This is a genomic window from Phytoactinopolyspora limicola (genome assembly GCF_011320225.1).
Lineage (GTDB): Bacteria > Actinomycetota > Actinomycetes > Jiangellales > Jiangellaceae > Phytoactinopolyspora > Phytoactinopolyspora limicola.
The window spans coordinates 1-230,686 of the sequence record NZ_JAAOEN010000006.1 but is presented as its reverse complement, the minus strand read 5'-3'; the positions used below and the strand labels follow the sequence as shown (position 1 = coordinate 230,686).

Sequence of the window (230,686 nt, the reverse complement as noted above, 5' to 3'; positions counted from 1 at the left end):
TGGCGGGCCAGGGGTAAGGCGAAGTCGGGTGGCAGGTTGACCACGTCCGGAAGGTCGCCGCTGGCCGCCTGGCTGAGCACCTTCTCCGAGTATCCTTCACCCGGCTGATCCAGCCATTGCACCGTGACACCGGGGTGTTCAGCCTCGAATCCAGCGATCACCTCCTCGACGTAGTCGGTGAAGTTCGGTTTGAGGGCCCAGGTTTGCAGGGTGACGGTCCCGTCGACCTCACCCGAGACCTCAACCGGTCTATCTTCACCGTCATCACTACCGAGACCACATCCGACCAATCCGAAGGCGGCCAAGAACACCACGGTTATGCTGGCTTTACTCCGCACCACACGTCCTCCGTTCAGCGGCGATATGCCGCGTCGGCAGATCAGCAATTCACCCGAGCATCGGCGGCATCGATGAGCATTTGATAAACCGGTCTAGTTCCGTAACTATGGACGTGGTGCGAGAGACTGTCAAGAGTGGGTTATGGCGATCGTGATCCGGTGCCGACCGCACAGCGGCCGGCGCATGTGGTCGTCACGTGGATCAGGGATTGAGGGCCTGTTCCTGAGGCGGGCGTTCGAGAAAGGGACGTAAGGTGCTGGATAACACCGACGACGACACCAAGGGGCACCCGGCTCCCAGCCGGCCGACCATCAGTGACATCGCCCGCCGAGCCGGGGTGTCCAAGGGGGCGGTCTCCTTCGCCCTCAACGGCCGTCCAGGCGTCAGCGACGACACCCGTGGCCGCATTCTGCGCATCGCCGAAGAGCTGAACTGGCGCCCGCACCGCGCCGCTCGGGCACTCAGCGGAGCCCACACCGACGCGATGGGGCTCGTTGTCGCCCGCCCCGCCCGCACCCTCGGCGTGGAACCGTTCTTCGCCCACCTGGTGTCCGGACTCCAAGCCGGCCTGTCGGCTCAGTCGATCGCCTTGCAGCTACTCATCGTCGAAGACACCGACGCCGAGATCGACGTCTATCATCGCTGGGCATCGGAACATCGGGTGGACGGGTTGGTGCTCGTCGACCTCAAGTCCGACGACCCACGGCCGCCGGTGGTAGAACGGCTCGGGCTACCCGCCATCATCCTCGGCGGCACCGGCACGTACCGAGGGTTGTCGAGCGTGTGGGCGGACGACCACGCCGCGATGTTGTCGATCGTCGACTACCTGGGAGCGCTGGGCCACCGTCGGGTCGCCCACGTCGCCGGCATGTCGGCACTGGCGCACACCCAGGAACGTGTTCATGCATTGGAGAGCGCGCGGACACGGCTCGGGCTCGACCACGTCCAGACCGTCCATACCGACTTCAGCGACGCCGAAGGTGCGGCCACCACCCGTCGATTGCTGACCGCCCGACCTCGCCCGACAGCCATCATCTACGACAGCGACGTCATGGCTGTCGCCGGATTAGGAGTGGCCATGGAGATGGGTGTTCCCGTCCCCGACGAGCTGTCGATCGTCTCGTTCGACGATTCGGTACTCACTCAGCTCATGCATCCAGCGCTGACCGCGCTAAGCCGGGACACCTACACGTTGGGCATCACCGTGGCCGAGGCGCTCATGGCCGTCGTCGCCGATCCGCGATCCCGCCAGCACATCCAGGCCGCCACGCCGAGCCTCGTCGTCCGGGAAAGCACCGCTCCGGTCCGAGACGTCGCGCCGTGATGGTCGCCGGATTCCGCCCTCAACCCCAGTAATCGGGGCCCGGACGTGGCGAGAGGCCGCTCCTGGTCTGGAACGGCCCCTCACGTCACGCTGCTGAAGCGTCAGATGCGATCCGACTCGCCCGTGGCCTCAGCGATGTTGTTGTGGTTGATGCGTACGTCCTCGGCCGCAGACTCGAGGGCATCACGCAGGGTGACGAGGTTCTGCTTGTACTCGTCCCATGCATCCCGGAACTGCTGGGAGTAGGCACCGGTCCACACCGAGTTGCCCAGGGCGCTGTCGACGTCGTTCTTGATGCCGTCCGCGTCCTCAGCCTTGGCGTTGAAGGTCCGGTGAAGCTCCTGCAGTGTAGGTAGTTCTGCACCAACTGCCATCTATAACTCCTAGAATCGATACTCACACACGCCCAATCCACTGGGCGTGTCACGACAGTAGCCTACCCGTCGTCACGGCCACGGCAAGCTGTTGTGCCGACCGTTTTGATGTTGTACGTCAGATAGCTAACTGTTCGGGGCATTTCGCGGAGCTTCGCCCGCCAACTCGCCGTCCTCGCTCCTCGCCGGGGTTCAGGAACAGGCCCTCAGGCAAGATCACGCCGATGATGACCGGAGCGGCTACCGTCCCCGCCCGGCAGCAACTCATCCACGAGCGCGGCCGTCTCCGGCTCCAACTCGCCGATGCCCAACCCGGTCAACATTGCCGACATCTCCTCCGCCGCGCCGATCACGCCGGCCGCGTCTCCTCCGGCCTGTTGCGCATGGAGAAGATCGCGCCACAAGAGCTGCTCCCCCGGGCGAACCCGGAGCCCGGCCCGGGCCGCGGCGGCCGATGTCGCCGGGTCGCCGCCGTCACCGCTGAGCATCGACAGCCGGTGCGCGGCATCGACCAGCACGTCCGATGCCACCCGCTCCAGCCTGGCCCGCGCGATCCAGGCGTAGCGCCCCGGCGGCCGTTCGGCCAATACCGGTCCGCGGGCAACCCGAAGCGCCTGCCGGAGCAGGTCGATCTCTTCCTTGACCGAACCCGCCTCGCGGGCCCGCTGCAGCAGCCCACACACGACGTCCCAGTCGAGGACGACGTCGGAGCTGAGCCGGAGTTTGCCGTCCTCGGTCAGCAGAAGATACGGCGAGCCGTCCGGGTCGGTTCCGAGCCAGTCGCGGACCCGCCCGAACGCCGCTTCCCGCACGGCGGCCGTCACTCCACGCGGCCACAACGCCGCCGCCAGCACCGTGGGATGTACCCCGTCCGGATGCAACGCCAGGTACACGACCATCTCGGTGGCCAATGCCCGCCGTTCGTCGTCGATCTCGTTGCCCGTCTGGACCTCCACCGGCCCGAGCACGAACACTCGCACCGGCGCCGTCGCCAGATGCGCGACGTCCAACAGGATCGGCGGCTGCGGCACCGCCGGGCGCACCTCCGGCAGCCAGGCCTCGTGTAGAACCGGCCCGTCGGGTCCATCGCCGCCGCCGCGCTCAGGCTCGACGAGCCCGGCGATCGCCTCGATGCTGCGCCAGGAGAGCTGGTTGGCCCGCACGCTCAACCCAAGCGCGGGAATCTCGAGGGTGCCCGACGAGTCCACGGACAGACGCCAGCGGGCACCGGCCACGTCACCGTTGTACACAACCCCCAACGGCGAACGGCTCGCCGCGCCGGTCAGCGCCCGCAGCTGGCCGGCCAATCCGGCTCCGGGCTGGGTGCCGAGCACAAGATACTCCGGCATCCACGCCCCGCCACCACCCGGACGTAGCCGCCCGGTCAAGACATCCGGGCCCAAGCCATCGACACGGCGGGCCGCCAGCTCCGGTAGGACCGCGTCGACGTCGGTGACCAGACGCAACCGACTGGGGTCGAACACACTCAGCTCATCCGGCAGTCCTTCGGCCGTCACCCGAAGGTGATCCGACCACTGGTTGGTGGCGAGCTCAACGGCGATAGCGGTGACCACCTCGAAGGCCACCGTCGGATCACCGACGACGCTGATCGGCCCGCCGGCGGCCTCTAGGTCGATCAACACGTCGCGGTCGCCATCGCGGCCGACGGACACGAGTCCGGGGAAGGGTGCGAGCACGTCTGCCGGTGCGGTGGCGTCCGCGCCGACAACACTCTCGCGGCGCAGGATCCAGCGACGACCGTCCTCGTGGACCTCCCACGGCTCGGGCGCGTCGGTCCGCGCGGGGGCTAGAACCAGCTCCACCGTCGCGTCGTCGACCACCGCCGCGTACATCCCGGGCAGGGCTAGACCGGCGTCGCGGCAGGATGCGGCCAGCGAACGCAGGGCATGGTCCAGCCATCTCGCCCGGCCCGGGTCGGCGCCGACCCGCAGCGCCACCTCAGCCTCGACTTCGTCGTCACCCGGCTCCGGCGTACGACGGCGACGACGAACGGTTTCGATGACACCCAGCAGACCCGCCGCCAGCAGGCCGGCCATAACAAGATCCCGGTACGGACTGGTCAGGATCGAACCATCGCCGCCCGCATCGGCGGCACCCGCGGACCTGGACTCCGAGATTTCTCGGCTGCCGCCGCTGATGCCCTGGTCGGACGTACCAGTGTCCGCATGCGTCTGCTCGCCGCCGACGACGTCACGCTCGGTGCCGCCAGCTACCGTCTCACCGTCGGCCAGGGAATCGCCGGCCGCATTGGTGTCCTGGCCCGACGCATCTTGCCCGGCACCCGTGCCGGCGGACTCGTCGGCTACCACACTCTCGGCCGCTTCCACCGTGACGGACTCCGCCCCGGCGGCGTCGTCGGGCAGAATGAGCAGCCAGTTCGGATAGATCAACCGCGCCAGCGACAGTTCATGGCCGTCCGGCTGGACACGGCCCCGGTTGAGCTCGAAGATCTCCTGATAACGTCGGCCGTCGCCCAGCGTCCGTTCGGCGATATCCCACAGGTTGTCGTGATAGCGGCCCTCAGGTGGGCGCACCACGTACACCTTGTGCCCCAGCAGTTCCGCGCCCTCGTCGGCGTCCAGCACCATGTCGCCGAGGCGGTAGATGGCATCGCCGCTGGCCACCTCTGGTGCCGGCGCCGGTTTCGAGGTCTGCTCCGCGGCCTCCACGCTGACCGCGGCCGTCCCGTCGGTGTCAGCCAGGCTGGACACGGACATACCAACCGTCGCCGGCGCGTCCGCGGGCGTGGCCGGCACCGCGGCGCTGGCCTGCCCGACCGCGGTCGCCGCCAACAGCACCGAACCGACCAGGACCCGCGCCAAGCGCTGCGAGGCGCCGGCCATCGGCACCCGGCTCGGCAACCCGATTCCGCGCACCGCGCTGCGCAACTCCACCAGAACACAGATGGCGAACTGAAGCCACGCCAGCCAGACGATCCACAACAACACGCCGATCAACTGGTCGGCGCCGATGGTGGAGGTGAGGTCGTCCCTCGTCGGCCACGACGTCGGCACCGGTGGTGCACCGGCCAGCGCCAGCAAACCCACCGGCACGCCCACCACGAGAACCAGCAACGCGAAGCCGGCGACCAACGCCTGCATCAGGCTACGCCGCGGTGGCCCGGAGTCGTCCCCACGTTGGAACCGCTGTGGCCCGATCTCGCGTGGCTCGTGCCCGACCGGCAGCTGCGGTGCCGGCACCGCAGCGGGCACCCCCGCCGGCAGGTGCGGCGGAGGTGGCGGCGGTGGCTGCCCATACTGGCTCACAACCCTGCTCCAATTCCTATCTCCGGCTGCGACGTCGCCTCGCCGGCGACATCGAAGCTGTTGACGAAGACCAGCTGCAACAGGCCCGTCGGCACGGTCCGTTCGGCCCGCACCGTCACCTCGGTGGCCGTCGCGGTGATGGCGATGCGGGCCGGGTCGTACGGCGCGGCCCGGTTCTGGTTCAACCCGAGCAGGTACGACCGTGCCGCGTCAGCAGCGGCTCCGGGCATGATCTGGACCACCCCGCTGCGGCGGAACAGGTCTTCGTCGATCTGGTTCGCCCCGGCTCGAGCCGCCTGCTCGACGTCGTCGTAGGTCTGCTGCCGGGCGTTGATGGCGCGCCCACCGTCGTAGATGAGACCGGCCACCGCGAACAACATCACGATGAGCAGAATCACCAGCGCACTGATGGCGCCTCGCTCGCTACGAGCCGCACTCCGGACGGTGTGCCGCGCGGTCATGACGTCCGCCTCCACTGGTCGAGGGGTGCGGCGCTTTCCCTCGTGATCTGGATGCTGCCTGGTAGCCCGCTGAAACCTAACTCGGACAGGTCGACCTGACAACTCAGTTGAGCTCGGACCATACCCCCGGCCCAGAACTCACTGCCAGCCAAACTGATCGGCTGGCAGCTGACCCCGCCGGGCAGCGCGGCCGTAGCGGCCTGCTGCGCGGCCGCTTGGGCCGCACCGTAGTCCCTCTCGTACGAAGCCGCCCGGGCCGCCTCGCGCACGGCCGCCTCCACGTCACCCTGCCGGTCGATGTACCGCCCGGCACCAATCACCAGCAGCATCACCGCCACCAGGATGGGCACCAAGAGGACCAGCTCGACAGCCATCGAGCCGCGCTCGGAGTGGCGTTGCGCACGCGGTGTGACGATCACCCTCATAGTCACCTACACGTCCGGCCGGAACCGTTCGACCGGTCCTTCGACCGACCGGCAAACCCGGGGCGTGACGTTCTTGATGATCTCCTTGGGCCGCCCGCACACCTGCACCCATACCGTGTCCCCGCTCTGCCCTGCCGTGACCTTTATGTCCGTCAGCTGGTTGCCACCCACCTGACCGGCGTAGGACGCCGCGCGCGCCTGGGCCTGCTGGAGCCCCGGATCGGCGTCGAACGTCGTGCGCGCGATGCGGGCCCCCTCCCGTGCCGCGGCATGCGCTACCTGCTGGCCGTGGTAGTGCAGGGCGAACTGGATGATCAAGAAGATCACGAAGAACATGATCGGTGTGTACAGCACCAGCTCGATCGCGCTGGCGCCGCGTTGCGAACGGACGCGGGCGATCATGGCGGCGATCAGAGGTTTCCGCCACCACCCGGGGTGTCCGGGATGTTGATCTCATCGGCCTTATCGGTGACGAGGTTGTAGATGATGAGGCCCACGGCCGCCGCGAGTGCGACCAACACGGCGGTGATGATCACGAACTCCATGGCCGACGCGCCGCGCTCGGGCCGGCGGCGGGCCCGATCCAGCCGGGCACGCAGGAACAGCAGCAGTGTTCCTTGGGGGGTGGACGGTGCGAAATAGGCATTCATCAGCGTGGTCTCCTGCTCGCTTTCCAGGTTGGTGCACATGTGCCAACGGGACCGGCCGCCGGACACTCTTCCGGTCGGTCCCATCCGAAAAATCCGCCGTCAGTTCCTCTCACGCCCCCTCCAATACGCCGACGAGCGCCGGGTACAGAAGGAAGACAAGGAAGCCGAGACACAACAACAGCTGTGCGACCAGCATCGACTGTGAGCGCTCACCTGCCTTCCCTTCGACCTCGGCCAACTCTCGCCGCCGCAACGAACTCGCCCGCGCCGCGAGTGATTCCCGCACCTTCGCACCGTCCTCGGCCACGAGGGCCAGGGCCGACGCGAGATCGCGCAATTCCTCGATCCGGACCTCGTCGCCGAGTTCACCCAACGCTGCCCAGGGCGTCACACCGTGCAATCGTGCCGTCAACAGAGTGTCACGAATGCGGGTCATTGCCCAGCCCTCACTCAGGCTCGCCGCCATCGTCAAGGCTTCCGGCACACCACGCCCGCCAGCCAGGTTCATAGCTACGAGATCGAGGAACGAACCGACGACGTGCCGGAAGTCGCGGCGTCGCTCGGCCGCCTTCGAACGCACGCTCAGCGTCGGGATCACCGCGCCGACCAAGGCGAACAGAATACCGAGTACGAAGGACATCGGGAGGGAAAAACCCACCCCCAGAACGATGAGCAGAACGTCGAAGACGATCGGGGCCAGGAACCCACCCAGGGCGGCCAACACGCTGACCGCCAGGTGCCCTTCAACCGTCCGGCCCAACAACGACACGTCGCTGCGCAACGCCGCCAGATCAACGCCGGAGCCTTCCAACGACGACCGCATGCGCCCACCGAGGTGGCGCAGCGATTGAGACTCGCGCACCTGACTGGGGTCGAAGGTAGCGGCGGTGATGCGTTCCTGCCGGGCGCGGCCGCGCCGCAGGTCGAGTTGCGCCAAGGTGACCGCTGGACTCGATTTCGGCTGAAAAATGATCATGCCGAGGAGCAGCAGGCCCAGGCCGACCAGCGCCCCGGCGATGATGATCATCGTCATGGTCGGCCCTCCCCACCGGTGTGCGCCGACACCAGGAACCGGTCCGGCACCTCAACGTTGGACAGCCGCTTCATCCACATGAACCCACCGGCGAAGAGCACGCCGACAACCGCCAAAACCACCTGCCCGATGGGGTCGGAGTAGGGCTCGACGTAATCCCGGTTGACCACCGATAAGCCGATCATGAACACGAGACTCACCAGCACAACGATCTGCACCGACCGGCGGGTACTGGCCCGGCCGGCGAACACCCGCTGCCGCATGTCCAACTCCGCCCGAGCCGAGTCGGCCAACGACGTCAACACCTGCCGCAGACCTGGCCCACGCAGCCGAGAGTTGAGGATCAACGAAGCAACCACGAGGTCGGCACTCGGATCGTCGAGATCGTCGGCGAAACGTTGCAGCGCCTCCGGCATCGGCACCCTGATCCGCAACCGGTCGGCGAGCAGTCGCAACTGCGGTTGGATCGACGGCGACGCTGCGTAGACCGTCGCCGGGATGGCCTGCTCGAGTCCCACAGCACCAGCGATGGTGTCCCGCAACGACTCCGTCCACGACGCCAGCCCGTCCAGGCGCGCGATCGCCTCACGTTCCACCTTCGCACCACCGAACAGCATCGGCCAGACCGACACGAGAATGCCGGCACCGATGGCCGCGACGGGCCACCGCGTCACCGCCAGCACCGCCACAGCGGTACCCAACCCCAGCAACGTCTGACGGCCCAGCCGCTCCAGCAGAGAACCCTTCCGGGCAGGGCCCGGGGCCCGCGGCTCAGTGCCGCGCAGAGCCACGACGAGCAACAACACACCCCCGCCGACCACCGCGCCCAACACGATGACCAACAGGAACGTGGGGGTCAGGCGCTCCATTGAACCGCCATTCCCGGCTGATAGCCCACGGCGACGAGATCGTCGAGGCAGGAAATCGGCGCCGCGGAAACGGCCACACCCTCCGGACCGCTGGCGAAGACCTCACTCGACAGGATCCGGCCGTCCACCCCGTTGATCTCGCGCACGCTGGACACGAACCGGCGCAACCGCCCGCCACTGGCGTAGTCGTTACGTTTCTCTACGAAGACGACGAAGTCGATGGCACCGGCGATCAGCATCATCGTCGCATCCACTGGCAGCCGCTCGACCGACTGGATCGCGTACGTCGAAATCCGGTTGAACACCTCGATCGAACTGTTGGCGTGAATCGTCGACAACGAACCGTCGTTGCCCTGACTCATAGCGTTGAGCATGGTGACGATCTCGTCACCCAACACCTCACCGACGATCACCCGGCTTGGGTTCATACGCAGACTCCGGCGGACCAACTCGGCCATGGTGATGGCGCCCATACCCTCGGAGTTCGGCAACCGCTCCTCGAAGGCCACCACGTTGGGGTGCAGGTCGGCGAACTCACCCAGGCCCAGTTCGAGCGCCCGCTCGACCGTGATCAGCCGCTCGGCGGCCGGGATCTCGTTGGCCAGGGCCCGCAGTAGCGTCGTCTTGCCGGCGTTCGTCGCGCCGGCGATCATGATGTTCTTGCGGGCAGCCACCGCCGCCGACAGGAACGCGGCCAACTCGTCGGTCACCGTGCCATACGTCAGAAGATCGTCGAGATGAACCCGGGCCAGCCGCGACCGCCGGATCGAGATCGCCGGCCGCGCGCACACGTCCATCACCGCCGAGAGCCGGCTGCCATCGGGCAACCGGAGATCGAGCTGCGGGTTCGCGGAGTCGAACGGGCGGCTGGCCAGACCGGAGTAGGCGCCGAGAATCTGCACCAGCTCCACCAGCTCGTCGTCGGTCTCCGCGACCGGTGCCGCCACCACCTCACGGCCGTCGGCATACTGCACGAAGACGTTGTCGCAACCGTTGATGTCGACGTTCTCGACCTCGGGATCGTCCAACAACGGCTGCAACCGCCCCACCCCGAACAGGGCGGCATGGATGCCGGAGGAAATCTCCTCTTCTTCGTCCGCGCTCGGCGGGGTCCGCCCAGCGGCGATCTCCGATCGCGCATAGCTGTCAAGCACCCGACCAATGACGGCCCGGGCGAACTGCCGCTCGTCCTCCGCCGTCATGGGTGCGACCCCGTTGGCCGCGTCGTCCCGCCGCTGGCGCGCCAGCGTATCGGCGACCTCCTCACGAAGCCGCCGAACCAAACCCTGGTCCATGCCGTTCTGCTCCATGACGGCTGTCACCTCTTCACCGAGCTACCCGAACGGCTCGTCGCCAGCGAACGCACCGCGTCGGCCACCTCGCGGGCGGACCGGACCAGCAAAGTGCGCTCGAGCCGACGGTTGGCCTGCCCGTGTAGGGCACGCACCGCTTTCGGATCGTCGGCGATGCGACCCAACACCGAAACCTTCAACCCCGCGTACTGCAACAGCCGATCCAAATCCCTGGCCGCCGAGGTGTCAGACGCTGCCGCGACCACCACCACCCCCACCGGCGTGCTCCCCAACTCGCCGATCCGCAGCGGCTCCACCAGCCAGTGCAGCCGCTCCCGGAGATGGGCGTACCCCTCGACCGAAGGCCTCGTCACGAAAACCAACGCATCCGCCGCCGCCAACACCGGCATAACCGGTGTCCCAGGTGTTACCCGCCCGCAGTCCACGAGAGTGTCGCCACCGGCGGCGCGCAGACTGTGCGCCAGCGCCGGCCAGGCCGCGCCGATGCCGGCCACCTGCTCGGGCCGCGATACGCCAGCCACCACGTCCAGTCCACCGTCGATACGCTGCACGTGATCGCCGAGCTCGCTCTGGGCGACCCCCCGCCGGGCAGCCGCGGCCAGCGACAGCAGCCCACGCTCCGGCTCCAGCGGATCGCCATCCGGGTTTCGATGCCGCAGCGCGAAGTCGCCACCGGCCGGATCGAAATCGGCCACCAGAACGTCGGACGGCCACACATCACCCAACACGTTCACCGTGGTCGTGACACCGGGCGCGCCCTTGGCCGAGGCGAAGGCGATGAGCACGTCTGTCAGTCCTCTCCGCCGATCGCGCCGCCCCGTTCGATCAGCACCGCGGCCAACATGTTGCTCGCCGCCGCTCCGGCCACCGCCGCCCGCTGGTCGCTCGGCACGATGAACGTCGCCGCCAGGCCCCCACCGCCGACAGGCTCACTCCCGGAACCCGCCCCAGTAACCGAACTGACCCGGACGTCCTCGGAGATCACCTCACCGCTGCCATCCGAACGGACCGCGACCAGATCCACGACGTCGCCCGGCTGCAACCCGCTGGCCGGGAAGTGCCCCACCGCCAACGCCGCACCCACGGCAGCGAAGCCGTCGGTCAGCATGCCGCTGCCACCGAGCATCGTCGTATCGAGCAACTGGCCCTCCCGCAACCGCACCGAGGCGTACTGCCCCACGACCCGGTCCAACTGCGACGATGGGATCAAAAGGGTGTCCTGCGCCGCCACCGGCGCAGTGGTGAGGTGCTGCTCGGTGATGAGCTGCCCCGCCTCCACCGGATGCTGAAGCATCAGCACTGGCGTACGCTCATCGGCTCGCATCGCGAGGACAGCGGCGATAGTAGCTCCACCCACGATGAGCAGCACCGCGAGCGCGGCAAGCGCCGGCCGGCGCTGCCGCGGAGGCGACGGCAATCGATCCGTGGCTCCAACGGCTTTAGTGCCGCGCACACCACGCTGCTCACGCTCGCGTTTGCGGTCGGTCACCGTGTCACTGGTCTGAGTTGTTGGTGCTGCCATTGATACGGATACTCTGCCATTTCAGGTAGGGCCGATCGACTGGAAGAGAATAGCTGGTCAATGACGATGTTGCACAAATAACCGGGACAGGTCACGCAAACAACTCGCGACCGGCTCAAATTGGCGCAGGTACGGCCTCGTACATCACGCTCGGCCCCTCACTCACTCAGCGCCTCGCCGTTCCACACCCCACCGTCACGCTCAGCCCCTCACTCACTCCGAGCCCGACCTCCTCCGTCACCCGGCCCCTCCACTCGCTCAGCGCCTCGCCGTTCCACACCCCACCGTCACGCTCGGCCCCTCACTCACTCCGAGCCCGACCTCCTCCGTCACCCGGCCCCTCCACTCGCTCAGCGCCTCGCCGTTCCACCTCTGGGCCTATCCGCAACAACACCACCCACATCGCCGCGAAAATACTCCCGAGGATGAACATCATCGGGATAACGAACCCCATCCCGACGGCTCCGACTTGCGCGGCGGAGCCGATCACGTAGCCGACCCGTCCCCGGCGCACCGTCGCCGCACCAAGAATGCACAACGCCGCTACAACTCCCGCGGACACCACCCCGAACGTGGTGTTGACACCTCCGAGGTTCACGGCGACCGGCACCACCAAGGCGACCACGATCACCTCGAAGGTAAGGATGCTCGACGCGATCCGATTCACCGGCCCGTCACCCCTCCGCTCCGAACAACGTCCGAGCGTCACCAGCGGTCACCACCGAGCCAGTGATCACCACCCCGTGCCCGCCGATGTCGGCATCTCGCTCCGCCAAGGTCAACCCGAACTCGATGGCATCCGGTAGAGATTCCATCTGATGCACTCGTTCGTCACCGAAGACATCAACGGCCATCGGCACGACGTCGTCGGGTGGCAAACACCGCGGTGAGGAGTTCCGGGTGACGACGATCGCCTGCACCACCGGCTCCAGGGCGGCCAGGATGCCCTCGACGTCTTTCTCCGCCATCACCGCTACCACCGCTATCAGCCGCGTCGCGGCGAACTCCTCGTCGAGCGCGGCCGCTAGAGCCGCGGCGCCGGCCGGGTTGTGAGCCGCGTCGACCAGCACCACCGGCCCACGCCGCAATGCCTCCAGCCGGCCCGGCGAACTCACCCGCGAGAACGCCGCCCGGACGGCTTCGGGGTCCAACGCCTCACGGCCACCACCGACGAACGCCTCCACCGCAGCCAACGCGAGCGCGGCGTTGTCCGCTTGATGTGCGCCATGCAACGGCACGAACACGTCGTCGTATCCGCCGGTGAGCCCCTGGAGTTGGACCATCTGCCCGCCCACGCCCATCTCGCGGTGACGTACCCCGAACTCCACGCCCGCCCGGGCGACCGTCGCGCCCACCTCGGCCACCTTGGCCAACAAGACCTCCGCAACCGGCGCCGGCTGGGCACCGAGAACGGCGAACGCGCCCGGTTTGATGATCCCCGCCTTCTCAGCGGCGATCCCCTCGAGGTCGTCGCCGAGATACTCGACGTGATCCAGTGCTATCGGCGTCACCACCGCGACCGAGCCGTCGACGACATTGGTGGCATCCCAGGCGCCTCCCATGCCGGTCTCCACCACGGCCACCTCGACCGGCGCGTCGGCGAACCCGGCATACGCCATCGCGACGAGCGTCTCGAAGAACGAAAGCCGGATGTCGTGGCGGGCGTCGACGATCTCCAGATAAGGACGCACCTCCGCATACAACTCGGCGAAGCGGTCCTCGGTGATCGGTTCGCCGTCCAGCACGATCCGCTCCGTCACCGACTGGAGGTGCGGACTCGTAAACCGGCCCGTGCGCAGGTTCAGCTCACGTAGCAGTTCATCCACCATCCGGGCCACCGACGTCTTGCCGTTGGTCCCGGCGATGTGGATGGCGGAGAACACGTGCTGCGGACCGCCCAGGACATCCGTGAGGTCGCGGATACGATCCAGCGTCGGTTCCAGCTTCGTTTCCGGCCACCGGGTACGCAGCTCCGCCTGAGCGGCGTGGAAACCAGACTCCGGTCCAGAGCCACCGCCTGGCCCGGCGTCGTGACCTGTTCTGTTGTGGTCAGCCATCACACGATCCCGGTGCGATTCCAACCGCCGAACGACCCGAGCGCGCTGGGTTACCCCGCTGCCTGATCCGGCCGACGTCGAGGAACTGGTTGTCCGTGTTGCTCACAACTCACCAATCTCTCACACCCCTCGGACGGCCGATTGCTCGAACCGGCGTATCGGGGTCTACGACGAGCACCACCTGATCCACACCCAGCAACAGCCGGCAGCAAGCCTCCTTGTGGTGCCCGGCCGAGCTGCAGTAAGCCTCCTTGTTGTCGCCATAGCAACAACAAGCCTCCTTGTGCCGCACGCCTGGGGGCAGCAGGCCTCCTTGTGGCCGCGAGGGTTGCGTCAGCGGGCGGCGAGCCGCTCGAGTTGGGTCTCCAGGCGGGCGATCTCGGTCTCGGCGGCAGCCCGCCGGGCACGAACCTTGTCCACCTCAGCCTCCGGTGCCTTCGCGAGGAACTGCTCGTTGTCCAGTTTGCGGATCGCCTGGTCGAGGGCTTTGCGTTCGGCGGCCAGGTCTTTGCTCAGCCGCCGCCGCTCCGCCTCGACGTCGACGGCGCCCGAGAGGTCGAGATCGACGGTCACCTCACCGACGGTGATCGACGCCGTATCGGTGAAGCCCTCCCCTGCGACGTTGAGCCGCGTCAACGTCCGGATCTCCGTCTCATGCCGAACCAAAACCCCGGTGGCACCGCTGAGCCGGCCGGCCACCCGCTGGCCGGGTTTGAGGCCCTGGTCGCTGCGGAACCGGCGCAACTCGGTGACCAGCCGCTGCAACTCGGTGACGGCGGCCTCCGCGGCCGGATCGACGTGGCGCCGCTCGGCCTGCGGCCACTCCGCGATCACGGCGGATTCGGCCCCGGTGAGCGTGGTCCACAACACCTCGGTGACGAACGGGGTCACCGGATGCAGCGCCCGCAGCAGGACGTCGAGCACGTGCCCGAGCACGAGACGGGTGCGCTCGGCATCCGGGCCATCCGCCGACAAGGGGGTCTTGGCCAGCTCCACGTACCAATCGCAGAACTCGTCCCAGGCGAAGTGATACAACGCCTCGCACGCTTTCGAGAACTGGTAGTCCTCGTAGTAAGCGTCGACGTCGGCAAGGGTCGTGTGCAGGCGCGACAGGATCCACCGATCGACCTCGGACAACTCTTCCGCGGGCGGCAACTCACCCAGGCGAGCACCACTGAGCAGCGCGAACCGGGTCGCGTTCCACAACTTGTTGCAGAAGTTACGCGACGCCTGCACCCACGACTCCCCGATGGGCACGTCGACCCCCGGGTTGGCGCCCCGGGCCAAGGTGAAGCGCAGCGCGTCCGAACCGTAGGCGTCCATCCACTCCAGCGGGTCGACGGCGTTGCCGAACGACTTGGACATCTTCTTGCCGTGTTCGTCCCGGACCATGCCGTGCAGCGCGATCGTCGAGAAGGGGATCGCCTGCTCCGGACCGTTGTCCGCGTTGGCGTACAGGCCGAACATCATCATCCGGGCGACCCAGAAGAACAGGATGTCGTAGCCGGTGACGAGGACCTGGTTCGGATAGAACTTCGCCATCGCCGGGGTCTCGTCCGGCCAGCCCAGGGTCGAGAACGGCCACAGCGCCGAGGAGAACCACGTGTCCAGAACGTCGTCGTCCTGCCGCCATCCTTCGCCGCTGGGCGGTTCGTCGTCGGGGCCGACGCAGACCACCTCGCCGTCCGGTCCGTACCAGACCGGGATCCGGTGTCCCCACCAGAGCTGGCGGGAGATACACCAGTCATGCATGTCGTCCACCCAGCCGAACCAGCGTGTCTCCATGCTCTTCGGGTGGATGGCGACCCGACCATCGCGCACCGCGTCGCCGGCGGCCTTGGCCAGCGGGGCCACCCGCACCCACCACTGCAACGACAGCCTCGGCTCCACCACGGTGTTGCACCGCGAGCAATGCCCCACCGCGTGGGAGTACGGCCGCTTCTCGGCGACGATACGACCCTGCTCGCGCAGCGCGGCCACGATGGCTGGACGGGCCTCGAACCGGTCGAGGCCCTCGAACGGCCCGGGAGCGGTGATGACGCCCTGCTCGTCCATGATCGTCAGGTTCGGGAGGTCGTGTCGGCGGCCGATCTCGAAGTCGTTGGGGTCGTGTGCCGGGGTCACCTTCACCATGCCGGTACCGAACGCCGGGTCGACATGGGCGTCGGCGACGATCGGAATCTTCCGGCCGGTCAGCGGCAGCTCCACCTCGGTGCCGATGAGGTGTTTGTACCGCTCGTCGTCCGGGTGAACCGCGACGGCGGTGTCACCGAGCATGGTCTCCGCCCGGGTCGTGGCGACGACGACCTCGTCGCCATACCGGATGGAGATCAGTTCGCCGTCGCTGTCGATGTGCTCGACCTCGATGTCCGACAGCGCGGTCTGGCAGCGCACACACCAGTTGATGATGCGCTCGGCGCGGTAGATCAGCTCGTCGTCGTACAAGCGTTTGAAGATCGTCTGGACGGCGCGGGAGAGTCCGTCGTCCATGGTGAACCGCTCACGGCTCCACGCGACGCCGTCTCCGAGCCGGCGCATCTGGCCGAGGATCATCCCGCCGGACTTGTCTTTCCAGTCCCAGACCCTGGCGACGAACTCGTCGCGGCCGAGGTCGTGGCGGGACACACCCTCCCGGGCCAGTTCGCGTTCGACGACGTTCTGAGTGGCGATACCGGCGTGATCCATGCCCGGCATCCAGAGCGCTTCGTAACCCTGCATGCGGCGCCGGCGGACCAGCGCGTCGATGAGGGTGTGCTCGAACGCGTGGCCCAAGTGCAGGCTGCCGGTGACATTGGGCGGCGGGATGACGATGCAGAAGGGCGGTTTGTCGCTGGAGTCGTCCGCCTCGAAGTAGCCGCGTTCCACCCACCGCTCGTAGACGGGCGCCTCTACCGCCGAGGGGTCGAAGACCGTGGGCAAGGCGGCGCCCTGGGTGTCTTCGGCGCTGCTCTGTTGGGCGGTGTCCGGCGCCGCGTCGACGCCGTCGGCAGTGGTGAGGTGAGTGGGATCAGTCACGGCGCTAGAGTCTACGGACTTCCGAGTGCACTCTGCACGGCACTACGCCTCCTAGGTCGGTCCAGCACCCCCACACCCCGTGATCGTTGCCGGATTTCAGCCCCCAAGGCTGGTGATCGTTGCCGGTTTCGTGTCGCGATAGCGACCCAATCCCGGCAACGATCACCCGGCGTGGGGGCTGAAATCCGGCAACGATCACCGAGGGGTGTTACGACGACACCGGCTCCGGGCGGAGGTCGACCCGGCGCAGCAACTGGGCGTTGGCGGCGACGACGATGGTGGACAGGCTCATCAACACCGCACCCAGCGCCATCGGGAGCAGAAATCCGGCCCAGGCCAGTACCCCTGCGGCCAGCGGGATGGCGGCCAGGTTGTACCCCGCTGCCCACCACAAGTTCTGCAGCATCTTGCGGTAACTGGCCGCGGACAACCGCCGGACGGCGACAACGCCGCGCGGGTCGTCCGACGCAAGGACGATCCCAGCGGACTCCATCGCCACATCCGTACCCGCACCGATAGCGATCCCGACGTCGGCCCTGGCCAGCGCCGGGGCGTCGTTGACCCCGTCACCGACCATCGCCACCGTGTATCCACGCTTCTGTAGGTCGGTGACGGCGGAGTCCTTGTCCTCCGGCAGCACCTCGGCGAAGACCTCGTCGATTCCGAGATCAGCAGCGACAGCGTCGGCGACCTGCTGAGCATCACCGGTGATCATGGCGACCCGGACTCCAAGCTTGTGTAACTGATCGACCGCGGCCCGGGATTCCGCACGGACCTGGTCCTCAAGCGCCAGGCTGCCGATGACGGCCCCGTCCCTGATCGCGTGGAGCACAGCGGCACCACGCTGCTGCCACTGTGAGATGGTCGCGCCCAGCTCGTCCGGTGTGGTCAGCTCGAGCTGCCGCAGCAACGCCGGGCCACCCACGGCCACCGTCGTACCGTCCACGTCGGCCTGCACGCCACGTCCGGTCATGGACCGGAAGTTCGTCGCCCTCGGCACCGCTAGTTCACGTTCCCGCGCCGCGCTGACGATCGCCCGGGCCAGCGGGTGCTCACTGTCCGCCTCGACACTTGCCGCCAACGCCAGCAAGGCGTCGTCGTTCCCGTCCACGGCGGACACCCCGGTGACGGCGTGCTCGCCCTTGGTCAGCGTGCCGGTCTTGTCGAACAGAACAGCGTCCACCTTGCGGGTACGCTCAAGTGCCAGCCGGTCCTTGACGAGGATCCCATTACGCGCCGATTTCGACGTGGAGATCGACGTCACCAGCGGGATCGCCAGGCCTAGTGCATGTGGGCAGGCGATGATCAGCACCGTCACCGACTGGGTGATCGCGGTATCCGCCTGGCCGAGCAACGCCCACACCGTCACGGTGATGGCTGCCGCCGCCACCGCGACGTAGAACAGCAACGCCGCGGCGCGGTCGGCCAGTACCTGGCTGCGCGACTTCGACTCCTGCGCCTCCGCCACGAGACGCTGGATGCCGGCGAGTGTGGTGTCATCACCCAGCGCATCCACCCGGACTCGAACCGACCCGTCCGCGGCCACGCTGGCCGCAACCACGCGGTCACCTTCAGTCCTGGACACCGGGTTCGACTCGCCCGTGATCATTGATTCGTCCAGCTCGGCCGTTCCCTGCACGATGGTGCCGTCGGCAGGCACCCGGGCGCCCGGGCGGACCAGCACCACGTCACCCACGGCTAGGTCGGCGATCTTGACCGTCTCTATGTCGCCGCTGCTGGTGACCCGGTCGGCTTCGTCCGGCAGGAGTTCAGCCAGTGCCGCGAGCGCACCCTGGGCCTGGCCGATGGCGCGCATCTCCATCCAGTGCCCGAGCAACATGATGACGATCAGCAGCGACAGCTCCCACCAGACCTCGACGTCGAACAGGTCGAGGCTGGCGGTCCAACTGGCGACGAAGGCGACCGTGATGGCCATCCCGATCAGCAACATCATCCCGGGCTGACGCGCGCGGATCTCATGCCACGCACCAACCAGGAACGGGTGGCCGCCGTAAACGAAGATGACGGTGCCGAGTATCGGCCCAACCCATTCCACCCCGGTGAAGTGCAAGGAGTAGCCGAACCAGTCCATGATCATATGGCTGGTCAGCACCACGGGGATGGAGAGGAGCAGCGATAGCCAGAACCGGTCCCGGAACATGGCGGGGCTGTGCCCGGCGTGTTTATCGTGACCGCCGTGACCCGCGTGGCCGCCGTGACCCGCGTGGCCGCCGTGACCCGCGTGGTCGCCGTGACCCGCGTGGTCGCCGTGACCCGCGTGGTCGCCGTGGTGCTCGTGGCCCGCGTGGGTCTGGGTGTGACCACCGTGCTCACCATGGTGGCGTTCACCGTGCACGTGCTCTGCCATTGGAACCTCCCGTCGCTATTTATACCCCCTACGGGTACCTAGTAACAACCGGGATGCCGATTAATTCCTGGCCCAACAAGACTTTTCAGCGGGCGGCGGCGGCCCGGGGGCGCTTTGTGGTGCGCCGAGCGCCAGGGCTTGGTGCGCTGAGCGCTGGCCTGCGTGCCCGTTATGTGCCCTTTGTGGAGGCGCTCAGCGCACCATCCTTCAGCGTCCGGCGTCGACGGTCGGCGAACTGTCGGTCACGCAGACGTAGTCCGGATAGGCCCGCGCTCAATGCCTGGGCGGCATGTTTCCACCACCGAAGCGAAATCGGGTCACCAGCTGGTGGGAACCGGCATCCCCTCGGTGTACCCGGCCGCGGTCTGCACCCCGACGACGGCCTGCTCGTGAAACGCCTCCAACGTGTCCGCGCCGGCGTAGGCGCACGCGCTGCGCACGCCGGCGACGATGTCGTCCAGCAGATCTTCCACGCTGGGCCGCTCCGGATCCAGGTACATCCGGGCGCGGGAGATACCCTCGCCGAACAACCCCTTCCGGGCCCGCTCGAATGGGGTGTCGTCGGCGGTGCGGGCCTGAACCGCACGGGCCGACGCCATCCCGAAGCTCTCTTTGTACAGCCCGCCGTCGTGGTCACGCTGGGCGTCGCCCGGAGACTCGTACGTACCCGCGAACCACGAGCCGATCATGACGTTCGACGCTCCGGCGGCCAGCGCCAGCGCGACGTCGCGCGGATGGCGGACACCGCCGTCGGCCCACACGTGCTTGCCGAGGGCACGCGCCCGTTCGGCGCACTCCAACACCGACGAGAACTGGGGCCGCCCCACCCCCGTCATCATCCTCGTCGTACACATGGCGCCCGGCCCGACTCCTACCTTGACGATGTCGGCGCCAGCGTCCACCAGGTCGGAGACACCCTCGGCGGTCGTGACATTGCCGGCGGCCACTGGGACACCCGGATCAAGCTGGCGCACCGCACGCAACACCTCCAGCATGCGTTCCTGATGTCCGTGGGCGGTGTCGATGACCAACACGTCGACCCCGGCTTCCAGCAGCGCTTTCGCCTTGGTGGTGACGTCACCGCTGATACCGAGCGCCGCGGCGACCCGCAGCCGGTTCCGGGGGTCGACGGCGGGGGTGTACAGGCTGGCCCGCAACGCCCGCTGACGGGTCAATACCCCGACGATCCGGCCATCGTCGTCGACGACGGGCGCCAGCCGGTGTCCACCACCGTGTAGGCGGTTGTACGCCTCCTCCACACCGATGCCGTCCGGCAGCGCCAGCAGGTCGCTCGACATCACCCCTCGCACCTGGGTGAAGCGGTCGACGCCGTCGCAATCGGCCTCCGTGATCACCCCGACGGCCCGCCCGTCGTCGACCACGACAACCGCGCCGTGCGCCCGCTTGGGCAGCAGGTTCAACACCTCGCCGACGGTGCCCGCCGGGCTGATCCGCAGCGGCGTGTCATAGACGACGTGTCGCTGCTTGACCCAGCTGATGACGTCGGTGACCACGTCGACCGGGATGTCCTGCGGGATGACCGCGAGCCCACCGCACCGGGCGATCGTCTCGGCCATCCGGCGCCCGGACACCGCTGTCATGTTCGACGCGATCACCGGGATGGTGGTGCCACTACCGTCGACCGTTCCGAGGTCGACGTCCAGCCGTGAGGCCACGCTGGAACGGCGCGGCACCATGTAGACATCGCTGTAGGTCAGATCGTGTTCCGGAACGCGGTCGTGCAGAAACCTCATACGTACCCCCTGGTCGACGACAACTCCCAGGGTACGTTCCAACCACCGGCTCCACCGTTAGCGTCGTGTCACGCCTCGCCGCGCAGATGATCGACGGCCAACCGTGCGGCCCGGCCGATGACGGCGTCGGCGACCGGATTGCGGAACTCGCGCCCAGGCAGCCGCAGGTAGACGGCCACGGCGTACCGGCCACCATCGGGATACTCGACGACGCCGACCTCGTTGCGGACGTGGGACAGGGTTCCGGTCTTGCCGCTCACCGTGATCGTGTCGTCAGGAAACCCGGAGGTGAGCCGGTGCGGCCACACCTGCAACCCCATGATCCGCCGCGCTTCGGCACAGGCTTCCTCGGGCAGCGTCCGCGGCCGCCACAGCTCGGTGAGCAGGGCTGTGGTCTCCCGCGGGGTGGACCGGTCCGTCTGCTCGGGGTCGAGCGCGCGCAGGCCGAGCAGCTTCTCGTCCGGTACGTCCGACAGCATACTCAGCAGCTGGCCGACGTCGTCGCTACCCGTGAGGTCTTCGGCCATCGTGCGGAAGAGGGCGTCACAGCTGTACATGGCGACCGTCTGCTCCAGTCCCAGCGTGCGCAGCCGGTCGTTGATCGCCTGCACACCCAAGAAGTCCATGAGGACGTCGGTGGCGTGGTTGTCGCTCACGCTCATCATCAGGTACGCGGCGTCGCGCAGGGACAGCTCGGTGTCGTCGAGCATGACCGAGAGCCCGGTGGGGCCGAGCGAGCGGTCCCCGGCCGGGATACGAATCCGGTCGGTCAGCCCGAGCGAACCCTCGGCGCTGCGGCAGCACAGTTCGAGCAGAATGTAGATCTTGAAAACGCTCGCGGTGACCACCGGCGTGTCCGGTGCGAGCCCCACCTCGGCACCGCTGTCGATGTCGACCGCATGCAGATACCCGGTGACTCCGGCGTCGGCGAAGGTGTTCTCCAGGCGGGTGGTGACACCGGGGTCGGTGTGGACGCTCATGGGCTGCTCACCTTTCGTTTTAACGGGACGGACTAGCCCGACGGGACGGACTGGCCCGACGGGACGGACTGGCCTGACGGGACGGACTGGCCTGACGGGACGGACTGGGCATGGTCGCCGGAGATTCGCGGGATGGCCGCGAGCAACCGCCGCGTGTAGTCGTGGCGTGGTTCCGCGAACAACGTATCGACGTCGGCCAGCTCGACGATCTCGCCCGCGTACATCACCGCCACGCGATCGCAGACCTGCCGCACCACGGCGAGGTTGTGGCTGATGAACAGGATCGACAGGCCCAGGCGGGCACGCAGATCGAGAAGGACGTTGAGCACAGCGGCTTGCACCGAGACGTCCAGCGCCGAGACGACTTCGTCGGCGACGACGACGTCCGGCTCCAGCGCGAGGGCACGGGCGATGTTCACCCGCTGCCGCTGACCGCCGGAGAGCGCGTGCGGGAACACGTCCAGGAACCCCGCGTCCAGGCCCACCGACTCCAGCAGCTCGGCGCATCGGCCGGCGATGTCGCTGGACGGCACGAGCCGATGGACCCGGAGAAGCTCCGCGAGCATGTCGCGCACCCGGAGCGCGGGGTTGAGGGCGGATGCCGGGTCTTGGAAGACCATCTGCACGCGGCGGCGATCCGCGCTGGAGCGCCGGGTGCCCACGGGGTGGCCGTCGAGCAGCACCTCACCTGCCGTCGGGCTGTACATCCCGACGACGCACCGGGCCAACGTGGACTTTCCACAGCCGGACTCCCCCACCAGGCCGACGATCTCGCCCCGGCTCACGGTCAGGTCGACGCCTGCGACCGCCACCTGGGTCCGGGCGGCCCGCGCTCTGCCCCGTAGCCCTGGCAGCCGGAATTCCTTGCGCAGGCCGCGCAGCTCGATGGGTGGGACGTCGTTGGAGCTCACCGGCTCACCCCGCTCTCGGCGCCCCGGTCCGGCAACCCGGTGGCGGCATGGATACACGCTGAGCCGCGCTCACCGTCAACCGGCAGCAGCGTGGACGGAAGCGACGCGCACGAATCGTCGGCGACCGTACATCGGGTCCGGAACCGGCAACCGGACGGCGGCCGGAACCGGTCGGGCAATTCGCCGCCGATCGACACCGGCGGCTGACGAGGTCCGTCGATGGCCGGCAGCGACCGCAACAGCGCCGCGGTGTAGGCGTGCCGCGGATCGGCGAACACCGGGCCGATCGGGCCCATCTCGACCAGCCGGCCGGCGTACATCACCAGCACCCGGCTGCACAGCTGCCGGACCACGGCGAGGTCGTGGCTAACGAAGATCATCGCCGCTCCGGACTCGTCGCTGGCCCGGCGCAACAGGGCCAGGATCTGGTCCTGAGTGGTGACGTCGAGCGCCGTCGTCGGCTCGTCGCACAGAATCAGCCGCGGCTGGCAGGCCAGGGCCATGGCGATCAGCACGCGCTGGCGCATACCCCCGGAGAGCTGATGCGGGAACTGGCGCAGCACCCGGTCCGGCTCCGCGATCTCTACCCGGGCCAGCAACTCCCGCGCGTGCGCCGACGCCCGCCGCCGGTTCCAGCCGAGCTGGATCCGCAACACCTCACCGATCTGGCCGCCGATTCGGCGGATCGGGTTCAGCGCCGTCATCGGGTCTTGGAAGATCATCGAGATCTCCCGGCCCCGGATCGGGGCGAGCTGACGTTCGGCCACTCCGACGAGCTCCCGTCCAGCGAAGCGGACGCTGCCGCTGACGGTCGAGCCGCGTGGCAGCAGACCCAGGATCGCGCGCATCGCGACGCTCTTACCCGACCCCGACTCGCCGACCAGGCCGACGGCCTCAGCGGCCGCCACGGCGAAGCTGACCCCTTCGGCGGCGCGGAGCGGCCCTTGGGGGGTATGCAGCGTCACGGCCAGGTCCGAGACCTCCAGCAGCGGTTCAGCGGACACCACCATCACCTCCGAGCCCGGTCGGTCAAGGCATCGGAGACCAACGCCAGCCCCAGACCCAGTACCACGATCGCCAGTCCGGGGGCCGCCGATAGCCACCAATGCGACGCCAGGAAGGCCTGTCCGTCGTAGATCATCTGACCCCATTCCGGAGTGGGTGCCTGGATGCCGATGCCCAGATAGCCCAGTGCCGCGATCGCCCCGATGATGATCACGATGTCGGACGTCATGTAGATCACGCCCTGGATCCACACGTTCGGCAGGACGTGGCGGAAGAGCACGCGGGGGTGTCCGAGGCCGGCCAGTCGAGCGGCCGAGGTGAAGTCCTGGTCCCTCACCACGAGCACGCTGGCCCGCACGAGGCGCGCGTAGGCGACCCAACCAGTGAGCGCGAGCGCCGCGATGATGCTTCCCGCGCCGGGCCCGAGCACCAGGAGCAGCACCAGCAGCAAGACGATGCCCGGTAGTGCCTGCACGACGTCCATCACCCGGGTGACGACGACGTCCACGGAGCGCCCCGCGTAGCCCGCCACCAGGCCCAGCACGGTGCCCAGCACACCCGCAGCGCCGGCGGCGGCCATCCCCAGCAGCAGATCGACGCGGCTGCCGTGCAGCAGCCGCGAGAGCACATCGCGGCCCAGGTGGTCGGTGCCCAGCGGATGGGATCCACTAGGTGCGGCCAGCGCGTTCGGCACGTCCTGGGCGAGCGGATCGTAGGGCGCCAGCCACGGCGCCAGGACCGCGGCCAGAATGTAGGTCCCGACGATCGAGGTTCCGACGATCAGGGCGACCGAACGACGGCGACGCCCCCTAGGCTCTTCGGCGCCGGCCGGCTCCGCCACGATGGCGGTCTCGACGGTACTCATCGCAGCGACACCCTCGGGTCGAGAAGTGAATAGACGACGTCGATCAGCAGGTTGACCAGCAGGATCGCTGCCGCACTGAGTAGCGCGATGCCCATCACCAGCGGCATGTCGTGCCGTTTGAACCCGTTGACCAGCAACTGCCCCACCCCCGGTATGGCGAACACCGACTCCACGATCAACGCACCGCCGAGGAGCGACACGAACACCAGGCCCATCAGCGTGACGGTGGGGATCGCGGCGTTCGGCAGGACATGCCGCACAACCAAGCGGACCCCGCGCAGCCCTTTGGCCCGGGCGGTGAGCACGTGGTCGGATTCCAGAACGTCGATGAGCCCACGCCGGAGGCTGCGGATCAGAATGGCCGACACGCTGATCGCCAGCGTCAGCGCCGGCAGGAACAGCGATCGAAGGGCACCGGCGAATCCCTCCTCGATGCCGCCGGCGGGGAAGAACGGGAACGTCAGCGCGAACAGGAACAGCAGCATCGCCCCGATCCAGAACCCGGGCATCCCGACGCCGATGAGCGGCAGTGCCCGGATCACATGGTCGATGGCGCGTCCCCGGAACGACGCGGCCAGCGTCGCCAGGGTCACGGTGCTCAGCGTGCTCAGCGCCACGACGTACACCGCCAGCTTCAGCGTCGCCGGCAGCGCGTCGCCGATGACGTCGACGACGGGCCGGCCGAACACCAGCGAGTCGCCGAGATCGCCGCGGATCAGCCGCCCCATGTAATCCACGTACTGGGCGACGACCGGCCGGTCGAGGCCGAGCTCCTGGTTCAAGGCGTCCACTTGCTGCTGCGTCGCCGTGATGCCCAGCATCGCCTCGGCCGGCCCGCCGGGAAGTAGTTGCAGCATCACGAACAGCAGCAAGCTGACACCCCACAGGGTGATGAGGACATAGCCGAGACGGCGTCCGAGATACCCGAGCCGCTGCATCCCGGACCGCCCTAGTTCACGACGACGGCGGCGTAGTCGATCGCGCCCGTCGGGTTGCGCGGTGCGACCGAGCCGACCGCCGGGCCCGTCCCGTACAGCCTGGTCGGACTGTACAAGCCGATCTGCGGGGCGTCCTCCGCGATCCGGGTGACCAGATCACGGTAGGTCTCCAACCGGCCGCCATCGGAGAAGTCGCTGTTGGACGCCTGCCACTCGGATTCCACCTCGGACATCAGCTGCGAGCCGGAGTAGAAGCCGTTGGTGGAGCCGTAGTACTGGAAGATCCCGCCGGCGTCGCTGCCGGAGATGATGGTCGCGATGGTCGCGTCCCAGTCACCGGCGTCCCGCTTGGCCTGTTGCGCGTCGCGGTCGAGCCCGTTGAGCTCCACGGTGATGCCGACGTCGGCGAGATTCGCCTGGACGACCTGGACGGCGGCGGTCACCGACGACACCGCGGGGTCGTACATCAGCTCGAACGTGAAGCCGTCCGGCGTCGCCGACCGAGCCAGTTCGGCAGCCGCCTCGGCCGGATCGAACGCCAGCCCGAACTCGGGCTCGTGTCCGCCCATGGCGGATGCGGCGATGAAGCTCCCGGCCGGCTGCCCGTAGCCGCGCAACCCGGCCTCGACGAGTGCGTCCCGGTCGATGGCCAGCGACACGGCCCGCCTGGCGTGGACGTCGTCGAACGGCGGCTTGGTCGTGTCGACGGTGACGAAGATGGCGGTGGGGTTGGGGAACTCGACCACATCCAGTGTCCCGTCGGCCTCGATGGTGGTCAGCTGCGCGTACGCCGGATCCTCGACGATGTCGACGTCACCGTTGCGAAGCTGCAGCATCCTCGTGTTCTCGTCCGGCACCGGCCGGAACGTCAGCCGGTCCAGCGCCGGTTCGTCGCCCCAGTAGTGCGGATTGGGTACGAGGACGACCTCGACTCCCTGGCTCCAGGTCTCCACCATGTACGGCCCGGTGCCGATAGGGGTGCGCCAGAACTCCTCGGGATCCATCCCGGCGAAGTCCTCGGGGATCACCGCCACCGGGTATGCGGCGAGATCCCAGATCAGCCCCGAGTTCGGCTCGTCGGTACTGAGCACGATGGTGTTCTCGTCCGGGGTCTCGATAGAGGTGATCGCCTGGTACAGCGCCCCCTGTAGCGGACCCTCCTGGGCGTTCTCGATGGTGAAGGCGACGTCCGCTGAGGTCACGGGCGCACCGTTGGAGAACGTGATGCCGTCCCGGATGGTGAACGTCCAGCTCAGCTGGTCATCACTGACGGTGTACTCCGATGCGACCCCCGGGACGAGGTCTCCCTCCGAGTTTCCCATGTACAGAGGCTGCGCGATCAGTTCATAGGTTTCCCAGCCCTCCCGGCTGGCCGTGATGGCATCGGCGTTCAGCGACTCCAGGTCGCGGGCTCGCGCCACCACGAGCTCGGAGCCGGCACCCGCATCGGCGCCTTCGCCATCGCGACCACCATCGCCGTCATCGCTGCCGCCGCCACACGCCGCGGCCATGAAGAGCACCGGAGCGCATAGGAGCACAAACCGCTTCGCTAGACCTCGCCCGGGCCGTTCTGGCCTCGGCACCTGCACTCGTCCTGGCATGCCGGAAGTCAACCGTGAATCCGGTCACCCGCACTTCATCGAGTTCACCAAGCCGGGACACTTACTTCTCGTCCAGCCCGACATCCGGGAGGCGGCCGACCGGCCGGCCACGGTCAGTCGCGGCGCAACGGCTCGTCGAGGGGCAGGATCCAGTCGGCGTGGCCCCACCAGACCAGGGGCACCGACGATAGGTCCACCGTGGGGTCGACGAGTGGGACCCGGGCGCGACCGTTCAGCGCCACCGACGTCTCGACCCTGACCTCCGCGCCGTCGTGCAGGTCGGACAGGAAGTGGGCGAACCGCGCCAGCCGTTCCGGGTGGCCGTACATCCGGAACTCCTGCTTCCAGCTCAGATACTCCGATGGGTCGGCCTGCCAGGTCCGTCCGTCGGCGGTCAGATAGAACGTGCCGGAGCCCTGCTTGTCGCGTAGCTTCATGTGCCAGGCGAAACGGTGTGCTTCCTCCGTCCAGTTGGGTGAGCCCGGAATGAGGTAGTGCCGTAATGGGGCCACGATCTGCACGACGGCCCACACCACCAGGAACGCCGCCAGCAGCCGGGAGATGGGGCGTGCTGTCCCCGTCGACGCAGGATCACGGGGCCGCGTCGCAGGCTCGTCAGGGGTGCGCCCGGTGACAGGCGTCGTCCTATCGACGTCCGCCGGGTCGGCAATGTTCACCGTCGTACCCGAGGCCGCCGTCGGAGCCGAGGCCGTCGTCGCACCCTGGGCCGTCGTCGGAGCCGAGGCCGTCGTCGGCGCGGTCTCAGCCGGCCGGCTACCCGCCCATCGGCGCCTGATCCACGCCCACGCGAGTTCGGGCCAGTCCGGCCGGAAGTAAATAGTGGTCGCGGCGATCATCGTCCAGGGGAAGATGTAGAGCCCGAACAGCCTCGCGTTCAGCAGGTGAAAACAGGTGGCGATGATGAACGCCGGCACCCGGGTGCGTCGATACAGCAGCAGCCACACGATGGCGAGGTCAAAGATCAGCGAGCCGTACGTCATGATCCAGATGACCGGCTCGTGCTCGAATAGCGGCCCGATGATTTCGATGTCGGTGCGGCGGTGCAGCCACATCCGTAGCGGCTCGCCCTGGAGCCAGTCGGCGTTGAGTTTGGCCACGCCGCCGTAGAAATACACGATGCCGAACTGGAACCGGATCAGCCACACCACCCACGACGGGACGGTGCGAGAGGCACGTTCGGGGCGTCGCCGGGCATCGACCGACCACCGCCGCTCGAGCGGCATGAAGATCATGAAGAACGACACGAGCGAGATCAGATACTCGTGGTTCTGGAAGAACGTCGAGTCGATCAAGAAGACGTACGTGTGCAGCACGAAGAAGGCCGCGATCGCGAACCGGTACCACAGCCCGATGGCGATCAGGACGGCCAGCAGCATCTTGATCACGTAGACGGCTTGGATGCCGACACCGGGCGGCGGCTCGATGAAGGTGAACCACGCGTACGAGAAATGGAACGACGTGTCGACGTAGTAATCGTGAACCAGATACGGCAGGTACAACCAGACGTTGACGAACATCGCCACGCCGAACGCGATGCGGAAGAACGCCGAGCTAGCACTGTTCACCGGCCGCGCGGCCGCCTCGCGGAAGGTGGCTCTCCTACGCGTCTCGGTCACCGTCACGGGACACGATCCTACGACGATCACTTCTGTCCGACGTGCACCGTGTCCGAAGTGATAACTCGCGCTCGCGCCACCGGGTTCTTTCGGCTACGACGTGAGCCGCAGCTCCAGCATCGCGGCGAACCGCGCCTCGGCGTCATCGAGGTCGATGCCCCCGATCTGGCTCAGCCGTCGCAACCGATATCGGAACGTGTTGGGGTGGACGTGCATCACCGCAGCCGCCCTGGCCACATCGCCAAAAGCGTCCAGCCACGCCCGCAGCGTCTCCACCATCTCGGCGCGGTGCCGCGTGTCGTAGGCGGCCAGTCGGGCCACCGGCCCAGTGAGCTGCTGCCGCTCCGCAGCCATCAGATCACCGAGTTCCAGCAGCAACGACGCCGTCTGCACGTCCTCGGCTCGCGCCACCCGCGAAGTGGACCGGCCGGCACGCAACACCCGCAACGTGCGGTCGGCATCAGCCCGCGAGCGGGGCAGCTCCGACGTATCAGCCACCACCCGCCCGATGCCCACGACGACGTCGCTGTGATCACCGATGCGCTCCAGGAACTCGTCGGCGATGGCCACCGCACGCTGATCCGTGGCTGGGCCATGACCCGACGACGGGATGACACCGTAGACGACACCACCCACCAGTGCCACCGCCGAACGCGGGTGCACCGCGGACAGGTGCAAGGCGAAGGCACCGTTGATGCGCTGCAATTGCGCCTCGAGGTTGGATGCGTCGTCGACACCGCGCAACGCCAGAGCCACCACACAAGATCGACCATGTTCTAGGCCCAACCGAGCAGCTGCGGCAGCCGCGTTCGGGCCACCTTCCAGCAGGCTGGCCACGAGTTCGGCGCGCAACCGCCGCTCGACGTCAGCGCCGGCGCGATGGCGCAACAAGTGCAACGCCACCAACTTGGCTGAGTCGACGAACGCCTGCTCACGCTCCGCCGACAGCGGCCCGCTCACCGCCGCCCACATAGAACCGAGCATCTCGTCGCCGGCCCGCACCCGGATCGCCACCCGCGGCAGCGCGACCGCGGGAACGTCGGGCAGGGTCACATAGACCGGCCGGTCCGAGCTGTAGAGCTGTCGAAAGATACCGGCCTGCTCCAGCTCACGGGTATAGCGCTCCGGGACCTGGCGGCCCAGCACGGTCTCCTTGCGGGAGTCGTCGGCACGGTCCTGGTTGGCCGAGAACGCCAACACACGAGAGTTCAGGTCCTCGATGGTGACCGGTGCGTCGAGCAAGGCCGACACGGCACCCGCCAGGGCGAACAGGTCGCCGGCGCCAGCACCGACCAGCGTCTCACCGTCGCCGTCGCCGAGGTCGTCAACGGCCAGCAGCGACCGCAGCAACGCTGACACCTGAACCCAGGAAGCGCCACGCGTCAGGCCGAACAGCACCACACCGGTGTCGGCCGCCGCCTGCAGGACCACTGGCGGCAGCTCGGCCGGGACGCGGACGACCAGGCCCACACCCTGCGCCTTGCCGATAGTGCGCAGGACCTCGGCGACTTCCTCCGGCGCCGACAGGCCGACGCCGAGCACGAGTGTGTTGTCCGTCAGCACCGGCGGATCGAGTGGATCGTAGATCACCACGCCGCCGACCTCGGTGCTCGGCTGGACCTCACCCGCCAGCACTTCAAGCAACGTGGAGCCGAGGTCGTCCAAGACTCGGCCGAGCGTCGCACGCGGTCTGTACACCATCGGCAGCACCCCTCGACCGTAGAAGCCCCCGGCCCGTCGAAGTTTGTCCGATCATACGAGAATCCCGACCGCCATAGGCCTCGCGGCCAAACCTCACCCCCGTTGCTGCACCTGATCTCCGTTATGTCACCTGATCTTCGTTTTGACGCCTGATCGTTTTCGTGGCGACGATCAGATGCATCCGTGATGGCGACGCTGCTGGTCAACGCGGTGCGGCGCATCTGGTCTCGTCTCGCGATTCGGACGACGAACGATCAGATGCACAAACCTGCCGCCCGCGTCGAGTTGTGCATCTGATCGGGCGATGGGCCGCTCACCCCCAAGGGGCGAAACGGGATCACGCTGCACATGTTGAGCACCCCGGCCGACCACTCTTCGACGGATCGCATCTAGCGACGATCAAGCGCATGACAGGTGGCGACGCTAGGGCACGACGAAGACCGGTGGTGCGCCAGCGTCGCCCCAACAACGCGCGCACCCAAGCATCGGCCGGCTCGCGGCGCGATCAGATGCACAACTCGACGCGGGCGGCAGGTTTGTGCATCTGATCGTTCGCCGTCCGAATCGCGAGATGCGTCCAGACGACGCTGCGACGCGTTGACCAGCAGCGTCGCCATCACGGATGCATCTGATCGTCGCCACGAAAACGATCAGGCGTCAAAACGGAGATCAGGTGCACTACAGGGGGAGCCAGTCCGACGAGGTGGTGCGGGCGTCGAGGATGTCGCGAACCGGTTGCACGCCGAGCCCCGGCCCGGACGGGACTGTCACGCAGCCGTCCGCATCCAGCCGGAACGGTTCGGTGATGTCCTCAGCGTAGTAGCGGTCCGACGCCGATGTGTCGCCCGGCAGGGTGAACCCCGGCAGCGCCGCCAGCGCGATGTTCGCCGCCCGGCCCAGCCCAGACTCCAGCATCCCCCCACACCAGACGGCGACCCCGTGGGCGACGCAGACGTCGTGGATGCGGCGCGCCTCCAGATACCCGCCGACGCGACCAGGCTTGATGTTCACTACCCGACACGCGCCAAGCGCGATCGCGTCGGCGGCGTCTTTGGCCGACTCGATCGATTCGTCGAGGCACACCGGGGTACGCAGCAGTCGGGCCAGTTCGGCGTGCTGGCGGAGGTCGTCCTCGGCCAGCGGTTGCTCGATCAACAACAGGTCGAAATCGTCCAGACGGGCCAGGGTGACCGCGTCGGCGAGTGTGTAGGCGGCATTGGCGTCCACCTGGAGCAGCAGGTCGGAGCCAAAACGCTCGCGCACCGCCCGCACCGGCTCGACGTCCCACCCGGGCGCGATCTTCAGCTTGATGCGTACATACCCTTGTTCGACATACTCGGCAACGGCGTCGAGCAGCTGCGGCACGCTGTCCATGATGCCCACGGAGACGCCGGCGGGGACGCGGTCCCGCACCGCCCCGAGGAACGACCCGAACGACTCACCACGCTCCCGCAGCCACACGTCCAGCAGCGCCGTCTCGACCGCCGCCTTCGCCATCCGGTGGCCCTTGAACGGCTCCAGCACCCGGGCGACATGCCGTGGATCCAGGGATACCTGCGACGCCAGCGCCGGCAACAGGAAGCGGCGGATCACCTCCGCGGCGCCGTCGACGTACTCCGAGGAGTACAGCGGCTCGGACATCGCCACACATTCGCCCCATCCTTCGGCGTCGGCCGTCTCGGCCCGGACCAACAGGACGTCTCGTTCGTGCTCAACTCCGAACGACGTCCGGAACGGCGCCTTCAGCGGCATCGACACCCGGCGTAGCTCGAATCCATTGACCTTCACGAGGAGATCCCCTCCACCACGTAGTAACCAGACCGGGCGAACCCGGTGACGGCAGCACCCTTCTCCAGCAAGCCGCCGAGCACGTCTCGCACCGCCGAGCGCCACTCTCGCGCTCGGCCTGGGTCCGCACCCCGCAGCGCTTCGATGTCCGGTGGCACCCGCACGAGGACGGTGTCGGCCCGCCCCCAGGCCGCGCCCGGCGTAACCCGCGGGCCGCCGGTGTCGGCGACGTCGAGCGCCACCACCGCGCCGGCAGCGACCAGCTCGGCCACGTCGGCCTCGCGCCGGTCACCGGCACAACTGTCGATCACCGCCGGATGGGCCAGCTGCCAGGCGACCAGCAGCCGGTCGCTGCCCTGCCCGCCGTTGATGGCGTCGTCGATGTCGCCATAGAAGTCGACCAAGTATTCGCGGGGCCGGGCGCCCAGCTTGACCAGATTGAAGAATGCGTTGCGCCGGACCAGCGGATCGTACGTCCAGGTGATCTCGGTCAGGCCACGCTCCAGGGCCCACGCTCGCTGGTGCAGCTTCAGGGCGAAGCCGACGCTGCGGCCACGGGCGGCCCCGGTGACGCCGGCGATGTGCGAGTGCAGACCGACGCCGGGCGGCGCGGCGAAGAACCCGATGCACGCCCCCACGGGCTGGTCGTCGATGAAGGCACCAGCCAGGTAGTTGCCGCTGTGGCTCATGGCACGGGCGTGTTCGACCGTCATCAGCGGGCTGCCGGAGTCTGGCTGCCAGACCTCGTCGAACAACGCCACCATGCCTCGCACGTCGGCCAGCCCGTCCAGGATCCGCACGTTTACCCCAGACCGCCGCGCAGCCGCATCGGCTACGTGGAAGGCGGTCGTCGCCACAGTGTTCACCGTCATGTTTCCCACGGTGCCGGGCCGTCGCTCGTCGGTCATGGTTGCCTCACCCGATCCTCGCCATGCTATTTCGTCGCCATCGACGACTACGCCTCCGGCCACGGCTCACGCTCGCGGACGGGGCGACGGGGGACACGGTCACCCGGCCCACCGTCGCCATCGCGATCGATGAGGTCTGGCCATCTTCACCCGTCAGAACCAGCTGGCGGGTCATCCGATCGACCAACCCCCGCGCCCGATGTTGGTGCCTTTGACCGAGTGTGCGCCTGAACGGCCCTCGTCGGTCCACGCAGCCGGACCTACTCGTAGAGCCGGACAGTCGGAGGCGCGATGCGGCCGGCGAGCAGCCGGAGGTCCACTCCGTCCAGGAACCACGGCGCCACCGAGTTGACGATCGGCACCACGTCCGCCTCGGCGATCAGCACACGCTCAGCGTCTTCCCAGAAGGTGCAGCCTTCCTCGACGGGAAGTTGGGCCGCCTGGGCGGTCAACTGCTGGTATTCGTCGTTGTCGAGGTGTGCGAAGTTGGTCCCGTTCGGCGGTCCCTCTCCCGAGAGTAAGGGCACGAGCTGACTCGGGAACGCTACGGTCAGCCGGATCAGCGCGGCATCCCAGTCGCTCGTACCGAACAACACCTCGTTGATCTGCGCGGTGGTGATCGGTTGCAGGGTGACGTCGACACCGATCGCCGCCCACTCCTGGGCCAGCAGCTCGGCCCCACTACTGACCCCTGCGCCGTCCTCGGGTATGTGCAGCAACGACACCTCCAACCGTTGGCCGTCCTTGGCCCGGACGCCGTCCGGCTCTACGGTCCAGCCCGCGGCGTCGAGGGCGGCCGCGGCAGCATCCGGGTCGTACTCCGGGAGAACGCCTGCGACGGTGTCAGCGGGGCACGGCCTCGGATCGAGCACGCCGAGGTTGTCGGGAGGAGTCCCACGGCCATCGGTCAGCACGGCCCCCAGGGAGGCCAGGTCGACGGACCCGGCCAACGCCTGGCGAACCGCCGGGTCACTGCCTGGGCGACTGTCGCCTTGATTGAACATCAACTCCGAGAACAGCGACGACGTGTCCAGCGACGCCATACCTGCCTGTTCGAGCCGTTCGACGTCCGGCCCCTCCACCAGGACGGCACTGAGCTCACCGGACAGGAACATGTTCACCGCCGTCGCTTCGTTCGCGACAACCCGCAAGGTGACCTGCTCAGGGGTACCCGGGTCGGACGCCGCCGCCCCGGCCGGGCCCCACGCGTAGTCGTCCCGCCGCTGGAACGTGTAGCGGTCGCCGGGAACGGACTCGATCAGCTCGAACATGCCGGTGCCCGCGGATCCTTCGGCGAGTATCGACCGGTCGGCATTTCCGGCCGCGCAGACGATCTGCATCATCCCAGTACCTTGCAAGAGGAACGGATCTGGATGGGCCGTGGTGAGGGTCACGGTACCGGCGTCGTCGTCGGCGCTCGCCTCCAGACCGGGCTGCACAAAGATGCCCAGCTGTGGGGACTGGTTCGCCGGATCGGTAACGAAGGCGAAATTCTCGGCGACGTCGGAGGCGGTCAACGGGGTCCCGTCGGCACAGGTGACTCCGTCCTTCAAGGTGTACGTCAGAGAGTCGAGATCGACCTCCCACGACTCCGCCAGGTACGGCTCGATGGTCCCGTCCTCAGCGATGAACACGAGTGAGTCGTACATGAACGTGGTCACCCACCGGGTCAAGCCCAGGATGGTCATCTGCGGGTCCAGGTTGCCCGGATCGTTGGCGATCACGGCCTGGAAGGTGCCGTCGGTGACGGGGGTGCGGTCCGCCCCGTCGTCAATCCCGCTCCCGTCGGCGACATCCGCGTCGTCTCCGCTACCGCGAATATCCGGGTCGTCGGAGCCGCCGCAGCCGGCCAGAAGTAGCACCGCCCCGGCCGAGAATACAGACAAGTCACGTGCGCGCATCATTACCCCTCTCTTCGTAGGTGGTCGACGGCGATCCGGGCGGCGGTACCGATAGCGGCATCGACGCGAGGCAGGCGCTCGTCGAGAGTGTCGGCACGGGTGAAAACGGCGACCGCCTATTGCCGGCCGTCGGGGTAGCTCACTACTCCGGCCTCGTTGCGCACCGCGGGCAGTGTGCCGGTCTTGGCTGCCGGCCGCACGTCTCCGGGGGACCCGGAGGTCAGCCGATGCGGCCAGATTTGGTGCGCCATGATCGTTCGCACCTGTTCACACGCCTCTGGTGGTGCGGCCGTGTCCGTCCAGATGGCGGTCAGCAGTGCGGTCACCTCCCGCGTGGTGCGTTCAATGGGGTCAAGCCGGCCAGCGGCCACGTCCCGGGCATAGGCGACCACAATCGGGATCTTGAATACCGACGCCAGCACCACAGGGGTGTCGGCGTCGACGCTCACCTGGGCGAAGGTATCGGCGCTGGGCGCAATGGGCTGGGCATGCACGAACCCCGTGGCCCCGGCGGCGCGAAGCACCTCACGGATCTGCTCGCTGACCTCGCCCATGTCAGCGGTCCACACGAGGGACGGCCCGCCCCTGGTGCAGGAACCGAGCACGGCCGGCATCGTCGAAGCTGACGAACGCGGTGGGCTGATTGATGCCCTCCTGTGGCTCGCGGGAGACGAAGGTGTCGTCTTTCAGCCGCACGATCTCGTAGCGCCGTTTGTGTTGTCCGGCCTCGGCAAGGACGCCGCGCGGCGTGACGGTCTGCCATAGCCGGCCCTCGGCGTCGGCCTCGATGTCGTGGACCACGACGTCGGCTTCGTAGCGACCCACGTAGCGGCTCGGTTCGGTGACTGGTTCCGGCTCGGCCGGAGGCTTCGGGGTGGCCGGGATACGGACGCCCGCCAGCTCGTGCAGCGCGTCACCGATGACGTTCTCGAACAACGGCATCGGATTGCCGCCATTGGTGAGCACCGCGACGGCGACGTTGGCTTCCGGCACGATCCGCAGGAAGGCAATTTGGCCGATGGTGCCACCGTCGTGCCCGATCACCATTCCGCCGGGCCAGTCGAATATCTCCCAACCGATGCCCCACGCGTCACCCATCATGCCCAGGTAGGGCAGTTCGACCTGACGTTCCTGCATAGCGCGGACCGCGGCGTACGACGTCACCGTGGTGCCGTCCGGCGTCGTCCCGCCGGCCAGGTGCATCTGGGCGAACCGGACGAGCTCGGACGCGCTCATGGCCAGCATCGAGCCGGCCGGCGCGTTCGACGCGGCCAGCGCCCAGACCGGTGCCGGGATCGGATCGGCGCCTGGCGCCGGTTCGACGTGCCCGACGGCCGCGCGGCGCAGAATCGCCTCGTAGGCGTCGGTGGCGGCGTGTTGAAGGCCGAGCGGGGCGAGGAGATGTTCCCGCAGCGCTGCGCCATACGGCTTGCCTCGGAGCACCTCGACGACCCGCCCCAGCACCACATAACCGGCGTTGTTGTAGGAGAACCGCTCCCCCGGCGGGAACAACTGCGGGACATTGGTGATGGTGTCCAGGTACTTCTCGACGGCGTCGTCGCCGCGTCCGGTGTCGGTGAAGATGTCGCCTTCGAACCCGCTGACGTGGCAGGTCAGGTGGCGTACCGTGATCCGGGCGCTGGCGTCCTCGTCGGCCACCCGGAACTCGGGCAGGTAGGTGCGCACTGTTGCGTCGAGGTCGAGCAGCCCCTCATCGACCAGCTGCATCACCAGGTTGCTGGTCCACACCTTGGTGATCGACCCCACCTGGAAGATCGAGTCCGCAGTGACCTCCACCCCGGTCGCCTTGTTGAGGACACCAGTGGCCGCTGTTGTGATCTCGTCGCCGGCGAGAACGGCGGCTGTCGCACCCGGCACCTTATGTTCGGCGGCCAGCGTCGCCAAACGATTGGGAAGCCAGTCACGGACCTGATCAAGTGCGCTGCTCATGTCGCCCTCCTCGGAACCGGGAAAACACCAACGTAGAAGCGGCGAGCCCAGCCACGATATGTACGTTGGGCCGAACAGTGAGGCCGCAGCGTGGTTCAGTTCGCCCACGAAGCTGCCTGCTGGCTCAGAGTTGCGGATGGGCCGGCGAATCGGCGCCCGTTCGCAACTCTGAGCCAGGAGGCGGGTCAGGCGCTGCGTCGATACGTCCGCGATTCCCGATACCAGCGGTAGGGCGCAGGGCGCACCGAACGCGTGCCGATGAACGCCCGGAACCGTGCTCCCAGTAGCCGTCGGTCATGCCGGGCGTCCTGCCATCCGTACCTGGCGATCTCGAAACCGGCCTCACGCAAGCGCCATTCACGTTCACGCTGCTCACCGACAATCCGGCCGGCATCGAGGCGGTTGTTGTACTTCTTCGCGCCGTCGCCCTCGAAGATCAGCCACCTGTCGTCGAGCAGGTGATCGGGACGGTAACGGAGCTCGCCAAGGTCGATCCACGCGTTGGACACCGGGACCGGCAGGTCCTCCTCGATGAAGGTCAACCGGCCAAGGGACTCGAGGGCGCTTTCCGCGTATGGATCGGCGTGGTCGAGTACCCACGCCGCCCCGGTACTCCCTGACCAGCTGCTTTGGAACTCAACAACGGCCTGGAGTTGTGTCCGGCTGACCATGGTCGACAAGGCGGCGTCCGCAACCACCAGCGCGCCAGCTCGGGGCGAGGTTCGAGCCACGTCCACGACCGTCCGCGCCGGCGAAGTCACCCGGGTGCCGCGCACCACCACCCGGTGCTCGAGCGGCAGCGCGGCTACCCGGACCTGTCCGAATGTCGAGTTCGTCGCAGACCCGGCGCCGGGCGGTACCACAGCCGTGGGCAATTCTGGTGGTGCACTGATGGTCGGCAGGTTGAGAATCGCCACCGCGGACCAGCCGGATGCGTGTGTATGAGGACCGCACGCGAGGATGAAGGCGCGGGAGCGCAGCGCGAACGCCGGCCACGGGGCGGCGTCGGCCAACTGCTGCGCGCTGGCATACACGCCGTTGGCCAGCCGGACCAGCAGCCCAGCCCGGAGCAGATGGTGTAGCCGCCACCTGGTGACCCCGTTGGTCTCGGCCCCCCGCAGGGTCAGCAGGCCGTCACCAGCGGCGAGCAGACACTCGACGTCATGGGGCAACGAGGTGATGCGGGCGGGCATCTCTCCATCGTTGGTGCCCACCCCGGGCCGCGGAAGACCGCAATAACAAGGTGTGGATAACCCGCGGTGCCGTCCACCCGCCCGGCCAAGCATGCTGGCTCAGAGTTGCGGATGGGCCGGCGAATCGGCGCCCGTTCGCAACTCTGAGCCAGGACGTTCAGCCGACGACGAGCAGCCGCCGCAGCAAACCCTCGAGCAGCGCCGCCCGCGCCGGCATCTCCTCGACGACGACGTGTTCACCGGGCGCGTGGGCGTTCCCACCGACCGCACCAAGCCCGTCTAAGGTGCGGGTGCCAACACCGGCGGTGAGGTTGCCGTCAGAGCCGCCACCCACGTGTGCACTACCCAGCGCCGCGAGTCCGAGTTCGCCAGCCACCTTCTCGGCCAGCGCATACAGCTCGGCAGACGCGGTGGGTTCCAACGGCGGGTGGGCGGGGCCGTCGGTCACCTCCAGCCGGGCGTCGTCGAGCCGCGGCTCCAACGCATGGATCGCGGCCCGGATCCGGTCCTGTTCGGCCACGCTGGGCACCCGCACGTCGACATGGACCGACGCCTCGGCAGGCACGGTGTTGGCCGCGGTGCCCCCGCTGATCAGCGACGGCGTCACGGTGGCGCCCTGCGGCCCGGCGTCCAGTGCGGCCAACGCCAGCACCTGGTGGGCCAGTTCGACGGTGGCGTTCACTCCGCGCCACGGCTCGAGCCCGGCGTGCGCGGCACGGCCATGGACCCGCAGCACATACTGGGAGATACCTTTCCGGGCCGTCTTCAGCAAACCGCCGTCGGCGCTGCCCTCCAGTACGAGGGCGGCCCGGACCCGCCGGGCCTCGTCCTGGATGAGCTGCCTCGACGTCGGCGCACCCAGCTCCTCGTCGGCGCTGACCAGCACGGAAATACCGTCGGGCGACGGGAGTGCGGCCACCGCGTGGAACAGCTGCACCAGGCCGGCCTTCATGTCGAAGCAACCTGGCCCGTACGCCCGGCCGTCCTCGACCCGCCACGGGTGCTCAGCCAACGAGCCCACCGGCCACACGGTGTCGTGATGCCCCAGGAGCAGCACCTGGTCACCGGCGCCGAACCGCCACCGCAGGTGTGGCCGCCCGGACAGCTCGATCCGTTCCGGTTCCACGCCGGTGAGCCGGGTACCGAGTTCGGCGACCACATCGGCGCTGCGCGACAGCGCGGCCAGGTCCGACGACGGCGACTCACAACGGACCAGCCGTCCGAGGTCGTCGACCATCACGTCCACGTTTATGCCCGACACGGCGGCTCAGCCGGCACGCTTCGGCGTGGCCCGCACCCCGAGGTGCATGTACGGCGAACCATCATCGAGCGTGTAGAACGTCACCGGTGTCCAGGTCTGCGCACCCGGAGCCCGCATCACGTACAGGCCGTCGCGGACGGGCACCAGGTCGAACTCCTTGACCTCCTCGTCCAGGCCCATCGGACGCTGGTCGACCACCATCCGCAGGTGCCCGCCACCGGTGCGCTCGCTGACCTCCAGCCGGATAGACGTGCGCTCGTAGGTGCCAACGTGGGGGGTGATGTCCACCTCGACCGGTTCGGCCGGCGGCTGCAGCGGGGTCGCCATCTCTACCCCGGCCAGCTCCCGGAACACCTCACGGATCAGCGTCTCGTAAAGGTCTCGGGTGTGCCCGCCGTTGGTCAGCAGCGTCACCGCGATCCCTTGCTCGGGCAGGAGTCGCAGGAACGCCGATTGCCCGATGGTGTTGCCGTCGTGCCCGATCAGCCGGGTGCCGTTCCAGTCGAGCCGGAACCAGCCGATTCCCCACGAGTCGGCCAGGGTGTACGGGTCGGGCAGCCGGACCTGGTCCTCCGGCATCGCCGCCACGGCCGCCTCCGACAGCACCCGGGTGCCATCCGCGGCCAGCCCCCCGTTCAGGTGCATACGGGCGAACGCGAGGACGTCGCCCACCGTCGACGAGATCAGTCCGGCCGGGCCCACCGACCGGGGCAATACCCACACCGGTGCGCGCCGTGGTTCCTCGTCGCCTTCGTGGACGTGCCCGACGGCGGTGCGGTGCAGCAGTGCGTCTTCAGCCAGGGTGACCGTGTGCTGTAGTCCCAGTGGTGTGTACAGCAGGTCGCGCATGGCGTCGTCCCACGTCTGCCCGGTGAGCTTCTCGATCACCCGGCCGGCGATGGTGAACCCGGCGTTGCAGTACGACCACGTGGCACCCATGGGATGGTTCAATGGCAGTCCGGCCAGGGCCGCGACGTACCGCTCGAGGCATTCCTCGCCGCGCCCGAAGTCTTGGAAGAAGTCGCCGTCGATGCCACTGGTGTGGGTGAGCAGGTGACGCATGGTGACTGTCCTGGCCACCTCCGGATCGGCTAACCGCAGCTCCGGCAGGTACGTGACCACGGGCTCGTCGAGGTCGAGTTTGCCGGCGTCGACGAGCGCCATCACCACGGTGGCGGTCCACACCTTGGTGACGGATCCGATCTGGAAAAGAGTGTCGGTGGTGACGTCGACACCGGTCTGGACGTTGGTCACGCCATGGGCGACCTCCAGCGTCTCGTCGCCGCGGGCGATACCCAGGGTCGCGCCGGGCACCTTGTATCGTTCGGCTAGCTCGCTCAGGCGCCGCTGCCAGTGGTTGTGGTCGAGAGCGACGGTGCTCATCGGCCCCTCCTTGGGCGTCGTGGTGGTGTGGCGGGTGACCCAGTCGACGATCCGGCGGGAATAATCCAGCCGGTGCGACGGCGGGCCGTCGAGTATGAACAGGTGTGACCCACCCGGGTAGAGAACCAGCTCGGTCGGGACACCCCGGTGCCGCAGCGCCGCGAACCACAGGTCGGCCTGCCCCACCGGGCAGCGATCGTCGACCAGGCCGTGCAGGATCAGGGTGGGTGTGTTCACCTGGGCCAGGTTGGTGGAGGGCGACATCTGGGCCAGCCGTTGCGCATCGTCGTACGGCAGCGCTCCCAGCTCCACCTCGATGAACAACGGCCCCACGTCCGATGTCCCGGCCATCGTGGCCAGATCGGAGACAACACCACCGGCGACGGCCGCGGCAAACCGGTCCGTCCGGCCGGTGAGCCAGCAGGTCATGTAGCCGCCATAGCTATAGCCGGAGAGCGCCAGCCGGTCCGGATCGGCGACCCCATCGGCAACGAGCTGGTCCACGGGCTCGAGGAAGTCGCGTTCGTCGGCTGTACCCCATCCACCTATGGCCGCGGTGTAGAACTCCTCCCCGTAACCGTCGCTGCCCCGCGGGTTAAGCAGCAGCACCGACCACCCGGCGGCGGCTAACAGCTGGTGATAGAGGTGTGCCGGGTCCGGGACCGGGCTCCACGCGTTGTGCGGGCCGCCGTGGACGTCCACCAGCAGCGGTCCGGGCCCGACGGTGGCGGGGTCGCGGAGCAACCACCCGTGCACCTCGGTGCCGTCGGAGATGGTGAACACCCGTTCCTCGGCGGTGATGAGGTCGACTCCGTCGAGCCGGTAGTCGGTCAGTGCGGTCTCGGTGCCGGTGTCGAGGTCGACGACGGCCACCTGCCCGTACGAACGTTCGTCGGCGACCACGATCGCGGCCCGGCCGGATCCAGCAGCAACGGAGAGCCCGGACACCACCCGGGTAGCGCCACCAGCCACCAGCTTCGGCCGCCCGCCGGTGGCGTCGACGCTGAACACGTGGGTGCAGCCGCGGTCGCGGGCACAGAACATCACCGTAGAACCGTCCGGCGTGTACTGCGGCAGCCCACCTGGGTAGCCGGAGCCACCGGGCATCACATTGCGGTCGAAGTCCGCCGTGAGCTCAACCGTCGGGCCACCGTCGACGGGGATCCGGAACAACCGTAGATGGCCGGAACGGACCTCCGCGGAGGCGACCACGAGCAGCTCGTCTCCACTCGGTGCCCACGTCACGGGGCCGGCCATGCCGTGTTCGCCGCCCACCAGACGTGGTGTGGCCGCGGCGTCGTCGACTTCGACGATGTGCACCGCCGACACTCCGGTCTGGTCCGCGTCGGGTGCTGTCGCAGCGGAGAACGCGAGCCGCTGCCCGTCCGGCGACCATGCTGGTGCTCCGGCGTGCCAGTCGCCCCGGGTCACCTGCCGGGTCTCGCCCGTTCCGACGTCGACGACGTGGATGTGTTGGCGGATCCCGCGCAGCAGCCCGGCGCCGTCGGCGCGGTAGCCGAGGCGGTTGATCACGATCGGGGCATTGGCGCGGCGCTGGCGGGCCGCCTCGTCTTCGTCGGCCGCCGCGAGAGTGTCGACGGCGGCGGTGAACGCGATCCGGCGGCCATCGGGGCTCCAGACCGGCGGGCCCGCACCGGACGGCAGCGACGTCAACGGCGCCGGCTCACCCCCGGCCACCGGCAGCAACCACACCTGGGGCGGCCCATCCGCGGCGCGTAGAAAGGCGATGCTGGCCCCATCCGGCGACCACACCGGTGCGGTATCCCCCGATCCCGTGGTCAGCCGCCGCGGCGCCCCTCCGGTAGCCGAGACCAGCCATAACGCCGTGTGATTCGTATCCGCGGCCCGGTCCGCGGTGGTCAAGACGTACGCGATAGCGCTTCCGTCGGGAGAGATGGCCGGTTGACATGGGATCGCCACGTCGAACAGGTCCTCCTCCACGAAGTGGCGGGTCATGGGATGGATACCTCCAGATCCGCGGCGAAATGGCAGGCCGCACGGTGGGGTCGAGTATCGGCGCCGGTCATGGGGTCATCCTCGGCGCAGATCGTGCGCTCGGGGAGAACGAGCGGGCCGTAGGGACAACGCCGATGGAAGGCGCAACCCGACGGCGGATCGTGGGGCGACGGCGGCTCACCGTCCAGCTCCGAGCGATCCGCCGGCACGGCATCGTCGAGTGACGTGCCGACCCGGGGCGCGGCGTCGAGCAACGTCTGCGTGTAAGGGTGCCGGGGCGCGGACAATACCTCCGCGGCCGGACCGAACTCGACGATGCGGCCCAGGTACATGACCGCGATGAGGTCGCTGACGTAACGGACCACAGACAGGTTGTGGGAGATGAACAGGATACTCAGGCCGAGCCGTCGCTGCAGGTCACGGACCAGGTTGAGCACCGCCCCCTGGACGGACACGTCCAGCGCCGAGGTGATCTCGTCGGCCAGGATCACCTCGGGCTCCGCGGCGAGTGCCCGGGCCAGCGCCACCCGCTGACGCTGGCCCCCGGACAACCCGCCCGGCAGCGAACCGGCACGGGAGGCGTCGAGCTCCACCAGCTCCAGCAGGCGGGCGACCTCGGCCCGGCGCTCCTTGCGGCCGCGGCCGCGCGGCATGGCCTCGGCGATGGAGTCGCCGACGCTCATCCGCGGGTTCAGGGACGAGTACGGGTCTTGGAACACCATCTGCAACGTGCGGCGCCCGCGGGTGCGGCGCACCGGCCGGCCGTCCAGCAGGATCTCCCCACCGGACTCAGGGACGAGGCCGACGGCCGCTTTGGCGAGTGTGGACTTGCCCGACCCGGACTCGCCGACAAGTCCGACGACCGACCCCGCCGGTACGGTAAGGTCGACCCCGTCGACGGCGGTGACGGTGCCGTGGCCGGTGCCGAACCGGACGGTGACATCACGAAACTCGAGCTCTTTCATGGTTGTCCTCCCGTACGGGTCGGCACGTCGACGGCGGGTTCGGCACCGGCCAGCGGGCTGGGCGCCACCGGTCCGCTCTGCGGATGCCAGCAGGCGGCGCGCTGCCGTGGTGCCACGTCCTCCAACACTGGAGGCGCGGTACAGGTGTCGTCGGCGAAGGCACAGCGCGGCGCGAACGCACACCCGGGTGGACGTGCGCCGGGATCCGGTGGCCGCCCCGGAATGGTGGCCAACGGCCGGTCGACGTCGGTGGCCAGATCCGGCACGGACCCGAGCAACGCCCGCGTGTACGGATGGGCGGCCTCCGCGAGCCGGTCGACGGGTAGCTCCTCGACCACCCGACCGGAGTACATGACCACGATGCGCTCGCACATCTGGGAGACGACGGCGATGTCGTGGGAGATCAGCACCACCGCCGCACCGGACTCACGTTGCACCTCGCGCAGCAGCCGCAGCACCTGCCGCTGCACGGTCACGTCCAGCGCCGTCGTCGGCTCGTCGGCGATCACCAGGTCCGGCGAACTCATCAGGCCCATGCCGATCATCGCTCGCTGCCGCATGCCCCCGGAGAACTCGTGGGGGTACTGGGCAGCGCGCCGTTCAGCCGCCGGGACCCGGACCTTGCGCAGCCGGTCGACCGCGCGGTCCCAGGCCGCCCGCCGGCTGTGTCCTTCGTGGGTGCGGGTCACCTCGGCCAACTGCCGGCCCACCCGCATGGACGGGTTGAACGACGTCATCGGGTCCTGGAACACCATGGCCATCGACGTGCCCAGCAGCCGCCGCAGCTCGGCGTCGGACCGGTCCGGCAAAGAGGTGCCGAGGAAGTTCAGCGTGCTGGCGCGCACCACCGCCTCCTCGGGTGCCAGCCGGGCGACGGCCAGCGCGGTCAGGCTTTTGCCGCTGCCCGACTCACCAACGATGCCGACGGTCTCACCGCGATGAACGGTCAGGTCTACCCCGTCGACGGGATGCGTCCATCCGCGCGGGCCGGGGAAACTGACCGTGAGGTCGCGCGCCACCAGAACGGCGTCGTCGGGCCGGACGGTCGATCCATCCGTGCTGGCCGCAGCGTGCTGAGTGCTCACGCCGTCGTAGACCGACGCGCCGTTCGAGCCAGGTTGCGTGGTAGTGGGTTCGTCCGGTTCCCGTCGTCGCAATGTCGGTAGCACGCCGAGGTGACCGCGCCGCGCCGTCGTCCGCAACCCCACCACCTGCGCGATCGTCTCGCCCAGCAGCGTGAAGGCGAGCCCCGCCAGCACCACCGCTACCCCGGGCGCCAGGGCGGCGGCTGGATTCAGGTAGATCCGGCTCAGCCCCTCACCCAGTAGCCGGCCCCAATCGTAGGTCGGCGGCTGTACCCCGATGCCGAGAAACGACAACCCGGCGAACGCCAACAGCGCACCACCGGCCATCACCGTGGCGTTGACGACGAGCGGCTCACCGACGTTGGGCAGCAGATGCCGGAAGACCAGCCGTACCCGCCCCACCCCGGCCACCCGAGCCGCCGACACGAAGTCTCGGCCCGCCACCGCCGCCACATTGGTCTGCACCAGCCGGGCGAACGACGGCGCACCGGCGATGCCGATCGCCAGCACCGCCCCCTTGGCCCCGATGCCGAAGATCACCGCGAAGAACAACGCCAGCAGCAACGCCGGGAACGCAACCGCCAGGTTGACCAGCGCCACGGCGAGCCGGCCGGCCCGGCGCCCGAGCACAGCGGGCAACACACCGAGCAAGGTGCCGATCGACACCGCGATCAAGGTGGCCAGCACGGCCAGCCCAAGTGAGGTTCGGGTGGCGACGAGAACCCGCATCCAGATGTCGCGGCCCAGCCCGTCGGTGCCGAGGAAATGTTCCGCCGACGGGCCCTGTGACAGCGCCGACGGGTCGGTCTGCTCGGCGGCGTCGCCCCAGATGATCGGCGCGATCAGCGCCAAGACGATGAACGCGGACAACAACGTGGCGCTCACCGCGCCAACCGGGCTGCGCAGCGCGTTGAGCCAATGAGTCAGCCGCATCGTCACGCCTCCCGGATGGTGGATCGTGGATCGACGACGGCCAGCAGGAGATCCACCATGAGGTTGACCAACAGCACGGCCAGCCCGTAGACGAGGACGGCAGCCTGCACCAACGGATAGTCCTTGGCCAGGATCGATTGGACGATGGTCATGCCCATACCCGGCCAGGCGAACACGTTCTCCACCAGCACCGTCCCGACGATCATCGAGCCGAGCAGCAACCCGCCGATGGTCAGCGTCGACGTCAGAGCGTTCGGGAAGGCGTGCCGGAAATACACCCGCCACGGCGGCAACCGCTTGGCCCGTGCCGTGCGGACGAAGTCCTGGCCGAACACCGCCAACGCCTCGACCCGGACGATTCGCGCTATCACCAACGTCGGCCCGGCAGACAACGCCAACACCGGCAGCAGGTAGCTGTCGAGCCCGCCGCGGCCGGCCACGGGCAGCCAACCCAGCGTCACCGCGAACACGAAGATGAGCCCGACGGCGAGGAGGAACTCGGGAATGGCGGCGATCATCGCACTCGTCGAGGTGAACCCCAGCTCCACACCACGACGGCGGCCACCGCGGGTCAGCACCGCCATCGCCAGCCCGAGGGGGATCGCGCTCACCATGATGACGACGAACGCGGACAACCCGAGGCTGGCCGAGGCCGGTAGCCGTTGCCCGATCGTGTCCACCACCGGAACCCCCGACGTCATCGAGACACCGAGGTCGCCGCGGAACAGACCGGACAGGTAGTTCCCGTACTGCACGATCAGCGGATCGTTCAGCCCGAGGGACTCCCGGCGCGCCTCGACCAGTTCGGCCGGAGCGGTCAGGCCGAGTGCCGCTCGCACCGGGTCACCCGGCACGAGGTGGATCATCAGGAACGCCAGCGTCACAAGGACCGCGAGGGACACCACCAGCCGGGCGAAGCGGCGGCCCAGGAACACCAGCCACGGGTTACGTACACCCGCCGGGAGCCCACCCCGGCGAGTGACCGCGACAGGTGGCGCCGTCATGACACCGCGCGGATGGTCGGGGCCACGATGCCGTCCGAGCCCAACTCCAGGGTTACGCCGTCCAGAAACGTCGGAATCGTCTCGTCGGCGAACAGCAGCACGTCGCGGGCGGCGATCAGCGCCTGGTCGGCACGCTGCCATTCGGGGCAGCTCTCCTCACCTGGCAGCTGCATCGCGTCGGCCACCGCGGCCTCGTACTCGTCGTTGGTGAGGTGGGCGAAATTGACGCCATCAGGTACCGGTGTCCCGGAGAAGAACGGCACCAGCTGGCTGGGCAGCCGGACGTTGACCGGCAGCAGCACGGCGTCCCAGTCACCGGCGCTGAAGACCACCGTGTTGTATTCCGTCGGCGGCATCCCGCGCGTGGTGACATCGGCCCCGACGTCGCTCCATTGCTGTGCGATCAACTCCGCCGCGGACGCCGTCGTCTCCCCTCGGGTGCTGTTATAGACCAGGGAGAACGACAACCGCTCGCCGTCGCGCTCGCGGACTCCGTTGGAACCCGCGGTCCAGCCGGCGTCGTCGAGGATCGCCCGGGCTCCTTCCGGGTCGAAGTCGGGCAGTTGCCCGGTCACGGCGTCGTACGAGCACGCCACCGGCTCGATGGCTGCGGTGGCCCGCGATTGCTCCCCGAAACCACCGGTGATCACCGCGGTCAGCTCGGCGAAGTCCAGCGCCTGGGCCAGTGCGGCCCGCACATCGGGGTCGGCGCTCGGGTGATCGTCGGCCTGGTTGAAGAAGAGCTCGCCGACCGTACCGCCGGAGGTGACCTGCTCGTGGCTGTCCTCTAGCCGCTGCCGGTCTGGCCCTACCGCGCTGACCGCGTCGATCTCACCGGAGAGGAACAGGTTGACCGCGGTCGACTCGTTCTCGATGACGCGCAACGTAATAGAGGCCGCGGTCCCGGGATCCGCGGCCGTAGCACCCCCTGGTCCCCAGGTGTACTCGTCGCGGCGCTCGAAGGTGTAGTGATCGTTGGGCACCCGCTCGGACAACGCGTACATGCCGGAGCCGAGTCCGTCGGCCTGTAGCAGGTCGGGATCGTCGAGGCCGGCCCGGCAGGCGATGAACAGCTCGCCGGTGCTGTGCAACAGGAACGGGTCCGGATCGGGGGCGGTCAGGGTCACCGTTCGGGCGTCGTCGTCGGCGGTGATCTCCAGCTCGGCCGGGATCAGTACGCCACGCACCGGCGCCTGGTTGTCCGGGTCGGTGACGAACTCGAAGTTCGCGGCGACGTCGCTGGCAGTCAGCGGGGTGCCGTCGGAACAGGTCACGCCGTCGTGGATGGTGTAGGTGACGGAGTCGCCGTCGACCTCCCACGACTCCGCCAGCCAGGGCAACTGCTCGCCGTCGCGGGTGAAATAGACCAGCTTGTCGTACATGTAGGCGGCGACGCCGCGGGTGGCCGCGAGCGTCGTCAGGTGTGGGTGCAGGTCCCCCGGGTCCGCCTTGATCGCCGTGGCGAACGCCCAGTCACCGGAGGCCGCGCCGGTGTCGACGTCGTCGTCGCTGTCCGTGCCACCACCGTCCGAGCCGCACGCCACCAGGAACAGCGTCAACGCTGCGGCGAGTCCGGATATCCGTCCGATACGCATGGCAACTCCTTCGCAGTACGCCGTGATTCGGTAAGCCTGGCCCGCCGAACCCCGGCCCGTCATTGGCCGGTCCCACAACTCACGGCCCCACACGTCGTCGTGCACACCTACCCGGAGGCCACACCGCAGCCGCGGCGGGCACCTCAGCCGACCCGCCGCCCATCCTTGAACACGGCCTGGATGTTCGTTCTGAGCGCCGGAAAGTCGAACGGGTCGCCGCCGACCAGCACGAGATCCGCCCGTCGACCCGGTTCAACCGTGCCGACGTCGGCGTCCACGCCGAGGAGTTCGGCGGCTGTGCTAGTCGCCGCGCGCAGGACTGCCGCCGGTGCCAGGCCGGCTTGGCGCATCAACTCCAGCTCACGCAGGTTGTCCCCGTGGGGGCCGACGCCGCTGTCGGTGCCGAAGGCGATGCGCACCCCGGCGGCCGCCGCGCGCCCGATGGCGTCGCGGTGGACCTCCACCACCATGCGTGCCTTGTCGACCACGACGTCGGGGATAGCGGCTCCCGCGGCCGCGGCGTCGAGCACCCAATGCGGCGCCACCAGCGTCGGCACCAGGAATGTGCCCGCGGCGAGCATCATGTCGATCGCTTCGTCGTCCAGGAAGATCCCATGTTCGATCGACCGCACCCCCGCCCGCACGGCGTTCTTGATCCCCGGTGCACCCTGCGCGTGCGCCATCACCGGCACTCCCGCGGCCGCCGCCTCGGCCAGGCATACGGCCAACTCGTCCGGGCTGAGCTGCGCCCGGCGCGGGTCGTCGCGGGGCGACACGACGCCGCCGGAGGTACAGATCTTGATCACGTCGGCCCCGGCCCGGACCAGCTCCCGAACCCGCAGGCGCATCTGCTCCGGTCCGTCCACCACCGCCTCCGGGCGACCCGGATGTGGCACGAAGAAGTCGGTCGTCACCCCGCTCGGGTGCCATTCGTCGGTGTGCCCACCGGTCTGGCCGAGAATGCTGATCGCGGTGCACATCCGGGGGCCATCGATGAGGCCGTCGGCCACCGCCTGCTTCACGCCGAGGTCGGCGCCGCCGGCGTCGCGGACCGTCGTGATACCACAATCGAGGATGGCACGGAGATTCGCGATGGCGGCATAGAACGCGTACGAGAACGGCTGGTTCAAATGCGCCATCACATCGACGCCGGACAGCATCACGTGGACGTGGCAGTCGATCATGCCCGGCAGGATCGTCGCGCCGGTAGCGTCGACGACCTCGTCCGCGTCGAGGCCAGTACCGACGGCGGCGATCCGGCCGTCCTGCACGAGCACGTCCGCCCGCTCCGGGGGCGCCCCCGTGCCGTCGAAAACGTCACCACCAGCCAGGACGAACCGTCGTCCGACATCACCATTCACGGAGTAGCTCCTCGTCGTCTCAACCGCTGCTTCGTTTCCCTCGTCCCCACTCCCGGTGATCGTCGCGGGGAGTGGGTGGTCAGGCACGTAGGACGCTACCCGCTCGCTCGCCGGTGAACTCGCCACCGACGACGACGGGCTGACCGCTGAGCAAGACGGTGTGGACGCCGTCCGGGGTGACGCCGGGGTTGGTGTAGGTGCCGCGGTGGCCGATCGTCTCCGGGTCGAACACGGTCACGTCGGCGTGGCAGCCAGGGAGAAGAACGCCGCGTCCGGCCAACCCGAACTGCCGCGCGATCAACGACGTCGCCTTGCGGATCGCCTCTTCCCAGGTCAGCACCTTCTCGTCGCGAACATAGGTGCCGAGCACCCGCGGAAAGCAGCCGTATGTGCGTGGATGCTGCATCCCGACGGGTGGACCGTTGTCGGATCCGATACCGACCAGTGGGTTAACCATGATGTCACGGACGTCCGACTCGGCCATCATCTCCAGCACGATCGCCGCCGTCGGGTCGGCTACCAGCAGATCGCATAACGTGTCGAACGCGTCGGCGGACCCCGCCACCTCAGCCAACGTGCGGCCGACGATGGTGCCGTCGGCGTGCCCGGTGATCAACACCTTGGCCGGATCGGTGCTGGCCCACACGCCATCGCCGGGATGGCCACGTTCAGCCTGCACCCGCAGCGACGCCCGCTGCCCGGGATCGGCCAGGCGGGCCGTCATCGCCCGGCTGCCACCAACCGCCGCGGCGTTGGGAAGCAACGCCAACATCACCGTGCCGCCGGCCAGGTATGGGTATTGGTCACCAGCGATGTCCACACCGGCCAGCCGGGCCCGCTCGATGTGGTCCAGCAACACCCTGCCCTTGCCGTGCGCCGGAATCCCAGCCGCCTTGCAATGGGAAATCTGCAACCGCAGCCCACCGGCGCGGGCGATCGCGACCGCCTCGTCCACCGCGTTCTCCAGGAACCGGCCCTCGTCGCGCATATGGGTCGCGTAGGTTCGGCCGTAGACGCCGGCGACCCGGGCGATCTCCTCGATCTCGGCTTGGCCGGCGAAACACCCCGGCGGGTAGATCAAACCAGTCGAGAAACCCACCGCGCCGGCCTCGAACGCCTCCGCCGCGAGTTCCTTCATCCGGTCCATCGCGCCGGGCAGCAGCTCGTCGCCGGCGCCATTGGCGGTCAACCGGAGGGTGTGATGCCCCACGAGGTAAGCCATGTGGTTCGTCGGCCCACGCTGCTGCATCACGTCGAGGAAGGCGGCGAACGATCCGGGAAACACGTCCGCTCCCCCGGCAAGTTCGTCGAACATCTCTCGCACCAGATCCGCCGACTCCTCGGTCAGCGGCGCGAAGCTGAACCCACAGTTGCCGGCGACCTCCGTCGTCACACCTTGCAGCAGCTTGAACGGTTGCGGCTCGTCCATGGCTGGGACGACGTCGCTATGTGAGTGCGCGTCGACGAACCCCGGCGCGACGTACAGGCCGTCGCAGTCGACCTCCCGCGCCCCCGCTCCGGCCGCGACCTGTCCGATCCGAGCGACTCGTCCGGATCGAACCTCGACGTCGGCGCGGCGCCCCGGTGACCCCAAACCATCAAAGACCGTTCCACCACGCAGGATCACCTGATCGGTCATCGTGCCGCCTCTCGCCGCCGTCGGTTGCCCGCCGTCACCGTAACGGGTGTCACGCGGCCGTGAGTTCATGCAGCGGCACGATGACCGGCCTGTCGGACTGTTGTACCGGACGAGGACGGCCAAGCGACCTCAGCGCTTGACCGCCCTACCGTCCGGCCAGCCGATCGGCATCAGCCTTCAGCCGCTGGGCTCAGAACCTGGAGTGGACCCGTCCACGAGCCACACCCGCGAGAGCCATCCCCGCGACCGCCATCAGCGCCGCGATCCCCAGCCAACCGGCGGTGCCGAACCCGGTGTCCGGCAGTTCATCGTCGCCCGGTGGGGTCGTGGGCGTCGGATCGGTGGTGGGCTCCGGCGAGTCCGTCGGTTCGGGGGACCCGGTGGGCTGCGGCGAGTCCGTCGGCTCGGGCGACTCCGTGGGCTCCGGCGAGTCCGTCGGCTCGGGCGACTCCGTAGGCTCCGGCGTCGGGTCTGGCTCGCCAATGGTGATCGTGACGGTGGCCGGCTCGGACGTCAGCGAACCGTCGCTGACGGTGAACGTGAACTCGTCGGCGCCGGAATAGCCGTCCTCCGGCGTATACACGAGCTCCGGAGCCGATCCGGTCAACTCACCGTTGCTCGGCTGCGACTCGACCACGAAGGTGATCGGATCGCCGTCCGGGTCGCTTCCGGTGAGGGTGATGTCGACGGCCGTGTCGATCGCCGTGCTGACGGCTTGGTCGTCGGCGACGGGACGGCTGTTCGATCGGAAAGACCCCGCCTCGATCAGCACCGTGGAGTCGTAGATGCGGTCATTCGTGTCCGCGATGGCCAGGATCAGCGTGTTGGTCTCGCCGGCCTCGACGGTGGCGGCACAGGTCAAGACCGTGGTGAAGCCGTCGAGTTCGGTGTTGTGCGGCGTGGGGTCGAACGTGTTCCAGTCGTGTTCGTTGTCGATGTAGAACTCGGCGTTGACGTCGTTGTTGATCGTGTTCACCGACACCGGGTCCGCGTCGTCACCCACGACCGCGCAGTTCTCGCCATTCACGAAGAAGGCGAAAACGTCGTTGTAGTCGCTGTTGACGAACTCGTTGTACTCCTCCGAACCGAACACGTAACGGAAGTCGATCTGGTCGGTGTCCGGCACGAAGTCGATCTCCAACACCGACGCGTCGTGGGTTACCAGCGGATCCACCAGTTCGTCGAGCAGGGCGTATCCGGGACGATCGAAGTCAGTAGACCAGCTGATCCTCTCGTTGGGCCCGAAGAGATTGCTGGCCTCACCCGCGATCGCACCGGACGACAACGCGATACCTTCGTCGATACCGAATACGTCACCGAAGCCGGACACCACCCCGGCCGCCGCGTCGTCGCCGATGTATTCGGCGTTCACGACGGTCACCCCAGAGCCGACCAGCGCGGCCGCTAGATCTTCGGAGCTGAGTCCGTCGGTGAGATCTTCGGCCTCCTGGGCCGCGCTCACCTCGGACTTGGCGCCAGCCGGAGGGTCATCACGGGCGTCGCCCGTCGCCGAAGCGGTCAGGGCCGGTATCAGCAGCAGGCCGGCCGGCAGAAGAACCGCCGCGGACCGCACGATCAGCCGCCGGCGCACCACAAGATCGTTCACTGTCATGTCCCCCCAAGGACGTGAGGCGTCGAATGACGAGGGCCTCCCTCGCCACCCACCTATCAACCACTCACTGGCCGATAGCAACAGCGCACGAGTCTACTCGGTGATGATCTCGCCCAACGCCCGCAGCCACCCGGAAACTTCCGCCGCGTCTCGCCCGAGCGTCCTGCAGCGCGAGCGCCAGGGGCCACCGCCTGCAGGACGTTACAGCGGAGCGAGCTGAGCAGCCGGAGCGACGTGAGCAGGGGCGAGCAGGGGCGAGCAGTCAGGCGGACTTCTCGCGGCGTTCCCGCCGGCTGCGCTGCGGCGCGCCACGTGGCACCAGAGTGGGCAGGACGTTCTGCAACACGACGTCGCGGTCGATGACCACCCGGCCAACGTCGTCGCGGCTGGGCACCTCGTACATCACGTCCAGCAGGACCTCTTCGAGCACCGCGCGGGTGCCACGAGCGCCGGTACCCCGCAGCAGCGCCTGGTCGGCTACCGCCGCGACGGCCTCAGGGGTGAACTCCAACTCGATGTTGTCCGCGATCTCGAAGGTCCGCTTGTACTGCTTGATCAACGCGTTGCGCGGTTCGGAGAGGATCCGGATCAACGCTTCCCGGTCCAGCGGGCTGACCGTGGTGAGAACCGGCAGCCGGCCGATGAACTCCGGGATCAACCCGAACTTCAGCAGATCGTCCGGCATAACCTTGGCCAGCACGTCGTCAACGCTCTGATCCTTCTTGCCGGCGACCTCGGCGGCGAAACCCAGCCCGCGCTTGCCGACCCGCTGCTGGATGATGTCCTCAAGACCAGCGAACGCCCCACCAACGATGAACAACACGTTGGAGGTGTCGATCTGGATGAACTCCTGATGCGGGTGCTTGCGCCCGCCTTGCGGCGGCACGCTGGCGGTGGTGCCCTCCAGGATCTTCAACAGCGCCTGCTGAACCCCCTCCCCGGAAACGTCACGGGTGATGGATGGGTTCTCGCTCTTCCGGGCGATCTTGTCGATCTCGTCGATGTAGATGATGCCGGTTTCGGCCTTCTTGACGTCGTAATCCGCCGCCTGGATCAGCTTCAGCAGAATGTTCTCGACGTCTTCGCCCACATACCCCGCCTCGGTAAGCGCGGTGGCATCGGCGATGGCGAACGGCACGTTGAGCATCTTGGCCAACGTCTGAGCAAGATACGTCTTGCCACATCCGGTGGGACCAACCAGCAAGATGTTCGACTTGGACAACTCGACCGTCTCGTCCTTGTCCGAACGTGGCGTCGTGGTCTGTTTGGCCTGCACCCGCTTGTAGTGGTTGTAGACGGCCACCGACAAGGCCTTCTTGGCTGACTCTTGCCCGACGACGTACTGCTCCAGAAACTCGTAGATCTCCCGGGGCTTGGGCAGGCTCGACAGGCCGCCCACATCCGGGTTCTCGCTGAGTTCCTCTTCGATGATCTCGTTGCACAGGTCGATGCACTCGTCACAGATGTACACACCAGGCCCTGCGATGAGCTTCTTGACCTGCTTCTGGCTCTTGCCGCAGAAAGAACACTTGAGCAGATGGTCGGCGTCGCCGATACGTGCCACGCGGTTCGTCCTTCCGTCCCAGGTGCCGTCTACGTCCAACGCCTACCGTGATCGGTCGCGTCGCGTCCTTCGACGGTACATCCTTTCCCGCCCACACGGCACCCAACCCTCCCATCGGGCGCGTCGCGCCTTGAGTTGATTGGCCACATGGCTCGGCCGTCACGCAGCCCGGGCGCACAGCCCCGGTCCGCCGCCCGCGCGAACCCGGACGGCCGCCGGCGCCAGACCCGGTCCGCCGCACACACGAACCCGGCCACACCTCAAACCGCACAACGGGCACCAAGCGTACGGGTCCCGGATGGCCACACCACCCGGGACCCGTAGTTTTACGATCCCTACTGAGCTCAGCTGAACGACGTCGAACTCGGCTGGACGACGTCGAGTTCAGCTGGCCAGTGCCGAGTTCAGCTGGCCAGTGCCGAGTTCAGCTGGCCAGACTCGCCTTGCGGGAGGCAGTGAAGTTGTCGACCAGCCCGTAGTCGATCGCCTCCTGTGTCGTGAGGATCTTGTCTCGCTCGACGTCGCGACGGACCTCCTCGACACTCTTGTTGGAGTGCTTGGAAATCATCTCCTCCATGAGGTTACGCATCCGCTGGATCTCATTGGCCTGGATCTCGATGTCGCTGGCCTGACCGAAGATGGCCTCGCCGACCGCCGGCTGGTGAATCAGCACACGAGCGTTCGGAACGGCCAGTCGTTTCCCCGGCGCACCGGCGGCCAGCAGCACCGCGGCTGCGGACGCCGCCTGGCCCATGCACACCGTCCGCACGTCCGGCTTGATGAACTGCATCGTGTCGTAGATCGTGGTCATCGCGGTGAACGAGCCACCGGGCGAGTTGATGTAGATCTCGATATCACGATCCGGGTCCATCGACTCCAAGCAGATCAGCTGCGCCATGACGGCGTTGGCTACGTCGTCGCTCACCGGAGTGCCGAGGAAGATGATCCGCTCTTCGAACAGCTTCGCGTAGGGGTCGATTCGGCGGAAGCCGTATGACGTCCGCTCCTCCCACTGTGGGATGTAGTAATTCATCGCAAGGTTCTCATTTCATCTCAATGGGCGTGGGAAGTGTGATCAGACACCGTCGGTGGGGAGCTCGGACACGCTCGTGATCACCTGGTCGACGAAGCCGTACTCGCGGGCTTCGTCGGCGGTGAAGTAGCGGTCGCGGTCGGAGTCACGCTCGATCTCCTCGACCGGGCGGCCGGTGTGCTGGGAGATCAGCTTCGCCATCTCCTTCTTGGTGCGCACCAGCGACTCAGCATGGATGCGGATGTCGCTAGCGGTTCCCCCGACGCCGCCGGACGGCTGGTGCATGAGGATCTTGGCGTGCTGCAGCGCATACCGCTTACCCGGCGCACCGGCGCACAGCAGGAACTGGCCCATCGAGGCAGCGAACCCCATAGCGAACGTGGCGACGTCCGGCTTGATGTACTGCATGGTGTCGTAGATCGCCATACCCGCCCAGACCGATCCACCTGGGGAGTTGATGTAGAGGTGGATGTCCCGGTTCGGGTCTTCGGCCGCGAGCAAGAGCAGCTGCGCGCAGATCGCGTTGGCATTCTGGTCGCGCACCTCCGAACCAAGGAAGATGATGCGCTCGCGTAGCAGCCGGTTGTAGATGTGGTCGTCCAGGCCCATGCTGGCTGGTGGCGTCTGGGCCAGGGGTTCGGAGACAGAACCAGTCGTCTCGAGACGTGGGTTCACCGTGCACTCCTCAAGGCTTCTCGAATGATGTCATTCGCGTTGGTCGTCAACTGTCTGGCTCGACGCTGCCCCAGCACCGGTCCGGGCGTCCCCGGTTGCGAGCAGTGGCAAGTGTCGATGCAACTGACACTAACCAACCAGACGGCGTCGACCATCCGCGGAACACCCCTGTTCGCTTACGGCGTGCGCCCACCTGCACCTGATCTCCGTTTGTGCGCCTGATCGTTACCGTAGGAGCGATCAGGTGTGCCAAGCGCAGGGACAGCGCGGTGTGCTGCATCTGATCTTGTCCTACCATGCGAACCACGGGACGATCAGATGCACGAATCAGCAGCTCGCGGCCAGTTATGCATCTGATCGTTCTTCGTCCATATCGTGAGACGAGGTCGGATGCACACTACTCGCCGCTACGCCTGATCCCCGACGCGTTTGTGCGCCTGATCGCTCCCACGGAAACGATCAGGCGCACAAACGGAGATCAGGTGCACAACGGGTGGGTCAGGAGGCGGACTTGGGGGCGTCGTCCGCGTCGGACTCGCCTTCATCGTCGCCGGTGGCGTCCTCAGCCGCAGTGGCAGCATCGTCCGCGGCAATGTCGTCAGCCGCAACGTCGTCGGCCGCGGTGTCGTCCGATGCGTCGTCGAGTTCGGCGAAATCGACAGAGGAGACGTCAGCCGTCGTCGGCACCGCGTCGTCACTCGAGCCTTCTCCGGCCAGAGTGCCGTCTTCGAGCAACCGGGCGAGTTCCACCGGACGCCCGGACGCATCGACGACGGTGGCTTTCTCGACGACCATAGCCAGCGCCTTGCCACGACGGACGTCGGACACGGCCGCGGGCAACTCCCCGCTCTCCACGAGCCGCTGCGCGAGCTGGTTCGGGTCGATCCCCCGCTGCATCGCCTGCTGCACGACGTAAGAAGTGAGCTCCTCCTGCGAGGCCTCGACCTCCTCCGCCTTGACCAACTCGTCGAGCACGAACTGCTGGACCAGGTTCTGGCGGAACTGCCCCTCGAACTCGGAGCGGTGGTCGTCATCGCCATGGCCGTCGCTGAAATGCTGCTCGACCTGTGCGGAGACGATCTCCTCCGGGACGGGAATCTCGCCGGCCTTCTCGATCAGCGCGTCCAACACCTTGGTGCGTGCCTCGGTGGCCTGCTCGATCCTCGCCGCACGCAAAACCTGCTCACGCAGGTCGGCCTTCAACTCGTCGAGGGTGTCGAATTCGCTGGCGAGCTGGGCGAACTCGTCATCGAGGTCGGGAAGTTGCTGCTCTTTCACCGCGGTGACGGTGACCTCGCAGTCGACCTCCTGGCCCTCGTGGGTACCGACCAGCTCGGTCTTGAACGACGTCGTGTCGCCCGCGGACAAACCAGTGACGGCTTCGTCGAGACCGTCCACCATTCCGCCCTGGCCGATTTGGTAGGAGACGCCGGACGCCTGCCCACCCTCAATGGGCTCACCGTCGGCGGTGGCGTTGAGGTCGATCTGGACGAAGTCACCGTCGGCGGCGGCCCGCTCGACACCGATCAACGTGCCGAACCGCGCCCGCAGCGCTTCAAGTCGCTCGTCAACCTTGGCGTCGTCGACCTCAACATCGTCGACCTGGACCTCGAGTCCTTCCCATTCCGGCAGCTCGATCTTGGGCCGGATGGCGACCTCGGCGGTGAACTTCAGGTCCTCGCCATCGTTCAGCTCGGACACGTCCAGCTCAGGCTGGCCCAGCGGCTGAAGTTCGTTCTCCTTGATGGCATCGCCGTAGAGCTTGGGAATGGCGTCGTTGATGGCCTCTTCCAGCACGACGGGTCGGCCGACGAACTGGTCGATAGCCAGCGGCGGAACCTTGCCCTTGCGGAAGCCAGGGATGTTGATCTGGCCGCTGATTCGCTTGTAAGCGGACTTGATGCTCGGCTCGAGTTCGGTGAACGGAACCTCCACCGCGAGCCGGACCCGCGTCGGGTTGAGGGTCTCGACGACGCTCTTCACGCTGACGTGTCTCCTGTGATGGGTGGCCAATTTCAGGTGGCTTATGTCACGGCCACGGAGGTGGGTCCTTAACTGGACCCACCACCGTACCCGCGGGCTGGTCGGGGCGACAGGACTCGAACCTGCGATCTCCTGCTCCCAAAGCAGGCGCGCTAGCCACTACGCTACGCCCCGCGTGCCCGGTCAAGTCTACGGCAGGAAACAAGGTAGTCTGTCCTCGCGGGCCGAAAGCCCACGCGGGTGTAGCTCAATGGCAGAGCCCCAGCCTTCCAAGCTGGTCATGCGGGTTCGATTCCCGTCACCCGCTCCAAGCACGAAAGTGCAGGTCACAAACAGATCTGGTCCTGGCCTGTGGGTCGGCCTCCTTTGCGAGGTTCGTGCGATCCACGTGCGATTAGCTCGTCGGTTCCTTTGGTTCGCGCTGCTGGCCTTGGGATCGTCGTGGCCGGTTGTCGGACCGCTCGTGGCGGTGTGTTGCTCGTCGATGGCGGCGCTCAGTCTCCGGGCGATCTCCCGGTCTCGTTCGTTGGTGGCGTGCTGGTAGATCAGGGCCGCGCGCATGCTGGCGTGCCCCATCCGGTTCATCAGCTCACGCGTCGTGGCACCGGAGAGCGCCGCGAGGTGGTTGCCGGTGTGCCTGAGGTCATGGAACCGGAAACCGTCGGGCAGGCCCGCTTTGCGCACCGAGTTCGCCCAGCGCACGCTTCGGTGCCAGTTCCCCCGCCGCAGCATCGCCCCCTTCTCCCCCGTGAACAGCAACGCGTCCGACGACGACGCGACGTAGGTGGCGAGGTGGCGCTCGAACTCGGGCACCAGGATCGGCGGCAGCGCAACAGTGCGGAAGCCCGCCGCCGACTTCGTCGGACCCGAGACGAGCTGGCCAGAATCAAGCTGCGCGAGCTTGCGCGGCACCCGGATGCTCGGCGCTGAAAGGTCGACGTCGCTGCGGCGCAGCGCGATCAGCTCACCCCAGCGGAGCCCGGTGAAGGCGGCCGCCAGGATGAGCAGTCTGAACCGCTCGGGCATATTGTCCGCCAGCGCGTACACCTGAGGTATCGACGCAACGGGCCGTTCCGGTGAGTACTCCTTGTCCGCGCTCTTGATCCGGCACGGGTTGCGCTTGATGCGGCCGTCGTCCACCGCTGTGTTCATGATCGCCCGCAAGAGCCGGTACGACTTGGCGACCCGGATCTCGCTCCTTCCCCCATTCCGCAGCTCGGCGCGCCAAGAGCGCACCACCTCGGTCGAGATCTCCGTCAGCGCACGCTGCCCGAGGAACGGCTCAATGTGCAGCCGGAACAGCGAACGGTAAATCTCCCTCGTTCGTTCGCCTATCTCGCGCTCCGCGATCCATCGAGCCGCGTACTCGCCGAACTTCACCTGCCCGAGCAGCGGGTCGATCCAGTCGCCGCGAAGTATCTCTGACTCCCGCAGCGTGAGCCAATCGTTGGCCTCGCCCTCCCGCTCGAACGTGTCTGGGGCGTAGCGGCGCTGGCCGTCGTCTCCGAGGTAGCTGGCCTGGAATCGGCCGGACGGAAGCTTGCGCACCCATCCGAACCGACGTCGGCTGTTGCGTGCCATCACGCCACAACCCCGCGCCGCGTCGTCATGCGGGGCTCGACGGTTCCCCGTTCGACGAACTCAGCGACGGCGCTCTCCGGGATACGCACGTGCCGGCCCACGTGGACGAACCGGATACGCCGTTCAGCGATCAGCCTCCTCGGAAACCTCTCAGTTGTGCCGAGCAACTCGGCTACTTCTGCCACGGACAGCAAGCGCTCCATCGTGGACGCCCCTTCTCCCGACTCCCACTTCCCCACCTGTTGGGAGCCCTTGAACCGCGCACAGTCGGTAGGTCCGCGACCTGTTGTGCCGCCGACGCCAGAACTTCCCACGTCCTGTGGGTGCCTCCGTCACGCGCACGTGGCCACCCAGGACACGGCTACACGACCGGACGCTTCGTCGTCCCAAAGGTACGGTCAGGATGGATGTATGCGGGAACGGAAATCGTTGCCGGTCCAGGGCACTGAGGACCGCATTGTCCTGTACGCCTACGAGGACTGCCCGCTTGATACTGGAAACCTAATGCGCACGCGACTCGACGGATCGATCGTCTGGGCAGCCAATCCACCAGAAGCGCAAGATGCCTGGGTGGACGTCGCATTCGAGAACGACACCCTGCTAGCGAACTACTGGTCATGCTGGCAAGTCAATCTGTCCCTAGCAACGGGTGCGGAAATCCACCGCGAGTTCACCAAGTAACTCGACCGACCGAGGCACGGCGTAGCCCTCGATGCGCACCGCCGCTGCTTCGGAGGCGCGCAGGGTGTGATGCCGAGCAGGTAGGTGAGTGCGCCGTGGTGAACGCTGATGGTGGGAGCGACCTGGAGGAACAGGATCCGTTCGAGCCGGTCCTGCCCTTGGGTGCGGGACTCGCCGGACTCATCCACGGTAACGAAATGCTGACAGAGCACCCCAACGATCACACCTCCCATGTCCTCAAAGGTGACGCATTCAGTGGCCGTGTTGCAGAAGTCACACGCCCCGCCCGGCCTTTGGCTCGACGGATGACCACGGGCGCTGGCGGGCACGATCGTCAACTGAGGCGGGTGACGCGCTTCGTGACTCGGACCCGCATTGTTGAGTCGCCACGCAGGTAGGCGGCGGAGGCACGATGATGGCCGATCACCTGGTACGTCCCATCGAACCATTCGATTGCCTCGGGCGTGTGATCTCCAACGAATGCGTCGGCTGGCACGGATGCCAAGTTCTCAACGTGCGTCTTCGACACACTTTCCTGGTAACCCCAGAGCAGATCCAGAGGAACCTCAATCTCCTTGGGTGGGCGAACCAGTTCGAGCGGCCCGCGCCGATCGTTGACGATTCTCAGGCCAAAGTGCGAAGCCGGCACGAGGTCATCCTCGCCATACATGATTACCAGTTCTCCATCTGTTGCTGTCGCAGGGTCGCCCCATCGGTAGATCGGCGCCGGCTTGATGTACCCACTGTCGTTGCTCACGGAATCATTGTCATGCACGGCTGATTCTGCCGCAGAAGTCTCCGCCGGTCGCAATCCCCAAGGAGTTCTGTCGACCGCCGATCGAGGACAATCAGTTCTCACCGACGTCATTCAAGAACATGTTAGACTGCCTGAGAACGACATCAAGGAGGCCTTGGTATGGCTGATTCAGACAACGACAAGCCGGTGACGAAAAGCCGCGGAGCGAGTTTCCCGACTCTGTCGCTTCCGGAAGCGGTGAAGGTCATCCGGGAGGCAGGCCAGTACGGCAAGCAGCACACTCCCGCAGCATTGGCCGCCTACGCAGGACACCAGTCCGCAACCAGTGGGCCTTGGAAGCAGAAGGCTGCCGCGCTGCGGGAGTGGGGCCTTATCAGCACGGTGAGCGCCGACAAGATCGCCCTCACTGACCGCGCGATTCGGATAGCACACCCCGAGTCGAGTGAAAAGGCTCAGGCCGCCCTGCTCGAGTGCTTCACGGAGGCGACCTTGTACATGAAGGTGTACAACGATCTCGCTCGAGGAGTGGAACTCAACATCACGTCGCTGAGCAGTAAGGCAATCAGCGACTATGGAATCGGAATCGCGTCCAAGGACAAGTTCGTCAACTCGTTCCTCGAAAGCGCCGCAGCAGTGGGCCTTGCAGAGCGGATCGGCACGGACAAGTTCAAGACCTTCGCGATCGACGGGACCTCCGCGCCCGGCCAAGACCCGGTCGAGGAGCCTGAAGTGCGCCGCGACCCTGTCCGTGTCGAACAGCCTCGGCCGAACGGGACCCCGGTCATGTCCCAGACCTGGCGGTTCAACACCGGCGAGTTGACCCTCAGCATCAACTCGACCGAGCCGCTACAGGCCAAGACATACACCGAGATCGCGAAGGTTGTTACCGCCATCGAGTCGCTCCTCGCCGAGCTTGGTCCCGAGGAATCAGCAGAAAATGACGTATCCCAGTAGGCCGTGGCCCTCATACCTCGACGTGATTAAGAGTCTCGGGGAGCGTCGCGGACAACTCGATGCCTCCGAAGGCTTCCTGACCGAAACCGGGTTCGCCAACGCCCACGGGTTGACCGAACTGGGCTCGGCCGTCTTCCGCGCGGTGTTCATCGAAGGTGATGAAACTGCTAAGCGGACCGCGCTGCGGAAAGGCTTGATGCGCTCGCCTCTCGTTCTGGCGATATGCCAGGCCCTGTTTGGCGTGCCGAACGCCACGAAGGCAAACGCCGAAGCGGCTCTTAGGTATCAGGCCTTGTCTGTTGGCCTGACCGATCGAACGCTCGGAACGTTGCTCACGATGATGGCCGAGGCCCAGATCATCACCTACAAGCGGGGCATCATCTACGTGCTCGACAGTCCCTTCGCTGAAGGGGAGGTCCCCCGAAGCGTCTTCATCAGCCGCGAGACGCCTTTCTCAAATGTCCTGTGGCTGACGCGGGTGCTCCGCGAGTGCGACGGACACATCTACTGGCTCGACAAGCACTTCCAGGCTTCGGGCTTCGAAGCGTTGGCCGATGCCGCCGAAGGCAGCCGGATCAATGTCATACGCATTCTGTCGCTCAAGCTCGACGGCAACTCGAGTCCCAGAGTGCGAAAGAAGTACCAAAGCCTCCAGCAAGAGCTCGCGCACAAGGGCATCGATCTGCAGTGGCGCTTCATTGATTCCAAGTTGATTCGAGACACCCACGACCGGTGGATCATTGGCGAAATCAGCGCGCGGAACGTGCCTGACGTGGGCACCATCATGTCCGGAAACCACTCAGAGATTTCACTAAGCGACCACGCTTCGAAGCTGAACCAGACCTTCGACGACTACTGGAAGCAAGGGACGCCGGTATAGGTGCGGCTCATCTCGAACGGCGGCACCTGACGACCGCGCGCAGGTTGACGACGGTCCTGCACCGTTGGCCAGCGCGAAGGGGCTCATCGACAGCCTCGCGGTTTTTCACGCCATCGGATCCAAGGCGTCTCCATCCGCGTGTCTGGTTACCTGTCGAACCGCAAGTCCGACAGCTCGCGCAACTGGTGTACATGTCAATTAGCCGGGGATCAGGGCTAGACGCGGGCTTGGAAGCTGCGTCTTAGTGGGCCGGAGTGACGCAAGTCGAGAGGCCTCGGCAACCCTGCATCAGCTGTCGCGCACTCTCGTGAACGTCCAGTCATCGGCAAGCGTGCGACTGCGGACAGACCACGGAGCGACGCACCGAGAAATCGTCTCCAGTCCGCCGAGTCCACGCTGGCAGGACACAGCTGACCATCCGGTGCAGCTCTCACCGATTCCCATACACGTCTGGCACCTCGAGCTCCGGCCGTTCGGTTGTGCGCGTTCCTGGGGCTCCCTGATTGGTAGAGGGGCGCTGTTTCAGCGCCCGGCCTACTGGCGGGAGGACTGGCATGACACCAATCCGGGATGCTGCGGATTCGATCCGCGCTGTGCTGCATGAGCGTACTGAGTGGGGCCTGTCGGAGCTATACCTGGTGCTCGGTGGCGTTGACGAGTTGACGCGTGGCCTGCGATCCCTGTCGGAACGGATTCGGCTACATGTCGAGAGCCTGGCCGCGACACCTGGGCTGCAGGTCGACGAACTGGGCGATCCGGCTGAGCCCAGCGCCTTGATGCGGGAGGCCGCCCGGTCACTGGCGGACGCCGATACCTATCTGACGCAGGCGAATCGGGAGATCGGTGTGGCGTGGTCGCGGGTGGGCCGGCTCTACGTCCCCGAGCACGCCCAACCGGTGGCACGCGCCGCGGAGACTCGTGGCGTCCAGTCGGCGCAATCGACCCTTGGCGGGATCCTCCCCGGCTCTGCGCGTCGGCCGCCACGCGGCCCGGATCTGCCGCCGAGCATGTGAGAGCAGCGCGCTGTCGTGATGTCGTTGAAGGAGCTACATGCCGGTGACGGCTACACCTACCTGCTGCGCCACGTGGTCGACGCCGAGGGCATGACCGGGACGGTGTCGCCGCTGTCGCGGTACTACGCCGAGTCGGGTAACCCACCGGGCCGGTGGCTGGGGACCGGCCTCACCGGGCTCGCCCACGGTAATGGCATCCAGGCCGGGTCAGCCGTGACAGAGGTACAGATGGAAAGACTGTTCAAACACGGCACCGACCCGGCCACCGGCGAACCCCTGGGCAGGCGGTTCGCCCAGCCGAAGTCGTGGCACGAGCGCGCAGACGCCCGCATCCGCGCACTACCCGCAGACCTGACCGGGCACGAGCGGGCGACCCGGGTGGCGGCGATCGAGGCACAGGAACGCGAGCGCCCGAGACGGCGTCCGGTGGCCGGGTTCGACTGCGTGTTCTCCCCACCGAAGTCGGTGAGCGCGTTGTGGGCGCTCGCACCCGATCAGGTGCGCGCGCAGATTGAGCACGCGCACCACGACGCGATCGCCGAGGTGCTGCGGGTGATCGAGCGCGACGTCGCCCGCACCCGCATCGGCACCAGGGGCGTCGCCCAGGTCGACACCCGCGGGATCATCGCCCCCAGCTTTGATCACTACGACTCCCGCGCCGGTGATCCACAGCTGCACACCCACGTCGTGATCGCCAACCGCGTCCAAGGCCCGGACGGGGCCTGGCGCACACTTGACTCGCGTGGGGCGTTGTTCCCGTCTGCGGTCGCGATGAGCGAGCTGTACGACACCCAGCTCGCCGACCAGCTCACCACTCGCCTCGGTGTCGGGTGGGAGCGGCGCGGCACACCACGCAAGCCGAAGAATCAGTCCTGGGAGATCACCGGCATCCCCGACGAACTGATCGCCGAGTTCTCCCAACGCGCGACGAGCATCAAAACCGCCAAGGACGATCTGATCACTGCTTACCGGCAGGCACACGGGCGCGACCCGGACGACGCCACGATCCTGCGGTTGCGGCAGCAAGCCGCCTACGCTACCCGCCCAGGCAAACAGTTCCGATCACTCACCGAGATGAGCACCGACTGGCGCGCACGCGCGACCCAGGTTCTCGGCGCAGATCCCGTCCAGTGGGCCGCATCGCTCATGGAGCAAGCGAGCCGCGCGCCGGCTACGCCGACGCGCACCGGTGCGGTCGCCGGTTTGGTGGATCGGCTCGCTACCGAAGCGCTCACCGAATTGAGCACCGAGCGCTCGACCTGGCGCACCTGGAACATCCGCGCCGCCGCCGCGCGGGCCTCCATGCCCTACCGCCTATCCACGACATCGGAGCGGGATGCGCTCATCGACGCCGTCACCCGACGGGTGACCGAACTGTCGGTGTGCATCTCCCCACCGGAACTGGCCGACACACCGAAAGTGTTCCGCCGCGCCGACGGCACCTCGGCGTTCCAGCGCTCCCACAATGACGTCTACACCAGCACGACCATCCTCACCGCCGAGGATCGCCTCCTCGCCGCGGCAGAGTCCCTTACCGCGCCCGTCGTCGACCACGTTATGCGATCGGCCGTAGCGACAGCGTCCGGTGCGCAGGCGCTGTCCGACGAGCAGCGTGCGGCTATGCGCGCGATCGCGACCAGCGGCCGAGTGGTGGATGTGCTGGTCGGCCCGGCGGGCAGCGGCAAGACCACCACCCTCGCCGCCCTGCGGGAAGTGTGGGAGGACCGGCACGGTGCCGGTTCCGTCGTCGGTCTCGCTCCGTCCGCCGCGGCCGCCGACGTGCTGCGCGACAGCCTCGGTATCGCGACCGAGAACACCGCGAAATGGCTCCACGAATCCACCGGACCCGCAGCGGAACATCGGATGCGTCGCGCCGCGCACCTACGCGAACGCCGCGCCGCCGCCCTCTCCGCCAGCAGGGCATCTGCGCCCTTCGACGCCGCACTCGCCCAGCTCAACGACGTAGCGCAGCGGTGGCGGTTCCAGGCAGGTCAGCTCGTCATCGTCGACGAGGCATCCCTGGCCGGAACCCTCACCCTCGACACGCTACGAGCACAGGTCCAGCAGGCCGGGGCGAAGCTGCTACTCGTCGGTGACCCTGCACAGCTGTCCGCCGCAGACGCAGGCGGCGCATTCGGCCTCCTGACCCACCATCTGGGTGACCGTGTTCCACAGCTGGCCGGGGTTCGGCGGTTCACCCATGCCTGGGAACGCGACGCCACCATTCGCCTCCGCCAAGGCGACACCGACGTCGTCGACACCTACATCGAGCACGGCCGGGTCCATTCCGGCGACACTGAACAGGCCGTCGACGCCGCTTACGACGCCTGGCGGGCCGACACCGCCGCAAGCCTCGCCTCGCTGCTGATCGCCGCCAACGCGTCAACCGTGCGGGACCTAAACACCCGCGCCCGCGCCGACCGGGTCACCGCCGGCGACGTCGAACCCGACGGCATCGTTCTCCATGACGACACCACCGCAGGCCGCGGCGACCGGATCGTCACCCGCCGCAACAACCGCCGCCTCGTGACCGGACCGCGCTCGTGGGTGAAGAACGGCGACCACTGGACCATCCAGCACCGCCACGACGACGGCTCCCTCACCGTCACCCGCACCACCGAAAGCAGTCGACCGGTGGTGCTCCCGGCCGAGTATGTGGCCGAGCACGTCGAACTCGGCTACGCCACCACCACCCACCGAGCCCAGGGCGCCACCGTCGACACCGCCCACACAATCGTCGACCCCATCGCAACGACACGGGAGTCGCTATATGTCGGGATGACCCGCGGACGGCACGCCAACACCGCCTACGTCATCACCGACCACGACAACGAGATCCCCGACGGGCAGATCCGCGACGCCCACGGCATCCTGGTCGACGTACTCCGACGCACAGGTGCCGAGCTGTCCGCCCACGAAACCATCGCCGCCGAGCAGGACCACGCCACCAGCATCGCCCGGCTCGCGGCCGAGTACGACACCCTCGCCCGCGAAGCCGCCACCGACCACTGGGCCGGCGCCCTCAACACGTGCCTGCTCCCCGACGCCGACCCGGCGGGGTCACCTGCCTACGCAGCGCTCGTCTCCGCGATGCGCCGCGCGGACGCCCAGGGCCTCAACCCCGCGACACTCGTGCCGCGGCTCGCCGACCGCGACGAACTCCACGCCAACGATGATCCGTTCGCCCTGCTCGGCCGTCGGCTAGAACAGGTCACCGACCATGCCGCAGCCACCGGCCGCACCCGCACGCGCAGACGCCTGATCGTCGGGCTCATCCCCGCTGCCACCCACGTCGTCGACCCCGAGATGCGCCGCGCGCTCAACGAACGGGCGGCCCTCATCGAGCACCGTGCCGCAGCGTTGGCCCAGCAAGCCGTCATCGAGCGGGCGCCCTGGCTCGCCGACCTCGGCCCTGCACCGCTGAACCTGCAGCAGCGGAAACAGTGGATGCGCTGTGTCACCACCGTCGCCGCCTACCGCGATCGTCACGACATCACCGACCCGGACGCCCTCGGCGATCAACGTCGCCGTGACGACTGGACCTACCGCAGCGACCGACGGCGCGCCGCCGAAGCACTCCACGCTGCTCAGCATGCTTCTACAGCCATGGACACGCTGGTTGGTGGAATCACCCAAGGGAGGACTCCCACCCGCATCAGCGACCCTGCCCTCTAGCACAGGCGCAGCCCCCGAAGTGGATCAGTACAGCTCCGGGGGTCCGGAGTCAGGGCTTTCGTCGCTGGCTGGGCCGATCCTGATGCCACGTCTTGATTGTCGATGCCCACCACAACGGGCCTACCGCCGGCCGGAAATCCGGGTCCGGCATCTGTCCGCGACTGAGATAGGTCCGCACCGCGTTCGGGGTGACCCCAATGTAGGCGGCAACCTCCGTAACGCTCCACATCTCGTCGTCCTCAGCCACGGCAAGCCACCCTAGTATGCTGCGTTGCGTTGTACTGCTAATCGCAGTATCGTGACTGTGCCGCCGCCTTGGACCGTCTCCACGTGATGCCGGCCGTTGGCGACGACGCGTCACAACCGAATAGGCGGGACCGCCCGGAGTTAGCAGCTCCGAACGGTCCCTTGATCCCCACCAGAACCAACCTGGAGGAGACCCGTGAGTACGCTACCCAACCATGCCCGGTTGTGCGGTGACCGGCCATGACCCACATCTCGCCCGAACCGTTCGACCCTCACACTGGCCCGCCTGGCTACGTCTACCAGAAGCTCGCCGACCACATCGGTGCACTTATCAATGCAGGTTCGTTGAAGCCCGGCACGCGACTCCCCGCCGAGGCGGAGCTGGCACGTACCTACGACGTCTCCGTCGGGACGCTGCGCCACGCCATTCGCGACCTCTGCGCACGCGGACTGGTAGTCAAGATCCCCGCCAAGGGCACCTACGTCACTGGCAGTAGGTGACCGACGATGGAACAACATACATTCACCTGCACCGCGACCCGAGATGACCGAAGCTGGTTCATCCAATGCGATCAGCACCCCGCCGCATGCACCACGGTCAGAATCCTCGCCCAAGCCGCTCCGCAGATGAAGCGGTCACTCGCCGCCAGTCTCGCCGTGCCCGAAGACCAGGTCACCGTCGACGTCCGGCCCATCCTGCCCGCGGCCGTGACCGTACACCTCAACCTCGCCAAGCAACTCCGCCGGACCGCAGCCAGCGCCAATCACGCATCAGCCGTACACACACGCACAGCCGCGCACATCCTCAACAAGAACGGACTCTCACTGCGCGACATCGGAACCGTCCTCGGAGTTTCCCATCAACGCGCCCATCAGTTGCTCAACCCGAAGAGGGGGACATCATGACGACACTTCGTTGGTTCCCGGCCTGGCCACTCGCGGCATCGCCTGGTCCAGCCTCCCGTGGTCAGGCGCTCGCCATTCGCCAAATGGGCGTGTGCGGCTGTGGTGCATCCGTGCGAGTCTGTACCTAGATTGGCGGTGCGGGCTCAGGCTCCGCGACTTGCTCAGAAGGGACGGACCCTGATGGCGTTCGATCGGATCACCGTCGAGCCGGACAAGCTCGAGGGCAAACCCTGCGTACGCGGTCTGCGCATCTCGGTCGAGACGGTCGTGCGCCTCATCGCCAGCGGATGGTCCTTCGACGAGATTCTCGAGAACTACCCCGACCTCGAACACGAAGACATCAGGCAATCCTTGGAGCATGCAGCCGCAGCAAGCAACGTGCACGTCTAGCGCCCCAACAGCCGAGATGACGCAATGGCGAAGGCGATATGATCTTGGGCCAGAGCAGATCCGGCATCCGCGCTACGTTGAGCGAGTTGACCGATGAGAATTGATCAATGATGCGGGCTTGCTTCGCCACAGCACCGAGAGACCCGGCCTGGCCCAATGAGGACTTCGTGGCCGCCACAAGTCACGCCGCACTGGTTGTTGACGGCGCGGGTACGCCCGTCGGCGCCGACACCGGCTGCGTCCACGACGTCGCCTGGTACAGCCAGGCGCTCGGGTCCGCTTTGATTCCACGCCTCGCTCACACCGGCAGATCACTCACGGATAGCCTGGCCGAGGCAATCTCAGACGTCGCTGCCCAGCACGGGCCAGATTGCGATCTCGGGCATCCTGGCAGTCCATCGGCGACCGTCACCACCGTCCGAGAGCGGGACGGCTGGCTTGAATACCTCGTCCTGGCCGACTCACCATTGGTGCTCGATCTCAGTACGGGCATCGACGTCATCTGCGACAACCGGGTAGACCTGTTCCACCAGCCCGAGCCGGCCGCGATGCGTGACCACCCAGCGGGCAGCGCCGAACACACTGCTGCGCTCCGCGAATACGTTCAGGCGTGGCGACAGCATCACAATCGGGAGGGCGGGTTCTGGTCCGCAAGCACGACGCCCGATGCCGCCGCACATGCCCTAACCGGGAGCTTCCCGCTCACCGATGTGCGTGCTGCCGCTCTGCTCAGCGATGGCGCCAGCCGCCTCGCCGACCGTTTCGGCCTCCTCACCTGGCGCCAACTCCTCGACGTGCTCGACAACGACGGCCCGGCCGCACTGATCCAGAGCACCAGAGCAGCCGAAGACAGCGACCCCAACGGGCATCGATGGCCACGAGGCAAGAGCCACGACGACGCCACAGCCATCCATTGCCGAATTGACCCCTCCTAGATCAAGGGCGGCTCGCTCCGCTCGCCTGACGGCCGTTCCGGGCGCGAGCGGGCGCACCTCTGAACGCCATTGGCCGACATCTGTGGTCTGGTCTCGCACCCGGTGGTCGAGCAAAGTATCGTCGACAGGTGGCTTATGAGTGGATCGCACCTCTAGCGACCGGCGTTGTTGGTCTCGCGGGAATCACGACGACATGGCTTGCGGGCAGGGGGCAAGCTGACCTTCAACGGAAGTTGTTTGCCCGCGAGCATCGCGAACAGCGGGCGAGAAGTATCCAAGACCGCAGAGCCTCAGTCTGTATCGAATACCTTGCTGAACTAGAGGCCCTCCTGTGGCACGCGCGCCTGAGGCTGAAGATGTTCGATAGCGCTAGATCCATTCTGCAGAAGGAATTGCGGCAGCACGTCGCGGATGAGTTTTCAATCGAGCTATCGAAAGAGTCCGCAGATAAATTGTCAGAGGAACTTGCTGAAAAAATGGAGCCAGTCCTCGCCTACGATGTAGATTCTGGCCTTGCAAAGCTAATACGACTGAACTCGGCAATTCGAATATGGGCCACGCCAGACGTAGCTACACAATCTGGAAAATGCATCGGCGACGCGATGAGTGTTGCTGCGGAGCTTCTTCGACTGGACCCCACGGGTGCGGTAGATGAGCTTAGCCGTTCTACCGAACAGCTCGCCAACGCGATATTTGTGGACCTCCATATAGAGCCCTTTGAGCCAGGAGCATCGTTAAACGAATTATTGCGGAAGTATGAAGTAGAGTCGACAGAATCGACGCGGTTGACCGAGTAAAATTCAAGGCGACGGAAGCGCCGCGAAGGCTACCGTTGCGCTCGTCGTGGTCGGCGGGCTTGCGGCCGTACCCGACGAGCCGGTCGGTGATCTTCCACTCCTCGGACTGGGTGACACGGCCGGGAAGAGCGCCCTTGGTATGGGCGGTGCGAATCTCTTCCCACAGCACGGCATGGACCTGTTTGTAGGTGGGCGCCTTGGAGACGACGAAGGCGGACCCGGGTGGGTGGACGTCGATCCACCAGCCGGCGACACGGGCGACGATGTAGGATTCTACGGCGTCGTGGCAGGAGTGGACGGCGACCTTGGGGTGGTCGCGGAGCGCGTTCACGATGGCGACCCGCTGTGACCATTGGTGCTCTTTCAACTTCACTCTGATCCACCCGGCGGGGTCCTTGGTGTGCAGGTGTGGGCGGATGCATTGGCGGAGTTCGTCTGCCAGGTGGTGACCATGATCGGCCATCTCCATCTCCGGCGGGCGGACTCCCTGACGATGCGTGTCGGACTTTGTCGGCAGGACCGCTTACCGTTGTCGCCGTGAGCAGGAAGATGAACCCCTACGGCGTCGGGCACTCCGGCAACGACTTCGTCGATAGGAGGTTGCGATGCGGCTGCTGTGAGTTGCCTTTCCAATACCGGACGCTCCGAAATCAGCCGGAGATCCGCAGGTGGTGTGATGCGTGCGTCGAACATCACCCGGTCGAGGACGAGGAAGATGCTCGAGAGCTTGCACGGCTCCGAAGCCATGAGCCGATCCTCCGCAGCTATGTGCAGGACGTTCGAGGCGTCGCTGATCGAGCGTATCGCGAACGCAGCGAGATGGAGGAACGGATGAAGTCTGCTCTGCACTCTCGTGACGGATGGTTTGAGCTGCTGGAGCAGGTGAAGGCTGAGCACCTCGAGGTCGAGCGCGGCAAGTGCCAGGGCGGGCTGGAGTATCCCTGTCCTACCGAGCGGGTCTTAAGGGGAGATCGCGGGCGATACCAGAGGCTTAGGGATGCAACCACGCGGATGAACCTGGGAGATCACTTGCTGGGCGACTATGACGATGGTGGTGAGCCGCAATGAGAGTCAACCTTCTAGTCTATGGCCGACACACGTCTCCCCGGGGTTAGGGGTCAGCCTGTTGCGTAGTGACGCGATTCGACGCGCGTGCCGCGCTACTTCGCCAGGGTTGTAGTGGGTGTGCCCCGACGGTCCTTGCCGGTGGGTATGATCTTCCCGCGGTTCTCCCATGATCGGATGGTCGTGACGCGGATCTGGAGGAACTCGGCGAGGGCGTAGGCGTCAACGCCACGGCCGGTACTCACGTCACGAATTTCCCACGCGCCGCGCCCCTGCTCGTGCTCGCGCGAGCGGGGGCGCGGCGTGGTCGCCTCACTGCTCAGCGAGCGGCCATCAGGTCCTGCCAGGACTGCCCCGGCTCGAGCGCCTGGCTTCCATCCATTCGGACACCGGCTGTGATGGTGCCGCTGCGCCGACCGTCAGTGTTGTGCGTGAAGTAACGCGGAACTCCACAGGCAGCGGCGAACTCATGCAGGTCGAGGTTTGGATCGTTGAACTTCAAGACCTGAGCCGCGACCCACATGACGTTGATTCGTACTCGTTCGGTCTGTTCCGAGTCGAGTTGCTCAGTTACGAGCCTAGAGTCGCGATCCCGCTGGTGCCCGGCTCCATCGGCACGCCACGGCGCGTCGGACCAGTCGTGATTGGCGATCTCGTCTGCGAATTGCTGTGCTAGTCGGCTCAACATAGCGGTTCCTCCTGTAGGAACTCGTGGCCATCTCCCCTAGTGGAGCGGCTCTGCGAGTACTCTATACTGCCGGACCGACAAGGTCGCGACGCCTTACCGCCTTGACATCGAGCCGTCAGGACCCCAGTCGGGGCGTTCCCAGGGTGGGGTGTCTTCAGGATTCGTGTACGCGAGTCGGACAGGCAAGCGCTCCACGAGGGAAGCATCGAAATCGTGGCGTTTGTCCCAAACTGGCGCCAAGCGGCGTGCTCTCGCCGAGTTCTCCTTTGACTGTTATGCCATACCCAGTCTTCGGCCACCATCGCCGCAAACTACTGCTTCGTCATGCCGAACAGGCGGCTAGACCGTTGTGGGTGTCGGGGAATCGGTGGGGCTGGCGATGCGCCCGTTGGCGACGTTGTTGGACCAGCTAGATGAGCGGGCATCTCTGCATTTGGCTGCCATGGCCGTGAATCACATCCTGCAGCAGACGCTCTTCGCCTGCAGCGCGGGGCACGGCGCTGTAGATGGGCTCGGAGACTATCTCTTCAGATGCTCTTGCACGGTCCGGGCAAACGTGGGCGCGGATGCTCGCGCGAGAGCCTGGAGGACGTCGTCGATCGTCAGTGGTGGACGGCGGGCGGCGGCTGCTTGGCGACGAAGGACACCGAGCACCGCGCCCGGAGCGAGGTCCAGCTGATCGAGCAGGAACTCGTCGGGTGTGAGCGCACTGAGTCCGAACTCTTCGAGGACCTTGGCTGGGAAATCCCTGACGTTGTTCGTGACGATCACCTCGGCGTGGCCCCGCAGGGCCGCGGCGACCACGTGGCGGTCATTCTCGTCAGGCAAGTTGATGCCCTCAACGAGCGGTTCCCACCCAGCGACGCATGCGTCTTCGAACGTATCGTTCATCGAATGCAACCGCGCATCCACCCGGCCAGGGTCCTCATCAGGATGGATCTCGAGAACCGCCGTTCGTACCTCGTCAAGGATCTTCTGAGACCAGACAGGCCGATACAGCTCCACCTCGGCGATTCTCAGCAAAGTGTCGGCCAGACTGATCGGCACAAGGACGCACGCGTCCAGCACGACGACGAATCTGGACACGTCAATCAGTCGGCTTCCCGCGAGCCTTGCGCAAGGCCTGGGCGTACGCCTCGGACGGAACGTCGTACAACCCGTCCTCAACAGCCTGGCGAGTCATATCATCAAGCCGAGCCCGCCGTTCCTGGCGCCGGCGATCACGGTATGCAAGGACATCGCTCAGGCGAACCCGGCGGTGCCGGCCAGGTTGCTCGTATGGGATTTCATGCTCGTCGAGCAACTTCACCAGCGTCGGACGACTGATCCCGAGAAGGTCCGCAGCCTGCTGGGTGGTCAGCCGCTGCTCCAGCGGCGCCACCGCGATGGCCTTACCCGCCTTCATCGCAGCCACAACCTGCACAAGCACCTCGTACACCTCCAGCGGAAGCGGCACCTGCTCGCCGTCAGGCCCGACGAGCCCCGCCGGCTCGTTGTGCTGCTTCAAGAAGCTGGCAAGCCGCATCATTTCCGCCATGTCTCTAGGCGGAAGCACAGTATGTTCGTCGTAGCGGGTGCCGTCCTGTACGTCCGTGTTCATAGTAGCCATCATACGGAGCAAAACGAAAAAATCGCAACAGCAGCAACTCGGAAGTGCCCTCCAAACAGCGCCAGCAAGGTCCCGTAGCTCTCTGCACCTGACTACCCTGTGCCGTGCGATCCGCGTGCGATAAGACCCGGCCAACCGCAGGGCCGAGCGGACAATCAAGGTCACTGTCCGCGCTGGTCAACGCCCCAGTACACGGCCTCGGGCCGTTCTTCCAAGCTGGTCATGCGGGTTCGATTCCCGTCACCCGCTCCAAGCACGAAAGTGCAGGTCACAAACAGATCTGGTCCTGGCCTGTGGGTCGGCCTCCTTTGCGAGGTTCGTGCGATCCACGTGCGATTAGCTCGTCGCTCTCAATGGCCCGGCCTGTTCGCCTTAGGCTCATCGCGATCCGCTGTCACAAATGCGGATTCGAGGACATGCCGACGGGAATCTGCCCGTCGATGTGCTCATCTCCATGACGGCCGAGCCCATGCGTATCGTGGCGGCCGTGCCGATACTCAGCCGCAGCCGCCAACACCAACTCTGACGCCATGATCGCCACCCAAACGCTGTCCGACATCCGGGCGTGCTCAGCAGCCTGAGGGCTCATTCGCCATCCGAGGATTGGCCGCAGCCGGAGCGGCCGGTGCGGCGCGAAGCTCTTCATGAAGACGGGCGAGCCAACGGATGGCGGCACTGATGGCGGGCCAAGTGGTCATGCTCGTGCCGCCGCCTGACCGGGTGTGGACCGTCTGGGGAATCCGCCCAGCCCCGGCCGCGGAGACACTCACGCACCGCCTGCACTGCGGCCAGCCGATCCGCCTTGCCCCGACTCCGGTGCGACCCGAACGACCAAGGTGCCTTGGTCGGCAGAGACCTGCAGGTTGAGATTGAAGTTCCCGCCGAGGTCGCGCACGAAGGTGACGTCGTTCAGCAGGTACTCGTGGCGGACCAAGTTCAGCCACTCCCCAGTCGCCGCCGCCCGCACCCCGCTCACAGCTTCATCTTCGCGGTCCGTCGAAGCCGGGCAACTTGGATTCCCCGTGGCCCGCATGGCGGGCAAGGATGGCTCGCACGCCCGCCTAACAAGCTCAGAGGCAGACCGTGCTACTCGACCTCGTAGTCTCAGCCGTGGCCATCAGCCGGCAGCGTGGCAGTGTCGCGGGCATCGGTTCGATCGTGGCCGACGTCGGGCCTTGCCCCGTGGCGCCCATGCGTGGAGTCGTATCCGCGGGGTGTCTTCCGCGACCTGGCAAGCGTGTACGCCACCAATTCAAGGGTCCTTTCGGAGGCTTCCACCTTGGTGAAATCCGGGCCAGAGCCAAACGCCGTGGCCATCTGTGGCGTGCTGGGAGACATCGTGGCGTCGGTGCTGGCGCACCCATCCGCTTCATCAGCTCCAGGGGTTGCGATCCCGGACGAGCACGCCACGAGATCATCGCCGACGTGACCGTCACACTCATCCCGAAGAGCAATGCTCCACGATGTCCTCTCCTAACTTAGGCCCTTCCCGGTATAGTTTCTATACCGGGAAGGGCCTAATATGGATTCTGAGTATGATCCCGACAAGAGTGCAGCGAACCAGAAGAAACACGGCATCGACTTCACCGATGCACAGCGGCTCTGGCTGGACCCGCTACGCGTCGAGGTTCCCGCACGAACACAAGACGAGCCGCGCTGGCTAGTGATCGGCCAGATCGACAACAAGCACTGGTCTGCCGTGATCACCTACAGACAGCAGAGAATCCGACTCATCTCGGTCCGGCGCGCTCGTGAGGAAGAGGTGGCCATCTATGAGAGCTGAAGAGTTCGACGCCAGGTTCGACCGCGGCGAAGACATCACCGAGGCCCTGGACCTGTCCAAGGCACACCGTCCCGGAGAAGAACAACGCCGCGTCAACGTCGACTTCCCCACCTGGATGATCGCCTCCCTAGACCGAGAAGCACGAAGACTGGGCGTCACCCGCCAGTCCATCATCAAGGTGTGGATCGCCGAGCGCCTCGAACAACAGAGGGGCACGGCCGCGTAGCGACACGCGTACCAGTAATCCCTATGCGTCGTGCGATTTGCGTGCGACAACACCCGGCCAAACGCGGGCCCGCACGGACAATCACGGTCACTGTCCACGCTGATCAACGGCGCAACACACACGTCCGGGCCGTTCTTCCAAGCTGGTCATGCGGGTTCGATTCCCGTCACCCGCTCCACGCACGAAAGTGCAGGTCACAAACAGATCTGGCCCTGGCCTGCGGGTCGGCCTCCTTTGCGATGTTCGTGAGCTTCGTGCGATTACCTCGTCGGGCTCTCTGGCCGGGTTGCTCGCCTGCGGCTCGTCGCGATCCGAGCTGGAACCTGTTGGCGTGTACTCTCGCCGACGGGCGAAGAATGAGGTCATGGAGTTGCCCGCGGACAGTTATGTGCACAGCGAGTGGTCTTGGGACACTCCGGGCGGCTCGATGGAGCGGACCTGCGCACGGGCTGCCGAGCTGGGTCTTCCGGCCGTGGCACTCACCGACCACATGGACTTCACGGCCTGGAGAGTTGCCGCCAGCGACCTCGATGGGGTTGAGCTGTTCCAACAACGGGGTCTTACCCGCCTGGCGAGGTCCATTGACAATGACAACCCGCGTATACCTCCCCGCCTCCCGAAGCTCGGCCAACAGGCGCCGTTCAATCAGCTCGTTCCCGCTATCATCCAGCGTCACGCAGCAACCCTCTCGCCGACACGTCATCCCTGACTTGCCGACGATAGAGCCCATGATTTGCCGACTACACAACCACCGATCTGCCGACCGAGTCGTCTATGTTTGTCGATCAAATGAACCTGGCACCCCACCCGAAGAGCAACAACCGTGGTGGTCGCCGGAACGCGGGTGGCCCTGAGACACACCAGGCAGTAGGGGGCGGGCCGTCGCACTGGACTCGTGGCGTCCCCGCGCGGCCGAGCTGTTCGCAGGGAGATGGAGGCGCCGTGAGCCAGGACCTAGACTTCGAGGACCATGCAACGGATCGCTAGCGCAGACTCCTGTTCCTGCTCACTCCCGGCGACAAACGAGTGGCGTCGGGGGAGCCTCCGGTCCTCCAGTTGGTCTTGCCCTGGCCGTTGGGGCCGATGAGCGCAGTGACGCCGCTGTCGAGTAGGTCTTCGACCTCGCCGACACGCCGGCGGCATATCACTGGGTCAGCCGGGCCGCCGATCCCCGACCATTACGACCATCCCGGCCGACCCGCCGAAACCACCGAGCCTTGGAGCTGACATGGCTGACTTGACCGCACCCGACGTCGTCACCCGCGACGTACTCGCGATCTTCGAACGCGTGCGATCCCGGCTGTTTAAGCGCCTCGAGGGCCTGACCGACGCCGAGTACCTGTGGGAGCCGGTGGGCGACAGCCTGAGCATCCGCCCCGGTGACGACGGCGTCTTCCGCGTCGACGAGCTGATTCCGAAGTCTGTCCCGGGCGTGCCGGACCCCGTCACGACGATCGCCTGGCGCATCTGGCACATCGGCAACCTCTGCCTGCGCGGCTACGTGATCTATTTTTTCGAGGACGTCCCCGAACTCGGCGACCGCGACGCGTGGCCGGGCACCGCGAAAGAGGGCGTCCAGGCGCTCGCCGAGGACTGGGAGCGCTTCACCTCCCGCATCGCAGCCCTCGGCGACAAGCGCCTGCTGGAGCCGATGGGCCTAGGCCCCGACCGTTGGGGCGGCGAAACCTACCTGAAGCTCGCGCTGCACGCTCTGGACGAGGTCGCGCATCACGGCGGCGAGATCGCCCTGCTGCGCGACCTGTACCTGCGCGAAGCGCGCTAACGCGCCATCCGCCAGCGCTACACCACTCTATGGGGCCCTACTGGGGTGCTTGGTGCGCTGAACGCTCGCTGGAAACCGGCATCTGGCCCGATCCAGCGAGGACTCACCGCACCAAGCCGCTTGCTGCCCACCATGACAGCGCCGCACGCAGAGAGTCCCTGCAGGCTGACGGTGGAGGGTTGTACTCGCTATAACAAGGAGAACCCTCCACCGTCGCGGCGAAACCTCAACTAGGCAGAGCCGTCAGGGCGGGGCGCCTCGCCGGAGTTGTCGGTAGCTTCTGTCTCCCGCTGGTCCACCGTTCGGGGAAGTGCGGCCATGAGTACCACGAGCACCACGGCCAGCGGAATACCCCAGGCCAGGACCTGCGGGATGGCGAGTGCGGTGGCCTCCGGACCTCCTTCGCCGCCTTCCAACTGACGCACCAGCAGGCTGCCGAACACTGCCGCACCGAGGGCGAGCCCTAGGCCGCGGACGTACACCACCGCGGAGCTCGCCGCCGCGAGGTCCTTCGCCGAGCTGGCGTTCTGGGCGATCACCACGAGGTTCTGCATGAGCAGTCCGAATCCGGCACCCATGACTACCAGCACCAACGCGACCACGACATAGGACATGCTGGGGTCGAGAAGGCCAAGCAAGGCGAACGCCAGGGTCACAACGAGTGCGCCGCTCACCAAGTAGCGCCGGAACCGGCCGCTAGTGCCCAGCCTGGGGCCGGCCAGGAAGGAAACCGCCATAAAGGTGAGCACATACGGATTGAGTGCCAGGCCGGCGACAGTCGCGCCCATGCCGTACGCGGTCTGGAGGTACGTAGGTAGGTAGACGATCGACCCGCCGAGCAAAGCTCCAAGGACGGCGGTGGCTGGGAGGGTGATCCGCAGGGTTGGGTTGGTGAACAACGCCAACGGAAGCAGCGGTGCGGCCGCCCGACGTTCCCACCACACGAACAGCGCCAGGAGCAGGAGTGCGATGCCGGCCAGCCCGATGATCGGGCCGGAACCCCACGCATAAGTGCGCCCGCCCCACTCCGCCACCAGCAGCGCACTCACGGTGGCAGCGACGATCAGGCCGGCACCGGCGAAGTCGATCCTTTCCTTGCTGGCGGGTGTCGGCACCCGGAGTGCGAGTGCGACGAGCACCATGCTGAGCAGCCCGAGTGGCAGATTGATGTAGAAGATCCATCGCCACCCCACCAGGTCGGTGATCGCGCCACCCGCCAGCGGGCCCAGAACAGTCGCGACAGCGAAGACTGCGCCGGTGGCACCTTGGATTCTGCTGCGCAGGTGTTGCGGGTAGATCTCGGACAGGGCGATGGTGGGCAGCACGAACAGCGCACCGGCACCGATACCCTGCAGGCTCCGGGCCGCGATCAACTGAACCATGCTCTGCGCGGCACCACTGAGTGCCGAGGCCACGATGAAGATCGCGATGGCCGTGATGAAGACGGCGCGCCTGCCGAACCGGTCGCTGAGCCGCCCGTAGAACACGGCGGTCGCGGCCGAACCGAGCAGGTACGACGTGATCACCCAGCCGATCCCGTCCAAACCACCCAGGTCGGCCGCGATGTCGGGTAGGGCGATGGCGACCACGGTCTGATCCAAGGCAGACAACAGCATGCCGAGGAGCAGACCGACGGTGGCCAGCGGCACGTTTCTCGTTATCGCCGACCCGCCTGGCGCCGGGTGTGTGGTTGTTTCGGCCACGTCCCTCACCGCTCCGCCAGAGCGAAGGGGTTGGCCAGATCGAATTCGTCGCTGAGGAGGTCCTGGTCGATCACGCTGCCCGCGACGGTGCCGCTGGCCGCAGCCGCGACCACCGCGGCCATCGCCAGGGGCACGGTGGATCGATGAGCCATGTCGCCGGCCGCATATATCCCCGGGACGCTCGTCTGACCGTACTCATTGACCTCCACACAACCGTCTGGGAGAACCGCACACCCAAGCTCCTCGGCCAGCGGAGAAGCTTGGTATGCGACGTTCTGCACGAAGACGGCGTCCCTGGCCAGCGCCGGGCCGTCGGTGAACTCGATCCGTTCCAGCACTCCGTCCCGGCCGACCAGCCCCGCCAGCGGCGCCTCGTTCACCGCAAGGCCCTGCGCCTCAAGTACCGCGCGCGTTTCAGGATCTAGTTGCGCTCCGTCGGTGCAGAGAACGACGTCGCTGGCGAACCGGCTCAGCTGAAGCGCGAGTCGGATGCGGGCCGGCTCAGATCCGACGACCGCAACGGGTTTGCCAGTGCACTCATAGCCGTGGCAGTAGGGACAGTGGAACGCGGAACGGCCCCAGAGATCCGCAGCTCCCGGAAGCCCGGAGACGTCGTCGGTCAATCCGGTCGCCAGGAGGATCCGGCGCGCCCCTAGGACGGCACCGTCGGCGAGTTCGACCTGAAACCCATGGCCGGCGTTGCCGACCACCTTCTCGACGACTGCCCCGTCCCTCATCTGCACCGTCGGGTAGGCGGCCAGCTCCGCCCGGCCGAGCCGGCGCAGTTCTTCCGGCGGGGTCCCGTCACGTGTCCAGAAGTTGTGCGCCTGCCCTGTGGGTGCGTTCCGGCCGTGCCCGGCGTCGAGCAACACGGTGGAGCGGTGGACCCGGGCCAGCGTCAGCGCGGCCGACATCCCGGCCGGTCCGCCGCCGACGATGACCGCGTCGTAGATGGGGTTGTTCATGGAGGTGCCTCCAGGGTCGTGGCTTGACATCGAGGCAAGTCTGATTGTTAATGTCAACATGAAGTCAAGCGCGGAACTCCAGATCGGCGACCTCGCGGCCCAATTCGGCCTCGGCACCCACGTGCTGCGCCACTGGGAAGCGATGGGCCTGTTGGCGCCGGCCCAGCGGGTCAACGGACGTCGGCGCTACACCCAAAGCCACGCCATCCGGGTCATGACCATCCTCCGGGCGAAATCGGCCGGGATGAGCCTTGAGCAGATCCGGGACATCTTGGTCGCCGCCAACGACCAGCCCAAACGCCACGAGCTCCTCGAGGCACACCACGCGGAGCTCGAGCGTCGGCTGGCGGCGCTGTCCGAGTCGAAGACCCTGGTGGAGCATCTGATGGAGTGCACCGCCGACGACTACGCCCAGTGTCCGGGATACCGGGAGCTGGCCGAGCGCGTCATGGCGGGGAACACACCGCCCTCTGACGACGACTGCGTCCTCGAGGAACACGAGCGCCCAACCCGCCGCCAACAGCGAAGTTGATCTCTCGTGTGCGCGGGCCACTCCGTGGGCGAAGTGAGTGTAATGTTCGTTCGGTAGGTGCGGTTCGGTGGAGCCTCCGTGATGTCGCTGCGGAGCTGACCCGGCAGCCGCAGGCACCTCAGCAGCCGTAGGTCCCGGCAGCCCCAATAGCCGGAGCCGGCCGGCACGAATGTGATTCCCCCGGATGGGTACCGGGAGGGGCGTAGCCCACGCCAAATACCACCGCTTCGCCGCTTATGCCGGGGGACCGGTCCATGGGGGTGCCAGAATGACGTTCTCACTCGTAGCTCGGTGTCGACGGACCGGCCAACTGGGCGTCGGTGCGTTGACCGCGATGATGGGCATCGGCAAACTCGCCACACACGCCCGCGCCGGCGTTGGTGCCATCGCCACGCAGGCGACGATGAATCCCTACCTCGGTTTCGACGGCCTCCGGCTGCTCGACCAAGGGGTTGCGCCGGATGACGCTCTGCGCGAGTTGATCGACGCCGACCCAGGGCGCGACGTGCGTCAGACCGGGTTCATCGATCACCAGGGCCGCACGGCCGCGTGGTCAGGGGCGCTGACCCCCGACTGGTCTGGTCATGCCGAGGCCGACGACGTCGTCGCGCAAGGAAACCGCCTCGTGGGAAAAGAGACCCTCGACGCAGCGCTGGCGGCGTTCACCAGTCAGGATCAGCTACCACTCGCCGAAAGACTGCTCGTGGCGTTGGAAGCTGGCGAAGCGACCGGAGCGGACACGAAGGGTACGTTGTCCGGCACCATCTACGTCGTCGATACCGAGGAATATCCGCTGTGGGACTTACGCGTCGACCACGCGACCGATCCGGCCAAGGAATTGCGACGCGTCTTCCTTGAGTCGAGTGCACAACTACTGCCCCAGGTCTTGGCGCTGCCAACCCGGGAGAATCCACTCGGTGCGGCCACCCGGCGAGCCCTAGGCCACCAGAGTTCATGAGACGTCGCGCCACGGGTCGACTCGCGCTGGCGTTCACCGCGCGGGACCGGCGGGCGGAACGGCCAGGAGCGACTGCACGGAGGCGGTCACGACGCGCGCCACGTCCTCAGCCGCCAAGCGACCGGCCCGCTCTTCCTCCGCTGCGGCATGCATGAGGTTATGCACCGCATTGACCAGCCAGGTCATCGGCAGGTCGGTGCGGAACGTCCCTTCGCCTTGGCCCCGCCGAATGAGCTGCTCGACCCGCTCGGCGGGAGCCGCGTGCAAGGCGAGTAGGCGCCCCGCGGGAAGAACTCCTTGCGCGGCCTGGAGCAAGGCGGCGGATTCCGCGACGAGTGACCAGCTTGACTCGAGTAGCCGGGTCATGGCGTCGCGGGCGTCTCCACCGACGTCGACGGACGAGAGTGTCTCCTCGCCGATCCGCAAGGCATCGGTGAGGGCCGCTTCGACCAGCTCGGCCCGGTTCGGGAAGTGGCCGTAGAGGGTCATCCGTCCCACACCTGCGGCTTTGGCGATGTCGTCGACCGTTGCGTCCGGATTCCGGCTGAGGCAGCTTCGGGCCGCCGCAACGATCCGGGCGATGCTGCGTTCGGCGTCGGCGCGGCGGCGGGGCCGATGGGTCGCAGAGGACATACCCCCACTCTAAGTCGTACAGGAATACACGAGTTAGGCTCCCTGTTGCAGAACTCGTACATCAACGTACGAGTTAGAGCCTGGGAGGGCCTCATGGCGCACAACGAAACCCGGAACGTATCGACACCACACCCGCGGCGATGGCACATCCTGGGATTCCTCGGCTTCGCCCAGCTGATGTTGATCCTTGACGTCACCGTCGTCGCCATCGCCCTACCAACGATGGAGACCGACCTGGGCTTGACGCGGGAGGCTCTGACCTGGACCGTCAGCGTCTATGCGCTGACCTTCGGCGGCCTGATGCTGCTCGGCGGCCGGTTGGCGGATCTGGTGGGCGCCAAGCGGGTCGTGCTTGCGGGCCTGTTCGTCTTCACCGCGGCATCGCTGGTCACCGGGCTCGCCGACTCCTCCACCACCCTCATCGGCGGCCGTATCGCCCAGGGCGTCGGCGCTGCGCTGCTATCACCAGCGGCCCTGTCACTCGTCGTCACCCTATTCCACGGCGACGAGCGGAACCGGGCACTCGGGGTGTGGTCCGCCCTCGGAGGTGGCGGCGCCGCACTCGGCGTCCTGGTCGGCGGCTTGCTGACCGCCGGCCCCGGCTGGCCCTGGGTGTTCTTCGTCAACGTGCCCATCGGGCTGGTGATCATGATCGCGGTGGCCCGCCTGTTGCCACGTCAGAGCTCCGCCGGCCCACGCCCCCGATTGGACGTTCTGGGCGCACTCCTGGTCACCGCATCGTCGGCGACGCTGATCTACGCCTTCATCGACGCGGGGGAACACGGCTGGCTGACACTAACCACTGGGCTGCTCGCACTACTGGCGGCCGGCGGATACCTCACCTTCGTGGTCTGGCAGCAGCGCACCCGTTCACCGCTCATGGACGTGCGACTACTCGCCCGCCGCCCGGTGGCGACCGGCACGTTCCTCATCTTCCTGGCTACGGCTCTGATGATCGCGGCGTTCTTCCTCGGCACGTTCTACTTCCAGCACGCCCGCGGATATGGCGCGATGCACACAGGTCTGCTATTCCTCCCGATCGCGCTGGCGACCATGGCCGGCGCCAACCTCACCGGCCGGACCATTACCCGCCTCGGCGCCCGCACACTTGCCGTGACCGGCCTGTTCGTCACCGCGGCCGGGATGGCGGTTCCCGCGCTGTCGCTGCACCCGGTGTCCGTTGCCGTGGGCGTCTCGATAGCCGCGTCCGGCATCGGTGCGGTCTTCGTCGTGGCGTCGGCCACGGCGCTCGGCCAGGTAGCTCCACATGAAGCAGGCGTCGCATCCGGCATCGTCAGTACGTTCCACGAGTTCGGCGCGGCCGGTGGAGCCGCCATCATCTCCAGCGTGGCGGCGGCCAGCCTGGTGGGCGACACACTCACCGGCTACACCAACGGGTTCGTGGCGGCTGCGGTGACCGCGGGGGTGGCCGCCATCGCGGCGGCCAGGCTGACGCCTCGGAGGAACGCGCCCATGCCGGCCCATCATGGCGCACATTGATCCGGCGTCAATCCTGAGCAACATGTCGAGAAACCGGCCCCAGCTCCGATCCCTGGTTGAGCGTGTCCATCACAGGGACGCACACCCGATAGGAGAACACCATGGGACAGGTCATCTCAAACATGTCGATGTCGCTGGACGGCTTCATCGAGGACGCCGAGGGCCGGATTGACGAGCTCTTCGAGTGGTACACCGCGGGCCCGGTGACCACGGACTCGGCCAACGAAGATATCGCCTACCGTCAGTCGGCGGAGGATGCCGACTTCCTTCAGGACTCCATCAACCGCCACGGCGCGTTGGTGGCGGGGCGGCGCCTGTTCGACAAGGCCCGCGGTTGGAACGGCTCTCATCCAACCGGGTTGCCGGTGTTCGTCGTGACACACCAGGCGCCGTCCCCGCAGGAATGGCCGCACCAGGACGCGCCGATCACGTTCGTCACCAACGGCGTCGCGTCCGCCATCGCGCAGGCCAAGGCTGTCGCCGGCGACAAAGACGTCGTCATCGCCAGCCCTAACATCGCGCAGCAAGCACTCGACGCGGGCCTGCTGGACGTGATCACCGTCGATCTGGTTCCGTATCTGCTCGGTTCTGGAACTCCATACTTCGCGAACCTGGCGCAGAAGCCGGTCCGCCTAGACAACCCGACCATCCGGCATGGCAACCGGGTCACCCACCTCACCTACCGCGTGCTTCGCTGACGTCCGGCTGGTGCCCCACGTGGGACGTCCGTTGCTGGGCTCCGCCTAACGCGCTCCGGTGGCCTCACCCGACCTGGCCAGTTCCACCGCCGCCGCCAGCAGCCGTTGGCCGGCATGGCGCGCATAGGGGCCGGAGAAGAGCCGGGAGCTGCGGTAGGCGATGTCGATCTCGTACCCGCCCGCGTCGTAGTCCGCTTCCCGCAAGGGAATGTACCCGGGCACACCTCCGGTGTAGCCGACCACCAGCAGGTCTGGGCGGTTGAGCTGGCGCCGGAGGTCAAGCGCGAACTCGACGAACGGCTCTCCAGGCAACGCCACCACCATGAACCGGCCCCACCGGTGCACGGAGACCGGCACGTCGATGCCACCTGTGGACTCGCGCCCCCGCCAATACTCCGCCCACTGGCTCCACGTGTTGAACAACGCGCGTTCCGGCCCGGCCGTAGCCGTGGCCTCCACCCGCCATTGGCGCGCCCACTCACTCAGGACCTCGGGTGCGGGTGCGGGCTGGGTAGGTAGCCACACCCGGGTCGTTTCGGCGCTGATCCGGCCGACCGGCACCAGCTCGGCGGTCGCCAATGCCTCGGATGTGGCGTCGGCGACCGCCCGGCCGATCCGTTCGGCCGCCTCGAACGTCCGGTCCGGACTGGGCTCGGTAGAGAAGCTGTCGGTGGCGAGATGTCCCGTGTTGATCTGCCCGCAGCACCCTTGCAGGAAGGCAACCTCACCGCCGAATCTGGCTTGCAGCCGCCGGCGCGCGGCACCGGGCCAGTCCGCGGTGATCGACAGATTGTCCGGTCCTAGCGTCACCGGATGGCAGGCGTGGGAGAACAGCGTCACGATGGGTTGACCGCGCAGGTCGGCCCACTGGGCGCCGAACACGAGTGGATCGATGACCCCCGTTCCGCGCCGGTTGTGGGCCACCGTCTCCAGGTGGGCTACCCCGGTCCGCAGCTGAGCCGGTTGCCGGGTCTTCCACGCGGTCCGCGCGGCGTCGACGAGTGCGGCGAACGCCCGAGTGACGTACTCCTCGTCCCGGCCGACGCCGAACCCGACGGCTTTGACTTTGGGCCCGCCGTGGGTATGGCTAACGCTGATCGCGATCGAATCCCGATCCACCCCGGTCTCGTCCGCGATCCGGCCGGCCACCATGTCGGCATCGGCCGGGTCGAGGCTAATGAGGTCACCCGTCACGATGATCGACGCGCCCTGCGGACCAGAGGTCGCGATCGCCGTGGCCAGCAGCGGATCGTGCACGTCGACCGATGGTTCGACGCGGACGGCGAACCCGGCCAGGTGGGCGCCTACCGGTGGGGTGATGTCCACGGTCGTGGACCCCACCAGGACCGCGTTGTCCAATGAGTACTCCTGTGTGGTCATAGCCATCGCACCCGCGTCCGGATCTGGTCGAGGAAGGTCGCATGCTGCTCGTCGCCCCCGGGTGCGTTGCCGCTGCGCCAGATAGGCGGCGTCACCCCCGAGTCCACCAGCACGGCGGTGGTGAGGGCACCGAGGCAGTTGAGCGCGTAGGCGTTGACGAAGGTGGATACGGCTGCGATCGGCTCGTCGATGCCGTCGATCCACAACACGGCGTCCCCCACGGGAACCTTCGTGTCGATGTGGACATCGACCAGGTCGTGCAGGTTGGCCCCGGACGGGTGCCGCGCTGGGTGGTCCGGTGGTGTGGACTCCGCGTGCACCGTCGACGAGATACCAACGACGGTGATGTCGTGCGCACGGGCGTACTCCGCGGCGTCGATCACCGCGGCGTTGATGCCGTACGCGTTGACCAGGACGAGCAGGTCACCTGGGCCGAGTTGGTTGTCGCGCAACACGAGCGCCCCGTAACCCGGGGTGCGTTCCATGGCCATCGAACGCAGGGCACCGCTGGATAGCAACGTCCCCTCGTCGAGGATGGCGCTCACGTGCGCCAGTCCACCTGCCCGGAAGAAGATCTCCTGGGCGGCGAGGTTCGAATGGCCGCCCGGCCCGTACACGTGGACCAGCCGATCGGCCTTGATGTGGCCGGCCAGCAGGTGGGCCGCCCGCTGAAGGTTTTCAGCCTCCTCGTCGCGGATCGACTCGAGCATCGAGGTGATCGTGCCGAGGTAGTCGTTCAGGATCGTTTCGGGGCGACTCGGCGCCCGGGTTCGCGCCGCCGCACTCATTGGTCCCCCTCAGGAGAGCTCCACGTGAGGTTCACCGTGGTAACACCAGCGACGGCGTCAACCGCGAGCTCGTACATCTTCCTCCCATGTCGTTCGACGACGGTGCACTGCTGCTCGTCGCCATCGATCTGCACCCTCGGCTCACTTGGCGGGCAGATCAGCACGGCCAGTCCGGATATCGCCACCGGCGACTCCACGACCAGCTCCGCATCACCCGGGCCATGGCGGTGCAGCCGCAATCCGACGGTTCTGCGCAGCCGTTCCCACCGGTTCACCCGCGCGGCGGTCCACCACGGCAGGCCCCGACGCCGAACCTCCTTCACCAGGTCCCGGCACGCATCGCGGACATAGTCCCGACGGTGCAGGTGGACCGGGTGGAACAAGAAGTGGGCGACCCCGTGGTGGGCGACGACCTCGTCGAGGATGACGTCCCTGACTGCTTCGTGTGTCGTCCACGCGAGGTCCTGGGCGTGCAGTGGCAACATCAGCACATCCAGGCGATCCACGGTGGACATCGGACGGGACAGGTGGCAGGTGCCGAACGGGAAACCCACATTGCCGCGTTTGCTCGGCCCACGTGATTCGTCGAGCTCGATCCCGAGCCGCGTGCACCACCGGTAGAACTCGTCCCAGCCCTCCCAGCGGGTGTAATGATTCTTGTTCGAGACGATCTGCTCGGTGCCCGTCATCGCCTGCGCCCAGGTGTACTGGGCACGCAACTCCGGCCAGCCCCACGACGCGACATCGGCATCACCGACCGCGTTGAAATGCAGCGCGTGCTCGTGGCCCTGTGCGCCGATCCGGGCGACGGTCGACGGGTCGTACCCGCCGGGATACACGTGGCACCACGTGGACTCGACGTCGAGTTCGTCGAAGAGATCCAACGTGGTCCGCGCGTCGTCATCGTCGTTGCGGTCGGAGTCGACCGACAGGTGAGCCACCGCTGGTACCCCGGCTGGCCAGTAGTGCAGCCATGCCAATGGGGTGCCGGCCCGGCGGGCCGCCTCGAGCACGAGCTGGACGAAGACCTGCCGCCAGAGGTCGGCATAGGCCCGATGGAAGATTGGTACCACGTCCAGCCCGTCCCGGCCGGACTGACGGTGCACACTCCGCGTCGGCAGCGCGCGGTCGTCCTCGTAGGACAACACGATGCCGTCGTCGCACTTCAGGACCCCGTCGTCCACCGGCGCCGAACCGTCCGCGGCGGGTACACCGTCGGCGTGGACCGGGTAACCCTGCTGGATCCGGACGATCGTCTGCCACAGGTCGACGCCGACGACGACGGCCACGCCCTCCCCCGCTGCCCGGACGACGATCGCCGGGGCATGGTCGTCTTCCCATCGGGCCGCCACATGGGTGTCGCCACTGGCGTCGGCGAGCACCAGCCGGTACCCGCCACGGCAGGGCAGCGGCACGTCGATGGAGTCCACCCAGCCGGGCGCACCGTCGACGACGACCCGACCGCTGGGCACCGCGGCGCCTGCGGTGATCCCAAAGGCCTCGCCTGCGCAGCCTTCGCCGACGCAGAGCAGCATGCCGCCGCGTTCGACCCAGTCCTTGAGCTCCCGCCGTTTTATCTCGTCCAACACCAACCGGTCCGGCAGGACCAGGACCTCGGTGGCGTCGAACGGCACGTCGTCGAAGGCCCGGACGACGCGGTGTGGCAACCTTAGGTGGTCGAGGATCTCGGCGTGGTAGACCGGCCACCGCACATCCTGACCGGCAGGAGTTCCTGGGGCCGCCACGACGGTCACAGCAGCGGCTGCGTTCATGTTCGAGCTCCTCACGACTCACGCACCTCGTGCCCAGGCGCAACTTCCACCAGGGCGCTGGGTTGATCCGGCGAAGACCGCCAGGAGATGTCTGGCTGCGGCAACGGATCGGAGGTCACCGGCAGGATGGCGGCCAGCAGTTTTTCCGTGTAGGGGTGCCGAGGAGCGCCGAACAACGCCTCGGTCGGCGCGGACTCCACCACCTGTCCCATACACATCACCGTCACCCGGTCGGCGAACCGTTCGACGACGGCGAGGTTGTGAGAGATGAAGACGACGGTGAGCCCTAGGCGGCTCCGCAACTCTTCCAACAGCACCAGCACCTGCGCCTGGATGGATACGTCCAGCGACGACGTCGGTTCGTCACACACCAGCAGCCGTGGCTCCAGCGCCAGCGCCCGGGCGATGGCGATCCGCTGCTGCTGGCCTCCAGAGAACTGGCGCGGATAGTGGTCGACGAAACGCCGGTTGACGCCAACCAGATCCAGCAGCTCAACTGCTCTTTCCCGGCGCCACGCCTTGTCGCCGCGTTTGTGTAGACGCAACGGCTCGGCAACATTGGCGGCCGCACTGTAATGCGGAAGCAGCGACCCGAACGGGTTCTGGAACACCATCTGCATCTGCGACCGCAGCTGACGCAGCCGGGCGCCGCGAACCGTCGACAGGTCCAATCCGTCCAGGCGAACGGTGCCTGATGTTGGTGGCAACAAACCCATGAGTAGCCGGGCCATCGTCGACTTCCCGCTGCCGCTCTCCCCCACCAGGCCCAACGTCTGCCCCGAATGCACCGCAAGGGAGACATCCCGTACGGCGTGTACCTCACCGGCTCGGGTGTTGAACACCTTGTCGACGTGTTCGGCCGCGATGACGGGCCGTTCCGATGCCGCACGCTCGGTGGTGACCGGCTCGGCCACGTCGCTCACGTCAACCATGGGCTGCCACCTTCCAGCAGGCTGCTTCCCGTACGGCACCTGGCCGCCCCGACGTCCCGCGGGACACCCCGTTCACCGTCAGCGGGAGCAACATCTGCTCGTTCTCCCGGCATACCGATTCAGCCCGTTCACATCTGGGATGAAAGGCGCACCCGGGTGGTCGCTGCGCGAGATCCGGCGGCGCACCCGGGATCGGGGCCAAGGCCCGGTCGCGCCCGCCCACCTCGATCGTCGAACGGAACAAGCCGGTCGAGTACGGATGAGAGGGCCGGGCGAGCAGCTCACGTACGGGAGCCCGCTCGACGATGCGGCCCGCGTACATCACCACCGCGTCGTCACAGAAATACCGTGCCACGCCAAGATCGTGGGTGATCATTACGATCCCGGTGCCCCGCGCCTTGAACTCCGCCAGCAGATCGAGGATCTGCCGCTGAACGGTCACGTCCACCGCCGTCGTCGGTTCGTCCGCGATCAGCAACGACGGCCGCGCCACCATCGCCATGGCGATCATGGCCCGCTGCCGCATACCGCCGGACAGCTGGAACGGGTAGGTGCGGATCCGCTTCTCCGGCTCCGGGATCCCCACATCACCCAGCGTTTCGATGGCCCGGCGACGCGCCTCGGCCTTGCCGCAGATGCCGTGCCAGCTCAGATGTTCGGTGAGCTGGCGTTCCAGCGTCAGGGTGGGGTTGAGCGCCTCCATGGCGTTCTGGAACACCATGCCGATCTGGCGGCCCCGGACCTGGCGCATCTGCCGTTCGGGCAGCTCGGTGAGTTCGCGCCCATCGAGGCGGACACTGCCGCCGGCGATCCGCGCGGTCTTGGGCAGCACGCGCATGACGCTACGCATCGTGATGCTTTTGCCACTGCCGCTCTCGCCGACGATGGCCAGCGCCTGGCCCGGCTCGACGGTCAAGCTCACCCCGTCGACGACGCGCAGCCGTCCGCTTTTGAGCAGGAAATCCGTCCGCAGGTCCCGCACTTCGAGCAACGAGTTGGTCATCGAGACTCCCCGTTCGCGTCGAAGGCATCCCGGACGCCGTCGCCGACCCAGGTGAACGCCAGCAACGTCAACGCGAACATGCCGGCCGGGAAGAGCAGCAGATGGGGCGCGGCCAGGATGTAACTGGTTCCCTCCGAGATCATCGATCCCCACGACGGCGTCGGCGGCTGCACACCCAGGCCGAGCAGCGCCAGACCGGCTTCGGCACCGATCGCAGCCGGGATGGCGAAACTCGTGGTCACCAGCAGCGGACCCACCGCGTTCGGCAAGATGTACCGGAAGGAGATCGTGGTACCTGAGGCCCCCATGGATCTGGCCGCTTCGATGTACTCCCGTTCTTTTACGCTCAACACTTGCGCCCGGACCAGCCTGGCTTGTGTCACCCACGACGAGATCCCGATCGCCAGCATCACCGCCCAGAGGCTCCGGCCCATCACCGTGACCAGCACGATGGCGAACAGGTAGCTGGGGAAGGCATACATCACGTCGGTGATGCCCATGAGGCCCTGATCCACCCGGCCGCCGATGTACCCGGCGGACAATCCGATGACGATCGCCACCACCAGCGACGCCAACTCCGCCCCGAAGGCGACGAACAGCGCCGTACGCAGCCCGTAGATCATCCGGCTGAACAGGTCTCGGCCGAGCATATCCGTGCCCAACCAGTGCCCATCGGCGCCGATCGGCGCCAGCCGCGCGGTCGGGTCGGTCTCGGTGAAGTGGTACGGGGCGATCCACGGCGCCGCGATCGCGGTGATCACGAGCAGACCACAGAAGATCAGGCTGATGAAGGCGAGCCGATTGGCTCGGAACCGGGCCCATGCTCCCGCCCAGTGGCCGCGGGCCTTGACCGCTTCTATGCTGCCTGTCGGCTCAGTCGCTTCTGCGAGCGCCACCGGCTGACACCCCCTGCCGCTCGAATCCGGGGATCGAGGTACCCGTAGACCAGGTCCACGATCAGGTTCATGGTCATCAAGATCAACGCGAAGAACAGCGCCGTCCCCATCAACAGCGGCATATCCCGGCTCGCCGCGGCCTGCGCGAAGAAGAGCCCCAAGCCCGGGATGCGGAACAGAGCCTCGACGAACACCGTGCCCGTCATCAGCGAAGCCAACAGCGGCCCCAGAACCGTGACGATCGGGATCAGCGAGTTCCGCAACGCGTGCCGGGTGATCACCACTGACTGCCGGCCCCCCTTAGCCAGGGCGGCGACGACATACTCCTCACGCAGCGTCTCCAGCATGCTGGAGCGCACGTACCGAGCCAGCACCGCCGTTGGTCCCAGCACCAGCGCCAGGATCGGCATGACCATATGCTCCGGCCCTGACCATCCACTCGATGGCAGGATGCCGAACGTCAGCGTGAAGATCACCACCAGGATGACGCCGGTGAGATAGTTCGGTAGCGCGGTCCCGAGCGTGATCACGAACATCGTGCCGTGGTCGGCCGGAGAGTTCTGCCGCAGGGCCGCGAACATCCCGATCGGGATCGCGATCACCAAGGAAATAGCGACGGCGATCAGTGCGATGGTGGCCGAGATCGGGAAACCTTGGGCAATGATGTCCTGCACGTCCCGCGTCGGATACTTGTACGAGGGCCCGAAGTCCCACGTCGCCGCACCCTTCATGAAGATCAGGTACTGCCGCCAGGCGGGAATGTCGTCGCCGTAACGTGAAGCGAAGGCGTGGACCATGTCCTCCGTGCCCGCGCCGCCGAACTGTGCGGCCCCAGCGCTGATCCGCTGGATGTCGGCGAAGTTGCCCGGGGCCATCTGCAAGAGTGTGAAGGTGATCATCGAGACCGCCACCAGGGAGAGCACCATGCGCACGATCCGCTTGGCCATGTAGCTCGCGAAGCTCATGTGGTCCCCTCCCCGGTGTGGTCGTCGGTACGGGCGATCGTCGTCACGGGTTGGTTATTCCTCGGCCGCGATACTGATGCCCTTGAAGTAATAGGCATCGGTCGATGGCCGCAGGTTCAGGCCCTGGATGGTTGGCCGAACGGCGTGATACCGGTCCTTCCAGAGCACCGGGATGATCAGGTGCTCTTCCTCCCGCAGGCGGGCGGCCTCCTTGAACCGAGCTTCCTGCTCGGCCGGGTCCGTGGCCTGCATCGCCTGGTCGACGAGCTCGGCCAGCTGTAGCGATTCCGGGCTCGCGTGGTCCTCGCGTAGTTCCGCCAGCCGGGCGTTGCGCTCCGTGGCGGAGAGGTCGCCATCGGCCTGGACCTCCTGGTACTCCTCCCAGACCTCCGCCGGGAGGCTGAACTCCTGGATGTCCTGCGGGGACCACAACGAGCCCACCATGGTCGGCCAATTCGGCGTACCAGCGAAGGATCCGTAGTAGAAGCCGACGTAGTTCTCGTCATGAACCGCCCAGCGGCGTTCAACCAGCACACCACTTTCCACGGTGTCCGCCTTGGCGCTGATGCCGAGGTTACGCTGCCACGAGTCCACGATGGCTTCGACGTCGACGTTGGCCGACCCGGTCAGCAGGTTGATCTCCGGGAAACCTTCACCGTCCGGGTATCCGGCCTCGGCCAGCAACCGTTGGGCTTCCTCGACGTCGTCGTCGATGGTGATGCTGTCGTCGAACCCGGGGACCGTCCCCAGCACCAGCGAACGACCTGGCTGGCCGTCGGGTGTCACCTCGGCGACGTAGTCGCGGTCGATCCCCAGCGCCAGCGCCCGCCGGATGTCGCGGTCTTCCAGCAGCGGGTTCTTGCTGCGCAAAGTGGCCAGATAGACGTACGACGCGCCTTCGGCGATCCGGATGTGGTCGACCAGTTCGGGGTGGCTCTCCATCCGGATGATGTCGGCGTTGGCGAGGCCGACGATGTCGACCTCGTCGTTCTCATACGGCACCGTGGCCGCACCCGTCGTGCCGCCTTCCAGCAGCGCGATCTCGATCCGGTCCAGATGCACCTCATCCAGGTCCCAGTAGTGCGGGTTGGGCACCAGGTCCATACTCGAGTTCGTGACCCACCGATCGATCATGAAGGGCCCGTTGCTCACGACGTGTTCGGCTTCCTGCCAGTCCTGCGGGTGCTCCTCCACCGTGTCCATGTGCAGCGGCAACATCGACGGATGGGTCATCGACATCAGAAACCCGGGCGTCGGGGATTGGACCTCGATCTCCAGCGTCCGCTCATCAACCGCTCGCACACCCACGTCCGACCAGTCCTCGGTGACACCTTCGAGGAAGTCCGCCGCACCCTTGATGTTGGTCGCCGCCTGGTACGAGTTGGCCCCGGCGGTGCCGCCTCCCGTGTCCCCCGTCTCCGGAGTGAAAAGCCGCTGGTACGTGCGCTCGAAGTCTTCGGCGGTCACGGGGTCGCCGTTGCTCCAGCCCGCGTCGGCACGGAGGTGGAACGTGTACACCAGGCCGTCGTCGGAGACGTCCCAGCTTTCGGCTACCCCGGGGATGACGTCGGTACCGTCCTCGTTCTGGAGCACGAGACCTTCGAAGATGCCCCGCACCGCGGTCCACATCCCGAAGGTCACGACCTGAGGGTCGATGATCGGCAGGTTGCTGCTGGACAACCGGAGAATCTGGTCCGGGCGATCCGCGTCGGCCGGGGCGTCGGCAGCATCGTCGCCGCCGGTTGCCGGGCTGGCCGAGTTGTTGGAGTCCCCGAAGAGTCCACAGGCGGACACCGTCAGTGATGCTGCGAACAGTGCGCCGAGGAGTCGTGCCGTACCCAGACGACGCCTGCGCGGTCTCACATTGCCGTGCATGATCTCTCCTCTACCGTTAGGACCGGTTCGGCGCGTCCGGAAGGACCGAACCTGGGCCGTCGTGGGGTGGGAAGGCCTGACTGACCTTCTGCATGGCGGCGACGATGTCGCCGAGGTCGCGGTCGGTGCCCAGAAGTGTCTGCGGTGACAGCCACATCGACTCAGCCACCACGTGTTCGGTGGCGGGCACGTCTGTTTCCGGCCGCGGAGTGCCGAGCCGGCTGGTGATCGCAGCGATCTCGTCCTGGAGCGCGGCGTTGTGGTGGAGACCGGTGTACCCGCCGGAGACCGGGATTCCTTCGGCGGCGAGAGCCCGCACGAAGTTGCGTTTCCGCTCGCCACCACCGAGCCCATCGACGCGGAACATGAAGGTACTGCGGCCGTGTGCGGTGACCCGCTTGTCCACCGCCGGCAGGGTGATGCCGGCAACGTCAGTCAGCATGTCACTCAGCTGCTCGGCGTTATGCTGCCGGATCCGCAGATCGTCGGGATGCCGCCGCAACTGCTCTCGTAGGACAGCACCTTGGAACTCGGTCAGCCGTAGGTTGAAGCCCACGTACTCGTGCTGGTACCAAGCGCCACCGGGGATTCTCCCGACGTTGGCCTGGGCATAGAGGCGTTCGGCGAGGTCGGCGGCGTCGGTGACGACGGCCCCGCCTTCACCCGCGGTCATGGTTTTGCTGGTCTGGAAGCTGAACACACCGGCCTGGCCCAGTGCACCTACCGGCCGGTCCCGCCACGCCGCACCATGCGCCTGGGCCGCGTCTTCGACGATCGCCACGCCACGCCGGCGTCCGATCTCGCAGAGGGCATCCATGTCGCACGGCACCCCGGACAGATGCACCGGCATGATGGCGGCGGTACGTTCGCTGATCGCCGCCTCGGTCGCGGCCGGATCCAACAGATGGGTCGCCGGGTCGACGTCGGCGAAGACCGGCACCGCACCGATCATCAGCGCGGCAGTAGCGCTGCCGATGAAGGTGTAGGCCGGCATCACCACCTCGTCGCCGATGCCGACCCCCACCGCGCGCAACGCCGCCGTGAGCCCCAGCGTGCCGTTGCACAACGCCACGCAGTGCGCCGCCTCGTGATACCGGGCGAACTCGTGCTCGAAGGCCCTTACCACCTCACCGTGGCTGCTGCCCCACTGTCCGGAGTCGAGCACCTTGGTCAGCGCGGCCGCTTCGTCACCAGCCGGCCGCGGCCACGCCGGAAACGGTGCGGTCCGCACCGGTTGACCACCATCGATGGCGAGGGCGGAGGCCATTCACGCACCTCCTTCGGATTCCGGAGCGTCCTGGGCGATCACCTGGGCCACCTGATCGACGGCGGCCAGGTGGTGTGCGCGGAACTCGCCGACGGTCGGCAGCCACGTCGTCTGGAGGAAGCCGAGCAGGCGCGCCGGATCCAGCCGGCGGCGGCAAAACTCGACCGTCTTCTCGAAGCTCTTGGCCTGGCGGTAGTTGCTCGCCGCGGGGATCTGGTCGAACCCCTGATCGTCGAGGTCCAGATAGGTCAGGTAACGCCAGCCCCGGACCTCCTGGGCCGGCTGGATCCGTGGGCGGTCGTCCTCGTTGTCATCGGTGAACACGAGGTCGTAGTGCCAGTTGCTCTGCAGCGTCGAACGTGACATGCGCCAGTAGAACTCTTGCGGGTGCCGCCACGCGTAGTCCGACCACACCCACGGGCGGGCCCCGGTAGCGGTGACCTTCTCCTCCAGGAATGCGAGGTCTTCCCACCAGAGCTCGTGCTGGCGTACCACGACGAAACGGGACCGCGGCTGGTTCGCCGCCGTTTCCTCGTCCATACCGATGTGGAAGAACCGCGGCCGGCCGAAGAGCTCGCTGATCTCCTGGATGAGGTCGGCGCACACCTGGTAATACGCCGGCGTCGAGACCTGCCGGTGATAGTCACCCAGCCAGGCGTCGTGACTGGTGCTGAAGTTCAACTTGGGGATGGGTTCCAGACCTAGTCCGCGCAGCCGGTCGAGTTCCTCCGTCAGCCGCTCGACGGTCCAGGCGTCACCAAGCGCGATCTCCGGGTGCGAGCGGTACCGGATGGCGTCGCCCAGGTCCAACACGGCCATCGTCAAGCCGCCATCAGCCATGCGCTGCGTCACTTCGTACCAGACGCGGTCATCGAACTGCATGGCGTCCCGGTACGCGCTGACCCGGCGTGGTTCCGGGGTATCGCTCCACATGTTGTAGCTGATATGGATCAGGTGAGCCCAGATAGTCATGAACACTTCCGTCTTGTCTCGACGTGGTCAGGTCAACGGGTACGTCACGTGACGCGCCGGATCCGGCGCCGGGCGCCCCGGGCATGTGCACCCCAGTTCAGCTGGGCGACGCCGAACAGGCGGGTGCCGCTGACCGGCGTCGGCTCGATGTCACGATCGGTGTAGATGGCCAGGCAGTGGTGGAAGACGTCGCGATCCCAGCCGCTCAGCGCCATCCAGCGGGCCGCACCCAGCGGGCTGGACCGGGTCGCCCCAGTTCCATTGATCACGTAGACCACGTTGGCCAGCCCGTCGGCGTCCGTCGTGGCCACGTTCTCGGTAAAGGTCGCGGCCAGCTGCTGCATGTCCCGCTGGGTAAACCCGAAGCCGAGCCGGGCCGCGAGAACGGCGAAGTCGGCACCGATCGCGCCGTGGCTGTAGTCCTCGAAGTTCTTGTACCCGTTGGCGGTGGCGTACTGCGGCTTGTGGATCGAGACGTCGGTCTCCGGCGACCCGGTTTTGGTGTACCCCTCCCAGGCCGCGGAGTACGTGGGGAAGTAGTACCAGATCAGCGTCGGCGTGCCGTCCGCATCGTGGTCCAGCATGTCGTTACGGAACATGGTGGCCAGCGCGGTGGCACGATGCACGTAGGTTGGGTCCCCGGTGGCTGCGGCGATCTCCAGAACGGTGCGCCCGAGCGCGAGGGTCTGATTGAGTGGCTTCGCCTGGCCGTCGAACGCGGTGTAGGCGCCCTTCTCCCAGGAGTAGTACCCGCCGTTGCTCGTTTCGCGCCACTCGTGGTCGTGGACGGCGACCGCGTTCATGGCGGCGTCGAGATATTCGTCGGCTTTGCCCTGGTAGTACGGGCTTGCCGCCAGGCTAGGGGTGGTGTTGACGATCCGGGCGAAACTCGCCATCGGGTAGGTGATCATCCCGGTGTGCACCCCGAAGATGAACGGTTGAGCGAACATGGAGGTAGTCCCGGCTGCCGGGCGGGTGCCGACGTTCTGATCGAAGGCGGTACACAGGATCGAACCCGGGTAGGCGTCATAGATCCGGCGCACCGCGTAGTCGGGGCTCGCCGGGTCCATGGTCAGGTTGTCGAACGTGTCGGTGAAGTCGAACGTCTCGTGCCGGACCACCAGGGAGAAAGTGTCGCCGTCGCCGTGGGTCACCGTCACGTGTGCGTCATCGGTGTTGTTGCGGCCGCTGCGGATCTCGAGTGTGGTGGTGCCGTTCTGGTCCTTCAGCGCACACACGCCGAGGGTGTACGGGTGCATCGTCCGCCATGCCGGCAACGAGAGCCCCCGGTAGTCGGCGACACCCCGTTCACTGTCGCGGTGGGTCAACACCGTGTCGACGTGGTCGATCAGTTTGTCGAGGTAGTAGGTGTCCCCGTGCGCCAGGTACATCTTGACGTAGCTGTCGAGGACGTACGACTGCTGCCACGCGAGTCCGCCGGCCTCGTTGTTGTTGTCCGGGCCGAACCCGGACTGCAGATACGCGGCGTCGAACTCGTCGAAGGTCTGCCGGCTGGTGTAGTCGAACGTCGCGGCTCTCGCCGCAGCGGCCCTCCCTGCGGCGACGGGGCCTAGGCCGAGCGTCAGGCCTCCGGCCGCGGTCAGCCCGGCGGCCCGTAGAAAGCCACGTCTCGTTGGGACGGAAGAGCTCGGGTTTGGCGCGTATGGTGCATCGTCCATCGCTACTCCTCTGCTCGTCGCTCCTGACCCACGCTGGATGCAGAGAGTCTGGCTCTGCATTCGTATGCGTGTCAACTGTTATTCAATAACGAACAGATAACGCACCTTGGAGACACTTCAACACCGCACGCAACTCGGCCCGTCGCGACCACTAGCGCAGCCCCCTGCTCGCCACCTGTCCGCGACGCCGCCCACACCACCGGGCCACTCGCCGCACTCACGCTTCACTCGCCGGCCGCCACACGACCGTGCTGATCAGCGATCTTGTGGCGTTTCACGCCGTGCCCGACACCCCTGGGCGACTGGCACGAAAAGCAGCCGACTGGACCGGGTCGCCCCCACGGCTCTGCACGCGGAACGGCGGCCGCGTATGCGACGGCACCCAGCAAAGTGGGTAACAATGGGAAGCAGTGTTACTAACCAGCTGCGGGGGACGCATCGCTGTGGCTGGTGAGTGTGCCCCACGGCTCCGACGAGTCCACTCGTCGAATGATGGGCATCGGCAGCCGCCGGTCGACCGCCGGCCCGGCAAGGCGGCCGTGCCGACGCTCCCACAAGATCTGGGCCGCCTCCCGCCCAATGTCCTCACAGGGCACCCGAACGGTGGTCAAACCCGCGTCCAACCGGTCAGTCCCGTCCTCGAAGGCCACCATCGCGGGCCAGCCCTCCATTGGCACTTCTGCCGCACGCAACGCGTCCACCAGGCCACGTGCGGCATTTTGGCTGGCGCAAACCACACCCGTGACGTCTCGACGGACAAGGAGCCGGTCGGCCACCCCAGCGGCCCACTCGGCCTGGCGCTCATACGACGGCGGCGGCTCCTCGGGAAGGAATACCAGGTTGTCCGTACGCTCACCATGCTGGCTCATCACCTCGAGCCACCCCTGCATTCGCAGCATGGACCAGTGATAACCAGGCTGTTCGTCGGCGGGGGTATGCAGGCCGAGAAAGGCGATCCGGCGGTGGCCACGCATCCACAGGTTGCGGGTAGCCACCCGGCCGCCGTCGACGTGATCGGCGGTGACCATGTCCACCACCGTCATAGCCGAGTCGCCGGCCATGGGGATCGACGCCCATCGAACCCGGGCGGTGGCGGCATCACCCAACACAACCAGGTCCGTCGCCCGGTCTGGCATGGCGAGGAAGAAGCCGGAGCTCGGCGGCAACGCGTCCTCCTGCGCCAACTGAAGTGCCCGGTCGATGTCCATACAGGCACTTGCCGCACCCAGCTCCGTCACCCGCTCCTCGAACCCCCGCCGGACCCGATCAGTGGTCGAACGGTGCCGGACGTTCTGCCCCGACTGCACGAGCATGACGTAGCTATCGGGCACGGAGGCCGCGACGTCGGCCACGAAGATCCCCACCCGCGGCACCGTGCGCAACAGGCCCTCGGCCACCAAACCCTTCAACTCCGTGGTGACCGTCCGCGGCGACAGCCGATACTTCTCTTGCAACTCGCGGACCGTCGGCAACATGTCGCCGGGTTTCAGCTCGCCATCGCGGCAGGCCCGGCGCAGATCCTCCGCCAGTGCCTGGCGTCGCCGCTCAGAAGTTCGTCTCGATGCCAACGCGCCGCCCCTCTCTGCTTCCCATTGCTAACCGTAGAGTCCATATTCGTCGCCGCGCCAGCCGATCAGTACAGGTGAAGACAGCGCAAGTATGAATAACAGGACGATAGCAATGTTCTTCTCCGGGTGTGGACCACACTTGTCCGCCGCACCGCTTCGCGGCTATTCTCTGGGATCAGACCGTCGGCCCGACAGCCTTCGACGGTGCCCCAGCATTACGCCTGACCCACGCTGGAACGAGGACTCAGGTGATCGGCCTACGCGCCCCACGGCCATTGCCTCATGCCTCGCGTCCATGACCGATCCAGCAGAGTTGATCTCCGTCGGCAACCACCCTTCCTCATCCTCGCGGCGGCCCGACGGAGCGGAGAGCAGGCACCATGACCACCACCACGCCCACCGGGCTCGATCCACATACCCAGCTCACCCTCCTCGAACACCTCGTCAACACCGACAGCGCACCAGATACGTCGGGCATCGACGACGTCTACGACATCCTCGAGCCACACCTGAAACAGATCGGCTTCAGTGCCAGCCGCGTCCCTACCAGCGGCCCCGATGTTCTCCGTGCCCATCTTCCCGGAAGCCGCCCCTCGGCGACCCGGGTTATTATGCTCGGCCACGTCGACACCGTCTTTCCTACGGGCACGGCCGCCGAGCGCCCGTTCACCATCAACGACGGACGGGCCTTCGGGCCGGGCGTCGCGGATATGAAAGCCGGCCTCGTGGTCATGCTCGCCGCCGTCGCCAGCCTGCCCGATCACGTCCGCGCGGGGCTGGAGCTGACGATGCTGTTCAACGGCGACGAGGAGTCCAGCTCAACAGCTTCACGTCCGGTGATCGAAGCTACCGCCGCAGGCCAGGACGTCGCCCTGGTGTTCGAGGCGGCCCGGCGCAATGGCGCCATCGTGGAATCCCGCCGCGGAGTCCACCGGTACCGCCTGGACGTCGCCGGGCGAGCGGCGCACAGTGGCAGCAACCCGGAAGCCGGGGCGAACGCCCTGGAGACACTCGCCCACACCATCCTCGGAGTCCAGGCGATCGACCGCGACATCGACGGTGCGACGGTCACCGCCGTCCTCGCGCGGGGCGGCTCGCGGCCCAATATCGTGCCCGACGCCGCGTCGGTCGACGTCGACTGCCGTTTTGACGACGCCGCCGCCGAGGCTCAGGTGCGGCAGCGGCTGACCGGCCTGACCGGCCCCGGGCCCGTGGACGGCACCTCGGTGGCCCTCACCTCGCGGGCCGGCCGGCCCCCGTATTCCGCTCCCGCAACCGACCTGGTCACGTCCTACGTGGAGGTGGCGGCCGCCCACGGGGTCACGGTGCCCACCACCCGTGCGGGCGGCGGTTCTGACGGCAACTTCACCGCGGCGATGGGCATCGCGACCCTCGACGGCCTCGGTGCCGTGGGAGGCGGGGCGCATACCTCGGACGAATACATCGAGGTGCCCACCCTGGCTCAACGCAGTGAGATCTGCGCGGCGCTGCTCACCCGGCTCGGCCAGGCGATATGAACCCGGCGCAGCGCCACCCCGGTGGCAACGGTTCCCGCCGTCGGAGACAAACCTCCTCGTGCGGTAAGCGCACATGCGTTCACTAAACGAACGCTCTCGCGTACACTGCTGACGGAAACGAGCCGGACCCACGTGGCCGGCCGACCGTCCGTGGAGGAGTCCATGTATACCCAGGTGGCGATCGTCGGCGCCGGCCCGGCCGGCCTACTGCTCTCCCATCTGCTTCACCTGCATGGAATCTCCTCCGTGGTGCTGGAGGCCCGCACCCGCGGCTACATCGAACAACGAATCCGCGCCGGCGTTCTCGAACAGAACACCGTCGACATCCTGCGAGACGCCGGAGTAGGCAGCCGGCTCGACGCCGAAGGACTGCCACACGAGGGCATCGAGTTGCGCTTCGGCGGCGAAGGACACCGCGTACCCATGACCGAGCTGACGGGGCGGGCCATCACCGTGTACGGCCAGCAAGAAGTGGTCAAAGACCTCGTCGCTCGGCGGCTGGCCGACGGCGGCGACATCCGCTTCGAGGTCAGCGACGTCCGGCTGGACGGACTGACCTCGGATCGGCCCGTGGTCCGGTTTCACCACGGCGGAGCGGCGAACGAGCTCACCTGCGACGTCATCGCCGGCTGCGACGGATTCCACGGCACTAGCCGGCCATCGGTACCTCCGGGCCAGCTGACGGTATACGAACGCGACTACCCCTTCAGCTGGCTCGGCATCCTGGCCGAAGCCACCCCCGCCGTCCACGAACTCATCTACTGCCTACACGAGAACGGCTTCGCCCTGTACAGCATGCGCTCGGAGCGGGTGTCGCGGCTCTACCTCCAAGTACCACCAGACACCGACACCGCCGAATGGCCCGACGAACGTATCTGGGACGAGCTGGCCACCCGGTTCCAACTCGGCGGCTCACCCTGGCCACCCAACCGGGGGCCGATCTTCGACAAAGGCGTCACCCCCATGCGCAGCTTCGTCACCGAACCCATGCAGTACGGGCGCCTACTCCTGGCCGGCGACGCCGTTCACATCGTCCCGCCCACCGGCGCCAAAGGCATGAACCTCGCCGTCAACGACGTCTGGCTCATGGCCCGAGCACTGGACGCCTGGTACACCACCGGCGACGAGACACTACTCACCTCCTACACCCGCGACGCCCTACGCCGGGTCTGGCAGGCTCAGCACTTCTCCTGGTGGATGACGTCCATGCTGCACCGATTCCCAGGCGACGACCCATACCAGTACCGACTGCAGATCGCGCAGCTACACAACGTCGTCGACTCCCCCGCCTACGCCACCGCCCTGTCGGAGAACTACGTCGGCTAACTTCCGCACCTGATCGTCGTTTTGACGCCTGATCGTCGTTTTGACGCCTGATCGTCGATGGCGACCGCGATCAGGCGGAGTTCCCGAGCCGCCACCTGCGCCGACAGCCAACTACGTCACCTGATCGTCTCCAGCATGCGGACGAAGAACGATCAGGTGCACAACCGAGCCGAATTCGGCCGTTTGCGCATCTGATCCACAACGGCCACCAAGATCAACCCCGAACTCCTGAGCCCTGACGCACACCCTCGTCGCCACCACGTCGGGGCACCACGTCACGCCGTTCACCCCAGCCCGACGCCTCCCCCACCTGTCCGTCATCGGTAGACCGTTGTGTGATAGGTACGTCACGGCGATATGTCGAGCACCCGCCATCCGACCAGCCACGTCCTACACTGGCCGGGTGCCCCAACCGGACCGCTACACCACGCTCGCCCGGGACGGCGCCACCGACATCGAGGTCAAACGGTCCCGGTTCCATTGCCGCCTGGTCCGGGTAGACACTGAAGACGCCGCGCGTGCCGTCGTCGACGAAGCGCGGCGCACCCATTGGGACGCCCGCCACCACTGCTCAGCGTTCCGCCTCGGCCCGACGGGCGAGGTTCAGCGCAGCAGCGACGACGGTGAACCGTCCGGCACCGCCGGCGCCCCCATGTTGGACGTACTCGTTCGCCGCGAAGTGAGCGACGTGGTAGCCGTCGTCACCCGGTGGTTCGGCGGAACTCTCCTCGGCGCTGGAGGCCTGGTCCGGGCGTACTCCGCCGCCGTCGTCGCGGCGCTTGATCACGTGGGCACGCGGCAACGCCGCCTCATGCGGCAGGTTGACGTCCACGTCGATCATGCCACCGCGGGTCGGCTGGACGGCGTGGTGCGCAACGCCGGGATCGACGGGGTTGCCGTCGGCGGCCTGTCATTCGGCCAGGATCACGCCATCCTGTCGATGGCCGTGCCGGTGGAGGCCGTCGACCGCATCGTCGCCGATCTAGCGTCCTGGAGCCAGGGCACCGCGCGGCCCGTCGTCGGCGACATCACGTGGCACGACACCTAACCGCCGCCTCCCGCCCCGCCCCTTCCCCTTTATCTGGGGCTTTGCCCCCCCGTATCCGGTAGTCAAAAGCCAATGATCATGGGGAGGGGCGGGACGGGAGGGGTGATGAGTTTTGGGGGCGCAGTTCGTCAACATCACGACACGTGTCCACACAGACGACGGAGTGATCACCCATGGCAAAGCTGCTGTACTCGGCGACGATGTCGCTGGACGGATTCATCGCGGGCCCCGGCGGTGACATGTCCTGGCTGACCGAGCACATCGGCCCCAACACCACGGTCGACAAACTCATCCCCCAGGTCGGGGCGCTGCTGGTCGGCCGACGGACCTTCGGCGGCGACGACCCGCACAAGGGCACCGATAAAGAGGGCAAGGCGTTCGGCGGCGGCTACGACGGGCCCCACTTCGTGCTCACCCACCGGCCCCCGGCCACTCCCGTTCCCGGTGTGACGTTCGTCGGCGACCTCCACCGCGGTGTCGACGCCGCCAAGGCAGCCGCGGGCGACAAATACGTCAACGTCATCGGCGCCAACGTCGCCAAACAATGCCTGGAGGCCGGACTCCTCGACGAAGTACTCGCCATCGTCGCACCCGTACTAATAGGCGACGGTGTGCGCCTCTTCGACCATCCCGGCGGCACCAACGTCACACTCGAACGTCTCAGCCTGACCGATGCGCCGCAGGCGGCCAACCTGTGGTTCCGCGTCGTTCGCTGAACGAAGACCGCACCGAACTAGACCGATGCGTCGTCGACCTCCCACGTGTCGCGTCGCATCTTCGCGGTCCGCCCAGAGATGCTCGGGACGTCGGCCGACGGCCGGGCGGCCAGTTCTTCCAGTTGCCGAATGATGGCCGCGGGGGTGGCCGGCCGCGGTCGGGCGAAGACGTCGAGAAGTGTGTCGACGGATTCCCCGACCGTGAACCGGGCTCCGGCGGCGCTACGGGCTGCCGGCCCCACCGGGCCGCGACCTACCGCCTCCCGGAGACCCCAGGCGAGAGCCTCGGCGTCATCCGGCCGGACCAGGACCACACCACCGCAGTCGGTCTCGGGCAGCCCGCCGTCGTCGGAGGCGATAACCCGGCAACCAGCGTGCTGGGCTTCGATCGAGACGATGCCGAAGGTCTCGTGCCAGTACTGGCTGTTGGACGGCATGACGACGACGTCGTGGTCGGCCATCAGGCTCGCCATGGCGGCCGGCGTCTTCCGTGTGGCGACGACGGAGATCCTCGGATGTGCTCCGACCAGCCGTTCGATGATCTTTCCTTGTGGTTTGTCGGCGCCAGCGGTGGTTACGGTGAAGGTGAGGTCCGCGTCTTGATCGATGATGTCGATATGCAGCATGGACAGGAGGGTGTAAATACCCTTCTCCGGGCTGAGCCGCCCGGCGAACAACACCCGGGTCGACTCACCCGAGTGACGCGGCCGGGACTGCGCGGCAAACTGCGGCTCGGCGAACGGGTAGACGACATTGATGGTCGACACGTCGACGTCGAGGAATCGCGCCCATAACTCAGCCGCGTACTGGCTGGTGGCGATCAACGTGCGGTCCCGAGTTCCCTCAGTGGCGAATGCCCACTCGCGTTCCCGGATGGGCGGCGGGTTGTGCAGGATCAGGTACGAGTGACGTCTGGTCGGCACCGCATGCGGCTCGTTGACGAACACGACGGTGCCATCCAACTGTCCGACCTCAGTCAACGTCGGCAACGACCGGAACGGGACATCGTCGAAATCGTCCCGGCCGTCAGCGGCGCCTAGCCCGACCGTCACCACCTGCGACGGTGTCCCGCGGCGATTCAACTCACGGACCTGGCCAACGGTGTAGTTCTCCGAGCCACCTGTGCCGGCGGGCAACGGATTTCCAGGAGACCAGACGAACGATATCAACAGGCACCACCAAGGGCTGGTTGTCGACGGAGACGGAGCCGGACCTACGCGTCCGTGGCGCATCGCCGTTGTGAGACCAGACACGATGACGAACCACGAGGAAACAAAGCCGTGGATAGCCTTGAGACGAAGAAAAGAGGGCCCTCGATGGAAAAAGCGAGCTTGAACAACGTCAAACAACTGATAAAAGAGGATTACATGATTACAACTAGGTAAACAGTAGCACATGGCGCCATTTGAGATCTCGCCGTCAGCGGCGACAGGTGCCCTACCGCAGCAGTGACGTCGCCACAAGGAAGCATGCTGTCGCCAGGGCAACAACGAGGAGCCTTACTGCGGCCCCTGCGCCTCGCCATGAGGAAGCCGTTCGTGCCAGGCCGACGCCTCCGGGCCCGCGCGACCAGCAGGGCCCGCCGATCAGCCCGCGTGCGTCCGCCGCCCTAAGTCAGGTCCCAGAGCAGGCGGTAGTAGCTGATGCGCGCGGGGTCGGCGTCGATGCCATAGCCGGCATAAACCACCTCCTCGTAACCCGCGCCGTAGTTCCACACCGTGCTCCACGATGCGATGGCGAGGTCGGCCCAGCGGTCGGCGACACCCAGGGCCCCGAGGTCCACGTGGGCGGCGAACGTACCGTCGTCGTGGATAAGAGTGTTAGGGGCGCAGGCGTCGCCGTGGCAGACGACGAGGCGGTCGATCGGCGGCGGCTCGCCGAGGCGGGCCAGCGCTTCAGCGCGGGAGATGCCGTCGCGGCCGTTGGGTTCGGGCCCATCGGACACGTCGCCATCAGGCTCGATGAACCGCCACGCGGAAGCCAGGCGATGCTCCACGCTCCAGTCGAAGGGACACTCGTCGACGGGCAGTGCGTCGTGAAGGATACGTAGACCGCGACCGATAGCCGTCGCAGCCGTCGTCGGATCGGCCACCCATACTGGATCGACGGCGGACCGGCCCGGCTCGGCCGCCGTCACCAGCCACGAACCGGCGTCGTCGGCGCCGTGGTCGATCACCTCAGGAACCCGGGCCCAGCGTCGCGCCCACCGAAGGCGGGCCGCCTCAGCAGCCAGGTCGATCTCCGGCGTGCCCGCAGCCAGCCACTTCGCATACCGGGCTCCCCCGCCGCCGTCGAGCCGGAACGTCAGGCCACCGAGTTCGTTCTCCCACACCGGCGTGATGGTGTCGCCCTCGGCGATGGCTTTGATGACGGTGGGGACGACGACCGGGCCCGTCGGGACTCCCGAGATAACACGCTGACTCACGATGTCCGATGCTTTCAGACCCGGCAGACGGACGCGAATGAGTTTCGCTGTCGCGAACTTGACCGGCGCCTGCGCTCCACGAGAGATGTAACTACAGTTATCATAAGTATAGTTATGTCTAGGAGGTCTAGCGATGGACAAGCCAGCGGGAATGTTCGATCGCGACCATGAGTGGTCGGCGCTCACCCGCTTTGCTGCCGATGATCAATCCGGTGCCATGCTTGGTGTGGTGTCCGGGCGTCGTCGGCAGGGCAAGACGTTCCTGCTGGATGCGCTATGCCGGGCCGCGGGTGGCTTCTACTTCGGCGCGGTTGAGGAAACCGAGACGGAGTCGCTGCGGCGGATCGGTGCCGCGCTGACTGACTTCCTTGGACTGCCGGTCCCCTTTCGCCCTGCTGACTGGTACGAGGTCATCGATGCACTGCTGGCGCTCGGACGCGAACGGCACGTGCCGGTTGTTTTGGACGAGTTCCCCTATCTCGCGAAGGCCACCCCGGCGTTACCGTCGATCATTCAGCAGGCGTATGGGCCGTTGCGAGATGAACGGGTCGAGTCGCGATCGCGCCTGCTCCTCTGCGGGTCTGCTCTGTCAGTCATGGGTGGGCTGTTGTCCGGCAATGCGCCATTGAGGGGCCGGGCAAGCTTGGAGCTCGTCATTCGGACGCTTGATTATCGGCTGGCCGCCGAGTTCTGGGGCATCACAGATCCTCAGCTGGCGGTGCAGGTGAACGCAGTGGTCGGAGGAACACCGGCGTATCGGCGCGAGCTCGCTCGCAACGACGTTCCGACCGGGCCAGACGATTTTGACGATTGGGTCGTGCGGACGGTGCTCAACGCCGAGAGTCCGCTCTTTCGCGAGGCGCGGTATCTCTTAGCCGAGGAACCTGAACTCCGCGACAGCGCTCTCTATCATGCGGTCCTGGCTGGAGTCGCCAACGGAAACGCCAGTCGGGGCGGAATAGCGAACTACCTTGAACGGAAGTCTTCAGATTTGGCGCATCCGCTGGACGTGCTCGAGGACGCCGGCCTTCTGATCCGGGAGGCCGACGCATTCCGGGACAAACGCAGCACATACCGGATCTCCGAACCATTGATCACCTTCTACCACGCGGTGATGCGCCCCACATGGGATCAGCTTGAACGGCCGGGAAACGCTGATCGTGTGTGGCGCAACAGTCAGCGCCGCTTCGTCAGCAATGTGCTCGGGCCCAGGTTCGAGGAGATCTGTCGCGAATGGGCATTGTTCTATGCCGACGATGACGTCTTTGGTGGCCTACCTGCCCGCGTCGGCCACGGCGCCACCTCCGACCCGGCGCAGCGCACGACTCACGAAATCGACGTTGTCGTCATCGGCACGTCCGATGGCGGCAAGCCGCCGTTGCTGGCCATCGGCGAAGTCAAGTGGGGAGAGGTGATGGGAACCGGCCATCTGGAACGGCTTCGACACGTTGCATCCTTGCTGACCAGGAACGATCGCTACGACACGTCACAGGTCCGACTGCTCTGCTTCAGCGCTGCTGGGTTCACTTCAGACCTTCACGACGCCGAACGTGCCGGCGACGTTGTCTTGGTCGGCCTAGATCGGCTCTACGCGTAGCTCCGACGAGCGCATACGTCACCCATCGGTGCGCTCAAGTCATAGCGGTGTTTAAGCCTGGCTGGCCCTATCGGGAGCGTTGGCGCCAGAGCACGCCGGTTCTGGCCGGCTGGTCTGAGAGAGTGTGCCTGTGGGCGCATGGGCGGAGGGGATCTACGAGGCACTGCGTACCGTTGCGCTCGATCGGGAACTTGATTCACCGGACGGCGTCGTACCTGTTCTTCAACCTGTCGACCGGGAAGCTGCCGCGGACGTGCTCGCGCGGCACATCGCCGCGTTGGTCCGGCGGGCGGTCGAAGCGGAGCCAGACACCGAGCGCCGAGTCGCCCTGGTCAACCAGATCACCGAACACCTGAATGCCGACGACGACGCCCTGCCCGGCACCATCGAGCAGTTGCTGGCGCTCTCGTCGGCCGAGCCGGTGGCTGGTCGCACCTGGCCGCGGCCGGTGACGCCGCTGTCGGACGCAGCGTTGCTCACCAACTCACCCGGTGAACCCGCATTGTCCACCGAACTGCGGGCGGAGCTGGCCAGCGCTGACCGCGTCGACCTGCTGTGTGCGTTCATCCGCTGGCACGGACTGCGCGTCCTGGAAGAACCGCTCCAGGAGCTTCGTGAGCGTGGAGCGCCGTTCCGGGTCATCACCACCACGTATGTCGGCGCGACGGAGCGCCGAGCCGTCGACGAGCTGGTCAACAGATTCGGCGCCCAGGTAAAGATCAACTACGAGACGCAGTCCACCAGGCTGCACGCCAAGGCGTGGCTGCTGCGCCGCAACTCCGGGTTCGACACCGCCTACGTTGGTAGCTCGAATCTCTCCAGGTCAGCGCTGGTAGACGGGCTGGAGTGGAACGTCAGGCTCTCCGGCGTGGCCACCCCGGACCTGCTCCGCAAGTTCGAGGCCACGTTCGACACCTACTGGGAGTCGAATGCGTGCCTGCCCTACAACCCCGGCACCGACGCCGAACTCTTCGACGACGCCATCAGCCGGGCACGCAACCGCGGAGCGGGCACGTCGTCCATCACTGTCTCGGGCCTCGACGTGCGTGCGATGCCGCACCAGGTGGAGATACTCGAAGCGTTGGAGAGCGAACGCGCTCTGCACGGACAGCACCGGAACCTCGTGGTCGCGGCCACCGGCACGGGGAAGACGGTCGTCGCTGCCTTGGATTACCGGCGTATCGCGGAGGCCACTGACGGAGCGTCGCCCACCCTGCTCTTCGTCGCTCACCGCTCGGAGATTCTGGATCAGTCGCTGCGCACCTACCGCGAAGTAATGCGTGACGGCACGTTCGGCGAGACGTACGTGGGCGGCCAGCGGCCCGAGCGATGGCGCCACGTCTTTGCCAGTGTGCAGTCGTTGTCGAGCCTCGACGTCACCACGATTTCTCCTGACCACTTCGATGTGGTGGTGGTCGACGAGTTCCACCACGCCGAGGCTGCCAGCTATCGGCGGATCCTCGACCACTTACAGCCCAAGGAACTACTCGGGCTCACGGCCACACCCGAGCGCGGTGACGGCGTCGACGTGCGCGCCTTCTTCAACAACCGCTCCGCGTATGAGCTGCCGCTGTGGGACGCCGTCGCCGCCGATCTCCTGGTGCCGTTCCACTACTTCGGTGTGAACGACGACGTCGACCTCACCCGCATCGAGTGGAGGCGCAACCGTTACGACGACGCCGCGCTGAGCCGGCTGTATACGGGGAACGACGCACGAGCGCGGCGGGTGCTCGCCACCGTGCGAGACAAGGTCGCTGATCCGCAGCAGATGCGGGCGCTCGGCTTCTGCGTGTCCGTCGCACATGCCGAGTACATGGCGCACGTGTTCTGCCAATCCGGGTTGCCGGCGATCGCGGTGTCCGGATCCACCAGGACCCACGATCGCGCCGAGGCGATCGAGAAACTCCGGCGCGGCGACGTCACTACGCTGTTCGCGGCGGACCTGTTCAACGAGGGTCTGGACATTCCCGAAGTGGACACCGTGTTGTTCCTGCGGCCCACCCAGAGCGCCACGATCTTCTTGCAGCAGTTCGGACGCGGCCTGCGTCGGGCGCCGGGCAAGGCGGTCCTGACCGTTTTGGACTTCATCGGTCAGCACCGCAAGGAGTACCGGTTCGACATGCGGTACCGGGCGCTGACTGGGGCTACGCGGCGGGCGCTGAGCCGACAGATCGAGCAGGGATTCCCGTTCCTGCCGTCGGGGTCGCAGATCGTGCTGGACCGGGTAGCTCGCCAGACGGTGCTGGAGAACGTGCGGTCTCAGCTACGCACGTTGCGCCGCGACCTGGTGGGCGAGGTGCGCTCGTATGGTGTCGCGTCGCTCGCGACGTATTTGTACGAGGCTGAGCGCGAGGTCGTCGACGTCTATCGGTCGAACGGGTCGTGGACTTCTCTGCGGCGAGAGGCTGGGCAAGACATGCCGGCGGCCGGGCCTGGCGAGGGCAAGCTTCTGCGCCGGATGGCGGCTTTGGCGCACGTCGACGATCCGGAACGGGCGTCCGCGTATGCCCGGCTGGTTGAGGCGGACGGGCAGTCTTATGGCGCGATCTCCGCACGTGATCAGCGATTCGCCCGGATGTTGTTCTTCTCGCTGTGGCCGGACGGGGGCGGTTTCGGCTCGTACGACGACGGTCTGGCCGCGCTTCGCCGGCATCCGGCAGTGTGCGACGAGATTCGCCAGATCGTCGCTCTCGGCGCTGACCGGACCAGGTACCTGCCGGAGGCTTTGGACAGCGAACTTGGGCACGTGCCGATGAGCAGCCACGCGCACTACCGGCGTGAGGAGATCCTCGCGGCACTGGGCTATGCGAATCTCCGGCGGCCGCCCCGTCATCACCAGTCCGGCGTCGTGTGGGTGGAGTCGGAGAACGTTGATGCGTTCCTGGTCAGCCTGACCAAGAGCGAGAAGGAGTTCCTGCCGACGACGATGTATCGGGACTATGCCATCAGCCCAGAGCTATTCCACTGGGAGTCGCAGAACTCGACGTCGCTGGCCTCCCCGACCGGGCGGCGGTATCTGAGCGGCAGCTCGCACGTGCTGCTGTTTGTTCGCAACACGACGTCCGACGATCTAGGCGCCGCGCCGTACCTGTGCCTCGGTGAGGCGTCGTACGTGTCTCACCAGGGCGAAAGGCCCATCGCGATGACGTGGCGGTTGCGGCGCGCGATGCCGGCGGAGACGTTCAGTGTCGCGTCAGTGGCCGCCTGAGCACACCTTCCCCGCGGGATTCGAAGGCGCTTTCGAGCGGTCTGGTCCGTATGTCTAGTGGTCCTCAAAGCATGTTAACTAGCATGTGCGTTGGCCGAGCATGTTAGTTAACAAGCCTACCGCTCATCGCGTCCAATGCTGAGTCCGGCCGCACGCCTACGGGTCTGGCAGCTGCGTAACTTGAGGCAACCAGCCTGTTTGCCTCAACTTGTTCCACGCAGCTGTGATGTGTCCTTGCGTGAACATACCAGCCTTGCGTGACGTCCACTCCTGAACAAGCTTGACCGCACGGTTCACCTCGTCTGCAGCGCTGGGATCATCGTTGGACGCAATCCAATGCACGCTCGCTAGGAGCTCGAGGCCGTAGTCGGACTCGAATCCCTCGACGAGCTGCATGACCGACTCGATACGTTGGACCGTCTCAGGGTGATCGGCCAGGACCGTGTCAGCTGGTCCCTCTGCGGCTGGCAGCACTACGAGGGGTTCAGCTTCCCTGACGCGCTTGCTTCCGTCGCCATACCCGCTGAGGTAGTGGTTCTCGATGAGGGACAGCACGTGTCGAAGGTTGTCGGCATAGGGGCCGTACCTGCCCTTCTCGTAATTAAGCCGTAGCGGCTCTCCCGCGCATTGCAGGAAGTACATGAGCTTCTGCACTTCGATCAACGACACGCCGAACGAAACCCCGCTGTAGCGCTTAAGTGTTTTGATCAGCGCTGCACGACCGGGCGTCATTCGCGGCGGTGCTGTCCGAACGCGCATGTCCGCAGCAGCAGGCGCCTCTCCCGGAGGGAAGACCAGCACGTCGACTCCAGTCACGTCTTTGAGCGCAGCCCGAATGCGTGGCTCCACGTCGCTCCAGTCGAGTCCACCGTTACCGCAACCGAGCGGCGGCACAGCAATCGAGGAGATACCAAGCTGTTTTATGACCCGCACCAGACTCTCAAGCCCACGTTCGATGTCAGCCAGGCGTGACCGAGCCCGCCAATGCCCCTTAGTCGGAAAATTGATCACGAACCGGGGACCCTCGATCGTGCCCGTCTCCCACACGTGCATCTCACCGAGTTGAATCTGGCCGAGCTTCGCCGCGTTGGCGTACTCCTTGAACATCTCTGGGTAGGCCCGCTTGAACTGCAGCGCCAGCCCTTTGCCCATGACACCTTGAGTGTTGACGGTGTTGACGAGTGCATCTGCGTCGGCTTCGAGCAGGCTGCCGTGAGCTTCGCGGATCACGTGCGTCCTCCTCATAGTTCAGAAGTACCAGCTGGGTCTGACAATGACGGGTGTTGTAGCTCCCACGCTACCCAGAACGCTTTGAACACGCTCAGCAGTGTGCTTGGTGCGTGTTGCCACATGCGTGAACGCACGCCAGGGAACCCGATCATGCACCAGGCACTCGGCCATCCGACGTTCCTTCCTATCGGGGAAGTCAGGAGTGTTGTACCAGTACTGAGCCTGCATCAGTTCCCAGTCGATCAGGTCGTCCAGATCTCTCACATTGTCTGTGAACCGAGCAAGGCTGAGCACGGCATTCCGATCGGAGAACACGACCTTGAGCTGCTGTTCAATCAGGGTCTCCACAGTCGTCACGAGGTACACCAGATCGTCGCAACCGTTCTGATACGTCGCAACGCCGCCTTTCTCGATCATGAACATCATGGGGCTCCTGGGCGCGAAATAGAACGGGACATACTCGCCGACGGTGCGACCCGGTCCGACGTCGACAGATCGCGCACGGCGGCGTGCCTTGACGTCTTGGAGACCAACCTCATTTGCGAGCACACCTGTAGCTCTGGCCTCGGAATCGCTGAGGAGTCCATTCGCTACAACGGTCTCGAGGTGTCCCATATGCGTGAAGTGGAGTACGTACGCTGGGCTTGGACGTGCCACGGACCTCACCGATTCCCCTCACCCGCCAGCATGCGTCGACTGTAACGATCACGCGCAGGCTCTGTGAACTTGTTAACGCACCGCGGCAGGCCGCAGTCGTTCAGCGTCGCCAGTGGAACTCCCGCCAGACACATGGTGTGGCCCTATGGACTGCCATCCTGGCATGGCGTCAATGAATGACCTTCGCCCCTAATGTTGTGTTCGGGTGGCGATGACAACCGCACCTACTCGGACTAGTGGTGCGGCATGCCTCCCGACGCGCTGATTGCCTTGCCGACCCGTACACGGACGGCGGTGCCCGAAAGGCGACGTCACCCCGGAGACAACCGTCGGGCGCGGACGAAGTTCTGAGGTCAGGACAGTACGCGCCCAGAACCGGCCCGGCGCCGCGACGCGATGATGTCTTCGTCCGCTAGGGTCATCTCTGCAAGGTTGCGGCCCGACGGGCTTCTGCTTATCGGCGGATATGCCCCCACCCGCACGAGTAACTTCGTGCTGCCCTGGGGGTTCTGTCGCCGATGTCGGCGTTCCGCGTCTCTGCCGAAGGCTTGGCTGCGCTGGCACTTGAGGGCACGTTGGCGGTCCGCATCTCAGAGCACGTCCGGTACACAACGGGTGCGCGGGTTTCGGATGCGGAGATGCGCTCGTGGGATCGCAGTCTCCCGATCCTTGCTCGTGATCTGGTTGATGCCGATCTTGGCGCCGTCGAGATGCTCATCGAGCATCGGTTGCCACTGACCAGCAAACGCGTGGACGTCATTCTCGCTGGCACCGACCCACGTACCGGTGACGACTCGTACGTGGTGGTCGAGCTGAAGCAGTGGAGCAGCGCCGAGGCTTGGGAGGACGACGACCAGCTGGTGCTCGCAGAGGGCACTCGTGGCGGCCCAAGGCTGAATCCGGCCATTCAGGTACGTGGCTACTGCGAGCATCTGATCGACTTCACAGCCTCGCTCAATGGCCAAGAAGGTGCGGTGAAGGGGGTGGTCTACCTTCACAACGCCACCGACCACGGCGTACAGGATCTCTTCAGCCTCCGCCAGGACGAGCACAGCCGTATGTTCACTGCGCAGCGCAGGAGCGAGTTCCTCGAGTACCTCCGCCATCATCTGGCGCCGTCGCCGGGTGCGCCCGCCGCCGACCGGCTCATGGCAAGCGCGATCCGGCCCAGCCGCCAGCTCCTAGCCGTAGCCGCGGACGAGATCAAGAACCGCGAGCAATTCACCCTGTTGAACGAACAGCGGCTCGCCTACGAGCTGGTGTTGCATGCGGTGGAGCGGGCACATCGGCAGGACGGCAAGCGCGTGGTCGTCGTGAGAGGCGGGCCGGGGAGCGGTAAGAGTGTCATTGCCCTTTCGCTGCTCGGCGAGCTATCTCGCCAGGGCAGGACCGTCATCCATGCCACTGGCTCGAAATCCTTCACCGAGACCTTGCGCAGGTACGCAGGTAAGGGCTCGACCCGGCTCAAGAATCTGTTCAAGTACTTCAACAGCTTCATGAGCATCGAGCCGAACAGCTTCGACGTCCTTATCGCCGACGAAGCGCACCGCATCCGGGAGACGTCGGCCAACCGCTTCACCCGCGCAGCCGAACGCACCGGAAGGCCCCAGGTCGACGAGCTGATCTCGGTCGCCCGAGTTCCGGTCTTCCTCCTCGACGAACACCAGGTGGTGAAACCTGGTGAGATCGGCTCGGTCGAGGCGATCTACGAGGCCGCGCGTCGTCGGAATCTGGAGGTCTATCCTGTCGACCTCGAGGGTCAGTTCCGCTGTGGTGGTAGTGCGAGTTACGAGCGATGGGTCAGGAACCTGCTCGGCCTTGATCCGGGCGGCCCGGTCGCGTGGGAGGGCGACGACCGGTTCGAGGTGCAGGTGGCCGACTCGCCGATGGAGCTCGAGGCGATTCTCGCGGGCAAGCTTGACGAGGGATTCTCCGCGCGGATGTCGGCGGGGTTCTGCTGGCCGTGGAGTGACCCCCGCGACGACGGCACACTTGTCGCAGACGTTCAGATCGACGACTGGGCGCGGCCCTGGAACGCCAAGAGCGACCGTTCCGTTGGCGGCGCACCCGGGCGTTCGTACTGGGCCACCGACCCCGCCGGCTTCGGCCAGGTTGGGTGTATCTACACAGCTCAAGGATTCGAGTACGACTGGTCAGGCGTGATCATCGGTCCCGATTTGATTGCCCGGGATGGTCGATTGCGAACCAACCGCAGCGCCAACCGCGACCCGTCGTTCCGCAGCCGCAATGCTGTGAGCGACGAGGAATTCGATCGCCTCGTTCGCCACATCTACAAGGTGCTCCTTACACGTGGAATGGTCGGCACAGTCCTTTACGCCACCGATCCCGAGACCCGGGAGTTCCTGGCGAGTTTGATCGAACAGACCCGCACGCGGACTTCTGCATGAGCGAAGCGCTCGGCCGATGAGGTCATGCTGGTAAACATGGATGCGTGACTGAATCCGACGGAGCTGTAGCTCGCTCGACGAATTCTGGCGATCCGGGCGACCGTCTCGCCGAACTGACTGGCCGGCTTGCAGCGTTCGCTGCCGAGAGGGATTGGGAGCAGTTCCACACGCCGAAAAACCTGGCAATGGCGCTGGCGGGTGAGGTGGGCGAGCTGGTGGCGGAACTCCAATGGCTCACACCCGACGAGGCCGCGACCGTCATGTCGGACGACGCCAAGGCCGCGGACCGGATCCGCTCTGAGCTTGCGGACGTGACGAACTATCTTGTTCAGCTGGCCGCCGCGCTCGACGTGGATCTCATCGCCGCTGCGCACAATAAGCTCGACGAGGTTTCGCACCGCTACCCGCCTGCCCGTATTGAATAGTGGCACCACCTCGCGCTTCGGGTGCTGCCCGCGTTGTTCAAACTGCCACGGACAGCGTCACCCGCTGAGCTGGCGGACGCGGGTGAGGAATCGCCGGACCTCGTCGTGGCTGGGCGCGATCTCGTACGCGTGCTGATGACAGGCTCGGCTGAGTCCCCACCACGCCATGTTGGCCTCGCTGGCGACGGACGGGGTCACAGCCGACAGGCAGGCGAGCTGAACTCGCATGGAAGCGGCCGATACCTCCAAGCCGTGACGGGCGCAAAGGTCCTGGACCAGCCGCTCCAATGCTGTACGCCCGAGGATCGCTGCTGAGCGCGACGAGCGGGCTCGTGGTGTGTCAACGTCTCCGGCGAGGATCTGCTCGGCCAGTGTCAGCAGGCGGGCAGGGTCGGGCGTGCTCATCTCGCCTCCGATCGGAGGTCTTGGACCAACAGGCGTACGTCACCGACGGCGCCAACGGCGTCGCGTTCCAGGCCGTGATGACTGTCGCGGCCGATGACCTGCATAGCTCCGCTGCGCCGGTTGCCGCGTGCCAGCCACGGCTGCGGGTCGGCTTTGGGATCGTCATGAAGCGCAAGCGCAACCCGTTGACGAGTCGTCCGCGCTTGGTCCCAGGCCGCCTCGACGTCGTCGCGACTGATACCGCGTGCGTAGCGCCGGGCCGTGAACAACTCGCGGCAAGCGTTCTCGACGGCGAGCCGGCACAGCACGGGGATAATCCGCCGCCGGACCTCCGCGTCTGCCCCGGGATCCCGGGCGACGGCGTGAGCGTCGGACAGGTAGCGCTGTGCGGGGTCGGAGGCGTTGACTACTTCGACCTTGGATCCTTCGGCTCGATGCACCTCAAGGATCCGGGCGTCGATTCCTAAACATCGGATGGCCTCGGGCAGCCGGTTGTCGTGGGTGAACACGATGACCTGGTGGGTCCGCCCGATCCGCTCGAGGACCCGGGCCAAGCCGTCCACCTTGGCCGGGTCCATCGCCTGCACGGGGTCATCGACGACGACGAACCGGAACGGGCTTGCGGGCAACGTCGCCCGCGGTAAGAACAGTGCTAGGGCAAGGGCGTGGAGCTCGCCCTGACTCATGACGGTGAGCGCCCCGGTCTCGTGACCGTCGACCTCGGCGGAGAGCTCGACCCGGCGCCGGGTATTGGTGCCAGCCACTTCGATCGGCCCGAGATCCACGTTGCTTTCTTGTCGCAGCTCGGCCCAGATCTGCTGCGCATGGTCGGAGATGGGGCGTAGGCGCTCGTTGCGTAGCTGGTTGGCGTGCTCTTTCAGCCATGAGGCAGCCGCTTTGACCGTGACGCCACGTCGGTCCGCGTCGTCGGCCTTTCGCAGCGCGCCGACTACCTCGGCGAGGCTGCTGGCTAGGGGCGCCCAGAGGTCCTCGCGTCGTTGGCGTTCGGCTTCGGCCGCCTGCCGCAGCTCTGCCACATTCGCTACGAGGGTGGTGTAGGCGTCGAGGTACTCCTGCGGTCCGGATGCAGTGGTGACATCGACATCGCGCACAGCGCGCCAAGCGTCGGCTGCCTGTTCCTTACTGGGCAGGTCGCAGTCGACGTGGGCCTCCAGTGCCGGTGGTGCGATCGGAAGTATTGACCGCAGTTGACGCAGCGCTGTCTGGTAGGCCGCATCGGCCTTCTCGAGCGCTTCGGTCTGCTGCTTCAGCTGGGCGACTTCGCCGCGTGCCTCGCCAGCCCACGCATCGTCGAGCGTACCGACGCCGCACAGGGGACACGGCCCGGCACCGGTGACGGCTACATGCTCCAGCGCGTGATTCAGCAAGGCGGTACGGCGAACGAGCGCCTCGGCCGCGGTTCCGGACAGCTCGGCAAGCGCATGACGTGTTTGCACGCACTTCTCGACGAGGGCACGGACGTCGTCTACCGGCGGAACCGTCAGTGCAGCCAGCGTGCGCAGCACCGCCAGGTCGTCGGCCGGTGCCGTGCCCACGCCGGTGGCGAGCTGCGCGATGGCGTCATGGTCGCGCTTGCGCGCCTTCAGGAGCTTGTGCGCTTCGGCCGCACGAGCATCTTGCGATGCGTTGAGTCTGGTGAGCAGCTGCGAGACCATTTTGTTCGCTTCGCGCCGGGGTGCGGCCGCTGCCTTGGCCAAGTCGTCGAGCTGGTCCACGGCGTCAGCGATCGGCCCCAGCCCGAGCACGATGGAGAGCTTGTCGTACAACTTGCTCGGCCCGGCCTCGAGGATGCCGCCGAGCTCGTCATACGAGAGCAAAGGCCGGTAAAGCTCCAGCGGAGCAGCCCATCCGAGTGGGTCAGCAGCGGTGTCGCGCCGTTCTCCCGGGCGTTGTGTCCAGAACGTCCCACCGTCGAGCTCCGAATCAGCCGTCCAGTCCACGCCAATGGTGGTGAGGCCGGCATGCTGCTCAGCCAGCTCCACCTTGATGCCGCACGGGTCGGCGTGATGAAGGTTGCGCCAGCCGGCTCGCCACGCTGCGTTCTTCTTGTTGCTCCAGCGGTACGACGTCCGGGTCAGGGCTACTTCCACGGCCTCGCTGAACGTCGATTTGCCGGAGCCATTACGGCCCGCGACGACGGTGACCCCCGGCGCAGGATGCAAATCGAGCCGTGCCTGGACGCCGACGCCGCGGAAGCCGGTCACGGTGACCGACTTCAGGAACGCTCCGGCCGGCACGGCCGGGCTCTCTGACGCAGCTTTGGTGTTGCGCTTGGGGGCGCTGCCGATCAGTTCCGCCTGCATGTCGTCGTCGTTGGTGAATATCGACAGCAGCAGAAGGCGAGCGTCGTCGTCTAGGTCAGGAGCGTCCGCAGCCGCCCCCATGACAGTGTCCACGAGGTCAGAAGCCACGTCCGCCTTGCCAACGTCTGCGACGCCTGACATGGCGCCGCCCGGTGTGCGACCCGCTTCGTTGCCCACTTTGCCCACCTCGCCCGCCGCAATGATGATCTGTGTGGGCTATTCCTACCAGCGACCACGGACACAACGAATCGCCAGCTCGCACAGCACAGGTGACGACGTCACTTCTCGCAGAACGCGGTGGGTCAGCTGATGAGCGCGGTCAATCGGACATTCGCGTCACGTCGGAGCCGAGGTTACCTTTCGTATCGATCACGCTGTCTCAACGTGCCCGGTTAGCAGCGGCGCAAGCTCGCAACGCTGCTCCTGCCCAAGCAGTTCCCCGGCACGAATCAGGAGATCGGCCGCGGCCAGCACGGCCCCGTAGTCGCCTGGTGGCGTGGTGCCCTGGTAGGTAGCGAGCCACATGAGGACTTCTTCCCATGAGTACAAGCTGAAGGTTCCCGCGCTCAGCGGACGCGGGAAGTGCCCAGGGCCTCGCCGGCCATTCGCGAGCAGCCGCACGGACTCGTACGACCTGCCGGTGCGCTGGGCGATGTCCTTGAGTGTGACGAGGTCTTCTGAATGGATGCCAACCACACGAACGTTCAGCGAAGCGACGCGCTGGAGCCCGAAGGTGGTGTTCACGATCGCTCTTGACATCGACTCGGCTTCAGCCTCGAAGTGGATCAGCACACCGGTATCGCTTGTTTCGATGCCGGTCATGCCCAAGCCGTCCAACGACTCAAACGCATCTTCAATCTCAGCATCGCTCGGTTCACGGTCGATGATCAGCGTGATCTCGTAGGCGTCCATCACTTCTCACCTGCCTTCTGATGCTCGATGTGTGCTCGGTGTTTGGCCGTGAATCTCGCTATGATCTTCGCTCCGCCAGTTGGGTTCCTGCCCGACAAGAACACCTTGACGTGCTGTCCGCACGGGAACAGATGATCCATCCCCACGTATGCCAGCGGCTGCTCAGTGGCTTGATCTCGAAGCCCAGCTCCTCGGCCTCATCGACGGCCCGCTTGACATCCTTGTGCGCGTTGTAAGTTTACAACACCCCTGGAAGATGCTCAGGCGCTCAAGTTGACCACGCGCGATGTGACCTCCGCGTTTATCCATGCACTGTGCCGAACGTGTATTACTTTCAGTCCGTCACGTCCAGGATTTCAACCAGGGCTGGTTCACCGTTGGGCTTGCCATAGGAGAGCCGTTGGCCTGGCCGTACGTTGACGAGCAGCTTGCCAAGAGGAGAGTTTGATCTCACCCGTTCATACCCGTCGTCTTCCAAGTAGGCGTCGCTCACTATCGCCTCGTAGGCCTCGAGCCCGACGTCGTAGTAGCGAACAACAGGTACCCTCCTGGCACACGCGCTCGCCTATGATGGCGACGCCTACCGTCGTTCGTGGCCGGAGGAGGTCGGCGCGGTTAACGCACAACCTTGAATATGGCTCCGGCTTGTTCAAGGTTGCCTTCGCCGTCGTTGGCCGCCTGTGTGTCGCCTATCGCGCCGTTGCCCATGACGGCAGGGACCGGAGCACGGCAGTCTTCGACGACTGTACTTGGGAACACTGTACTTAGGTACAGGCATCGCCGAGACCGCCTTATGTCCGCCGACCGTTGCTCCGCTTCAGCGTCCTATAGTCGCCAGCGGCCCGAGGGCTTGACCCGCCTGCCGATGCGTTCGTCGAGGTCGGCGATTTCGGTCGTTACATCGCTGGCCGCCCAGACGCGGTTCCGCGCACCGCCGGTGATCTCCCGGAGGACACCGGCCTCTGCCAGTTTCTCGATTGCTTCGTACGTGCGGGGCGCGGCCGATCCCGTGATCCGCTGCGCGATCTGCGCATTGAAGTAGGGAGTTGCTACGAGCCCATCGATGAGCTTCGCCGCCGACGAGTTCGCGCGCGGGCGGACCAGGTCTCGCCACGTCTGTGGCATCTCGCTCAATCGCTGGGCTGACACCGCCGCCTCGCGCGTGGCGGTTTCCGCGGCGCGTGCCATATAGCCGATCAGCCTGCCGCCGTCACCGCGGCGATAGGCGATCAGGGATTCGAAGTAGGTGTCGACGTCTGCCAGCATGGCCGCGGCTACGGGGGCGATGACCTGCCGGGCGACAGCCCGCCTGCGGAGGGTCACGGCGATGAGTCCGCGGCCGATGCGGCCGTTGCCGTCCGTGAAAGGGTGGATCGCCTCGAACTGGCCGTGCACGAGTGCGGCTTGGGCAAGCGGCGAAAGGTCGTCCCGGTTCGCGAATGCCACGAGATCAGCCATCAGGGGCTTGATCTCCCCCGGTGGGGCGGGGACGTGGACAGCGTCGCGGGGGCTGAAGTCGCTGCCCCCGATCCAGTTCTGGACGTCGCGGTACTTGCCTGCGTATTGGCTTTCCATGGGGTCGTCTTCGAGAAGCGTGTGGTGGGCATTCAACAGTGTGGCCTCGCGGAACGGCTGACCGGGCTCCTGGCTGTGGATCAGCTTGGCCGTCGCCTCGATCGCGGCGACGGTACCCATGGCTGCACGCGAGGCTTCTTCGGCGATCGACGCCCGGGCGACGTCATCGAGGTCGGCGTACACGTGCTCGATCCGGGAGGAAGCGACCGATTCCGACCGCACCAGAAAAGACGAGAGACCCACCAGATGGGCGCCGTACTCGGCATCCAGACGGGCTATCTCCCCCTCGACGTAGCGGCAGAGTTCGGCAAGGTCAGAAGTCAGGTGAACCGGAACGTCGGCGATTCTGGGTGGCACCTCGGCCACCACCGAAGTGAGCATCCTGTCCTGATAGTTGGGCCGCCGACCGTCCCTGCCGCGCTGGTCAGGGTTGGTGCGCCACGGGATCTGACGGTGTTCGGTTGCCGGCCAGTCGAGTGCAGCCTGGCGGCCACCAGGGAGTTCGACGGGTTCGTCGGCTCGCACGTCGCCGTGCCGGCCACCTGCCGGCACACCCTTCGGCTCAGGCGGCTTCGCCATTGCCCTCCCATCCGAAACTATGGGCAGCCTTGATTACTTTTTTAAGCATAACCGTAAACAAGAGCGCCGCAAGTTACGGTTGCGGGTCGCCGCAGTCCATGCTTCAGCAGCGACATACCTATCGACGCCCCCGCCCGCGGGCCAACGCGCGGGGAACCGAGTTTTCCAATTTGGAAACTCACATCGATAGGTTCAGCCGCGACATCGGTAGACGAGCTCCCACGCTCACTCGCACCCACCATCCCCGGCGCCGAGATACTTCCCGCCGTTCGTTACGCGAGAAGGCCGACGCGACCGGACCATGACCGCGCCGCGCAAGATCTATCTCATCCGGTAGATCGTTACGGACGTTGTGGCACTGGACGTTCCGATGGGGACATCTGTGTGTCGGCGCCCGGGCTGGCGAGCAGTCGCTCGAACCCGGTGAACGCTTCAAAGAGTCCTACTGCTTCAAATGTTCGATTTCGGCGCCCTACCTTCATCTGCCGCACTACGCCTGCTTGCACCAGCCGGTTGACGGCCTCACTTGTCGCTTGAAACGTCCTCGCAATATGGGTCGCAGCAGTCGCCACCGAGAACACGGGGAGGGACGGCAGGGCTGTCACCAAGAGGTCCGTCGCCGAGTTCGCGCGCACCCGTCCGAGGCTGGACCTCCACGAACTTTCCAACGAGGCCAGATCAGTGGCGAACTGCGACGAGTCGCGGCACGCACGGCCGGCAGCGGAGAGGAACAGTTCCACCCACAACAGTTGGCCCGACACCGTGGAACCATCGACTCGAGTTTGGTCGAGTGCATCTATATACGTGTCGGCCTGGGTCGCGAGAACAAGGGAAACCGGTGGCACCACCCGTGTCGCAACGCCGCGGCGGCGCAAGACCAGTTGAATGAGTGCTCGCCCAGCCCGCCCGTTGCCATCGGCAAAAGGATGGATGGTCTCGAACTGTGAATGAGCGAGGGCTGCCTGCAAGAGCGCTGGGTGCTCCTCTCCGGAGATGTATGCGGCGAGGTCATCAAGGAGGGCGGGAACGTACGCCTCGGGTGGCGGCACGAAGGCGGCGGAGCATGGATTTACTCCACCGATCCAGTTTTGCTCGCTGCGCACGACACCGGCCCATCTCTCATCGCGCGTTCCTACAAGCAACGCCTTGTGGACCATCCCGATGTCGTCGACTGTTACCGGCATGTTCGGATCCGAGGCGAGGGTGAGAGCTTCGTCGAGCGCTTTGACATTGCCGAGGACCGCTCTGGCGGTCTCATCAGTGACTGGTAGGCCCTCTCGTTCAGCTGCCTCACTGCGGGCCAAGCGACGAACATTGAGGACTAAGCCCTCTATGTTCGAGGAAGCGACCGCCTCTGCACGCAGAAGGAACCTCGCGAGGGGCTCAAGATTCGCCAAACCGGGGTGAGCATCGTTGAGATGGCGCACCTGTTGCTCGACGTCGACCACGTCGGCCGCCGCAGAAGCCGACAGATCCAAGTCGATTCCTACGAGAGGCTCCGGGACGTAGGCTTGGTACCGGCACGATGTGCGTTCAGCGCGGGTAGCCCCGGAGGGATCAGCCGGCCATGTTCGCGCCTCGTAACGTCCCATCAATTACCTCCCTTATTCAAGGTTAGCGCATAACCTTGAATAAGGGCTCGGCGTATTCAAGCCTGTCTTCACCGCTACCGGCAACACACCGACGGCCCCTGTCGACCACCTACCTGCGCATTTGTGGCCGTTCGGCAACAACGCGGTATGTGATCGAACGACCACACTTGGCACCTGATCCAAGCCAACACCGGTAAACATGGCTTTGCCTACAACCCGAGCTACGGCGGGCGGCGGGCGCATACCAAAAGCTTCAGTCAGCGAGCCGCGACACAGAGGGCAAGTGGCAGCAAGCAAGACCGGGTTCGCGACTACGTGATGCACCACGCCCCCACGGCTATGCGCCTGGCAGACATCCGTGCCGCGTTGCCGGGGGTCAGCGACCAGACGATCCGGCTCGTGCTGAACCGCTTGCGCGATGAAGGGATCGTGGCGCCCGACGGCTTCGGGCGTTCAGCTGCCTGGATACGCCTACCGCGTCATTGACGCACCGCGCCTCACCTCCGCGCGGTGTCGATGTCGCACAAACGCCTCGCTTGACGTATTCCCATATGGGAATATGATGGGTGCATGCCTCGAGCAGCAACCACATCCGACACGTTCAACGCGATCGCCGAGCCGCAGCGTCGCGGCATCTTGGAGCTGCTCAAGAACGGCGAGCGCCCCGTTCTGGAGCTCGCCAAGGAGCTCGGCATCCCGCAGCCCAGTGCGTCCAAACACCTCCGGGTGCTGCGGGAGGTGCAGCTAGTCCAGGTCCGCGAGGTCGGCAAGCAGCGGCTCTACGGCTTGGACGCCCGCGGCCTACAGCCCATCCACGAGTGGGTGGGCGGCTTTGCGGAGTTCTGGAACGAGAGCTTCGACCGATTGAACACCTACGTGCAGGAACTCAAGAGCGAGTCGCAGAAAGAGAACCCCGATGACAACTAACTCAGCACACCAGACAACCGCCGACCGCGAGATCGTGATCACTCGCACCATCGATGCACCGCGCGACCTGGTGTTCAGCGCCTTCACCGAGGTGCGCCACCTGTCGCAGTGGTGGGGGCCCAATGGGTTCACCACCACAACGCGCGCGTTCGAGTTCCGTGAGGGCGGCGTCTGGAGTTTCACCATGCACGGCCCGGACGGCACGGATTATCCGGAGTGGATCACCTGGCGCGAGATCGTGCGCCCGGAGCGGATCGTCCTGTTGCATGGCGAGTCGGCGGACGACCCGAATGCCTTCGAGTCGATTCTGACCTTCGACGACGACGGCGACACCACCGACGTCGTCATGCGGACGATCTTCCCGACCGCCGAACTCCGCGACCAAGCAGCCAAGGAGCACCACGCGATCGAGGGGGGCCAGCAGACCATTGGCCGGCTGGCGGAGTACGTCACCAGCCAGAACAACTCGACGGAAGGCCAGTGATGACGGACAAGGTGTTCTTCAGCGTCTCGATGTCGCTCGACGGGTACGTCGCACCCGAGAGCAGCCCGGACGACGTCGACGCGCTCCGACGTGGCGAGACCACACCCGGCCTCAAAGCGTGGACGGCTCAGTGGTCGAAGCTTCAGGCATGGGTACTCGGACAGCGCTTCTTCCGCCAGAACCTGAAGTTCGGCGAGGGGGGCAAGGAAGGCCGCGACAACACCATCCTCGAAGAGACGTTCCGCCGCACCGGCGCCAGCGTCATGGGCAAGCGGATGTTCGACCTTGGTGAAGTCAGCTGGCCGGAGGAGGCGCCGTTCCACACCCCCGTCTACGTCGTGACTCATGAGGTCCGAGAGCCTTGGGAACGCCCCGGCGGCACGACGTTCTATTTCGTGAACGACGGCATCGAAAGCGCACTTGAGCAGGCCCGTAAGGCGGCCGGAGATCGAGATGTTCGCATCGCCGGCGGCGGCGACACGATCCTCCAGTACCTGAACGCGGGCCTGGTCGACGAGTTTTCCATCGCCCTCTCGCCCGTACTCTTCGGCAAAGGGGTCCAGCTCTTCGACGGCATCGACCCCGAGCGCGCCACCATCAAGCAGACAAAAACGGAACCGTCAGCGCAGGTCACGCACCTGAACTACGCGGTAGTCCGCACGTAGTTGGAAAGCGCCGCCGTCGCTCGTCGACGTTCAGGCGCATCACCTCAGCGAAGTGGCCATCGATCTGGTTATCGACGGCGTGATCGTGAGCGGATTCGTGCCTCAGGCACCGGTGATCGTGAGCGGATTTGCGTTGCCATAGCGACTCGACAGCGCTCACGATCACCTTCGGCGTGGGCCGGAATCTGCTCATGATCACCGGGGTCGGTGCGGGGTGGTGAGGCCGAGGACGTTGAGGACGTCGTTGCCGACCGACGCGGTATCGCCGTCGGCCGTCATTCGCTGAGGAGTCGCGCCGCCCATCGATGTGCAGGCTCGCCCGTCGTCGCTACCGTCCATATTCAAGGTTGATGCATAACCTTGAATATGGGGGCGGCGTATTCCAGCTGTGGTCAGTGTTCATGTGCCGTAGACGAACCACGGTGTGTGCGTCGTTGGCCCTGTGCGCAGCACGAACGTTGGGCTAGCTTTGACCGCGCATCACGTGTCTACGTTCGCAGACCTTTGATAGTGTCTACGTACATAGACATTTTGATTTCGTCTACATTCGTGGACAGGAGAGTGTGATGGCGAGCATCTCGGATGCGCGGCAGCTAGGTGCCGCGGTGCGGGCCGAACGTAAGCGACGTGGAATGTCTCAGGTCGCGCTGGCTGAGAACGCCAGAGTGTCTCGTGCGTGGCTGGCAAAGTTCGAGGCCGGCCATCCGGCGGCCAGCACCGAGCAGGTGTTTCTTGTGTTACGAGCGCTCGGCCTGGCGCTCGAACTCACGACGCCCAAGACGACAGCCGCCGAGGCTGCCCTGCTCGCTGCACTTGCCGCTCGGGAGCAAGGCTGATGGCGACACCAGGAGATCTGAGTGTGTTCAATCGACGCGATCACGGCTCACGTCAAGCAGCTGACGTCTCGCCTCAACGATCGGCGCCGCGCGCCGCGCCCGCCGCCGCCGCCCGAGCCGACTTCTGCTCGGTGAGCACGAACGGCAAGGCGGTGTCCCTGTAACAGATTGTTGGCAGCCGTAGGCTGCGCCGCATGGAGTCCCTGAGCGTGACTGGTGCCCAGATCGCCTTCCGTGTGACGGGCAGCGGGCCACCTCTCCTGGCGCCGGAGTGCAACTACACGTGGACTCCCGAGCACGAGCAGATGATGGCCCGACGATTCACGCTGATCGTGGCTTCGCCGCGGGACTTCGGTGCTAGTACCCGTACAGGTGGGTCTTATGTTCCGGGCCTGTGGGCATCGGACATGTTTGCGGTCGCCCGACACCTTGGTCACCCGCGGTTCCTCTGCTTCGGTTACTCGTTTACCGGCGCGTTCGGTCCTTGGTTGGCGATGCGGCTGGCTGAACAGTGTCTGGGCCTGTTGGCAGGGGCAGCTGGCGGTCGGCGATTCTGCTAGTTCGATGATGGAATCGCTGCTAGTTCGATGATAGGATCGCTGCTAGTTCGATGATAGATTGTCTGCTGCTTCAACGGAGCTGCTCATGGGTAGGGGTACGTATCGGTCTCGTATCGTCGATGACCAGATCAAAACGGATCTCGCGGCGATGGGCGCGGTTGTCCTTGAGGGGCCTAAGGCCTGCGGCAAGACTGAGACCGCGCGTCAGCATGCCGCCAGCGAGGTAAGACTCGACGTTGACGAGGCGGCAGCGGAACTGGTGCGGTTGGACCCAGGTCTCGTGCTAGACGGCGCCGTTCCCCGGCTGATCGATGAATGGCAGGTCGAGCCTCGTCTATGGAACGCGGTACGAAGAGCAGTAGACGATCGCCGAGAACCCGGACAGTTCTTGCTCACCGGATCCGCAACACCGGAGCCAGACGCGCGTCGCCACTCAGGCGCTGGTCGTATGGCTCGAGTACAGATGCGCCCGATGAGCTTATGGGAGAGCGGCGATTCGACCGGGCAAGTTTCCCTTGCTGCGCTGTTCAGCGGAGAGCCGGCCCGGGGGCGCAGCGAGGCGAGCATCGCCGACTACGCTCATTTGATCGTTCGTGGCGGTTGGCCCGAGATCGTTACCGGCGCTGTGCCAAATCCGGAGCGGTTCACTCGTAACTATCTTGTCTACGCGGTAGAGCACGCCATCCCGTCTGCTGGCGGCACGCACCACGATCCGGCGCGTCTGGAGCGGTTTCTCCGGGCATACGCACAGTTCACGGCTCATCCTGCGCCGCTTACCAAGATTGTCTCTCGAGTAGTGGGGGACGACTCGCCCGTGGCTGGTCGAGACCAAACGCTGACATGGCAAACCGCCGATGCCTATCGAGAAGCTGCTGGGCAGTTGATGCTCACGTCCGACCTGCCAGCGTGGAGCCCAGAACTGAGATCGCGTACCAGGTTGGCCGAGTTGAGCAAGCGCCATCTCGTTGACCCTTCCCTGGCGGCGTCTCTTCTCGGCTCAAATGCTGAGAGGTTGCTCAAGAATCCCTTCATCCTGGGAAGCTTGTTCGAGTCTCTCGTGACGCGGGATTTGCTGGTCTACGCGCAGGCCTTGGACGCCTCGGTTTATCACTATCGTGAGCGTAACGGCGATCTCGAAGCTGACATGATCATCGAGAATCGTGATGGGACCTGGATCGGCGTCGAAGTGAAGCTCGGGCATGACATAGACGGTGCGGCGGCGTCCCTCCGGCGGATCGCAGAACGGCGGATCGCCCGGGAACCAGAAGCGCTCGTCGTGATCACGGCCGGCGAATACGCGTATCGGCGACCCGACCACGTCGATGTCGTTCCAATCGGTGCGCTCAAGCCATAGTCAGAGGACGGGTACAGGTCTGGTATGCAGCAGATCCGGCCGTCCTCGCGCCACGAGGGTCAGCCGGCGGCCTTTGTAGGGGCGAGCCCGAGGTTGGTGAGGATGTCGTTGCCGGCGGGCACGGTATCGCCGCCGGCCAGGACGAGTGTCCGGGCCTGTTGATATGGGCAGCCGGCCGCCTCGAAGGCGGTTGCGGCGGCGACGAGACGTCCGTGGTCGTCGTCGTGCAGCGCGGCGGCCCGGTCGAGGATCGCGTTCGCGACGGGGTTCTCTCCAACGACCGGACGGGCGGCAACGAGGTGGTCGCCGGCGTCGGGGTCGCCGGCCAGCACGGCGGCTTCGGCGCGCAGGGCAACGTGCCAGTGCAGCAGTATCCCCAGGCGCCACAGGTTCGCCTCGTCGGCTTGGACGTCGAGCCGTTCCAGGGCGAGCGCCACCTCTCCACGGTGCAGCAGGGTGATGGCGTCGAAGGTGGGTGCGTAGCCGGATCGGTCGGCAACACTGACGCCCAACTGGTCGACGACGGACAACCAGTCGGCGCGGGCGGCCTCGTCGCCACGTAGCCCGTGGATCATCGCGACCGCCGCGGCCACCGGGCCGAAGGTATGGCCCCGCGGACGGCCCGCCTGGGTCCAGCCGTCGAGAAACTGGGTGCTGGCCGCGATCACGTCGTTGCCGTACCCGGCAAGCGCGTCGGCCATGATGAGCTGCGCAGTCGCGATATGCCCGACCTCGGCCAACAGCGGCAGATCGCGCAACTGCCGACCACATCGTCGGGCCGACGGCAGGTCGCCGACGCCGATGCTGGTGGCGGTGGCAATCGTCAGCGCGTCGATCAGTTCGTCCGCGGAGCCCGGGGTGATCGGCACGGATTCGAGCAGCTCTACCCGACGACGTGCGGTGGCGGCAGCGGCGAACGTGTCGCCCGACCGTCGCCGCGCCCCGGTCAGCGCGTGCAGAGCGGCGCCTTCGGCTACCGGGTTGCCCAGCCGGTGGGCGAGGTCCACTGCCCGCTCCGCGAGGGTGGTCATCGTCGCCGCGGCCGACGTAGCATCGGCGGTCTGGTCGGCGAAGAACATGTACCCGCGAGCCGTGCATTCGGCCAGGGCCACCGCGGCCTGGGCTGCGGCGTCGGCACCGGCCAGCTCAACCGCTCGGGCCAGCAATGCGGTCGCGTCGTCGACCGGGGGCCGCTGGGCGAAAGCACCGGCTTTACGGAAGTAAGTGGTGGCGGCCGTGGCGAGGTCCCGCGCCGCGGCAGCTGTGTCTCCGGCGCGGTGAGCGACGTCGGCGGCAGCCTGCCACAGGCGGTAGGCGTCGTCGCCCCGCATCCGGCACGCGGCGACGTTCGCCGCCCACCGGAGGGCGGAAGCCTCGCCGGCGGGGTCGTCGGTGAGGCCGGCCGCCTGCTCGAAGCGCTGCTGGGACTCACCTACCAGGTTGCGGGAGAAAGCCAGGTGCGCCAGCGACAGCGCGAGCTGGTACGCGTCGGTGCGCTGCTCCGGCTGCTCAGCGGCCCAGCTCAAGGCGGCCCGGAAGTCGTCGGCTACGGCGTCGAAACCGGCCCGCCAGGTGCCAGTGGTGGGCGACGGGTCTTCGGCCAGCTCACGAGCGGTGCCGGCACACCAGCGCAGATGCTGAGCACGGGTGCTATCGAGTTCACCGGCCTCGGTGAGCTGTTCAGTCCCGTATTGGCGGATGGTCTCCAATGCGCGGTACCGGGTGCCTCCGGCGGACGCGGCGACGCTCAGCAGGCTCTGGTCCGCGAGCCGCGCCAACCCGTCGGCGATCTCCCCTGGCTCCAGCGGGCTGAACCCGGCCACCGCCGCGGCGGCCGACGCGCTGAACGGCGAAACGAACACCGACGTCCGTCGCAGCAGAGTCAGGTCGGGGCCGTCGAGCAGCGCCTGGCTCCAGTCCAGCATGGCCCGGACCGAACGGTGCCGGTCGTCGGCACGGTACCCGCCAACCAGCAGCCGCAGATGGTCGGACAAGCCTGTGACCAGGCCATCGAGCCCCAGCGCGGGCAGCCGGGCCGCCGCGAGCTCGATCGCCAGCGCCACCCCGTCCAACTTGCGGCACACGTCGGCGACCTGGTCCAGGTGCTCGGTCTCGACGCTCCAGCCGACGGCCGCGGCCCGGTCGACGAACAGCGCGACCGCGTCCGCCGAATCGGCCGCGCCCGGTGCGTCGTCGGCACCGAGTCCGTCAAGGGACAGCGGCGGAACCGGATAAACCCGCTCGAACGGCACCATCAGCCGCGCCCGGCTGGTGGTCAGAACGCTCACCTCCGGGCAGCGCGCCAGCAAACGCTCGACGAACGGCGCCACCCCGTCGGTCAGGTGTTCACAGTTGTCCAGCACCAGCAGGACGCGACGGCCGACCAGCGCCGCCAACACGGACTCGTCGATACCGCGACCCTGCTGCTCCCCCACGCCGAGCGCCGCCGCGACGGCGGAGCCGACCATCGTAGGGTCGGTGACCGGCACCAGATCGACGAACCACACGCCGTCGACGAAGCTGCTGGCTAGGTCCGCGGCGACGGCCAGCGCCAACCGGGTCTTGCCCACACCACCGGGGCCGACGGCGGTGACCTCGCGGTGCGCGCTGACAGCATCGCGCAGGGCGCCGCGCTCCTCGGCCCGGCCGATGAACGGGGTCAGGGGCGACGGAAGCCCGGCCAGCGCCTGGTTGGTCCGCTCGGCGCGGTCGAATTCGCCGGCCAGATCGGCGAGGGCCCGACGATCGGGCGCGCCAAGCTTACGCAGCAGCGACGACACGTGGGTCTCGACGGTGCGGACCGAGATGAACAGCTGCGCACCGATCTCGGCGTTGCTGCGGTGTTCTCCGAGGAGGGCCAGAATCTCGGCCTCCCGAGCCGAGATCCCCGCCGTCGCCGTCTGCTTCGACACGTGACCTATTCTCTCGCGCGGGCTCGCCTCGCACGGGCTCGCCTCGCGGAGGACCGCCAAGGCCGCGGGGCGACGGGGCTACGGGGCTACGGGGCTACGGGGCTGGATCCGTGGTGTGCTCCGTGCTCAGCACGGATGTGGGACTACCCAGGCCAGGGAGATGCTGACACCAGTAAGAGACCACGTCAAAGAGGAGGCAGTCATGAGCCACAGCATTCAGACCATCATCATCCCGGTCCGGGACCTGGCCGCCGCCAAGGCGCTCTACGGAACCGTGCTGGGTGTGCAGCCGTACGCCGACGAGCCCTACTATGTCGGCTTCCGGGTCGGCGAGCAGGAGATCGGCCTCGACCCGAACGGTCACAACCACGGCATGACCGGCCCGGTCAGCTACTGCCACGTCGCCGACGTCGCGGCCACCCTGCGCCAAGCCGTCGATGCTGGCTGGCGGACCCGCCAGGACGTCAAAGATGTCGGCGGTGGGCAACTGGCCGCCATCGTCGAAGATCCCAGCGGCAACGTCCTCGGATTCCTTCAACGCTGAGCCGACCGCACGTCCAAGACACCAACACTCAACTGAAAGGACCAGCCATGACAACCATCGACTACATCACCCTCGAGGTATCCGACCCCACGGCCGCTGACCTCTTCTACACCGAAGCGCTCGAATTGGGTAAACACGTGCAGGTGCGTGCCTCCGACGCTCCAACAACCGGCTTCCGGGGGTTCACGCTCTCGCTCGTCGTGTCCCAGCCGGCCACTGTCGACGCCCTGGCCAGTGCCGCTGTCGACGCCGGGGCCACCCAGGTGAAGCCGGCCGCGAAGTCGCTGTGGGGTTATGGCGGCGTCGTCCAGGCTCCGGACGGAACGATCGTGACGTTGGCGTCGTCGTCGAAGAAGAACACCGGGCCGGCCACGAAGCAGATCGACGACATCGTGCTCCAGCTCGGCGTCGCGGACGTCGCCGCGAGCAAGCAGTTCTACGTCGACCGCGGCCTCACCGTCGCGAAGAGCTACGGCCGTAAGTACGTCCAGTTCGACTCCGGACCCGTCACGCTGGCGCTGTACAAACGTCGTGGCCTCGCCAAAGTCGCCGGGGTCTCGCCGGACGGGACGGGATCGCACCGGATGGCCGTCGGCAGCGGGGCCGGGTCTTTCACCGACCCGGACGGGTTCACCTGGGAAACCACCTCCGGAAAATAGGGAACGAAACGGCCAGGATAGGGACCGATCCTGACGCTGCTGCCCGCCGCGCACCGGTACCTTCGAGACAGCACCGATCCCGTGATCGTCGCCGCGACACGAAGGAGGCGGACTATGCGCACCGGACTTGTCCTCCTGCACGCCGCACCTGGAGTGGCCGGAGTGCTGGCCGGCCTGCTGTCGCTGTCGCCGCCGCGGCCGGACGACGGGCGACACCACTGGCGGCGGCTCTACGTGGCGTGTGTCACGGTTCTGATCGTCGGCATGGTCGCGCTGATCGTCTACGACTGGACTGATCTCGACGCCGCTGCCCGGGTCACGTTTACCGGCCTGGCCGGCCTGGCCGCCGTCATGGGCTGGAGATTGTGGCTGGCACACCGTGAGGCGTCGGCGCAGCGGACCGGGTGGCAGCGACGCTACGTCGACCACGTCTACTTCACCTACGTCACGCTGTGGATAGGTCTGCTGATCGTTCCCGCACTCAACACGCCCATGCCGCAGGTCGCCGTGCCGATCGTTGTGCTTGCCGTGCTGACCACCGGCCACGTTCTGCTCAAGCGTTACAAGCGGGAGGTCCTCAGCCAAGACCCCCGGCCCACGTAACGCCGCGGCCGCGGCGTACCCGGCGATCGCCTCGACGTGGTGCCCGTCAACTGCTGGCGCCCAGGTAGTTCGCCAACTCCGCGCGCTGGCGGCGGAGCCGGCCAATCTCCGCGTCCGACCGTGCGAGATGGCGTTCGACGAGTTCGACAACCTCGTCGCAGAGCACGAATCCGCGGGTACCTTCCTCAACACAGGGAAGCAGCGTCTTGATCGTTTCGGTGGAGAACCCGACGTCCAGCAGCGCCCGGATCTTGGCGACGTCTCCCGCGGCGGCGTCGGCAAAGTCCCGGTACCCGTTGGACCGGCGCTCCGCGTGCAGCAATCCGAGCCGTTCGTAGTACCGCAGAGACCGTTCGCTGACGCCGGTACGTGCGGCCAGTTCTCCGATCTGCACCCTGCCTCCTGTCCAAGCGCGTCGTCTCGCGTTTGACCTTGCCACTGATGTCAAGCTTTAACGTGCCTACATGACCGCAGATTCCATGACGAACATCTCGCTCAACGGCCAGCCCGCCGGCGCCGCCGAGCTGTCGCCGTTAGCCTTCGCCGGTTACGCCCACTTCACCGCCATGCAGATCCGCGACGGCCGGACCAAGGCACTCGACCTGCACCTCCAACGCCTCCGGGCCGCGTCTGAGCAAATGTTTGGCGATTCCGTCGCCGACGACACCATCCTGGGTTACGCCGGGAAGGCGATCGAGGCATCCGGTCCGGATCTCTCGATGACGATCACCGTCTTCACCTCCAGCGGTGAGTTCGTCCCCCGCTCGGAGTCCCGGCTGAATGTGCTCGTTCGGACCGCGCCACCGGCCACGCCGCCGAACGGGCCGCTGCGTCTCTACCCATACGCACACGAACGCTTCCTCGCGGAGGTCAAGCTCGTCGGCGAAACCGCGAAGACCGTGGCCATCCAGACGGCGGTATCGGCCGGTTTCGACGACGCCGTGTTCATCGACCGGTCCGGTGCTCTGACCGAAGCGTCGATCTGGAACCTGGCGTTCTACGATGGCCGTTCGGTGATCTGGCCGCAGGGACGGCTGCTCGAAGGGGTCACCCAGAAGACGATCCAGCGACAGTTGGCCGAGCTTGGTGTCGATCAGCGCACCCAGCGCCTGGAACCGGCGGAGACCACGGGCCTGGCCGCGGCGGTGATGAACTCGTGGACTCCCGGCGTGGCCGTGACGGCCATCTCGGATGTGGCGCTGGAACCGTCGGCCGAGTTCGGTGCCCTGCTGCATGAAGCGTGGAACAACGAACCAGCCGTCAAGCCCTGACCAGCAAACACTCGACGCACCATCGCCGGCAGCGCCGGGGAGTTGTGTGGCAGTAAGGGCCTGGACGGCTACCGCCAGCCGCAGCTCGTCCAGAATCCACGCCCTTCGCGCCGCGCTTCGTCCTCGGCCTCCTCGTAGACGCCGGCGAGCCGCGAGTCCTCACCGGCGTGCCGAGACAACCAGCGAGCCATCCCTGCTTCGACAAGCTCGGCGCCGACGTCCGCGCCGTCGAGTTCCACCGCACGTAGGAGCCGGTCGTGGACGTCACGGTCTGGGCCGTCGCTCGTCGGGACCAGCACGACGTCCTGGTCCAACACCAAGTCGAGGAGGAGCCGCGTCGCGTCGTCGTACCCACACTCGTCGCGCTCCGGTGTGTCGATCTGCGGCAGCCGGACCCGCTCGACGCCGCCGCCGCCCGCCATCTGGGCGTCGAGTGTGTCACCGTCGATGACGTGCACCACGGTGGCCCGCTCTCCCTCGGGGCGTTCCTCCGACGCACACCCGGCTACCAGGCCGGCTGCCAGGCAGACGACGGCCCCGACCCGACCTCCCCATCGGATCGATCCCATTGGCCCGCCCTCACTCCCCCGATCACCGGCAACGTCGATGCAGCCTAATCGTTTGACCATGGCGGGACGGGCCGTGGCCCGGCTCTTGCTGGCTTTCTATGCCGGATAACCCCCGAAAACCAGGCCGCATACGGCATACAAAACCAGGAAGTGCCGACGACGGCGACCACCGCTGTGAAACCAAGCTGGATGGCACGGGTGGAACCTACGCCCCTCGCCCTGAGAGAGTGCTGTCCGTGAGTGTGTGGGCACAGGACCTCAGCAGCCGCCTCGACGAGCTAACCGACCCGATCACGATCGAGCGCGGCGCCACCTACGCCGGCGCCGGGCGCGTCATCGAACTCACCGAGGGTGCGGATCGGATCACGGCCGTGGTCGCCGGCACGGACGATTACCACGTCGAGCTGTCCGCCGACTCGTGGTTCTGCGACTGCCCGGTCGGGGTGATGGGTGCGTTCTGCAAACATTGCGTCGCCGTCGCCGTCTCGGTGGCGGTCCCCTCGGACGAGTCCACCGGGCAGGCCGGTGTCAGGGAGGCGGCGGACGTCGAGCAGGAAACCTTCAGCCCGGACCGGTGGCTGCACGGACTCACCGCCAACGAACTCAGAGATCTTCTGCTGGACGCCTGCATCGAGGTCGACGGGATGGTGGAGTTCGTCGCCCGTCGTCACGCCACCATCACCGCCACCACCACCGGCGACATGTCCACCCTGATGACGGTCGTGGCCGACACGTTCACCCCAGATGAACCCTTCTACGACTATCTGGCCGCCAACCAGTACGCGGACGACGTCGAACCCGTCGTGGACCACCTGGAGGATCTCGCGGAGAACGCTGCATCCGCCCAGTTCCTCGCCGTCGTACAACGGGCTATCGAGCTAGCGGTGCGGGCTATCCGGCGCAGTGACGACTCGTCCGGGTCGCAGGGCATGCAGATCGGCCGTCTGCTCGATGCACATGCGAAGGCGGCAGCCGCGGCGCACCTGACCGACGCCGACGTCACGGCCTTGGTGAACTGGCTGTTCACCTTCAGGTTCGGCGGCACCCAAGACGTCATCGACATCGACATCTGCGAATACGCCGACGTGATCGGCGCGATCGGGGCTGAGCAGTACCGCGGTCTGCTCGATCAGCTCTCCAAGGATGATGCGGCGGACCACCACGGCATCGACTACGCCCGCCGCCGGCTAGCGGTGCTGCACCGAGATCCGGAGGAGATCATCCAACGTGCCGGCGGACAGCCCCAGCGCGCCTACCAGTTCGCCGAGCTGGTGGATGCCTTACACGAGTCCGGTTATGGCGAGCTCGCCGCCGAATACGCCCGACAGGGCATCGCCGCCGACCCACACTCGCACCAGGTGACTCCCCTGGTGACGTATGCCGCCGAGGACGCCCGACGGCGCGGACAGCTCGACGAGGTGGTCCGGATCCGGCGCGACGACTTCCAGAACCGGCCGTCGACGACCACGTACAAGGCGTTCGAGCGTGATGCCACCGCTGCCGGAGTGTGGGACGCCGAGCACGCGGTAGCTGGTGAGCTTCTGGCCAGGGTCGATCCGCGCGGATGGGTGCTCGTTCTCCATGATCGCGGCGACGACGACGCGGCGTGGACGGCGGCCCGCGCCCACCCGGACGGCATCGACGTCGAACTGTGGGAACGCCTGTTCCGCCGCCGCATCATCACCGACCCAGCGTCCACGCTGCCGCTGTATCGGCGGGTCGTCGACCGGACGCTGGTGCATGCCGGCCGCCACAACTACCGGACCGCCGCCCGGCTACTACGCCGCATGCGAGACGCCGCGGAGGCGGCCGGAACGCCCACGGAGTTCACCCGCTACCTGGCCGACGTCATCCAGCGGAACCGCCGTCGGCCGGCCTTTGCCGAGGAGCTGCTGCGGGCACGGGTCCGCTGAGCGGACGGGCGGCGCGCCACCGCCCGCCGATCCCCGGGGCCACACCTCAGATCGTGTCGCGGACCCGGTAGTCGATCTCCAACTCCACCGCACCGTCGTCGAGCTCGATCTCCACCCGCCACCGCTCATTCCCGCTGGACAGGGTGAACTCGATCTCGTCGCTGTCCTCTTCGTCCATCCGCAGCGACCAGCCGTCAGCCACGACGACGTCGCGCAGCACGAGCCGGCCATTGTCGACGGTGAACTCCATCGATCCGGCCTGGCCTAGTTCGTACACCCCGGGGTCGGCGCGGTCGATGTCGGTGTCGACGTCGATCTCCAGCCGGCCGTCGTCCAGTTCGATCTCGACGTCGATGTCGACGTTGCCCTGCTTGAAGTCGACCTCGATCTCGTCCGACGAGTCCTCGTCGACGCTGGAACGCCAGCCGTCGACCGCCTCGACGTCGACGAGGACCAGCTCCCGGTCGCGTACGTCGAACTCGACGAATCCGGCCTCGCCGATCGCCCAGCGGCCCGGCTGGGCCGGCACCGGGTAGTCAGCCCGCGGGTCGATCACCGCGCTGCCACCGGTGTCGTCGCGTTCCGCGTCGGCGGCGCCAGCGGTGTCATCAGCCGCATCATCACCACCCTGACCAGCATCATCGTGGTCATCATCGGCGCTTCCCGGCTCACCAGCATCGGCTGGACCGGTGTCGGGGCTGACCTCGACGGCATCGGCACCGTCGTTCAGGGTCGTGGTCGAGCTGTCGTCCCCGCCGCAGGCCGCGACCACGAGGGTGACCGCCGCGATGGCGGCGAAAGTTCCAGCTGTCCGGCGCATCATGGGCACCTTTCATCGTGTACGTCGTTCGGTCTCTTACCGGTCTACCCGTCGAACCAACGTCGTCGAGCCTTCATGAAAGGCCTCTCATGTTCGGCTCAGGATTCCCTCATCAACCACGTGGAACGCCATCACCTGCGCACATATGACGGAGCAGGCAGGCACAATCGGAGGCGTGCGACGAATGGACTCGACGACGCGGAGGCAGGCCACCGGCCCGAAGCGAAGCTGGTCGCGACGGTTCGGCTCGGCCCGCGCACCCATCGTCGCGGCCAGCGCCGCCCTGCTGGTGGCGGCCCTGGTGCTGTCCAGCCTGGCCACCCAGATGATCCTCGAGTCTCGGGTGGACGAACGCATCACCGACGGCATGGCCCGCGACACCGAGGAGTTCGCCGCCCTCGCCGCGGGCACGGATCCGGCGACGGGTGAGTTGTTCGGCCCCGACGTCGAGCGGATGTTCCGAGTTTTCCTCCAGCGCAACGTTCCGTCGGAGAATCAAGTATTCATCACCTACGTCGACGGCGCTCCCTATCTGCGCAGTGGTGGTGATCCTCCGGCCCGGCTGGATCGGCTCGTCGAGCTGACCGACCGATGGAGTGCGGTGCAGGCCGTCGAGCGGGGCCGGGTCCAGGTCGACGACGTCGGAGTCGTGGCTTATCAGGCCACCCCGGTCCAGGTCGGCGGGGACACCGTCGGGGTGTTCGTCACCGCGTGGTTCCGCGACCTCGAAGCATCCGAGATCAGCGATGTCATCACCGTGGTCGCTATCATCGGCGGCATCGTCCTCGTCGTGGCGGCCGGCATCGTCTGGTTCGTCACCGGCCGGGTGCTCAGACCGGTCGACGAGGTCTCGGCGACGGCCCGATCGATCACCGAGACCGATCTGACCCGGCGCATCGAGTGGGAGGGCGGCCGCGGGGAGATCGCCCGGCTGGTGGCCACCTTCAACGACATGCTCGACCGGCTGGAGACGGCTTTCCGCGCGCAACGGGAGTTCATCGACGACGCCGGGCACGAGCTGCGCACTCCGGTCACCATCATCCGCGGCAACCTCGACCTGATGAACTACGCCGACGACGCCCAACGCGAAGAGACCCTCGAACTGATCAACGACGAGCTGGACCGGATGCAGCGGATGGTCGACGACCTTCTGCTGCTGGCCAAGGCGCAGCAAGCCGAGTTCCTCGACGTCACACCGGTCGACCTCGACGCGCTGACCGACGAGGTCCTGGCCAAGGCACGCGCCCTCGGCGACCGCGACTGGCGCCTGGACGCCGTGGCACCCGGCGTGGTGGAAGGCGACCGGCAGCGGCTCACCCAGGCACTACTCCAGCTGGCCCAGAACGCGGTGCAGCACACCGAACCCGGCCAGCGGGTCGGTGTCGGCTCGGCGCTGCGTGATGGCGAAGCGCACCTGTGGGTCACCGACGACGGCCCGGGTGTCGACCCAGCCGAGCTAGACCGGCTCTTCGGCCGCTTCAGCCGCGGCCGTACCTCCGCCCGGCAGGACGGCGGGGCCGGCCTGGGGCTCGCCATCGTGGACGCCATCGCCCGAGCGCACGGCGGCCGGGTGGAGGTTGGTGCGTCGGACACCGGCGGGGCTCGGTTCACCGTCGTCGTCCCGGCCGAAGCACACCACGAGGCGACGGTCTCCCCTACCGTGGAAGGTGAGTTGCCGTGACCCGCATCCTCATCGTCGAAGACGAGCCCCGCATCGCCGAGTTCCTCGAACGCGGCCTCGCCGCCCACGGTTACACCACCGTCGTGGCCCACGACGGCCGGACCGGGCTCGACGAAGCGCACCGCGCCGACATCGACCTGGTCATCCTCGACATCGGGCTACCCCACATCGACGGACTCGATGTGCTCCACGCCTTACGCGGCCAAGGTGTCACTACACCGGTGCTCATCCTGACCGCCCGCGGCGGGCCGGAGAACACCATCAAAGGGCTCGATGCCGGCGCCGACGACTACCTCAGCAAACCGTTCCGGTTCGACGAACTCCTGGCCCGCGTCCGGGCGCGGCTACGATCCGGGGCAACAGCAAGCGCTGAGGCATCGTCCGAACTCAACGTCGGCCGGTTAGCCCTCGACATCCGCCGCCGGCAGGTCCGCATCGACGGCCGCGAGGTGGAGCTCAGCGCACGCGAGTTCGTCATGCTGGAGGTGTTTCTGAAGCGGCCCGGCGAGGTGCTCTCCCGGGAGCAGCTGCTCAGCGGGGTGTGGGGGTACAGCCACAATCCGGGCTCCAACGTGGTCGACGTATACGTCGGATATCTGCGCAAGAAGCTGGGTGATGGTGTCATCATCACCGTCCGTGGCATGGGGTACCGCTTCGACCCCGGGTGAACCCACCCGCCGCCGGTGCAGTAAGCCTCCTTACCGCGCCTATAGCGACCACAAGCCTCCTTACTGCAAGGCGCCACTGCAAGGCGCCGACCACAAGCTTCCGCACTGCGCCTATAGCGACAACAAGCTTCCTTGTGCACAACCCTCCGTGTGGTGGGTGCGGCGAGGACGGTTAGTCGACCTCGGTCCGAAGGTGGCCGTCCTCGACGGTGATCTCGACGTCGACCGACCGGCCGCCTTCGTGGCGAAACTCGAGTTCAATCTCGTCGGTGTCGGCGTCGTCGACGGTGTACCGCCATCCAGCCGCCGGGCGGACGTCGACCAGCTCCATCTGGCTGGCCCCGGTGACCCGGACGTCCACCTCACCCACCTGGTCTACGACCACGGTCTCGACGCCGTCGGCACCATCGGGATCCGGGGACACTCCGTCGGCCCCGCCAGCCGGCGGGTCGGTACCGTCACCAGCCGGGGCGGGCCGGGTGTCGTCACGTCCACCTAGCTCAACGGCGTCCGCACCGTCGCCGAGTTGCGGGCTCACGTCAGGCACGTCGTCGGAACATCCGGCGCATGCCATCACGACGACGCCACACGTCACCAGCAGCCGGCGCACTGTTGCCTTCCTCCGAGCCACCCTAACGACACTAGTGTGCCGCGCCGGAGATCCGCCCGGATCTCCGGCGCGCGACACCACTAGCCGGCTGGCTGGAGCACCCGGGCGACGTAGTCGGGCGCCGGCTCGTCGCCGTCGATCCTGCCGTCAGCGACCACCACCACTCGGTCCACCCAGTGCAACGATTGCGGTCGGTGCGTGACGACGAGTGTGGTCCGGCCCGCTGACGCCACCCGCATCGCCTGGTTGACGCGTCGCTCACTGGCCAGATCCAGGTTGGAGGTCGCCTCGTCGAGGATCAGGATCGACGGGTCGTGCAACAGCGCCCGCGCCAGGCAGACCAGCTGGCGCTGTCCGGCCGACAACGACCGGCCGCGTTCGGCCACCACATGGTGGTAACCGCCGGGCAGCCGCTCGATGAACTCATGTGCTCCGACGGCCCGGGCCGCGGCCTCGACCTCGGCGTCGCTCACCGTCGCCTTGGCGTAGGCGATGTTGTCCCGGATCGTGCGCGAGAACAGGAACGGCTCTTGCGGCACGTACCCCAGCCGGCGGCGGTAGCTGGTGACGTCGAGCGCATCCAGCGGGCGCCCGTCGACCAGGACGGTTCCCGACGTCGGGTCGTAGAACCGGGCGATCAGCTTCGACAGCGTCGACTTGCCGGCTCCGGTGCGCCCCACGAACGCGATCCGCTGGCCGGGTGGTACGTGCAGGTCGACGTCGCGGATCGCGTCCGTCGACGTGCCCGCGTAGCGCAGCCGTACCTGGTGGAAACGGATGTCGCCCCGGAGTTCGCGCACCGGTTCGGCGTCCGGCCGCACCGGTGTGGACGTCTCTAGGGCCAGCAGCCGTCGCACCCGGACCAGTCCGGTCCGGGCCCGCTGGTAGACGTCGAACACCTGGGACAGTTGCTGCACCGGCGCGAAGACCTGGGCCAGGTAGAGCAGGAATGCGATGAGCGTGCCCAGCGCCAGGGTTCCCGACTCGATCCGGGTAGCTCCCACGCCCAGGACGGCGGCGATCGCGAGCACCGAGAGCAGCTCGATGGTGGCGACGTACACCGACACGGCGAACAACCCGCGCAGGCTCGCGGCGACGAACTCCCGGCCCATCGCGGCGAAGCGGGCCAGGTTGACCGCTTCCCGGCGGTAGGCGTGGGTGACCCGGATCCCGGCCATGCTCTCCTGGATGTCCGCGTTGATCACCGATATCTGCTCGCGGGCCTGGTCGTATGCCACCGAGGCGCGGCGCCGGTACCACCACGTGCTCAGGGCCGCGAACGGGATTACGCCCAGCACGACCAGCGCCAGCAGCGGGTCGAGTACGACGACCACGACGGACATCCCGATGAAGGTGGTCAGGCTCACCACCGTGTTGATCAGACCCACCTGGAACAGCTGCGCGATCGCGTCCACGTCGGAGGTCATCCGGGTCATGATCCGGCCGGCCTGGGTGCGGTCGTAGTAGTCGATGCCGAGCCGCTGCAGCTGGCCGAAGATCCGCACCCGCAGCGCCAGCAGGAGCCGCTCGGTGCTGCGAGCGGTCCACAGCAGCCCCGTGCGCTGATCCCACCAGAGCGCACCGACGAGCCCGGCGGCGACCGCGCAGATGGTGAACAGCACCGGCAGCGAACCCGCCAGCATTCCGTCGTCCACGGCCTGGCGGACCAGCATCGGGTTCATCAGCACGATGACGGCTTCGAGGATGACCAGTCCCATTCCCACGATCAGCCCGCCGATGTACGGCCGGACGAACGATGGCAGCCGCAGCGGCCCACGAGCGCCGTTCTCCCGGGCGAAATCGACCGCCGGGGGATCCTTCGGTGGCGGCAGCTTGGCGATCTGATCGGCGACCGGCCGCGGAATCTCCATCTCCGCCGGCGGCAGGTGACCGGTGGCGTCCTGGCGAGACTGCCAGGCCGACGCGGTCGCTTCGAACCGTCCGGTTCGGGCCCGTCCGATGAGACCGGCCGGACCGGCGTCGTCGGAGCTGGAATCTCCGTCGCCGAACAGGTCGCGGTAGAGCCCGGAGCGCTCCATCAGTTCCTGGTGACTGCCGTGGTCGACGACGCCGCCCTGGTCGATGAGGACGACGCGATCGGCCAGGCGCAGCGTGGACTCCCGATACGCGACGAGGAGCACGGTCCGTTCAGCGAGAAACGGCCGCAGATTGGCGTGGATACGCTCCTCCACCTTGACGTCGACGGACGACGTGGCGTCGTCGAGCAAAAGGATGTCCGGCTCCGCGAGCAGCGCCCGGGCCAGCGCCACGCGTTGGCGCTGGCCACCGGAGAGGGTGATACCTTCCTCGCCGACCACCGTGTCGTATCCGTCCGACAGCTCGCCGATGAACTCGTCGGCGGCGGACGCGGTCGCGGCGGCACGGATCTCATCGGCGGTGGCATCGGGTTTGCCGTAGGCGATGTTGGCCGCGATGGTGTCGGAGAAGAGGAAGCTGTTCTCGAAGACCACGCCGATCCGGCCGCGCAGTTCGGGCAGAGACCATCGCCGCACGTCGATGCCGTCGACGGTGATGGTCCCGGCGTCGGCATCGAAGAACCGCGGCAGCATGGTGAGGGCGGTGGACTTGCCGCATCCGGACGGGCCGACCAGGGCGACCGTCTCGCCGGCCTGGACGTCGAGGGTGAAGTCGCGCATCACCTGATGCCCGTCGCCGTCGGCGTAGGCGAAGCTGACCTTGTGGAACGAGACTGACCCACCGTTGGGGGCGACGTCCACCGGCCGAAGTGGCTCGGTGATCTCCGCCTGCAGATCGAGCAGCTCACCGACGCGTTCGGTCGCGGCCTTGGCCATCGGGGCGTTGGTCAGCACCATGCCGGCCACCCTCGCGATCCCGACCAGCTCGGCGAGGTACCCGATGCAGGCGAGAAAGACTCCGACCGTGAGGTGACCGTTGAGCACCAGAAGACCACCGACGAGCAGCACCAGGACCTGCCCGGCCAGCGGCGCACCCTGGAGCGACGCCACGAACGGGGCGCGCAGCCGGACCGCCCGCACCCGGGCCGCGAACATGTCGAGCAGCGACGCGTGCAGCCGTTCGGTCTCGGCGGGCTGCTGGCCGAACGCGCGCACCACCCTTACGCCGGTGACCGCCTCCTCGACCCGGGTGGTCATCTCGGCCTCGCGCTGCTGGGCGTCCCAGCCGGCGGCGTACACCTTCTGGCGCTGCCGGTTGGTGACGGCGAAGACGACGACGATCACAGCGACGACGAGCGCCGCCACCGGGGGCGACAACGCGAACATGATCCCGATGGACAGCGTGGCCGACAGCAGCGCACCCGCCACCTGCGGGATCCAGCTCAGCAGCATATGGACCTTCTGCAGGTCGCTGCTGATCCGGGAGACGAGCTGGCCGCTTTGCAGCTGAGCGTGCCCGGTGAAGTCGAGCCGCTGCAGGGTGTCGTAGACGTCGTGCCGGATGTCGTCCTGGATCCGGAAGGCGGTCTTGCCACCGATGTAGCGCCAGCCGGTGGACAGCAGGAACCTGGCCACCGCGACGGCGCCGAGCAGGACGATGAGCGGCATCAGAGGCGATGTGCCGCTGACGATCGCGTCGTCGATGACCCGTCCCTGGGTGACCGGGACGGCCGCTACCGCCCCGGCCCAGAGTAAGGCCAGCAGCACGGAGACGAGCAGCGTCCTCTTGTGCCGGACCAGGTACGGCTCGAGGCGGCGGAATGTTCCAGGCGACGACTGGGCGGGACCCGGCGGCCGTGGTGAACCCCGATGATGTGAAGGGGGCTGCCGTTTCGGCGGAGTCTGCCGGTCTGTTGCCGCCTGCTGATCTGAGGCGGCCGGTGATTCTGAAGGGCTGGCCGATTCTGAGGGGCTGGCCGATTCTGAGGGGCTGGCCGATTCTGAGGGGCTCGGCGATTCTGAGGGCTTGGGCTGATTTGACGGACTTGATGGATTTGCCGATGGGCGGCGAGGCACAACGATCTCCGAGGAGCAGATAGTACGGGCAGTGACGGTCCGACGTGGACCGCAGCCAATCCTACCGGCTCCCCGGCGAGTTATCCCGCGCGGAACCGGCTCCGGTGTCTCCGTGTTGGGATGTTCGGACAGCCCTTAGTCGCTTCTTGTCAGCCGATGGTTGTCGCGCAGGATTTTTAGGGCGCGCACCGTGGACCAGCCTCGCCATTCGACCGCACTGGCCGGCGAGTGTGCCTGCCAGTCGACGGTCCAGCCACCGTCGTCCTGCTGCCCGGTCATCAGCCGGTCCAGTTCGTCGCGCACCGCCGTCGCCGGAAACAGATTCCGGATCGGGCGCTCTGGGACGGGCGCGAAGTCAAGGAGGTGCATCGCCTCGCCTTCGATCCCACCGTCGACGGGTATAGGTCCGGACGACGGAAGGAACTCGCCCAGGCGCCGCAGCTCCACTCGGGCCTCAGCCGACGTGTCCACCAGGGCGTCGAGCATCTGCAGGCAGTAGCGGAACTCAAGTGCATGGCCGGGCGCCCGCATCGCCCGGATGTGTCGCATCGCGTAGTCCGTGGCGGTCACCAGCCAGGGGTGGTCCCGCACACCCGTGTCGTGGCGACCCACCCGGTGCGCGATTCCCGCCAGCATGGCGGTCATGTGCAGCGACGACTCGGTCGGGTCGACGTCGACGAAGAACGGCGCACAGCCCGCTGGGTCTGGGATCGGCAACGCGAACGGCAACCCGCCGTCGACGAGTGTCACGGAGCCGAGCCAGTCACACAGTTTGACGGCCTCCGGCGAGGTGTCCCGGCCGATCTCCTCGAACACCTCGAACGCGTGTAATGCACTCAGCGGTTGGCTGCTGTCGGAGCGCAGGTCTGGTTCGAGACCGATTCCGTACCCGCCGTCCGGCTGACGGTAGGCAGCCAGCGCCGCCAGTGCAGCAACGGTTGAACCGTCCCCGAACAGCAGCTCGAACCGGCGGCGATCGAGCAAGCGCGCATGGGTGGCCATGAACTCGGCAGCCCTGGTCAAAGTGTTCACCACCTCATCATCACCCGTCATGAACTCACGACGCTTGAACGAATCGGCCATGGCCTCCAACGGACGTCCGGTGTGGCGCCGATCCAGGACCAACGCGACAAAAGACGATCAGGGCACGAGATGGCCGTCGTGCTGAGTCAGCCGATCTATCTCTTCCCGGACAGCCGCCAACGCGTCCGGGAGTGCGTCTTCGGGTTCACGCGGGTTAGGCAGCAAGGAACCCAGGTGTGCGCCCGGCTCGTCGCTGGCCGACGACGCCAGCGTGGCGACCCGTTCGGCGACACCGGAGATGTGGGTGGCGCTATCGAGATCAGCCAACTCCCGAGACAGGGAGCGCAGTCGGTCGCGGTACGACGCCAGCAGGCTCACCCGGTCTTCCAGGCGGCTGGCGACGGCGTCCAGGGACGCCAGCGACGTTTCTCGGACCGCGGCCGCCCGACGGCCGGTCTCGGACTGACCCTCCGGTTTGTCACCGATCTCGGCGCGTAGACCGGCGATCTGGTGACAGCGCAACGCGATGCGTCGGACCTCGTCATCCAGGTCGACCCGGAGGCCATGCTCATCCAAGTGTGGCGACTGCCAGGCCGCGGCGCTGCGAATGTGCGCGGCGACCACCATCAACTGATGGAACACGTACGCTTCGGTTCCGGACGACTTCTTGATCTTGGCGGAGTCTACGGTGACGAGCCCGTCGAGCACAGCATCGATGTGTTCCCGAGCCACCGGCGCCGGCGGCCCGGGCTGAGCGGCGTCGGAGCTCGCGCCGGCCAGGAAACAACCACCGCCGGGCAGGCATGACGCCAAGTGCCGACGTACCTCGCTACTAGGCCAGTAGTCGAACTGGCTCAGCTGACGTTCCACCATGTCGAGGTCGATGACCTCGGCGGTGGCCGGAGGGACGCGGACCCGGTCCAGCACGTACACGGCTCGGCCGTACGGGCTCGACATCCAGTGCGCCTCGGCGCGCAAAGCCTTCACCGTGCTCACGCTGCTGGCGGCCGTGCGGTTGCTCACCAACGTGGTCATGGCCTCGTCGACGAGGTCGTCGTCGAAGACGGTCAGGCTGGAGCCGAACACGTCGGTGCGACCGTATCCGGAGGTGACGGTGAAACGGCTGCGGAACTTCCGGGTCAGCCGCCAGGTTCGGACCTCATCGGCGAGGGCCTGACGACGGATCCACGTCAGCGGCTCGGCCGTGGACTCCAAGGTGAGGACCCGGGCGTTGGTGACAACAAGGCAGTCGGCTGTGGGGTTCTTACCGTTGATGCGGACGATGAGCATGATGTGCTCACCAGCGACGAGCTTCAGCCCGCTCTGGATCCGGCTCTTCAGCCGGTCCTGGACATCACGGCCCACCCGCATGCCCGAACCCTCCATGTGAAGACGATCATCCCGCACTGCCACTCTCACAGGCCGCGCCGCGTCGCACAACCAGAATCACCAATTATGTCAGGAGAAGATCATCACGCGTTTCCTGGCATTACCTGATCATCACACCGGAAGATCACCGCCGCAAGATCCGTTGTTGTCACCCACCGCCATAGGTAGCGCGGAGTGAACCGGAGTACGCTGACGCGATGCAGAGGTTCGGCGCAATCACGGGTCGTATCTACGGCTGGTTGAACCGAGGCTCGGCGTCCAACCAGATCGTCGTCGACCTGGCAGACTTGCAGCCGACCGATCGCGCACTCGAGGTCGGCTGTGGCCCGGGTACCGCGGTCGCCCTGGCGGCCGAACGGATCGGCGCCGACCGGGTCGCGGCCATCGACCCGTCGGACACCTTTGTCGACATGGTCAAGAAACGTGTCCCCGGTGCGGACGTGCGGGTCGGCACCGCCGAGCAGCCACCGTTCGAGGACGCATCGTTTAGTGTCATCTGGTCGATCGCCGCGATGCACCATTGGGTCGACCGCGATGCCGGCCTCGCCGCCCTGAACGCCACCCTGGCCCCCGGCGGCCGGCTGCTGCTCGCCGAACGCCTCCTGCGCCGTCCCGGTCACGGCATCACCAATCAGCAGGTGAGCGAGGTCACGCAGGTCCTGGGAGGCCTCGGCTACGGCAGCGTCGAGACTCTCACTCGCCCCAACGGGCGCAAGACGATCATGGTCATCCGCGCCGTCCGGTCGGACGGCTAACCAGGCAACCGCGCGTCATCGGACTTCTGGGCGGCCCTCGAGGTCTGCGCGCGGGCACTCTGCCCCCTGCACCCAGCCTAGTCATCGGCGACGCGAGCAAACGCGATGCCGCTGCGGACGGTAGGCTGCCCGAGGCCCTCGGCCGGCTACGCGGTGGCCACTACACCGAACTGGCCGGCGGGACCATGACCGGCACCAAACACCAGCACGGTTACCCGTGCGTGGATCCGGATGGCGACGCCACGCTCGAGGTCGGCGACCTCGTAGCGCGCGGCCCCTCTCATCCGTGCACCACGTTCGACACGTGGCGGGTCATCCCGGTGGTCGACGACGCCTACCGGGTGATCTCCGCCGTCCGCACGTTCTTCTGATCCCGCATCAGCCGATCACGAGAGGTTCACATGAGCACCGCAGACCAGCAGCTGACCACCGCCATGCCCGAGGCACCCGCACCGCTACCCGCCTCCGCTCCGATCGAAGCCGTCGTCATCGACGAGGGTGTGGCGTATGTGTCCGGCCAGGTGGCGTTCGTCGGCGAAAGCGCGCCATTGCTCGGCAAGGTAGGCGCGGACGTTACCGTCGACCAGGCCATCGACGAGGCCCGCAAGGCGGCCGCCAACGGCTTGTACCGCCTGAAGGCGGCGCTGGGTTCGCTGGACGCCGTCGAACGCATCCTGAAGGTCACCGTGTTCGTCAACTCCACGCCCGACCTCACCCAGCAGCCGTCCGTAGCCAACGGAGCCAGCCAGCTGTTGATCGAGGTGCTCGGTGACCGGGGCCGGCACGCACGGTCCGCGGTCGGGGTCGCCAGTCTGCCGCTCGGGGTTCCGGTGGAGGTCGAGTTGGTCGCCCGCGTCGCGGCCTGACCTCCCCCTACCGCACCCCATCCCGCACCCGCCCTACCCCGCCCCTGTCCCCATGATCATGAACACTTTGCCGTGCTATGGCACGGCAAAGTGTTCATGATCATGGGGACAGGGGCGGACATATAGAATGAACTGCCCATTACGTCTAGTGATACGAGCGTGTATGGTACTGGTGACGTGTTGGGAGGGTGCATGGACATTCACGCCGGTTCGCCGGACGTCTCCACGCAGCCGCACACCGTGCCGGCCGGCCCCGGCCCTCGCTTGGCCGGGCGGGTCGCATTGATCACCGGAGCCTCCCGCGGCATCGGCGCCGCCGTAGCCCGCGCCTATGTCGCCGAAGGCGCGGCGGTGGCCATCGCACACGAGCCCCGTCCTGAACCCACCGAGCAGGCCGAGAAGCTCGCCGCCGAACTGGCCGGCATCGGAGGCCAGGCCATCCCGCTCGCCGCCGACCTCGCCGACCCGCAGGCGGCCGACACACTCGTCTCCTCCACGCGTGCCGAACTTGGACGGATCGACGTCCTGGTCAACAATGCCGCGGCCTCCTCCCGTGGGGCATGGCACCAGCTCACAGTCGACCAATGGGATCACGTTTACCAGGTCAACCTCCGCGGCAGCTGGCTGCTGACTCGGGCGGCCTACCCCGATCTGCGCGACAGCGGACACGGATGTGTCATCAACGTCACCAGCGTCATGGTCGAGACCGGCCAGGCCGGTTCGGTCCACTACACCGCGAGCAAGGCCGGAATCATCGGCCTGACCAGGGCGTTGGCTCGTGAGATGGGTGGCGAGGCGATCCGCGTCAACGCCGTCATGCCCGGCGCTATCCGTACCGAAAGCGAGGTCGACATCGCGCCGGACGCCAACGCCGTCATGGACACGATCCTCCCGGTCCAATCGCTGAAACGGCGCGGATACGCAGCCGACCTCACCGGTGCGTTCGTCTTCCTGGCCAGCGACGAAAGCAGCTTCATCACCGGACAAGTCATCAACGTCGACGGCGGCTGGGTCCACTACTGACGCTCCGCCCGCCAACTACCCCGTCGACATCACCAACCCGGTGGACTGTCCGACGACCACCACACACAACCGGTCTTACCGGCGGAGTGGCTCTGGAGACGTCGACGGCGCACTTCTGCGTACCGGCCCACGTTCCGGTACCCAGCTCGACGCCGACGGCTCGCTCACCGGCCCTTCGCCCTGGGCGTCAGGTTCGTCGGCTCGCTCATGCTCGGCGATCTTCTTGCGCAAGTAGTCGATCTCCCGGCGACGCGCCTGGACCTGCCGAACGCCGAAGGCGAGCAGGGCAAGCGCACCCACCAGCACCAGACCGGCGACCAAGCCAGCTGCGAAGACCCCCAACACGGTGGTGTGCACGCTGGATCCGAGCGCTTCCACGGTCACCGCCTCGCCGCCCTCCACCACTACGGCGATGACCAGCGCGATCACAGCGGCGAGTACCAGTACTGCCACTACGATCATGACCTGACCTCCACAATTTCCGCGCCGCGGCTGGTTCGGTCCGGTGGTGTGGCTTGTGGACCACGTGCCGCCACCGGGCCACCATCGAAGCGCGCTCGTGTGGTCATCATTTCCCGATCATGACGACGGGCAAACCCCCGGCAGGTCGGAGCTACGGCCACAACATCGTTCGCTGCCACCCTTCCCCGACCGCGTCGTAGCGCACTCTCACGTGAGACCGGTCGGGGCGGCCCTGCCAGAACTCCACCGATCTGGGACGCACCTGGTAGACCGTCCACGATTCCGCGACTACCTGAGGGTCTTCGGCGATCCGTCGGCGTGCATCGGCCTCGGCGGCTCGGTACTCCGCCGGATCGGCCATCTGCTGGCTCTGGTGCCCCACCAGGGTGGCGACCCTCGAGTCCATCGGCCGTTCCAAGAAGTCACGAGCGCTGGTCTCGGCGTCCATCGCGGACGCGACCCCTTCGATCCGGATCTGCCGTCCGCGCTGCGACCAGAGGAACGACAGCGATACTTGGGGATTCTCGGCGATGTGTGCGGCCTTGGGGCTGCTGGCGTGGGTGGCGACGTACCAGCCGGTGTCGTCGACGTCCTTGAGCAGCAACACCCGTGCCGAGACCCGGCCATCGGCGCCAGCAGTAGCCAGCGTGGTGGTATGGGGTGCGGGGACCCCGGTGCGGATGGCGTCGTCGAGCCACGACAGGAACAACCGCAACGGGTCGTCCGGCACCGCGGCGGGCTCGAAGTCCGGTAGCTCGTCCGGGAACACACGCAGCGACCGCAGCAAGGCTTGGACGTTGGACGCCGTCACGACTCATCCTCCTGAGGGTTCCGGTGGGGCGACCTCAAACCTATCCGGTCCGGCTCGCGTGGTCTCCGGACGGCTTCCCCACACCATCCCCCGGCTTCCCCACAGCATCCCCACGCATCGGTGATCGTTGCCGGATTTCTGTCGCCATAGCGACACGATCCCGGCAACGATCACCGGGCTGAGGGCGACTTTGGGATTCGCCAGACACCGCAGGCACTGGTCTAGGACACTGACGAGGGGTGGCCTGATCATCCATGGGCCGAAGGAGTGCACAACATGGCTAAGAGGTCGCGCGCGTGGATCACCCGGCTGATCTCCGTTGCCACCGTAGGGTGTGTCGCCGCGTGGGGTGCCGCGGCGCCGGCGACGTCCGCGCCTCCGCCCGAGCCCTCCCACGACGTGGCCAGCGACGACGACGCGGCAGCGGCCGACGACGCCACGGCGGAAGCGCTGAAGCTGGCCAACGCGTGGGTGCCCCAGAACCAGCAACTCCGGTTCGGTGCCGAGCCGTTGCGCTACGCCCGTGACGCCGCCCGCCAAGCCGCCGACGACGCGTCGTGTTCGATCTCGCACAACGCCGCCACGGCCATGGTGATCGCCATGACCTGGCCGGAGGTGTCGCCCTCCGGAGCCGCGCCGTCGCCGATGACGCTGTCGCGATACGACACCCAGCCCGCACTTGGCGATCCCCAGAACCGCGCGCCCGGGCTGTGGTTCCACCCCGGCATCGGCATGTGGCAGCTCGACTCTGCCGGCCTGGGCACCAACTACACCGCGGCGCAGGCTATGGACTCCCGATACGCGGCCAACCGGATGGCCCCCTTCATCGTCAACAAGTACTGCACGCGGATCAACAGCGGCGCCTCGCCGGCCGCGGCACGGGCGCACGCCTGGACCGACTGGGTGGCGTGCCGCCAAGGGGCATGCGAAGACACCTACCAGCGTGCGCTGTCCGGGGTCACCCCGGTCGACGGCGTCGACCGGCGCGGCGGCACGGAGATCCGTCGCTGCTGGTATCAGGGCGCGGCACATGACTGCGCGTTCGTGGATCCGGCGCGGGCCCAGGGCTCCAACTGGTGGGCGGCTCCCGGTGGCGGACGCTCGCCTATAGCGGCGCCGTTCTACGTGATCCGGCTGACCGGTGAGCGCACCGTCGAGCTGCGGTATTGGCTCTCGCGGGACTCCGGGGCCAGCACCGACGTCGAGGCGCGGCGTCCGTTCGGCGTCAATGCCCGCACCGGATTAACTTGGCGGACCGGACCCGGGTTGTGTGATCTCACCGCCTGGCGGGGCGACTGCTGACCACCCCCTCCCGGCCCTCCTCCCGGTGATCATTGGCTTTTAACCACCGGATCCGGTGGTTAAAAGCCAATGATCACCGGGAGGAGGGCCGGGAGGGGGTGGCGTCGAAGCCGAACGTGACAACCGGCGGCAGCGTATCCGCGTGAACGTGGCCCAGCACTAGGCGTTCGTGCGGGACCACCGGCTCCGGCAAGTCGTCGAGCGGAAACCACCGCAGGTCAGCCGTCTTGTCCGATTCGACGAGGCGAGGTGTGCTCGACCACTGCCAGCACTCGAAGAAGAAATCCACCCGCTCGTCGATCGGCAGCCCGGTGCCACCGGTTCGATGCATGACACACAGGGCGCGCAGGTGTCGCGGCTCTATCCGCACCCCCAGCTCCTCGGCGGCTTCCCGGCACCCGGCCTCGAACACCGACTCGGCCGCCTCGACGTGTCCGGCCGCTGCCATCGCCCACTTGCCATCCATGTAGCCGGTGTTCTGCCGCAATTGCAGCAGTACCTCGCTGCCGGCATCCCCGTGCCGGCGCAGCAACACGTACACCGCGGGCACCACCCGGAACCGTTCTGTCACGCCGGACACCCTATCCCCGAACCGCGCGGTCAGCGCCTTCACCGACACAGTCCGCGTCAGCGCTCGCTGGCGACGGTCAACTGCCTGGCGAGCAGCAACCTGCCGGGCACCAGAACCGCACCCAGTGAGAGCAGGGCGGCCACGGCGACCAGTCCGGCGTAGATCAGCGGCCGGATCCCGGGGATGGGATTCTCGGCCAGGATGATCCCTCCTGGTATCAGCGCTGCCAGCATGGCGATGGTCCCGATGACAACGGCGGTGCCGGCGACGACGAGCGCCTCCAACCGGAGCATGCCGAACAGTTGCCGTCGCGAGCCACCCACCACCCGCAGGAGGGCGAGTTCCCGTGCCCGCTCTCCGGTGCTGATCACCAGGGTGTTCACCACGGAGACAGCCACGTAGACCAAGAGCACACCGATCACCAGGTAGTTGATCCACGCTTCGTCTTCACGCAGCTCACCGAGCGTATCCAGGTATCCGTCGCCGCTGACAGCGACCACCTCCGGGTAGTCGGCCAGCACCCCGTCGAGGTCCGCCGGATCGCCGCCGTTGACCAGCACCTGATCGGTCAGCTGGCTGGTGGTGTGCGGCCGGACCAGGTCGTCCGGCACCGTCACCAGGCCGAAACCGAGGCCTCGTCCATAAATCGCGACGACGTCGAGCTCCATCGGCGTACCGTCACCGAGGTGGACCTCGACGGTGTCGCCCACGTCGGCCCGGAAGGCGGAGGCCGCCAACGTGCTCAGGGCGACGGTCGGCCCGGTCAGCTCGTCCAGCGAGCCGGCGCGCAGGTCGAGGTCCATGGCCTGGACGGCGTCCCCGGATACACCTTGCGCAACCATGGACGTCAGCACCGTCTCACCGAGTTCGCGGGTATACCCGGTGATTCCCGTGTGCACCACCTCGGTCACGGCCGTCACCCCGGGGAGGTCTCGGACCTGTGCGCTCACCCCGTCCGGCACGCCGGGTTCCTCCGGCGCCGCCACCAGAACGTGATCGGCGAGTAGTCCTGATCGCGCCTGACGGTCGGCGTTGTCCGCCATCGTCGTGTGGAAGAAGATCGTCACCCCGGCCAGCGCCACCAGCACCAGCAGCGGCGCCATCGCGCTGGCGAACCGACGGGTGCCGGAGGTCAGCGAGGCGACCGCCAGGTACCCCGATGTTGGCGCCAGTCGGATGAGCAGATTCCCCACAGCCCGCACGACCAGCCGCATCACGGCCGGTCCGATCAGCGCCACCGCGACCACGATCATCAGCACCGCACCCAGCGGCCCGGCCGCCGCGTCTTCCCCACCGGCGGCCGATGCCAGGATCAGGATCATCACTCCCAGCCCTAGGAAGGCGATACTTGCGATCACCCGCCCCTTGCCGAGGCCAGTGCGTTCGACGGCAGCTTCACCCAACGCGGAGACGGCGTTGATGCGGCTCGCCCGCCGCGAGGCTGTCCACCCGGCCAGCGACGCCACCGCCAGTCCGGTAGCGACGGCGATCAGCGCTGGCAGCGGCCCGATCGCCAGCTCGAAACTGGGATCGATGGCACCCCGGGCGACGAACTCACGATGCAGCCACCGCGCGACGACCACACCCGGCAGGACACCCAGCACTCCGGCGACCACCGCCACGAGCTGGATCTCGCGCAGGATCATCGACCGCACTTGTGAGCTGGTCGCTCCGATGGCTCGTAGGACCGCGATCTCCCGGCGTCGTTGCTGGATGAGTAGTCCGAACGTGCCGGCTACGACGAAGATCGCGATCATGACGGCGATGCCTCCGAAGCTGCCGGACAACGCCAGCATGAACTCCTGGCTCTCTGCCTGGTCCGGGAACTCGGCGGCGCCTCGGCCGCGGCCGGTGTAGGCGGTCAGGACGTCGGCGGGCAGCACGTCGGCGACGCGGGCGGCAAGATCATCGGGGTGGCCAGGCCCATGTACCCCCAGGGCCATCCCGGGATCCAGCCACTCGGTCCTCGTCACACCGTCGACCTCCGCGACCAGGGCCGCGACGTCGTCCGGCACGGACGCTCGTTCAGGGAGCGGGGCCCACAATGTGTCCTCACCCGTGGTGTCGGTTCGGCTGACCTCGTTCGCACCGGCCACGACCACCGGCGCTGCAGCGTAGCGGTCCGGTTGCGCGTGACCTCGGATGCCGGTCTCCATCAGGATCCCGCACGCGGTGACCACCGCACAGGCGAAGAACAATGCGACGAACGCTCCGACGAAACCCACCTTGCGGTCACGCAACGTCGCCAGTGCGAGCCAGATCATCACGCCACCTCAGCGCTGATCATCCGGCGGGCGATAGCTTCAGCGTCACCGGCGGGCATCCGCTCCACGACCCTGCCGTCGGCCAGGATCAGCACCGTGTCCGCGTACGACGCGACGACGGGGTCGTGAGTCACCATGATCACCGTTTGGCCTACGTCGTCGACTACCTCGCGGATCAGCCGCATCACGTCGGCGGCGGTACGGCTGTCCAACGCCCCGGTGGGTTCGTCGGCGAACAACACGTCCGGCCGGGCCACCAGCGCTCGCGCGATGGCGACCCGTTGCTGCTGGCCGCCGGAGAGCTGCGAGGGCCGGTGGTGGACGCGCTCGCGCAGTCCGACCCGGTCGATGATCTCGCTCAGCCAGGTCCGGTCCGGTCGTTTGCCGGCCAGACGCAATGGGAGGGTGACGTTGCCGAGCACGTCGAGCGCCGGGATGAGGTTGAAGGCTTGGAAGACGAACCCGGCGCGCTCGCGACGTAGCTCGGTGAGTCGCTTCTCGTTGAGGCTGGACAGGTCGGTCCGGCCGAGGAGCACCCGGCCCGACGTTGGAGTGTCCAGGCCGGCGGCGCAGTGCAGCAGAGTGCTCTTGCCCGATCCGGACGGGCCCATCAGTGCGGTGAAGCTGCCCTTCGCCATCGCGACGTTCACCCCGCGGAGAGCGTGTACCGCTGCCGAGCCCTCGCCGTAGACCTTCGTCACGCCGTCAAGCCGGACGGCGCTCGTATGCGTGTCGTTATCGCTCACGTAGTCACGCTATTGGTGCGTCGTAGCAGCTCACCATGGGTGAGTCCCCCCAAGCCGAGGTGGGGGAAACCCTACTCTTCCCTGGCGACGCCACCCTAATGCGCAAGCACAAAGTTGCACCTTCGGCGACAGATATGCAATTCTGAGGTTGCACTTTACGGAAGGAATGTTCATGCAGAACACCATCGACCGCGAGATCATCGTCCGCGCACCACTCACCCGAGTCTGGAGCGTCGTCACCCAACCCACCTACGTCAGCCGCTGGTTCGGCCAGCACGCCGAATTCGAGCTACGCGAAGGCGCCCCGGCCCAGTTCGGATGGGACGACTACGGCTCGTTCGCCGCCCGCATCGAGCGAGTAGAAGCACCACACAAGTTCAGCTTCCGCTGGGCGGAAGACCCAGACACGAGCCTCGACGACGGCCCGTCCACACTGGTGGAGTTCACCCTGACCGCCGTCGACCAACACTCCACCAAGGTCCACGTCGTCGAATCCGGATTCGCCGACTTCCCGGCCGCCCGGATCCGCGCCGCGATCGACGAACACGTACACGGCTGGCAGGTCGAACTCGATCATCTCGTCGCGTTCCTCCAGGAGCTGGACGGTGTGGCAACGTCATGACCACGACACACGCACCAAGCCGCGACATACCCGGCGTACCCGGCACCGTGTTCACCGCCATGGCCGACGACGTCCGTCGCGACCTACTCCAAACGCTCATCCACGACGGCGCCGCCACCGCGAGCCAGCTGGCCCGGAGCCGGCCCATCAGCCGACAGGCCATCGGCAAGCACCTTGAGGTGCTCAGCCAGGCCGCCTTGGTCCAGCCCCGCAAGGTCGGCCGAGAGGTTCAATACGTGCCGCAGGTCCAGACGCTACGCGACACGTCACGATGGCTGACGACGCTCGCCCGCCAATGGGACCGTCGCTTGGACCGATTGGCCCGCCTGGCCGAGTCCGACCCGGCCCACGACCGAACGACCAACGGCTAGCCACTCGAGGACCACCCGACGGGCGGCCGCTCGACGACTACCCGAGCTCTACCCGCCACCCCAACCCGCCCCATACGAGGAGATCAGCGTGAATCCGCAGTTCGATGGCAGCGTCAACATCGCCTTGAAGATCCCCAAGGCGAACTACCAGGACACTCTGGCGTTCTACCGCGACGTCCTGCGCCTGCCCGTCACCAAGGACGACCCGTCGTCCACACCCACGGTGGCCGAGACGCACCGCGTCACGTTCGGGGTGATCACCCTGTGGCTGGACCGGGTGGACACCTACAGCCGGCCCGACGTGTGGCTCGAGACGGAGACCACCAACCTCGACGCCGCCGTACAGCGACTGGCCGAGGCGGATATCCACCCGTGCGACGAAATAGAACCAATCAGCGGTCCGGGGCTCGACAGCCACTGGATCAAAGACCCGGCGGGGATCGTGCATCATCTCGTGCAGCACTCCATGCCGGCCGCGACCTGAGCCGGCGCGGGAGCTCAGCCCGTGATCGCTGCCCCGGTAGCGATCACGGGCTGAACGGCGATCCAGCCAGGTACTAACAGGCACACTTGAGGAATGGCCGGTTCCATCGTCAAGGCGGCGCTGATCATCGCCGGTGTCGTCGCCATCCTCGTAGCATTGTTGTGGCTGATGCAGCGCCGCCTGATCTATCTGCCCGACACGTCCGCCGTGCCACCCGCCGCCGAGGTGATCGCCGGTGGCGAGGATGTCACCCTGACCACTAGCGACGACGTGGAACTGGGCGCCTGGTACGTCCCGCCGCAGGGCGAGAACCGGGAGGTCACCGTGCTCGTCGCCAACGGGAACGGTGGCAACCGCGCCGGCCGGGCGGCGCTGGCCACTGCCCTCGCCGAGGCAGGTTTCGCCACGTTGCTGTTCGACTATCGCGGGTACGGGGGCAATTCGGGCAGCCCCAGCGAACAGGGGTTGGCGCGAGACATCCGCGCCGCATTGGACCACCTGACCAACAACCGCGGCGTGCCAGCCGAGCGACTGCTGTACTTCGGGGAAAGCCTGGGCACCGGGGTGGTGGCGGAGTTGGCGACCGAACACCCGCCCGCCGGCCTGCTCCTACGCTCGCCGTTCCCCGATCTCGCCGCCGCTGGCCGTCGACACTATCCGTTCCTGCCGCTCGGCTTGATGCTGCGTGACCGATACCCGGTGGCCGAACATGTCGCGGCGGTGAGAGTCCCGACGACGGTGGTATATGGAACCGATGATTCCATCATCCCGCCTGGGCTGAGCCGAGAGGTCGCCGGTGCTGTCGCGGGCCCCGTCGAAGAGGTCGCGATCGACGGGGCCGGCCACAACGACAGTGTCATGTTCGGTGGAACAGTGCTGGTAGAGGCCGTTGTTCGGCTGGCTGATCGGGCAGTGGGCGGCACCTACCCCTGACGTCGGGCCGCCCCGGCCCGGCGACCCCGGTGCGACGTGGCAGTCGTAGCAGCGCTGTACCATGACCCGAAAACATCGGACGAATTGCCGAGGAGGCGACATGGGTGGGATGGACGGCCTGACCGCGATCGTGACCGGAGGAGCGTCGGGTATCGGCCTGGCCACGGCGCTGCATCTCTCCGGACTCGGTGCCCGGGTAGCTGTTCTGGACCTCCACCCGGATGACGTTCCGGCGCCGCTGCTGGGAATACGGTGCGACGTCACCGACCGCGGATCCGTCACCTCGGCCGTGGACGACGCCGCGGCCGCCCTCGGCGGGATCGACGTGTTGGTCAACAACGCCGGCGTCGGCGCGATCGGGACGGTGGCCGACAACGACGATGCCGAATGGGCACGGGTGTTCGACGTCAACGTCACCGGCATGGCCAGAGTCAGCGCCGCCGCGCTTGGGTACCTGCGCTCGGCCCGACACCCGGCCATCGTCAATGTCTGCTCGATCGCCGCCACCGCGGGGCTCCCACAGCGGGCGCTGTATTCCGCCTCCAAAGGTGCGGTGCTGTCCTTGACCAAAGCGATGGCCGCCGACCACATCCGCGAGGGCATCCGGGTCAACTGCGTCAGCCCCGGCACCGCCGATACACCGTGGATCGGTCGCCTGCTCGCCCAGGCCGCCGACCCCGAAGCCGAACGTGCGGCGCTCAACGCCCGTCAGCCCACCGGCCGGATGGTCAGCGCCGACGAGGTGGCCCAGGCGATCGGCTATCTCGCGTCTCCGGCCGCTGGTTCCACCACGGGTATCAGCCTCGCCGTCGACGGCGGCATGCAGGAGCTACGCCTACGCAAGTAAGCGTCCGGCCCCTCACCCCTCCCCTTCCCGGTGATCATTGGCTTTTGACTACCGGATCCGGTAGTCAAAAGCCAATGATCACCGGGAAGGGGACATCAGGTGCGCCAGAGCAGGAGCAGGGCGCGATCGTCGGCGTCCGACGACGCCACCGCGTCGACCAGGGTGCCCGCGCCATGCCGAAAACCCTTGGTGACCAGGCGTTCCGCCTCGCCCTGGAGTTTGTCGATACCGTCGGCCAGGTCGCGGCGCGGCGCCTCCACCAACCCGTCGGTGTAGAGCATGAGCGCGTCGCCGGGGCGCAGCAATCCCGTGCTCGGCTCGTACACGTCTTTCTCGAACACGCCCAGCAGGCCGCCGGTCGCGTCGAGGGTGTCCCAGCGGCCGGATCCAGACTTGTAGTGGATAGCGGGCGGATGCCCAGCCGAACGTACCTCGAATCGCCCGGACGAGAGGTCGACCACCGCATGGACCGCCGTCGCGAAGCCTTCGGCCCACCTCTGTCGGAGCAGGTAGGCGTTGGCTGCCGGCAGGAACTCGGCCGGAGGCAAGGAGCCGAGCAGCCCCCCGAATGCTCCGGACAGCAGGAGCGCCCTGGTCCCGGCACCGTGACCTTTTCCCGACACGTCGACGAGGGCGACCTCGAGCATGAGCCCTTCCGACGAGCGGGCCGCGACCAGGAAGTCGCCGGAGAACTCCGAACGCCCGGCTGAGCGGTGGACGACGTCGATCTCCCACTCCGGTGGTAGCGGCGGCAGCTTGCCATGTGCGATCAGTCGGTCCCGGAGATCGACGAGCATCGACTCACCCGTCGTACCCGTCACTCCGAGCCGGGCCCTCGACCTCGCCAGCCCAAGCGCGACGGCAGCGGTGATGAGGACAACGACGGTCGCCCAGGCGTACTCGGCGCGGACCTCGCCCGCGGCACCCGCCACCACCAGGCATGCGAAAGCGGCGGCGATCACCCAGCGCAGGGAGTACAACGACAGCACGACACCGCCGACCACGATCGGCAGCACCAACACGCTCACCGGCAACGAACCCGACCACACCACGGTGGCCACCCCGAGGAGCAGCGTCAGGATCAGCAGCCCCGCCAGCAGGACGCCCTGGTGGGCCAACGAGTAATTCACGATGCGCACCAACCGGCGGAACGCTTGATTCTCGAGGAGGCGAGGACGGCCGGCCAGCATAGCCTTCACAGTAAGAGCTTCCGCCAACAGATGCTGGCGGGCTGAGCCAGTGGACGAGTATCGCCTGGCTTCGTTGTCGTCGTCGATCGATGGCTCCGCATCGACCTCCTCCTCCGCCTTGCCATGCTCGCTCCTCCACTGGCTCAGCTCCACCGATCTATTGGCGGAAGCTCTAAGCACACTAACCGCATCCGCGCAGGTGCTGAACCCATTCGGCAAGGACAGATGGGCGCTGTCCGTCGCCTACCGCACCCTCAAGCCTGACATTTAGGACACCAGAACAGATTTCTGGCAGCCACCTCCCGGATCCGGACCTCACTGCCGCACACCAAACACGGCTGCCCGGCCCGCCGATAGACGTAGACTTCGCCGCCGTGTGCGTCGACCCGGGGCGGCCGCCCCATCGCCGACGGCTCGTGTTCCGGCCGGACCGTGTCGATGCGTCCGGTGTCGACGCCGACCGTCATCAGCTCGACGAGATCAGCCCAGATACCCCGGAGGGTCTCCGACTCCACCCGCCGTCCCGGTGTCGCCGGGTCGAGCCCGGACCGGAAGAGCACCTCGGCGCGGTAGGCGTTGCCCACTCCGGCGATCACCGACTGATCCATCAGCAGCAGCGCCACCGGGCTGCGGCTGCGGGCGATGCGTTCCAATGCCGCGCTGGGGTCGTCGCCCCGGACCGGATCGGCGCCTAGCCTGGCATGGACGGCGGCCTTCTCCCCCGGTTCGATCACCACACACCGAGTGGGACCGCGCAGATCCGCGTGGGCAGCCGCCGTAGCCAACCGCATACGTACCTCGCCCCATGGCGGCTCGGCCGGGCCCTCGACGATCCGGAACTTCCCGTACAACCCGAGATGCACGTGTACCCAACGGTGCACGACACCGCGGATCGCCCCGCCACCGAAGCCGAGGAATAGGTGCTTGCCATGGGCGTCAGTCGTCTCCAAGACGGTGCCATCGAGCAACGCCGCGCTGTCCCGGAACCGGCCCTGCGGGCTGCTCACCGAGAGCGGTTCACCGGCGAACTCGGACCGCAGGTGGCGGGCGAGCCGGTGGATCGTATGCCCCTCCGGCACGTACCGTCCTCTCTATGGCTAGTCGGGACAAACGTGAAGAGCAGCGGCTCGATCAAGTAGACCGCCGCTCACAGGTCAACGTCTCTCGCTCACTCCGGGCCCGCGACGCTTCCAGGCCCAACCCTCAACAGCTCGCCGAAGCACTCGACAAACTGGAATCCAGCGGCGTACAGCGGTTCAGGCCGGTCGAGACGCCGTCGCTGGCGGCGAAGCTCCAGGATCACCCTGGGCCCCCCGATCGATCTGAGCACCCGAAGCGGCCGGAGCCCCCTGTGGAAGAGGCGGAAGCTCCCCCGACTCCTCGTACCGGCTAAGCATCTGGATCCGGTTGGTGTGCCGTTCGGCCTCCGAATACGGGGTGTCCAGGAACACCGTCACGAACCGGGCCACCTCGTCAAGAGTGTGCATGCGTGCGCCAACCGAGATGACACGGGCATCGTTGTGCTCGCGGGCTAGCCGGGCGGTCTCCTCCGACCACGCCAGCGCGGCACGGACACCCTTGACCTTGTTCGCCGCCATCTGCTCCCCGTTTCCGGAACCACCGAGGACGACGCCGAGGCTGTCCGGCTCGGCCGCGACCGCCTCGGCGGCGCGCAGACAGAACACGGGATAGTCGTCCAGGGCGTCATACTCGAAAGGGCCGTGGTCGACGACTTCGTGACCGGCGTGCCGGAGTTGCTCAACCAATTCGTTCTTGGCCTCGAAGCCGGCATGGTCGGTACCGATGTGGACGCGCATGCCGCCTACCCTAGTGCCGCCGTCGTCCCCTCACGTCCCACCCCCATTGTCCGGCCGGACAACTCGACAACGTCAGTCGAAGATGGGATCACGGGTACGGGTCCGCTTGATCTCGAAGAATCCGTCGTACGACGCCAAGGCCCGGACGCCGTCCCACAGCTGCCCCGCCGCCTCCCCCTTCGGCGCGGGTGAGATCACCGGCCCGAAGAACGCGTAACCGGCGACGGCGATCACCGGGGTGCCGACGTCCATACCTACCTGGTCCATGCCCGCGTGGTGGCTCTCCTTGAGCGCGTCGTCGTACTCGGTGCTGGCGGCGTAGTCCGCCAACGACTCCGGCAGCCCGACCGCCACCAGAGCCTCCCGGATGACGCCGGGAATGTCCGCCTTACGGGCCTGCACGTGGATCCGCTCGCCCATCGCGTCGTACAGCGGCTTGACGTACTGCTCGCCATATTGCAAACGCGCGGCGGTGATCACCCGCACCGGGCCCCAGGTCTGAGCCAGCAGCCGGGCGTAGCCCTCCTCGACCTCACGGCCTTCGTTGAGGTATCCCAGCGACATGACATGCCAGTTCACCCGGACCGGCCGGACCTTCTCGACCTCCAGCATCCAACGTGACGTGATCCACGCCCATGGGCACCGTGGATCGAACCAGAAGTCGACAGCTTCCCGTTTCTCGCCTGCCTGCGCATCGGCCGAAACGTCGATGGAAACGCCGCCCTGATCGGTGACCGTCATCAAACACACCCCTCGCATCGTCGGGTCATCGTGAACCAAGGGCACCCCACATCCGCGGCGCTGCCCTCATTTCCGGCAACCCATACCGGACCGTCAAGATTCCCGCCCAACGGGGTGAACCACTCACCATGGACGGCACCGACCCGCCCTCATTACCCCCCACAGGTGCCGACTTCTGCCAGGATCGATGCATGACTGGCACGAACCTCACTCGGGACGAAGTTCGCGATCGGGCCGCACACGTCGATGGCTCGTCGATCAGCTATGCCGTAGAACTCGATCTCACCGGCGGTGACACCACCTACCGGTCCACCACAACCGTTCGGTTCAAGGCGGAGAAGGGGGCCTCTACCTGGCTCGATCTCATCGCCCCCACCGTGCACGAGATCACCCTCAACGGCTCCTCGCTCGATCCCGCGCAGGTGTATGACGGTGCGCGGGTCGAGTTGCCGAAGCTCCCCCGCGGCAACGAGGTGACGGTCGTCGCCGACGCCTCCTACATGCGCACCGGCGAGGGCCTGCACCGATTCGTGGACCCGGTGGACGACGAGGTCTACCTCTACTCCCAGTTCGAGGTGGCCGACGCACGTCGGGTATTCGCCTGCTTCGACCAACCCGACCTGAAAGCCACGTTCACCTTCACCGTCGACGCACCGGAGCATTGGGTACTCGTGTCGAACTCACCTGCGGCCGAGGTGACCGTGGTGCGCGACGGGGTTCGCAGGTGGCGCTTCGCCGAGACGCCGGTACTCTCGCCCTACGTCGCCGCCCTCGTGGCCGGTCCCTACCACGAGGTCCGCGACGAGTACGTGGGACATACCGGCACGGTGCCGCTCGGACTGTTCTGCCGACGTTCCCTCGCCGAGCACCTCGACACCGACGAACTGTTCGACGTCACCAAACGCGGGTTCGCCTTCTTCGAGGACGTCTTCGGCCTGCCCTACCCGTTTGCCAAATACGACCAACTGTTCGTGCCCGAGTTCAACGCCGGGGCGATGGAGAACGCCGGCGCGGTCACCATCCGCGACGACTACGTCTTCCGCAGCCGCGTCACCGACGCCGCCTACCAGCTACGTGCCGAGACCATGCTGCACGAGCTGGCCCACATGTGGTTCGGCGACCTCGTCACGATGACCTGGTGGGACGACCTATGGCTGAACGAGTCCTTCGCCACCTGGGCGAGCATGCTGGCGCTGAGCGAGGCCACTCGCTGGGAAGAGGCGTGGACGACGTTCGCCGTCTCGGAGAAACTCTGGGCGCTACGCCAGGATCAGCTCCCGTCGACCCATCCGATCTCGGCGGACATCGGTGATCTCGACGACGTCGAGCTGAACTTCGACGGCATCACCTACGCCAAGGGAGCCAGCGTGCTCAAACAGCTGGTCGCGTGGGTGGGGCGGGAGCAATTCCTCGACGGAGTTCAGGCGTACTTCACCGAGCACGCCTGGGGCAACACCACCCTGTCCGACCTGTTCGGACACCTCGAGGAGAAAAGCGGGCGCGACCTGTCGACCTGGGGCCAGCAATGGCTACAACGCGCCGGGGTCAACACTCTGCGACCCTCGATAACCATGAACGGCGACGGCACCTACGCCTCCGTCGTGATCGAACAGACCGCCGACCCCGACCACCCCACGCTACGTGCACACCGAGCCGCCATCGGCCTGTACGACATCGGCGACGACGGCCGGCTCACCCGCCGCGACCGGGTGGAGCTCGACATCGCCGGCGAACGGACCCCCGTCCCCGAGCTGACCGGGGTACGCCGCCCGGACGTGCTGCTCGTCAACGACGACGACCTCACGTTCGCGAAGGTCCGGCTGGACGAGCCGTCCCGGCGGGCCGTCGGCCAGTCCATCGCCACGCTGCCGTCGTTACCCCGGGCCTTGTGCTGGACAGCGCTGACCGACATGCTGCGCGACGCGGAGCTGCCCACCCGCGAGTACGTCGAGTTGGTGTTGAGCGGCATCGAAAGCGAAACCGTCATCTCCGTCGTCCAGCACGTTCTCGCCACGGCCCGCACCGCCATCACGTTGTACGCCGACCCGGCGGAGCGGATCCGGCTCTCGGCCCGGTGGGTCACCGGGCTGCGTGAACTGGCCGGTTCGGCCGAAGCGGGCAGCGACGCCCAGCTCGCGTTCACCCGGGCATGGGCGTCGTCGGTCGCCAGCGACGAACACGCCGCCGAGCTGCGGGCTCTGCTGGACGGCGACGACGACACCCTGCCCGGCTTGATGGTCGACACCGACCTACGCTGGCATCTGCTGCAGAGACTGGTGGTCATCGGTCAGGCCGGTGACGAGCACATCGACGCGGAGCTGGCCCGCGACAACACCGCCACGGGTGAACGGCAAGCCACCTACGCCCGTGCCGCCCGGCCCACGGAGCAGGCCAAACTCGACGCCTGGCTGAACGCGGTGGAAACTGACGAGCTGCCCAACGCTTTGCTCACCGCCACCGTCCGTGGCTTCGCCCACCCGGAGCAGCGTCATCTACTCCTCCCCTACGTCGACCACTACATCGAGGCAGTGCCGCAGGTGTGGGCGGAGCGCACCCAAGACTCCGCCCACACCGTCGTCGAGGGGTTGTTCCCGCGGGTGTTGGCTGATGCCAGCACGGCGTCCCGGATCCGGCAGTGGCTCGAGGCTGCAGAGCTGCCGGCTCCGGCCCGGCGGATCGTCGTCGAAGGACTAGCCGACCTTGACCGTGCGTTGCGGGCGCAAGCCTGCGACCGCGACGCCGCCCCCTAACCCCACCCTCCGTGATCGTTAGCGGTTTTCCGCCCCCACTGCCGGTGATCGTTGCCGGGATCGTGCTGCCAGGGCAGCAATTTTCCGGCAACGATCACCGAGCTGGAGGGCGGAAAACCGCTAACGATCACCGGGGATAGCCGAGCATCACGAGGATGACAGGGCCTCCAGAGCGGCGAGGTCTTCAGCGCTGGGCCGCCACGCCCCGGCTCGGGCGTTGGCCTCGATCTGCTCGGGTTTGGTCGCCCCAGCGATGACGGAGCTGACCGCGGGCATCGCCGCCAAACCACCGATGGCGACGTCGAGGATACCGAGGCCGCGGTCGGCCGCGAACTGCTCCAACGCCTCGATCCGGTCGAAATCGGCGTGCTGTAGGCGATTGGCCTGCGCCGCCAGCCGGGATCCTTCCGGTGCCGGCTCGCCTCGCTTGTACTTCCCGGTGAGCAGACCGAACTCGAGGGGGAAGAACGGCAGGATTCCCACCCCGGCTTGCTCGGCGGCGGGCACAAGCTCCTCCTCCGCGGCGCGGTCGTAGAGCGAGTACTTGTTCTGGGCGCTGATGAACCGCTCGAAACCGCTGGACCGCGCCACCCAGTCGGCGTCGACCAGCTGCCAAGCGGCGAAGTTCGACGACCCTACGTAGCGGACCTTACCTTCGGCGACCAGCTCGTTGAGCGCACCAAGGGTTTCCTCGATGGGAGTACGTGGGTCCGGGGTGTGCATCTGGTAGAGGTCGATCCAGTCGGTGCCGAGCCGGCGCAGGCTCGCCTCGACGGCGGTGCGGATGTAGCGGCGGGAACCGCGGACCCCCCAATCAGGGCCGTTGGCGCCTTCCATGTCCATGCCAAACTTGGTGGCGACGATCACCTCGTCCCGGCGCTGGCCTAGAGCCTTGCCGAGCAGCGTCTCACTTTCTCCGTCGCCGTACACGTCGGCGGTGTCGAACAGGGTGATCCCGTGGTCGATGGCAGCGGCGACGACGGAGTTGGTGGTGTCCGCGTCGATGCGGGCGCCGAACGCGTTGCACCCGACGCCGACGACCGACACAGTTAATCCCGACTCGCCCAGCTGGCGGTATCGCATCTCAGTCACGCTTCCTGACCTTACCCGTCCAACGCTGCTGACTCACCCACCCTGCCTGCCGTTCTTCCCCAACCGCCCCCACTTCACCCGACGCCGCCCGCCCCCACTTCACCCGACACCGCCCGCCGACTCAATTCACCGACTTCGCTACCGCCAGATGGCCTTCGGAACGTTCCGGGGCCCGATACGCCGTGTGGCGGTAGCGAAGTCGCTACCCACGGGGAGGCGACGCCGCCCCATACCGAGGTGTCAGGCCACCGTGACCGTCACCCGGTGCCAGCCGGTGGCGCCGTCCGGCGCGGGTGGGGCGATGGCGCCGGTCTGCTCCTCGCCGTCGGCGGTGATCGCCCTGACCTCCACGACGTGCTCGCCGGGAGCGGCGTCCCACGTGTATACCCATTGCCGCCAGGTATCGTCACTCGGCACGGTGCCAAGGTCGGCCAGCTGCCACGGCCCCTCGTCCACCCGCACCTCCACGGCCTCGATGCCGCGGTGCTGCGCCCACGCCGTCCCGGCCACGGCCACCTGCCCCGAGGCGACCGTCGCACCGTCGGCGGGTACCTCGACGCGGGAGGACACCTTGATCGGGCCACGCTCCGCCCAGCCACGCGTCGTCCAATATGCCTGGAACTGGTCGAACCTGGTCACCGCCAGGTCCACTACCCATTTCGTCGCACTGACGTACCCATAGAGGCCGGGCACCACCATGCGCACCGGGAAGCCGTGCTCCACGGGCAGCGGCTCGCCGTTCATCGCCACCGCGAGCAACGCGTCGCGGCCGTCGGTCAAGGCGTCCAGGGGTGTTCCACAGGTCCATCCGTCATGCGACGTGGAATGCACCGCGTCGGCGTCGCGGTTTGGGCCCGCCAACAACAACACGTCGCGCAACGGCACGCCGGTCCACAGGGCATTCCCGACCAGATCACCGCCTACCTGGTTGGACACACAGGTCAAGGTCACCCAGCGGTCGACCAAACCCATATCTAGCAGCTCGTCGTAGCTGAGTTCCAACTCGCGCTCCACCATGCCGTGTACGCGCAGGCGCCATTCATCCGGCTGGATCAGCGGCAACCGGAAGGCGGTGTCGATCCGGTAGAACTCGGCGTTGGGTGTACGCCACGGGTCCGCGCCGGAGACGTCGAGATCCGCACCAGGCGGCACGTCCGCCCGGGGCAGCTCGACGTCGACGGCGAGTTCGTCCCGGGCTGCCTCCACACCACTGCGATCACCGGCGATCCACCGTCCAACCGCGCCCGCGCCGGCAGCCAACGCAGCCACGCTTCCGGCGGCGCGCAAGAACAGGCGCCGGCTCGGATCCGCCACATCTTGACCGGCAGGTCCGCCGCCATCGCGTCGTTCGGCATTCTCGCGGACTTCACGAACGTCGGTGGCCTGGCGGGTCTCGGCACCGTCGACTGGGAGTTCGTCGCGCGGCGTTCGGGACCCGGGTCCAACCGGTGCGGCTCGCCGGACGAGCCAGCCCAGCACCGGCACCGCGACTCCCCCGCCGACCAGCATGGGCACCACATCTATGCCCGTCGTGTCCGGGCGGCCGGCGACGATGACGACGGCAACCGCCGCCAGGACACCGGCCACCGTCAGCCCAGCCGGTCTGGACCGGGCGGTGAGCACACCGATCCCAGCACCGGCGACGGCAAGCACAACAGCCATCCCAATGCCGAGCGCCAGCTTGTCCGCGGTACCGAACCAGTCGATGGCCTGATCGGCCAGCCAGCCGGGAACGACGTCGATGAACCAGTCGCCGACGGCGCCGACCGGCGACGCACCGGGACGGCCCATTACACCGGTCAGCAGTTCGGCTGCACCGATACCCGCGCCCAGCGCGAGCACGCCGGCGATCGCACCCCGGCCGGTCAGGCTGGCCCCGCGGCGCACCGCTGCGCGGGCGGCGGGACCGGGACCGGGGCCGGGGCCGGGGCCGGGGCCGGGGCTGGGTGCCGACTCACTCGGACGCTTGCTCACACCTCGATGATGCGCCGCCGGCGGTCAACTCTGTAGCCAGCGGGCCTGATCGTCATCACCTTTTAAGAAACAGGCACACCGCCAGGTGCTGGATCCGAGGACGGGAGCCGCACTCTGGCCTAGTCAAGCCGGTGCCGGGTGGCTCTTCTCGGTACGCGAGGCGTCGGGCATCGTCAGAGGGATGACTACGGTTGATCCATCTCTGCATATCTTCGAACACTCCTCCGTCGTCTGGACTGCCCACCCCGAGCTGGTGCCGGGCGCGCTCTACGTCTCCGGTGTCGATGCCGATGCCGACGTCGACGTCACTGTCCAGCGCTTCGTCGAGATGGCCCGCGCCCGCCTCGCCGTGACAGCGGAGAGCGAGTTTCCCGAAGTCCAGGCGTGGCGACGCACCTTCTCCCGCATGGGGCTGAAACCCACGCAATACCGTTGCGCGGCCGAGGCCTTGCTCAGGCGGCTAAGGCGGGAAGACACACTTCCGCGATTGCATCCGCTGGTGGACCTCTGCAACGCGATTTCCGTCGCCTTCGCTGTCCCGGTGGCGGCGCTCGACGCGTCGAAGATCACCAACCACCTGGTAGTGCGGCCCGCCGTCGGCAACGAGACCTATCAGACCTTCACCGGCGAGACGGAGCATCCCGATCCAGGTGAGGTGATCTTCGCCGATCGGGACGGCCGGTCCCACGCGCGCCGCTGGACGAACCGGCAGAGCGGCCACTCGGCCGTGCGTGCCTCGACCACTGACGCACTGATCGTCGCCGAGGCGATGCACGAGTCCGCGCCGGGCGACATCGACAAGCTCATGGTCGCCATCGCCGACGGGATCGACGCGGGCTGGCAGGCAACGGTTAGTCCGCACGCGGTGCTCACCGCGTCCGCCCCCCGATTCACCTTTCTCCCCTCCCCATGATCATTGGCTTTTGACTACCGGATCCGGTAGTCAAAAGCCAATGATCATGGGGAGGGGGTGCGAGCTAGCTGGTCGGCGAGCAACCGGAACGCCCGGCCACGGTGGCTGATGGCGTCCTTCTCCGCCGCTGTCATCTCCGCCGTGGTCCGCGAGTCGCCATCGGGCACGAATATCGGGTCGTAGCCGAAGCCGCCCTGTCCCCTCGGCTCGCGGATCAACCGGCCAACACTGCGGCCCTCCTGGACAAGCTCCTTGCCCGTGGCCTCCACATAGGCGGCCACACACACAAACGCCGCACCCCGGTGCTCGTCAGGAACGTCGCGCACCTGAGCGAGCAGCAGATCGAGATTGGCGGCGTCGTCGCCGTGCCGCCCGCACCATCGCCCGGAGAACACACCAGGCATTCCGTTCATCGCGTCGACGCTGATACCGGAGTCGTCAGCCAGCGCCGGCAAACCCGTCGCCGCGGCCACTGTCCGCGCCTTGAGCAGTGCGTTGTCGGCGAAGGTCAGGCCCGACTCGACGACGTCGTCCACGTCCGGGAAGTCGGCGACACCCACCAGGTCGACCGGAAGTCCGGCCTCGGCCAAGATACGACGGATTTCCACCACCTTGTGTTCGTTGCGGGTCGCCAAGACCACCTTGCGGGTTGCCGCGCTCACGACTCCAACGCCTTCCTCTGCAGGTCAGTGAGCCGGGAACAGCCGGATTCGGCCAGGCGTAGCAACTCGTCGAGCTCAGCGCGGGCAAACGGCGCACCCTCGGCCGTGCCCTGCACCTCGATGTATGTGCCGGCGCCCGTCATCACGACGTTCATGTCGGTCTCGGCGCGTACGTCTTCCTCATAGTTCAGATCCAACAACGGCGTACCGTCGACGACGCCCACCGAGATCGCCGCGATCGCATCGAGCAGAACAGTCTCACCCGCCAGCAGTCCGCGTTGACGAAGCCAGTCCACCGCGTCATGAAGGGCGATGTAGGCGCCGGTGATGGCCGCTGTTCGGGTGCCACCGTCGGCCTGGAGAACATCGCAGTCGACGACGAGAGTGTTCTCGCCCAGGGTGGACATGTCGACGATCCCCCGCAGTGACCGGCCAATCAACCGCGAGATTTCATGGGTACGCCCGCCCAACCGCCCCTTGACCGACTCCCGGTCCGAGCGGGTGTTGGTGGAGCGAGGCAACATGGAATACTCGGCGGTCACCCACCCCTGGCCGGAGCCCTTACGCCAGCGCGGCACCCCCTCCGTCGCCGATACCGCGCAGAGCACCCGCGTCTGACCGAACTCGACGAGTACCGAACCTTCGGCATGGGCAAGCCAGCCTCGAGTGAAGCGAACCTGGCGGAGTTCATCGGCGCTGCGGCCGTCCAATCGACTCATGACGCCGAGGCTATCGGCCCGCCCGGGACGCCGCCGCACCCGGGACATGCCGCCCACGATCCGATGCTCACCTGATCTCCGATATGTCACCTGATCGTTCCTCAGTGTGAGCCTGCTGGCTCAGAGTTGCGGATAGACGGCGTCTGAGGTGGCCCATCCGCAATTCTGAGCCAGCAGGCTCATGCTCGCAGAGGTGGCGACGAACGCACGGCACGCCGAGCACTTCCCCAAATGCGACATATCGGGCGCTCTGGCAGTGCTGCCGGCGCGCCATGCCCAACCCAAACCCCACGCGCCGTGCTCGAACACCGGAAGCCGAGGCGGGTGTAGCAGGAGCGGCATCCACCTGCTGCCACCGTGTCGACGCCCGAGACAAACCTCCCTGTGGATCAGATGCACCAACCCACGGGCAAGTCCCGGTTCTTGCATCCGAACGGATGACGATCCCGGCGCCCCCCAAGACCCGACAATGGGTCCACGCTGCACATGGTGCGCGCCCCGGGTCGTCTCTATTGTCGCCTGATCGTTCATGCGACGGCGATCAGGTGCACCGACGACGGCCCGACGCTCGTGGCTGCATCTGATCGCGTCTCACCATGTAGATAGGGATTGGATCAGATGTACGTGTCGACGTCACCTGTCGATACGTACATCTGATCCATTCGAGGCTCGCTGGGTGAGACGCGATCAGATGCAGGGTGCCTCCCCGGAGCGCCGTCACAACCGTAGGACGTGCGCCTGATCGCTGCGGCCAGAACGATCAGGTGACATATCGGAGATCAGGTGCACACGGGGTGGCGGGCTGGGTGGGAGCTAGGAGCCGGGGAGGCGACCGAGACCGTCCACCGCGGGGATCGCCGCCAGCAGCCGCCGGGTGTACTCGGCTTGCGGCTGCGCCCATACCCGGTCTACGGGTCCGGCTTCGACGATCCGCCCGGCGCTCATCACCGCCACGTCGTCGGCGACCACCCGGACCACCGACAGGTCATGGCTGATGAACAGCAACCCGGCACCGCTGGCCAGCGCCAGCCGGCGCATCAGCTGGGCGATGGTCGCCTGCAGAGAGGCGTCCAACGAGGCGATCGGCTCGTCCCCGATCAACACGTCGGGCCCGGCGGCCAGGGCTCGGGCGATGGCGATGCGTTGGCGTTGGCCACCGGAGAGCTGGTGCGGGTACCGGGCTGCCCAGGACGGCTCCAGTTCGACCCCCGTCAGGAGGTCCGCTACGGTCCATGCCGACTGGTCGGGGTTGACCCGTAGCCCGTCTTCGATCTGTCGGCCGACGGTCCGGCGCGGGTTGAGGGAGGCGTAGGGGTTCTGGAACACCATCTGGATGCGCATCGCGTGGGGATCACGACGACGCAGCCCCAGTCGGCGGATCGGCTCACCCCGGAAGGTGATGGTGCCAGCGTCGACCGGCACCAGGCCACATACCGCTTTCGCGATGGTCGACTTGCCACAGCCCGATTCGCCGACCAAGCCGAGCACGCGACCGCCGTCGAGGCTCAGGCTGACCCCTTGGACAGCGGACAGCCGTCCACGGCCGGGCTGCCGATAGGAAACGTGGACGTCGTTGAGCTCGAGTAGAGCGTTCATACACTCCCCTCCGACCCAGGTAGCCGAGCAGCATCAGCCCCATCAGCGCAACGCCCACCGGCCGAAGCCCCGTCTGCGGCCGGCAAGGCGTCGATCAGCGACCGGGTATAGGGGTCCTGCGGAGCGGTGATCACCTGGTAGCGGTCACCTAGTTCGACGATCCGGCCGTCTTTCATGACGGCGATCCGGTCCGCCAGCGACGACATCACTCCGAGGTCATGGGTGATCAGAAGCACGGCCAGGCCGAGGTCGTCGCACAGCCCCCGCAGCAGCCGCAGCAGTTCGGCCTGCACGGTGACGTCCAGCGCGGTGGTGGGTTCGTCGGCGATCAGCACCGACGGCCCGCACATCAGCGCCCCGGCGATCGCGACCCGTTGCAGCTGGCCACCGGAGAATTGGTGGGGGTATTTGTGGAGCGCGATCTCGGGTTCGGGTACCTGGACCTTGGTGAGCATCTCGACGGCGCGGTCCTTCGCCTCCCGTTTCGATGCACCCGTGTGGGAGCGGTAGTGGTCGGTGAGCTGGCCGCCGATGCTCAGCATGGGGTGCAGGCTGGCGGTGGGGTCCTGGAAGACCATCGCGATGCGCGCTCCGCGGTAGGCATTGAGCTGCCTGGCGCTGAGCGTTAGCAGGTCGGTGCCTTCGAAGAGGATCTGCCCGCTGGCTCGGGCGGTAGTCGGCAGCAGCCCCATGACGGACATGCCGGTGATGGTCTTGCCGGATCCTGACTCGCCGGCCAGGCCGGTGACCTGTCCGCGGGGAACGTCGAGGTCGATGCCGTGCAGGATGGTCGTCCCGGCGTCGCGCCCGATGACAACCCGCAGGGAGCGGATGTGCAACCCGCCGTCGCCGGTCACAGCGCCCGCCCTTTCACCGTTTGGGCCGTGTGCGGGTCTAGTGAGTCGCGGAGCACGTCGCCGAGCATGTTGAAGGCGAGCACGATACTCATGATGGCCAGTCCGGGGAATCCGGCGATCCACCACGACGAGAACTGCTGGATGCCGTCGGAGACCATGGCGCCCCACTCCGGCGTCGGCGGAACCGCGCCCAACCCCAGGAACGACAGTCCGGACAGCAGCAGGATGGCGGTGCCGATGTCCAGGGTGGCGAGGACGACGACGGGGGCCGCGACATTGGGCATGACGTCCTTGGTCAGGGACGTGAAGGGGCCGTTGCCCAGCAACCGGCCGGCCACGACGTATTCCGCCTCCCGGGCGCTGAGCACCAGTGACCGAGTGACGCGGGCGTACGGGGGCCACGAGACGACCAGGATCGCGATGACGGCGTTGCGCAGGCTCGGTCCGAGCGCGGCGGCGATCACCATCGCGAGGATGATGGTCGGGAAGGCGAAGACGAGGTCGGCGACGCGCATGATGACTTCGTCGACCACCCGGCCGAAGTAGCCTGCGATGGCCCCGAGCACGGCGCCCACCACGAGGCTCGCGGACACCAGCAGCGCGGCCACCGGGATCGACATGCGTGCTCCGTGCAGCACCCTGGAGAACACGTCTCGCCCCACCTGGTCGGTGCCGAACCAGTGCTCGGCGCTGGGCGCCGTGAGCCGCTCGAACGATTGCTCGGTGGGCCCCGCGGGGCTGATCCACGGCGCCAGGATCATCACGGCGACCCAGATGGTGATGATCGCCAGCGCGACGATCGCCAGCGGGCTGCGCAGGGCTGCGGGTATCCGGCGCCGGCGGGTCGAAGGCACCATCACCGGTGGGGCCGAAGGAGTCGGCGTGCCGTCGGCGGTGGTCATGACACTCTCACCCGTGGGTCGATGAGTCCGTACAGAAGGTCGACGATGAAGTTCAGGCCGATGTACACCATGCCGACGACGAGGCCAACCCCCATGATGGCGGGCAGATCGAGACGGGTCGCGGCCGCGTAGGAGTACTGCCCGATGCCGTTCCACGAGAAGATGATCTCGACGAGCACGGTGCCGGACAGCAGCGATCCGAACGCCATTCCCAGGACCGTGATGATGGGCACGAGGGAACCCCGCAGCACGTAGCGGGTGACGACGGTGCGCGCCGGCAGCCCTTTGGCGCGGGCAGCCCGCACGTAGTCCTGGTCGAGGATCTCCAGCACGGCTGAGCGGGCGAATCTGGTGAGGAGCCCGACGGTGTACAGGCCGAGCACCGACGCCGGCAGCACGAGGTGGCTCAACGCGTCCCAGAAGGCGGGCAGATCACCGGCGAGCAACGAGTCGACGGTGTAGAGGCCGGTGACGTCGGGCGGCGGCGTCAGCGTCGGGGACAGCCGGCCCGATCCTGGGAAGATGCCGAGCTGGAAGAAGAACACGTAGTAGACGACGAGGGCCAGCCAGAACAGCGGAATGGAGATGCCAACCGTGCTGACCAGGCGGATGACCTGGTCGATGATGGTGCGCCGCTTCAGCGCCGCCCAGAGCCCGAGGCCGATACCCAGCACCGCGGACACGACGATGGCGGCCAGGGCGAGTTCGATGGTTGCCGGCGCGGCCCGGCCGAGTTCGTCCGCGACGGGCTGGCGGGTCTGCTGGGAGGTGCCGAGGTCACCTTGGAGGACGTTGCTGAGGTAGGTGAAGTACTGGACCGGCAGGGGATCGTCGAGCCCGGCCCGTTCCCGGTAGGCGGCGACGATCTCGGGGTTGGCGGCGGCCTGCTCACCTAGCACGGCCTGGACCGGGTCGGCGGGGATCAGGTTGGTGAGGATGAACGTGGTGAGGGTGACCCCGAACAGCAGCAGAACCGTGATGCCGGCGCGCACGACGAGGTACCGCGCCAGGGGGTGTCCTCCTCCCCCTGGCGCGGTCGCCGTCGTGGTGCTCGTGTCCTGGGCCACCAGCGCCCGCTACCGGGTCTTTCCGAGGTCGATGGTCCAGACCGGGTTGAGCGAGATCGACTCGATGGAGGTGGCGGTGGCGACGTTCTGGGCCGGCTGAAGCAGCGGAATGAAGGGGCCGCTGGCGTTCTGTGCGACCTGTAGCTCCTGGTAGGCGGTGGCACGTTCGTCGTCGCCGGTGGCGACCCGGGCTGCCTGGGCGAGGTCGGCGACGGTGGGATCGTCGTCGACGGTCCAGCCGGCCCGCAGGCCGACCAGCTCGCCGGGGGTGAAGGCGAGGTAGTTCGACGCGTCGGGGAAGTCCGGCCCCCAGTACCAGAGTCCGAATTCGACGGTGCCGCCGCGGTAGGCGTCCAGTTCGGTCGCCACCGGCGCCGGCGCGAGGGTGACGTTGATGCCGACCTCACCGAGCTGCGCCTGCACAGACTCGGCGATGCTCTGCAACGACATTCCTTGCACGGTGATGTCGTTGGGGAACCCGAGGGTCACCTGCTCACCGGAGTAGCCGGAGGCGTCCAGGGCGGCCTGGGCGGCGTCGAGGTCGCGCTGGTTGCCGGCGCCCGCGTCGAGTGCGCCGTTGAACAGCGACGGGATGAACCCGCCGGGCCGCACGGCACCTTCGCCGGCAAGATCGACGATGGAGTCGTAGTTGATGGCGAGTTTGGCGGCCTCGAGGAAGTCGGGATCGCTGGTGACCGTGCTGACCTCGTCGTCCTGGTTGAGGAACAGGAAGATGACGAAACGCGAGGCGCTGGCGATGACGTTGACGCTGTCGGCGTCGAGCTGAGCGACCTGGTCGGGGTTGAGGTCCAGAGCGATGTGCGACTCACCGGCCTGCACGTTCAGCCGCTGTGTCTCACCCTCGACGTTACGCAGCACCACCCGGCCGTAGGCGGGTGCCTCACCCGAGTATTCGGGGTTGGCGGTGAACACGACCTGCGACGCGGCGTCGAAGGAGTCAAGGATGTACGGACCCGATCCGGCCGACTCGCCGTTGAGGAATGCCTCGGCGGCGTCGCTCTCGTCCGTGCTGCCGCCGTTGGCCTCGACGACGTCTTGGTTGAGCACGCTCAACGTCGGGTTGGGCAGGATGAACGGCAGCGCCGGGTAGGGCTCGTCGGACGTGAGCGTGAGAGTGGTGTCCGACGTCTTCTCGACAGTGACACCGTCGAGCAGGAACGACGGGTTGCCCATCATGCCTTGCACCCGCTGGAGTGAGAACACGGCGTCGTCGACGGTGACCTCGCTGCCGTCGGAGAAGGTGTGCCCCTCGTTCATCGTGAGCGTCAGCACGCGGTCGTCGTCGGACATCTCGTAGCTGGCCAGGCCGTCGACCGGTTGGGTGACGTCGTCGCCGTCGAACGTCAACAGGGTTTCATACAGCGCTTTGGTGACGATCGAGCCGGTGGTTTCGTACTGCCGGCCCGGGTCAGCCGTCTTGAGGTCGAAGGAGGCGTCGACGACGAGCGTCCGAGCGCTGCTGTCGTCGCCCCCGGCATCGTTCGACGAGTCGTCGTTCGACGAGCCGCCGCAACCAACCAGGGTGAGCGCGGCCGCCAGAGCGACGACCAAGGCGCTCGGCGCGCGCCGGGTGAGCTGTGGCACGGGGTGCTCCTTCACCTTCGGGACAAGACAAGCTTGAATTAAGCCATTGCACTGGGCAGAATGCAACTTCGTACTCGAAACGAGGAACAAATGTCCAGCACGACGCCGGACATCGACGAAATTTCTCCTTCAGGGCTCACGTGGATCGTGAACCCTGGACAGTTGGGAGCACACATGCGGCTGGACGCGACCCACCTTCGGATGCTCGAGGCGCTCCGCGAGGACGGGCGGATCTCCATCGCCGCCCTCGCGGAGAAGCTGAATATCTCCCGCTCGAACGCCTACACCCGCTACGAGAGCCTCCAGGAGGCCGGTGTACTCCGCGGCGTCCACGCGGCCGTCGACCCAGCCGCCGTGGGTCTCGGGGTGGCCGCGCTCGTCTTCGTCACGCTGCATCAGACCGAATGGGCCGACTTCCGGGCTCGGCTGCCGCAACTCGACGAGTTGGAGTACCTCGCCGTCACCACCGGTGAACACGACGCGATGCTGCTCGTGCGCGCCCAAGACGTGTCGGCGGTCCATACACTCGTCGTCACGCGGCTGGCGCAATGGCCGTCGATCAAGGCCACCGAGACGGTGTTCCTCATGGACGAGGAACATTTCCCGGTATCGCTACAGATGCGTGGTGCGGACTCGGAGCCGGAGCCGGACGGCACCACGGGTGAACGGTACGGGATGACCCGGTTCGTCCGTACCAGCGACGACCGCTCCCTCCAGGTGGCGCCACGCCGGCAACCGCGACCGTGACGACCCCGGTCAACGGCTGGCCGATGTCTCCTGCGCTACCGCCACCTCGCGGCACACGCTCACGTGCGCCGCACCGTCAGGTCCGGTGAAGTCCTCGGTGAGCTGCAACAACCCGTCGGCGCTGAGGTCGATCCGGGAACGCGCACTCCCCCGGATGGTTTCGCCGTCCCGGTTCCGATGGACGAAGGCGATGTCGACGACGTCGTCGCGTCGTGCGCCGCAGAATCGCCCGAGGTCCACGGTGTCGCCGGAGTAGTGGCCCCACAGCACACCACCGGACTCGTAGTAGGTGAAACGGGTCGGGGCGACAGGGTCGACGCGGCTCGACGTGGAGGACACCATGTCGAAGACGCGGCCCTGGAGGTTGAATCGATCCGGTACGGCGGACCGTTCTTGGTCATCGGGTTGAAACATGCCGGCCAGTCTGAGTGGCGCCCCAACCGGCGTCAAACCCACACCAGGACGTCCACGGCACGCCCGGTCGATGACGCCGTGGCGAGACGATCCGCCGGCCCAACCCTGACATCGGGTCGTTCCGTCCGCTCCCCCGTTGTCCCCATGATCATTGGCTTTTGACTACCGGATCCGGTAGTCAAAAGCCAATGATCATGGGGACAAGACCTCGAATGGGACGGCGTACTGGCAGCCGAGCCGGATTCCGGCCTGCCGGGCGATCTCCTCGAGGAAGTCGGTCGGGTCGCCGCCCTCACCCAGACCATCGATGTACTCGCGGTGCGCATGCAACGACTGCATCCCGACCTCGAAGGTGTCGCTCGTATCGACGGCGTGCCGACTGTCCGGCGACCCGGCCATCCATACCTCGCGCACACCACCCCACGGCTCGAGCCCGTCGTCGAGGAGGTCCCGGAACACCCACCGGTTGCCGGCGTCGCGGACCCCGTCGAGCACGGCCCGCCCAACAGCGATGTGGTCGGCCTGGTTCAGAAAGCCAGCGCCATACGTCTCCCGATGGTTGCCGGTGACGACGATGTCAGGGCGGTGCCGACGGACCGCGCGGGCCAGCTCTCGACGCAACGGAAGACCGTATTCGATAGTGCCATCGGGGAACCCGAGGAACTCAACGACGTCCACTCCGACGATCTCGGCCGCGGCTCGCTGCTCGCCTTCCCGCAGCGGCCCGGCCTCCTCCGGCGGGATCGCGTCGATGCCGGCCTCACCGCTGGTCACCATGGTGTAGATGACGGACTTGCCTTGTCTGGTCCAGCGCGCGACCGCCGCCGCACCGCCATATTCGATGTCGTCGGGGTGTGGCGCGATGAACAACGCCCGGTCCCAGTCTTCACGTAGAGGCTCGTAGGTGAGCGGAGTGTCGTCAGCCACGGAAATTCCCCTCTCAAAGCTCCCAGACCGCACCCGCATGGGCGGCCTCCACCGGCCCGTCGAAGGCGGTCCGTGCCTCGGCCGCGGCTTCGTCGGGGTCACCCCACGGCGGCACATGGGTGACAACCAGCCGCCGAGCTCCAGCCGCCCGAGCGTGCTGCCCGGCTTCGACCCCGGTCAGGTGTAGGTCGGGCGGGTGGTCTCCGCCGTCGCGGAACGACGCTTCGCACAGTAACAGGTCCGCGTCCCGCGCCAGGTCGATCAAGGCTTGCGCCGGGCCGGTGTCTCCGGAGTAGACCAGCGATCGACCCTCGTGCTCGATACGGATGGCGTAGGCGTCGACGGGATGCCGGACCCTGGTGGTACTCACCCGCAACGGGCCGATGTGGAACGCGTCGTCGGAGTAGGTACGGAAGTCGAACTCCGTGGACATACCCGGATCCGGGTTCTCACCGAACGCTATGGCCAGCCGTTCAGCCGTGTGGTCGGGTCCCCACACGGGCACCCGGCGCCCGGCATGCACTGGTCCGTATCGCAGCGCGACGTAGTAGCCGCACAGATCGATGTAGTGATCAGGGTGCAGATGGCTGATCAGGATCGCATCGATGCTGCCGAGCCCGTCGGCACCGACGTGGTCCTGCAACGCACCGAGTGCCCCGTTGCCGAGATCGAGCACGAGGCGGACGCCGCCGGCTTCCACCACATAACACGACGCCGGCGACGACGGCCCAGGGAGTGAGCCCGAGCAGCCCAGTACCGTGAGTCTCATACCGGCACCTCCCGCCGCGACCAGATCACGACCCCACCACCTCACGCTGGACGACCGGGATCTCGGAGGTCTCCTCGACGTCGGCGATGTCCGGGCCGAGGAACCGGCGGGCCAGCTCGCTGAACGGGCGCGGATCGCCGGTAGAGCGGAATCGGTGCCGTGGTGGCGGCAACATGTCCGACCGCATCAACTCGTGGGTGGCCAACACCCGGTAGACGTCTTTGGCGGTCTCCTCGGCGCTGCTGACCAGGGTCACCTCTTGACCCATCACGTACGAGATCACCCCGGTGAGCATCGGGTAGTGGGTGCAACCGAGTACGAGGGTGTCGACGCCGGCCGCACGGACCGGTTCGAGGTAGTCGCGAGCGACCTGCTCCAGCTCCGAGCCGTGCGTGATGCCCCGCTCGACGAACTCCACGAATCGAGGGCAGGCCTGAGACGTGATACGCAGGTGCGGGGCGGCCGCGAAGGAATCCTCGTATGCTTTCGAGTTGACCGTCGCGCGGGTTCCGATCACTCCGATGTGGCCCTGACGCGTCGCGGCGACCGCCCGCCGAACGGCTGGCTGGATCACTTCGACGACGGGCACGTCGTAGCGTTCTCGGGCGTCGCGCAGCATTGCGCTACTCGCCGTATTGCAGGCGATGACCAGCATCTTCACACCCGCGTCGACGAGTGTGTCCAGGACGCGGAGGGCGTAGGCGCGGACCTGGGCGATCGGCTGCGGGCCGTACGGTGTGCGCGCGGTGTCGCCGACGTAGAGGATCGACTCGTGCGGAAGCTGGTCCAGGACGGCCCGCGCCACTGTCAGTCCGCCCACTCCGCTGTCGAAGATCCCGATCGGCGCGTCGTTGGCCGGTGGTCCGCCACCATCGGGTACGGCGTTGCTGGCTCGCTCGTTCATCGCTCCAAGAGCGTACGCGCTCAGGCGCGCCGTGCACGGCAAAAGTGTTGAACGCCACGCCCCCGTCGGCACGACCCCACGCATCGAGCGGGCTCACGCCCAGAGTTGACCCTCGAGCCGGTCCTCGGCCTCGTCCAGCGTGCCTTCGTAGGCGCCCGTCGACAGGTACTTCCAGCCACCGTCGGCCACGATGAACGCGATATCCGCGGAAGCTCCCGCCGCCATCGCCTTACGCCCGATGCCTAGTGCCGCGTGGAGCACCGCTCCGGTGGAGATGCCGGCGAAGATTCCCTCCAACTCCAGGAGCTCCCGTGTCCGTTTGACCGCGTCTCGCGGGCCGACGGAGAACCGGGAGGTCAAAACCGACTCGTCATAGAGTTCGGGAACGAAACCTTCATCGAGGTTGCGCAGACCATAGACGAGTTCGCCGTACCGCGGCTCGGCCGCGATGATCTGCACACCGGGAACTTTCTCCCGCAGATACCGCCCGACCCCCATCAGCGTGCCGGTGGTGCCCAGCCCCGCCACGAAGTGGGTGATCTCCGGGAGGTCTTCGAGCAACTCCGGACCGGTGGTCTCGTAATGTGCCGCCGCATTACTCGGGTTGCCGTACTGGTACAGCATGACCCAGTCGGGGTGTTCAGCAGCCAAGCCTTTCGCGACGCGGACCGCCTCGTTCGAGCCACCGGCCGCGGGCGAAGAGATGATCTCCGCGCCCCACATCCGTAGCAGCTGACGGCGCTCTTCCGACGTGTTCTCGGGCATGACGCAGATCAACCGGTAACCCTTGAGCTTGGCCGCCATGGCAAGCGAGATGCCGGTGTTGCCCGAGGTGGGCTCCAGGATGGTGCTACCTGCCTGAAGCGTGCCATCCGCCTCCGCCGCCTCGATCATTCGCAGCGCTGGGCGATCCTTGACCGAGCCCGTGGGGTTGTGGTCTTCCAGCTTCGCCCATAGCCGCACCTCAGGCGACGGCGACAACCGGGGCAGCCCGACCAGCGGAGTATGGCCCAGCGAAGCAAGCAGCGACTCGTACCGCATCGAGGACGTGTCCGGCTCAGGCGCCGCCGGCGACGGCGGGCAGGACCGTGACCGAATCCGCGTCGGACAGCGAGGTCTTGAGCCCGTCGAGGAAACGGACGTCCTCGTCGTTGACGTAGATGTTGACGAAGCGGCGCAGCTCACCGTTCTCGATGAGCCGGTCTCGCAGGCCCTCGTGCCGCGACTCGAGGTCGTCGATCAGCGCGGACAGCGTGTCGCCACCACCTTCGACGACTTTGGCGCCGCCGGTGTACTGGCGCAGGATCGTGGGGATGCGGACCTCGACGGCCATCGACTCTAGCTCCCAGTGGTCTCAGTTAGCTCTCACGACATCGGTCACCTGGCGCAACACGTGCGACGCTCACATCATTCCCGGTGCCGATGGTGCGACGCGCGACCCCGTCCACGCGCTGGTCTTCGCACCAGGGTACCGGCGCGGCTAGCGGCAGACTAGATGATCTTCACTTCCTCTTCGGTCACCTGGCCGTCGACGATCCGGAACGAGCGGAAATCGGCGTCATGCTCGTCCCGCGTCGATACGAGCACATAGTGGGCGTTCGGCTCGGCCGCGATGGACACGTCGGTCCGCGACGGATACGCCTCGGTGGCGGTGTGCGAATGGTAGATCACGACGGGTTCCTCGTCGCGACTCTCCATCTCCCGGTACAGGCGCAAGAGGTCCATCGAGTCGAACTCGTAGAACGTCGGCGAACGCGCCGCGTTGAGCATAGGAATGAACCGCTCCGGACGGTCCGAGCCGGCCGGGCCAGCCACCACCCCACACGCCTCGTCCGGATGGTCCCGACGGGCGTGTTCGATGATGGCGTCGACGATGTCCTGGCGGATGGTCAGCACGCCGGACAGCATACGAGACCCGACGCGGCCCGCCCATCGCCTGTGCTCAACGCGGCTCGGGTATCGCCGTCAGCTTGTCCGGGTTCGACACCACGAAAATACCGCTGATCAGCCCGTCGCCGACGGCAAACGCCACGGCATGCGTCTGGCTGGTCAACCGGACCACCGCGCCGGGAGCCCCGTTCAATTCGACCAACGTGACATCCATCTCTTGCTGCGGCCTGCTGTAGATACCGGCGATGAAACGGCTCACTCGATCAGCGCCCACAACGGGGTTACGCGCCGCCGTGACCTTTCCACCCCCGTCGGACCATATGACGACGTCGTGGTGCAAGACCTCACGCAAACCGGGTAGGTCGCCATGCCGCGCCGCGTCGAGTAGCCGTTCCAGCAGCCGCGCATGCTCACGGCGGCCGGGCGAGAACCGCGGCCGATCTCGTTCCAGGTGCTTCGATGCTCGCCTGTATAGCTGGCGGCAGTGATCGGGGCTGCGCTCCACCGTCTCGGCGATCTCGGCGTAGGAAAGCTCGAAACCTTCCCGAAGGACGAACACCGCCCGCTCAACCGGATCGAGCCGTTCCATCAGGTGGAGCGTCGCCATCGCCAACGACGCCCGCTTCATCACCGTGTCCAGCGGATCGAACAACGACGACTCCGCGGTCGGGACCGGCTCCGGTAGCCACTGCCCGACATACACCTCTCGTTCAACACGAACCCGGAGCCGGTCGATGGCCAGCCGGGTCGCGATCCGGGACAGATAACGGCGCGGCTCGCGGACCGCCGTTCGGTCCGCGCTCAGCCACCGTAGGTAGGTGTCCTGCACAGCGTCCTCTGCTTCGGCGACGCTGCCGAGCATGCGGTAGGCGATGCCGAACAGCATGGGCCGATGCGCCTGGAAGTCTTCCAGGGCAGCCATCGCGCCAGCATCGACATCCGGCGGGGCGCCCGCCTGCCCAGCAGTGTGGACAGCGGGCCTCACGCCACGTCGGGCAGTGACTTCCGGGTCGGCACGGCGATGCGATTCCACATGTTGATTGTGCCAATCGCCAGCAACAAGTCCGCCAGCTCACGTTTCGACCAGACCTTGGCCGCTTGGTCCCACACCTCGTCCGAGACACCCTCGGAGCCGAGTTCGGTGACCGCGTCGGTCAGAGCTAGCGCCGCCCGTTCCCGCTCGGAGAAGAACGGCGCCTCACGCCAGGCGGCCACCGCGAACAGCCGACGGCTGTCCTCGCCCGCTTTCAACGCATCCGTACTGTGCATGTCGACGCAGAAGGCGCATCCATTGATCATCGAGGCGCGCAGCTTGACGAGTTCGAGCACCGTGTGATCGACGTTCGCCCGAACGTAGGTCTCCACGGCGAAAACCTTCTGCAAGCCCTCGGGAACAACCTCAGCGAGATCCATCCGCTCGGTCATCAGACTCTCCTGTCGCTATCGGTGACGTTCTTCACCAATGACGACAGCGACGAATCCGCTCAACGTGACAACCCATCACGTGATGTACATCACGACCTAATCGCCCTTCTCATATGTCACCTCATGGGCTTCGCCATGCGGCCTGACACTCGAAGGAGTCGATGGCGGCTGCTCCTCGCGGAACTCTTCCGGCTCGACCGGTGCCCGTTCCGGGTCGACCGGTGCCCGGCTAATCGGACTGACTCGGACGGTGTTACGCCCGCTGTTCTTCGCTTCGTATAGCGCCGAGTCTGCCGCCAGGAGCAGGTCGTCAAGTGTGGTGATGCCCTGAGCTGGGTACACGGCAGCCCCGATGGAGGCCGTTACGTGGATCGGCTCATCCGACGGGACGCCTCCCTCGGGGGTGAGCGCAATCGACTCGATTCGCAACCGGATCCGCTCAGCGACGCGCCGAAGATTGGCCTCACTTCCGACATCCCGTAAGACGACGGTGAACTCCTCACCACCCCAACGGCCACAGGCGTCGTCGTCGCGGATCTCCGCCCGCAGCTCGGCAGCCACGGCTCGGAGAACATCGTCACCAAACGGATGGCCATAGGTGTCATTGATCGACTTGAAGTGATCCAGGTCGACCATCAACACGCCCATCTTTGCCTCGCGGTCTCGCGTACGCGCCATCGTTTGCTCAGCGAACTCGTGCCACCAACCGGCCGAGGCAAGGCCAGTCTTCGTGTCCTGCCGCGCAGCCTTTCGATACTGATCCACCAGAGAACTGCGGTGCAATGCCACTACACCAACGACGACCGCAGGCAACACAAACGGGTTCGCCAGGACAATGACGGCTATCGCGACACCAAGTGCGTACGCGCCCGCCTCCAACGACTGATCGCTGAAGCTCGAAAATAGTTCGCGCACACGCACCGACGGATCAGATAGGGCGATCGCCGCCATCACCATGCCGGCATTGACCGCCCATCGCAATAGGGCAGCGGCGGCTATAACTCCGAAGTCGGCCAGTCCAGCAAGCGGGGTGCTTGCAGGCGCGCCTGGATAGCTACTCATACCATTGGCGAGCACGAACGCCGCGGCGAAGCTGCCCAGCAACACAGTCGAGTTGGTGAAGATCCACCGATGAAGCAGGCCCCGGCCAGCTATCGGATAGACGCGCCCCCAAGCGATAGAACTGATGAGGACCATCGCTGTAGCGAGCGGCAACGGCAACACTATTAGGGCCGCGAAAGTCCACGCCGCCCTGGTGTCGACGTACGCCACCTTGCTGTTCCGCGAGTACTCACGTTTACGTTCAATGTGCTGAATGAGCACGATGTTGACCAACGCGCACCCTACGAGCACCGCGAGACGCCCAAGATCACCAACGTCAAACGGGACGAGGAATGCGGTCGTAATCGCCAGCAGCAGCGCCACAGAGTTGGCAGACAAGACATAGATGATCAGTGGTCTAGGCAGACGCCATAGTGCCCATCCAGTGCACCAACGTCGAACTCGCCCTACCACACCTAACTCCCGCCTCCGCGCCGCAGATGGCCACCCCCCGTGAGTTCTAGTAGCACATAGTAGTCGACGCAGATCGGGCCTTCGCACCCGGATGGGGAGAATAGTTACGTTATCGGATGTTTCGACTTGCATGGCCGAAACGTCCGCTTCACCATCAGTGGGGATCTTGCGAGTGCGGGAGTTGAAACGTGCAGGTCATCGCCCCAACCACGCTCCGCACTTCCTTCGTTTCATACAGCGAACTCATCAATTGATTCCAAGAATCACCCGATGTCCAGAGCAAGATCTGACGTCATGGGATCGGGCCCCCCTGCCGCCGTCCCGAAAGGAGCCGCACCGTGCGCGAAAACTGCTGGTAAACCCCACCCCCACCACCAACCCACCCACCCGAAAGGACCCACACCATGCGCGAAAACTGCTGGATGCTTCAGATGACTGCCCCACAACCACCTGTTGAGATCTGAGATCGGCCGGGCTGCCGGGCGCCCCATCCGCGCAGCCCATGAAAGAGGAACTCTTGCCGGTCTCGTCCCGGGGCGGGGGAACCGGGCGGGACGAGACCACGCCAGATCACGCGAGACAAACGTGAGCACCATGACACCGAGCATCAACGTCCTGATCGCGGACGCTCCCGTGAACGCGATCACGGACGGCTGGCACCTGCGCCGCAGGGTCGGCAAGACCCGTCCCGCTATCGGCGCGTGCCTGGCACCACCGGACACTCGGACGAACGACCGGCCAAACTGGGCTGTAGCCGCTCGGTCAGTCCGTGCTGAACGCCATCACCGTGGTCGAGCGGTACTCCTGTCCCGGCCGCCGAACGATCGACGGGAAAGTCGGTTTGTTGGGGGCGTCCGGGAAGTGCTGCGTCTCCAGGGCTACGCCGTCGCCGGATCGGTAGATCCGGCCGCTGGGGCCTACAAGTGTCCCGTCGAGGAAGTTGCCCGAATACACCTGGATGCCGGGCTCGGTGGTCAGGACGGACAAGACGCGGCCGCTCGCGGGATCGGTGAGCCGTGCGGCAAGTTCTACGCCGTCGCCAGTGCGCGCCAGCACGTGATTATGATCATATCCCTGGGCGAGCAGCATCTGCGGATGGGGCTCGCGAATGCGGTCGTTGAGCGCGGTTGGCTCCCGGAAGTCCATTGGAGTTCCTTCGACCGGAGCTACTTCCCCGGTTGGGATGACGTCGGTGTTGACGGGGGTGTAGTGCTCGGAGTTCAACTGCAATCGGTGGTCCAGTACTGTGCCGCTGCCTTCGCCGGCGAGGTTGAAGTACGCATGGTGGGTCAGGTTGACGATGGTAGGAGCCTCGGGGACGGCGTGATAGTCGACGCGGATTTCGTTGTCCGCGGTCAACGTGTATCGGACCGTCGTGTGCAGGGTGCCTGGGTAGCCTTCTTCGCCGTCGGGGCTGGTGTAGGACAGCTCCAATGCGGGGTTGGCGGCGTCGCCGAGTACGCGTGCTGTCCAGACCCGGTGGCTGAACCCCGCCGAGCCGCCATGAAGGTGGAACTCACCTCGGTTCTTCGTCAGCTGATAGGTGGTTCCGTCGAGGGAGAAGCGCCCCGCTGTGATGCGGTTGGCGCAGCGTCCGGTGATGGTCCCGAAGTGTGGGCTGCGCTCGACGTAGTCGGCGAGATTGTCGAAACCCAGCGTGACGTTGTCCAGTCGGCCATCACGGTCGGGGACCTCCGCTGATTGCAGGATGCCGCCGTAGGTGAGGACCCGGATCCGCATCCCCGCCTCGTTCTCCATTGTGTAGATGTCGATGTTGGTGCCGTCGGGCAACGTACCGAAAGTGTCCCTGGTCATCGGCCCCACATTGTGCTCCAGCATTCGCCGCCCTCCCAAGCTGATGCCAGCGGCCCATGCCGCCAGCCCCCATCACAACACACTGCGGATGCCGAGGCCACGGCGCTGGTACACAGCTCGCTTCCACCCGCCCGCAGCTCCCAGTTCACGTGCTGACGCGCGGATGTCAAGATCCAGCTAGCGCGCCCGGCCAGGTGTCGAGATACCGGTGTCGGGTCTGATCGATGTGACGGCGGGTGACCTCGACGGCCAGGTCGGTATCGCGGGCGTGGAGCGCTTCGACGAACTCTTCGTGTTCTTTGAGGGACTCCGGTGCCCGGACCATCGCGACGGGCCGGAAATACCAGCGCAGCTTCTTGTTCATTCCGTCGAGCGCGAGACCGAGAAATCTGTTGCCGGTCAGATTGGCGATGTGCTGGTGGAAGTGCCAGTTGGCGCTGATGATCCCGTCCTCGTCGTGTTCGCCGAGCGCTTCGTGCCCGCGCCGAACGAGCCCTCGCAACTCGTCGACTGCCGCCTGGTCGGCGCGCCGGGCGGCCAATCGGGCTGCTTCGACCTCCAGCATGAGGCGGAAGTCGAAGAACTCCTCGACTTCGTCGATCGACGGCTTGTGCACGTAGGCACCGTAGTGCGGGCGAACGTCGACCCATCCTGCTTTGCCGAGCGCCTGTAGCGCCTCCCGGACCGGACCGCGGCTGACGCCTAGCCGGGTCGCCAGATCGGTCTCGATGAGCCGCTGGCCGGGTTCCAGACGCCCGGTGATGATCAGCACTTCGAGCTTCTCGTAGACCTGTTCGCGCAGCGTCGGAGGCTGCTGGATCTGGAAAGAGTCGTGACTGTTGTCCGCGCTGTGCATAGTGGCGCCACCCCGTCGGCGGGACGTCTACTGAAGACCGTCTGTTGTCAACACTATCCAGGATCCCACATAGTGAGGGCCAGCGCACCGGTGTCAGGAGGACGACATGCCACCGTTCACCACCCGGCCCGAGATCACCGGCACGTTCGGGATGGTCGCGTCCACCCACTGGCTGGCCTCGCAGACCGGCATGGCCGTCCTGGAACGCGGCGGCAACGCCTTCGACGCGGCCGTGGCCGCCGGATTCGTGCTCCAGGTCGTGGAGCCGGAGCTGAATGGGCCAGGCGGTGAAGTGCCGGTGATGGGTTGGGACTCCCGCTGGGAGCGGCCATTCGTCGTATGCGGCCAAGGCACCGCACCCGCGGCAGCTGAGCCCACCACCTTTCGGACGCTCGGGCACCGGCTCGTCCCCGGCACCGGCCTGCTGCCGGCCTGCGTGCCCGGCGCCTTCGATGGGTGGATGACGTTGCTGCAGCGCTACGGCACCATGAGGCTGGGCGACGTACTCCAGTACGCCGTCTACTACGCCTCTCATGGGTTCTCGCTCGCGCCGGCTACGGCTCTCGCCATCGACCGGGCCGCACCGTGGTTCCGTGCACACTGGCCAACGTCGGCCGAAGTCTGGCTCCGCAACGACGGTCCACCGAGGTCCGGCAGCCGGATCAGCAATCCACAGCTCGCCGCAACCTACCGGCGGATCGTCCACGCGGCTGAAATGGCCTCGACCGACCGCGACGAACAGATCGACGTCGCCCGCCGCACGTTCTACGAGGGGTTCGTGGCCGAAGCCATCGCCACCTTCATGACGGCCGAGGTCATGGACAGCAGTATGCGCCGCCACCGCGGGCTGCTCTCCTATGCCGACCTCGCCGGTTGGCGGGCCACCATCGAAGATCCAGTCACCCGGGACTACCACGGCTATACGGTCTGCAAGCCGGGCCCATGGACCCAGGGGCCGGTCTTCCTGCAACAGCTTGCCCTCCTCGACGGGTTCGACCTCGCCACATTGGACCCAGCCGGTCCCGAACTCGCCCACGTCGTCATCGAATGCGCCAAACTGGCGTTCGCCGACCGGGAGGCCTTCTACGGCGACCCCGACTTCGTCGACGTCCCCATCACCGAACTGCTCACTTCCAGGTACGCGGCGGCACGCCGGGCACTCGTCGGCGAGGCCGCCGATGTAGGACCACTACGGCCTGGCTACCCGGCGGGCCGCGTTCCCCGCCTCTCTGGAGCGCCCAGCAGCACAACGGCGTTCTCCACCACGGTTGGCCGTGGATCGACCCTCTCCAACACCGAGACAGATACCAGCCATGTCGACGTGGCCGATCGGCACGGCAACATGGTGTCGGCCACGCCGAGCGGGGGCTGGTTGCAGAGCTCGCCGGCCGTTCCAGGCCTCGGTTTCTGCCTTGGCACCCGAGCCCAGACGTTCTGGCTCGACGACGGCCTACCGAACACCGTCGCCCCCGGCAAGCGGCCACGAATCACCCTCAGCCCGTCACTCGTGCTCCGCGGCGGCCGTCCTTACCTCTGCTTCGGTACTCCTGGTGGCGACCGGCAGGATCAGTGGTCGCTGCTCTTCTTCCTCCGGCATGTCCACCATCACATGAACCTGCAGGAGGCCATCGACGCTCCTACCTGGCACACCACACACTTCCCATCGTCGTCACATCCTCGGCACGCCGAACCCGGCCGCGTTCATATGGAGGACCGGGTCGGCGACGCCGTGATAGCTAGCCTGCGCCGACGCGGGCACGACATCGTCGTCGACGGGCCGTGGTCGTTGGGCCGGCTGACGGCGGTGAGCAGGGCCGCCGACGACATGCTGCGCGCCGGGGCCGATCCGCGCACGATGCGCAGCTACGCTTGCGGCCGCTGACCCACGGGCGGGTCGGCCCCTAACTCAGCCCGGCCATCAACGTGCGGACCAACGTCTCCTGCAACCAGCCCAGCCAGTCGTAGACGTCATGGATGTGCCGTCGAGGATCGTCGTCGGGAAGGGCTGCCCACACGTCCTCGTCGCCTTCGGTGACGCCCAGCCGAGTGCCCAGCGCCAATCTCAAGTCGGTGAGCGCCCGCAGCCACGCGTCGGCTTCCGCGGCATCCAGCTCCACCCGGATCTTGTCTCTGCTCCGTCCCCTACGCTGCTCGTCGGGGTCGACACCCTCGGCAGTGGCCAGGGACGCGAGCACCGTCGCGGCGGTGCCGGCCTTCGCGTCACGGAGTCCCCGTTCGGTGAACCGGCGGAAGTCGGACGCGGCTTCGTCGTCCTCGGCGTACCCGTCGGGGAACAGGCGCAGCAGGACGGGGTCGGTAGGCCGGACCGGCTTGTCGTCGGCGAGCCCGAGAGCGGCCGCCCAGGCATCGTCCTTCTTGCTCTCCTCGCGACCGTCCGGGTCGTCTCGGACCAGCTCGAGCAACTGGCCGACCAGGGAGCGCAGCAGCTCGATCTCAGCCGTGTGGAAGGACGCGGCGACTCCACCCCCACGCGTCCGCCGGAACGCTGTACTCAGGTCAGGTCCCCCGCCTTCTGCAGCGTGGCCCACAACCCGTAGGAGTGCATGGCCTCGACGTCGCGTTCCATCTCCTCCCGGGTGCCCTCCGACACGATGGCCTTACCTTTCTCGTGTACGTCGAGCATGAGCCGCTCCGCCTTGACCTTCGGGTAAGCGAAATACGCCTGGAACACGTAGGTCACATAAGACATCAGATTGACCGGATCATTCCACACGACCGTCACCCACGGCGTATCCGGGAGGACGGTCTCTTCGACCTCCGGACGTTCGATCTCAACGGGTGCGGTCATCACAATCTCCTATGGTCTCATCATTGAGCCGCCGCGGCCACCAAGCGCGCCATTCCAGACGAGTTCAGATCCTGCTCCGACCGATCATCAGCTGGTCCAGCTGACCACACCTGGCGCCAAGCAGCTCACCGACTTCCTGACCGATGTTTCCCATTGTTCGTCAAGCTACCCCCGTCATGACTAGTCTGGCCTTCATGCAGGCAACAACGGCCCTGCTGACGGACCACTACGAGCTGACCATGCTCCAGGGCGCATTCACCCACGGCACGGCCCACCGTCGGTCGGTCTTCGAGGTCTTCGCCCGCCAGCTCCCCGGAGGACGCCGGTATGGCGTCGTGGCTGGTACCGGCCGCCTTCTGGACGCCATCGAGGCCTTCCGATTCGACGACGAGGCGCTAGCTCATCTCAGCGATACACACGTCGTCGACGACACCACCCTCAACTGGCTCGGCGACTACGAATTCTCCGGCGACATCTGGGGTTACGCCGAGGGCGAACCCTACTTTCCCCACTCCCCCATCCTCGTCGTCGAGGCAAGCTTCGCCGATGCCGTCCTCCTCGAAACGATCACCCTGTCGGTCATGAACCACGATTCGGCGGTCGCGGCCGCCGCGTCCAGGATGATCGTCGCCGCCGCCGGCCGCCCGTGTATCGAGATGGGCTCACGACGTACCCACGAGCAGGCGGCCGTCGCCGCGGCACGGGCCGCCTACATCGCTGGTTTCAACTCCACCAGCAACCTCCGCGCCGGACAGCTCTACGGCTTGCCGACCCACGGCACGAGTGCCCACGCGTTCACCCTGCTCCACGACACCGAACGCGACGCCTTCACCGCCCAGGTCGACACCCTCGGCAAAGGCACCACCCTCCTCGTGGACACCTACGACGTCGCCGAAGCCGTCGCGTTGGGGGTGGAGGTCGCCGGCACCGATCTGGGCGCCGTCCGCCTGGACTCTGGCGACCTCCTCGTCCAGGCCCACGAGGTCCGCGCCCAGCTCGACGCACTCGGCGCCACCAAAACCCGGATCGTCGTCACCAGCGACCTCGACGAACATGCCATCGGCGCCCTGGCCGCCGCTCCGGTCGACGGTTACGGCGTCGGCACATCGCTGGTGACCGGATCCGGCGCGCCCACCGCGGGCCTCGTCTACAAGCTGGTCGCCCGCGAGAACGACAACAAGATCATGGTTCCCGTCGAGAAGCGCAGCGCCGACAAGTCGGGGGTCGGTGGCCGCAAACGTGCCGCCCGCCGATACAACCGCCACGGCGTCGCCGACGCGGAGGTGATCGCGATCAACGGCGAGGTCACCGGCGCCGACCACCGGCCGCTGCTCGTGCCGCTGATCCGCGACGGCGAGATCGTGGGCCGGGAGCCCCTGGATACCGCCCGCGAACGCCACCACCAGCGACGATCCGAGCTTCCCCGTACCGCGCTGCAGATGTCGCGCGGCGAACCTGCCCTCCCGACGTACTACGAGGAGCAACCATGACGCGCGCATTGATCGTTGTCGACGTCCAGAACGACTTCTGCGAAGGCGGCGCCCTAGCCGTCGGCGGCGGCGCCGACACCGCCTTCGCCATCGCCGAGGTCCTCCAACAGTGGCACGACGCCGACCCGACCGACCGCACCTACACATACGTCGTGGCCACCCGCGATCACCACATCGACCCGGGTGAACATTTCTCCGATCAACCCGACTACGTCACCAGCTGGCCACCACACTGTGTGGCCAACACCGACGGTGCGGCGTTCCACCCCAACCTCGATCCGCAACCGTTCGACGCCATCTTCAACAAAGGTGAGTACTCGAGTGGGTACTCCGGGTTCGAGGGCCGCGCCCAAGACGGTTCCGGTCTCGCCGACTGGCTGCGCCAGCGCGACATCTCGAACGTCGAGGTCGTCGGGATCGCCACCGACCACTGCGTACGGGCCACCGCCGTCGACGCCGCCAGGCATGGTTTTGCCACCACGGTGCGGCTCGACCTCACCGCCGGCGTCGCACCGGATACCACCGAACGTGCGCTGAACAACATGCGGTCCGCCGGCGTCGAACTGATCGGCCAGCCGATCGTCCGCGCGGCGTGATCTCTGGTTCTTCCGCACCCCGGTAGTTTCTCGTTCTCTACGCGGGCGCGGATAGAGGAGCTGTCGAAGTCCGCCGCACACCGCTAAGATGGGATCCCAAACAGGAACCATGTCCCGGCGCACACAGTGCTCCAGCTCCGTCCAGCCGGGACCACCCGGGGCCGGAGGACGCCTGAGCCATGCCCACTGAACCAGAAGCGACCAGCGCCATCCCGTCGTTCCAGGAGATCGTCCAACGCACTGCCCGGCACCATCAAACCGTCGGCGACATGGTGTATGCAGCAATCAAGGAAGGGATACTCACCGGTGCGTTTGCACCCGGAGAGCGTCTGCGGCAGCGAGACCTCGCCGCCGACCTTGGCGTCTCCAGGATCCCTGTGCGCAGCGCACTCATGCAACTGGAGGCGGAGGGGCTGGTAGAGCTGCTGCCCTACCGCGGAGCGTTGGTCCGCACTCTCACCGTCGAACAGGTCCGTGAGATCTACCAACTGCGTACATTGCTGGAATCCTATGGGCTGCGGCAGTCCGCGGGCCGGATGACTTCGGCCCGTGCCGAACGCCTCCTCGAACTCGGCGAGGCACTCGACGCGAAACCAGCCGGTGGCGAGTTCGTCGCGGACCGGGTGGCGTTCTATCGCGAGCTGTACGCCGCTGACGAGAACCCCCTCCTGGTCAACATGATCGAGGAACTCCGCGGCTACGTCGGCCGATACCTACTCAGCTTGCGAGTGGACCACCAGCACGGCGGCCATCGCCGGCTGGCCGAGCTGGTGGCCAAGGGCGACATCGAGGCCGCCGAGGAACACCTCCGGGCTCACCTGGAAGCCGTCAGCAAGGGCCTGATCGGGGTGCTCACTGGTGAGGTAGCGGAGAAGGCCAGACGCCGCGCCGCCGACCGCACCTGACGTCCCACCCGGATCCGGACGGTGGAAGGTTTCCGGACGGTGGAAGGTTTCCGGACGGTGGAAGGTTTCCGGAGCGACGGTGGAGGGTTGTACCGGTCAGGGCAAGGAGAAGCTTCCACCGTCGACCGGAAAACCCTCCACCGTTATTCGGGCGCCGCGCAGACGACATCAACAACAACCGGACGGCGCTCGTTTCGGACCACCTTCACCGCCTCGGCGAGCACACCAGGCAGTTCCGAAGGGTCGCTCACCGGGCCGTACGCGTGCACCCCTTGCGAACGGGCCAGCGCCGCGATCTCCTCGTGAAGGGCAAGGACCAGCGACGGCACTCCGGTCTCGTGGTGGACCAGGGAGCCATGCCCCGGTGGGTGACGCCGAGATTCGTGGCGACGTGTTCTACCCCGGCTCGCTCCAAGAAGGACACCACCATGCCGGTGTAATCGGGGACGATGAAGCAGCCGCCCCCTTCCCGTGATCATTGGCTTTTGACTACCGAATTCGGTAGTCAAAAGCCAATGATCATGGGAAGGGGAGGGGAGGAGTTAGGTGCCGAAGTCGGGATAACCGAAGGGTGTGACGGCAGCGCGGAACCGCTGCACCAGTTCGGCCCGGGTGATCTCGGGCACCCATACGGCCTCGGTGAAACTCCACAGCAGATAGGGGTGCGCCCCCAGCGCGTACAAGGCGCCGTAGTCGCGCTCCACCAACGCGCGCCGCTCGTGGTCCTCCAGTCGGCCACCCCGCACCGACCACGGCTGGCGGTCCGGGTCGACGTCGGCCTCGAATGCGGCGACGAACGACGCTGGATCGGCGACGTAGGCCTCCAAAGCGGCCGGATCCATGTTGACCAGCCGCATGAACTTGTTGACGACGTACTGGCTCATGGCCGCACCTCCGGCGGGTCCCAGGCGAAGAACGGCGACGACGCGAACCTCGAACGCACCCCGGCGGCATGCACAGCCGGACGCCCCTCGGCCGCACCAACCGCCACCAGGAAGTTGAGGAACTGCGCCGTGACGTTGCCGGCCGCTAGCATCCTTGCCGGCGTGAGCTCGGCGAGCATCGCTTCCACATCACCGTCGGCGACCCACCTCACCGCCTGCTCGTCGAAGGAGGGATCCGGCGCGCCCTGGAACTGCCGGGGCCCGCCCACTTCGGTGGCCAGATGACCGCTGGCGACGATCACCACCCGCCGGTCCAGCGGTGAGGCTTCGATGGCCGCCCGCAGCGCCCGTCCCACCTCGACGAAACGCCGAGCCGGCGGGAACGGCGGCGCGATGGCGTTGGTGAACACGGGCACCACCGGGATGTCCTTGTCCGGACACAGGAACGCATAGGGCAGGTAGACGCTGTGGTCGGCGCGGAACTCTCGCGAGCTGGAGAAGTCGACGCCACGTTCCAGCCCGCCGGTCAGGATGTCGCGGGCCAGCCCGAGGTCCCCCGGCAACATGTCCACCGGGATGCCGAACTCCCGCTCCTCGTTCGGGAAGGTCGCCGGGATCAACTCGGACCGGCCGACCAGGAACGCCGGCATGTTGTCGTCGAACCATTGCGTCAGGTGGTCGGTGGCGACCACGAGGATCACGTCGGGTCGCGCACCGGCCACCCGATCGCGGAACTCCATGAACGACGCCTTGGTGGCCCGCAGATCGTCGGCGACGTCACCCTGGAGCGTGCGCCATAGCAGCGGGTTGTGCGTCGTGCCGAAGATCCCCACCAGCGTGCCCACGGCGCCTCCTCAGAGCCCGAACAGAGTCCGGGCGTTTTCCAACATGATCTTGCGCCTGGCCTCGTCCTTGATGCCTAACTGGTCGAATTCGTCGACCCAGCGCTGAGGGGTGAGCACCGGCCAGTCGGTACCGAACAGCACTCGGTCGGTGATGACGCTGTTCGCATAGTGCACCACCTCGGGTGGAAGATACCTCGGCGCCCAGCCGGACAGATCGAGGTAGACGTTGGACTTGTGCCACACCATGGCCAGGTTCTCCAGGTGCCACGGCCAGGCCGGATGGGCGCTGATGATCTTCAGGTCGGGGAAGTCGGCGGCGACGTCGTCGACATACGGCACGGGCCGGGCGTAGTCGAGTTTGAAGCCCATCCCGCCGGGTGTCCCCGCCCCGGCCCCGGGGAAACCCCCGTGGAACATGACGACCAAACCGAGTTCGGAGCAGATCTCCCAGATCGGCGCGAAGTGCGGGTTGTTGGGGTGGAACTTCTGCCGCGCCGGGTTCAGCTCACCCACCCCGACGATGCCGAACTCGCCGTGGCAGCGGCGGATCTCCTCCACCGCGGCAGCGCCTTTCCAGGGGTCGATGCCGGCGAAGGCCAAGAACACGTCGGGATGATCGGCGGCAGCCTGTCCCAGCAGGTCGTTCGGGGCGCCGCGCGTACCGGAGGTGGTCTCGGAGTCGGAGTTGACGATCACCGCCATCATCTTCTGCTCGCGGTACAGGTCGGCCTGGGCGGCGAACGATACCGGCTCGCGGCGCCGGCCGAAGTGCTGGCCCATCTGCTGCCGCCGCCCACCCATCGCGGCGAGGAACTCCTCGGTCTGCGGGTGGGTGTGGACGTCGATCGCCACGATGTCGTCACGTGCTGGCATCTACTCGTCCTTCCCCGTCGCGGCATTCCATTCCGCGAGGATGCTGCTCGGATCAGTGCTCGTGGCCGGAGCGGGTCGCAACGGCGGCTCGTCGGACGCCGAGAACGACGTCGACGGTCGGATCGTCCGGATAGGTTCGGCACCTGGAGCCGGCGCCAGTTCCCGCACCAGATCCATGTGGACGACCTGTGGGTCGTCGAAGATATCGCCGAACGAGTTCAGCGGTCCGTGCGGGATGTCCGCCTTCTCCAGCCGCTCGAACCACTCGTGCCGGGGCCGTTTCGCGGTCTCCGCCTTGAGTACCGCGTCGAGGTCGTCGTAGTTCCGGACCCGTTGCTCGCGGGTGGCGAAGCGAGCGTCGTCGGCGAGGTCGGGCCGTTCGAGCACACCCAGGAGGCCGGTCCAGAACTTCTCGGGCACCGACATGTGAACGACGAACGCCTTCCCGTCGGATCCCGTGCAGGCGTAGGACTGGGCCCGGCGCGGACGCGAGTCGGGCCCGGCCACCTCCCCCGTGGCCAGGTATGTCGTAGCCGGCTCGACGAGGAAGTCCAGCAGCGCACCGGCCATCGACACCCCCACCTTTTGCCCGCGTCCGCTGGTGGAGCGGGCGACGAGCGCGGCGAGCACTCCCTGCACGGCGAACACACCCGATAGCAGGTCGGAGAAGGCCGGGCCGATCGGCCGGGGACTCCCGGGTGGCATCAACTGGCTGTACATGCCGCCGATGGCGGAGACGATGGTGTCGTAGCTCGGCCGCCCGGCGTATGGACCGGTAACACCGAACCCGCTGACCGAGCAGTAGACCAGGCGGGGGTGGCGCGTGCGCAACTCGGCGTAGCCGAACCCCAGCCGTTCGGCGACCCCCGGCCGGAAGTTCTCTAGTAGGACGTCGGCGGCGGCGACGAGATCGACGAGAGTGCCCAGGCCGCGCGGGTCTTTGAGGTCAAGAGTGACAGCGCGCTTGCCCCGGTTGTACGCCTCGAACTGCGGACTGTGGCTGGCCTGAGCTCCGCCCTGCCAGCGACGCATCGGGTCACCCGTGGGCGACTCCACCTTCACCACGTCCGCGCCGAGGTCCGCGAGCAGCTTGCCCGCATACGGTGCGGAGATGTACTGACCGACTTCGACCACCCGCACCCCCTGTAGAGGGGTGCTGGTCGGCGGCGACGGGGTCATCGCAGGCTCCTCAGCTCGGCCGGAACCTCACCTGAGACGACGACGTCTCCGACGCTGATCCGGGTGTGAATCGGCACCGCCCGAACCAGCAGGCTCGCGACCGGGCAACGACGAAGGGCCTCGTCGACGACGTCTTGGGCGGCCGAGGCGCAGATATCTCCGCCGAGGCGGACGTCGACGAAGAACCACTGCGGGTGGGCCGGAGTGGTGCCCACTCGGTGTTCACCTCGCATGTCGAGCATGCTGGTGACGTCGATCTCCAAGGCGTCGATCGGTTTGCCCCGCAGGGCGGCGGCCTTCGCACACCACACCTGCAAACAGCCGGCAAGACTGGCCAGGAGGTAACGCATCGGACTCGGCCCCGCACCAACCCCGCCGCGGCCCGCCGACTCGTCGACGGTCATCCGGAACTCTTCGCCGTACTGCTCGAACCACACCGTCGAGCCGACGTTGTGATCGAGCGCCGACGTCACGGCTGGGAACACCACCCCGAAACCTGGATCGGCGGCAAGCCGTCGCCCGGTGTCTTCGACGTTGTGGCGCAGCGTCTGCTCGTCAATCAGCGACATGGATCAGAACCTTTCCGTCGCGGTGCGGGTCGGATAGCGCGGTGTAGGCGGCGACCGCGTCTTCCAGGGCGAACTCCGGCCCCACCGCCACCTGGACGGTGCCGGCGGCGACCATCGCCAACCCTTCGGTCACGTCGCCGAAGTCGGCCGACGCCGAGCCGATCAACTGCAACCGGCGCAGGTAGAGACGGCGTATGTCGACCTCCAGCGGGTGGTCTCCGGTGGCGGCGCAGACCACCAGGCGTCCGGCCCACCCCAGGGCGTCCCACGCCGCGGCGATCGGGCCGGCGGCGCCCGTGGCATCGAAGGCCAGCGCTACCCCGTCCGGTGCCGTCTCGGTGAGTGCGCCGGCGAGGCCGTCGTAGGTGACGGCCTCGCCGACGCTGTCCGCTCCCGGCCCGCGGCGGACGGGACCATGACCCGCTGAGCGGACGACTGGGATAGGCCGCGCACCGGCGGCGGCCAGGATCTGCACGAGTGCGCTGCCGACGGCACCTGCGGCACCGGTGACCAGCACCGGTTCGCCGGGGTTGATCTCCCCAGCCCGGCGCACCATCTGCAACGCGATCGGTACGGCGTGGACCGCCGCGCTGGCCACGGGCGCGGGCAGACCGGCCGGGATCGGCACCGCGTTGCGCTCGGGCACCACGACCAGGTCGGCCGCACCACCCGGCCGGTGCACCCCGACCACCTCTTGACGAGGACAACGAGCCTCGGCGCCGGCGAGGCACCAGCGGCACGTACCGCACGGGATGTTGGGTTTCACCACCACCCTCGTACCGACCCGCTCGGCTTCGACGCCGTGGCCGACGGCGACGATCCGACCGGCCGGATCGATGCCGACCCGCAACGGAAGCCGGGCCGCTGCCCCCGGCCCCTGACCGGACAGGGCGCCCAGGTCAAGATGGTTGGCGCCGACGGCATGCACCCGGATCAGCACCTCACCGGCTCCCGGCACCGGCCGCGGGACGTCTTCGATCCGCAGCCCGGTGGGTCCGGTGCCGAGCCGGCGAGCCTGAACCGCGCGCATACCGGTCACGGCCGGCGGTCGAGGCCGAGGTCTTCCTGGGCCCGGTGCAGCTGGGTCAGGTCGGTATAGGTGTCGAACTCAGGTATCTCCTCCAGCTGATGCTCCATCGACTCCTCCACACCGGTGACGTTCAGGCCCATGTCCGCGTCGTAGAGCCGGGGCCCCTCGGCGTAGATGGCTGGATCGCGTTCTTCGTCGCTGATGGAGAAACCCTTCTCCTCCATCATCGACTGGACGTATTCCTGATTGTCCAGGTCGAGGAAGTCCGCCGTCCCCTTCATCGTCGCGCGGAGGAAACGTGCCAGCGTATTCGGGTTTTTGGCGATCCACGACGCCGACGCCGCGATGGAGTCGTTCGGCCACTCTTTCCATTCGTCGACGACGAGATGTCCGCCGACGGCCTCGATCCGGGGCACGTGCCGCGGGAAGAGGGGGGTCATGGCCACCTTGCCGGTGACGAACTGCTCCACCCACGCATTGGAGAACCCGGGTGGGAAGACCGCGTGGTGGTCGATGGTGTCGAGGTCGAAGCCGTTCTCGGCCAGCAACTCCAGCCGGATGTCGATGCTCGGCGTCCCCGGCCCGTCGCCCAGGATCACCTCTTTGCCGCGGAGGTCCTCCACCGAGGTGATGTCCTCCGCCGCGGCGATGAGGAACGGTTCCCGGTTCCGGTAGCCAGCGACGATCTTCAGATCCGTGCCGGCCATGGAGGCGTCGGCGATGTCCACCGTGCTGTCGATGCCGATGTCCAGGTTGCCGCCGATCAGCCCTTCGAGAATGGACTGAGCGTCGATGATCTCGATCTCCAGGCCTTCGTCGGCGTAGTAGCCACGGTCGAGCGCGATCTGCACGGGTGCCTGGCTGTCGAGGTTGGGGGCGGACAACGCGACCTGGAGTTTGGTCTTCTCCGGCTCCCCGATGGGACCGGTCGCGTCCACCGGTTCGGCCTGGGCGTCGTCGCCGCCTCCACCACACGCGGCCAGAACCAGCGCCCCGGCGGCGAACACCACCGTCAACGTCTTCTTCATTGTCGTCTCCTGTCGCGTAGCTGCGATTGATCCGGAGTACTGCGGGTTCAGCTCTGCGGGGCGCCTTCCACGTACCAGGAGGCGAACACCCGTTTGGCCAGGTTGACCAGGGCCATGCCGACCAGGGCGATCGCCACGAGGAGGAATGTGACACCCACGGCCGCGTCGAGCTCGAACTCGCCGGACTTGCGGTAGATCAGGAAGCCGAGACCTTGACTTCCACCGATGAACTCACCGATCACCACACCGATCATGGAACGGGCCACACCCATCCGGATGCCGGTGAGGATAAGCGGCAGCGCCGCCCAGAGTTGCACCTTGAAAAACACGTCGACCGGACCAGCTCCGTACACGCGAGCTGCCTTGACGAGTGACCGGTCGACGCCACGGATACCGTCCATCGTGTTGATGGCAATGGGGAACACCGCCATCAGGAACACGATGAAGATCTTCGGGCCGGAACCGAATCCCATCCAGAGCACGAGTAATGGCTGGAACGCGATTCGCGGCATCGAGTACATCGCCCAGAACGGCGGGCCGCCGATGTCATAGGCCCAGCGGGACGATCCGAGCAGTAGGCCCACCGGCACCCCTACCACCACTGCCAGCACGAACCCCACGGCCGCGTTGCTGGCGCTGTAGGTGAGGTGCCCCATGAGGTCACCGGTCTGGTAAAGGTCGCTCAGGGCTCGGATGACGTCACCCGGCGCCGGGACGAACCGGCGATCCCACACACCGATCATGCCCTGGATCACGTGCCAGATCAGGAGGAGAGCAAGCACTTCGGCCAGTACGGCGAACTTCCACGTGAACGGCGCTAGGACACGCGATAACGTCGGCGGCCTGGGACGGGTCCTGGACGCCTGGACGGTCTCAGCCATGGGTACCCGAATTCCGCCACCGGCCGACGCGCTGTTCCACGGCGTCGAGGAGGCTGACGAGGACGACGGACAAGATCACGAACACCACGACGACGGCGATGGTCTGGTCGGTACGGAACCGAGCTACCGACGTGACGATCATCGCCCCGAGCCCAGTCGGGGAGCCGATCATCTCGCCAACCAGCAACCCGATCAGGCTGGTGGGGATCGCCATCCGCAGGCCACCGATGGCGTACGGCAATGTCCACGGCAGCCGCACCTTGCGGTACAGCTCCGTACGGCCGGCTCCGAACACTCTGCCGGCACGCAGCAGCGAGCTATCGACGCCGGACACACCGGTAGCGGTGTTCAGCGCCACCGGGACCACCGTGCTGATGAAGACGAGGACGATGATCGGCATTGCGCCGAAGCCGAACCAGGCGGTGATGATCGGTTGCAGGGCGATCAGCGGGGTGGCCCAGGCGGCCCACAACAACGGCATGGACAGCCGGTGGACCGTCGCGATGCTGCCAACCAGCAGCCCGAGCAGGATGCCCAGGGCGCCGCCGGCGACGTAGCCGAAGAACCAGTTCTGCGCGCTCAGCCGCAGGTTGGCCAGGAGTTCGCCGCTGGCCCACAGCTCCCGGGCGGCCGACAACACCTCACCGGGCGGCGGCAGGAACAGCGGCTGCACGAGTTCGGCCACGTTGACGACGAATTCCCAGGCCAGGACGATAACGACGAGGTCGATCACCGCGAACAGAGGCCGCCGCCAGCGCTCGAACAGACGTTGTCGGACCGGGACCTTGCGGTGCCGGCGCTCAATGGCGACGGGTGCGACGCTGGACGCGCTCATGACCCGGCCACCCCTCGCGACGCCGAGCGAGCGTCGCCTTGCAACACACCCCACAGGTGGTCGCGCAGCTCGACGAAGCCCGGCTGCGCCATGACACCTTGCTCGGACCGGGGCCGGGGCAGATCCACTGGAAGGATCTCCAGGACCCGGCCCGGGTGGGCTCCGAACACGGCGACCCGGTCTCCCAGCACGATGGCCTCGTCGATGCTGTGGGTGATGAATACGACGGTTTTGCCGGTGGCGGTGATGACCCGTTCCAGTTCGGCCCGCATGACCTCACGGGTCAGCGCGTCGACAGCGCCCAGCGGCTCGTCCATGAGGAGGATCCGCGGCTCGGCGACCAACGCGCGGGCCAGACCGACCCGCTGCTGCATGCCGCCGGACAGCTCGCGCGGGTAGGAGTCTTCGAAGCCGTCGAGCCCGACGAGCCGGATGGCGTCGGCCACCTGGGCACGCCAGTCCGCCCGGCGGCGTCCCGGCTGCATCTCCAGTCCGAACCGGATGTTGTCGACGACGGTCCGCCAGGGCAGCAACGCATAGTCCTGGAAGACGACGGCCCGGTCCGGGCCAGGGCCGGTGACCCGTCGCCCGTCGATCAGCACCTCACCCTCGGTGGGCTGGACCAACCCAGCGATGGTGTTCATGACGGTGGTCTTGCCACACCCGCTGGAGCCGAGCACGGTGAGGAACTCGCCCTCGTGGACATCCAGGTTGACGTCGGCGACGGCCATCAACCAGCTGTTGGTCCGCGACACGCGGTATTCGACGGACAGGTCCCGCACGCTGATCAGGGGGACGACCGGCGCCGGCTCCAGCGGCGCGGCAGGCTCCGCGTCGGGCGTAGTGCCTGGACGGTGGTCAGTAGGCATCGGCATGGCGGCTCCGGCCTTTCATTCGGGTCAGCGGTGAACCTCAAGCTCAGCAGTTCGGTCGTTCCGGGTGTGGGCTACCATATTTGCCGAACCGGTTGAGGTCAATGGCTCAGCCGAATTGATACCAACGGCGCCTCTCGACATACGGACCATCACTCACCGCTCACAACACTTAGCATGACGTTTACCAGCTAATATGCCTGACATCGCGACCCACGAAGGCCAAGAAGGCGGTCGCGTTGGAGTGGAACCGGTCAGGATCTTCTGGCATACCAATTGATCATAGTGGTCGAATTACCCCCTCCGAAACAGATGCGGTTGACAGATTTGGGATCCCAAATTAAGACTAGGAGTCCCAGGCTGGCCTCACCCGGATCCTGCGCGGCACGCACCAGACCGCGGTGTGGCAGCACCAGACCGCGGTGCCGTCACCGGGATCGCGCCAGTGCACCACTCGATCGACAAGGACGGTGACATGCGCACTGACAGCGTCACGTGGTTCAGCGAAGGCACCCGGATCAGCGGGTTGTTCCGCCGGCCCGACTCCATTTCCGGGCCGGTCCCGGCCATCGTCCAAGGCCCCGGCTGGCTCGGGTTGAAGGACGCCAAGCTCTACGTCAGGTATCACGAAGCGCTGACCAACGCCGGATACGCCGTACTCATCTTCGACTATCGCGGATTCGGCGACTCCGACGGCGACCGCGGGGTCATCTCCCCCGCCGCCCAGCTCGCCGACCTGCGCAACGCGGTCACCTACCTCACCACCCGCGACGACGTCGTCGCCGACGCCATCGGTGTGTTCGGCAGCGGCGGAACCGGCGGCGGCAACGCGGTGCTCCTGGCCGCTGCCGACCCACGGGTGAAGGCGGCCGTCAGTCAACTGCCGGTGGCCGACGGTGCGGACTGGCTGCACCGGATGCGCAGCGAATACGAATGGCTGGAGTTCCTTGCCGCCCTCGACGAAGACCGGGCACAGCGAGTGCTGACCGGCACCGGACGTCTAGTGCACCCCCGCGAGGAAATCATGGTGCCGACCGCCGAGCGACGCAGCACCAAGGTCAAGTCGGACGTGGACGGCAAGATCCCCACGTCCGTTCCCTTGGCCTGCGCCGAAGAGATCATCGCCTACCGCCCGGTCGACGCCGCCGGGACTCTGACCACCCCCCTGATGGTGATTGGGGTAGAGAACGACGCCACCACACCAACCGACCACGCCGAAGCGGTCTATGCCGCCGCCGGTGGCCCCAAGTCGTTGATCATGCAGCGGCATACCAGCCACTACGCCGCCTACGACCGCTACTGGACCGCCGTCACCCCCCGGATCGTGTCCTGGTTCGATCGCTGGCTTCGCCCGGCCGACGTCGTCGTCCGCACCACCACCCCTGACACCGGTGGTGCCGAGCACACCGAAAACCTGGAGGTTCCCGCATGAGCATCGACCTGCGCATCACCGGCGGCACCGTCGTCACACCCACCGGCACGATCACCGCCGACGTCCTCGTAGCCGATGGCCGGATCACCGGACTGATCAGCCCGGATACCCCTGTCGCCGACGCCAGGCGCACCGTCGACGCCACCGGGAAGCTGGTCCTCCCAGGCATGGTGGACGTCCACGTACACACCCGAGAGCCGGGATTCACCCACAAGGAAGACATCCACACCACCACGCTGCAAGCGGCGGCCGGCGGTGTCACCACGATCTACGGGATGCCCAACCTGAACCCACCCACCACGACGGCCAAACATCTTCAGGACGTCCTGGACATGTACGCGGCCAGCAGCATCGTCGATTACAACCACAACCCCGCGGCCACCGTCGCCGACGAGATCGAGCCGATGGTGGCGCTCGGGGTCAACTCGTTCAAGATCTACATGGTGGTCGACACCGGCCGCACCTACCCACACCCGGCCGGCACCGGCATGCACGGGCACGGTGACCTGCTGCGGATGATGGACACCATCGCCGCCACCGGCACACGTTTCATCATCCACCCACACGACCAGCACCTCATGGATTACATCGAGGGTGAATACCTCGCCCGCGGCGACAACACACCACAGGGTTACGCGCAGGCCTACGCCGCGCGCAACGGGGTCATCTGGGACACCGCTATCGAGGTGGTGCTGCGGCTGGCCGAGGCCTCGGGCTGCAAGATCCATCTGGCGCACATGCAAACTCGCCGGTCGGTGGAAGCGGTCCAAGCCGCCCGGGCCCGTGGCGTGGACGTTACCTGCGAGGTCAACCACTGGCTGCCGTTCCTGTCCACCTGGGACGACGTCGAGCGGCTCGGGCCGTACGCACTTTCCTACTGGGTTCCCGACGACGCCCGGGCTGCCATCTGGGACGCCCTGCGCGACGGAACCATCGACATCTTCGCCTCCGACCACGCTCCACACACCCGGGAGGAGAAGGAGATCGGGTGGACAGAGATGTGGAGCGCACACACCGGCACCCCCGGGATCCAGTACTTCTATCCGTTGGCGCTGGACGCGGTGAACACCGGCCAGCTCACCCTGCAACGCGTCGTCGACCTCGTCGCCACCAAACCCGCCGAACACTTCGGGCTGGAAGGCACCAAGGGCCGGCTGCTTCCCGGCCACGACGCCGACATCGTCATCGCCGATATGGACGCCCCTTGGATCATCAGTGACTCGGGAGCCCTGTCCAAGATCGGCTGGACATGTTACGACGGCCGGTCGTGCAGCGTCCGCATCGAGCGCACCTTCGTACGCGGCACCGAGGTCTACGCCGACGGCGAGGTCACCGGCCGCCCTGGCCATGGACAACTCGCCCGCGGCCGCTGACCCCGCCGTCAACCCCTGGCTGCTACTGGCCCCCTGCACCCTGACGAACCAAGGAGACACCGGATGAAGTTCGGACTGTTGTTGCCCCACTTCGGGGAACACGCCTCGCGCGAGAAGATACTCGAGGGTTCCAAACGAGCCGAGGAGGTCGGCTTCGACTCGGTCTGGGTCCGCGACCACCTCGTCTTCGAGCCCCACGGCGAGATGGAGAAGCCCAACCGCGAGTTCTACGACGCGCTGACCACGTTGACCGCCATCGGGGCTGTCACCGACCGGATCATGCTCGGGACCGGGTCGCTGATCCCGTTCCGGCACCCCTTGGTGACCGCACTCATGGCGGGCACCATCACGCAGTTGGTGGGCCCGCGGCTGATCCTCGGGTTCGGCGCGGGTACGTTCGACCACGAGTTCGAGGCGATCGGCTGGGGCGATCGCGACCGCGTGGAACTCGTGCGGTCCAACGCCGAGATCCTGCGTCGTGTCTTCGAGTCGAACCACGTCGACTACAGCGACGCGAATTTCACCTTCAGCGACATCTCGATCGAGCCCAAACCGGTTGGTGGCCGGGTGCCGTTCTGGTACTGCGGGGCTACTCCGCGATCGGCCCGGCTTGCCGTGGAGTTCTGCGACGGCTGGATGCCCGGCCGGATCTCGCTGCTGACCATGGCCAAGCGGATCGAGACGATGCGCGAGCTATCGGCGGAGCAGGACCGGCCGATGCCGACCGTCGCGGTTATCCCGCCGACATCGGTGGAAGAGACCCGCGAAGAGGCCCTGGAGCACGTGAACATCCCCGGGCTGCTGGCCTGGGCGAACAAATCCAAGTTCGCGGTCAAGCCGCCGTCGGGTTCGTTCGAGACAGTGGAGGACCTGGAGGGCCAGCTGATCGCGGGTTCACCGGACGAGGTGGTGGCCGAGGTGGAGAAGTTCCGGGCGCTGGGCGTCGAGCACCTGGTGTTCGATTTCCGGTTCAAGTTCGACCGCTGGTTCGAGCAGATCGAGCTGCTCGGTGCCGAGGTCCTGCCCAAGCTCCGCTGACCCGACCCAGACACATCCCGTGATCATCAGCAGCTTCCAGCCCCCTCCCGGTGATCGTCATCAGCTTTCGGTCGCGATTCAGCGCACAAACCCGGCAACGATCACCCCAGAGCGACATGATTCTGCTGACGATCACCAACGACGAGATTGGGTGATCATCTATGGCACGCACCACCATCGGCTACGCCGCGATGCTCGAACAGTTCCATCCGACCGACGTGGTCCGCTACAGCGCCCTGGCTGAGCAGCACGGCTTCACCGGAGTGATGGCCGCCGACCACTTTCAGCCGTGGGTGCCGCAGCAAGGCCACGCTCCTTTCGTCTGGAACGTGCTGACCGCCCTCGGCGAACAGACCTCTGGTGACCTGGGGCCCGGTGTCACCTGCCCGTCGTTCCGCTTCCACCCGGCCATCGTGGCGCAAGCGTCGGCCACGCTGGAGGCGATGTATCCGGGCCGGCATTGGCTTGGCCTCGGCTCGGGCGAGGCGCTCAACGAACACGTCGTCGGCGGGTATTGGCCACAGGCGCCGGAGCGGATCCGGATGATGTTCGAGGCCATCGAGGTGATCCAGAAGCTGTTCACCGGCGCCGACGTCAAACACGAGGGCACATACTTCAAGCTCGAGAAGACCCGGCTCTGGACGATGCCGGAGACCGCGCCGCCCATCTACATCGCCACGGCCGGACCGGTCACGGCCAAACGCACCGGCAAGGTCGCCGACGGCATCATCACCGTCGGCGCACCGTTGGAGAAGATCAGCGGGATATTCGCGAAGTTCGAGGAAGGTGCCCGCGAGGCCGGCAAGGATCCGGACACCATGCCGCGGATCCTTCAGCTACACCTCTCGTGGGCGCCCACCGACGAGGAAGCGCTGGCCAACGCCATGAGCGAGTGGCCCAACGGCGGCATGAAGTTTCCCAAACAGGACATCCGCTCACCGTTCGATTTCCAGCAGATGGCGAAGCTCGTCCGCCCCGAGGACTTCGACGGTCGGATGCTCATCTCCAGCGATCCCGATGCGCACCGCCAGGAGATCCAGCGGTTCCTGGACCTCGGGATCGACCGGTTGTACCTGCACAACGTCGGGCGCAACCAGGAGGAATGGATCAAGGTATTCGGCGCCGAAGTCCTACCAAAACTGGTCAGCTAACCACCCTTCGGTTCTTTCTCCCCATGATCATTGGCTTTTGACTACCGAATTCGGTAGTCAAAAGCCAACGATCATGGGGAGAGGGCGAGAGGCTAGAACAGTTGCTCCAGCACCTGGGCGACGCCGTCGTCATCGTTGGCGGCACAGCGGTAGCCGGCCGCGGCGACGGCATCGGGGTGCGCGTTCTCCATGGCGTACGACCGTCCCGCCCATTCGAGCATGAGGATGTCGTTGGGCATGTCCCCGAAGGCCACTACCTCGTCGGCGGTGATGCCCCGCTCGGCGCAGTAGGCGGCCAGCGCCGACGCCTTGGAGATACCCAGTTTGCTGATCTCCAGGAGGGCCGAGCCCTCGGAGTAGGTAGCGGTCGCGAGGTCACCGATAGCAGCGGTACCTTTGCTGACGAACTCCACCGGGTCGATCTCCTCATGCCGCGCGATCAGCTTGGCGACCGGCTCGGCCAGCAGGTAGGCAAGTTCGGCTTCCAGCGCGCTCTCCGGCAGAGCCCAGCGATTGCGGAACGCCGGTTCCTTGCCATAGACGAGCTCCCGCTCCATCGCGAAGGCAACACCGGGCACGGCATTCCGCAACGCCTGGGCCACCTCCATGGCCACCTCGGATTCCAGGCCGTGCTGTTCGATGATTCGTCGCTGATGGACGTCGTAGACCAGAGCGCCGTTGGCGGCGATCGCCACCCCAGACGCCGCGACGACGTCAGCCAGCGGATCCAGCCAGCGGGGCGGGCGACCGGTGACGAACAGCACGTCAGCACCGGACTCCTCGGCCAATCGCAACGCCGCCCGGGTCCGGGGTGCGACACTGCCGTCGCTGCGTAGCAGGGTTCCGTCGAGGTCGGTGGCAACAACACGGGGAGGGGAGGAATCAGGCGGCACCGGTCTATTCTCTCAGCTTGTCGTTTCGACGCCTGGCGGTCCCCTGGGCCGGGCCGCCACCCCCTAATCTCCGGTGATCGTCGTCATGATCATGTCGTTATAGCGACATGATCATGACGACGATCACCGGAGATTGGGGGGACGCGCATACTCAATCTGGGGATGGCACCGTGAGCCCGGATTGGATGGCGAAAACCACCAACTGGGCGCGGTCGCGGGCGTTCAGCTTCACCATCGCCCGGCTGACGTGGGTGCGGACTGTTGCTGGGCTCACCACCAGATCAGCGGCGATCTCGTCGTTGGATCGGCCAGTGGCCACCCACGCCATGATCTCCCGTTCACGTTCGGTCAGCCGGTGCAGCTCCGGGTGGGACACCGGAGCGGCTGTCCCGTGTCCGCTGAACCGGTCGATGACCCGGCGCGTCACCGACGGCGACAGCAACGACGCTCCATCGGCGACGACCCGCACGGCCTGCAGCAGTTCTTCTGGTGCGGCATCCTTCAGAACGAACCCACTCGCGCCGCCCCGCAAAGCGTCGAAGACATACTCGTCTAGTTCAAACGTCGTGAGCATGACGACGCGAACGGCGCGCAGAGCGGGATCGCCGGTGATCTCACGCAGCGCCGCAAGTCCGTCGAGCCCCGGCATCCTGATGTCCATCAGGACGACGTCCGGTACGTGCTCGCGCACCACGCCGATACCGGCCCGGCCGTCGGCGGCTTCTCCGACCAGTTCGATGTCGACCTCGGACTCGAGCAGGGTACGTAGGCCCATCCGCACCAGCGCTTGGTCGTCGACGACAGCTACCCGGATCACGGAGGTGATCCTGTCACTTCGCCCGGCTCCGCGTCGGGCTGGGCGTCTGAGGCACCGCGGGTGGTCCGCGCCTTGGTCGCCGTCTCTCCAAGTGAACCGGGCGGCAGTGGCAGCCTGGCTCGGACGGTGAACCCACCATTTGGGGCTGGTCCGGCGCTCAGTTCCCCGTTGAGCTTGGCGGCCCGGCTTCGCATCCCACTGATCCCCATGCCGGACGACGGTTCACCCGTCGACGCCGCCGTACCGTCATCGCTGACGTCGACGTGAACCGCGCCCAGCTCGATCCACACCCTGACCGACGCGTGCCGCGCCGCACCATGCCGGAGTGTGTTGGTGAGCGATTCCTGGACGATGTGGTGCACTCCCTGATCGATCTCGGCGGGCAACTCAGCCACCTGAACGTCGATCTCGACGGCCAGCCCACCGGCCCGGACCCGCTCGGCGAGCACCGCGAGGTCACCCACACCTGAAGCCGGCCGCCGCGGGGCCGCGCTGCCGTCGGTACCGGCGTCGGGAGAGCGCAACACCTGGAGTTCAGCTCGGAGGCTGTCCAACGATTGCCGGCTGGCGTCGCGAATGGCCTCCAGAGACGCCCGCACTTTCCCGGGTTCCCGGTCGAGCACATGCAGGGCAACCCCGGCTTGCATGGCGATCACGGCGAGGCCATGCCCGACCGAGTCATGGAGCTCCTGCGCCATACGCAGACGTTCCTCCGACACGGCGCGGCGGGCGTGGGCGGCCCGGAGCCCCGCCTCGGACTCCTGGCGTATCCGGAGCGCCGCGCCGATCGCGGTGGGGGCGGCGATAACCAGCACCGTCGCACCGGCTCCGGCCAGATGCTCTAGAGCGTCCCCACTAAACACCTCTGCGCCGAATCGCACGCCACCGGCGGTGATGGCAGCCAGGCACAACGCCGCGTTCCACGTCACCGCACGCCGGACGGGCCATGCGTGGGCAACGCCGAAGGCGGCTAGGGGCAGCGCCACCAGGATCGGCCCGAACGGGTAGCCGACCAGCAGGTAGGTGACGACCGCGGCACCGGCAACCAACAGCGTCACCTCGGGCCGACGACGATGCGCCGCCATTGCCGCGGCGGCGACGATCACCAGTAGGTAGGCGCCGACATCGGGCGCCCGGCTCCAATCGACCTGATCCGCACCGGCGGGGCGAGTGCCGAACATCCCCGGCACCAGGACACACGGCACCGGCCAAAGGTCTCGCCCCCAGCGTTTGCGGAGATCACCCAACCGGTCTGCCACAGCGTCGAGCATAGGCACGCGGTCCGGGGCGCCGCGTCCGTTGTCACGCGTACGCCGGCTACGCCCTCCTGCGTATGCCACGAGCCGACCTCCGGCGGACGACGGATGACGACACCAACGACCAGGCTCTTTGCCATGAACGAGACGATCGTCACCACCAACCGGTTGACCAAGCGGTACGGCTCACACACGGCCGTCGACGCCGTCAGCCTGACCGTCCATCGAGGTGAGGTCTACGGATTCCTCGGCCCCAACGGTGCAGGAAAGACGACCACCCTCCGGATGCTGCTCGGACTGGCCCGGCCCAGCAGCGGCTCGGCAACGGTCCTGGGGCGGGCACCAGGCAGTCCGGACGCCGTGCACCACACTGGAGCGCTCATCGAGGGCCCGGGGTTCTTCCCCTACCTCTCGGGGCGCAACAACCTGCGGGTGATGGCTCGATTCCAAGGCTTAGACGACGCCGACGCCGACGCGGCGCTGGCCCGGGTCGATCTCGCAAGCCGCGGTAGCGACCCGTTCCGGTCCTATTCGCTCGGGATGAAGCAGCGGCTCGGCGTGGCCGCGGCCCTGCTCGGTGAACCCGACCTCTTGGTCCTGGACGAACCGACCAACGGACTGGACCCGGCCGGGATGGCCGACATGCGGACGCTGATCGTGAATCTCGCGAGGGATGGCCACACGGTGCTGCTGTCGAGCCATCTCCTGGCCGAAGTGCAAGACATCTGCGATCGGATCGGAGTGATCTCCGGGGGGCGCCTCGTCACCGAGAGCACGGTCGCCGACCTCCGTGGGCGCAGCGCTTTGCTCGTCCGTGCCGAACCGGTCGACGTCGCGCTCGCCGTCGCCATGAAGGTAGCCGGGGACGATGCCGCCCACCTGCTCGACGGCGGCGGGTTACGCGTCGACGCTCCCGCCGCCGCGGCGCCCCGGCTGACCCGCGACCTGGTGACGGCCGGAGCCGACGTACTAGAGATTCGACCGGCCGAACGCTCCCTCGAAGACGTCTTCTTCGAGATCACCGACGCCGACCCGGTCGGCCGCTCATCCACCGAGGAGTCCTGACCAATGGACCAGACACTCAACTCCCCGCACCCAACAGGGAGCCCCGCACGATCCGACGCCCCTGCGCAGTCCGCGTCGGCGGCCTTGGCCCGCAGTACTCGAGCCGAGCTGTTCAGGCTGTCCCGCTGGCCCGTGTTGTGGGTCCTCGTCGGGGTGTGGCTGGTGTTGAATCTCCTGTTCGCCTACGTGTTCTCTTACCTCGCCTATCGCAGTGGATCGGGCGCGTTCGGCACCGCCGACGTGGCACCCGATCGGCTACTAGCCGATCTGGCCCCCGAGGCGATCCCGCGGTTGCTGACCAACGGTATGCCGATGTTCGGCGGCGCGATCATGCTCATCCTGGGCGCGCTGGCCACCGGCAGCGGTTATGGCTGGGGCACCTGGAAGACCGCGGCGTTGCAGGGACCGGGCCGGCCGGCGACGATGGGCGGCACGTTGCTCTCACTGGCCGTGGTGGTCGTGGGGGTTGTCGCCGCGACCTTCGTCACCGACCTCGGCTCCGCCGTGCTGATCAGTAGCGTGGAGTCGCAGACGCTGGCCTGGCCGGAGCTCGCGGACACCGCCCGAGCTCTGGGCGGCAGCCTGTTGATCTTCGCCATGTGGACGGCCGCGGGGGCGATGATCGGTGTGGTGACCCGCAGCCCGGCCGTCGGCGTGGGGCTGGGGCTGGTGTGGGCGTTGGCGGTGGAGAACCTCCTGCGGGGCGTGGCGGGGGTGCTGGACGGACTGGAGTACGTCACCGACCTCCTACCGGGCACCGCGGCTGGCTCGATGGCGGGGGCGCTGGGCGGCATGGATACCGCCGACGGGGACGGCGCTCCCGGTGTTCTGACGGTCCTCGACGGTGGGCCGGCCGCCCTCCTGCTCGCCGGCTACGCCGTCGTGGCCGCCGTGGTGACCGTCGCGCTGGCCTCCCGCCGCGACGTGGAGTGACCTCATCACCCGCCCTTCTCTCCCATGATCATGAACACTTTGCCGTGTCATGACACGGCAAAGTGTTCATGATCATGGGAGAGAAGGGGTTCTCTTGGTCTAGACCTTTACAGGCAGCAATATCTGCGGCAACCTCGACGGCACACGGCAGATCGGAGACCGTCATGAAACGTTCCCGCCGCTCTGGCCACCCGGTCGTCGCTCCAAAGCTCACGCCGGGCGATGACCGCTCGGCTTTCACCCCGCGGCGTCCGAGGATGCGTGAACTCTTCGCCGCCCTCGGTACCGCGGTCCTCGTGGCGGCCTTGCTGGCCATGCCTACCTCGGCCGCGCACGCCAACCCGGACCCGTCGAACATCCGCCTCGACCGGGTCGACACCGACCCGGCACTGCTCGACGAGCTGGGCCTCGAGCTTGGCCGCTCGACCGTCGCCGACGTCCTGGCCACCACCAACCGCACCGCGCGAGCATGCACCCCCTCCGTCAAATACCGTGCGGCTTCGTTCTGCTGGGACCCCGGCGACAGTTCGGTCCAATTCTGGATGCCGCAGGGCATCACCACCACTGGCGACGCCTCCGCCGACGGCCGGTGGCAGGGCCACGAGGCACTCCTCGCCGCGTGGTACGACAAAGACAGTGGCCGCGACATGGGGGTGCGGATCAGCTTCGTCGACATGGCCAATCGCACCACGCCGGAGTATCGGCACGTCCTCCTGGTAGAACCCCGCTGGGAGAACGGCCAGGCCACATACGGTCCGGTCCGGGCGCATGCGGGCGGCATCGTCTGGTATGGCGACCACCTGTATGTCAACAACACGTTCAACGGGTTACGCGTGTTCGACATGAACAGCCTTATGCGGGTATCCACTGGTGACAACACCAAGATGGGCAGGCAACCAGACGGCAGCTACCACGCCCACAACTACCTCTGGGTGCTCCCCCAAACGGCGCACTACCGTCCCAGCACCACCGGTGGAGAAGCCCGCTTCCGCTATTCGCAGACCTCCCTCGACCGCACCACCAGCCCACACAGCTTGCTGGTGAGCGAGTACGGAAACCCCGGCGCCGGGACGAGGATGGCGCGATTCAACCTCAACCAGAGCACTCATCACATCGCGGCCGACCAAGACGGCTATGCCCGCGCCGACTGGGCGTACACGGTCGGCATCCGAGGCATGCAGGGAGCCGTGTCGGTCAACGGCAAGTTCCATATCCATCGAAGCAACGGTGCTTCCACCCGTGGTGACGTGTTCATCTGGCGCCCCGGCAGCTACGCCACGCAGCACACCGGGGCGGTCCCGATCGGTCCGGAGGACGTCAGCTACTGGCCTCAGTACGGACAGGTGTGGTCGCAGAGCGAGTACCCGAACCTGCGTTACGTCTACGCCTCACGAGAGGCCTCCTGGTAACCCGCCACCCCACTCGACCTCCCGGTGATCATTGGCTTTTGACTACCGGATCCGGTAGTCAAAAGCCAATGATCACCGGGAGGGTACGCTGTGCGATGCACGCGCACCACACAAGGGGGTTTCATGAGGTTCGGCGTTCTGGGCCCACTAGCGGTCCATGACGACGCCGGGCAACTCGTGCGCGTGACGTCGGTCAAACAACGGGCGCTGCTCGCGGCGCTGCTGGCTGCTCGCAACACCCGGGTCTCAACGGACCAACTCGTCGAGATCCTGTGGGACGGGCAACCTCCGTCGTCCGCCCGGAAGAACATCCAGGCCTACGTCCATCGGCTGCGCCGTCTGCTGGGCGAGGCCCGCATCGTCCATGACCGCGCCGGCTACGAGCTGATCGTCAAACCCGACGAGACCGACGACGAACAGTTCGAGCAGCTGGCCGACGCCGGGCGGCACACCCTGGAGGCAGGCGCCGGTGCCGAGGCAGCCGGCCTGCTCAATTCCGCCTTGGCTCTGTGGCGCGGCTCCACCGCCTACGCCGACGTCGATCAAGTGGAGATGATCCGGGTTGAGGCGGCCCGGCTCGCCGAACTGCGCCAGGTGGTGTTGGAGCTACGCATCGACGCCGATCTTAGTCTCGGCCATCACTCCCGGTTGATCCCCGAGCTCACCACTCTCGTCGCCTCCTACCCGTTGCGTCAGCGGCTGTATGCCCAGCTCATGCTGGCCCTTTACCGCTCCGGTCGCACGGCTGAGGCGCTCGAGATCTACCACCAGGCACGCACCACCATGGTCAACGAGCTAGGCCTGGAACCCGGCAACGAGCTGCGGGAGCTCGAACAGGCCATCATCGAGGGCGGCGCTGGCCTGGAAGTCCCTGCCGCGCACGAGGACGGCCCGGTGCCGCCGGCCGAGCTCCCGGCTATCGATGCGTCTTTCACGGGCCGGCACCACGAGCTCGACCTGATCACTGGCTGGCTCAAGGACATGGCCACCAACGACTTCCCGACCGCGGTCGCCATCAATGGCCCTGGTGGGATCGGCAAGTCGGCCCTGGCTTTGCGGGCCACCCACGCGGTCGCTGGCGACTTCCCCGACGGGCAGCTCTACGTCAACCTGTACGGGGCCACCCCCGGCCTCGATCCACTCGACCCGTACACGGTGCTCGCCCGGTTCCTCCGTTCGCTCGGCGTGGAGGAGAGCAAGATCCCAGCCGACCAGGATGGCGCGGCCACTCTCTTCAGGTCCACCATCGCCACCCGTCGGGTGCTCATCGTGTTGGACGACGCACACAACGCCGCCCAGGTCCGGTCGTTGTTGCCGGGGCCACGTTCGGGTTGTGCCGTCCTCGTCACCAGCCGTCGGGTGCTGGCCACGATCGGCGGTGCCCGGCACGTGTCACTCGACACCCTCCCGCCGGCCGATGCGTTGGAGCTACTCGCCCGGCTCGTCGGCTCCGAGCGGGTCAACGCCGAACCAGCGGCCGCGGCCGCGATCGTGGGACTGTGTGGCCATCTACCTCTCGCCGTGCGCATCGCTGGAGCCCGAGTCACCTCACGCCCCGACTGGAGCCTGTCCGCGCTGCGTATGCGGCTGGACAACTCACATGGACGGCTCGACGAACTCCAGCACGACGACCTAGCCGTGCGCACTAGCTATGACGTCGCCTTTCATGAGCTACCGCGCAGCGCCGCCGAGATGTTCACCTACCTCGGACTAGTCGACCTGCACGACATCGGCATCGACTCGGCCGCAGCCCTGGCCAACCGGCCCATCGAGCAGGTCCGGCGCGACCTCGACCATCTCGTCGAGACACAACTACTGACGGCCACCCGGGACGAGCGGTACACCCTGCACGACCTCATTCGGCTGTACGCCCGTGAACAGGCAGCGGCCACCATCGACGGTTCCGACCGACGCGCCGCGATCCGGCGGTTACTCCACCACTACCTCGCCACGGCGCGTAATGCCGCGCGCACCGGGTTTTCGTGGTCGCAGCGACGGGCTGCTGTGGGCCCCGCAACCTCCACCCTCACCAGCGCGGGTGTCTACCTGAGTGGAGGCGCCGCCGCGGCTCGATGGGTGCGCGACGAAGCGGACAACCTCACCGCGGTGGCCCACCACGCCGCTAGCCTCCCCGGAGATGGCCAGACGCTGCTGGTTGGGCTGGCCGCGGCGCTGCATCACCCGCTCCGCAACCAAGACCGATGGAGCGACAGCATCACCATCGACCAGCTGGCGCTGGAGTCAGCCGATGCCGTCGACGACGCATGGCGTGCTCAGGTTCACTGCGATCTTGGTGAAGGTTTAGCCCAGCTGTACCAATTCACCGAGGGCCGGCATCACTGCCAGGAGGCGCTACGTATCTACCGGGATCTGGGCGACCGCCGCGGCGAGGCTGAGGTGCTCGGGCTGCTCGGCTTCCTGTCTCGCCAGTCCGACAGCTTGGACGAGGCTATCGAGCATCACGAACAGGCGCTGGCGATCTACCGCGACATCGAGGACAGCAAGGGTGAAGCGCTGATCCTCACCGACCTGGGCATCGTCTACCACCTGGCCGGCCGTTTGGATGCCGCGATCGCCTCACACGAACGTGCACTGGAGACGAGCAGCAACTTCCACCTGCGGGGTATTACGCTCTCCCGGCTGGGACGGGCGCACCGCGACGCGGGTTGCCTGGAACGAGCCCTCGACCGGCTGGAGCAGGCGCTGACCATTTTCCGGTCCGGAAGTTACAGCATCGATCAGGCGCTGACGCACTGGTTGTGTGGTGACGTACTGCACGCGATGGGCCAGGATGACGACGCACGTTCGCACTGGCGGCGGTCGCTGGACGTGTTGTGTGAGATCGGGGCGATGACACCCGACGAGGCGGCGGTGGTGCTGCGCTCGCCGGTGCCGATAGCGCCGGAATCCCTAAGGGCGAACACCACGTCGGTGACATCGTCGTCAGGCGACTCACAACACCCCGACGAACGACCGAAAGCAACCTTCTGACCTGCAATTATATAGTGAAGTGTCGCATATACCGGGAATATACCGGACTTTGGCACCGTATAGCCCGGTTGGCAGACCTTGCCCGGACCGCACGTACGTCCGGTCCAGCTTCACGTCCGTCAGCCGTCCGGGGGGCATTCCGGACTGCACGTCGGTGGCCTCCCCTGAGCCCGGCCGGTACACCTATGCTCCGGTCCGGAACAACCGAAGAGATACCAGGAGATAACCACAGTGCGAGTAACTCACCGCAGACGGCTGACTGCCGCTGTGGCAGTCAGCGGTGCCGGCGCCTTGGCGCTCGGTGTCGCCGCGCTGCCGGCCGTCGGCCTCGAAACCCGGCCCGCACAGGAGGGCCCGGCCGCGGCAGCCACCTCGTTCGCCGAGCCGAACTCCAGCGGCCCGGAGACGCTGTCGCAGTTGAGCAGCGCCGATCTGAAGACCGTGGCGGCCCGGGTCGGGCTGAGCGCGGACCGGCTGGAGGCCTACCTCAAGGCCGACCAGGCATTCGTCACACCCAGTGGTGGTGTCGTCTTCGTCGACGATTTCGACGTCCCCAGCACGACACCCAGCGGCACCATCGATGTGGCCAGCGTGCCGGGTGACCCTGTCGGCGGGTCGCGTCCCGACGCCCCGCAGACGGTCTTCCTCGAGTTCGACGGCGCGGTCATCGAAGGCAGCGAGTGGAACCGGGCCTACGATGTCGACCGCATCGACGTCTCGGCGTACAACGTCGACGACGACTTCAAGGCGCAGGTGTGGGCCGGCGTCGCGCAGCATTTCGCTCCGTTCAACGTCAACGTCACCATCAGTGACCCCGGCGCGGACGCGCTGTTCAAGACCAGCCCCGACGACAACAACTTCGGTACACGCGTTCTCATCGTGGGTGATCAGGACGAGCTTCCGGAAGGTATGCGCAACGTCGGTGGCCGCGCGTTCCTCGGCTGGTTCGGTGTCGAGTACGCCGACCCCGCCGCTTACGTGCTCGCGGACGTCATCGGGGACAACCCGACCTGGATCGCCAGCGTCGCCAGCCACGAGGCCGGTCACAACTTCGGCCTGGAGCACCACGGCATCGACGGGAACGAGTACTACTACAACCCGACGCCGGCCTCGCCGGAGGCGCTGTGGGGTCCGATCATGGGCGCCCCGTACACCGTGCCGATGTCCTCGTGGTCGCACGGCGACTATGCCATGGCCACCAACCCGGACCAGGACGACCTGGCCACGATCACCGATCGCAGCCTGGACTACTCGTTCTTCTTCCTGTTCGACCAGAACGGTGACCCGTACGACGGTGGGTTCTGCCCGTACCGCGACGGCGATGTCATCCAGGACGGCGAGTACCAGTACGGCGACGAGTTCTTCGAGCCCGTCGACGACAGTTGCGCCTGGGAGCAGAGCGACCACGACGGTGCGCCGCTGGACGCGCGGTGGAACTTCTCCGACCGCACCGACGCCGCCGCCGACCCACACGGCGACAGCATCGGCGACGCCACGGTTCTGGACAACGCCAGCGGTGAGTTCGCGGCCGACGGTCTGATCATCGACCGGGACGACGTCGACGTGTTCGCGTTCGTCACCGCCGGTGGTGCGTTCAGCGCGGAGGTCGCCCCGGTGACCGAGGCACATGCGGTCATCGACCTGAAGTTGTCGCTGCTCGACGCCGACGGCAATGTGCTGGCGGAGAACGAGCAGGAGACCACGGTCGACCCGACCGGCTACCCGCACGACCCGCGGGCATTCGGTCTCGAGGCCTCGCTGGCCGACGACCTCGAACTGGGCGTCTACTACCTCCAGGTCGAGGGACGCGGCGAGGGTGACCCGAGCCAGAACACCGCGGAGAACGGCTCCGGCTACAGCGACTACGGCAGCATCGGCAACTACGAGCTCACCGGCACCGCCGACGCGCTCGACGTCGACCCGGTGGTCATCACCTCGCCCGAGGACGGCGCCGAGGTCGAGCCGGCTGGCCTGGAGGTCACCGGAACCGCGGAAGCGGAGGCCAGTGTGACGCTGACCGTCGACGGTGAGACTGTCGGCACCGCCGACGTCGACGCCGAAGGCGGCTGGAGCACCACACTCGACGGCGAACTGGCGGAGGGTGAGTCCACCATCACCGCCCGCCAGACCATCGAGTCGTTCACCCACCCGCAGACCGACTCGGTCACGGTGGTTGTGGCTGGCGACCCGGGCGACGAGAACGGCGGCGCCGAGGACGGCTCCGACGACGGCGCTGAGGACGGCACCGAGGACGGGACCGACGACGGCGCTGAGGACGGCACCGAAGATGGCTCCGACGACGGGGCCGACAACGGCACCGACAACGGCGGCGACGAGGGAGCCGACAACGGCACCGAAGACGGCGACGACGACGGTGGCGAACTTCCCGACACCGGTGCCGGCAGCATGATCGCGGTCGCGGTGGGCCTGGCGCTACTCGCCCTTGGTGGTGCCATGTATGCCCGTACGCGTCGCGCCACGGTGTGACCGACGGGGGTCAATGAAATAGTCACAGCGATGTGACAGGCCGGGGTCGGTAGGCGGTATCTCGCCTACCGACCCCGGCCGCTTTGTGTGGAGTCCGGCCGTCCGCCGCCCCGTTTATCGTTTTCCCACGGCCGCTTCGGCCCGCTATATTCGTGCGGGGCGGAGGCCATGGGCGGTGAGACCCACCAGACACCGCCGGATTCGATCCGGCGTGAACATCGAAGGACTCACATGCGGTTCAGTGTGCTCGGCGCGCTAGAACTGCGTGACCCTACCGGGCGCCCGGTACGGCTGACCTCTCGTAAACTCCAGCTTCTGCTGGCGTTCATGCTCTGCCATCGCAACACCCGGGTGTCGGTGGACACTCTCATCGACACTCTCTGGGAGGAGCGACCGCCCCCGTCGGCGCGCAGCAATCTGCACGGGTATGTGCTGAGGTTGCGCCGGCTGCTCGGCCACCCGCAGGTCATCCGGCACGGCGACGGCTACGAACTGGTGGTGGAGCCGGGTGATGCCGACGACGAACTGTTCTCCCGGCTGGCCGAGGAGGGACGGCAGGAACTCGTGGCGGGTAATCCCGCGGCCGCGGCGAAGCTGCTGACGAGTGCGTTGTCGTTGTGGCGGGCGCCGAACGCCTACGCGGACATCGCCGAGGCAGATCCGGACCTGGCGCTGGAGGCGGCGCGGCTGGACGAGCTTCGGCAGGTCACCCTGGAGAACCGGATCGATGCCGACCTCGCACTGGGGGAACACGACCAGCTCGTCCCGGAGCTCATGACGCTGACCACCCTGTACCCGCTACGCCAACAGCTCCATGCCCAGTTGATCCTCGCCCAGCATCGAGCCGGACGGACCGCCGACGCACTGGAGTCTTACCGTCGGGTGCGGGCTCTGATGGTCGACCAGCTGGGGCTCGAGCCGAGCCACGAGCTGAGAGAGCTGGAACGGGCGATCCTCAATGGCGACCACACCGTCGACCCGCTGTCCGCTCCGCCACAGCCCGGGACCGCGACGGCGACTGTCCCCGCGGAGCTACCCGCGGCGGACCCCACGTTCTCCGGACGGCGGGCGGAGCTGAGTCAGCTTGTCACCCTGCTGACCACCGATACGGGGCGACGCCGCATCGTCGCGATCGATGGCCCCGGCGGCATCGGGAAGTCGTCCCTGGCTATCCAGGTCGCTCATGCCATACGCCAGCACTTCCCGGACGGCCAGCTCTACGTCAACCTGCGCGGTGCGACACCCGGCGTCGAACCACTCGATCCCCAGGCCGCTATCCACCGGCTGCTCCGGGTGCTGGGCGCCGACGACGCCATGGACGACGTCGGGGAGGAGGTCTCCACGGCCGCATATCGCACGGCCCTGGCCGACCGCCGGCTGCTGATCCTCCTGGACGACGCCCGAGACGCGGAGCAAGTGCACCAGCTCCTGCCACCGAGCCACTCCCAGTCAGCGGTTATCGTGACCAGTCGGAGCCGGCTCACCGACCTGGGCCAGGCCGAACACATGGTGTTGGACTCCTTGCCCGTCGACGATGCCATCACGCTGCTCGTTCAGCTGGCTGGGGAGGAACGGGTGAACGCCGACCCCCGGGCAGCTGCGGACATCGTTCGCCTCTGCGGTCAGCTGCCGCTGGCCGTGCGTATCGCCGGTGTACGGCTGGTCGCTCGGCCGGATTGGTCCCTCGAAGCGCTGTGTCAGCGGCTGGCCAGTGCCCAGGGCCGGCTCGATGAGCTTGAACACGACGACCTCGCGGTGCGGGCCAGCTATGACGTCGCGCACGACGCGCTGTCGACGGAGGCCGCCACCGTCTTCACCCACCTGGGCCTCGTCGATCTGCATGACTTCACCGTTCCCACCGTCGCTGCCCTGACCGGATGGCCACGCCTTGACGTTTATCGCCTCATGCTCGAACTCGCCGAGGCTCACCTCGTGACGTCCCGTTCCGAACGTCGTTACGGTCTACACGCGATCGTGCGGCTCTATGCTCGCGAACGGGCAGCGGAGATGTTCGACGCCACCGCTAGGGCGGCGGCCGTCCGTCGGCTCCTGCATCACTACCTGGCATCGGCGAGAGCTGCCGCAAGTGGGGGCGTATCCTGGTCGCCGCAGCGTTCGTCGATAGGCCCCGCCGACCACGAGCTACTCCACCCCGGGCTGGCGCTAGCCGACGGCCCGGCGATCGCCGGGTGGATCCGGGGCGAGGCAGACAACATCGCCGTCGCCACCCAGGCCGCCTCGGATCTGCCGGGAGAGGGAACCGCACTGCTCGCCGGCTTGGCCGCCGCGCTCTACCATCCGCTGCGTGGGCAGGGCGAGTTCTACCGGATCGTGGCGCTCAACCGGCTGGTGTTGAATGCCGCCACCACGTCAGCCGCTTGGCAGGCCCGCGCCCACCTCGACCTCGCCGAAATCTATACCCTGCTGAACTCGTTCGTCGACGCCTCCGAACACGGCTTGGCGGCATTGCGGCTGTTCCGGGACGCTGGAGACACGTACGGCGAAGGAGAGGCGCTCAGCGTGCTCGGCGCTACGTTCCGGCAGGCGAATCAGCTCGACGACGCCATCGACCATTGCCGGCGGTCGCTGAAGGTCCACGAAGCCACCGGCGACAGGAAGGCCACAGCGCTGGCCCTGACCAACCTCGGCAGCACGTATCTGTTGGCCGGCCGGGTCGACGCGGCGGTCGACACCCACCTCAAAGCTCTCGATACCAGTGCTGACGTTCAGCTCAGAGGGGTCGTTCTGTTCCGGCTCGGCGAGGCATACCGGGCGGCCGGACGCTCCAGCGACGCACTGCGCTGTTTCGCCGAAGCCGCCGAGATCTTTCGGGCCGGTGGGGTCAGCCAGGATGAGGCGTTGGCCCTTTGGCTTCGGGGTGATCTGCTGGCCACGATCGGCCAGGGCGGCGAGGCCAGAGTGTCGTGGCGTCGCTCCGTGGACGTCCTGCTGCAGATGGGCCTGGTCGAGCGGGCCGAAGCCCGCCGGTTGCGACGCGCCCCCATCCCGCAGATGCCGGAGCCACTGCGGCGCGGGCGCCCGATCACGCCGCTCCTACGCTGACGTATCCGGCGCCAGAGCCCGGTGTGTCCTGCCGGCCGTGTGTGATGTACAGCCGGCAGGACACACGGTGTTCCTCAGCGGCCGCGCAGAGTGGGAGTCGCCCCCTTCCGCGCGGCCTCTAAATCAGCCGCGCGGCTCGATCTGGAGGGACACCGTCGACTCAACTTCTTGAGTCATCGTCTCACCGTCGTACTCGACCTTCATCTCCATGCTGCCGGTCGTCTCGCTGGTGCCCCATATCGCCATGGGTTCACTCAGGGCGCCGCGGCTGCTCCCGCTGCTGGTGTTCGACCCCCGGAGCACCTCGATGGAAACTCCGCTCTCTTCGAGCGACGACGGGAGCGCCTGCTGCTCGACCCCGATCCCGAGTTCGTAGTCATCACCGTCGAATGCCAGCAACTCGTAGGAGGCGACGTTGCAGAATCCGATGCCGGCCACCTCGACGGACGTCACGACCTCCCATTCGGCACCGACACCCACGGGCTCGTCGGGCCACGGAATGGTCAAGTCCGCGAGCTGACGGTCGAACTGGTCGACGAGCTCACCCAGCTCGGGGGCCAGCTGACCGGCGTCGAAGCCGCCTTGGACAAAAGCACCCGCCTTGGTGACGGTGAGGTTGCCGGTGACGCCGACTAGGGCGTCGAGCGCATCCTGCACCATCGGATCGCCGTCGAATCCGGCATCGTCATAGACGAAGGTCAGGTCGATCTCGTCGTCGGAAACGTCCGCCACGGTGACTTCTAGGCCAAACCGCATACCCGGCACGGACTGGGACTGCGGAGAATCGCCGTCGACCCGGGCGGAGATGTCCGTGTCCATGGTCAGGTCGAGAGTGACGACGTCCCCGACCGACGGCGAGAGCTCCATCAGCTGATGTGGCTGCGACCCGTTGTCCTGAACCGTCAGTTGCAGCGGACCGTCACAGTCCGCCGGGCTTGCCAGGTCCGAGTCATCACCACCACAGGCGGCGAGAGACAGCACAAAGACAGAAAGCGAGACACAAACAACACTGCTACGCACGTGAGAATCCCATCTATCTTGAATCAGAAGTATTCGTGGAGACCGGCGCCGCCACGGAGTGGTCAACCCCGACATCACCCGGTCCCACCCGCGGCTCCACAACCGGGGGCGCCAAACTCTAGCATCGGGGACGCCGCTATACCCGCGCTATATACCCGCGCCACCACCTCGCCCCGGAGTACGCCCGGCGCGGCGACGGCGCAGCCCGAAGACTCCAACGGCGACGAGGACCACCATCGCGGCGGCGGTGCCCACCGCGAGCACCATCGGCGTGGCGCCGGAGCCCGTCACGATATCTCCCGGGCGAACCAACACCCGCACCCGATGCCGTCCGGGCTCGGCGAAGTACAGGTTGCCGTGGGCGTCCAGCGCCATCGATGCCGCACCGTCAGCCAAGAGCGACTCCTCCACGTCGTTGCCGTCCGCGTCGTCATCGGCGGCCGCGAGGGCCCTGGCCAACCGGATGTCGTCGAGCACGGTGTGGATCGTCCCGTCCGCGTCGATCCGGTGGATGCCGTAACCAGTGGTCACGTAGACGGTGCCGTCGGCGCCCAGCGCAACCCCCTGGGGCGAGGCGACGACGGCTTCGGTGGCCGGCCCACCGTCGCCAATACCGTCGTCCGGTTCGTACGACGAACGACCGACACCAGCGATGGCCGTGACCGTTCCGTCGGGTTCGATGAGGTCGACTCGGTGTACCGCTGTGTTCGCGAGATACACACGTCCATCAGCGTCGACGGCGGCCCCTGAGTACTGCCGCGCGGTGAGCTGCGCGTCGGCGATGGTCGAGAACGTTCCATCAGGCTCGAGCCGGTACAGCACGTCGTGTGCGCCATCGGCCACGTAGACGGCGCCATCCAGACCACGCGTCACCCAAGGGACCGACAGGCTGGCGAACAAGGCCCGCTGACCGTCGTCGAACGGGCCGCTGTCCGGGCCAGCTCCAGCGACGATAACCTCGGGCCCTTCGGGGTAGACCCGCCGGATCCGGCTGCTGTCGGCCACCAGGACCGAGCCGTCCGCCTCAGGCACCACGCTGCGGCCGCTCCCCTGTGCCTGGATCGTTCCGCCGGGGTCGACCTCCCATCGCTCCTCGGGTGTGCCGGGCCCGCGAGCAGCGGCCAGGTGCAACACACCGGCTGGTTCGACGGCGAGAACCTGGGGGTTCAGCAGGGTGGTCTCGACAGCCAGCCCAGCGTCCTCATCGCTAGTGGCCGCGTCGACCACCTCGGCCACCGTGGTGATGACACCGTCAGGATCGATCGTGCGGATCCGCTCACTTCGGTGTCCGGCGACATACAGGTTGCCTGCTTCGTCGACGGCCAGCGCCCCTGGCTCGATCATGGCCGCATCCACCGCCGGACCGCCATCGCCAGAATCCGCACGTTCGCCGGTGCCTGAGACGGTGGTGATCACGCCATCGGAGTCAACCTTACGGATCCGGTTGTTGAACGTGTCAGCAACGTAGAGCTCCCCGTCGGGACCCAACGCGAGAGCATGCGGCTCGTTCACCTCCGCCTCGTCCGCCGGCCCGCCATCACCAGCGAACCCGCCCTCGTTGATCCACCGATAGCTGTCGCCGACGATCGTGGTCAGGATCCCATCGGCGGTCACCATCCGCACCGACGCGGTCTCGACGTCGACGAAGTACACCTGGCCCTCATCGTCGACGACGAGCGACCGCACCGCCGGCAAAGCCGCGTCCACGGCGGGCTCGTCGTCGGCGTCCCGCCCAGCCAACGAACCACCACCGGCGACGGTGTGAATGGTTCCGTCGGTGTCGACCATCCGGATGCGAGTCCGGGAACTGGTAAAGATGCCTCCGCTGGACGAGTCGGCGATGTAAAGGCGGCCGGCTGAATCGACCGCGACGTCGATCGGCCTGGCGAGAACGGCGTCGACGGCCGCTCCGCCATCGCCGGGTGCATCTTCTGCCTGATCGGCCGAGGACTCGTCGTCGGGCACCTCGTCGTCGGGCACCTCGTCGTCGGGCACCTCGTCGTCGGGCACCTCGTCGTCGGGCACCTCGTCGTCGACGTCCTCCTCGCCCGGGACCGACGACCCGGCCACCGTGGTGACAATCCCATCCGAGTCCACCGCCCGGACCCGACCATTGCCGGCGTCGGCGATGTAGAGGGTGCCGTCCGGCCCGACGGCCACCCCGGAAGGCGACGTGAGTTCGGCTGCGACGGCTGGACCGCCGTCGCCGCTGAACCCGCCGATCCCCGCCGCTGTTCCGGCGACGACACCGACCGAGCCGTCGGGGTTCACACCATAGACCACATGACGCCGCTGACCGGCATAGTAGAGGGTGCCGTCGGGAGCAGCCGCCATCGTCCGCGGAGGGTCGGGTTCACCATCGTCGGCGGCGCCGTCCGCTGGCTCCTCACCGGTTCCAGCGACGGTCAGCACCGTGCCCGGCTCCTCGTCCGCCCATGGGTCGGCCGCGGGTTCGGCCGGTGTGGCCGGTTCGTCCGGGCCCGTCGACACCGCCCCCAATGCCAGCTTCGAGATACGCGCCCCACCTGCGAGGTACAAATGCCCGTCTGGGCCGATCGCGATGTCGTTCCTGACGTTGATCCCGGCCGCGACAGTACTGATCACGCCGTCCGAGTCGACCATTCTTATCTGCCCATAGCGCTGGTCGGCGACGTAGAGATTGTCCTCGTCGTCTACCGCCAATCCGCCGAGGTCCCCGCTGTGCTGGGCTTCAGCCGCCGGCCCACCGTCTCCACCGAACCCCTCCGGCTGCTCACCGAGCACGGTGGACAGTTCACCGCCGGGGGTCACCTTGCGCACCACGCGGCTGAGCCCACCATCAAGGTCAACCTCGGTGAAATAGACGTTGCCCCGTGAGTCGACAACCACCTTGTCCGGGCGGCCGAGTTCTGGGTGCGCCGCGGCGTCGACATGGTCTTCGTCGCAGCCGATGTCACCGCCACCGGCCATGGTGGTGATCACACCGTCGACATCGATCCTCCGTACGGCGTAATTGTGTTTATCCGCGATGTACACGTTGCCGTCAGCATCCACGGCGATGTCGTTCGGGGCGAAGATGAACGCTTCAGTCGCCGGCCCGCCGTCCCCTCCATCACCGCCAGCGCAGAACCGTTCGGCACCGCCGCCGCCGATCACCTCACGGTCACCGTCCGGGCTAATCCGATAGATGGTCTCCCGCCCCGCGACGTAGACAACTCCGTCAGCTCCAACCGCGACCGCTTCCGGTACGTTCGTCCTGGGGCTATACACCCACCCGTCAATATGCACGCGATGATCTCGATCCGGCGAGCGCTCCGCAAACGTTCCGCCGATGGTGTCGATGACTCCATCACCCCCAACGGTGCGGACCCGCCGGTTGTGGCGGTCAGCGATGTACAGCGTTCCGTCCGGGCCCACGTCGATGTTCAGCCGCTCACCGAGCCGAGCGTCGCGAGCATTCCAACCATCACCGGAATAGCCGGCTTCGCCGATTCCTGCGACGGTGACCACCTGCCCCGCCTTCAGAGCGCCGCCGCCTGGGTCGTCATCGCTGGAAACATCGTCGGCCACCTCTACGTCCACCGCACTGTCGTCCGACCGAGCGGCCACCGCCGCAGCGGGTGCACCACTCACCACAACAAGCGCGGCCAACATCACACCTAGTAGATTCGACCGGGTCAGACCGGTTCTGCTCGTTCGCCGGCGCATTCTCTCCCCCGTCAAGACGCGCTCAACCTCGTGGATCAGCGGGACGCTCCGGCCGGCGGGTCCGACCGCCGTGCCGACAGCACGTGAGCCGCTTGAGCCACGGCTATGACGACAGCCAGGATCACGATGGTCATTCCAGCCATGCCATGTGCGCTGAGATCGGGCTTCGGGGTACCAGTGCCCGGCCGGGTAACCAACATGATCACCATCGGGATCGCAACAACAACCACGCTGACCGGCAGACCGACGGTTGTGGGACGGAAAGTCGCGGCGACGAGGAGCGTCGTGAAGATGAGCACCAGGAGAATGCCGAGCGTCGCCGGATCACCGCCGGCCCGTCCGGCCATGTCCCAGAGCGAGCCGAACCAGCGCCGCAGCTCCGAGCCGTTGTCGTACTCGATGACGACGTCGTCGAAGATCGGCATGAACGACAACATCGCCGCCAAGACCGCCAGCGGTCCATACAGGCGCGCGTAGCCGGCGAAAGACCGCTGCCGACGCAGCTCACCTTCCAATCGGCTCAACCGTAGCTCAGCGCTGCGCGTACGTTCGTCAGCTTCGGGGCTGTTCATAGACTCGTTTCCTCGGCGTACGGATACAAACAGTGAACCGTCGTCGGTCACCGGATATACCTTCGCTGACAGCGCTATACCCTCGCTATACCCGCCGCCGAGAGCGCTCAGACGTCGCCTCTATACCCCAGGTTGCATGGGCAGTCTGCCTTGGCGAGCTGCCTTCTCGACGGCGGCGAAGTCTTGCTCGATCTGGTCGGCGTATGCCTTCGACCACTCGGTGACGGCGACGTCGAATCGGGTCGAGGCGCCGAGATATCCACTGATGACCGCGGTGCCGGGGCTCTGGCTATGGGCCCGGGCCAACACCGCGCCGCACAACGCTGCGTACGTCTGGAACTGCGACGACGTCAGCCCTTGAAGGTCCACCGAGCCCTTCATGTCACGAAACTGGCGCCAGTAGTAGTCGACGCCACGGCGTTCGGCGGTCTCACCGGCGAATCCCCCGATCCAGCCGAGGAACGGGTCCGACTGCGCTTGCAGGATCCGTTGTGCCGAGACCACTCGGTAGCCTTGGTGACCGGTGTCGACGGGGGGCACCACGGCCGGAAGCTGCTCAGAGATCCCGCCATAGGTCTCGATCACCGACGCTGGCGCCTCTTTCGCCTGGAGGAACAGCGGCTCCCCGGCCGGACCGGTCAGCAGCAGCACATAACAACGGGTGCCGACGCTGCCGACGCCCACCACCCGAAGCACGTAGTCGGTGGGGGTGAACTGCGACAGCAGCAGCGCCGTATCGGCCCGGAGCGTGGAACGATACTGGGCATAAAGCGCTTCGATCTCGGCATCGCTGGCGTGATCGACATGCATCATGACCGGTGGCTGATCCTTGATCCGGAGCCCGGCGTCGCCATCCGTTGTGGTGATCTTCTCCAGCACCTGGTCCGACGTGCGCTGACGGGCTTTGCGGACGGTCTTGCGGAGAATCTTCTGCTCGTCCGAGGACACCGTGGTTTCCAGCCAGTCCGTTTCGACCTGGAAGAAATACCGTTCGATCGCTGACCGCTGCTCCAGCGTCGCCATCGTCTCGCGGTATCTACGCACCGCGGCCTCGGTGGCGCTGGCGGCTTGCTCCTCGGTGTAGTTGTTGTCGCGAGCCCCGATGTACACGCTGGCGGCCATTCGCTTCACGTCCCATTCCCAGGGACCGACGCTCGCCTCGTCGAAGTCGTTGAGATCGAAGAGGACACGGCGTTCCGGCGATGCGAACAGGCCGAAGTTGGAGATGTGCGCGTCGCCGCAGATCACTACGTGGTGACCGGTGACCGGCGCCGTCGCCAAATCATGTGCCATCACCGCCGCCGTTCCTCGGTAGTAGGCAAACGGCGACTGGAGCATGCGGCCGATCCGGACCGGGATCAGGCCCTGCAATCTGGTGACGTGTTGTTCTTCAAGAATGCCGACGGGATCGCGGTCTCGGAGCTCGAAGTCGGCGTGCCGGCGTCGCCCCACCAGGTCCCTCAAATGACGCCCGAGAACCCGGGCTTCGGCGGCGGATGCGTTCGCCGCGATCCGGTCCGTCATGGAACTGTTCTACACCATCGCAGAGGTGGCTATCCGGCGATTGCCCTCGGCCTCCCACACCCACGCTCGCCACCCGCCATCGCACCCACCCGCCACCGCACCCGTCATCGCACCCACCCGTCATCGCACCCACCCGTCATCGCACCCACCCGTCATCGCACCCACCCCACACCCCACACCCCACACCCCACACCCCACACCCCACACCCCACACCCCACACCCCACACCCCACACCCCACACCCCACACCCCACACCCCACACCCCACACCCCACACCCCACACCCCACACCCCAC

The 230,686-nt window shown here is 66.9% G+C and carries 202 protein-coding genes, 2 tRNA genes and 4 pseudogenes (1 of these 208 cut by a window edge); 72 read left to right on the top strand and 136 right to left on the bottom strand.

Annotation, left to right across the window (positions count from 1 at the left end; all coding sequences use genetic code 11):
- Positions 1-338: the 5' portion of an ABC transporter substrate-binding protein gene (locus tag G8760_RS16680; protein ID WP_425502344.1), read on the bottom strand. It extends 943 nt beyond the left edge of the window; the window shows 338 of its 1,281 coding nt (coding positions 1-338); it begins with the start codon at positions 336-338; its stop codon lies off the left edge, out of view.
- A gap of 257 nt (positions 339-595) precedes the next feature.
- On the opposite strand from G8760_RS16680, the gene G8760_RS16675 reads away from it, so the two are divergent.
- Positions 596-1,663, top strand: a complete 1,068-nt coding sequence (locus G8760_RS16675; protein ID WP_166353340.1) for a substrate-binding domain-containing protein — start codon at positions 596-598, stop codon at positions 1,661-1,663.
- A gap of 101 nt (positions 1,664-1,764) precedes the next feature.
- Here G8760_RS16675 and G8760_RS16670 read toward each other — a convergent pair whose 3' ends face one another.
- From G8760_RS16670 to G8760_RS16600, 15 genes are all read right to left on the bottom strand, one after another.
- Positions 1,765-2,037, bottom strand: coding sequence for a WXG100 family type VII secretion target (locus G8760_RS16670; protein ID WP_166353149.1), 273 nt, complete (start codon positions 2,035-2,037; stop codon positions 1,765-1,767).
- A 206-nt stretch (positions 2,038-2,243) separates the two neighbouring features.
- On the bottom strand, positions 2,244-5,324 hold the full coding sequence (locus G8760_RS16665) for an AfsR/SARP family transcriptional regulator (protein WP_166353147.1): 3,081 nt from the start codon (positions 5,322-5,324) through the stop codon (positions 2,244-2,246).
- Positions 5,321-5,785 (bottom strand): TadE/TadG family type IV pilus assembly protein, encoded by a 465-nt coding sequence (locus G8760_RS16660; protein WP_166353145.1) that lies wholly within the window; start codon positions 5,783-5,785, stop codon positions 5,321-5,323. The genes G8760_RS16665 and G8760_RS16660 overlap by 4 nt, the downstream gene beginning before the upstream one ends.
- Entirely contained in the window at positions 5,782-6,204 is a 423-nt protein-coding gene (locus G8760_RS16655) for a TadE family protein (protein ID WP_207782438.1), read from the bottom strand. Before G8760_RS16655 ends, G8760_RS16660 begins: the two co-directional genes overlap by 4 nt.
- A 12-nt stretch (positions 6,205-6,216) precedes the next feature.
- Positions 6,217-6,612 (bottom strand): TadE/TadG family type IV pilus assembly protein, encoded by a 396-nt coding sequence (locus G8760_RS16650; protein WP_166353141.1) that lies wholly within the window; start codon positions 6,610-6,612, stop codon positions 6,217-6,219.
- 8 nt (positions 6,613-6,620) lie between these two features.
- Positions 6,621-6,899 carry a hypothetical protein gene (locus G8760_RS16645; RefSeq protein ID WP_207782437.1) on the bottom strand — a complete coding sequence of 93 codons (279 nt, stop codon included), beginning with the start codon at positions 6,897-6,899 and terminating at the stop codon, positions 6,621-6,623.
- 70 nt (positions 6,900-6,969) lie between these two features.
- Positions 6,970-7,893 carry a type II secretion system F family protein gene (locus G8760_RS16640; RefSeq protein ID WP_166353139.1) on the bottom strand — a complete coding sequence of 308 codons (924 nt, stop codon included), beginning with the start codon at positions 7,891-7,893 and terminating at the stop codon, positions 6,970-6,972.
- On the bottom strand, positions 7,890-8,762 hold the full coding sequence (locus G8760_RS16635; protein WP_166353137.1) for a type II secretion system F family protein: 873 nt from the start codon (positions 8,760-8,762) through the stop codon (positions 7,890-7,892). The genes G8760_RS16640 and G8760_RS16635 overlap by 4 nt, the downstream gene beginning before the upstream one ends.
- Positions 8,750-10,057 (bottom strand): ATPase, T2SS/T4P/T4SS family, encoded by a 1,308-nt coding sequence (locus tag G8760_RS16630; RefSeq protein WP_166353336.1) that lies wholly within the window; start codon positions 10,055-10,057, stop codon positions 8,750-8,752. The genes G8760_RS16635 and G8760_RS16630 overlap by 13 nt, the downstream gene beginning before the upstream one ends.
- A 23-nt stretch (positions 10,058-10,080) precedes the next feature.
- On the bottom strand, positions 10,081-10,860 hold the full coding sequence (locus G8760_RS16625; protein WP_166353135.1) for a CpaE/TadZ family protein: 780 nt from the start codon (positions 10,858-10,860) through the stop codon (positions 10,081-10,083).
- A gap of 5 nt (positions 10,861-10,865) precedes the next feature.
- Positions 10,866-11,597 (bottom strand): SAF domain-containing protein, encoded by a 732-nt coding sequence (locus G8760_RS16620; RefSeq protein WP_166353133.1) that lies wholly within the window; start codon positions 11,595-11,597, stop codon positions 10,866-10,868.
- A gap of 301 nt (positions 11,598-11,898) precedes the next feature.
- Complete coding sequence (locus G8760_RS16615; protein WP_166353131.1) at positions 11,899-12,264, bottom strand: DUF4233 domain-containing protein; 366 nt, start codon at positions 12,262-12,264, stop codon at positions 11,899-11,901.
- Between the two features lie 7 nt (positions 12,265-12,271).
- Positions 12,272-13,654 carry a bifunctional folylpolyglutamate synthase/dihydrofolate synthase gene (locus G8760_RS16610; protein WP_166353129.1) on the bottom strand — a complete coding sequence of 461 codons (1,383 nt, stop codon included), beginning with the start codon at positions 13,652-13,654 and terminating at the stop codon, positions 12,272-12,274.
- A gap of 333 nt (positions 13,655-13,987) precedes the next feature.
- On the bottom strand, positions 13,988-16,573 hold the full coding sequence (locus G8760_RS16605) for a valine--tRNA ligase (protein WP_207782450.1): 2,586 nt from the start codon (positions 16,571-16,573) through the stop codon (positions 13,988-13,990).
- Between the two features lie 304 nt (positions 16,574-16,877).
- Positions 16,878-18,830, bottom strand: a complete 1,953-nt coding sequence (locus G8760_RS16600) for a heavy metal translocating P-type ATPase (RefSeq protein WP_207782435.1) — start codon at positions 18,828-18,830, stop codon at positions 16,878-16,880.
- 36 nt (positions 18,831-18,866) lie between these two features.
- Between G8760_RS16600 and G8760_RS31145 the strand changes: the two genes are divergently transcribed.
- On the top strand, positions 18,867-19,079 hold the full coding sequence (locus G8760_RS31145) for a hypothetical protein (protein WP_207782434.1): 213 nt from the start codon (positions 18,867-18,869) through the stop codon (positions 19,077-19,079).
- 275 nt (positions 19,080-19,354) lie between these two features.
- Here G8760_RS31145 and G8760_RS16595 read toward each other — a convergent pair whose 3' ends face one another.
- From G8760_RS16595 to G8760_RS16455, 29 genes are all read right to left on the bottom strand, one after another.
- Positions 19,355-20,791 carry a GuaB1 family IMP dehydrogenase-related protein gene (locus G8760_RS16595; RefSeq protein WP_166353334.1) on the bottom strand — a complete coding sequence of 479 codons (1,437 nt, stop codon included), beginning with the start codon at positions 20,789-20,791 and terminating at the stop codon, positions 19,355-19,357.
- 68 nt (positions 20,792-20,859) lie between these two features.
- Positions 20,860-21,771 carry a serine hydrolase gene (locus tag G8760_RS16590; RefSeq protein WP_166353122.1) on the bottom strand — a complete coding sequence of 304 codons (912 nt, stop codon included), beginning with the start codon at positions 21,769-21,771 and terminating at the stop codon, positions 20,860-20,862.
- Between the two features lie 32 nt (positions 21,772-21,803).
- A complete protein-coding gene (locus G8760_RS16585) occupies positions 21,804-22,682 on the bottom strand; it encodes an ATP-binding cassette domain-containing protein (protein ID WP_207782433.1) in 879 nt (292 codons plus the stop codon).
- The gene (locus G8760_RS16580) at positions 22,679-23,692 is read right to left on the bottom strand and encodes an ABC transporter ATP-binding protein (RefSeq protein ID WP_425502340.1); all 1,014 of its coding nucleotides are present in this window, start codon (positions 23,690-23,692) and stop codon (positions 22,679-22,681) included. The genes G8760_RS16585 and G8760_RS16580 overlap by 4 nt, the downstream gene beginning before the upstream one ends.
- Complete coding sequence (locus tag G8760_RS16575) at positions 23,692-24,552, bottom strand: ABC transporter permease (protein ID WP_166353115.1); 861 nt, start codon at positions 24,550-24,552, stop codon at positions 23,692-23,694. Before G8760_RS16575 ends, G8760_RS16580 begins: the two co-directional genes overlap by 1 nt.
- Complete coding sequence (locus G8760_RS16570) at positions 24,549-25,490, bottom strand: ABC transporter permease (RefSeq protein ID WP_166353112.1); 942 nt, start codon at positions 25,488-25,490, stop codon at positions 24,549-24,551. The genes G8760_RS16575 and G8760_RS16570 overlap by 4 nt, the downstream gene beginning before the upstream one ends.
- A gap of 11 nt (positions 25,491-25,501) precedes the next feature.
- Complete coding sequence (locus G8760_RS16565; protein ID WP_166353110.1) at positions 25,502-27,001, bottom strand: ABC transporter substrate-binding protein; 1,500 nt, start codon at positions 26,999-27,001, stop codon at positions 25,502-25,504.
- Between the two features lie 203 nt (positions 27,002-27,204).
- Positions 27,205-28,734, bottom strand: a complete 1,530-nt coding sequence (locus G8760_RS16560) for an HTTM domain-containing protein (protein WP_166353108.1) — start codon at positions 28,732-28,734, stop codon at positions 27,205-27,207.
- Between the two features lie 87 nt (positions 28,735-28,821).
- Complete coding sequence (locus G8760_RS16555; RefSeq protein WP_166353106.1) at positions 28,822-30,429, bottom strand: helix-turn-helix domain-containing protein; 1,608 nt, start codon at positions 30,427-30,429, stop codon at positions 28,822-28,824.
- Between the two features lie 678 nt (positions 30,430-31,107).
- Positions 31,108-32,217 (bottom strand): o-succinylbenzoate synthase, encoded by a 1,110-nt coding sequence (gene menC, locus G8760_RS16550; RefSeq protein ID WP_207782432.1) that lies wholly within the window; start codon positions 32,215-32,217, stop codon positions 31,108-31,110.
- Positions 32,214-33,089 (bottom strand): GNAT family N-acetyltransferase, encoded by an 876-nt coding sequence (locus tag G8760_RS16545; protein WP_166353104.1) that lies wholly within the window; start codon positions 33,087-33,089, stop codon positions 32,214-32,216. The genes menC and G8760_RS16545 overlap by 4 nt, the downstream gene beginning before the upstream one ends.
- A 296-nt stretch (positions 33,090-33,385) precedes the next feature.
- A complete protein-coding gene (locus G8760_RS16540; protein WP_207782431.1) occupies positions 33,386-35,011 on the bottom strand; it encodes an ABC transporter substrate-binding protein in 1,626 nt (541 codons plus the stop codon).
- A gap of 131 nt (positions 35,012-35,142) precedes the next feature.
- Positions 35,143-35,580 (bottom strand): serine hydrolase, encoded by a 438-nt coding sequence (locus G8760_RS16535; protein ID WP_246222578.1) that lies wholly within the window; start codon positions 35,578-35,580, stop codon positions 35,143-35,145.
- Position 35,581: 1 nt separating this feature from the next.
- The gene (locus G8760_RS16530; RefSeq protein WP_166353100.1) at positions 35,582-36,976 is read right to left on the bottom strand and encodes a serine hydrolase domain-containing protein; all 1,395 of its coding nucleotides are present in this window, start codon (positions 36,974-36,976) and stop codon (positions 35,582-35,584) included.
- A 185-nt stretch (positions 36,977-37,161) separates the two neighbouring features.
- Positions 37,162-38,169: a type IV toxin-antitoxin system AbiEi family antitoxin domain-containing protein gene (locus tag G8760_RS16525; protein WP_166353098.1), complete on the bottom strand. Its 1,008-nt coding sequence runs from the start codon at positions 38,167-38,169 to the stop codon at positions 37,162-37,164.
- Positions 38,170-38,326: 157 nt separating this feature from the next.
- Positions 38,327-39,430, bottom strand: a complete 1,104-nt coding sequence (locus tag G8760_RS16520) for a M20 family metallopeptidase (RefSeq protein ID WP_207782430.1) — start codon at positions 39,428-39,430, stop codon at positions 38,327-38,329.
- Between the two features lie 6 nt (positions 39,431-39,436).
- Positions 39,437-42,790, bottom strand: coding sequence for a serine hydrolase (locus tag G8760_RS16515; RefSeq protein ID WP_166353096.1), 3,354 nt, complete (start codon positions 42,788-42,790; stop codon positions 39,437-39,439).
- Complete coding sequence (locus G8760_RS16510; RefSeq protein ID WP_166353094.1) at positions 42,787-43,755, bottom strand: ABC transporter ATP-binding protein; 969 nt, start codon at positions 43,753-43,755, stop codon at positions 42,787-42,789. The genes G8760_RS16515 and G8760_RS16510 overlap by 4 nt, the downstream gene beginning before the upstream one ends.
- On the bottom strand, positions 43,752-45,773 hold the full coding sequence (locus G8760_RS16505; RefSeq protein ID WP_166353092.1) for a dipeptide/oligopeptide/nickel ABC transporter permease/ATP-binding protein: 2,022 nt from the start codon (positions 45,771-45,773) through the stop codon (positions 43,752-43,754). Before G8760_RS16505 ends, G8760_RS16510 begins: the two co-directional genes overlap by 4 nt.
- 2 nt (positions 45,774-45,775) lie before the next feature.
- Positions 45,776-46,777, bottom strand: a complete 1,002-nt coding sequence (locus tag G8760_RS16500) for an ABC transporter permease (protein WP_166353090.1) — start codon at positions 46,775-46,777, stop codon at positions 45,776-45,778.
- Positions 46,774-48,372: an ABC transporter substrate-binding protein gene (locus G8760_RS16495; RefSeq protein ID WP_166353088.1), complete on the bottom strand. Its 1,599-nt coding sequence runs from the start codon at positions 48,370-48,372 to the stop codon at positions 46,774-46,776. The genes G8760_RS16500 and G8760_RS16495 overlap by 4 nt, the downstream gene beginning before the upstream one ends.
- 143 nt (positions 48,373-48,515) lie before the next feature.
- Positions 48,516-49,733: a metal-dependent hydrolase family protein gene (locus tag G8760_RS16490; RefSeq protein ID WP_166353086.1), complete on the bottom strand. Its 1,218-nt coding sequence runs from the start codon at positions 49,731-49,733 to the stop codon at positions 48,516-48,518.
- 79 nt (positions 49,734-49,812) lie between these two features.
- The gene (locus G8760_RS16485; protein WP_166353084.1) at positions 49,813-51,372 is read right to left on the bottom strand and encodes an N-acyl-D-amino-acid deacylase family protein; all 1,560 of its coding nucleotides are present in this window, start codon (positions 51,370-51,372) and stop codon (positions 49,813-49,815) included.
- A gap of 190 nt (positions 51,373-51,562) precedes the next feature.
- On the bottom strand, positions 51,563-52,978 hold the full coding sequence (locus G8760_RS16480; RefSeq protein WP_166353082.1) for a choice-of-anchor L domain-containing protein: 1,416 nt from the start codon (positions 52,976-52,978) through the stop codon (positions 51,563-51,565).
- Positions 52,979-53,246: 268 nt separating this feature from the next.
- Positions 53,247-54,548 (bottom strand): ATP-dependent Clp protease ATP-binding subunit ClpX, encoded by a 1,302-nt coding sequence (gene clpX, locus G8760_RS16475; protein ID WP_166353080.1) that lies wholly within the window; start codon positions 54,546-54,548, stop codon positions 53,247-53,249.
- A 424-nt stretch (positions 54,549-54,972) separates the two neighbouring features.
- Positions 54,973-55,581 carry an ATP-dependent Clp protease proteolytic subunit gene (locus tag G8760_RS16470; RefSeq protein WP_166353078.1) on the bottom strand — a complete coding sequence of 203 codons (609 nt, stop codon included), beginning with the start codon at positions 55,579-55,581 and terminating at the stop codon, positions 54,973-54,975.
- A 42-nt stretch (positions 55,582-55,623) separates the two neighbouring features.
- Complete coding sequence (locus tag G8760_RS16465) at positions 55,624-56,190, bottom strand: ATP-dependent Clp protease proteolytic subunit (protein WP_166353328.1); 567 nt, start codon at positions 56,188-56,190, stop codon at positions 55,624-55,626.
- 564 nt (positions 56,191-56,754) lie between these two features.
- Positions 56,755-58,239, bottom strand: a complete 1,485-nt coding sequence (tig, locus tag G8760_RS16460; RefSeq protein ID WP_166353076.1) for a trigger factor — start codon at positions 58,237-58,239, stop codon at positions 56,755-56,757.
- Positions 58,240-58,337: 98 nt separating this feature from the next.
- A tRNA-Pro gene (locus G8760_RS16455) sits at positions 58,338-58,413 on the bottom strand.
- Between the two features lie 62 nt (positions 58,414-58,475).
- Here G8760_RS16455 and G8760_RS16450 point away from each other — a divergent pair.
- Positions 58,476-58,549, top strand: a tRNA-Gly gene (locus G8760_RS16450).
- A 272-nt stretch (positions 58,550-58,821) separates the two neighbouring features.
- On the opposite strand, the pseudogene G8760_RS30885 reads toward G8760_RS16450, so the two are convergent.
- Together G8760_RS30885 and G8760_RS16440 are read right to left on the bottom strand one after the other, a co-directional pair.
- Positions 58,822-59,820: pseudogene (locus G8760_RS30885) on the bottom strand (tyrosine-type recombinase/integrase); the annotation flags it as partial.
- Entirely contained in the window at positions 59,820-60,023 is a 204-nt protein-coding gene (locus G8760_RS16440; RefSeq protein ID WP_166353074.1) for an excisionase family DNA-binding protein, read from the bottom strand. The gene G8760_RS16440 and the pseudogene G8760_RS30885, both read right to left, overlap by 1 nt.
- Before the next feature lie 208 nt (positions 60,024-60,231).
- Here G8760_RS16440 and G8760_RS16435 point away from each other — a divergent pair, with 208 nt between their 5' ends.
- On the top strand, positions 60,232-60,501 hold the full coding sequence (locus G8760_RS16435; protein WP_166353072.1) for a DUF7957 family protein: 270 nt from the start codon (positions 60,232-60,234) through the stop codon (positions 60,499-60,501).
- A 334-nt stretch (positions 60,502-60,835) separates the two neighbouring features.
- Here G8760_RS16435 and G8760_RS16430 read toward each other — a convergent pair whose 3' ends face one another.
- Positions 60,836-61,258, bottom strand: a complete 423-nt coding sequence (locus G8760_RS16430; RefSeq protein ID WP_166353070.1) for a hypothetical protein — start codon at positions 61,256-61,258, stop codon at positions 60,836-60,838.
- A gap of 159 nt (positions 61,259-61,417) precedes the next feature.
- Here G8760_RS16430 and G8760_RS16425 point away from each other — a divergent pair, with 159 nt between their 5' ends.
- From G8760_RS16425 to G8760_RS16375, 11 genes are all read left to right on the top strand, one after another.
- Positions 61,418-62,212, top strand: coding sequence for a hypothetical protein (locus G8760_RS16425; protein ID WP_166353068.1), 795 nt, complete (start codon positions 61,418-61,420; stop codon positions 62,210-62,212).
- Positions 62,213-62,234: 22 nt separating this feature from the next.
- Entirely contained in the window at positions 62,235-63,092 is an 858-nt protein-coding gene (locus G8760_RS16420) for a hypothetical protein (protein WP_166353066.1), read from the top strand.
- A 554-nt stretch (positions 63,093-63,646) separates the two neighbouring features.
- Positions 63,647-64,105 carry a hypothetical protein gene (locus G8760_RS16415; protein ID WP_166353064.1) on the top strand — a complete coding sequence of 153 codons (459 nt, stop codon included), beginning with the start codon at positions 63,647-63,649 and terminating at the stop codon, positions 64,103-64,105.
- A gap of 18 nt (positions 64,106-64,123) precedes the next feature.
- Positions 64,124-67,780, top strand: a complete 3,657-nt coding sequence (gene mobF, locus G8760_RS16410) for a MobF family relaxase (RefSeq protein WP_246222588.1) — start codon at positions 64,124-64,126, stop codon at positions 67,778-67,780.
- A 486-nt stretch (positions 67,781-68,266) separates the two neighbouring features.
- A complete protein-coding gene (locus G8760_RS16405; RefSeq protein ID WP_166353060.1) occupies positions 68,267-68,527 on the top strand; it encodes a winged helix-turn-helix domain-containing protein in 261 nt (86 codons plus the stop codon).
- 6 nt (positions 68,528-68,533) lie between these two features.
- Positions 68,534-68,932 carry a hypothetical protein gene (locus G8760_RS16400; RefSeq protein WP_166353058.1) on the top strand — a complete coding sequence of 133 codons (399 nt, stop codon included), beginning with the start codon at positions 68,534-68,536 and terminating at the stop codon, positions 68,930-68,932.
- Between the two features lie 180 nt (positions 68,933-69,112).
- Complete coding sequence (locus G8760_RS16395; RefSeq protein WP_166353056.1) at positions 69,113-69,322, top strand: DUF433 domain-containing protein; 210 nt, start codon at positions 69,113-69,115, stop codon at positions 69,320-69,322.
- Between the two features lie 167 nt (positions 69,323-69,489).
- Entirely contained in the window at positions 69,490-70,257 is a 768-nt protein-coding gene (locus G8760_RS16390; RefSeq protein WP_207782428.1) for a hypothetical protein, read from the top strand.
- Between the two features lie 128 nt (positions 70,258-70,385).
- The gene (locus G8760_RS16385) at positions 70,386-71,054 is read left to right on the top strand and encodes a hypothetical protein (RefSeq protein ID WP_166353054.1); all 669 of its coding nucleotides are present in this window, start codon (positions 70,386-70,388) and stop codon (positions 71,052-71,054) included.
- 46 nt (positions 71,055-71,100) lie between these two features.
- Entirely contained in the window at positions 71,101-71,403 is a 303-nt protein-coding gene (locus tag G8760_RS16380; RefSeq protein WP_166353052.1) for a hypothetical protein, read from the top strand.
- 188 nt (positions 71,404-71,591) lie between these two features.
- Complete coding sequence (locus G8760_RS16375) at positions 71,592-72,122, top strand: hypothetical protein (RefSeq protein ID WP_166353050.1); 531 nt, start codon at positions 71,592-71,594, stop codon at positions 72,120-72,122.
- Positions 72,123-72,214: 92 nt separating this feature from the next.
- On the opposite strand, the gene G8760_RS16370 is transcribed toward G8760_RS16375, so the two are convergent.
- The 4 genes from G8760_RS16370 to G8760_RS16355 all read right to left on the bottom strand — a co-directional run bounded on the left by G8760_RS16370 (position 72,215) and on the right by G8760_RS16355 (position 74,407).
- A complete protein-coding gene (locus G8760_RS16370; RefSeq protein WP_166353048.1) occupies positions 72,215-72,364 on the bottom strand; it encodes a helix-turn-helix domain-containing protein in 150 nt (49 codons plus the stop codon).
- 74 nt (positions 72,365-72,438) lie between these two features.
- Complete coding sequence (locus G8760_RS16365) at positions 72,439-72,807, bottom strand: hypothetical protein (protein ID WP_166353046.1); 369 nt, start codon at positions 72,805-72,807, stop codon at positions 72,439-72,441.
- A gap of 519 nt (positions 72,808-73,326) precedes the next feature.
- A complete protein-coding gene (locus tag G8760_RS16360; RefSeq protein ID WP_166353044.1) occupies positions 73,327-73,893 on the bottom strand; it encodes a PIN domain-containing protein in 567 nt (188 codons plus the stop codon).
- Between the two features lies 1 nt (position 73,894).
- Positions 73,895-74,407 carry a helix-turn-helix domain-containing protein gene (locus G8760_RS16355; RefSeq protein WP_166353042.1) on the bottom strand — a complete coding sequence of 171 codons (513 nt, stop codon included), beginning with the start codon at positions 74,405-74,407 and terminating at the stop codon, positions 73,895-73,897.
- Between the two features lie 409 nt (positions 74,408-74,816).
- Here G8760_RS16355 and G8760_RS30600 point away from each other — a divergent pair, with 409 nt between their 5' ends.
- A complete protein-coding gene (locus G8760_RS30600; RefSeq protein WP_281355161.1) occupies positions 74,817-74,942 on the top strand; it encodes a hypothetical protein in 126 nt (41 codons plus the stop codon).
- 240 nt (positions 74,943-75,182) lie between these two features.
- On the opposite strand, the gene G8760_RS16350 is transcribed toward G8760_RS30600, so the two are convergent.
- Positions 75,183-75,392, bottom strand: coding sequence for a hypothetical protein (locus tag G8760_RS16350; RefSeq protein ID WP_166353039.1), 210 nt, complete (start codon positions 75,390-75,392; stop codon positions 75,183-75,185).
- A gap of 546 nt (positions 75,393-75,938) precedes the next feature.
- On the opposite strand from G8760_RS16350, the gene G8760_RS16345 reads away from it, so the two are divergent.
- From G8760_RS16345 to G8760_RS31140, 3 genes and pseudogenes are all read left to right on the top strand, one after another.
- Positions 75,939-76,199: a BrnT family toxin gene (locus G8760_RS16345; protein WP_166353037.1), complete on the top strand. Its 261-nt coding sequence runs from the start codon at positions 75,939-75,941 to the stop codon at positions 76,197-76,199.
- On the top strand, positions 76,189-76,425 hold the full coding sequence (brnA, locus tag G8760_RS16340; RefSeq protein WP_166353035.1) for a type II toxin-antitoxin system BrnA family antitoxin: 237 nt from the start codon (positions 76,189-76,191) through the stop codon (positions 76,423-76,425). Before G8760_RS16345 ends, brnA begins: the two co-directional genes overlap by 11 nt.
- 148 nt (positions 76,426-76,573) lie before the next feature.
- Positions 76,574-76,912, top strand: a pseudogene (locus G8760_RS31140) (hypothetical protein); the annotation flags it as partial.
- 48 nt (positions 76,913-76,960) lie between these two features.
- Here G8760_RS31140 and G8760_RS31135 read toward each other — a convergent pair.
- Positions 76,961-77,128, bottom strand: a pseudogene (locus G8760_RS31135) (hypothetical protein); the annotation flags it as partial.
- 525 nt (positions 77,129-77,653) lie between these two features.
- Between G8760_RS31135 and G8760_RS16335 the strand changes: the two are divergent.
- Positions 77,654-78,208 (top strand): DinB family protein, encoded by a 555-nt coding sequence (locus G8760_RS16335; RefSeq protein ID WP_166353033.1) that lies wholly within the window; start codon positions 77,654-77,656, stop codon positions 78,206-78,208.
- Positions 78,209-78,438: 230 nt separating this feature from the next.
- Here the strand turns inward: G8760_RS16335 and G8760_RS16330 are convergent, their stop codons facing one another.
- Positions 78,439-79,911 (bottom strand): DHA2 family efflux MFS transporter permease subunit, encoded by a 1,473-nt coding sequence (locus G8760_RS16330; RefSeq protein WP_166353031.1) that lies wholly within the window; start codon positions 79,909-79,911, stop codon positions 78,439-78,441.
- Between the two features lie 5 nt (positions 79,912-79,916).
- A complete protein-coding gene (locus G8760_RS16325) occupies positions 79,917-80,876 on the bottom strand; it encodes an NAD(P)/FAD-dependent oxidoreductase (RefSeq protein WP_207782427.1) in 960 nt (319 codons plus the stop codon).
- Positions 80,877-80,934: 58 nt separating this feature from the next.
- Here G8760_RS16325 and G8760_RS16320 point away from each other — a divergent pair, with 58 nt between their 5' ends.
- Together G8760_RS16320 and G8760_RS16315 are read left to right on the top strand one after the other, a co-directional pair.
- Complete coding sequence (locus tag G8760_RS16320; RefSeq protein ID WP_166353029.1) at positions 80,935-81,408, top strand: MerR family transcriptional regulator; 474 nt, start codon at positions 80,935-80,937, stop codon at positions 81,406-81,408.
- Positions 81,409-81,676: 268 nt separating this feature from the next.
- Positions 81,677-82,366 (top strand): DUF1028 domain-containing protein, encoded by a 690-nt coding sequence (locus tag G8760_RS16315; protein ID WP_166353027.1) that lies wholly within the window; start codon positions 81,677-81,679, stop codon positions 82,364-82,366.
- Between the two features lie 33 nt (positions 82,367-82,399).
- Here the strand turns inward: G8760_RS16315 and G8760_RS16310 are convergent, their stop codons facing one another.
- The gene (locus tag G8760_RS16310) at positions 82,400-82,999 is read right to left on the bottom strand and encodes a TetR/AcrR family transcriptional regulator (RefSeq protein WP_166353024.1); all 600 of its coding nucleotides are present in this window, start codon (positions 82,997-82,999) and stop codon (positions 82,400-82,402) included.
- A 93-nt stretch (positions 83,000-83,092) separates the two neighbouring features.
- Between G8760_RS16310 and G8760_RS16305 the strand changes: the two genes are divergently transcribed.
- Together G8760_RS16305 and G8760_RS16300 are read left to right on the top strand one after the other, a co-directional pair.
- Positions 83,093-84,499: an MFS transporter gene (locus G8760_RS16305; RefSeq protein ID WP_166353022.1), complete on the top strand. Its 1,407-nt coding sequence runs from the start codon at positions 83,093-83,095 to the stop codon at positions 84,497-84,499.
- Positions 84,500-84,600: 101 nt separating this feature from the next.
- Entirely contained in the window at positions 84,601-85,197 is a 597-nt protein-coding gene (locus G8760_RS16300; protein WP_166353019.1) for a dihydrofolate reductase family protein, read from the top strand.
- A 45-nt stretch (positions 85,198-85,242) separates the two neighbouring features.
- Here the strand turns inward: G8760_RS16300 and G8760_RS16295 are convergent, their stop codons facing one another.
- The 12 genes from G8760_RS16295 to G8760_RS16240 all read right to left on the bottom strand — a co-directional run bounded on the left by G8760_RS16295 (position 85,243) and on the right by G8760_RS16240 (position 100,294).
- Positions 85,243-86,577 carry a hypothetical protein gene (locus G8760_RS16295; protein WP_166353017.1) on the bottom strand — a complete coding sequence of 445 codons (1,335 nt, stop codon included), beginning with the start codon at positions 86,575-86,577 and terminating at the stop codon, positions 85,243-85,245.
- Positions 86,574-87,365 carry a sugar isomerase domain-containing protein gene (locus G8760_RS16290; protein ID WP_166353014.1) on the bottom strand — a complete coding sequence of 264 codons (792 nt, stop codon included), beginning with the start codon at positions 87,363-87,365 and terminating at the stop codon, positions 86,574-86,576. The genes G8760_RS16295 and G8760_RS16290 overlap by 4 nt, the downstream gene beginning before the upstream one ends.
- Entirely contained in the window at positions 87,362-89,137 is a 1,776-nt protein-coding gene (locus G8760_RS16285) for a polysaccharide deacetylase family protein (RefSeq protein ID WP_166353012.1), read from the bottom strand. The genes G8760_RS16290 and G8760_RS16285 overlap by 4 nt, the downstream gene beginning before the upstream one ends.
- An 11-nt stretch (positions 89,138-89,148) precedes the next feature.
- A complete protein-coding gene (locus G8760_RS16280; protein ID WP_166353010.1) occupies positions 89,149-90,069 on the bottom strand; it encodes an ATP-binding cassette domain-containing protein in 921 nt (306 codons plus the stop codon).
- Entirely contained in the window at positions 90,062-91,072 is a 1,011-nt protein-coding gene (locus tag G8760_RS16275; RefSeq protein WP_166353008.1) for an ABC transporter ATP-binding protein, read from the bottom strand. Before G8760_RS16275 ends, G8760_RS16280 begins: the two co-directional genes overlap by 8 nt.
- Entirely contained in the window at positions 91,069-91,968 is a 900-nt protein-coding gene (locus G8760_RS16270) for an ABC transporter permease (protein WP_207782426.1), read from the bottom strand. Before G8760_RS16270 ends, G8760_RS16275 begins: the two co-directional genes overlap by 4 nt.
- Positions 91,929-92,933 (bottom strand): ABC transporter permease, encoded by a 1,005-nt coding sequence (locus tag G8760_RS16265; protein ID WP_166353006.1) that lies wholly within the window; start codon positions 92,931-92,933, stop codon positions 91,929-91,931. Before G8760_RS16265 ends, G8760_RS16270 begins: the two co-directional genes overlap by 40 nt.
- 54 nt (positions 92,934-92,987) lie before the next feature.
- Positions 92,988-94,808 (bottom strand): peptide ABC transporter substrate-binding protein, encoded by a 1,821-nt coding sequence (locus G8760_RS16260; RefSeq protein ID WP_166353004.1) that lies wholly within the window; start codon positions 94,806-94,808, stop codon positions 92,988-92,990.
- 16 nt (positions 94,809-94,824) lie between these two features.
- The gene (locus G8760_RS16255) at positions 94,825-96,075 is read right to left on the bottom strand and encodes a DegT/DnrJ/EryC1/StrS family aminotransferase (protein WP_166353002.1); all 1,251 of its coding nucleotides are present in this window, start codon (positions 96,073-96,075) and stop codon (positions 94,825-94,827) included.
- Positions 96,076-97,047 (bottom strand): Tat pathway signal protein, encoded by a 972-nt coding sequence (locus tag G8760_RS16250; protein ID WP_166353000.1) that lies wholly within the window; start codon positions 97,045-97,047, stop codon positions 96,076-96,078. It lies immediately after the preceding gene.
- Between the two features lie 44 nt (positions 97,048-97,091).
- Entirely contained in the window at positions 97,092-98,726 is a 1,635-nt protein-coding gene (locus tag G8760_RS16245) for a hypothetical protein (protein WP_166352998.1), read from the bottom strand.
- A 416-nt stretch (positions 98,727-99,142) separates the two neighbouring features.
- Positions 99,143-100,294 carry a substrate-binding domain-containing protein gene (locus tag G8760_RS16240; protein WP_166352996.1) on the bottom strand — a complete coding sequence of 384 codons (1,152 nt, stop codon included), beginning with the start codon at positions 100,292-100,294 and terminating at the stop codon, positions 99,143-99,145.
- Positions 100,295-100,674: 380 nt separating this feature from the next.
- On the opposite strand from G8760_RS16240, the gene G8760_RS16235 reads away from it, so the two are divergent.
- The 4 genes from G8760_RS16235 to G8760_RS16220 all read left to right on the top strand — a co-directional run bounded on the left by G8760_RS16235 (position 100,675) and on the right by G8760_RS16220 (position 104,901).
- On the top strand, positions 100,675-101,811 hold the full coding sequence (locus G8760_RS16235) for a M20 family metallopeptidase (RefSeq protein ID WP_166352994.1): 1,137 nt from the start codon (positions 100,675-100,677) through the stop codon (positions 101,809-101,811).
- Between the two features lie 162 nt (positions 101,812-101,973).
- Positions 101,974-103,137, top strand: a complete 1,164-nt coding sequence (locus G8760_RS16230) for a 4-hydroxybenzoate 3-monooxygenase (protein WP_166352992.1) — start codon at positions 101,974-101,976, stop codon at positions 103,135-103,137.
- A gap of 403 nt (positions 103,138-103,540) precedes the next feature.
- Entirely contained in the window at positions 103,541-104,185 is a 645-nt protein-coding gene (locus tag G8760_RS16225) for an IMPACT family protein (protein ID WP_166352990.1), read from the top strand.
- Between the two features lie 173 nt (positions 104,186-104,358).
- On the top strand, positions 104,359-104,901 hold the full coding sequence (locus G8760_RS16220) for a dihydrofolate reductase family protein (protein ID WP_166352988.1): 543 nt from the start codon (positions 104,359-104,361) through the stop codon (positions 104,899-104,901).
- Between the two features lie 17 nt (positions 104,902-104,918).
- On the opposite strand, the gene G8760_RS16215 is transcribed toward G8760_RS16220, so the two are convergent.
- Positions 104,919-106,037: a glycosyltransferase family 4 protein gene (locus G8760_RS16215; RefSeq protein ID WP_166352986.1), complete on the bottom strand. Its 1,119-nt coding sequence runs from the start codon at positions 106,035-106,037 to the stop codon at positions 104,919-104,921.
- Positions 106,038-106,510: 473 nt separating this feature from the next.
- The gene (locus G8760_RS16210; protein WP_166352984.1) at positions 106,511-107,326 is read right to left on the bottom strand and encodes an aminoglycoside 3'-phosphotransferase; all 816 of its coding nucleotides are present in this window, start codon (positions 107,324-107,326) and stop codon (positions 106,511-106,513) included.
- A 133-nt stretch (positions 107,327-107,459) separates the two neighbouring features.
- On the opposite strand from G8760_RS16210, the gene G8760_RS16205 reads away from it, so the two are divergent.
- On the top strand, positions 107,460-108,923 hold the full coding sequence (locus G8760_RS16205) for an ATP-binding protein (protein WP_166352982.1): 1,464 nt from the start codon (positions 107,460-107,462) through the stop codon (positions 108,921-108,923).
- A gap of 130 nt (positions 108,924-109,053) precedes the next feature.
- Complete coding sequence (locus tag G8760_RS16200; protein ID WP_166352980.1) at positions 109,054-112,131, top strand: DEAD/DEAH box helicase; 3,078 nt, start codon at positions 109,054-109,056, stop codon at positions 112,129-112,131.
- A 156-nt stretch (positions 112,132-112,287) separates the two neighbouring features.
- Here G8760_RS16200 and darG read toward each other — a convergent pair whose 3' ends face one another.
- Together darG and darT are read right to left on the bottom strand one after the other, a co-directional pair.
- Positions 112,288-113,361, bottom strand: a complete 1,074-nt coding sequence (gene darG / locus G8760_RS16195) for a type II toxin-antitoxin system antitoxin DNA ADP-ribosyl glycohydrolase DarG (protein WP_207782425.1) — start codon at positions 113,359-113,361, stop codon at positions 112,288-112,290.
- A gap of 18 nt (positions 113,362-113,379) precedes the next feature.
- A complete protein-coding gene (darT, locus tag G8760_RS16190) occupies positions 113,380-114,018 on the bottom strand; it encodes a type II toxin-antitoxin system toxin DNA ADP-ribosyl transferase DarT (protein ID WP_425502339.1) in 639 nt (212 codons plus the stop codon).
- 518 nt (positions 114,019-114,536) lie between these two features.
- On the opposite strand from darT, the gene G8760_RS16185 reads away from it, so the two are divergent.
- Together G8760_RS16185 and G8760_RS30300 are read left to right on the top strand one after the other, a co-directional pair.
- Positions 114,537-116,426: a DNA/RNA helicase domain-containing protein gene (locus G8760_RS16185; protein ID WP_166352974.1), complete on the top strand. Its 1,890-nt coding sequence runs from the start codon at positions 114,537-114,539 to the stop codon at positions 116,424-116,426.
- 44 nt (positions 116,427-116,470) lie between these two features.
- A complete protein-coding gene (locus G8760_RS30300; protein ID WP_246222577.1) occupies positions 116,471-116,851 on the top strand; it encodes a nucleotide pyrophosphohydrolase in 381 nt (126 codons plus the stop codon).
- A 57-nt stretch (positions 116,852-116,908) separates the two neighbouring features.
- On the opposite strand, the gene G8760_RS16175 is transcribed toward G8760_RS30300, so the two are convergent.
- From G8760_RS16175 to G8760_RS16155, 5 genes are all read right to left on the bottom strand, one after another.
- Entirely contained in the window at positions 116,909-117,256 is a 348-nt protein-coding gene (locus G8760_RS16175) for a hypothetical protein (protein ID WP_166352972.1), read from the bottom strand.
- On the bottom strand, positions 117,253-119,688 hold the full coding sequence (locus G8760_RS16170; protein WP_166352970.1) for an AAA family ATPase: 2,436 nt from the start codon (positions 119,686-119,688) through the stop codon (positions 117,253-117,255). Before G8760_RS16170 ends, G8760_RS16175 begins: the two co-directional genes overlap by 4 nt.
- A gap of 261 nt (positions 119,689-119,949) precedes the next feature.
- Positions 119,950-120,492, bottom strand: coding sequence for a hypothetical protein (locus tag G8760_RS16165; protein ID WP_166352968.1), 543 nt, complete (start codon positions 120,490-120,492; stop codon positions 119,950-119,952).
- 825 nt (positions 120,493-121,317) lie between these two features.
- Positions 121,318-122,436 carry a Fic family protein gene (locus G8760_RS16160; protein ID WP_166352966.1) on the bottom strand — a complete coding sequence of 373 codons (1,119 nt, stop codon included), beginning with the start codon at positions 122,434-122,436 and terminating at the stop codon, positions 121,318-121,320.
- Between the two features lie 551 nt (positions 122,437-122,987).
- Positions 122,988-124,124: a Fic family protein gene (locus tag G8760_RS16155; protein WP_207782423.1), complete on the bottom strand. Its 1,137-nt coding sequence runs from the start codon at positions 124,122-124,124 to the stop codon at positions 122,988-122,990.
- 684 nt (positions 124,125-124,808) lie between these two features.
- On the opposite strand from G8760_RS16155, the gene G8760_RS16150 reads away from it, so the two are divergent.
- From G8760_RS16150 to G8760_RS16125, 6 genes are all read left to right on the top strand, one after another.
- Entirely contained in the window at positions 124,809-125,165 is a 357-nt protein-coding gene (locus G8760_RS16150) for an ArsR/SmtB family transcription factor (protein WP_166352962.1), read from the top strand.
- Positions 125,155-125,649: an SRPBCC family protein gene (locus tag G8760_RS16145; RefSeq protein ID WP_166352960.1), complete on the top strand. Its 495-nt coding sequence runs from the start codon at positions 125,155-125,157 to the stop codon at positions 125,647-125,649. Before G8760_RS16150 ends, G8760_RS16145 begins: the two co-directional genes overlap by 11 nt.
- Positions 125,649-126,314, top strand: a complete 666-nt coding sequence (locus G8760_RS16140; protein WP_166352958.1) for a dihydrofolate reductase family protein — start codon at positions 125,649-125,651, stop codon at positions 126,312-126,314. The genes G8760_RS16145 and G8760_RS16140 overlap by 1 nt, the downstream gene beginning before the upstream one ends.
- A 566-nt stretch (positions 126,315-126,880) precedes the next feature.
- Positions 126,881-127,150 (top strand): helix-turn-helix transcriptional regulator, encoded by a 270-nt coding sequence (locus tag G8760_RS16135; protein ID WP_166352956.1) that lies wholly within the window; start codon positions 126,881-126,883, stop codon positions 127,148-127,150.
- Positions 127,151-127,344: 194 nt separating this feature from the next.
- On the top strand, positions 127,345-127,710 hold the full coding sequence (locus G8760_RS16130; RefSeq protein ID WP_166352954.1) for an alpha/beta fold hydrolase: 366 nt from the start codon (positions 127,345-127,347) through the stop codon (positions 127,708-127,710).
- Positions 127,711-127,795: 85 nt separating this feature from the next.
- The gene (locus G8760_RS16125) at positions 127,796-129,064 is read left to right on the top strand and encodes an ATP-binding protein (protein WP_166352952.1); all 1,269 of its coding nucleotides are present in this window, start codon (positions 127,796-127,798) and stop codon (positions 129,062-129,064) included.
- A gap of 59 nt (positions 129,065-129,123) precedes the next feature.
- On the opposite strand, the gene G8760_RS16120 is transcribed toward G8760_RS16125, so the two are convergent.
- Complete coding sequence (locus tag G8760_RS16120; RefSeq protein WP_246222576.1) at positions 129,124-131,976, bottom strand: ATP-binding protein; 2,853 nt, start codon at positions 131,974-131,976, stop codon at positions 129,124-129,126.
- A 202-nt stretch (positions 131,977-132,178) separates the two neighbouring features.
- Between G8760_RS16120 and G8760_RS16115 the strand changes: the two genes are divergently transcribed.
- The 3 genes from G8760_RS16115 to G8760_RS16105 all read left to right on the top strand — a co-directional run bounded on the left by G8760_RS16115 (position 132,179) and on the right by G8760_RS16105 (position 133,782).
- Complete coding sequence (locus G8760_RS16115) at positions 132,179-132,520, top strand: VOC family protein (protein WP_166352950.1); 342 nt, start codon at positions 132,179-132,181, stop codon at positions 132,518-132,520.
- A 47-nt stretch (positions 132,521-132,567) separates the two neighbouring features.
- The gene (locus tag G8760_RS16110) at positions 132,568-133,179 is read left to right on the top strand and encodes a VOC family protein (RefSeq protein WP_166352948.1); all 612 of its coding nucleotides are present in this window, start codon (positions 132,568-132,570) and stop codon (positions 133,177-133,179) included.
- A gap of 114 nt (positions 133,180-133,293) precedes the next feature.
- Positions 133,294-133,782: a hypothetical protein gene (locus G8760_RS16105; RefSeq protein WP_166352946.1), complete on the top strand. Its 489-nt coding sequence runs from the start codon at positions 133,294-133,296 to the stop codon at positions 133,780-133,782.
- A gap of 46 nt (positions 133,783-133,828) precedes the next feature.
- Here the strand turns inward: G8760_RS16105 and G8760_RS16100 are convergent, their stop codons facing one another.
- A complete protein-coding gene (locus G8760_RS16100) occupies positions 133,829-134,176 on the bottom strand; it encodes a MerR family transcriptional regulator (protein ID WP_166352944.1) in 348 nt (115 codons plus the stop codon).
- A gap of 70 nt (positions 134,177-134,246) precedes the next feature.
- Here G8760_RS16100 and G8760_RS16095 point away from each other — a divergent pair, with 70 nt between their 5' ends.
- The gene (locus tag G8760_RS16095; protein ID WP_166352942.1) at positions 134,247-135,053 is read left to right on the top strand and encodes an aminotransferase class IV; all 807 of its coding nucleotides are present in this window, start codon (positions 134,247-134,249) and stop codon (positions 135,051-135,053) included.
- A gap of 68 nt (positions 135,054-135,121) precedes the next feature.
- On the opposite strand, the gene G8760_RS16090 is transcribed toward G8760_RS16095, so the two are convergent.
- Positions 135,122-135,622: a thermonuclease family protein gene (locus G8760_RS16090; protein WP_166352940.1), complete on the bottom strand. Its 501-nt coding sequence runs from the start codon at positions 135,620-135,622 to the stop codon at positions 135,122-135,124.
- Positions 135,623-135,858: 236 nt separating this feature from the next.
- On the opposite strand from G8760_RS16090, the gene G8760_RS16085 reads away from it, so the two are divergent.
- Positions 135,859-137,535: an SWIM zinc finger family protein gene (locus G8760_RS16085; RefSeq protein ID WP_166352938.1), complete on the top strand. Its 1,677-nt coding sequence runs from the start codon at positions 135,859-135,861 to the stop codon at positions 137,533-137,535.
- Positions 137,536-137,581: 46 nt separating this feature from the next.
- Here the strand turns inward: G8760_RS16085 and G8760_RS16080 are convergent, their stop codons facing one another.
- Positions 137,582-138,355 (bottom strand): hypothetical protein, encoded by a 774-nt coding sequence (locus G8760_RS16080; protein WP_166352936.1) that lies wholly within the window; start codon positions 138,353-138,355, stop codon positions 137,582-137,584.
- A gap of 184 nt (positions 138,356-138,539) precedes the next feature.
- Here G8760_RS16080 and G8760_RS16075 point away from each other — a divergent pair, with 184 nt between their 5' ends.
- Both G8760_RS16075 and G8760_RS16070 read left to right on the top strand, forming a co-directional pair.
- Positions 138,540-140,036 (top strand): sensor histidine kinase, encoded by a 1,497-nt coding sequence (locus G8760_RS16075; RefSeq protein ID WP_246222587.1) that lies wholly within the window; start codon positions 138,540-138,542, stop codon positions 140,034-140,036.
- The gene (locus G8760_RS16070) at positions 140,033-140,704 is read left to right on the top strand and encodes a response regulator transcription factor (protein ID WP_166352932.1); all 672 of its coding nucleotides are present in this window, start codon (positions 140,033-140,035) and stop codon (positions 140,702-140,704) included. Before G8760_RS16075 ends, G8760_RS16070 begins: the two co-directional genes overlap by 4 nt.
- A 172-nt stretch (positions 140,705-140,876) precedes the next feature.
- On the opposite strand, the gene G8760_RS16065 is transcribed toward G8760_RS16070, so the two are convergent.
- The 4 genes from G8760_RS16065 to G8760_RS16050 form a co-directional block, all read right to left on the bottom strand.
- On the bottom strand, positions 140,877-141,335 hold the full coding sequence (locus G8760_RS16065; protein WP_166352930.1) for a hypothetical protein: 459 nt from the start codon (positions 141,333-141,335) through the stop codon (positions 140,877-140,879).
- A gap of 59 nt (positions 141,336-141,394) precedes the next feature.
- Positions 141,395-144,958 carry an ABC transporter ATP-binding protein gene (locus G8760_RS16060; protein WP_166352928.1) on the bottom strand — a complete coding sequence of 1,188 codons (3,564 nt, stop codon included), beginning with the start codon at positions 144,956-144,958 and terminating at the stop codon, positions 141,395-141,397.
- A gap of 444 nt (positions 144,959-145,402) precedes the next feature.
- Entirely contained in the window at positions 145,403-146,350 is a 948-nt protein-coding gene (locus tag G8760_RS16055) for a hypothetical protein (RefSeq protein WP_207782421.1), read from the bottom strand.
- Positions 146,351-146,407: 57 nt separating this feature from the next.
- A complete protein-coding gene (locus tag G8760_RS16050; RefSeq protein WP_166352926.1) occupies positions 146,408-147,676 on the bottom strand; it encodes a coiled-coil domain-containing protein in 1,269 nt (422 codons plus the stop codon).
- 200 nt (positions 147,677-147,876) lie between these two features.
- Between G8760_RS16050 and G8760_RS16045 the strand changes: the two genes are divergently transcribed.
- From G8760_RS16045 to G8760_RS16030, 4 genes are all read left to right on the top strand, one after another.
- Positions 147,877-148,434: a class I SAM-dependent methyltransferase gene (locus G8760_RS16045; RefSeq protein WP_166352924.1), complete on the top strand. Its 558-nt coding sequence runs from the start codon at positions 147,877-147,879 to the stop codon at positions 148,432-148,434.
- A gap of 17 nt (positions 148,435-148,451) precedes the next feature.
- Positions 148,452-148,805 carry a type III PLP-dependent enzyme domain-containing protein gene (locus G8760_RS30295; protein WP_246222586.1) on the top strand — a complete coding sequence of 118 codons (354 nt, stop codon included), beginning with the start codon at positions 148,452-148,454 and terminating at the stop codon, positions 148,803-148,805.
- Positions 148,806-148,835: 30 nt separating this feature from the next.
- Complete coding sequence (locus G8760_RS16035) at positions 148,836-149,300, top strand: RidA family protein (RefSeq protein WP_166352922.1); 465 nt, start codon at positions 148,836-148,838, stop codon at positions 149,298-149,300.
- 192 nt (positions 149,301-149,492) lie between these two features.
- Positions 149,493-150,323 carry an SDR family NAD(P)-dependent oxidoreductase gene (locus tag G8760_RS16030; RefSeq protein WP_166352920.1) on the top strand — a complete coding sequence of 277 codons (831 nt, stop codon included), beginning with the start codon at positions 149,493-149,495 and terminating at the stop codon, positions 150,321-150,323.
- A 75-nt stretch (positions 150,324-150,398) separates the two neighbouring features.
- On the opposite strand, the gene G8760_RS16025 is transcribed toward G8760_RS16030, so the two are convergent.
- Complete coding sequence (locus G8760_RS16025) at positions 150,399-150,785, bottom strand: hypothetical protein (RefSeq protein ID WP_166352918.1); 387 nt, start codon at positions 150,783-150,785, stop codon at positions 150,399-150,401.
- Positions 150,786-150,936: 151 nt separating this feature from the next.
- The gene (locus G8760_RS16020; protein WP_207782420.1) at positions 150,937-151,596 is read right to left on the bottom strand and encodes a pyridoxine/pyridoxamine 5'-phosphate oxidase; all 660 of its coding nucleotides are present in this window, start codon (positions 151,594-151,596) and stop codon (positions 150,937-150,939) included.
- Positions 151,597-151,872: 276 nt separating this feature from the next.
- On the opposite strand from G8760_RS16020, the gene G8760_RS16015 reads away from it, so the two are divergent.
- The gene (locus G8760_RS16015; protein ID WP_166352916.1) at positions 151,873-152,898 is read left to right on the top strand and encodes a hypothetical protein; all 1,026 of its coding nucleotides are present in this window, start codon (positions 151,873-151,875) and stop codon (positions 152,896-152,898) included.
- 73 nt (positions 152,899-152,971) lie between these two features.
- On the opposite strand, the gene G8760_RS16010 is transcribed toward G8760_RS16015, so the two are convergent.
- Genes G8760_RS16010 through G8760_RS16000 form a run of 3 tightly spaced genes read right to left on the bottom strand, consistent with a single transcriptional unit; the run spans position 152,972 to position 156,479 of the window.
- Positions 152,972-153,469 (bottom strand): NUDIX hydrolase, encoded by a 498-nt coding sequence (locus G8760_RS16010; protein ID WP_166352914.1) that lies wholly within the window; start codon positions 153,467-153,469, stop codon positions 152,972-152,974.
- A gap of 56 nt (positions 153,470-153,525) precedes the next feature.
- Positions 153,526-155,733 carry an FtsX-like permease family protein gene (locus G8760_RS16005; RefSeq protein ID WP_166352912.1) on the bottom strand — a complete coding sequence of 736 codons (2,208 nt, stop codon included), beginning with the start codon at positions 155,731-155,733 and terminating at the stop codon, positions 153,526-153,528.
- Positions 155,733-156,479 carry an ABC transporter ATP-binding protein gene (locus G8760_RS16000; protein WP_166352910.1) on the bottom strand — a complete coding sequence of 249 codons (747 nt, stop codon included), beginning with the start codon at positions 156,477-156,479 and terminating at the stop codon, positions 155,733-155,735. Before G8760_RS16000 ends, G8760_RS16005 begins: the two co-directional genes overlap by 1 nt.
- Before the next feature lie 172 nt (positions 156,480-156,651).
- On the opposite strand from G8760_RS16000, the gene G8760_RS15995 reads away from it, so the two are divergent.
- The 5 genes from G8760_RS15995 (at position 156,652) to G8760_RS15975 (ending at position 159,736) form a co-directional block, all read left to right on the top strand.
- Positions 156,652-157,101 carry an SRPBCC domain-containing protein gene (locus G8760_RS15995; RefSeq protein WP_166352908.1) on the top strand — a complete coding sequence of 150 codons (450 nt, stop codon included), beginning with the start codon at positions 156,652-156,654 and terminating at the stop codon, positions 157,099-157,101.
- Positions 157,098-157,472 carry an ArsR/SmtB family transcription factor gene (locus G8760_RS15990; protein WP_166352906.1) on the top strand — a complete coding sequence of 125 codons (375 nt, stop codon included), beginning with the start codon at positions 157,098-157,100 and terminating at the stop codon, positions 157,470-157,472. Before G8760_RS15995 ends, G8760_RS15990 begins: the two co-directional genes overlap by 4 nt.
- An 88-nt stretch (positions 157,473-157,560) precedes the next feature.
- Entirely contained in the window at positions 157,561-157,956 is a 396-nt protein-coding gene (locus G8760_RS15985) for a VOC family protein (protein WP_166352904.1), read from the top strand.
- A gap of 93 nt (positions 157,957-158,049) precedes the next feature.
- The gene (locus G8760_RS15980; protein ID WP_207782419.1) at positions 158,050-158,889 is read left to right on the top strand and encodes an alpha/beta hydrolase; all 840 of its coding nucleotides are present in this window, start codon (positions 158,050-158,052) and stop codon (positions 158,887-158,889) included.
- Between the two features lie 100 nt (positions 158,890-158,989).
- Positions 158,990-159,736 (top strand): SDR family NAD(P)-dependent oxidoreductase, encoded by a 747-nt coding sequence (locus tag G8760_RS15975; RefSeq protein ID WP_166352902.1) that lies wholly within the window; start codon positions 158,990-158,992, stop codon positions 159,734-159,736.
- Positions 159,737-159,831: 95 nt separating this feature from the next.
- Here the strand turns inward: G8760_RS15975 and G8760_RS15970 are convergent, their stop codons facing one another.
- The 4 genes and pseudogenes from G8760_RS15970 to G8760_RS15955 form a co-directional block, all read right to left on the bottom strand.
- Positions 159,832-161,079 (bottom strand): PP2C family protein-serine/threonine phosphatase, encoded by a 1,248-nt coding sequence (locus G8760_RS15970; protein WP_166352900.1) that lies wholly within the window; start codon positions 161,077-161,079, stop codon positions 159,832-159,834.
- A gap of 101 nt (positions 161,080-161,180) precedes the next feature.
- Complete coding sequence (locus G8760_RS15965) at positions 161,181-162,005, bottom strand: Fpg/Nei family DNA glycosylase (RefSeq protein WP_166352898.1); 825 nt, start codon at positions 162,003-162,005, stop codon at positions 161,181-161,183.
- Positions 162,006-162,266: 261 nt separating this feature from the next.
- Positions 162,267-162,743 (bottom strand): annotated as a pseudogene (locus tag G8760_RS15960) (ribose-5-phosphate isomerase); the annotation flags it as partial.
- A gap of 72 nt (positions 162,744-162,815) precedes the next feature.
- A complete protein-coding gene (locus G8760_RS15955; RefSeq protein WP_166352893.1) occupies positions 162,816-163,484 on the bottom strand; it encodes a mycothiol-dependent nitroreductase Rv2466c family protein in 669 nt (222 codons plus the stop codon).
- Between the two features lie 191 nt (positions 163,485-163,675).
- Between G8760_RS15955 and pepN the strand changes: the two genes are divergently transcribed.
- Entirely contained in the window at positions 163,676-166,234 is a 2,559-nt protein-coding gene (gene pepN / locus G8760_RS15950) for an aminopeptidase N (protein WP_166352890.1), read from the top strand.
- A gap of 147 nt (positions 166,235-166,381) precedes the next feature.
- On the opposite strand, the gene G8760_RS15945 is transcribed toward pepN, so the two are convergent.
- The gene (locus tag G8760_RS15945) at positions 166,382-167,317 is read right to left on the bottom strand and encodes an aldo/keto reductase (protein WP_166353310.1); all 936 of its coding nucleotides are present in this window, start codon (positions 167,315-167,317) and stop codon (positions 166,382-166,384) included.
- A 249-nt stretch (positions 167,318-167,566) separates the two neighbouring features.
- Positions 167,567-169,300 carry a molybdopterin-dependent oxidoreductase gene (locus tag G8760_RS15940; protein ID WP_207782417.1) on the bottom strand — a complete coding sequence of 578 codons (1,734 nt, stop codon included), beginning with the start codon at positions 169,298-169,300 and terminating at the stop codon, positions 167,567-167,569.
- A 181-nt stretch (positions 169,301-169,481) separates the two neighbouring features.
- On the opposite strand from G8760_RS15940, the gene G8760_RS15935 reads away from it, so the two are divergent.
- On the top strand, positions 169,482-170,213 hold the full coding sequence (locus G8760_RS15935; protein WP_207782416.1) for a B3/B4 domain-containing protein: 732 nt from the start codon (positions 169,482-169,484) through the stop codon (positions 170,211-170,213).
- Positions 170,214-170,257: 44 nt separating this feature from the next.
- Here the strand turns inward: G8760_RS15935 and rdgB are convergent, their stop codons facing one another.
- The 7 genes from rdgB to G8760_RS15900 form a co-directional block, all read right to left on the bottom strand.
- Positions 170,258-170,875: an RdgB/HAM1 family non-canonical purine NTP pyrophosphatase gene (gene rdgB, locus G8760_RS15930; protein ID WP_166352888.1), complete on the bottom strand. Its 618-nt coding sequence runs from the start codon at positions 170,873-170,875 to the stop codon at positions 170,258-170,260.
- Positions 170,872-171,594: a ribonuclease PH gene (rph, locus tag G8760_RS15925; protein ID WP_166352886.1), complete on the bottom strand. Its 723-nt coding sequence runs from the start codon at positions 171,592-171,594 to the stop codon at positions 170,872-170,874. The genes rdgB and rph overlap by 4 nt, the downstream gene beginning before the upstream one ends.
- Before the next feature lie 813 nt (positions 171,595-172,407).
- Positions 172,408-173,190 (bottom strand): ABC transporter ATP-binding protein, encoded by a 783-nt coding sequence (locus G8760_RS15920; RefSeq protein ID WP_166352884.1) that lies wholly within the window; start codon positions 173,188-173,190, stop codon positions 172,408-172,410.
- The gene (locus G8760_RS15915) at positions 173,187-174,047 is read right to left on the bottom strand and encodes an ABC transporter ATP-binding protein (protein WP_207782415.1); all 861 of its coding nucleotides are present in this window, start codon (positions 174,045-174,047) and stop codon (positions 173,187-173,189) included. Before G8760_RS15915 ends, G8760_RS15920 begins: the two co-directional genes overlap by 4 nt.
- Positions 174,044-174,949: an ABC transporter permease gene (locus tag G8760_RS15910; RefSeq protein ID WP_207782414.1), complete on the bottom strand. Its 906-nt coding sequence runs from the start codon at positions 174,947-174,949 to the stop codon at positions 174,044-174,046. The genes G8760_RS15915 and G8760_RS15910 overlap by 4 nt, the downstream gene beginning before the upstream one ends.
- Positions 174,946-176,016, bottom strand: a complete 1,071-nt coding sequence (locus G8760_RS15905; protein WP_166352881.1) for an ABC transporter permease — start codon at positions 176,014-176,016, stop codon at positions 174,946-174,948. The genes G8760_RS15910 and G8760_RS15905 overlap by 4 nt, the downstream gene beginning before the upstream one ends.
- A 9-nt stretch (positions 176,017-176,025) precedes the next feature.
- The gene (locus tag G8760_RS15900) at positions 176,026-177,621 is read right to left on the bottom strand and encodes an ABC transporter substrate-binding protein (RefSeq protein ID WP_166352879.1); all 1,596 of its coding nucleotides are present in this window, start codon (positions 177,619-177,621) and stop codon (positions 176,026-176,028) included.
- Between the two features lie 174 nt (positions 177,622-177,795).
- Between G8760_RS15900 and G8760_RS15895 the strand changes: the two genes are divergently transcribed.
- Complete coding sequence (locus G8760_RS15895) at positions 177,796-178,368, top strand: Lrp/AsnC family transcriptional regulator (protein ID WP_166352877.1); 573 nt, start codon at positions 177,796-177,798, stop codon at positions 178,366-178,368.
- A 9-nt stretch (positions 178,369-178,377) separates the two neighbouring features.
- On the opposite strand, the gene G8760_RS15890 is transcribed toward G8760_RS15895, so the two are convergent.
- The 12 genes from G8760_RS15890 to G8760_RS15835 all read right to left on the bottom strand — a co-directional run bounded on the left by G8760_RS15890 (position 178,378) and on the right by G8760_RS15835 (position 188,883).
- The gene (locus G8760_RS15890) at positions 178,378-178,782 is read right to left on the bottom strand and encodes an avidin-fold protein (RefSeq protein WP_166352875.1); all 405 of its coding nucleotides are present in this window, start codon (positions 178,780-178,782) and stop codon (positions 178,378-178,380) included.
- A gap of 192 nt (positions 178,783-178,974) precedes the next feature.
- Positions 178,975-179,748, bottom strand: coding sequence for a PIG-L deacetylase family protein (locus G8760_RS15885; RefSeq protein WP_166352873.1), 774 nt, complete (start codon positions 179,746-179,748; stop codon positions 178,975-178,977).
- Entirely contained in the window at positions 179,723-180,478 is a 756-nt protein-coding gene (locus G8760_RS15880) for an MBL fold metallo-hydrolase (RefSeq protein WP_166352870.1), read from the bottom strand. The genes G8760_RS15885 and G8760_RS15880 overlap by 26 nt, the downstream gene beginning before the upstream one ends.
- 25 nt (positions 180,479-180,503) lie before the next feature.
- The gene (murI, locus tag G8760_RS15875; protein WP_166352868.1) at positions 180,504-181,382 is read right to left on the bottom strand and encodes a glutamate racemase; all 879 of its coding nucleotides are present in this window, start codon (positions 181,380-181,382) and stop codon (positions 180,504-180,506) included.
- Positions 181,383-181,475: 93 nt separating this feature from the next.
- Positions 181,476-182,423 carry a PLP-dependent cysteine synthase family protein gene (locus G8760_RS15870; RefSeq protein ID WP_166352866.1) on the bottom strand — a complete coding sequence of 316 codons (948 nt, stop codon included), beginning with the start codon at positions 182,421-182,423 and terminating at the stop codon, positions 181,476-181,478.
- A 16-nt stretch (positions 182,424-182,439) separates the two neighbouring features.
- Complete coding sequence (locus G8760_RS15865) at positions 182,440-182,715, bottom strand: MoaD family protein (RefSeq protein ID WP_166352864.1); 276 nt, start codon at positions 182,713-182,715, stop codon at positions 182,440-182,442.
- A gap of 158 nt (positions 182,716-182,873) precedes the next feature.
- A complete protein-coding gene (locus G8760_RS15860; protein ID WP_166353300.1) occupies positions 182,874-183,287 on the bottom strand; it encodes a Mov34/MPN/PAD-1 family protein in 414 nt (137 codons plus the stop codon).
- A gap of 37 nt (positions 183,288-183,324) precedes the next feature.
- The gene (locus G8760_RS15855; protein ID WP_166352862.1) at positions 183,325-184,194 is read right to left on the bottom strand and encodes an RNA polymerase sigma-70 factor; all 870 of its coding nucleotides are present in this window, start codon (positions 184,192-184,194) and stop codon (positions 183,325-183,327) included.
- Between the two features lie 59 nt (positions 184,195-184,253).
- Positions 184,254-184,697 carry a carboxymuconolactone decarboxylase family protein gene (locus G8760_RS15850; protein WP_207782411.1) on the bottom strand — a complete coding sequence of 148 codons (444 nt, stop codon included), beginning with the start codon at positions 184,695-184,697 and terminating at the stop codon, positions 184,254-184,256.
- Positions 184,698-184,793: 96 nt separating this feature from the next.
- A complete protein-coding gene (locus tag G8760_RS15845) occupies positions 184,794-186,137 on the bottom strand; it encodes a GGDEF domain-containing protein (protein ID WP_207782410.1) in 1,344 nt (447 codons plus the stop codon).
- 837 nt (positions 186,138-186,974) lie between these two features.
- Complete coding sequence (locus tag G8760_RS15840; RefSeq protein ID WP_166352860.1) at positions 186,975-188,027, bottom strand: aldose epimerase family protein; 1,053 nt, start codon at positions 188,025-188,027, stop codon at positions 186,975-186,977.
- Positions 188,028-188,193: 166 nt separating this feature from the next.
- A complete protein-coding gene (locus G8760_RS15835; RefSeq protein ID WP_166352858.1) occupies positions 188,194-188,883 on the bottom strand; it encodes a GntR family transcriptional regulator in 690 nt (229 codons plus the stop codon).
- 106 nt (positions 188,884-188,989) lie between these two features.
- Between G8760_RS15835 and G8760_RS15830 the strand changes: the two genes are divergently transcribed.
- Positions 188,990-190,765, top strand: a complete 1,776-nt coding sequence (locus G8760_RS15830) for a gamma-glutamyltransferase family protein (protein WP_166352856.1) — start codon at positions 188,990-188,992, stop codon at positions 190,763-190,765.
- A gap of 19 nt (positions 190,766-190,784) precedes the next feature.
- Here G8760_RS15830 and G8760_RS15825 read toward each other — a convergent pair whose 3' ends face one another.
- Both G8760_RS15825 and clpS read right to left on the bottom strand, forming a co-directional pair.
- Positions 190,785-191,432: a DUF2017 domain-containing protein gene (locus tag G8760_RS15825; RefSeq protein ID WP_207782409.1), complete on the bottom strand. Its 648-nt coding sequence runs from the start codon at positions 191,430-191,432 to the stop codon at positions 190,785-190,787.
- Positions 191,396-191,692, bottom strand: a complete 297-nt coding sequence (clpS, locus tag G8760_RS15820; protein WP_166352854.1) for an ATP-dependent Clp protease adapter ClpS — start codon at positions 191,690-191,692, stop codon at positions 191,396-191,398. The genes G8760_RS15825 and clpS overlap by 37 nt, the downstream gene beginning before the upstream one ends.
- A gap of 194 nt (positions 191,693-191,886) precedes the next feature.
- Here clpS and G8760_RS15815 point away from each other — a divergent pair, with 194 nt between their 5' ends.
- The 3 genes from G8760_RS15815 (at position 191,887) to G8760_RS15805 (ending at position 194,683) form a co-directional block, all read left to right on the top strand.
- A complete protein-coding gene (locus G8760_RS15815; protein ID WP_166352852.1) occupies positions 191,887-193,182 on the top strand; it encodes a nicotinate phosphoribosyltransferase in 1,296 nt (431 codons plus the stop codon).
- Entirely contained in the window at positions 193,179-193,778 is a 600-nt protein-coding gene (locus G8760_RS15810; RefSeq protein WP_166352850.1) for an isochorismatase family protein, read from the top strand. The genes G8760_RS15815 and G8760_RS15810 overlap by 4 nt, the downstream gene beginning before the upstream one ends.
- A gap of 179 nt (positions 193,779-193,957) precedes the next feature.
- Positions 193,958-194,683 (top strand): GntR family transcriptional regulator, encoded by a 726-nt coding sequence (locus G8760_RS15805; RefSeq protein ID WP_166352848.1) that lies wholly within the window; start codon positions 193,958-193,960, stop codon positions 194,681-194,683.
- Between the two features lie 143 nt (positions 194,684-194,826).
- Here the strand turns inward: G8760_RS15805 and G8760_RS15800 are convergent, their stop codons facing one another.
- The 11 genes from G8760_RS15800 to G8760_RS15750 all read right to left on the bottom strand — a co-directional run bounded on the left by G8760_RS15800 (position 194,827) and on the right by G8760_RS15750 (position 203,682).
- Entirely contained in the window at positions 194,827-195,012 is a 186-nt protein-coding gene (locus G8760_RS15800) for a hypothetical protein (protein WP_166352846.1), read from the bottom strand.
- A 213-nt stretch (positions 195,013-195,225) separates the two neighbouring features.
- Entirely contained in the window at positions 195,226-195,567 is a 342-nt protein-coding gene (locus G8760_RS15795) for a hypothetical protein (protein ID WP_166352844.1), read from the bottom strand.
- Entirely contained in the window at positions 195,564-196,412 is an 849-nt protein-coding gene (locus tag G8760_RS15790; RefSeq protein ID WP_166352842.1) for a DODA-type extradiol aromatic ring-opening family dioxygenase, read from the bottom strand. The genes G8760_RS15795 and G8760_RS15790 overlap by 4 nt, the downstream gene beginning before the upstream one ends.
- Positions 196,413-196,421: 9 nt before the next feature.
- Positions 196,422-197,285 carry an amidohydrolase family protein gene (locus tag G8760_RS15785; protein WP_166352840.1) on the bottom strand — a complete coding sequence of 288 codons (864 nt, stop codon included), beginning with the start codon at positions 197,283-197,285 and terminating at the stop codon, positions 196,422-196,424.
- On the bottom strand, positions 197,286-198,464 hold the full coding sequence (locus G8760_RS15780) for a CaiB/BaiF CoA transferase family protein (protein WP_166352838.1): 1,179 nt from the start codon (positions 198,462-198,464) through the stop codon (positions 197,286-197,288).
- Positions 198,461-199,033: an OsmC family protein gene (locus tag G8760_RS15775; protein WP_166352836.1), complete on the bottom strand. Its 573-nt coding sequence runs from the start codon at positions 199,031-199,033 to the stop codon at positions 198,461-198,463. Before G8760_RS15775 ends, G8760_RS15780 begins: the two co-directional genes overlap by 4 nt.
- Positions 199,020-200,063: an alcohol dehydrogenase catalytic domain-containing protein gene (locus G8760_RS15770; RefSeq protein ID WP_166352833.1), complete on the bottom strand. Its 1,044-nt coding sequence runs from the start codon at positions 200,061-200,063 to the stop codon at positions 199,020-199,022. Before G8760_RS15770 ends, G8760_RS15775 begins: the two co-directional genes overlap by 14 nt.
- Positions 200,064-200,068: 5 nt before the next feature.
- Positions 200,069-201,091 (bottom strand): ABC transporter substrate-binding protein, encoded by a 1,023-nt coding sequence (locus tag G8760_RS15765; protein WP_166352831.1) that lies wholly within the window; start codon positions 201,089-201,091, stop codon positions 200,069-200,071.
- 47 nt (positions 201,092-201,138) lie between these two features.
- A complete protein-coding gene (locus G8760_RS15760) occupies positions 201,139-201,972 on the bottom strand; it encodes an ABC transporter permease (protein ID WP_166352829.1) in 834 nt (277 codons plus the stop codon).
- A complete protein-coding gene (locus tag G8760_RS15755; protein WP_166352827.1) occupies positions 201,965-202,807 on the bottom strand; it encodes an ABC transporter permease in 843 nt (280 codons plus the stop codon). The genes G8760_RS15760 and G8760_RS15755 overlap by 8 nt, the downstream gene beginning before the upstream one ends.
- Positions 202,804-203,682, bottom strand: a complete 879-nt coding sequence (locus G8760_RS15750) for an ABC transporter ATP-binding protein (protein WP_207782407.1) — start codon at positions 203,680-203,682, stop codon at positions 202,804-202,806. The genes G8760_RS15755 and G8760_RS15750 overlap by 4 nt, the downstream gene beginning before the upstream one ends.
- Positions 203,683-204,154: 472 nt before the next feature.
- Between G8760_RS15750 and G8760_RS15745 the strand changes: the two genes are divergently transcribed.
- The 4 genes from G8760_RS15745 (at position 204,155) to G8760_RS15730 (ending at position 208,673) form a co-directional block, all read left to right on the top strand.
- On the top strand, positions 204,155-205,111 hold the full coding sequence (locus tag G8760_RS15745; RefSeq protein ID WP_166352825.1) for an alpha/beta hydrolase: 957 nt from the start codon (positions 204,155-204,157) through the stop codon (positions 205,109-205,111).
- On the top strand, positions 205,108-206,484 hold the full coding sequence (locus tag G8760_RS15740; RefSeq protein WP_166352823.1) for a dihydroorotase: 1,377 nt from the start codon (positions 205,108-205,110) through the stop codon (positions 206,482-206,484). Before G8760_RS15745 ends, G8760_RS15740 begins: the two co-directional genes overlap by 4 nt.
- 63 nt (positions 206,485-206,547) lie before the next feature.
- On the top strand, positions 206,548-207,522 hold the full coding sequence (locus G8760_RS15735) for an LLM class flavin-dependent oxidoreductase (RefSeq protein ID WP_166352821.1): 975 nt from the start codon (positions 206,548-206,550) through the stop codon (positions 207,520-207,522).
- 161 nt (positions 207,523-207,683) lie between these two features.
- Complete coding sequence (locus tag G8760_RS15730) at positions 207,684-208,673, top strand: TIGR03557 family F420-dependent LLM class oxidoreductase (protein ID WP_166352819.1); 990 nt, start codon at positions 207,684-207,686, stop codon at positions 208,671-208,673.
- 92 nt (positions 208,674-208,765) lie between these two features.
- On the opposite strand, the gene G8760_RS15725 is transcribed toward G8760_RS15730, so the two are convergent.
- The 3 genes from G8760_RS15725 to G8760_RS15715 all read right to left on the bottom strand — a co-directional run bounded on the left by G8760_RS15725 (position 208,766) and on the right by G8760_RS15715 (position 211,642).
- Positions 208,766-209,566 (bottom strand): HAD family hydrolase, encoded by an 801-nt coding sequence (locus G8760_RS15725; protein ID WP_166352817.1) that lies wholly within the window; start codon positions 209,564-209,566, stop codon positions 208,766-208,768.
- 151 nt (positions 209,567-209,717) lie between these two features.
- Complete coding sequence (locus tag G8760_RS15720; protein ID WP_166352815.1) at positions 209,718-210,383, bottom strand: response regulator transcription factor; 666 nt, start codon at positions 210,381-210,383, stop codon at positions 209,718-209,720.
- The gene (locus G8760_RS15715; RefSeq protein ID WP_166352813.1) at positions 210,380-211,642 is read right to left on the bottom strand and encodes a sensor histidine kinase; all 1,263 of its coding nucleotides are present in this window, start codon (positions 211,640-211,642) and stop codon (positions 210,380-210,382) included. Before G8760_RS15715 ends, G8760_RS15720 begins: the two co-directional genes overlap by 4 nt.
- Positions 211,643-211,777: 135 nt before the next feature.
- Between G8760_RS15715 and G8760_RS15710 the strand changes: the two genes are divergently transcribed.
- From G8760_RS15710 to G8760_RS15685, 6 genes are all read left to right on the top strand, one after another.
- Complete coding sequence (locus G8760_RS15710) at positions 211,778-212,704, top strand: ABC transporter ATP-binding protein (protein WP_166352811.1); 927 nt, start codon at positions 211,778-211,780, stop codon at positions 212,702-212,704.
- Between the two features lie 3 nt (positions 212,705-212,707).
- A complete protein-coding gene (locus tag G8760_RS15705; RefSeq protein WP_207782406.1) occupies positions 212,708-213,637 on the top strand; it encodes a hypothetical protein in 930 nt (309 codons plus the stop codon).
- Between the two features lie 164 nt (positions 213,638-213,801).
- Positions 213,802-215,046, top strand: a complete 1,245-nt coding sequence (locus tag G8760_RS15700) for a hypothetical protein (RefSeq protein ID WP_166352809.1) — start codon at positions 213,802-213,804, stop codon at positions 215,044-215,046.
- A gap of 123 nt (positions 215,047-215,169) precedes the next feature.
- On the top strand, positions 215,170-218,037 hold the full coding sequence (locus G8760_RS15695; protein WP_166352807.1) for an AfsR/SARP family transcriptional regulator: 2,868 nt from the start codon (positions 215,170-215,172) through the stop codon (positions 218,035-218,037).
- Between the two features lie 267 nt (positions 218,038-218,304).
- Positions 218,305-220,524, top strand: coding sequence for an Ig-like domain-containing protein (locus tag G8760_RS15690; RefSeq protein WP_166352805.1), 2,220 nt, complete (start codon positions 218,305-218,307; stop codon positions 220,522-220,524).
- 231 nt (positions 220,525-220,755) lie between these two features.
- Positions 220,756-223,587, top strand: coding sequence for an AfsR/SARP family transcriptional regulator (locus tag G8760_RS15685; protein WP_166352803.1), 2,832 nt, complete (start codon positions 220,756-220,758; stop codon positions 223,585-223,587).
- A gap of 123 nt (positions 223,588-223,710) precedes the next feature.
- Here the strand turns inward: G8760_RS15685 and G8760_RS15680 are convergent, their stop codons facing one another.
- The 4 genes from G8760_RS15680 to G8760_RS15665 form a co-directional block, all read right to left on the bottom strand.
- Positions 223,711-224,454, bottom strand: coding sequence for a hypothetical protein (locus tag G8760_RS15680; RefSeq protein WP_166352801.1), 744 nt, complete (start codon positions 224,452-224,454; stop codon positions 223,711-223,713).
- Positions 224,455-224,754: 300 nt separating this feature from the next.
- Positions 224,755-228,240, bottom strand: a complete 3,486-nt coding sequence (locus tag G8760_RS15675; RefSeq protein WP_166352799.1) for an NHL domain-containing protein — start codon at positions 228,238-228,240, stop codon at positions 224,755-224,757.
- A gap of 89 nt (positions 228,241-228,329) precedes the next feature.
- Complete coding sequence (locus tag G8760_RS15670; RefSeq protein ID WP_166352797.1) at positions 228,330-228,866, bottom strand: hypothetical protein; 537 nt, start codon at positions 228,864-228,866, stop codon at positions 228,330-228,332.
- Between the two features lie 120 nt (positions 228,867-228,986).
- On the bottom strand, positions 228,987-230,390 hold the full coding sequence (locus tag G8760_RS15665) for a DUF2252 domain-containing protein (RefSeq protein WP_166352795.1): 1,404 nt from the start codon (positions 230,388-230,390) through the stop codon (positions 228,987-228,989).
- Positions 230,391-230,686: the final 296 nt, after the last annotated feature.

Excerpts from the sequence above, each read along its gene's own strand:
- G8760_RS16290 (WP_166353014.1), bottom strand. The coding sequence starts at position 87,365 with ATGAGTGCGGCGGCGCGAACCCGGGCGCCGAGTCGCCCCGAAACGATC.
- G8760_RS16535 (WP_246222578.1), bottom strand. The coding sequence starts at position 35,580 with ATGGGCGAGGTCAGCGAGCAGATCCGTGAGGTGCTTCGCGCCGCCGGG.
- G8760_RS15785 (WP_166352840.1), bottom strand. The coding sequence starts at position 197,285 with ATGCCAGCACGTGACGACATCGTGGCGATCGACGTCCACACCCACCCG.
- G8760_RS16600 (WP_207782435.1), bottom strand. The coding sequence starts at position 18,830 with ATGTTCCGGGACCGGTTCTGGCTATCGCTGCTCCTCTCCATCCCCGTG.
- G8760_RS16045 (WP_166352924.1), top strand. The coding sequence starts at position 147,877 with ATGCAGAGGTTCGGCGCAATCACGGGTCGTATCTACGGCTGGTTGAAC.
- G8760_RS16415 (WP_166353064.1), top strand. The coding sequence starts at position 63,647 with ATGACACCAATCCGGGATGCTGCGGATTCGATCCGCGCTGTGCTGCAT.
- G8760_RS15730 (WP_166352819.1), top strand. The coding sequence starts at position 207,684 with ATGGCACGCACCACCATCGGCTACGCCGCGATGCTCGAACAGTTCCAT.
- G8760_RS15945 (WP_166353310.1), bottom strand. The coding sequence starts at position 167,317 with ATGCGATACCGCCAGCTGGGCGAGTCGGGATTAACTGTGTCGGTCGTC.
- G8760_RS16150 (WP_166352962.1), top strand. The coding sequence starts at position 124,809 with ATGCCTCGAGCAGCAACCACATCCGACACGTTCAACGCGATCGCCGAG.
- G8760_RS15680 (WP_166352801.1), bottom strand. The coding sequence starts at position 224,454 with ATGGAGCTCTCGCCGTCGGTCGGGGACGTCGTCACTCTCGACCTGACC.
- G8760_RS16575 (WP_166353115.1), bottom strand. The coding sequence starts at position 24,552 with ATGAGTACCGTCGAGACCGCCATCGTGGCGGAGCCGGCCGGCGCCGAA.
- G8760_RS15755 (WP_166352827.1), bottom strand. The coding sequence starts at position 202,807 with ATGAGCGCGTCCAGCGTCGCACCCGTCGCCATTGAGCGCCGGCACCGC.
- brnA (WP_166353035.1), top strand. The coding sequence starts at position 76,189 with ATGAGAGCTGAAGAGTTCGACGCCAGGTTCGACCGCGGCGAAGACATC.
- G8760_RS16130 (WP_166352954.1), top strand. The coding sequence starts at position 127,345 with ATGGAGTCCCTGAGCGTGACTGGTGCCCAGATCGCCTTCCGTGTGACG.
- G8760_RS15840 (WP_166352860.1), bottom strand. The coding sequence starts at position 188,027 with ATGACCAGGGACACTTTCGGTACGTTGCCCGACGGCACCAACATCGAC.
- G8760_RS15870 (WP_166352866.1), bottom strand. The coding sequence starts at position 182,423 with ATGCGGTACGAGTCGCTGCTTGCTTCGCTGGGCCATACTCCGCTGGTC.
- G8760_RS16135 (WP_166352956.1), top strand. The coding sequence starts at position 126,881 with ATGGCGAGCATCTCGGATGCGCGGCAGCTAGGTGCCGCGGTGCGGGCC.
- G8760_RS16250 (WP_166353000.1), bottom strand. The coding sequence starts at position 97,047 with ATGACTATCTGGGCTCACCTGATCCATATCAGCTACAACATGTGGAGC.
- G8760_RS15855 (WP_166352862.1), bottom strand. The coding sequence starts at position 184,194 with ATGGCTGCCCTGGAAGACTTCCAGGCGCATCGGCCCATGCTGTTCGGC.
- G8760_RS15865 (WP_166352864.1), bottom strand. The coding sequence starts at position 182,715 with ATGGCCGTCGAGGTCCGCATCCCCACGATCCTGCGCCAGTACACCGGC.
- G8760_RS16115 (WP_166352950.1), top strand. The coding sequence starts at position 132,179 with ATGAGCCACAGCATTCAGACCATCATCATCCCGGTCCGGGACCTGGCC.
- G8760_RS16335 (WP_166353033.1), top strand. The coding sequence starts at position 77,654 with ATGGCTGACTTGACCGCACCCGACGTCGTCACCCGCGACGTACTCGCG.
- G8760_RS16580 (WP_425502340.1), bottom strand. The coding sequence starts at position 23,692 with ATGGTGGTGTCCGCTGAACCGCTGCTGGAGGTCTCGGACCTGGCCGTG.
- G8760_RS16220 (WP_166352988.1), top strand. The coding sequence starts at position 104,359 with ATGGCAAAGCTGCTGTACTCGGCGACGATGTCGCTGGACGGATTCATC.
- G8760_RS16570 (WP_166353112.1), bottom strand. The coding sequence starts at position 25,490 with ATGCAGCGGCTCGGGTATCTCGGACGCCGTCTCGGCTATGTCCTCATC.
- G8760_RS16030 (WP_166352920.1), top strand. The coding sequence starts at position 149,493 with ATGGACATTCACGCCGGTTCGCCGGACGTCTCCACGCAGCCGCACACC.
- G8760_RS16650 (WP_166353141.1), bottom strand. The coding sequence starts at position 6,612 with ATGATCGCCCGCGTCCGTTCGCAACGCGGCGCCAGCGCGATCGAGCTG.
- G8760_RS16275 (WP_166353008.1), bottom strand. The coding sequence starts at position 91,072 with ATGACCAACTCGTTGCTCGAAGTGCGGGACCTGCGGACGGATTTCCTG.
- G8760_RS15975 (WP_166352902.1), top strand. The coding sequence starts at position 158,990 with ATGGGTGGGATGGACGGCCTGACCGCGATCGTGACCGGAGGAGCGTCG.
- G8760_RS15935 (WP_207782416.1), top strand. The coding sequence starts at position 169,482 with ATGACTACGGTTGATCCATCTCTGCATATCTTCGAACACTCCTCCGTC.
- G8760_RS16105 (WP_166352946.1), top strand. The coding sequence starts at position 133,294 with ATGCGCACCGGACTTGTCCTCCTGCACGCCGCACCTGGAGTGGCCGGA.
- G8760_RS15775 (WP_166352836.1), bottom strand. The coding sequence starts at position 199,033 with ATGTCGCTGATTGACGAGCAGACGCTGCGCCACAACGTCGAAGACACC.
- G8760_RS15700 (WP_166352809.1), top strand. The coding sequence starts at position 213,802 with ATGAAACGTTCCCGCCGCTCTGGCCACCCGGTCGTCGCTCCAAAGCTC.
- G8760_RS15890 (WP_166352875.1), bottom strand. The coding sequence starts at position 178,782 with ATGTTTCAACCCGATGACCAAGAACGGTCCGCCGTACCGGATCGATTC.
- G8760_RS16175 (WP_166352972.1), bottom strand. The coding sequence starts at position 117,256 with ATGAGCACGCCCGACCCTGCCCGCCTGCTGACACTGGCCGAGCAGATC.
- G8760_RS16300 (WP_166353019.1), top strand. The coding sequence starts at position 84,601 with ATGGGACAGGTCATCTCAAACATGTCGATGTCGCTGGACGGCTTCATC.
- G8760_RS16315 (WP_166353027.1), top strand. The coding sequence starts at position 81,677 with ATGACGTTCTCACTCGTAGCTCGGTGTCGACGGACCGGCCAACTGGGC.
- G8760_RS15750 (WP_207782407.1), bottom strand. The coding sequence starts at position 203,682 with ATGCCGATGCCTACTGACCACCGTCCAGGCACTACGCCCGACGCGGAG.
- G8760_RS15830 (WP_166352856.1), top strand. The coding sequence starts at position 188,990 with ATGCCACCGTTCACCACCCGGCCCGAGATCACCGGCACGTTCGGGATG.
- rph (WP_166352886.1), bottom strand. The coding sequence starts at position 171,594 with ATGAGTCGATTGGACGGCCGCAGCGCCGATGAACTCCGCCAGGTTCGC.
- G8760_RS16425 (WP_166353068.1), top strand. The coding sequence starts at position 61,418 with ATGGCTGATTCAGACAACGACAAGCCGGTGACGAAAAGCCGCGGAGCG.
- mobF (WP_246222588.1), top strand. The coding sequence starts at position 64,124 with ATGTCGTTGAAGGAGCTACATGCCGGTGACGGCTACACCTACCTGCTG.
- G8760_RS16405 (WP_166353060.1), top strand. The coding sequence starts at position 68,267 with ATGACCCACATCTCGCCCGAACCGTTCGACCCTCACACTGGCCCGCCT.
- G8760_RS16545 (WP_166353104.1), bottom strand. The coding sequence starts at position 33,089 with ATGACGGTGAACACTGTGGCGACGACCGCCTTCCACGTAGCCGATGCG.
- murI (WP_166352868.1), bottom strand. The coding sequence starts at position 181,382 with ATGAACGAGCGAGCCAGCAACGCCGTACCCGATGGTGGCGGACCACCG.
- G8760_RS16075 (WP_246222587.1), top strand. The coding sequence starts at position 138,540 with ATGGACTCGACGACGCGGAGGCAGGCCACCGGCCCGAAGCGAAGCTGG.
- pepN (WP_166352890.1), top strand. The coding sequence starts at position 163,676 with ATGACTGGCACGAACCTCACTCGGGACGAAGTTCGCGATCGGGCCGCA.
- G8760_RS16080 (WP_166352936.1), bottom strand. The coding sequence starts at position 138,355 with ATGCGCCGGACAGCTGGAACTTTCGCCGCCATCGCGGCGGTCACCCTC.
- G8760_RS16015 (WP_166352916.1), top strand. The coding sequence starts at position 151,873 with ATGGCTAAGAGGTCGCGCGCGTGGATCACCCGGCTGATCTCCGTTGCC.
- G8760_RS16310 (WP_166353024.1), bottom strand. The coding sequence starts at position 82,999 with ATGTCCTCTGCGACCCATCGGCCCCGCCGCCGCGCCGACGCCGAACGC.
- G8760_RS16470 (WP_166353078.1), bottom strand. The coding sequence starts at position 55,581 with ATGAATTACTACATCCCACAGTGGGAGGAGCGGACGTCATACGGCTTC.
- G8760_RS15895 (WP_166352877.1), top strand. The coding sequence starts at position 177,796 with ATGCGGCTGGACGCGACCCACCTTCGGATGCTCGAGGCGCTCCGCGAG.
- G8760_RS16320 (WP_166353029.1), top strand. The coding sequence starts at position 80,935 with ATGAAGTCAAGCGCGGAACTCCAGATCGGCGACCTCGCGGCCCAATTC.
- G8760_RS15980 (WP_207782419.1), top strand. The coding sequence starts at position 158,050 with ATGGCCGGTTCCATCGTCAAGGCGGCGCTGATCATCGCCGGTGTCGTC.
- G8760_RS15760 (WP_166352829.1), bottom strand. The coding sequence starts at position 201,972 with ATGGCTGAGACCGTCCAGGCGTCCAGGACCCGTCCCAGGCCGCCGACG.
- G8760_RS15705 (WP_207782406.1), top strand. The coding sequence starts at position 212,708 with ATGGACCAGACACTCAACTCCCCGCACCCAACAGGGAGCCCCGCACGA.
- G8760_RS15805 (WP_166352848.1), top strand. The coding sequence starts at position 193,958 with ATGCCCACTGAACCAGAAGCGACCAGCGCCATCCCGTCGTTCCAGGAG.
- G8760_RS16635 (WP_166353137.1), bottom strand. The coding sequence starts at position 8,762 with ATGGAGCGCCTGACCCCCACGTTCCTGTTGGTCATCGTGTTGGGCGCG.
- G8760_RS30600 (WP_281355161.1), top strand. The coding sequence starts at position 74,817 with ATGCGGATTCGAGGACATGCCGACGGGAATCTGCCCGTCGATGTGCTC.
- G8760_RS16125 (WP_166352952.1), top strand. The coding sequence starts at position 127,796 with ATGGGTAGGGGTACGTATCGGTCTCGTATCGTCGATGACCAGATCAAA.
- G8760_RS16285 (WP_166353012.1), bottom strand. The coding sequence starts at position 89,137 with ATGAACGCAGCCGCTGCTGTGACCGTCGTGGCGGCCCCAGGAACTCCT.
- G8760_RS16185 (WP_166352974.1), top strand. The coding sequence starts at position 114,537 with ATGTCGGCGTTCCGCGTCTCTGCCGAAGGCTTGGCTGCGCTGGCACTT.
- G8760_RS16050 (WP_166352926.1), bottom strand. The coding sequence starts at position 147,676 with ATGGAGGGTTCGGGCATGCGGGTGGGCCGTGATGTCCAGGACCGGCTG.
- G8760_RS15850 (WP_207782411.1), bottom strand. The coding sequence starts at position 184,697 with ATGACCGAGCGGATGGATCTCGCTGAGGTTGTTCCCGAGGGCTTGCAG.
- G8760_RS16205 (WP_166352982.1), top strand. The coding sequence starts at position 107,460 with ATGGACAAGCCAGCGGGAATGTTCGATCGCGACCATGAGTGGTCGGCG.
- G8760_RS16305 (WP_166353022.1), top strand. The coding sequence starts at position 83,093 with ATGGCGCACAACGAAACCCGGAACGTATCGACACCACACCCGCGGCGA.
- G8760_RS16055 (WP_207782421.1), bottom strand. The coding sequence starts at position 146,350 with ATGGCCGATTCGTTCAAGCGTCGTGAGTTCATGACGGGTGATGATGAG.
- G8760_RS16620 (WP_166353133.1), bottom strand. The coding sequence starts at position 11,597 with ATGGCAGCACCAACAACTCAGACCAGTGACACGGTGACCGACCGCAAA.
- G8760_RS15910 (WP_207782414.1), bottom strand. The coding sequence starts at position 174,949 with ATGACCACCGCCGACGGCACGCCGACTCCTTCGGCCCCACCGGTGATG.
- G8760_RS16110 (WP_166352948.1), top strand. The coding sequence starts at position 132,568 with ATGACAACCATCGACTACATCACCCTCGAGGTATCCGACCCCACGGCC.
- G8760_RS16095 (WP_166352942.1), top strand. The coding sequence starts at position 134,247 with ATGACCGCAGATTCCATGACGAACATCTCGCTCAACGGCCAGCCCGCC.
- G8760_RS16140 (WP_166352958.1), top strand. The coding sequence starts at position 125,649 with ATGACGGACAAGGTGTTCTTCAGCGTCTCGATGTCGCTCGACGGGTAC.
- G8760_RS16035 (WP_166352922.1), top strand. The coding sequence starts at position 148,836 with ATGAGCACCGCAGACCAGCAGCTGACCACCGCCATGCCCGAGGCACCC.
- G8760_RS15695 (WP_166352807.1), top strand. The coding sequence starts at position 215,170 with ATGAGGTTCGGCGTTCTGGGCCCACTAGCGGTCCATGACGACGCCGGG.
- G8760_RS16005 (WP_166352912.1), bottom strand. The coding sequence starts at position 155,733 with ATGATCTGGCTCGCACTGGCGACGTTGCGTGACCGCAAGGTGGGTTTC.
- G8760_RS16165 (WP_166352968.1), bottom strand. The coding sequence starts at position 120,492 with ATGGACGCCTACGAGATCACGCTGATCATCGACCGTGAACCGAGCGAT.
- G8760_RS15795 (WP_166352844.1), bottom strand. The coding sequence starts at position 195,567 with ATGAGCCAGTACGTCGTCAACAAGTTCATGCGGCTGGTCAACATGGAT.
- G8760_RS16500 (WP_166353090.1), bottom strand. The coding sequence starts at position 46,777 with ATGACGGCGCCACCTGTCGCGGTCACTCGCCGGGGTGGGCTCCCGGCG.
- G8760_RS15780 (WP_166352838.1), bottom strand. The coding sequence starts at position 198,464 with ATGACCCCGTCGCCGCCGACCAGCACCCCTCTACAGGGGGTGCGGGTG.
- G8760_RS15765 (WP_166352831.1), bottom strand. The coding sequence starts at position 201,091 with ATGAAGAAGACGTTGACGGTGGTGTTCGCCGCCGGGGCGCTGGTTCTG.
- G8760_RS16090 (WP_166352940.1), bottom strand. The coding sequence starts at position 135,622 with ATGGGATCGATCCGATGGGGAGGTCGGGTCGGGGCCGTCGTCTGCCTG.
- G8760_RS16525 (WP_166353098.1), bottom strand. The coding sequence starts at position 38,169 with ATGCCCGCCCGCATCACCTCGTTGCCCCATGACGTCGAGTGTCTGCTC.
- G8760_RS15810 (WP_166352850.1), top strand. The coding sequence starts at position 193,179 with ATGACGCGCGCATTGATCGTTGTCGACGTCCAGAACGACTTCTGCGAA.
- G8760_RS15990 (WP_166352906.1), top strand. The coding sequence starts at position 157,098 with ATGACCACGACACACGCACCAAGCCGCGACATACCCGGCGTACCCGGC.
- G8760_RS16530 (WP_166353100.1), bottom strand. The coding sequence starts at position 36,976 with ATGAGCAGCGCACTTGATCAGGTCCGTGACTGGCTTCCCAATCGTTTG.
- G8760_RS16555 (WP_166353106.1), bottom strand. The coding sequence starts at position 30,429 with ATGGTGTACAGACCGCGTGCGACGCTCGGCCGAGTCTTGGACGACCTC.
- G8760_RS16485 (WP_166353084.1), bottom strand. The coding sequence starts at position 51,372 with ATGACCGATCAGGTGATCCTGCGTGGTGGAACGGTCTTTGATGGTTTG.
- G8760_RS16505 (WP_166353092.1), bottom strand. The coding sequence starts at position 45,773 with ATGCGGCTGACTCATTGGCTCAACGCGCTGCGCAGCCCGGTTGGCGCG.
- G8760_RS16355 (WP_166353042.1), bottom strand. The coding sequence starts at position 74,407 with ATGAACACGGACGTACAGGACGGCACCCGCTACGACGAACATACTGTG.
- G8760_RS15745 (WP_166352825.1), top strand. The coding sequence starts at position 204,155 with ATGCGCACTGACAGCGTCACGTGGTTCAGCGAAGGCACCCGGATCAGC.
- G8760_RS16245 (WP_166352998.1), bottom strand. The coding sequence starts at position 98,726 with ATGGACGATGCACCATACGCGCCAAACCCGAGCTCTTCCGTCCCAACG.
- G8760_RS16145 (WP_166352960.1), top strand. The coding sequence starts at position 125,155 with ATGACAACTAACTCAGCACACCAGACAACCGCCGACCGCGAGATCGTG.
- G8760_RS15920 (WP_166352884.1), bottom strand. The coding sequence starts at position 173,190 with ATGAACGCTCTACTCGAGCTCAACGACGTCCACGTTTCCTATCGGCAG.
- G8760_RS15740 (WP_166352823.1), top strand. The coding sequence starts at position 205,108 with ATGAGCATCGACCTGCGCATCACCGGCGGCACCGTCGTCACACCCACC.
- G8760_RS16235 (WP_166352994.1), top strand. The coding sequence starts at position 100,675 with ATGACCACCACCACGCCCACCGGGCTCGATCCACATACCCAGCTCACC.
- G8760_RS15670 (WP_166352797.1), bottom strand. The coding sequence starts at position 228,866 with ATGAACAGCCCCGAAGCTGACGAACGTACGCGCAGCGCTGAGCTACGG.
- G8760_RS16515 (WP_166353096.1), bottom strand. The coding sequence starts at position 42,790 with ATGACCCGCCACTTCGTGGAGGAGGACCTGTTCGACGTGGCGATCCCA.
- G8760_RS15995 (WP_166352908.1), top strand. The coding sequence starts at position 156,652 with ATGCAGAACACCATCGACCGCGAGATCATCGTCCGCGCACCACTCACC.
- G8760_RS16265 (WP_166353006.1), bottom strand. The coding sequence starts at position 92,933 with ATGAGCTTCGCGAGCTACATGGCCAAGCGGATCGTGCGCATGGTGCTC.
- G8760_RS15885 (WP_166352873.1), bottom strand. The coding sequence starts at position 179,748 with ATGCGGGTGCGGTCTGGGAGCTTTGAGAGGGGAATTTCCGTGGCTGAC.
- G8760_RS16295 (WP_166353017.1), bottom strand. The coding sequence starts at position 86,577 with ATGACCACACAGGAGTACTCATTGGACAACGCGGTCCTGGTGGGGTCC.
- G8760_RS16645 (WP_207782437.1), bottom strand. The coding sequence starts at position 6,899 with ATGTGCACCAACCTGGAAAGCGAGCAGGAGACCACGCTGATGAATGCC.
- G8760_RS15880 (WP_166352870.1), bottom strand. The coding sequence starts at position 180,478 with ATGAGACTCACGGTACTGGGCTGCTCGGGCTCACTCCCTGGGCCGTCG.
- G8760_RS16465 (WP_166353328.1), bottom strand. The coding sequence starts at position 56,190 with ATGGGCCTGGACGACCACATCTACAACCGGCTGCTACGCGAGCGCATC.
- G8760_RS16640 (WP_166353139.1), bottom strand. The coding sequence starts at position 7,893 with ATGACGATGATCATCATCGCCGGGGCGCTGGTCGGCCTGGGCCTGCTG.
- G8760_RS16670 (WP_166353149.1), bottom strand. The coding sequence starts at position 2,037 with ATGGCAGTTGGTGCAGAACTACCTACACTGCAGGAGCTTCACCGGACC.
- G8760_RS16660 (WP_166353145.1), bottom strand. The coding sequence starts at position 5,785 with ATGACCGCGCGGCACACCGTCCGGAGTGCGGCTCGTAGCGAGCGAGGC.
- G8760_RS15685 (WP_166352803.1), top strand. The coding sequence starts at position 220,756 with ATGCGGTTCAGTGTGCTCGGCGCGCTAGAACTGCGTGACCCTACCGGG.
- G8760_RS16280 (WP_166353010.1), bottom strand. The coding sequence starts at position 90,069 with ATGGTTGACGTGAGCGACGTGGCCGAGCCGGTCACCACCGAGCGTGCG.
- G8760_RS16255 (WP_166353002.1), bottom strand. The coding sequence starts at position 96,075 with ATGGCCTCCGCCCTCGCCATCGATGGTGGTCAACCGGTGCGGACCGCA.
- G8760_RS16260 (WP_166353004.1), bottom strand. The coding sequence starts at position 94,808 with ATGCACGGCAATGTGAGACCGCGCAGGCGTCGTCTGGGTACGGCACGA.
- G8760_RS16495 (WP_166353088.1), bottom strand. The coding sequence starts at position 48,372 with ATGCGTATCGGACGGATATCCGGACTCGCCGCAGCGTTGACGCTGTTC.
- G8760_RS16595 (WP_166353334.1), bottom strand. The coding sequence starts at position 20,791 with ATGAGGTTTCTGCACGACCGCGTTCCGGAACACGATCTGACCTACAGC.
- G8760_RS16345 (WP_166353037.1), top strand. The coding sequence starts at position 75,939 with ATGGATTCTGAGTATGATCCCGACAAGAGTGCAGCGAACCAGAAGAAA.
- clpS (WP_166352854.1), bottom strand. The coding sequence starts at position 191,692 with ATGACCGCACCCGTTGAGATCGAACGTCCGGAGGTCGAAGAGACCGTC.
- G8760_RS16395 (WP_166353056.1), top strand. The coding sequence starts at position 69,113 with ATGGCGTTCGATCGGATCACCGTCGAGCCGGACAAGCTCGAGGGCAAA.
- G8760_RS16565 (WP_166353110.1), bottom strand. The coding sequence starts at position 27,001 with ATGGCCGCGGCGTGTGGCGGCGGCAGCGATGACGGCGATGGTGGTCGC.
- G8760_RS16440 (WP_166353074.1), bottom strand. The coding sequence starts at position 60,023 with ATGGAGCGCTTGCTGTCCGTGGCAGAAGTAGCCGAGTTGCTCGGCACA.
- G8760_RS15955 (WP_166352893.1), bottom strand. The coding sequence starts at position 163,484 with ATGACGGTCACCGATCAGGGCGGCGTTTCCATCGACGTTTCGGCCGAT.
- G8760_RS16435 (WP_166353072.1), top strand. The coding sequence starts at position 60,232 with ATGCGGGAACGGAAATCGTTGCCGGTCCAGGGCACTGAGGACCGCATT.
- G8760_RS15710 (WP_166352811.1), top strand. The coding sequence starts at position 211,778 with ATGAACGAGACGATCGTCACCACCAACCGGTTGACCAAGCGGTACGGC.
- G8760_RS16630 (WP_166353336.1), bottom strand. The coding sequence starts at position 10,057 with ATGGACCAGGGTTTGGTTCGGCGGCTTCGTGAGGAGGTCGCCGATACG.
- G8760_RS16365 (WP_166353046.1), bottom strand. The coding sequence starts at position 72,807 with ATGTTGAGCCGACTAGCACAGCAATTCGCAGACGAGATCGCCAATCAC.
- G8760_RS15675 (WP_166352799.1), bottom strand. The coding sequence starts at position 228,240 with ATGTTGGCCGCGCTTGTTGTGGTGAGTGGTGCACCCGCTGCGGCGGTG.
- G8760_RS16025 (WP_166352918.1), bottom strand. The coding sequence starts at position 150,785 with ATGATCGTAGTGGCAGTACTGGTACTCGCCGCTGTGATCGCGCTGGTC.
- G8760_RS16325 (WP_207782427.1), bottom strand. The coding sequence starts at position 80,876 with ATGAACAACCCCATCTACGACGCGGTCATCGTCGGCGGCGGACCGGCC.
- G8760_RS15735 (WP_166352821.1), top strand. The coding sequence starts at position 206,548 with ATGAAGTTCGGACTGTTGTTGCCCCACTTCGGGGAACACGCCTCGCGC.
- G8760_RS15815 (WP_166352852.1), top strand. The coding sequence starts at position 191,887 with ATGCAGGCAACAACGGCCCTGCTGACGGACCACTACGAGCTGACCATG.
- G8760_RS16610 (WP_166353129.1), bottom strand. The coding sequence starts at position 13,654 with ATGGCTGACCACAACAGAACAGGTCACGACGCCGGGCCAGGCGGTGGC.
- G8760_RS15835 (WP_166352858.1), bottom strand. The coding sequence starts at position 188,883 with ATGCACAGCGCGGACAACAGTCACGACTCTTTCCAGATCCAGCAGCCT.
- G8760_RS16400 (WP_166353058.1), top strand. The coding sequence starts at position 68,534 with ATGGAACAACATACATTCACCTGCACCGCGACCCGAGATGACCGAAGC.
- G8760_RS15665 (WP_166352795.1), bottom strand. The coding sequence starts at position 230,390 with ATGACGGACCGGATCGCGGCGAACGCATCCGCCGCCGAAGCCCGGGTT.
- G8760_RS16510 (WP_166353094.1), bottom strand. The coding sequence starts at position 43,755 with ATGAAAGAGCTCGAGTTTCGTGATGTCACCGTCCGGTTCGGCACCGGC.
- G8760_RS16590 (WP_166353122.1), bottom strand. The coding sequence starts at position 21,771 with ATGAGCGTCCACACCGACCCCGGTGTCACCACCCGCCTGGAGAACACC.
- G8760_RS15770 (WP_166352833.1), bottom strand. The coding sequence starts at position 200,063 with ATGCGCGCGGTTCAGGCTCGCCGGCTCGGCACCGGACCCACCGGGCTG.
- G8760_RS16230 (WP_166352992.1), top strand. The coding sequence starts at position 101,974 with ATGTATACCCAGGTGGCGATCGTCGGCGCCGGCCCGGCCGGCCTACTG.